The sequence below is a fragment of the Burkholderia sp. WAC0059 genome, assembly GCF_002870125.1.
GTDB lineage: Bacteria > Pseudomonadota > Gammaproteobacteria > Burkholderiales > Burkholderiaceae > Paraburkholderia.
Genome location: NZ_PNEO01000011.1, coordinates 1 through 201,665, shown reverse-complemented (window position 1 = coordinate 201,665; position 201,665 = coordinate 1). Strand labels below are relative to the sequence as shown.

The 201,665-nt window shown below is 64.7% G+C and carries 174 protein-coding genes, 1 tRNA gene, 3 pseudogenes and 2 riboswitches; of the genes and pseudogenes, 117 read left to right on the top strand and 61 right to left on the bottom strand.

Translation table 11 applies throughout. From position 1 onward, the window contains the following. On the top strand, positions 1 to 338 hold a 338-nt coding region (locus CY652_RS13570), incomplete at its 5' end, for an autotransporter outer membrane beta-barrel domain-containing protein (RefSeq protein WP_146010100.1). 397 nt (positions 339 to 735) lie between these two features. Beyond that, positions 736 to 897 carry a hypothetical protein gene (locus tag CY652_RS24460; RefSeq protein ID WP_180970580.1) on the top strand — a complete coding sequence of 54 codons (162 nt, stop codon included), beginning with the start codon at positions 736 to 738 and terminating at the stop codon, positions 895 to 897. A 9-nt stretch (positions 898 to 906) separates the two neighbouring features. Here CY652_RS24460 and CY652_RS13565 read toward each other — a convergent pair whose 3' ends face one another. Together CY652_RS13565 and CY652_RS13555 are read right to left on the bottom strand one after the other, a co-directional pair. Further along, positions 907 to 1,614: a DUF2459 domain-containing protein gene (locus CY652_RS13565; RefSeq protein ID WP_180970578.1), complete on the bottom strand. Its 708-nt coding sequence runs from the start codon at positions 1,612 to 1,614 to the stop codon at positions 907 to 909. Between the two features lie 370 nt (positions 1,615 to 1,984). Next, positions 1,985 to 2,989: an alcohol dehydrogenase catalytic domain-containing protein gene (locus tag CY652_RS13555; RefSeq protein ID WP_102131220.1), complete on the bottom strand. Its 1,005-nt coding sequence runs from the start codon at positions 2,987 to 2,989 to the stop codon at positions 1,985 to 1,987. A gap of 65 nt (positions 2,990 to 3,054) precedes the next feature. On the opposite strand from CY652_RS13555, the gene CY652_RS13550 reads away from it, so the two are divergent. The 7 genes and pseudogenes from CY652_RS13550 to dcm all read left to right on the top strand — a co-directional run bounded on the left by CY652_RS13550 (position 3,055) and on the right by dcm (position 9,302). Continuing rightward, complete coding sequence (locus CY652_RS13550; RefSeq protein ID WP_258002304.1) at positions 3,055 to 4,032, top strand: LysR family transcriptional regulator; 978 nt, start codon at positions 3,055 to 3,057, stop codon at positions 4,030 to 4,032. 289 nt (positions 4,033 to 4,321) lie between these two features. Further along, positions 4,322 to 4,891: a hypothetical protein gene (locus CY652_RS13545; RefSeq protein WP_146010099.1), complete on the top strand. Its 570-nt coding sequence runs from the start codon at positions 4,322 to 4,324 to the stop codon at positions 4,889 to 4,891. A 9-nt stretch (positions 4,892 to 4,900) separates the two neighbouring features. After that, the gene (locus CY652_RS13540) at positions 4,901 to 5,188 is read left to right on the top strand and encodes a winged helix-turn-helix domain-containing protein (protein WP_219723736.1); all 288 of its coding nucleotides are present in this window, start codon (positions 4,901 to 4,903) and stop codon (positions 5,186 to 5,188) included. 41 nt (positions 5,189 to 5,229) lie between these two features. Then, the gene (locus tag CY652_RS13535) at positions 5,230 to 5,850 is read left to right on the top strand and encodes a hypothetical protein (RefSeq protein ID WP_102131216.1); all 621 of its coding nucleotides are present in this window, start codon (positions 5,230 to 5,232) and stop codon (positions 5,848 to 5,850) included. A 169-nt stretch (positions 5,851 to 6,019) separates the two neighbouring features. Then, positions 6,020 to 6,426: pseudogene (locus CY652_RS13530) on the top strand (IS30 family transposase); the annotation flags it as partial. Positions 6,427 to 6,545: 119 nt separating this feature from the next. Beyond that, positions 6,546 to 7,856 (top strand): type II restriction endonuclease, encoded by a 1,311-nt coding sequence (locus CY652_RS13525; protein WP_102131215.1) that lies wholly within the window; start codon positions 6,546 to 6,548, stop codon positions 7,854 to 7,856. A 93-nt stretch (positions 7,857 to 7,949) separates the two neighbouring features. After that, on the top strand, positions 7,950 to 9,302 hold the full coding sequence (gene dcm / locus CY652_RS13520; RefSeq protein ID WP_102131214.1) for a DNA (cytosine-5-)-methyltransferase: 1,353 nt from the start codon (positions 7,950 to 7,952) through the stop codon (positions 9,300 to 9,302). Positions 9,303 to 9,582: 280 nt separating this feature from the next. On the opposite strand, the gene gyrB is transcribed toward dcm, so the two are convergent. The 3 genes from gyrB to dnaA all read right to left on the bottom strand — a co-directional run bounded on the left by gyrB (position 9,583) and on the right by dnaA (position 15,079). After that, positions 9,583 to 12,057: a DNA topoisomerase (ATP-hydrolyzing) subunit B gene (gyrB, locus tag CY652_RS13515; protein ID WP_102131213.1), complete on the bottom strand. Its 2,475-nt coding sequence runs from the start codon at positions 12,055 to 12,057 to the stop codon at positions 9,583 to 9,585. 111 nt (positions 12,058 to 12,168) lie between these two features. Further along, on the bottom strand, positions 12,169 to 13,272 hold the full coding sequence (gene dnaN / locus CY652_RS13510; RefSeq protein WP_102131212.1) for a DNA polymerase III subunit beta: 1,104 nt from the start codon (positions 13,270 to 13,272) through the stop codon (positions 12,169 to 12,171). 223 nt (positions 13,273 to 13,495) lie between these two features. Continuing rightward, the gene (gene dnaA / locus CY652_RS13505) at positions 13,496 to 15,079 is read right to left on the bottom strand and encodes a chromosomal replication initiator protein DnaA (RefSeq protein WP_219723735.1); all 1,584 of its coding nucleotides are present in this window, start codon (positions 15,077 to 15,079) and stop codon (positions 13,496 to 13,498) included. A gap of 588 nt (positions 15,080 to 15,667) precedes the next feature. On the opposite strand from dnaA, the gene rpmH reads away from it, so the two are divergent. The 4 genes from rpmH to yidC all read left to right on the top strand — a co-directional run bounded on the left by rpmH (position 15,668) and on the right by yidC (position 18,400). Continuing rightward, the gene (gene rpmH, locus CY652_RS13500) at positions 15,668 to 15,802 is read left to right on the top strand and encodes a 50S ribosomal protein L34 (protein ID WP_006998755.1); all 135 of its coding nucleotides are present in this window, start codon (positions 15,668 to 15,670) and stop codon (positions 15,800 to 15,802) included. Positions 15,803 to 15,958: 156 nt separating this feature from the next. Continuing rightward, complete coding sequence (gene rnpA, locus CY652_RS13495; protein WP_258002307.1) at positions 15,959 to 16,399, top strand: ribonuclease P protein component; 441 nt, start codon at positions 15,959 to 15,961, stop codon at positions 16,397 to 16,399. 76 nt (positions 16,400 to 16,475) lie between these two features. Beyond that, the gene (gene yidD / locus CY652_RS13490; RefSeq protein ID WP_219723734.1) at positions 16,476 to 16,727 is read left to right on the top strand and encodes a membrane protein insertion efficiency factor YidD; all 252 of its coding nucleotides are present in this window, start codon (positions 16,476 to 16,478) and stop codon (positions 16,725 to 16,727) included. Positions 16,728 to 16,735: 8 nt separating this feature from the next. Continuing rightward, positions 16,736 to 18,400 (top strand): membrane protein insertase YidC, encoded by a 1,665-nt coding sequence (gene yidC, locus CY652_RS13485; RefSeq protein ID WP_102131208.1) that lies wholly within the window; start codon positions 16,736 to 16,738, stop codon positions 18,398 to 18,400. Between the two features lie 91 nt (positions 18,401 to 18,491). On the opposite strand, the gene CY652_RS13480 is transcribed toward yidC, so the two are convergent. Next, positions 18,492 to 18,914 (bottom strand): transcriptional regulator, encoded by a 423-nt coding sequence (locus tag CY652_RS13480; RefSeq protein ID WP_102128683.1) that lies wholly within the window; start codon positions 18,912 to 18,914, stop codon positions 18,492 to 18,494. Positions 18,915 to 19,284: 370 nt separating this feature from the next. Between CY652_RS13480 and mnmE the strand changes: the two genes are divergently transcribed. From mnmE to moaA, 4 genes are all read left to right on the top strand, one after another. Then, positions 19,285 to 20,688 (top strand): tRNA uridine-5-carboxymethylaminomethyl(34) synthesis GTPase MnmE, encoded by a 1,404-nt coding sequence (gene mnmE, locus CY652_RS13475; RefSeq protein WP_102131207.1) that lies wholly within the window; start codon positions 19,285 to 19,287, stop codon positions 20,686 to 20,688. A 330-nt stretch (positions 20,689 to 21,018) separates the two neighbouring features. Beyond that, positions 21,019 to 22,236: a D-alanyl-D-alanine carboxypeptidase family protein gene (locus CY652_RS13470; protein ID WP_102131206.1), complete on the top strand. Its 1,218-nt coding sequence runs from the start codon at positions 21,019 to 21,021 to the stop codon at positions 22,234 to 22,236. A 214-nt stretch (positions 22,237 to 22,450) separates the two neighbouring features. After that, the gene (locus tag CY652_RS13465; protein WP_102131237.1) at positions 22,451 to 22,900 is read left to right on the top strand and encodes a phosphate-starvation-inducible protein PsiE; all 450 of its coding nucleotides are present in this window, start codon (positions 22,451 to 22,453) and stop codon (positions 22,898 to 22,900) included. Positions 22,901 to 22,953: 53 nt separating this feature from the next. After that, entirely contained in the window at positions 22,954 to 24,072 is a 1,119-nt protein-coding gene (gene moaA / locus CY652_RS13460) for a GTP 3',8-cyclase MoaA (protein ID WP_102131236.1), read from the top strand. Positions 24,073 to 24,103: 31 nt separating this feature from the next. Here the strand turns inward: moaA and CY652_RS13455 are convergent, their stop codons facing one another. Further along, positions 24,104 to 25,537, bottom strand: a complete 1,434-nt coding sequence (locus CY652_RS13455) for an aminotransferase-like domain-containing protein (RefSeq protein WP_102131235.1) — start codon at positions 25,535 to 25,537, stop codon at positions 24,104 to 24,106. 270 nt (positions 25,538 to 25,807) lie between these two features. Between CY652_RS13455 and CY652_RS13450 the strand changes: the two genes are divergently transcribed. From CY652_RS13450 to CY652_RS13440, 3 genes are all read left to right on the top strand, one after another. Beyond that, on the top strand, positions 25,808 to 28,141 hold the full coding sequence (locus CY652_RS13450) for an FdhF/YdeP family oxidoreductase (RefSeq protein ID WP_102131205.1): 2,334 nt from the start codon (positions 25,808 to 25,810) through the stop codon (positions 28,139 to 28,141). 108 nt (positions 28,142 to 28,249) lie between these two features. Beyond that, on the top strand, positions 28,250 to 29,170 hold the full coding sequence (locus CY652_RS13445) for a bestrophin family protein (RefSeq protein WP_102131204.1): 921 nt from the start codon (positions 28,250 to 28,252) through the stop codon (positions 29,168 to 29,170). Between the two features lie 559 nt (positions 29,171 to 29,729). Then, complete coding sequence (locus tag CY652_RS13440; protein WP_180970576.1) at positions 29,730 to 30,611, top strand: hypothetical protein; 882 nt, start codon at positions 29,730 to 29,732, stop codon at positions 30,609 to 30,611. Positions 30,612 to 30,769: 158 nt separating this feature from the next. Here the strand turns inward: CY652_RS13440 and CY652_RS24455 are convergent, their stop codons facing one another. Beyond that, positions 30,770 to 30,934: a hypothetical protein gene (locus CY652_RS24455; protein WP_180970575.1), complete on the bottom strand. Its 165-nt coding sequence runs from the start codon at positions 30,932 to 30,934 to the stop codon at positions 30,770 to 30,772. 508 nt (positions 30,935 to 31,442) lie between these two features. Between CY652_RS24455 and CY652_RS13430 the strand changes: the two genes are divergently transcribed. The 5 genes from CY652_RS13430 (at position 31,443) to CY652_RS13410 (ending at position 36,952) form a co-directional block, all read left to right on the top strand. Next, positions 31,443 to 31,997: a YaeQ family protein gene (locus CY652_RS13430; protein ID WP_102131201.1), complete on the top strand. Its 555-nt coding sequence runs from the start codon at positions 31,443 to 31,445 to the stop codon at positions 31,995 to 31,997. A 331-nt stretch (positions 31,998 to 32,328) separates the two neighbouring features. After that, positions 32,329 to 33,486 (top strand): bifunctional DNA-binding transcriptional regulator/O6-methylguanine-DNA methyltransferase Ada, encoded by a 1,158-nt coding sequence (ada, locus tag CY652_RS13425; RefSeq protein ID WP_102131200.1) that lies wholly within the window; start codon positions 32,329 to 32,331, stop codon positions 33,484 to 33,486. Then, on the top strand, positions 33,483 to 34,442 hold the full coding sequence (locus CY652_RS13420; RefSeq protein WP_374703658.1) for a DNA-3-methyladenine glycosylase family protein: 960 nt from the start codon (positions 33,483 to 33,485) through the stop codon (positions 34,440 to 34,442). The genes ada and CY652_RS13420 overlap by 4 nt, the downstream gene beginning before the upstream one ends. Before the next feature lie 207 nt (positions 34,443 to 34,649). Continuing rightward, positions 34,650 to 36,272 carry a glutamate--cysteine ligase gene (gshA, locus tag CY652_RS13415; RefSeq protein WP_102131199.1) on the top strand — a complete coding sequence of 541 codons (1,623 nt, stop codon included), beginning with the start codon at positions 34,650 to 34,652 and terminating at the stop codon, positions 36,270 to 36,272. Positions 36,273 to 36,463: 191 nt separating this feature from the next. Next, positions 36,464 to 36,952: a hypothetical protein gene (locus tag CY652_RS13410; RefSeq protein WP_102131198.1), complete on the top strand. Its 489-nt coding sequence runs from the start codon at positions 36,464 to 36,466 to the stop codon at positions 36,950 to 36,952. A 111-nt stretch (positions 36,953 to 37,063) separates the two neighbouring features. Here the strand turns inward: CY652_RS13410 and gspG are convergent, their stop codons facing one another. Then, positions 37,064 to 37,528, bottom strand: a complete 465-nt coding sequence (gene gspG / locus CY652_RS13405) for a type II secretion system major pseudopilin GspG (RefSeq protein ID WP_102131197.1) — start codon at positions 37,526 to 37,528, stop codon at positions 37,064 to 37,066. A gap of 348 nt (positions 37,529 to 37,876) precedes the next feature. Between gspG and CY652_RS13400 the strand changes: the two genes are divergently transcribed. Next, entirely contained in the window at positions 37,877 to 38,323 is a 447-nt protein-coding gene (locus CY652_RS13400) for a lytic transglycosylase domain-containing protein (RefSeq protein WP_102131196.1), read from the top strand. A 136-nt stretch (positions 38,324 to 38,459) separates the two neighbouring features. Beyond that, positions 38,460 to 39,746, top strand: coding sequence for a GTP-binding protein (locus CY652_RS13395; protein ID WP_102131195.1), 1,287 nt, complete (start codon positions 38,460 to 38,462; stop codon positions 39,744 to 39,746). Between the two features lie 120 nt (positions 39,747 to 39,866). Here CY652_RS13395 and CY652_RS13390 read toward each other — a convergent pair whose 3' ends face one another. Then, on the bottom strand, positions 39,867 to 40,145 hold the full coding sequence (locus tag CY652_RS13390) for an HU family DNA-binding protein (RefSeq protein ID WP_006401505.1): 279 nt from the start codon (positions 40,143 to 40,145) through the stop codon (positions 39,867 to 39,869). A gap of 424 nt (positions 40,146 to 40,569) precedes the next feature. On the opposite strand from CY652_RS13390, the gene mnmC reads away from it, so the two are divergent. From mnmC to CY652_RS13355, 7 genes are all read left to right on the top strand, one after another. Continuing rightward, complete coding sequence (gene mnmC / locus CY652_RS13385) at positions 40,570 to 42,531, top strand: bifunctional tRNA (5-methylaminomethyl-2-thiouridine)(34)-methyltransferase MnmD/FAD-dependent 5-carboxymethylaminomethyl-2-thiouridine(34) oxidoreductase MnmC (protein ID WP_102131194.1); 1,962 nt, start codon at positions 40,570 to 40,572, stop codon at positions 42,529 to 42,531. Between the two features lie 802 nt (positions 42,532 to 43,333). Next, a complete protein-coding gene (locus CY652_RS13380) occupies positions 43,334 to 44,539 on the top strand; it encodes a cation:proton antiporter (protein WP_102131193.1) in 1,206 nt (401 codons plus the stop codon). 21 nt (positions 44,540 to 44,560) lie between these two features. Continuing rightward, complete coding sequence (locus CY652_RS13375; protein WP_102131192.1) at positions 44,561 to 45,676, top strand: YbdK family carboxylate-amine ligase; 1,116 nt, start codon at positions 44,561 to 44,563, stop codon at positions 45,674 to 45,676. A gap of 620 nt (positions 45,677 to 46,296) precedes the next feature. Then, a complete protein-coding gene (locus tag CY652_RS13370; RefSeq protein ID WP_102131191.1) occupies positions 46,297 to 46,935 on the top strand; it encodes a MarR family winged helix-turn-helix transcriptional regulator in 639 nt (212 codons plus the stop codon). 121 nt (positions 46,936 to 47,056) lie between these two features. Continuing rightward, entirely contained in the window at positions 47,057 to 47,782 is a 726-nt protein-coding gene (locus CY652_RS13365; protein ID WP_102131190.1) for a glutamine amidotransferase, read from the top strand. 150 nt (positions 47,783 to 47,932) lie between these two features. Further along, positions 47,933 to 49,045, top strand: a complete 1,113-nt coding sequence (locus CY652_RS13360; RefSeq protein WP_102131189.1) for an NADH:flavin oxidoreductase/NADH oxidase — start codon at positions 47,933 to 47,935, stop codon at positions 49,043 to 49,045. A 221-nt stretch (positions 49,046 to 49,266) separates the two neighbouring features. Then, positions 49,267 to 49,770, top strand: a complete 504-nt coding sequence (locus CY652_RS13355; RefSeq protein ID WP_102131188.1) for an SET domain-containing protein — start codon at positions 49,267 to 49,269, stop codon at positions 49,768 to 49,770. 27 nt (positions 49,771 to 49,797) lie between these two features. On the opposite strand, the gene CY652_RS13350 is transcribed toward CY652_RS13355, so the two are convergent. Next, the gene (locus tag CY652_RS13350) at positions 49,798 to 51,297 is read right to left on the bottom strand and encodes a sensor histidine kinase (protein ID WP_102131187.1); all 1,500 of its coding nucleotides are present in this window, start codon (positions 51,295 to 51,297) and stop codon (positions 49,798 to 49,800) included. 212 nt (positions 51,298 to 51,509) lie between these two features. Next, positions 51,510 to 52,196 carry a response regulator gene (locus CY652_RS13345; protein ID WP_091999860.1) on the bottom strand — a complete coding sequence of 229 codons (687 nt, stop codon included), beginning with the start codon at positions 52,194 to 52,196 and terminating at the stop codon, positions 51,510 to 51,512. Positions 52,197 to 52,310: 114 nt separating this feature from the next. On the opposite strand from CY652_RS13345, the gene CY652_RS13340 reads away from it, so the two are divergent. Continuing rightward, positions 52,311 to 52,535 (top strand): DUF3717 domain-containing protein, encoded by a 225-nt coding sequence (locus tag CY652_RS13340; protein WP_102131233.1) that lies wholly within the window; start codon positions 52,311 to 52,313, stop codon positions 52,533 to 52,535. A 163-nt stretch (positions 52,536 to 52,698) separates the two neighbouring features. Here CY652_RS13340 and CY652_RS13335 read toward each other — a convergent pair whose 3' ends face one another. Next, positions 52,699 to 53,061: a 4a-hydroxytetrahydrobiopterin dehydratase gene (locus CY652_RS13335; protein WP_374703660.1), complete on the bottom strand. Its 363-nt coding sequence runs from the start codon at positions 53,059 to 53,061 to the stop codon at positions 52,699 to 52,701. Positions 53,062 to 53,176: 115 nt separating this feature from the next. Between CY652_RS13335 and CY652_RS13330 the strand changes: the two genes are divergently transcribed. After that, on the top strand, positions 53,177 to 53,686 hold the full coding sequence (locus CY652_RS13330) for an Lrp/AsnC family transcriptional regulator (RefSeq protein WP_102131185.1): 510 nt from the start codon (positions 53,177 to 53,179) through the stop codon (positions 53,684 to 53,686). A gap of 48 nt (positions 53,687 to 53,734) precedes the next feature. Here CY652_RS13330 and CY652_RS13325 read toward each other — a convergent pair whose 3' ends face one another. Together CY652_RS13325 and CY652_RS13320 are read right to left on the bottom strand one after the other, a co-directional pair. Further along, positions 53,735 to 54,301, bottom strand: coding sequence for a class IV adenylate cyclase (locus CY652_RS13325; protein ID WP_102131184.1), 567 nt, complete (start codon positions 54,299 to 54,301; stop codon positions 53,735 to 53,737). A 147-nt stretch (positions 54,302 to 54,448) separates the two neighbouring features. Beyond that, entirely contained in the window at positions 54,449 to 55,348 is a 900-nt protein-coding gene (locus CY652_RS13320; protein WP_102131183.1) for a LysR family transcriptional regulator, read from the bottom strand. 148 nt (positions 55,349 to 55,496) lie between these two features. On the opposite strand from CY652_RS13320, the gene CY652_RS13315 reads away from it, so the two are divergent. From CY652_RS13315 to CY652_RS13215, 21 genes are all read left to right on the top strand, one after another. Beyond that, a complete protein-coding gene (locus tag CY652_RS13315) occupies positions 55,497 to 57,017 on the top strand; it encodes a CoA-acylating methylmalonate-semialdehyde dehydrogenase (RefSeq protein WP_102131182.1) in 1,521 nt (506 codons plus the stop codon). Positions 57,018 to 57,203: 186 nt separating this feature from the next. Next, a complete protein-coding gene (locus CY652_RS13310; protein WP_102131181.1) occupies positions 57,204 to 58,928 on the top strand; it encodes a GMC family oxidoreductase in 1,725 nt (574 codons plus the stop codon). A gap of 484 nt (positions 58,929 to 59,412) precedes the next feature. Then, the gene (gene mnmG / locus CY652_RS13305; protein WP_102131180.1) at positions 59,413 to 61,371 is read left to right on the top strand and encodes a tRNA uridine-5-carboxymethylaminomethyl(34) synthesis enzyme MnmG; all 1,959 of its coding nucleotides are present in this window, start codon (positions 59,413 to 59,415) and stop codon (positions 61,369 to 61,371) included. Continuing rightward, positions 61,368 to 62,063 carry a 16S rRNA (guanine(527)-N(7))-methyltransferase RsmG gene (gene rsmG / locus CY652_RS13300; protein WP_102131179.1) on the top strand — a complete coding sequence of 232 codons (696 nt, stop codon included), beginning with the start codon at positions 61,368 to 61,370 and terminating at the stop codon, positions 62,061 to 62,063. The genes mnmG and rsmG overlap by 4 nt, the downstream gene beginning before the upstream one ends. Positions 62,064 to 62,157: 94 nt before the next feature. Then, positions 62,158 to 62,928, top strand: a complete 771-nt coding sequence (locus tag CY652_RS13295) for a ParA family protein (RefSeq protein ID WP_102131178.1) — start codon at positions 62,158 to 62,160, stop codon at positions 62,926 to 62,928. Positions 62,929 to 62,965: 37 nt separating this feature from the next. Then, entirely contained in the window at positions 62,966 to 63,853 is an 888-nt protein-coding gene (locus tag CY652_RS13290) for a ParB/RepB/Spo0J family partition protein (protein WP_102131177.1), read from the top strand. Between the two features lie 64 nt (positions 63,854 to 63,917). Next, the gene (locus tag CY652_RS13285; protein WP_102131176.1) at positions 63,918 to 65,078 is read left to right on the top strand and encodes an SLC13 family permease; all 1,161 of its coding nucleotides are present in this window, start codon (positions 63,918 to 63,920) and stop codon (positions 65,076 to 65,078) included. A gap of 249 nt (positions 65,079 to 65,327) precedes the next feature. Further along, positions 65,328 to 65,852, top strand: coding sequence for an ATP synthase subunit I (locus CY652_RS13280; protein ID WP_258002303.1), 525 nt, complete (start codon positions 65,328 to 65,330; stop codon positions 65,850 to 65,852). A gap of 112 nt (positions 65,853 to 65,964) precedes the next feature. Beyond that, complete coding sequence (gene atpB, locus CY652_RS13275) at positions 65,965 to 66,813, top strand: F0F1 ATP synthase subunit A (RefSeq protein ID WP_102131175.1); 849 nt, start codon at positions 65,965 to 65,967, stop codon at positions 66,811 to 66,813. Positions 66,814 to 66,920: 107 nt separating this feature from the next. Continuing rightward, a complete protein-coding gene (gene atpE, locus CY652_RS13270) occupies positions 66,921 to 67,211 on the top strand; it encodes a F0F1 ATP synthase subunit C (RefSeq protein WP_102131174.1) in 291 nt (96 codons plus the stop codon). Between the two features lie 122 nt (positions 67,212 to 67,333). Further along, a complete protein-coding gene (locus CY652_RS13265; RefSeq protein ID WP_102131173.1) occupies positions 67,334 to 67,804 on the top strand; it encodes a F0F1 ATP synthase subunit B in 471 nt (156 codons plus the stop codon). 2 nt (positions 67,805 to 67,806) lie between these two features. Continuing rightward, the gene (locus CY652_RS13260) at positions 67,807 to 68,346 is read left to right on the top strand and encodes a F0F1 ATP synthase subunit delta (RefSeq protein ID WP_102131172.1); all 540 of its coding nucleotides are present in this window, start codon (positions 67,807 to 67,809) and stop codon (positions 68,344 to 68,346) included. 60 nt (positions 68,347 to 68,406) lie between these two features. Continuing rightward, positions 68,407 to 69,948: a F0F1 ATP synthase subunit alpha gene (gene atpA / locus CY652_RS13255; protein WP_102131171.1), complete on the top strand. Its 1,542-nt coding sequence runs from the start codon at positions 68,407 to 68,409 to the stop codon at positions 69,946 to 69,948. Positions 69,949 to 70,050: 102 nt separating this feature from the next. Further along, positions 70,051 to 70,923 (top strand): F0F1 ATP synthase subunit gamma, encoded by an 873-nt coding sequence (atpG, locus tag CY652_RS13250; protein ID WP_102131170.1) that lies wholly within the window; start codon positions 70,051 to 70,053, stop codon positions 70,921 to 70,923. An 84-nt stretch (positions 70,924 to 71,007) separates the two neighbouring features. Then, on the top strand, positions 71,008 to 72,402 hold the full coding sequence (gene atpD / locus CY652_RS13245; protein ID WP_102131169.1) for a F0F1 ATP synthase subunit beta: 1,395 nt from the start codon (positions 71,008 to 71,010) through the stop codon (positions 72,400 to 72,402). 81 nt (positions 72,403 to 72,483) lie between these two features. Beyond that, the gene (locus CY652_RS13240) at positions 72,484 to 72,909 is read left to right on the top strand and encodes a F0F1 ATP synthase subunit epsilon (RefSeq protein ID WP_102131168.1); all 426 of its coding nucleotides are present in this window, start codon (positions 72,484 to 72,486) and stop codon (positions 72,907 to 72,909) included. A gap of 567 nt (positions 72,910 to 73,476) precedes the next feature. Beyond that, positions 73,477 to 73,698: a hypothetical protein gene (locus CY652_RS24035; RefSeq protein ID WP_146010097.1), complete on the top strand. Its 222-nt coding sequence runs from the start codon at positions 73,477 to 73,479 to the stop codon at positions 73,696 to 73,698. A gap of 75 nt (positions 73,699 to 73,773) precedes the next feature. Further along, the gene (gene hemE, locus CY652_RS13230) at positions 73,774 to 74,886 is read left to right on the top strand and encodes a uroporphyrinogen decarboxylase (protein ID WP_102131166.1); all 1,113 of its coding nucleotides are present in this window, start codon (positions 73,774 to 73,776) and stop codon (positions 74,884 to 74,886) included. 420 nt (positions 74,887 to 75,306) lie between these two features. Further along, a complete protein-coding gene (locus CY652_RS13225; protein WP_102131232.1) occupies positions 75,307 to 77,574 on the top strand; it encodes a primosomal protein N' in 2,268 nt (755 codons plus the stop codon). A 182-nt stretch (positions 77,575 to 77,756) separates the two neighbouring features. Beyond that, positions 77,757 to 79,187 (top strand): YeiH family protein, encoded by a 1,431-nt coding sequence (locus CY652_RS13220; RefSeq protein WP_102131165.1) that lies wholly within the window; start codon positions 77,757 to 77,759, stop codon positions 79,185 to 79,187. Then, positions 79,184 to 79,438: a hypothetical protein gene (locus CY652_RS13215; RefSeq protein WP_258002302.1), complete on the top strand. Its 255-nt coding sequence runs from the start codon at positions 79,184 to 79,186 to the stop codon at positions 79,436 to 79,438. The genes CY652_RS13220 and CY652_RS13215 overlap by 4 nt, the downstream gene beginning before the upstream one ends. Positions 79,439 to 79,468: 30 nt before the next feature. Here the strand turns inward: CY652_RS13215 and CY652_RS13210 are convergent, their stop codons facing one another. After that, positions 79,469 to 79,675 (bottom strand): hypothetical protein, encoded by a 207-nt coding sequence (locus CY652_RS13210; RefSeq protein WP_102131164.1) that lies wholly within the window; start codon positions 79,673 to 79,675, stop codon positions 79,469 to 79,471. Between the two features lie 316 nt (positions 79,676 to 79,991). Here CY652_RS13210 and putA point away from each other — a divergent pair, with 316 nt between their 5' ends. After that, positions 79,992 to 83,942, top strand: coding sequence for a trifunctional transcriptional regulator/proline dehydrogenase/L-glutamate gamma-semialdehyde dehydrogenase (gene putA / locus CY652_RS13205; protein WP_102131163.1), 3,951 nt, complete (start codon positions 79,992 to 79,994; stop codon positions 83,940 to 83,942). A gap of 78 nt (positions 83,943 to 84,020) precedes the next feature. Continuing rightward, the gene (locus CY652_RS13200; RefSeq protein WP_102131162.1) at positions 84,021 to 85,169 is read left to right on the top strand and encodes a branched-chain amino acid ABC transporter substrate-binding protein; all 1,149 of its coding nucleotides are present in this window, start codon (positions 84,021 to 84,023) and stop codon (positions 85,167 to 85,169) included. A 96-nt stretch (positions 85,170 to 85,265) separates the two neighbouring features. Here the strand turns inward: CY652_RS13200 and CY652_RS13195 are convergent, their stop codons facing one another. From CY652_RS13195 to CY652_RS13165, 7 genes are all read right to left on the bottom strand, one after another. After that, positions 85,266 to 86,654, bottom strand: a complete 1,389-nt coding sequence (locus tag CY652_RS13195) for an L-serine ammonia-lyase (protein WP_102131161.1) — start codon at positions 86,652 to 86,654, stop codon at positions 85,266 to 85,268. A 40-nt stretch (positions 86,655 to 86,694) separates the two neighbouring features. Further along, positions 86,695 to 87,822, bottom strand: coding sequence for an alginate lyase family protein (locus tag CY652_RS13190; protein WP_102131160.1), 1,128 nt, complete (start codon positions 87,820 to 87,822; stop codon positions 86,695 to 86,697). A gap of 141 nt (positions 87,823 to 87,963) precedes the next feature. Next, positions 87,964 to 90,900 (bottom strand): aminomethyl-transferring glycine dehydrogenase, encoded by a 2,937-nt coding sequence (gene gcvP, locus CY652_RS13185; protein WP_102131159.1) that lies wholly within the window; start codon positions 90,898 to 90,900, stop codon positions 87,964 to 87,966. Between the two features lie 92 nt (positions 90,901 to 90,992). Further along, positions 90,993 to 91,373 carry a glycine cleavage system protein GcvH gene (gene gcvH, locus CY652_RS13180; RefSeq protein WP_102131158.1) on the bottom strand — a complete coding sequence of 127 codons (381 nt, stop codon included), beginning with the start codon at positions 91,371 to 91,373 and terminating at the stop codon, positions 90,993 to 90,995. A 73-nt stretch (positions 91,374 to 91,446) separates the two neighbouring features. Beyond that, positions 91,447 to 92,565: a glycine cleavage system aminomethyltransferase GcvT gene (gene gcvT / locus CY652_RS13175; protein WP_102131157.1), complete on the bottom strand. Its 1,119-nt coding sequence runs from the start codon at positions 92,563 to 92,565 to the stop codon at positions 91,447 to 91,449. A gap of 320 nt (positions 92,566 to 92,885) precedes the next feature. Further along, positions 92,886 to 92,972: riboswitch (glycine riboswitch) on the bottom strand. A 77-nt stretch (positions 92,973 to 93,049) separates the two neighbouring features. Beyond that, the gene (locus CY652_RS13170) at positions 93,050 to 93,412 is read right to left on the bottom strand and encodes a hypothetical protein (RefSeq protein WP_102131156.1); all 363 of its coding nucleotides are present in this window, start codon (positions 93,410 to 93,412) and stop codon (positions 93,050 to 93,052) included. Between the two features lie 147 nt (positions 93,413 to 93,559). Further along, positions 93,560 to 94,612 carry an oxidoreductase gene (locus tag CY652_RS13165; protein WP_102131155.1) on the bottom strand — a complete coding sequence of 351 codons (1,053 nt, stop codon included), beginning with the start codon at positions 94,610 to 94,612 and terminating at the stop codon, positions 93,560 to 93,562. Between the two features lie 296 nt (positions 94,613 to 94,908). Here CY652_RS13165 and CY652_RS13160 point away from each other — a divergent pair, with 296 nt between their 5' ends. The 4 genes from CY652_RS13160 to CY652_RS13145 all read left to right on the top strand — a co-directional run bounded on the left by CY652_RS13160 (position 94,909) and on the right by CY652_RS13145 (position 98,559). Beyond that, positions 94,909 to 96,999 (top strand): UvrD-helicase domain-containing protein, encoded by a 2,091-nt coding sequence (locus tag CY652_RS13160; protein WP_102131154.1) that lies wholly within the window; start codon positions 94,909 to 94,911, stop codon positions 96,997 to 96,999. A 146-nt stretch (positions 97,000 to 97,145) separates the two neighbouring features. Beyond that, a tRNA-Arg gene (locus CY652_RS13155) sits at positions 97,146 to 97,221 on the top strand. 227 nt (positions 97,222 to 97,448) lie between these two features. Beyond that, the gene (locus CY652_RS13150; RefSeq protein ID WP_146010096.1) at positions 97,449 to 97,976 is read left to right on the top strand and encodes a hypothetical protein; all 528 of its coding nucleotides are present in this window, start codon (positions 97,449 to 97,451) and stop codon (positions 97,974 to 97,976) included. 34 nt (positions 97,977 to 98,010) lie between these two features. Further along, positions 98,011 to 98,559 (top strand): hypothetical protein, encoded by a 549-nt coding sequence (locus CY652_RS13145; RefSeq protein WP_146010095.1) that lies wholly within the window; start codon positions 98,011 to 98,013, stop codon positions 98,557 to 98,559. A gap of 337 nt (positions 98,560 to 98,896) precedes the next feature. On the opposite strand, the gene CY652_RS13140 is transcribed toward CY652_RS13145, so the two are convergent. From CY652_RS13140 to CY652_RS13115, 6 genes are all read right to left on the bottom strand, one after another. Further along, positions 98,897 to 99,247, bottom strand: coding sequence for a hypothetical protein (locus CY652_RS13140; RefSeq protein WP_102131151.1), 351 nt, complete (start codon positions 99,245 to 99,247; stop codon positions 98,897 to 98,899). Positions 99,248 to 99,341: 94 nt separating this feature from the next. Beyond that, positions 99,342 to 99,848, bottom strand: coding sequence for a hypothetical protein (locus CY652_RS13135; RefSeq protein ID WP_102131150.1), 507 nt, complete (start codon positions 99,846 to 99,848; stop codon positions 99,342 to 99,344). A gap of 64 nt (positions 99,849 to 99,912) precedes the next feature. Beyond that, the gene (locus CY652_RS13130; protein ID WP_146010094.1) at positions 99,913 to 100,464 is read right to left on the bottom strand and encodes a hypothetical protein; all 552 of its coding nucleotides are present in this window, start codon (positions 100,462 to 100,464) and stop codon (positions 99,913 to 99,915) included. 133 nt (positions 100,465 to 100,597) lie between these two features. Further along, complete coding sequence (locus CY652_RS13125; RefSeq protein WP_102131148.1) at positions 100,598 to 102,703, bottom strand: lytic transglycosylase domain-containing protein; 2,106 nt, start codon at positions 102,701 to 102,703, stop codon at positions 100,598 to 100,600. Continuing rightward, positions 102,703 to 102,963 carry a hypothetical protein gene (locus CY652_RS13120; RefSeq protein ID WP_102131147.1) on the bottom strand — a complete coding sequence of 87 codons (261 nt, stop codon included), beginning with the start codon at positions 102,961 to 102,963 and terminating at the stop codon, positions 102,703 to 102,705. The genes CY652_RS13125 and CY652_RS13120 overlap by 1 nt, the downstream gene beginning before the upstream one ends. A gap of 10 nt (positions 102,964 to 102,973) precedes the next feature. Then, positions 102,974 to 103,528, bottom strand: a complete 555-nt coding sequence (locus CY652_RS13115) for a hypothetical protein (protein WP_102131146.1) — start codon at positions 103,526 to 103,528, stop codon at positions 102,974 to 102,976. A 151-nt stretch (positions 103,529 to 103,679) separates the two neighbouring features. Between CY652_RS13115 and CY652_RS13110 the strand changes: the two genes are divergently transcribed. The 9 genes from CY652_RS13110 to CY652_RS24025 all read left to right on the top strand — a co-directional run bounded on the left by CY652_RS13110 (position 103,680) and on the right by CY652_RS24025 (position 110,851). Further along, on the top strand, positions 103,680 to 103,943 hold the full coding sequence (locus CY652_RS13110; protein WP_146010093.1) for a hypothetical protein: 264 nt from the start codon (positions 103,680 to 103,682) through the stop codon (positions 103,941 to 103,943). A 282-nt stretch (positions 103,944 to 104,225) separates the two neighbouring features. Continuing rightward, entirely contained in the window at positions 104,226 to 104,408 is a 183-nt protein-coding gene (locus CY652_RS13105; protein ID WP_102131144.1) for a hypothetical protein, read from the top strand. A gap of 170 nt (positions 104,409 to 104,578) precedes the next feature. Next, on the top strand, positions 104,579 to 104,791 hold the full coding sequence (locus CY652_RS24030) for a hypothetical protein (RefSeq protein WP_146010092.1): 213 nt from the start codon (positions 104,579 to 104,581) through the stop codon (positions 104,789 to 104,791). A gap of 123 nt (positions 104,792 to 104,914) precedes the next feature. Beyond that, positions 104,915 to 106,717, top strand: coding sequence for a VapE domain-containing protein (locus CY652_RS13100; protein ID WP_102131143.1), 1,803 nt, complete (start codon positions 104,915 to 104,917; stop codon positions 106,715 to 106,717). A gap of 836 nt (positions 106,718 to 107,553) precedes the next feature. Beyond that, positions 107,554 to 108,015 (top strand): hypothetical protein, encoded by a 462-nt coding sequence (locus CY652_RS13095; protein ID WP_102131142.1) that lies wholly within the window; start codon positions 107,554 to 107,556, stop codon positions 108,013 to 108,015. Then, positions 108,015 to 108,650 carry a hypothetical protein gene (locus CY652_RS13090; RefSeq protein ID WP_102131141.1) on the top strand — a complete coding sequence of 212 codons (636 nt, stop codon included), beginning with the start codon at positions 108,015 to 108,017 and terminating at the stop codon, positions 108,648 to 108,650. The genes CY652_RS13095 and CY652_RS13090 overlap by 1 nt, the downstream gene beginning before the upstream one ends. Continuing rightward, a complete protein-coding gene (locus CY652_RS13085) occupies positions 108,647 to 109,045 on the top strand; it encodes a hypothetical protein (RefSeq protein ID WP_146010091.1) in 399 nt (132 codons plus the stop codon). The genes CY652_RS13090 and CY652_RS13085 overlap by 4 nt, the downstream gene beginning before the upstream one ends. Before the next feature lie 276 nt (positions 109,046 to 109,321). After that, positions 109,322 to 109,984 (top strand): hypothetical protein, encoded by a 663-nt coding sequence (locus CY652_RS13080; protein ID WP_146010090.1) that lies wholly within the window; start codon positions 109,322 to 109,324, stop codon positions 109,982 to 109,984. A gap of 72 nt (positions 109,985 to 110,056) precedes the next feature. Then, positions 110,057 to 110,851, top strand: a complete 795-nt coding sequence (locus tag CY652_RS24025) for a hypothetical protein (protein ID WP_146010089.1) — start codon at positions 110,057 to 110,059, stop codon at positions 110,849 to 110,851. 110 nt (positions 110,852 to 110,961) lie between these two features. Here the strand turns inward: CY652_RS24025 and CY652_RS24660 are convergent, their stop codons facing one another. From CY652_RS24660 to CY652_RS13060, 3 genes are all read right to left on the bottom strand, one after another. Continuing rightward, positions 110,962 to 111,690, bottom strand: coding sequence for a hypothetical protein (locus CY652_RS24660; RefSeq protein ID WP_219723733.1), 729 nt, complete (start codon positions 111,688 to 111,690; stop codon positions 110,962 to 110,964). Continuing rightward, entirely contained in the window at positions 111,680 to 112,210 is a 531-nt protein-coding gene (locus CY652_RS13065; protein ID WP_102131137.1) for a hypothetical protein, read from the bottom strand. Before CY652_RS13065 ends, CY652_RS24660 begins: the two co-directional genes overlap by 11 nt. Positions 112,211 to 112,360: 150 nt before the next feature. Next, entirely contained in the window at positions 112,361 to 113,362 is a 1,002-nt protein-coding gene (locus CY652_RS13060; RefSeq protein ID WP_146010088.1) for a tyrosine-type recombinase/integrase, read from the bottom strand. Between the two features lie 288 nt (positions 113,363 to 113,650). Here CY652_RS13060 and CY652_RS13050 point away from each other — a divergent pair, with 288 nt between their 5' ends. Continuing rightward, positions 113,651 to 114,400: a tyrosine-type recombinase/integrase gene (locus CY652_RS13050; RefSeq protein ID WP_258002301.1), complete on the top strand. Its 750-nt coding sequence runs from the start codon at positions 113,651 to 113,653 to the stop codon at positions 114,398 to 114,400. A gap of 190 nt (positions 114,401 to 114,590) precedes the next feature. Here CY652_RS13050 and CY652_RS24020 read toward each other — a convergent pair whose 3' ends face one another. Next, a complete protein-coding gene (locus tag CY652_RS24020) occupies positions 114,591 to 115,052 on the bottom strand; it encodes a hypothetical protein (RefSeq protein WP_146010087.1) in 462 nt (153 codons plus the stop codon). Positions 115,053 to 116,736: 1,684 nt separating this feature from the next. Here CY652_RS24020 and CY652_RS13040 point away from each other — a divergent pair. From CY652_RS13040 to CY652_RS13015, 6 genes are all read left to right on the top strand, one after another. Then, complete coding sequence (locus tag CY652_RS13040; RefSeq protein ID WP_258002300.1) at positions 116,737 to 117,210, top strand: tyrosine-type recombinase/integrase; 474 nt, start codon at positions 116,737 to 116,739, stop codon at positions 117,208 to 117,210. 399 nt (positions 117,211 to 117,609) lie between these two features. After that, positions 117,610 to 119,961, top strand: a complete 2,352-nt coding sequence (gene hsdR, locus CY652_RS13035) for an EcoAI/FtnUII family type I restriction enzme subunit R (protein ID WP_102131134.1) — start codon at positions 117,610 to 117,612, stop codon at positions 119,959 to 119,961. 1 nt (position 119,962) lies between these two features. After that, complete coding sequence (locus CY652_RS13030; protein ID WP_102131133.1) at positions 119,963 to 121,438, top strand: class I SAM-dependent DNA methyltransferase; 1,476 nt, start codon at positions 119,963 to 119,965, stop codon at positions 121,436 to 121,438. After that, entirely contained in the window at positions 121,435 to 123,612 is a 2,178-nt protein-coding gene (locus tag CY652_RS13025; RefSeq protein WP_102131132.1) for a restriction endonuclease subunit S, read from the top strand. Before CY652_RS13030 ends, CY652_RS13025 begins: the two co-directional genes overlap by 4 nt. Beyond that, positions 123,599 to 124,702 carry an SIR2 family NAD-dependent protein deacylase gene (locus CY652_RS24015; protein WP_146010086.1) on the top strand — a complete coding sequence of 368 codons (1,104 nt, stop codon included), beginning with the start codon at positions 123,599 to 123,601 and terminating at the stop codon, positions 124,700 to 124,702. Before CY652_RS13025 ends, CY652_RS24015 begins: the two co-directional genes overlap by 14 nt. 502 nt (positions 124,703 to 125,204) lie before the next feature. Next, on the top strand, positions 125,205 to 126,014 hold the full coding sequence (locus CY652_RS13015; protein ID WP_102131130.1) for a helix-turn-helix domain-containing protein: 810 nt from the start codon (positions 125,205 to 125,207) through the stop codon (positions 126,012 to 126,014). A 28-nt stretch (positions 126,015 to 126,042) separates the two neighbouring features. Here the strand turns inward: CY652_RS13015 and CY652_RS13010 are convergent, their stop codons facing one another. Together CY652_RS13010 and CY652_RS13005 are read right to left on the bottom strand one after the other, a co-directional pair. After that, positions 126,043 to 126,579, bottom strand: coding sequence for a DUF4410 domain-containing protein (locus tag CY652_RS13010; RefSeq protein ID WP_180970570.1), 537 nt, complete (start codon positions 126,577 to 126,579; stop codon positions 126,043 to 126,045). Positions 126,580 to 127,118: 539 nt separating this feature from the next. After that, a complete protein-coding gene (locus CY652_RS13005; RefSeq protein WP_219723732.1) occupies positions 127,119 to 127,940 on the bottom strand; it encodes an AraC family transcriptional regulator in 822 nt (273 codons plus the stop codon). Positions 127,941 to 128,250: 310 nt separating this feature from the next. Between CY652_RS13005 and CY652_RS13000 the strand changes: the two genes are divergently transcribed. Together CY652_RS13000 and CY652_RS12995 are read left to right on the top strand one after the other, a co-directional pair. Beyond that, a complete protein-coding gene (locus tag CY652_RS13000; RefSeq protein WP_102131127.1) occupies positions 128,251 to 129,114 on the top strand; it encodes an SDR family NAD(P)-dependent oxidoreductase in 864 nt (287 codons plus the stop codon). Between the two features lie 165 nt (positions 129,115 to 129,279). Then, on the top strand, positions 129,280 to 130,269 hold the full coding sequence (locus CY652_RS12995; RefSeq protein ID WP_102131126.1) for a quinone oxidoreductase family protein: 990 nt from the start codon (positions 129,280 to 129,282) through the stop codon (positions 130,267 to 130,269). Positions 130,270 to 130,466: 197 nt separating this feature from the next. On the opposite strand, the gene CY652_RS12990 is transcribed toward CY652_RS12995, so the two are convergent. Then, positions 130,467 to 131,078, bottom strand: coding sequence for a TetR/AcrR family transcriptional regulator (locus CY652_RS12990; RefSeq protein WP_102131125.1), 612 nt, complete (start codon positions 131,076 to 131,078; stop codon positions 130,467 to 130,469). Positions 131,079 to 131,302: 224 nt separating this feature from the next. On the opposite strand from CY652_RS12990, the gene CY652_RS12985 reads away from it, so the two are divergent. Further along, complete coding sequence (locus tag CY652_RS12985) at positions 131,303 to 132,550, top strand: MFS transporter (protein ID WP_258002299.1); 1,248 nt, start codon at positions 131,303 to 131,305, stop codon at positions 132,548 to 132,550. 59 nt (positions 132,551 to 132,609) lie between these two features. After that, a complete protein-coding gene (gene bdcA, locus CY652_RS12980; RefSeq protein ID WP_102131124.1) occupies positions 132,610 to 133,326 on the top strand; it encodes an SDR family oxidoreductase in 717 nt (238 codons plus the stop codon). A 279-nt stretch (positions 133,327 to 133,605) separates the two neighbouring features. On the opposite strand, the gene CY652_RS12975 is transcribed toward bdcA, so the two are convergent. The 7 genes from CY652_RS12975 to CY652_RS12945 all read right to left on the bottom strand — a co-directional run bounded on the left by CY652_RS12975 (position 133,606) and on the right by CY652_RS12945 (position 141,868). Continuing rightward, positions 133,606 to 134,913 carry an MFS transporter gene (locus CY652_RS12975; RefSeq protein ID WP_180970568.1) on the bottom strand — a complete coding sequence of 436 codons (1,308 nt, stop codon included), beginning with the start codon at positions 134,911 to 134,913 and terminating at the stop codon, positions 133,606 to 133,608. Positions 134,914 to 134,944: 31 nt separating this feature from the next. After that, on the bottom strand, positions 134,945 to 136,135 hold the full coding sequence (locus CY652_RS12970; protein ID WP_258002298.1) for a porin: 1,191 nt from the start codon (positions 136,133 to 136,135) through the stop codon (positions 134,945 to 134,947). A 584-nt stretch (positions 136,136 to 136,719) separates the two neighbouring features. Further along, the gene (locus CY652_RS12965) at positions 136,720 to 138,456 is read right to left on the bottom strand and encodes a gamma-glutamyltransferase family protein (protein WP_219723731.1); all 1,737 of its coding nucleotides are present in this window, start codon (positions 138,454 to 138,456) and stop codon (positions 136,720 to 136,722) included. Positions 138,457 to 138,532: 76 nt separating this feature from the next. Further along, the gene (locus CY652_RS12960) at positions 138,533 to 138,886 is read right to left on the bottom strand and encodes a RidA family protein (protein WP_102131121.1); all 354 of its coding nucleotides are present in this window, start codon (positions 138,884 to 138,886) and stop codon (positions 138,533 to 138,535) included. 91 nt (positions 138,887 to 138,977) lie between these two features. Next, complete coding sequence (locus CY652_RS12955) at positions 138,978 to 140,390, bottom strand: FAD/NAD(P)-dependent oxidoreductase (protein WP_102131227.1); 1,413 nt, start codon at positions 140,388 to 140,390, stop codon at positions 138,978 to 138,980. After that, the gene (locus CY652_RS12950; protein ID WP_102131120.1) at positions 140,380 to 140,736 is read right to left on the bottom strand and encodes a (2Fe-2S)-binding protein; all 357 of its coding nucleotides are present in this window, start codon (positions 140,734 to 140,736) and stop codon (positions 140,380 to 140,382) included. The genes CY652_RS12955 and CY652_RS12950 overlap by 11 nt, the downstream gene beginning before the upstream one ends. Positions 140,737 to 140,740: 4 nt before the next feature. Beyond that, on the bottom strand, positions 140,741 to 141,868 hold the full coding sequence (locus CY652_RS12945; RefSeq protein WP_102131119.1) for an NAD(P)/FAD-dependent oxidoreductase: 1,128 nt from the start codon (positions 141,866 to 141,868) through the stop codon (positions 140,741 to 140,743). A gap of 387 nt (positions 141,869 to 142,255) precedes the next feature. Between CY652_RS12945 and CY652_RS12940 the strand changes: the two genes are divergently transcribed. The 5 genes from CY652_RS12940 to CY652_RS12920 all read left to right on the top strand — a co-directional run bounded on the left by CY652_RS12940 (position 142,256) and on the right by CY652_RS12920 (position 148,080). Continuing rightward, positions 142,256 to 143,182, top strand: coding sequence for a LysR family transcriptional regulator (locus CY652_RS12940; RefSeq protein WP_102131118.1), 927 nt, complete (start codon positions 142,256 to 142,258; stop codon positions 143,180 to 143,182). 123 nt (positions 143,183 to 143,305) lie between these two features. Beyond that, on the top strand, positions 143,306 to 144,901 hold the full coding sequence (locus tag CY652_RS12935) for a gamma-glutamyltransferase family protein (protein ID WP_102131226.1): 1,596 nt from the start codon (positions 143,306 to 143,308) through the stop codon (positions 144,899 to 144,901). A gap of 390 nt (positions 144,902 to 145,291) precedes the next feature. Continuing rightward, positions 145,292 to 145,942 carry an NADPH-dependent F420 reductase gene (locus CY652_RS12930; RefSeq protein ID WP_102131117.1) on the top strand — a complete coding sequence of 217 codons (651 nt, stop codon included), beginning with the start codon at positions 145,292 to 145,294 and terminating at the stop codon, positions 145,940 to 145,942. A gap of 2 nt (positions 145,943 to 145,944) precedes the next feature. Beyond that, positions 145,945 to 146,964, top strand: coding sequence for an alcohol dehydrogenase catalytic domain-containing protein (locus CY652_RS12925; protein ID WP_102131116.1), 1,020 nt, complete (start codon positions 145,945 to 145,947; stop codon positions 146,962 to 146,964). Between the two features lie 12 nt (positions 146,965 to 146,976). After that, the gene (locus CY652_RS12920; protein ID WP_102131115.1) at positions 146,977 to 148,080 is read left to right on the top strand and encodes an alkene reductase; all 1,104 of its coding nucleotides are present in this window, start codon (positions 146,977 to 146,979) and stop codon (positions 148,078 to 148,080) included. A gap of 146 nt (positions 148,081 to 148,226) precedes the next feature. Here CY652_RS12920 and CY652_RS12915 read toward each other — a convergent pair whose 3' ends face one another. From CY652_RS12915 to CY652_RS12885, 7 genes are all read right to left on the bottom strand, one after another. Further along, positions 148,227 to 149,522 carry a hypothetical protein gene (locus CY652_RS12915; RefSeq protein WP_146010085.1) on the bottom strand — a complete coding sequence of 432 codons (1,296 nt, stop codon included), beginning with the start codon at positions 149,520 to 149,522 and terminating at the stop codon, positions 148,227 to 148,229. Between the two features lie 136 nt (positions 149,523 to 149,658). Continuing rightward, positions 149,659 to 150,498: an anti-sigma factor family protein gene (locus tag CY652_RS12910; RefSeq protein WP_102131113.1), complete on the bottom strand. Its 840-nt coding sequence runs from the start codon at positions 150,496 to 150,498 to the stop codon at positions 149,659 to 149,661. Next, entirely contained in the window at positions 150,495 to 151,016 is a 522-nt protein-coding gene (locus CY652_RS12905; protein ID WP_102131112.1) for a sigma-70 family RNA polymerase sigma factor, read from the bottom strand. The genes CY652_RS12910 and CY652_RS12905 overlap by 4 nt, the downstream gene beginning before the upstream one ends. Before the next feature lie 58 nt (positions 151,017 to 151,074). Next, positions 151,075 to 151,494, bottom strand: coding sequence for a hypothetical protein (locus CY652_RS12900; protein WP_102131111.1), 420 nt, complete (start codon positions 151,492 to 151,494; stop codon positions 151,075 to 151,077). Positions 151,495 to 151,759: 265 nt separating this feature from the next. Then, positions 151,760 to 152,146 carry a fluoride efflux transporter CrcB gene (gene crcB / locus CY652_RS12895; protein WP_102131110.1) on the bottom strand — a complete coding sequence of 129 codons (387 nt, stop codon included), beginning with the start codon at positions 152,144 to 152,146 and terminating at the stop codon, positions 151,760 to 151,762. Positions 152,147 to 152,218: 72 nt separating this feature from the next. Continuing rightward, a riboswitch (Fluoride riboswitch) is annotated at positions 152,219 to 152,285 on the bottom strand. 60 nt (positions 152,286 to 152,345) lie between these two features. Next, positions 152,346 to 152,822, bottom strand: a complete 477-nt coding sequence (locus CY652_RS12890) for a winged helix-turn-helix transcriptional regulator (protein WP_102131109.1) — start codon at positions 152,820 to 152,822, stop codon at positions 152,346 to 152,348. 130 nt (positions 152,823 to 152,952) lie between these two features. Further along, a complete protein-coding gene (locus tag CY652_RS12885; RefSeq protein ID WP_180970567.1) occupies positions 152,953 to 154,335 on the bottom strand; it encodes an FAD/NAD(P)-binding protein in 1,383 nt (460 codons plus the stop codon). A gap of 308 nt (positions 154,336 to 154,643) precedes the next feature. Here CY652_RS12885 and cysC point away from each other — a divergent pair. After that, positions 154,644 to 155,327, top strand: a pseudogene (gene cysC / locus CY652_RS12880) (adenylyl-sulfate kinase); the annotation flags it as partial. 133 nt (positions 155,328 to 155,460) lie between these two features. Then, complete coding sequence (locus tag CY652_RS12875; RefSeq protein WP_258002297.1) at positions 155,461 to 157,608, top strand: tetratricopeptide repeat protein; 2,148 nt, start codon at positions 155,461 to 155,463, stop codon at positions 157,606 to 157,608. Between the two features lie 318 nt (positions 157,609 to 157,926). Here the strand turns inward: CY652_RS12875 and CY652_RS12870 are convergent, their stop codons facing one another. After that, complete coding sequence (locus CY652_RS12870; protein WP_102131107.1) at positions 157,927 to 160,425, bottom strand: GSCFA domain-containing protein; 2,499 nt, start codon at positions 160,423 to 160,425, stop codon at positions 157,927 to 157,929. 690 nt (positions 160,426 to 161,115) lie between these two features. On the opposite strand from CY652_RS12870, the gene CY652_RS12865 reads away from it, so the two are divergent. The 14 genes from CY652_RS12865 (at position 161,116) to CY652_RS12800 (ending at position 173,944) form a co-directional block, all read left to right on the top strand. Next, the gene (locus tag CY652_RS12865; protein WP_102131106.1) at positions 161,116 to 161,718 is read left to right on the top strand and encodes an SIS domain-containing protein; all 603 of its coding nucleotides are present in this window, start codon (positions 161,116 to 161,118) and stop codon (positions 161,716 to 161,718) included. Then, complete coding sequence (locus CY652_RS12860; protein WP_102131105.1) at positions 161,715 to 162,722, top strand: GDP-mannose 4,6-dehydratase; 1,008 nt, start codon at positions 161,715 to 161,717, stop codon at positions 162,720 to 162,722. Before CY652_RS12865 ends, CY652_RS12860 begins: the two co-directional genes overlap by 4 nt. A gap of 8 nt (positions 162,723 to 162,730) precedes the next feature. Next, positions 162,731 to 163,675 (top strand): NAD-dependent epimerase/dehydratase family protein, encoded by a 945-nt coding sequence (locus CY652_RS12855; RefSeq protein WP_102131104.1) that lies wholly within the window; start codon positions 162,731 to 162,733, stop codon positions 163,673 to 163,675. Between the two features lie 8 nt (positions 163,676 to 163,683). Next, entirely contained in the window at positions 163,684 to 164,496 is an 813-nt protein-coding gene (locus CY652_RS12850; RefSeq protein ID WP_102131103.1) for a transketolase, read from the top strand. Then, a complete protein-coding gene (locus CY652_RS12845; protein WP_102131102.1) occupies positions 164,493 to 165,413 on the top strand; it encodes a transketolase family protein in 921 nt (306 codons plus the stop codon). Before CY652_RS12850 ends, CY652_RS12845 begins: the two co-directional genes overlap by 4 nt. 4 nt (positions 165,414 to 165,417) lie before the next feature. After that, a complete protein-coding gene (locus tag CY652_RS12840; RefSeq protein ID WP_102131101.1) occupies positions 165,418 to 166,020 on the top strand; it encodes a hypothetical protein in 603 nt (200 codons plus the stop codon). Then, positions 166,017 to 167,015, top strand: a complete 999-nt coding sequence (locus tag CY652_RS12835) for an aminoglycoside phosphotransferase family protein (protein WP_102131100.1) — start codon at positions 166,017 to 166,019, stop codon at positions 167,013 to 167,015. Before CY652_RS12840 ends, CY652_RS12835 begins: the two co-directional genes overlap by 4 nt. Further along, positions 167,015 to 167,686: a class I SAM-dependent methyltransferase gene (locus tag CY652_RS12830; RefSeq protein ID WP_102131099.1), complete on the top strand. Its 672-nt coding sequence runs from the start codon at positions 167,015 to 167,017 to the stop codon at positions 167,684 to 167,686. The genes CY652_RS12835 and CY652_RS12830 overlap by 1 nt, the downstream gene beginning before the upstream one ends. Before the next feature lie 25 nt (positions 167,687 to 167,711). Further along, entirely contained in the window at positions 167,712 to 168,773 is a 1,062-nt protein-coding gene (locus tag CY652_RS12825; protein WP_102131098.1) for a zinc-binding dehydrogenase, read from the top strand. 3 nt (positions 168,774 to 168,776) lie between these two features. Beyond that, positions 168,777 to 169,919, top strand: coding sequence for a class I SAM-dependent methyltransferase (locus tag CY652_RS12820; RefSeq protein ID WP_102131097.1), 1,143 nt, complete (start codon positions 168,777 to 168,779; stop codon positions 169,917 to 169,919). A gap of 153 nt (positions 169,920 to 170,072) precedes the next feature. After that, a complete protein-coding gene (locus CY652_RS12815) occupies positions 170,073 to 170,954 on the top strand; it encodes a sugar nucleotide-binding protein (protein WP_102131096.1) in 882 nt (293 codons plus the stop codon). Continuing rightward, positions 170,887 to 171,789, top strand: a complete 903-nt coding sequence (locus CY652_RS12810) for a phytanoyl-CoA dioxygenase family protein (RefSeq protein ID WP_180970563.1) — start codon at positions 170,887 to 170,889, stop codon at positions 171,787 to 171,789. Before CY652_RS12815 ends, CY652_RS12810 begins: the two co-directional genes overlap by 68 nt. Continuing rightward, on the top strand, positions 171,789 to 173,249 hold the full coding sequence (locus tag CY652_RS12805; RefSeq protein WP_102131094.1) for a PfkB family carbohydrate kinase: 1,461 nt from the start codon (positions 171,789 to 171,791) through the stop codon (positions 173,247 to 173,249). Before CY652_RS12810 ends, CY652_RS12805 begins: the two co-directional genes overlap by 1 nt. Then, positions 173,246 to 173,944, top strand: coding sequence for a nucleotidyltransferase family protein (locus tag CY652_RS12800; protein WP_102131093.1), 699 nt, complete (start codon positions 173,246 to 173,248; stop codon positions 173,942 to 173,944). The genes CY652_RS12805 and CY652_RS12800 overlap by 4 nt, the downstream gene beginning before the upstream one ends. Positions 173,945 to 174,301: 357 nt before the next feature. Here CY652_RS12800 and CY652_RS12795 read toward each other — a convergent pair whose 3' ends face one another. Next, entirely contained in the window at positions 174,302 to 175,405 is a 1,104-nt protein-coding gene (locus CY652_RS12795; RefSeq protein ID WP_146010084.1) for a hypothetical protein, read from the bottom strand. 444 nt (positions 175,406 to 175,849) lie between these two features. Here CY652_RS12795 and CY652_RS12790 point away from each other — a divergent pair, with 444 nt between their 5' ends. Continuing rightward, complete coding sequence (locus tag CY652_RS12790; RefSeq protein WP_102131091.1) at positions 175,850 to 176,857, top strand: NAD-dependent epimerase/dehydratase family protein; 1,008 nt, start codon at positions 175,850 to 175,852, stop codon at positions 176,855 to 176,857. A 12-nt stretch (positions 176,858 to 176,869) separates the two neighbouring features. On the opposite strand, the gene CY652_RS12785 is transcribed toward CY652_RS12790, so the two are convergent. Together CY652_RS12785 and CY652_RS12780 are read right to left on the bottom strand one after the other, a co-directional pair. Then, positions 176,870 to 177,724, bottom strand: a complete 855-nt coding sequence (locus CY652_RS12785; protein ID WP_102131090.1) for a class I SAM-dependent methyltransferase — start codon at positions 177,722 to 177,724, stop codon at positions 176,870 to 176,872. Positions 177,725 to 177,861: 137 nt separating this feature from the next. Next, the gene (locus CY652_RS12780; RefSeq protein ID WP_102131089.1) at positions 177,862 to 178,833 is read right to left on the bottom strand and encodes a hypothetical protein; all 972 of its coding nucleotides are present in this window, start codon (positions 178,831 to 178,833) and stop codon (positions 177,862 to 177,864) included. Between CY652_RS12780 and CY652_RS25115 the strand changes: the two are divergent. From CY652_RS25115 to CY652_RS12770, 3 genes and pseudogenes are all read left to right on the top strand, one after another. Beyond that, positions 178,795 to 179,561, top strand: a pseudogene (locus tag CY652_RS25115) (thiamine pyrophosphate-binding protein); the annotation flags it as partial. The gene CY652_RS12780 and the pseudogene CY652_RS25115 sit on opposite strands and share 39 nt — an antisense overlap. 66 nt (positions 179,562 to 179,627) lie before the next feature. Next, positions 179,628 to 181,061: a thiamine pyrophosphate-binding protein gene (locus CY652_RS12775; protein WP_374703659.1), complete on the top strand. Its 1,434-nt coding sequence runs from the start codon at positions 179,628 to 179,630 to the stop codon at positions 181,059 to 181,061. Between the two features lie 78 nt (positions 181,062 to 181,139). After that, complete coding sequence (locus CY652_RS12770) at positions 181,140 to 182,234, top strand: N-acetylneuraminate synthase family protein (RefSeq protein ID WP_102131088.1); 1,095 nt, start codon at positions 181,140 to 181,142, stop codon at positions 182,232 to 182,234. A gap of 143 nt (positions 182,235 to 182,377) precedes the next feature. On the opposite strand, the gene CY652_RS12765 is transcribed toward CY652_RS12770, so the two are convergent. From CY652_RS12765 to CY652_RS12750, 4 genes are all read right to left on the bottom strand, one after another. Next, on the bottom strand, positions 182,378 to 186,802 hold the full coding sequence (locus CY652_RS12765) for an O-linked N-acetylglucosamine transferase family protein (protein WP_102131087.1): 4,425 nt from the start codon (positions 186,800 to 186,802) through the stop codon (positions 182,378 to 182,380). Positions 186,803 to 186,930: 128 nt separating this feature from the next. Next, positions 186,931 to 187,257, bottom strand: a complete 327-nt coding sequence (locus tag CY652_RS12760; protein ID WP_102131086.1) for a flagellar protein FliT — start codon at positions 187,255 to 187,257, stop codon at positions 186,931 to 186,933. 39 nt (positions 187,258 to 187,296) lie between these two features. Further along, positions 187,297 to 188,868 (bottom strand): flagellar filament capping protein FliD, encoded by a 1,572-nt coding sequence (gene fliD, locus CY652_RS12755; protein WP_102131085.1) that lies wholly within the window; start codon positions 188,866 to 188,868, stop codon positions 187,297 to 187,299. Between the two features lie 243 nt (positions 188,869 to 189,111). Then, complete coding sequence (locus CY652_RS12750; RefSeq protein WP_102131084.1) at positions 189,112 to 190,605, bottom strand: flagellin N-terminal helical domain-containing protein; 1,494 nt, start codon at positions 190,603 to 190,605, stop codon at positions 189,112 to 189,114. A gap of 328 nt (positions 190,606 to 190,933) precedes the next feature. Between CY652_RS12750 and CY652_RS12745 the strand changes: the two genes are divergently transcribed. Together CY652_RS12745 and rpsU are read left to right on the top strand one after the other, a co-directional pair. Continuing rightward, positions 190,934 to 191,875, top strand: a complete 942-nt coding sequence (locus CY652_RS12745; protein WP_102131083.1) for an aldo/keto reductase — start codon at positions 190,934 to 190,936, stop codon at positions 191,873 to 191,875. A gap of 397 nt (positions 191,876 to 192,272) precedes the next feature. Next, positions 192,273 to 192,485 carry a 30S ribosomal protein S21 gene (rpsU, locus tag CY652_RS12740; protein WP_102131082.1) on the top strand — a complete coding sequence of 71 codons (213 nt, stop codon included), beginning with the start codon at positions 192,273 to 192,275 and terminating at the stop codon, positions 192,483 to 192,485. A 74-nt stretch (positions 192,486 to 192,559) separates the two neighbouring features. On the opposite strand, the gene CY652_RS12735 is transcribed toward rpsU, so the two are convergent. Then, positions 192,560 to 193,156, bottom strand: a complete 597-nt coding sequence (locus CY652_RS12735; RefSeq protein ID WP_102131081.1) for a DNA-3-methyladenine glycosylase I — start codon at positions 193,154 to 193,156, stop codon at positions 192,560 to 192,562. A gap of 194 nt (positions 193,157 to 193,350) precedes the next feature. Between CY652_RS12735 and CY652_RS12730 the strand changes: the two genes are divergently transcribed. Further along, a complete protein-coding gene (locus tag CY652_RS12730) occupies positions 193,351 to 194,241 on the top strand; it encodes a BadF/BadG/BcrA/BcrD ATPase family protein (RefSeq protein WP_102131080.1) in 891 nt (296 codons plus the stop codon). 410 nt (positions 194,242 to 194,651) lie between these two features. On the opposite strand, the gene aqpZ is transcribed toward CY652_RS12730, so the two are convergent. Beyond that, a complete protein-coding gene (gene aqpZ / locus CY652_RS12725; protein WP_102131079.1) occupies positions 194,652 to 195,365 on the bottom strand; it encodes an aquaporin Z in 714 nt (237 codons plus the stop codon). Between the two features lie 299 nt (positions 195,366 to 195,664). On the opposite strand from aqpZ, the gene CY652_RS12720 reads away from it, so the two are divergent. Then, positions 195,665 to 195,961: an H-NS histone family protein gene (locus CY652_RS12720; RefSeq protein ID WP_102131078.1), complete on the top strand. Its 297-nt coding sequence runs from the start codon at positions 195,665 to 195,667 to the stop codon at positions 195,959 to 195,961. A 157-nt stretch (positions 195,962 to 196,118) separates the two neighbouring features. Here the strand turns inward: CY652_RS12720 and CY652_RS12715 are convergent, their stop codons facing one another. Further along, a complete protein-coding gene (locus CY652_RS12715; protein WP_102131077.1) occupies positions 196,119 to 197,186 on the bottom strand; it encodes a glycosyltransferase family 4 protein in 1,068 nt (355 codons plus the stop codon). A gap of 488 nt (positions 197,187 to 197,674) precedes the next feature. On the opposite strand from CY652_RS12715, the gene flhD reads away from it, so the two are divergent. From flhD to CY652_RS12690, 5 genes are all read left to right on the top strand, one after another. Beyond that, on the top strand, positions 197,675 to 198,001 hold the full coding sequence (flhD, locus tag CY652_RS12710; protein WP_258002294.1) for a flagellar transcriptional regulator FlhD: 327 nt from the start codon (positions 197,675 to 197,677) through the stop codon (positions 197,999 to 198,001). Between the two features lie 308 nt (positions 198,002 to 198,309). Continuing rightward, positions 198,310 to 199,170: a flagellar motor stator protein MotA gene (gene motA / locus CY652_RS12705; RefSeq protein ID WP_102131075.1), complete on the top strand. Its 861-nt coding sequence runs from the start codon at positions 198,310 to 198,312 to the stop codon at positions 199,168 to 199,170. 23 nt (positions 199,171 to 199,193) lie between these two features. Continuing rightward, positions 199,194 to 200,210 carry a flagellar motor protein MotB gene (gene motB / locus CY652_RS12700; protein ID WP_102131074.1) on the top strand — a complete coding sequence of 339 codons (1,017 nt, stop codon included), beginning with the start codon at positions 199,194 to 199,196 and terminating at the stop codon, positions 200,208 to 200,210. Positions 200,211 to 200,385: 175 nt separating this feature from the next. Then, complete coding sequence (locus CY652_RS12695) at positions 200,386 to 200,775, top strand: response regulator (protein ID WP_102131073.1); 390 nt, start codon at positions 200,386 to 200,388, stop codon at positions 200,773 to 200,775. A 55-nt stretch (positions 200,776 to 200,830) separates the two neighbouring features. After that, on the top strand, positions 200,831 to 201,665 hold an 835-nt coding region (locus tag CY652_RS12690; RefSeq protein WP_180970561.1), incomplete at its 3' end, for an Hpt domain-containing protein.

Genomic DNA, 201,665 nt, shown 5'->3' with positions numbered 1-201,665 from the left:
TGACGGTGGGCACGGACAACGTGCACAGCCTGCAGCCGTACGTGGGGGTGTCGTTCGGCAGGACGTTCGGCCGCGTGCGGCCGGTGACCGTGGGGCTGGACCTGGGGTACGCGCACGAGCTGCTGGGCACCGCGCGCGCCGTGTCGGTCCAGGCCCCGGACGGCACGCCCTTCGGGGCGCCCGGAGTCGCGCTGCCCCACAATCGCGTGAGCGTGGGCCTGCACCTCGAGGACACCCTCACCTCCAACCTCCGGATCGGCATCGGATACGGCGCCACCTTCGGCATCGGCTCGGGCTCCACTCAGGCCGTCAACATCTCCATGCGATATGTCTACTGAGCAAAACCGTCGGCGCGACCCGAGGCAGCTCGTCCTGCCGCCCCCGGCAGGCAGGCTCATGCCGCCAGGGCTGCTGCCCGAAATCGGGTTCGGAAAAACGGGCATCGCACGTTCCTGACGGTCAGGTTGCGGGGAGAATCGGTTGTCTCCACTGTACCGAAGCGCCGCGCAAATGCCGACAGCCAGTCCGAAGTCGCGGCGGCAAAACCGAAGTGTCGACGCGGGAACCGGCAGTCCCCGCGCATTTCCCCAATAATCCGACCGACCGGGCACCCCTTTTGCTCCCTCTTGCTGACGACGGGGGCGACACCGTCCCCATCCCGCCGTGACCCCGTTTTGCCGCGTGGCGATCCGGGGCGATACGTGCGTCTACTGCGTATAAGCATGGGGACATGTCATGCAACGATTCCGATTCGCCCTACTCCTGATGCCGCTTGCGCTCGCCGGATGCCTTTCGTTCAGCAGCAGCGATCCGCCGCCGCCCAACAAAACCACCGTCGTCGTGCCGCAGCAGGGCACAGGCTCGACGACGACCTGCACGTCCTCCTCCTGCCAGTAGCACGGACTACTACGGAGCAGCGGGTTGCTGCGCCTGAACGGACGGAATCATCTGGACGCCCGGAAGCTGCCGCACTTTGTACATCAGGTCGCCGGCAAACAGGACTCTGCCTTGCACCGGCAGCCCGGCCGATCGCAGCGCATCGGCCGTCCAGGTATTGCAGGTATAAAAGGCGTCGTAGGTTCCGGTCGCGGCGAAGAACACGCTGCCCGGGTACGGGCCCTCGCCCAGTTGCATCGCCCGTCCTGCGGCGTCGATCCGGATCGACCGCCGCAGGAACGCCTGAAGTCCGATCAAACCGGCGCGGCTGATGCCGAGATCGACCACGCCGGAACGCCCGAACGCCTCTGCCGGCGTGGCGCGCAATACCGTCATCAGCACGGCCGCCTCGCTGGGAAACAACGCGGAGACGGTTGCCAGCGGATCGTGCGTGCGCGTAAGCACGTATTGCCGCTCGCCGAAGCCGAAACACAGGAAGCGCGCCCCGTCGAACCCCAGCCCCAGCGCGAGGGATCGCGCCCAGGCACCCGCATCCTCGTCGCGAACGCAGACGTCGGTATGCCAGCCGCGCTCGACCACCGTGACGGTCACGGCCACGGGTCCGGGCGACGGCCTCGACGGTACGCTCGAGCAGGCCGCGAATGCCAGCGCGACCGGACACAGCCGGGCAATATCGAGCAGAACTGAACGAAACAAGAACGTCACCTCCATCGGCATGGCCCCACGGTCCGCCTCCGGTCGACCGGCGACTTCGCATTGCGCACGGGAACGCAGGTCGTTCAGTTCAGGGGAACGCCCATTCCACGCGTAACCTGAGCGCGGCATTCGTCTCCCCGAAGTTTTCCCGGGCGTCCCCGATGACGTCTTTCGTCAGTCGCCCGACCCGCACGCCCGAGAACCGCCCCGTCTGGTCGACGCGCGTTCCGCCGCCAACCAGCTGGAAGCGGATGCGCAAATGCCGTGGGGGCCCGTCGACGACGCCTCGAATCCATACGCCAACGCGCCAGCAAATCTCTTGCCCGTCGCGAACGAGCAAAACGACCGGGGCAAACATCATCGATGCAAGACGTCTTCGCCCCGGAACCCGTTATGAAGTCTTCGCTACCAGGACGGCCTTGGCGCCCTCGCCCGACGCGTAAGCCATGGCCTGTTCGATCTGATCGTAACCGAATGCCCTGCCGATTCTGGTCGCGAACATCGGATCGTCGATCATCCCTTCGAGCGCCTTCAGCGCGGCGACCAGCTTCTCGCGCTCCTTCACCGTCCGGCTTTCGAAGTTGCTGAACCGCCTCATGCTCAGGTTCTTCATCATGAAGAGCGAAGACTGAATCGAGAACGGCGCCGCCCCGCCCAGCGAGCCGTAAAAATAGATCGTCGAATGCATCGGCAGGCACGGCGCGATTTTCCCGGGCAAGTCGCCGCCGACGCCGTCGAATACCGCGGTCGTCCCGAGTTCGGCGGCCAGCGCGCCGAGCGTGTCGGTGAAACCCTCGTCCGTCACGACGACGTGCTCCGCACCCAGACGACAAAGCGCCTCCCGCGCCGCCGCGCTGCGCACGAGGAAAATCGCGGGCCATTTCCGTCTGCGCGCGAGCGACGCCAGCGCATGGCCGGTCGCCGAATTCCCGGCCGTGACGACCACGCCCTTGTGGCCCGCTTCGGCGATCTCCTCGAGAAAGGCGAAGGCGGTCATGACGTTGACGAGCGAGCCGCAATAGTCCCTCGCACGAACGTGATCCGGCAGGATCAGACAGCTCGTGCAGGGCACCTGCGCTCTTTCGCACCAAAGCCCGATATTCTCCGGGCTCCTGCCGAGCGACCGGTAGATCGCCACCTGCCGGCCCGCATAGTCCGCCGGAACGCCCGCCCCCGCCGCGACCACCCTCCCCGCTCCCGACACGCCCCAGACGTCATGCCGGCTCGCCGCCAGCGCGTTACCCGCCGCGGCCGGCATTCTCAGGAAAATCTTGTCGCCGTGATTGATCGCCGAGGCCTCCATGTCGACCAGAACATGGCCCGGCGCCGGCTCGTCCGGCATCGGGACCTCTCGAACCGCCAATTCCCGGCCAGGCGTCACGCAAATCGCTTTCATGAACAGGCTCCTTGTGTCCCGGTGTCTGCGACCGGGCAAGCCCCTAACATAAGCCACCTCATCCATTGCCGAAACGCCGGTTCAGGACATACCATCCATTCCATTCCGGAATTGATGGTGACCGCCCGATGGACCGACTGGATGCGATTCGCCTGTTCGTTCGCCTTGTCGAATGCGGCAGTTTTTCCGCCGTGGGACGCGAGGAAGGCGTCGGACAGCCTGCGGTGAGCAAGCAGATCGCCGCGCTGGAGCGGCATCTCGGCGCCCAGCTCGTATTGCGCACCTCGCGCCGGATCGTGATCACGGAAGCGGGACAGACGTTCTACGAAGCGGCAAAGCCGCTGATAGACGACTTCGACGCGGTCGAATCTTCCGTCGGCGACCGACAGCAGTCGCCACGCGGACTGGTCCGGCTCAGTACCGCTCCGGCGCATGGCCGACTCTGCATTACGCCGCTGCTGCCCGAGTTCTTCCGGCGGTATCCGGATGTCGCCGTCGAAGTGTCGGTCTCGGAGCAGCCTGTCGACCTGATCGGCGAAGGCTTCGATCTGGCCGTCCGCCATGGGCGACTCGTGGACTCCTCGCTCACCGCGAGGAAATTGTCCGCGACCGATCGCATCCTCGTCGCCAGCCCGGACTACCTCGCCGCGAAGGGCGTGCCGGCCCGGCTTTCGGACCTCGACGCGCATACCTGCGTCGTCTTCGCGCGAGGCCGCGAACGCCGCCCCTGGTCGCTCAGGGTCGGGCGGGAAACCGTCTCTTACGTTCCGCACGGGTCGCTGCTGACGGGCGATGCCGAACATATTCGCGCGGCCGTACTGTGCGGCCTCGGCATTTCCCAGGTGCCGTTCTGGCTGCTGGCGGACGAGATCCGCTCCGGCCAGGTCCGGGTGCTGCTGCCGGATTTGCAGCCGGAACCGTTGCCCGTTCATCTGGTTTATCCGGCAGGTCGCCGGGTACCGATGAGAGTGCGGGTATTGATCGAATATCTTGTTTCGGCGTTTGAGCGGGGAAGCAATGGAAATGCTTCAGCCGCCAGATGAGCCAGGGGCATTCCCACGAGTCGACCCTGGTCCGCAATGCGGACCCGTCCTCCTCGAGCAGCACCGCCCGGCAACCCGGATGCCGCCCTCGCCGACGGCGGTCTGACGTTTCATTTCGAGACGATGGTTAACCGTCGACAGACCGGGACCAACCCATTTGGCCCGCGGGTTCGCACGTGGTCGTGTCGGTTAAGCCGCCTGCCCCGTTGAGCGATATCTAAACTCCTCTTGCAGCAGATTACTCTGTGATATAGAGTAGTCTGCATCAACACAGCGGAGGTGCCGGGCGATGCCAATTTCATCGGAACAGGCAGCACAAGCATTGCGCGAGGTCGAGCAGACCCGTGCGCTGAGCCGCACGCTCTATGGATATCAAAAAGCCTCACCGCATTGTTTCCTGTGGGGCTTTATCTGGCTGGTGGGTTTCAGCCTGAACGATTTCTTCCCCAGCCACATCAATCTGGTCTGGATTCCGTTGGACATCCTCGGGATCGCATGCAGCACATATCTGCAGACCCGAAACCGTCACGCACGCGACGAGCGAGGCCTGAGCAAGATGAACCAGACCTGGCGCTGGCTGGGCTCGATCTTCACCATCATGGCGTTCTTCGTCGCCGTCCAACTGATCATGCAGCCTACGGCTGAGCGCCAGGTCGTGTCCCTGATGATGTCGATCGTCTCGATGTTTTACGTGCTGCGCGGTTTGTGGGGCAGCCCGCGGATGGGGTGGACGGGCATAGCGCTGGCAGCGTTGACTGCGTTCGGCTTTTACGAGGTACGCGCGCATTACGACTTGTGGATGGCGGTGGTAGGCGGCGCCGCCCTGATCCTCGCCGGCTTCTGGATGAAGAGAACCTGAATGACGCAAATGGACGAGACCATCCACCAACCGGTTCGGCTGAAGATCATGGCGGCCCTGAAAGCGCTGCCTAAAAACGAGCAGATCGAATTTGTCCGCCTGCGAGAAATTGTCGATGCGACGGAAGGCAATCTCGGCGCGCACCTCGCGACGCTGGAAAAATCCGGTTATATCGAAGTGGTCAAGGATTTCAACGGCAAGAAGCCGCGCACCCGGGTTGCGATGACCACGGCGGGGCGGCGGGCCTTCCGGCAGTACGTCGATCACTTGCGCAGCATTCTCGACGGCGACGCGTAGAGGATCTGCCGGGCAGCATCTCATCCTTGTCAGGAGTTGCGATGAAATATGGAGAATCGATTCAGGCGGTCCGGGCAGCGGACCAGATGGCCTTCAGTGCAATCGGCTCGCTCTGGATGCTGGGTTGGTGCCTGCAAAAGCACGTACAGGATCTCTCGACGCTATGCGTGGTGTTGCTGGCCGGCGCCGCGATCTTCCTGTGGGCCTGGTGCGATCACCGTGCCGCGCGCAGCGGCTACGGGGTTCCCGGCGCGCGCCGCTTTCAATCTGCGGGCGGATCAGGTGTGGGTTCTGCTTTGGAAGGTCTGCTGTGCGGTGCCGGGCTGTTGTTCAATCTGGTGTTTGCGCTGGAACTGCTGGGCCATCCGGGTTGGCTGCCGCCGATCCTCATGATGCTGACGAGCCTCGCCTGCCTCGCACTTGGCAAGGCTGCGCAGTACCGACCACATTACCTGACCGGCTTCGCATTGCTTTCCGTGGCGCTCGCTTACCCGCTCATCGCTGCCGTGCCCAATCATGCCGCCGCATGTTTTGCCGCCGGTAGCATCTTGTGGATCAGCGCCCTGTATGGTCTTTTCGTGGAGCACGTCAATGCTGGCCGGGTTGTTGTGCCGGCCGGCCGGCGGTCGCCCGTTTTGTTCTTGCGTCAAGAGTCGCGATAGTACAAGGCGTCCACGAAACGCCAACGGATACTCGTCCATCAAGCTGAATATTCAGCAACAGGCCTGGGATATTTCAAGAGGCGCTGGCCGACCTCGCGGGACGGCACCGCACATACACAAGCCAAGGTTGCCCCTATAGCCTCAGGGCGCTGCTTACAACAGTTATCGCGAACTGCTGTTCGGCGATACAAACAGCCAGATCGCCACGCTCGTCGAATGTCAAACCCGGTTCGTGATGCGGGTGAAGATCTCCGGCAAGGACATGAAGACTGTGATCAACGCGCCGATAAAGTACGCCGGCAAGCTGCCCGAAGAACTGTACAAATCGCCGACCTGCGATCGGGGAAAGGAGATGGCTGACCACAGGCGCTTCACTGTGGCAACCGACATCAAGGTCTACTTCTGCGACCCACACAATCCCCTGCATCGCGGCTCGAATGAAAACACGAATGGGCTTCTGATTCGCAGGCAAACCTCAACGCCGTGGCCAGGCGACTCAATGAACGTCCGCGAAAAATATTAGACTTTGATACGCCGGCTGAGCGGTTTCACCAATTCGTTGCATCGACCGGTTGAATCCGCACCTCGGACCGGGCATTCGCCACACATGCCATGTTACGTTTTGACCCGCTCCCGTTTTCTGGGCAGACTGCAGCGCTAGTGTTCGGTCACCTTCGAGCGCAAGGAAAACAATAATGCGAGAGAGCCAAAGAGAAAACATCGAACAATGGATGCGCCAAAGTAGGTGTATCGCAATAAAGAAACTCGCGCGAAACGACTGCCAATGGGCGGACAGCCGGGACAGTCATCAGAACGGGTTCTACGTGCCGAGAGCCCTGATGGATGGTGAGTTCTTCCCGCCAACGCATCAGCGAACTGACAAGCGGCATATCTGGGAAACCACGCTGCCGACCTTGTGGATCTCATTCGGGGAAACGCGGCGCTCTCGCCTCGTCCGCTACACAAATAAGGGCCGCGAAACTCACTTCACAGGCGTACCGAAGGAAGAGTTTGCCAGCCTGAGCCCCGCCTCCTTGCTACTCGTGGGCTTGCTTGCTGAACCGGTAGCGGGCGCATTTTACTGGTTCGTCGTAGTCGACTCTGTGTCCGAGGACGCAGAGTGGCTTGAGACGCTGTACAACATCGATGCAGAATTCGAAGCCAACATCTTCGGTATTGCCGATCCTGCAGCGCAGGAAACTCTCAACGCTCAGAGGCTGCAGGCTGAACTGGTAGCAGCAATCGAAGCCGGAACACTGCACGCTTTCATTCAGGAGGCCGCCGTTTTGCCTGATCCGGCCACTATGGCGCAAAGAGCTCAGGAGGAGTGGAAACGCCGCATGCACGTTCCGACGCTCGATCCATGGCAGATGCTCTACCCGGGCGACGCCATCATGGAAATCAGCCGCGACGTCGAGTTCGATCTTTTCAAGAGGCTGGAACTGCGACACCGCGCAGCCCAGGTCATCCAATTACTGGGGGTTGAATCGCCCGATGGACTGGCCGGCGCGGTGGTTCGCGGGTTCGCCGAGCTCAACGCAATTTTTCTGAGTGCCAGCCAAGTCCGCAAGTCCAGGGCAGGCAGGTCTTTTGAGCATCACATTTCCTCCATGCTGACGGCGGGAAATATCCTGCACCACGCACAGGCGGTGCGGGGATCCACGCGGCCGGATTTCGTGCTCCCGACACTTGAACGAGTTCTAGCAGCCACAGGCGTCAACGACGAAGCCATGATCCTCTCGGCGAAAACGACGTTGCGGGAACGGTGGAAGCAGGTCAGCCTCGAGCAGGTGAACAGCGCCTTCTTTCTCGCGACAGTCGACGACCGCGTCTCCGCAGACGCAATCGACGCTATGGCCGCCCAGGACATCGTGCTCGTGGTACCCGAACGGCTGAAGTATTCGAACGAGACCGTCTACAGACAAAAGTCAAACGTCATTACCTTTTTCGAATTCTTCAGGCATGAAATTCGAGAGCGGCGCCCATCGCTGATACGTCCCGCCTAGTGCGAGAGATGTGCCGAGCCCTGCCCAGCCGCGCTATCCGCTGGGTCAAATGAGTGATACGATGTCACGCATTTAACCCAGTGAGCCCTGAATATGATAAACGGCCTTGATGATCTTGAGTTGGTCCGCAGGGTCCTGGAGGTTTACGACCAAAAACAGGTGGCTGAGGTCTTGAACGGCGCGTCGCCTGACAACTGGTGCCGGGAGACAATTAACCGCTGGGTCAATGGAAAGGCGTCGCCGAAGCTCAATCGCAGAGAGTCTGTAGCTCTGCATGCCCTACTGCCCAAAACCCCGGCGAAAATCTCTCAGTCGGAGTTCGATTTCGTCGACCTGTTTGCTGGCATCGGAGGCATCCGACGCGGCTTCGAAGGCATTGGCGGCCGATGCGTTTTCACCAGCGAATGGAATGAGCAAGCCGTACGCACGTACAAGGCGAATTACTACTGCGATCCTGACTATCACCGCTTCAATGCCGACATTCGAGAAGTCACCCTGAGTGAACGCGAAGATGTCAGTGAAGCGGAGGCCTATCGCCATATTGATAAGGAAATTCCTGACCACGACGTGTTGCTCGCCGGCTTCCCATGCCAGCCGTTCTCGATCGCCGGTGTGTCAAAGAAGAACGCTTTGGGCCGTGCGCACGGTTTCGAGTGCAAGACTCAGGGCACGTTGTTCTTTGACGTTGCCCGCGTACTCGCAGCCAAGCGCCCCTCCGCGTTTGTGCTTGAAAACGTCAAAAACCTCAAAAGCCACGATAAGGGACGTACGTTCCATGTCATCGTGGAGACGCTCGAGGAGCTGGGTTACTGGATTGCCGACGTCGATGCTAGCGGCGCGGATGATCCCAAGATCATTGATGGGCAGCACTTCGTTCCGCAGCACCGCGAGCGGATTGTCCTGGTTGGCTTCCGCAAAGACCTTGCTGTTCACGAGGGTTTCACGCTGCGCGACGTTCGTCGCTACTTCCCGAAAAAGCGCGTGTTACTCGGCGATCTGCTCGAACCGCGCGTAGACGAACGATATATCCTCACCCCGAAGCTTTGGGAGTATCTATTCAACTACTCCATCAAGCACAAGGCAAAGGGCAACGGTTTCGGCTATGGACTGGTTGGTCCTGGCGACATCACGCGCACGCTGTCGGCCCGTTACTACAAGGACGGCTCCGAGATATTGATTGACCGCGGATTTGATCCGTCTCGCCCGCTGAGCGACCATGACAATCTTCTCCATCGCCCGCGCCGGCTGACGCCACGCGAATGCGCAAGGCTGATGGGCTACGATCGCCCCGATGGCAGCACCTTCCGCATCCCGGTCTCAGATACGCAGGCTTACAAACAGTTCGGCAACTCGGTCGTCGTTCCTGTCTTCGAAGCCGTCGCAAAACTGATGAAGTCGCGAATACTCAAAGCACGCGATCGTACCGCGTTGGCCGAGGCGGCGTGAAGGCGCGTGCACACCATCGCGGACGGGCTTGATGAGTGGTCGTACGGCTGGCCGCTCCAGCCTGGAAGCCGATATAGTGCCCGCGTCCGGTCGAAAGACGCCTGGATCGGACACGGTCATTTCCGTGATTAGTGATTAAACGGGTGGGGCGTCTGCGACCCTTTAGAGGGCGGCCCTACCAGCCGCGTAGTCTGAGCCTGTCGTTCAACTCCCCGCTGCCGCCTGAGTCCGGAGAGTCCCACGATTTCCGCTTTGCCAGTCTCACGACAACAATCCCCCCTCAAACATCAATATTCCCCGCCCTCAACGCATTGGACTCGATGAACGCGCGTCGCGGCTCCACATCGTCGCCCATCAGCGTCGTGAAGATGCCGTCGGCCGCGATTGCGTCTTCGATCTGCACGCGCAGCAGGCGCCGCACGGCGGGGTCCATCGTCGTTTCCCAGAGCTGTCCGGGGTTCATCTCGCCGAGGCCCTTGTAGCGCTGCTTCGAGACGTTGCGTTCCGCATCGGTGATGAGCCACTTCATCGCACTCTTGAAGTCGGCAACCGCCATGCTGCGCTCGCCGCGCTTGATCATCGCGCCCTCGCCGATCAACCCCTCGAACGTGTTCGCGGTGTTGAGGAGCTGACGGTAGTCGGCGGTCAGTTGCAGCTCCTCGTCGATCACCGAGACCTTCACGTTGCCGTGATGGCGCCGCTCGACGCGCAGCGACCGCAACTCGCGCACCGGGTCGTACATCGGCGCGACGGACACCTCGGGCTTGAGCGGATCGTTGCGTAGCGCGGCCTCGAGCGCGCGGGCCGAGGCCTGCGTCGAAGCCTCGTCCGTCAGATCGACGTTCACGCCGTCCATCACCGCCTCGAGCGAGCGCTCGTCGTACTGGCGGCTCAGGCGGTCCACCACGGCGCGCGCGAGCTGGTACGAACGCGCGAGCTCGCCGAGCGCGTCGCCGGCAATCGGCGTCGCGCCTTCGCCCGGGACGAGCTCGGAGCCGTGCAGCGCGAGCCTCAGCATGTGCGCGTTCAGGTCGGCGTCGTCCTTCAGATAGCGCTCGTCCTTGCCGGCCTTCAGCTTGTAGAGCGGCGGCTGCGCGATGTAGACGTAGCCGCGCTCGATCATCTCGGGCATCTGCCGGTAGAAGAACGTGAGCAGCAGCGTGCGGATGTGCGCGCCGTCCACGTCCGCGTCGGTCATGATGATGATGCGGTGGTAGCGCAGCTTCTCGAGGTTGTAGTCGTCCTTGCCGATGCCGCAGCCGAGCGCCGTGATGAGCGTGACGATCTGCTCGGAGGAGAGCAGCTTGTCGTAGCGCGCCTTCTCGACGTTGAGCACCTTGCCGCGCAGCGGCAGGATCGCCTGGAACTTGCGGTCGCGGCCCTGTTTCGCGGAGCCGCCCGCGCTGTCGCCCTCGACGATGTAAATTTCCGACTTCGCCGGGTCCTTCTCCTGGCAGTCCGCCAGCTTGCCCGGCAGGCCCACGCCGTCGAGCACGCCCTTGCGGCGCGTCATTTCGCGGGCCTTGCGCGCGGCGTCGCGCGCGCGCGCGGCGTCGACGATCTTGCCGCAGATGATCTTCGCGTCGTTCGGCGTCTCGAGCAGGAACTCCTCGAGCGCCTTCGCGACCACGTCCTCGACCGGCGCGCGCACCTCGGACGAGACGAGCTTGTCCTTCGTCTGCGAGCTGAACTTCGGCTCGGGCACCTTCACCGAAAGCACGCACGAGAGCCCTTCGCGCATGTCGTCGCCCGAGGTCTCGACCTTGGCCTTCTTCGCGATCTCGTGGTCGGCGATGTACTTGTTGATGACGCGCGTCATCGCCGCGCGCAGGCCGGTCAGGTGCGTGCCGCCATCGCGCTGCGGAATGTTGTTGGTGAAGCAGAGCACGCTTTCGTTGTAGCTGTCGTTCCACTGCATCGCCACCTCGACGCCCACGCTGTCCTTCTCGCTGCTCACGTAGAAGATGTTCGGGTGCAGCACGCTCTTGGTCTTGTTGATGAACTCGACGAAGCCCTTCACGCCGCCCGCGAGCGCGAAGTCGTCTTCCTTGCCGGTACGCTGGTCGGTCAGGCGGATGCGCACGCCGTTGTTCAGGAACGAGAGTTCGCGGATGCGCTTGGCGAGCACGTCGTAGTGGTAGTCGACGTTGCCGAAGATGGTCTCGTCGGCCATGAAGTGCACTTCGGTGCCGCGATTTTCGGTGTCGCCGAGCAGTTGCATCGGCGAGACGGACACGCCGTCGCGCGCCTCGATCGCGCGGTTCTGCGCAACGCCGCGGTGAAACTCCATGAAGTGCTTCTTGCCGTTGCGCCGCACGGTGAGGCGCAGCCAGGTGGAGAGCGCGTTCACGCACGACACGCCCACGCCGTGCAGCCCGCCCGACACCTTGTAGCTGTTCTGGTCGAACTTGCCGCCCGCGTGCAGTTCGGTCATCACGATTTCGGCGGCGCTGCGCTTCGGGTCGTGCTTGTCGTCGAGCTTGACGTCGGTGGGAATGCCGCGGCCGTTGTCGGTCACGGAAATCGAGTTGTCCGCGTGAATGGTGACGTGGATGTCGTTGCAGTAGCCGGCAAGCGCTTCGTCGATTGCGTTGTCGAGCACTTCGAACACGAGGTGGTGCAGACCGGTTCCGTCCGACGTATCGCCGATATACATCCCGGGGCGCTTGCGCACCGCTTCCAGGCCCTCGAGGATCTGGATGGACGAAGCGCCGTAGCTGCTGTTGTCGGGTTGCGAGTGATTCGTTTCAGTCATGGTTTTTCCGGTTCTGCGTTACTGCCTGCGTTGCTGCTCGATACGTTTCGAAAAGCCATAAAACGCCAAAGGGGCGCTGCGCCCCCCGGTGTTCGTGCTTCTGTCGCGGCATCAGATGCGCATGGGCATCACCACGTATTTGAATTCCTCGTTCTCGGGAATCGTGATGAGCGCACTGGAGCTGGCGTCGCCGAGGCTCACCTGGAGCGTGTCGACCTTCAGGTTCGCAAGGACGTCGAGCAGATACGTGACGTTGAACCCGATGTCGACGGTGTCGCCCTGGTAGGCGATTTCCAGTTCTTCCTGCGCCTCCTCCTGGTCGGCGTTGGTGGACAGGATTTTCAGTTGGCCCGGCTCGACGACCCAGCGCACGCCCTTGAACTTGTCGGACGTGAGAATCGCCGCGCGTTGCAGCGAGCGCTGCAGCTCGTCGCGGCCGATCAGGAAGATGTTCTTGTGCGCCTTCGGAATGACGCGCTGGAAGTCGGGGAACTTGCCCTCGACGAGCTTCGAGACGAGCTCGACCTGCCCGAACGTGAACTTCACCTGGGTCGACGCGATGTCGATCTTCAGCGCGTCGTCGATGTCTTCGAGCAGGCGCTGGAGCTCGAGGATCGTCTTGCGCGGAATGATGACTTCCTGGCGTGGAAACGAGCCCTCGATCTTCATCGACGAGTAGGCGAGGCGATGGCCGTCGGTCGCGACCGCCATGAGCTGGTCGCCGTCCACGACGAGCAGCATGCCGTTCAGGTAGTAGCGGATGTCCTGCTGGGCCATCGCGAAATAGACCATGCCGATGAGCTGGCGGAACGTCTTCTGCGCGACCGACAGGTTCGCACCGAAATCCTTCGCCTCGGCGACGGTCGGGAATTCGTCGGCGGCGAGCGTCTGCAGCGCGAAGCGGCTCTTGCCCGACTGCACGGTCAGGCGTTTGTCGGCAAGCGTCAGGCTCACCTGGCCGTCGGGCATCGCGCGCAGGATGTCGAGCAGCTTGCGCGCGGCGACGGTCGTCGCCACCGATTCGGCGCCCACGCCGAAGTCGGCGTGCGTCGTGATCTGCAATTCGAGATCGGTCGACAGGAACGACACATCGGAACCGGTTTTGGTGATCAGCAGATTGGCGAGGATCGGCAGCGTGTGGCGGCGTTCGACAATGCCGCTTACCGTTTGCAGCGGCCTGAGGAGGTTATCTCGTTCGGTCTTGACCAGTTGCATAGAGTTCCTTCGTAGATGTGACGGCCTGCGCCCCCCGCTTCGGAGCCCCGCCCGGCGGCTGTGCCGCATGGCCCCGACGCCGCCTTGCTACAGGAGGCCGCAGCTTGAAATCCACCCCCGACCGCCGGGCGGTCAAACCCATATTGTGCCTGAAAACGAACCGTTTCCCTAAATTGGGGGCGCTCCACGCAACGACGGCCGGACGGCCCGCGCCCGGCTCTTTTCAGCCCTTCAGCGTCTGCTCGAGCACGTGCAGCTCGTGGTTGAGCTGCGCGTCCTTGCCCCGTTCGTCGGCGATCTTGCGCACCGCGTGCAGCACCGTGGTGTGGTCGCGTCCGCCGAACAACTCGCCGATTTCCGGCAGGCTCTTCTGCGTGAGCTCCTTGGCCAGATACATCGCGATCTGGCGCGGCCGCGCGATGTTGGCGGGCCGCTTCTTCGAGTACATGTCGGCGACCTTGATGCTGTAGAAATCGGCGACGGTCTTCTGGATGTTCTCGACGGAAATCTGCCGGTTCTGCACCGTCAGCAGATCCTTGAGCGCCTCGCGCGTAAGCTCGATCGAAATCTCGCGGCCGTGGAACTTCGAGTACGCGAGAATCTTGCGCAGCGCGCCCTCGAGCTCGCGCACGTTCGAGCGCAGGTGCTTCGCCACGAAGAACGCCACGTCCTCGTTCAGGCTCACGCCCTCGGACTGCGCCTTGCGCATCAGGATCGCGACGCGCATTTCGAGCTCGGGCGGCTCGATCGCGACGGTGAGCCCCGAGTCGAAGCGCGAGATCAGCCGGTCGTCGATGCCCGAAATCTCCTTCGGGTACGTGTCGCTCGTGATGATGACCTGCGCCCGGTTCGCGACGAGCGCCTCGAACGCGTAGAAGAACTCTTCCTGGGTGCGCGACTTGCCCGAAAAGAACTGGATGTCGTCGATGAGCAGCAGGTCGAGCGAGTGGTAGTAGCGCTTGAAGTCGTCGAACGCCTTGCGCTGGTAGGCCTTCACGACGTCGGACACGTACTGCTCCGCATGGATGTAGCGGATGCGCGCGCCGGCCTTGTCCATCAGCAACTGGTTGCCGATCGCGTGGATCAGGTGGGTCTTGCCGAGGCCCACGCCGCCGTAGAGGAACAGCGGGTTGTACGAGACGCCGGGGTTGTCCGCGACCTGGATCGCCGCCGCCCGCGCGAGCTGGTTCGCTTTGCCGGTGACGAAATTGTCGAAGGTCAGCACGGGGTTCAGCTTCGAGCGCTCGTAGGTGGGGTCGGCCTCGCCGTTGGCGCCGCCCTGGCCCGGGCGCCAGGTGCGGCGCGCGGCGGCGGCTTCGTGGGCGTCGAGACTCGGCAGGTCGAGGTCCGCCGCGTCGTCGGCGGCCGCCTGGACGATGTCCGTCGCGGCGCCGTTCATGCCGCCGTTGACGTTGTGGACGACAGCCGAACCGTTGGCGCCGCCGCTTGCCCGACCGTTCGCGCCGGCGCCCGGCGCGGCATAAACGGCGGCGTCGGCCGCGGCGCGGGCCGCGAGCGGAGCCAGCGGCGCGCGCGGCACGGCGACCGGGCGCAGGCCCGCCTTCGAATCGAGAACGAACTGGACGTCGACGGGCGCATGCCAGAAGTCGCGCGCCAGATCGGCGATCCGGCCCGAGAACTGGCTCTTGACCCAGTCGAGCTTGAAGCGGTTGGGCGCCGCGATCTGCAGCGTGTTCGCAGCGGCGTCGAAGGCGACCGGGGCCAACGGTTTAATCCACGTCACGTACTGCTGGGGCGTGAGCTCGCGCTCCAGCAGTGCGGAACAGTGTTGCCAGAAATCGTTCATCGAGTGGCTGTGTTCGTTTTGTGTGCACGCCGAACCTGCTCCCGCCGCCCCTTTTTGCGCACGGCGCAACAGGGCCCTGGACGGCCGGACGGAAAACGCTCCGGACGCCCGTGCGGCAAGGAATTCGCGACAGGCAGGCGGGCCGGAGCGGCGTACAGGATTCTTGGGATAGGCGAGATTCTACCGCCAAAACGGACCGGTCAGTAAGTTATCCACAGGGACGGATCCACGCGCGGCGGCCGGCCTCATGTCGGTCCCGGGCGGTTTTCATGCAGGTTCTATGCGGGCCGGATACCGGCCCCGTGCCGGTCGGACCGCCCGGCACCTCGCCCTAAGCTATTGACGGTCAACGAAAAACCGGCTTAAATAGCGGGTTCCGCGAAAAGCCGCCCCTGAACCGTCGGCCGATCGCACCGAACCGTAGCCGCAACGGCGACCGAAATAGCTGAAACTGCGGGCTGAAACTGTGCAGGCTGAATGCAGTTTCGACCCGCGGCGTCCGGACGATCCGCCGCCGCTTCCGGGCAATCGGTGGCCAAACCCGGTGACCGAACCGGCAGCCGGTCTCAATACCCAAGTGAGAGCACCATGAAACGTACTTACCAACCTTCCGTGACGCGCCGCAAGCGCACCCATGGCTTCCGCGTGCGCATGAAGACCGCCGGCGGCCGCAAAGTGATCAACGCCCGCCGCGCGAAGGGCCGCAAGCGTCTCGCCGTCTAAGACGCGAGGCGAAGCGCACGGACTGCCGGGGGCCGGTCGGTGGCCGACTGCTCCGCGGGTCCGGTGAATCGGCGCGCGGCCTGTGTATCGGCCCGGCGACCGTCGTCACCGGCCCCGGCCGCCGGCAGGAACGGCGAGCGGAAGGCCGACAACCGCATCGCATCCGGGCTTGTCGCATTGCATACGCCAGCCGCTTTCCCCAAGGCCGCAAGGCTGCTGAAAACGGATGAATTTTCATCCGTTTTTCGTTTGCGTCCCTGGCGGCGCGCCGCGCATTTCGTCGTCTACGGCCGGCCCACCGGCAAGGAAGCGCGGCTCGGGCTCGTGATCGGCAAGAAGTTCGCGCCGCGCGCGGTCACGCGCAACCTGGTGCGGCGGCTCGCCCGCGAGGCGTTCCGCGTGCGCCGCGCCGAGTTCGACGGCTTCGACCTGCTGCTGCGGCTGCATACGCGCTTCGACGGCAAGGCGCTGCCCGGCGCGGCTTCGCCGCCGCTGAAGGCGCTGTGCCGCGGCGAGATCGAGCTGCTGTTCGAGCGGGCCGCGCGCGAAGTCGCGAAGCGCCGGGCCGCGGACGGCGAAACGCCGCCCGCGCCATGACGGCCTTCCGGCGATGCCGCGCGACGGACCCTGCCCGACGCCTTTCCTCTTTGCGGTGCAGCGAGGCCGCACGATCATGCAAACGGTACTGATCGCGTTACTGCGTTTCTACAAGCTTGCCGTGAGCCCGCTGCTCGGCAACCGGTGCCGCTTTTACCCTTCCTGCTCGGATTACGCGCGCGAGGCAATCCAGTATCATGGCGCCGCGCGCGGAACTTACCTCGCCGCCAAACGCCTGTGCCGCTGCCATCCGTTTTCCGCCGGCGGCATCGATCTCGTCCCGCCCGCGCCCGAAAAACGCGCTGATGCGCCGCTTCATCGACACTGAGACAACGCATGGATATCAAACGCACCGTCCTATGGGTCATCTTCTTCGTGTCAGTCGTCATGCTGTTCGACAACTGGCAACGCGCCCACGGACGCCCGTCGATGTTCTTCCCGAGCCCGGCGACGCAAACGCAGGGCGCCTCGCCTGACTCGACCTCGCCGGACGCCGCGGCGTCCGACCTGCCCGGCGCAGCAGCGGCGGGCACGCCCGGCAGCGGCGCCGGAACCGCGCCGGCGGTCGCGACGCAGCTCGTCCACTTCCGCACCGACCTCTACGATGGCGAGATCGACACGCGCGGCGGCACGCTCGAAAAGCTCTCGCTGCTCAAGGAAGCCGACGGCAAGCAGCCGGGCGACTACGTCACGCTGTTCGACCACACGAAGGACCACACGTATCTCGCGCGCACGGGCCTGCTCGGCGGCGACTTCCCGAACCACAACGACGTCTTCACGGCCGATGCCGGCCCGCGCGACCTGACGGGCGACGCGAGCACGCTGCAGATCAGCCTCGAATCGCCGGCGAAGGGCGGCGTGAAGGTCGTGAAGACCTACACGTTCACGCGCGGCAGCTACGTGATCGGCGTGAACACGAAGGTCGAGAACGTCGGCGCCGCGCCGGTCTCGCCGACGCTCTACATGGAGCTCGTGCGCGACAGCCAGCCCGTCGAGACGCCGCGCTTCTCGCACACGTTCATCGGGCCGGCCGTCTACACGAACGAGCATCACTTCCAGAAGATCACGTTCCCCGACATCGACAAGAACAAGGCCGATTACGCGTCGAGCGCCAACAACGGCTGGATCGCGATGGTCCAGCACTACTTCGCGACCGCGTGGATTCCGCAGCAGGGCGTCGAGCGCAAGATCTACGTCGAGAAGATCGATCCGTCGCTGTACCGCGTCGGCGTCGAACAGCCGCTCGGCACGATCGCGCCGGGACAGTCCGACGACGTGTCCGCGCGCCTCTTCGCCGGCCCCGAGGCCGAGCGCATGCTCGCGGGCATCGCGCCGGGACTCGAGCTCGTGAAGGACTACGGCTGGGTCACGATCATCGCGCGACCGCTTTTCTGGCTGCTCGAGAAGATCCACAGCTACGTCGGCAACTGGGGCTGGTCGATCGTGCTGCTCACGCTGCTCATCAAGGCCGTGTTCTTCCCGCTTTCGGCCGCGGGCTACAAGTCGATGGCCCGCATGAAGGAGGTCACGCCGCGCATGCAGGCGCTGCGCGAGCGCTTCAAGAACGACCCGCAGAAGATGAACGCGGCGCTCATGGAGCTCTACAAGACCGAGAAGGTCAATCCGTTCGGCGGCTGTCTGCCGATGGTGATCCAGATCCCGGTGTTCATCTCGCTCTACTGGGTGCTGCTCTCGTCGGTGGAGATGCGCGGCGCGCCGTGGATTCTCTGGATTCACGACCTCTCGCAGCAGGACCCGTACTTCATCCTGCCGGTGCTGATGGCCGTCTCGATGTTCTTCCAGACGCGCCTGAACCCGACGCCGCCGGACCCCGTCCAGGCGAAGATGATGATGTTCATGCCGATCGCGTTCTCGGTGATGTTCTTCTTCTTCCCGGCCGGCCTCGTGCTCTACTACGTCGTGAACAACGTGCTCTCGATCGCGCAGCAGTACTACATCACGCGCGTGATGGGCAAGGGCAGGCAGAAGAAGAGCGCCTGACGCCGCGCCGGGTCGCCGGCATCGGCAATCATGAAAAAGCCGCCCGGTTCGCGCCGGGCGGCTTTTTTGTTTGCGGACGGGCGACGCGTTTTCAGCCCTTGTCCGCGTCGCCGTAGAACTGCTCGATGAGCTCCTGCACGAGGTAGCGGTGATGTGGCGTGAGCGCCTCGATCTTCGAGGCCAGCTCCAGCGTCTCGGTCGAGGGCGGGTACTTTGCATCGCGCGGCACCGGTTTCGGCGGCCCCGGCGGCATGCCCGCCGGCGGCGGACCGTAGTGCAGCCAGTGCAGGTCCACCTTGAACCAGTCGGCGAGCGTGCGCAGTTTGTCGTCGGTGGGAACGGTGCGGCCGCTGAGCCACTTGTGGGCGGTCTGGGCGGAAACCGGATGGGCGCCGCGATGGCGCAGGTTGAAGTGCAGCGCAAGATCGGTGCCGCCGCGCAGCCGCTCCGGTGCGCGCTTCATGGCGAATCTCAGTCGCTCGGCAAAGGCGGCTTTTTCATCGGCGGTCGGCATGGGCACAGATTGTGCAATCCGGTTTCGCCAGCGAAGGCAACCTGCCAGGCTAGATTTAACCTGTCGGCGAAGAACTTAGCCCGTCTTCCGGATGGAAGCGCGTCGCAGCGCAAAGCCTGGGCGACACGAAAATACCGCGAGCGGGTGTCCGCTCCCTTCCGCGCGTTCCCGAACGGGGCCGCGCATCCGGGATATCCGCCCACTAATTTAAGATAAATCGGGATAAAAGGCGAGATCGGATCAGAGCGGCTATTGGCGCCGATCCGACGGAAACGGCCGGCGCAATCCGGAGCAGGGCTCGCGCTACAATGCCGGCACCTGTCGTGCCCGAAACGTCGGCCCACGCCCGCCCCCGCCTCTCGACTACGCCATGCTCCCCACCGATTCCGATCCGATCGTCGCCATCGCTACCGCGCCGGGACGCGGCGGGATCGGCGTCGTGCGCGTGTCGGCGGGCCGCGCCGGTGCCGACGCGGCCGAGGCGCTGATGCGCGCGCTCACGGGCCAGACGCTCGCGCCGCGTCACGCGAGCTACGTGCCGTTCGTCGACGACGACGGCACCGTGCTCGACCGCGGCATCGCGCTGTACTTTCCGGCGCCGCATTCGTACACGGGCGAGCACGTGCTCGAGCTGCAGGGACACGGCGGCCCGGTCGTGCTGCAGCTAGTGCTCCGGCGCTGCCTCGAAGCCGCGCGTGCGTTCGGCCTGCGGCTTGCCGAGCCCGGCGAATTCACGCGTCGCGCGTTCCTGAACGACAAGCTCGATCTCGCCCAGGCCGAAGCCGTCGCCGACCTGATCGAGGCCAGCACCGAAGCCGCCGCCCGCTCCGCCGGCCGCTCGCTCGACGGCGCGTTCTCGCGGGACATTCACGCGCTCGTCGACGACGTCATCGCGCTGCGCATGCTCGTCGAGGCGACGCTCGACTTTCCCGAGGAGGAAATCGACTTCCTCGAAGCCGCCGACGCGCGCGGCAAGCTCGCCCGCATCCGCGAACGGCTCGCGCGCGTGCTCGCCGAGGCGCGCCAGGGGGCGCTGCTGCGCGAAGGGCTCGCGGTCGTGCTGGCGGGGCAGCCGAACGTCGGCAAGTCGTCGCTGCTGAACGCGCTGGCCGGCGCGGAGCTCGCGATCGTCACGCCGGTAGCCGGCACCACGCGAGACAAGATCGCGCAGACCATCCAGATCGAAGGCATTCCGCTGCACGTGATCGACACCGCCGGCCTGCGCGACACCGACGACGAAGTCGAGAAGATCGGCATCGAGCGTACCTGGGGCGAGATCGAGCGCGCCGACGTGGTACTGCATCTGCTCGATGCCCGCACGGGCCTGACCGACGAGGACCGCGCGATTGCCGCGCGCTTTCCGGCCGGCGTGCCGGTCGTGCAGGTGCTCAACAAGACCGATCTGGCCGGCTTGCCGGCGCGGGTGGGCAGCCGTCCTGACGCGGGCGCGCGGGAAGAGGTGCGGGAGGTGCGGCTCTCGGCGAAGGAGGGCGACGGCATCGCGCTGCTGCGCGCGGAATTGCTGCGCATCGCGGGCTGGCAGGCCGACGCGCAGAGCGTCTACCTCGCGCGCGAACGTCACCTGATCGCGCTGCGCGCCGCGGCCGGTCACCTCGCTACGGCGGCGGACCATGCGGATCAGAATGCGCAGGCGCTCGACCTGTTCGCCGAGGAATTAAGACTCGCGCAGGAGCGGTTGAATTCGATTACCGGGGAATTTACGTCGGACGATTTGTTGGGGGTTATTTTTAGTCGGTTTTGTATCGGCAAGTGACCCCCAATCATTTTCGTTTAACAACCTTTCCGGCAAGGGGCAATTCGAGTCGGTCCCACCATCAGACCACAGGCATCAAGCAGGACAACACACCCCAATTAATGCAAAAAACTCATCTATAAAACCAACAAATACATTAGACGACTCACCACTGGGCTGGTAAATTCGCCGGCAACCTGCCCTGAACGCAAGAAGGACAAGCGGACAAGGCAACGCCCCAGGCACCGGACTCATCCCTACAGTTAACTATCAGTTATCTTAAGTAATTCGAACGCCCACGCCGTCCCTCGCTATCCCGCCGCATCTCTTCAACCCACCGAATCCAGCCCCATGCGCCTTACCCCGTTTCGCCCCGCGTTCCGGACCTCGTCCGCCTGCGCCGTCCTGCGGCGCGCCGCGTTGCTCTGCGCGACCCTGTTCGCGACGGTTCCCGCCGCGCATGCCCAGGCCGCGCCGCCGTCGGTGCTCGCGCGTTCGTGGGTGCTGATGGACGCGACCAGCGACCAGGTGCTGGCCTCCGGCAACGCCAACGCACGCGCGGAACCGGCGTCGCTCACGAAGCTGATGACGGCCTACCTCGTGTTCCAGGCGCTGCAGGAAAAGAAAATTTCGATGGATCAGACGGTGCTGCCCGGCGACGCGGTGCGCACGGTCGGCAACGACCAGTCGCGCATGTTCATCGAGGCCGGCAAGCCGGTCAGCGTCCACGATCTCGTCTACGGGCTGATCGTGCAGTCGGGCAACGACGCGGCCATCGCGCTCGCCGAACTCGTCGCGGGCAGCCAGGCCAATTTCGTCGACATGATGAACGCCGAGGCCCATCGTCTCGGCATGACCGGCACGCACTTCGCCGACGTGAACGGCATGCCCAATCCAGAGCACTACACGACGGCCGGCGATCTGGCGGTCCTGACCGATCATCTGATTCACGATTTTCCGGAGTACTACCCGATCTTCTCGGTCAAGGAATTCACCTACGACAACATCCGCCAGCCGAACCGCAACCGCCTGCTCTGGCTGGACCCGACCGTCGACGGCCTGAAGACGGGCCACACCGAGGCGGCGGGTTATTGCCTGATCGCGAGCGCGCTGCGTCCGGTGCCGGACGCGCCGGACGCGAAGCGCCGGATCATCAGCGTGGTGATGGGCGAGCCGACCGAGCCCGACCGCGTCAGCGACAGCATGAAGCTGCTCGACTTCGGCTACCGCGCCTTCGCGGAAACCCGCGTCTACCAGGTCGGCCAGGCGGTGCGCACGGTGCGCGTCTACAAGGGGACGAGCCTGAGCGTCGGCATCGGCGTCGCGCACGACCTGATGGTGATGCTGCCGAGCGGCGCGGCGGACGAGGCGAAGCCGGTCGTAACGGTGACTTCGCCACTGATCGCGCCGCTCGCGGCCGGCCAGACGGTCGGAAACGTCCAGCTCGTCTCGCAGGGCAAGGTGCTTGCCGAGGCGCCGCTCGTGACCCTTCAGGCCGTGCCGCAGGCGAACCTGCCGAGCCGCCTGTGGGACTCGATGCTGCTGATGTTCGCGTCGCCGAAAGCCTGACGCGGCAAGGGCGGCCCTCCCGGCAACGTTCCGCCCCTCGCCCGCTCCCCGCGGGCGAATCCCGTTCGTCCAGCCCCTAGTCGCGCGCTGCTGAGCAGGCCGAACGAAACTGTGCTCCCGTCCCTCGGGGGCAAGTGTGCATCCTCTGCGCATGCGGATATGGAAAGATGGCAGGCCGATGGCAACGGAGCCCGCCGGCTCCCTCCGCAAGACGATGACGACCCGTAACAACGCCGCCCGGTCATGGACCGAGCGCCTGCGCCGGCAGTTCGAGCAGTTCATCGACCTGGCCGAACTGGTCGGCCTCGTGCTGATCGGGCTGGCCACCACGTTCGCGATGGGGCAGGAAGTGTGGAAGATCGTGGTGGCGGGCCAGGTTTCGCTGACCGATCTGCTGCTGATGTTCCTGTACCTCGAAGTGCTTGCGATGGATGCCCGCTATCTGCGCCTCGGGCAACTGCCGGTGCGCTTTCCGCTCTACATCGCGATGGCCTCGCTCGCGCGCGATCTGATTCTGCGGGTCAACGTCGCGGGCGGCCAGGAGCTGCTGTTCACGGCGGCCGGCATCGTCGTGCTGGCGATTGGCGTGCTGATTCTCCGCTACGGGCAGCATCGCTATCCGGGCCACGACGACGAACCGCGCGGCGAGCGCACGGAGCCGTGATCGCGGACGACGCACGGCCGGCACAGGACCGGCGGCGCGGAGAACCCTCAGGAATCGACGTGGATACGGCCATTCTTTCCCCCCCGCAGCACCTGACCGACGACGCCACGGCCAGCGGCGCGCTGCCGGCCGCCGGAGACGACTGTCTCGACCGGCTCGGGCGGCCGCTCAGGGATTTGCGCCTCTCGGTCATCGACCAGTGCAACTTCCGCTGCACCTACTGCATGCCAAAGGACGTGTTCACGCCGGACTATCCGTTCCTGCCCAGGTCGGCGCGCCTGTCGTTCGACCAGATGACCGCGCTCGCCAGCGCGTTCGTCATGCTCGGCGTGGAACGCATCCGCATCACCGGCGGCGAGCCGCTGCTGTGCCGGCACCTCGAGACGCTCGTCGAGCGACTCGCCCGGCTGCGCACGCCGGCCGGCCGGAACGTCGAAATCGCGTTGACCACGAACGGCCTGCTGCTCGCGCAGAAAGCCCGCGCGCTGCGCGACGCGGGGCTCTCGCGCGTAACGGTCAGCCTGGACAGCCTCGACGACGCGCTGTTCGGGCGCATGAACGGCGTCGGCGCGCCGGTCTCGCGCGTGCTCGACGGCATCGACGCCGCGCGGGCGGCCGGGCTCGCGCCGCTGAAGGTCAACATGGTGGTCGAGAAGCACGTGAACGACTCGCAGGTGTTGCCGATCGCGCAGCGCTTCCGTCATACGGGCGTGACCGTGCGCTTCATCGAGTTCATGGACGTGGGCGGCGCGGCGTCGTGGAATCGCGACAAGGTGCTCACGTCCGACGAAACGCGCGCGCGGATCGCAAGCGTCCATCCGCTCGTGCCGGTGCCGGGCCGGCGCGCGAGCGACACCGCGAGCGTCTGGCGCTATGCCGACGGCGCCGGCGAAGTGGGCTTCATTTCGAGCGTGTCGCAGCCGTTTTGCGGCGACTGCACGCGCGCGCGGGTATCGGCGGACGGGCGGCTCTTTCTCTGCCTGTTCGCGACCGGTTCCGTCGACCTGAAACCGTGGCTCAGCGAAGGCCGTTCGCCGGCCGCGCTCGCCGACGAAATCCGCCGGCACTGGCTCCGGCGCGACGACCGCTATTCGGAGTTGCGCGGCCAGCTCGCGGCGACCGGCCGAAAGCGCGCCTACCCGGTCGTGAGGATGTCGCTGGTCGGCGGCTGAATCTCGCGCCATCTCCCGGCACGCGCAACCTTCACGCGCTTTCGCGCAGGCACGCGGACGCGAGCTTGCCGAGCGTCGTCACGGCCTGCTCGATCGCGGGCGACCACGCATAGCTGTAGTTGAGCCGGATGAAGTGGGCGTAGGCCGCCGACGTCGAGAACATGTAGCCGGGCCCGATCGTGATGCCGCTTTCGAGCGCGCGCTGGTAGAGCCGCATCGAATCGACCTGCGGCGGCAGCTCGACCCAGAGCACGTAGCCGCCGGCCGGCTGCGAGGTTCGCGTGCCTTCGGGAAAAAACCGCGTGACCGCGGCGCGCATGAGCCGGGCCTGCTGCATGAAAACCTTGCGCACGCGGCGCAGGTGATGCTCGTAGCCGTCGTTCTCGAGATAATCGGCAATCGCCAGTTGCGGGACGAGCGGCGTCGTCAGCGTATTGAGGAACTTGAGCTTCTCGACCTGCTGCCGGTAGCGCCCGGGTAGCGCCCAGCCGATGCGCAGCGCGGGCGTGAGGCTCTTCGAGAACGACGCGCAGTGCAGCACGATTCCTTTCGTGTCCCAGGCCTTCAGCGCCCCCGGATGCACGTCGCCGAAATAGAGTTCGTGATAGACGTCGTTCTCGATGATCGGCACGTCGCGGCGCGTCATCAGCTCGACGAGCTCGCGCTTCTTTTCGTCGGGCATCTGGAAGCCGAGCGGGTTCTGGAAGTTCGGCATCACCATGCAGGCCGCGATGGGCTGCCGCTCCATGATCTGCGCGAGCGCGCCGACGTCGATGCCCGTGCGCGGGTCCGTCGCGACCTCGATGGCGCGCATGCCCATGCGCTCGATCGCGTGAAGCATCGCATAGAAGGTCGGGGACTCGACCGCGATCGTGTCGCCGGGCTTCGCGACGGCCTGCAGGCAGAGGTTGATGGCCTCGGTCGCGCCGACGGTCACGACGATCTCGTTCGGATCGATGGGCTCGCCGTTTTCGAGGTAGCGCCGCGCGATCTGCCGGATCAGCCGCGGGCTGCCCGGCGGCAGCTCGGACGTCACGCCCCATTGCTTCTGGCGGCGCGCGATCGCGTACGCATAGCGGTTGATCTTGTGGAACGGGAAGAGCGCCGGGTCGGGGTAGGGCGAGCCGAGCGGAATCGCGTCGTCGGCGCCGATGGAACGCAGCGTGGAAAGCACGAGCCGGCTCACGTCCACCTGCGCCGAGACCGCGAGCGGCGCCGACGGATTCAGCTCGGGCGCCACGACGCGGCGTCCGCTCGCGTCGGGCCGCACGAAATAACCCGACTGCGGCCGGCTTTCGATCAGTCCCTTGCTCTCGAGCTGCAGATAAGCGTGGATGACGGTCGTGATGCTGAGCCGGTGATGCTGGCTCGTCTGCCTGACCGACGGAATGCGCTCGCCCGGACGGAACACGCCGCGTCGAATCTGCGCCTCGATCTCCTTCGCCAACTTTTCGTACAGTTTCACCGGCACTCCGATTTTTCGGGCGCGCACCGCGGCGCCGCCCGTTCTGGCTTTCCCGTATGCTGCCGTCGTCGTCCGCTTTCCGGACGGACGCGCCCGCCATTTTCAGGCACAGTGCCTCGCACTCGACACCGCCCACCGGAACTGTACTCTTTCCGGGCGGGTGGATGTGTGTTTTTGATGCCTGGCCCGCTGCCCTTAATCTACGGGCGATCGAAAGTGCGCTGAGGTACCCGCCGGGTACGGCGAGGCGCCGGTCATGGAGCCATCGTCATGGAAAAGAGCAAGCAGGAAGGGCGCATCGCGCCCTATCATCATCCGGCCGCGGGCTGGGGGGCGCTAAAGTACGTCGCCATCAATCTCGTCAAGGAGAAGGTGGCAGGCGGCAAGTACCGCACGCTGTTCAAACAGAACCAGCCCGACGGCTTCGATTGCCCCGGCTGCGCCTGGCCCGACCGCGAGCACGCCTCGACCTTCGAGTTCTGCGAGAACGGCGTGAAGGCCGTCGCGGCCGAGGCGACGGGCAAGCGCGTGACGCCGGCTTTCTTCAGCGAGCACACGGTCGAAGCGCTCATGAAGGAGACCGACTACGAGCTCGAGCAGCACGGCCGCCTGACCGACCCGATGGTCTACGACGCGCAGACCGACCGGTACGTGCCGATTTCCTGGCCCGATGCGTTCGGCCTGATCGCCGCGCACCTGAAACGGCTCGACAGCCCGCACGAAGCCACGTTCTACACGTCGGGCCGCGCGAGCAACGAGGCCGCGTATCTGTACCAGTTGTTCGTGCGGCTGTACGGCACGAACAACTTCCCCGACTGCTCGAACATGTGCCACGAGGCGACGAGCCGCGGGCTGCCCGGCACAGTCGGCATCGGCAAGGGCACGGTCACGCTCGAGGACTTCGAGCACGCCGACACGCTGCTCATCTTCGGCCAGAACCCGGCGACCAACCACCCGCGCATGCTCGGCGAGCTGCGCGAGTGCGCGAAGCGCGGCGCCACCATCGTCTCGATCAACCCGCTCAAGGAGCGCGGCCTCGAGCGCTTCGCGAGCCCGCAGCATCCCATCGAAATGCTGACGTTCTCGAGCACGAAGATCGCGTCCACGTTCATCCAGCCGAAGCTCGGCGGCGACTTCGCGCTCATCAAGGGCGTGGCCAGGCACGTGCTCGAACTCGACGACGAAGCGCGGGAGAAGGGCGCCGAACGCGTGCTCGACGTCGACTTCATCGCGGAGCACACGACCGGCTTCGAGGCGTTCGCCGCCGATCTGCGCGCCGAAAACTGGAGCGTGCTCGAAGCCGAGTCGGGCGTCGCGCGCGAGGACATCGAAGGCCTCGCGCGCATCTACGCGAACGGCAAACGCGTGATCTCGACCTGGGGCATGGGGCTCACGCAGCACAAGCACTCGGTCGCGACCATCCAGATGCTCTCGAACCTGATGATGATGCGCGGCAACATCGGCCGGCTCGGCGCGGGCCTGTGCCCCGTGCGCGGCCACTCGAACGTGCAGGGCGACCGCACGGTCGGCATCGAGGAGCGGCCGACCAAAGCATTCCTCGACCGGCTCGGCAAGGTCTACGACTTCGAGCCGCCGCGCGGGCACGGCCTCGACGTCGTGAACACCATCGAGTCGATGCTCGAAGGCCGCGTGAAGGTGTTCATCGGCCTGGGCGGCAACTTCGTGATGGCGACGCCCGACACGCCGCGCACCTGGGACGCGTTGCGCTCGTGCGAACTGACCGTGCACGTGACGACCAAGCTCAACCGCAGCCACCTCGTGCACGGCCGCGACGCGCTGATCCTGCCGACGCTCGGCCGCACCGAGATCGACCTGCAGAACGGCGTCGCCCAGGGCGTCACGGTCGAAGACTCGATGAGCATGGTCCACATCTCGTACGGGATGAACCAGCCGGCCTCGCCCAACCTGATGTCGGAGACGGCCATCGTCGCGAACATCGCGCACGCGACGCTCGGCAGCGCGAAGGTGGACTGGCTCAGGCTGGCCGGCAACTACGCGCTGATCCGCGACGAGATCGAGAAGGTGTTCGAGGGCTTCGAGCGCTACAACGAGCGCATCGCGCATCCGGGCGGCTTCCACCTGCGCGTCGCCTCGCGCGAGCGCGACTGGAAGACCGACACCGGCAAGGCCAACTTCGTCGTTCACCACATCGAGGAGGACACGCCGATCCGCCGCGCGAAGGCGCGCTACGGCGAGCGCGTGATGACACTGATGACGACGCGCTCGCACGACCAGTACAACACGACGATTTACGCGCTCGACGACCGCTATCGCGGCGTGTTCGGCCAGCGCCGCGTGGTGTTCGTCAATCCGGCCGATCTCGCGATGCTTGGCCTGAAGGCCGGCGAATGGGTCGACATGACGACGGTGTGGGACGACGACGTCGAGCGGCGCGCCGATTCGTTCCTGCTCGTCGAATACGACATTCCGCGCGGCTGCATCGGCGCGTACTATCCGGAAACCAACCCGCTCGTGCCGCTTTCGAGCGTCGGCGACGTCTGCAACACGCCGACCTCGAAGTCGATCCCGGTGCTGCTGCACCGCTCGGCCGCGCCCGGCGCCGTCGCGGCCATCGCCGCCTGACGCGACGGCGGCCACGGCCGCCACGCCCGGCGCGCGCGGCGAGACCGCGCCGCCGGGCGCGAACTCATCCGATAACCTCATTCGCACCGATTCGCCCACCCATCCGTCATGATCGTCAGACCCCCGCAGAACTGGCTGCGCATGCTGTTCATCTGGGACGGCTCGGTGCTTCGGTCGATCCTTCCGCAACTCGCCGTCATGGCGCTCGTGAGCGCAGCGGCGACCGCCACGCACGGACACATCCTCAACCAGCGGATCACGCTGAACCCGACGCCGATGACGCTATGCGGCGTGGCGCTCACGATCTTCCTCGCGTTTCGCAACAACGCCAGCTACGAGCGCTACCGCGAGGCGCGGCACCTGTGGGGCAACCTGCTGATCGCCGCGCGCACGCTGACCTCGCAGGCGCTCCATTACGCACCCGCCGATCCGGCCCGGTTCGACCGCGCGGTCTTCGTGCGGGAGCTGAACGCGTTCGCCTGCGCGCTCAAGCATCAGCTACGCGGCTCGGACCCGTCGGCCGATTTCGCGCGCCTGCTCGGCGAGGCGCGTGCGCAAGCGCTGCTCGAAAGTCACTATCGCCCGGTCGAGCTGCTCGACGACATGCGACGGCGCCTCGCCGGGTTGCAGCGCGCGGGCGGCATTTCGGACACCCAGCTCTGGATGTTCGACGCCCAGCTCGCCGAACTCGGTACGATCGTGGGCGGGTGCGAGCGCATCCTGTCGACGCCCATTCCGTTTTCCTACGGCGTGCTGCTGCACCGGACGGTCTACGCCTACTGCCTGCTGCTGCCGTTCGGTCTCGTCGACTCCATCGGCATCGCGACGCCGCTCATCAGCCTCTTCGTGTCCTACACGATGATCGCGCTCGAGGCGATCGCGAGCGACATCGCCGATCCGTTCGGCTTCGCGCCCAACAACCTGGCCCTCGACGCGATGACGCGGACCATCGAGCGCTCGACGCTCGAATTGTGCGGCGAGGCCATACCGGAGGACGCGACGCCGGGACGGCGGTATCAACTGACGTGATACCTGCCGTCGCCGTTATCGCCCAAGCTTCGGCGAGCGGCCTGTTTGCCGGGCCTTATTGGGGCTTTCCACAAGCGTCGCCGCGACGACTTTGCGGCATCATCCGGTGAAACGGCGCTTACCGATACGACAGTCGATCGAACACGAACAACGCGCCGAGGAGACCCCTTCCTTCCCCGTCGTCCCCTGTCCGGGATCCGGACAAATCCGGGACGGATTCGGAGACAGACAAACGCAGACGTCCCGGCGCCCGCCGGGACGTACTTGCACCGTTCCCATCGCACGGCCTCATCGGAATCAGGGGGCCGCTCGCCGCGAAAAAACGATTTCATCAAGACTCCGGCGCTCGCGTCTTCGCTTTTTCGTACGGTTCATCGCAGCAGGTAGCGGAAAAGACACATCCGCTTTCTAACGTGAAAGCCCCTGCCCCGAAAGGATCGCTACGATGCCTCGCGAAACAAGAGCCACTACGTTCCCGTCGCATGCCGACCGGACGGTGAACTCCCCACCGACGGACGAGACCTCGACAAGCCGCTCGCCGTCGTCACGAAATGCGAAATTGAAGAAGCCCCGTTCAATGGGCGATATTTCTTCTTCTCCGAGGCTGGCCAACCTCCCGCCCGTGCCTGTGCCTGCACGCGACCTCCACAGGGCCTCGCGGGAGACACTCCCCGAAGGCCTGCGGGAACGCCCGACCTTCACCGAGGAATCCAGGGAAGCCGCGATCCGGACCCATAACATGAACCGGGGTCCCAGCGGCCCGCTTTCGGTCGAAAAACCCGGTTTGCGGGATAAAAACATGGCCCAGGTACACCGGATGTCGTATCTCGCCGAGAGAGAGAACCTCAACGAGTTCGTGTCAGGCAACGACACGGAAAAAGATTTCAGGCGCTGGACGGATCGCTTTGTCCGGCTCGCACAGCAGCGAGCCAACGCGATCGGGAAAAACGACCAGTTCGCGGACGACGAAAAACAGCGCCTGCTGGAGCTCATTGAAACCGGATTGCAGGCCTATTTGACCACCCGGGAGGCCCTCATTGCGGACCGTAAAAACAGCGGCCATCAGGAGGCGTTTCTGCGCGAACTCAACAGCGTCACGTCCAACGCGAAAGATCTGGGACCGCACGAAGGGGTCAACAGTCCTGTCGGCGCATTGACTCATTTGAATACGCTCCCGAATCCAGAGGAGAGCCCGGATCCGGTGGAGAGGCCATTGACGCCGACGAGTAGGGAGTTGGTAAGAAGTATGTCGACCGGCCGGCTCACGGAGATCGCAACGACCAACAACGGAACCGAGATCATCACGACGCGCGGACTCAGCGTGCCGATCGCCGAGCTATCGGTCAAAGACCAGGAAGCCATCAGGCGTCATGGCACGAAAGACGTCGCCAAATACGATCCCGAGAGGGGCTGGCCCGAGAAGTCCCGGTTGTCCGACTGAAACCCGAACCGGCTCGCCCGCTCGGGCCGAACGCCATCCCGACAGGTAACGTCCGCCCTGCCGGACGACCACCGGCTTCACCCCGGCAACCCGTTTGCGCACGACACACCGGTAAAAAAACCGGTTCGCGGCGCGCCTCGCCGGGCGGGTGAAGTGGTTCAATGATGCAGGAGCCGGCGCAGCGGATGGCGCCAGTCGGCATGATGATGCTCGCGATCCTCGAGACGCTGCCTGTGCTCCTCGATGATTTCATCGGAGAACAGGAACACCACGATCAGCAGAGGCACGACCAGAAATGCGCCGAGTATTACGTGATCAATCACAATGGCCTCCTGGCAGTCAAGGAGTGGAGTTTCTATTGTAGTCGTCGCGCGACAGATTGCACGGTGCGCGAATGCTTACTCACATCGGCGGCGACCGGACCGGGCGCATCGGGTCGTCCCGCCGTGCAAATCCGGCTCCGGCAGCCGTCTTTTTCCGGGCAGCGGCGAACAGACCCACGCCGATCGGCGTGAAACCGTCTCGGGACACATACCGCAAGTACAGTGCCGACCGGCGCGACCGGCACAATCGACGGACGGACGGAAATTCAGCCATCCCGATCAAGAACTCCGCAACACGGCCAGCGATCAGGCCGCCGTCCATCCGAATGGAGAACCATCGTCGGCACGACGGGGCGGAAAGCGTTCCGCACGGCACATCATGTGCGGATTGCAAAGTTCGCTATCATGTCGCGCGCCTCGCCGGCATAGGGTCCCCGGTTGCGGGAAACCGCCGACAGGCCGACGATTTTCATCAACCGCCCGTATCAGCGCGGGCTCCGGACAGGGCATGGCTCTCAAATCGACCATCTACAAGGCGGAACTCCAGATCGCCGACATGGACCGGCACTATTACGCCGACCATGCGCTGACCATCGCGCGTCATCCCTCGGAAACCGACGAGCGGATGATGGTGCGCATCGCCGCATTCGCGCTTTTCGCGCACGAGCGGCTCGAATTCTGCAAGGGGCTCTCGGACACGGACGAGCCCGACCTCTGGCGCAAGGACCTGACGGGCGCGATCGAAACGTGGATCGAGGTCGGCCAGCCCGACGAGCGGCGCATCGCGCGAGCAAGCGGACGCGCGAACGAGGTCGTCGTGATCGCCTACGGCGGACGCGCGTCGGACATCTGGTGGCAGGGCGTGCGCAACAAGGTCGAACGGCTGCGCAACGTCACGGTGTGGTCGCTCGGCGAGCCGGTGGCGGCGGAACTCGGTGCGCTGGCGGAACGCACGATGCGTCTGCAGTGCACGGTCCAGGACGGCGCGGCGTGGCTCGGCAGCGCGAGCACGGAACCCGTTGCGATCGAGTGGACCGTGTTCAAGGCGCCAGAGCGAGTCTGAAGGCGGAGGAAACAGCCAGCCGGACGAAGCGCCGGCGGCAGTGCCAAAAGCCTGGACGAAAAAAAGCCCGCTAACTAGAGCGGGCTTAATCCATATCAGGAGGAGACATGGAGGAGACAGAAGTGACTATACACAGCGGCCTGATGCATCGCAATGTTTTTTTAAGGGAAAACCCGTAATTGTGCCAATTTGTCGCACCTCGGCCGATCCACTTCCGGCAAGCGACGCGGCGCGATCTGGCCACCAATGAAAGCGCAAGATCCGGCATGCTCACGCGACGCCTGGCGGCTACAGTGAAGGCATCGACAGCGCTATTACAGGGAGCCCCGCGATGAATGCCGACTGGTCCACCGAAGCCGATCGCTGGCGCGCCATCGTCGGTCGCGACGCGCGGGCCGACGGCGCGTTCTTTTACGGCGTGCGCACGACCCGCGTGTTTTGCCGCCCGTCCTGTGCATCGCGGCAGCCGCGACGCGAGAACGTCGAGTTCTTCGCCGATACCAACGCCGCGCGCGCCGCCGGCTATCGAGAATGCAAGCGCTGCCGGCCCGGCCAATTGCCGCGCGAGTTCGAGGTCGTACAGCGCGCCTGCGCGGCGCTCGACGCCGATCCGCAGCGGCGCCTCACGCTGTCGCAGTTGAGCGACGCCGTGCATTTGAGCCCATTCCATCTGCAACGACTCTTCAAGCGCGTGCTCGGCGTGTCGCCACGCCAATACCAGGCGGCCCGGCGCGGCGCGATCCTGCGCGAAGCGCTCGCGCAGGGCGAAAACGTCACGCGGGCCAGCGCCGACGCCGGCTTCGGTTCGCCGTCGCAGCTCTATCAGAGCGCCGGCGCGGAACTCGGCATGAGCCCGTCTGCCTGGCGCCGCAAGGGCGCGGGGCGCGCCATCCGCTATGCCGTCGCGGGTACGCCGCTCGGCGAGGTGCTCGTCGCCGCGACAGACAACGGCATTTGCCGGGTCGCGTTCGGCGACGACGCCGAGGCGCTCGTCGCAAACCTCCACGCCGATTTCGCGAACGCGCGGCTCACCGAAGACGCGGACGCCATCGCGCCGTTCGTCGCGCAGATCGACGCCTGGCTGCGCGGCCGGCGCGAACGCTTCGACCTGCCGCTCGACCTCGCGGCGACGGCGTTCCAGCAGCGCGTCTGGGATGCATTGCAACGCATCCCGTACGGCGAAACCCGCAGCTACACGCAGATCGCAGAAACGCTCGGCATGCCGCGCGCGGTTCGGGCGGTCGCGAGCGCCTGCGCGTCGAACCCCGTCGCACTCGTCATTCCGTGCCATCGCGTCGTGCAAAAGGGCGGCGCGCTGGCGGGCTATCGCTGGGGACTCGCGCGCAAGGCGGCCTTGCTCGATGCGGAGGCCGGCCGGCATCGTCTGGCGCACGCGGACGAAGCGGGGAACGCCGTCGACACGCCGCGCCGCGACGAAGCCGCTTCCCCCGCCGCGCCGCGCGTCATCGCGCCGGAACCCGCCGCTTGAACACCGTGCCGCATCCGGGCGCCGTCACGCTCGACCTGCCGTTCCGGGCGCCCTACGACTGGCCCCGCGTCCTGCGCTTTCTCGCCGGACGCGCGATACCGGGCGTCGAGACGGTCGAGGCAAACGCCTGGCGGCGCGCCATCGAATGGGCCGGCGCGAGCGGCATGCTGACGGTGCGCCGGCATCCCCGCCGCCCTTGCCTCGGCATGACCGTCGAAGGCCCCGCGAGCGTCCACGCCGCGGCGCTGGTTGGTCCGGTCTCCCGCCTGTTCGACCTGCATGCCGAGCCCGCGGCCATCGCCGCGCATCTCGGTTCGGACCCGTGGCTTGCGCCGCTCGTCGAGGCCGCGCCGGGGCTGCGCGTGCCCGGCGCATGGTCCGGTTTCGAACTGGTGGTGCGCGCCATCGTCGGCCAGCAGATCAGCGTGAAGGCCGCGACGACGATCGTCGGGCGTCTCGTCGGGCGAGCCGGTCGTCCCGTCGAAGGTTTCCCCGCCGGCACCGCCTCGCTATTCCCCACGCCCGCCGCGCTCGCCGGCGCCGATCTTGCCGCCATCGGCATGCCGGGCCGGCGCGTCGCCGCGCTGCAGGGCTTCGCGCAGGCGGTCGCCACGGGTGCGCTGCCGATCGACGGAATCGACCCGGCCAACGATAGCGGCGTCACGACGGACGAGACGCGGCGCGACCTGACCGACCTGCGCGCGAAACTGCTCGCCTTGCCCGGCATCGGCCCGTGGACGGTCGAATACGTCGCGATGCGCGCATGGCGCGACCCCGACGCGTGGCCGGCCTCGGACCTCGTGCTCGTGCAGGCCATCGCGGCACGCGACCCGATGCTCGGACGCGCGGCGGGGCAACGCGTGCGCACCGACGCCTGGCGGCCGTGGCGCGCCTATGCCGCCATGCATTTGTGGAACGAGATCGCCGATCGCGCCGGCGCCGCCCGCGGCGGATAGCGACAGGAAATTTCGGCGTTCGTCCGGCCGATCCATCCTCGCCATCGCCCCTCGTGTGTGCGCCCGCACCTGCCGTCCAGTGCGCCCGCCCCCTGTCCGGAGGGCCTCAAGCAGGTCTCGTGACGAGATGTTAAAGTGCCCGCTACCGAAAAATCACTCCGGTTCGCGCGCATCGCCGCGCGGCCGACACGCGCTTAATCCGTCTCAATGTCTGACACGATCTCTAACCGCACGAACGACGTGCTTTCGCAGCGACTTTCCGTGCTGAGCGCCGGGCCGCAGCGCGACGTGCTCGTGCGCGGCCTGCGCGGCATCGAAAAGGAAAGCCTGCGGGTGACGCACGACGGCCGTCTCGCGCTGACGCCGCATCCGGCGGCGCTCGGCTCGGCGCTCGTGCATGCGTCGTTGACCACCGATTATTCTGAAGCACTCCTTGAAATCATCACGTCGGCCGCGCGCGACGCATCCGCCACGCTGGAAGAACTCGACGAGCTTCATCGCTACGTCTACGCGGTGCTCGCGCGCGACGGCGAAATTCTCTGGAACGCGTCGATGCCGGGCCTTCTGCCCGACACCGACGACGGCATCCCGATCGCCGATTACGGCAACTCGAACATCGGCCGGCTCAAGCACGTCTATCGCGTCGGCCTCGCGCTGCGCTACGGCCGCACGATGCAGTGCATCGCGGGCATCCACTATAACTACTCGCTTGACGAGGAAGTCTGGCGCATGCTGCATGCGGACCAGCAGTCCACGGCCACGCTGACCGACTATCAGTCCGAGCGTTACTTCGCGCTGATCCGCAATTTCCGCCGCACGAGCTGGCTGCTCATGTACCTGTTCGGCGCGTCGCCGGCGCTCGACGCGCGGTTCCTGCGCGGCCGTGCGCACACGCTCGAAATCTTCGACGCCGACACGTTCTATCGCCCGTATGCGACGAGCCTGCGGATGAGCGATCTCGGCTATTCGAACACGACGGGCCAGTCCGCGCTGCATGCCGACTACGATACGCTGCCGGGCTACCTCGACGCGCTCGCGCAGGCCGTCAGCCGGCCCTATCCGCCGTACGAGGCGATCGGCACGCACCGCGACGGCGAATGGGTCCAGCTCAACACGAACGTGCTGCAGATCGAAAACGAGTTCTACTCGACGATCCGCCCGAAGCGCGTCACGCATCCGGGCGAACGGCCGCTGCACGCGCTGGCGGCGCGCGGCGTGCAATACGTGGAAGTGCGCTGCATGGACATCGATCCGTTCGAGCCCACCGGCATCGCGCTCGGCACGGCGCGTTTTCTCGACGCCTATCTGCTCGCGTGCGCGCTCGACGACAGCCCGCCGCTGCCCGCGCAGGCCTACGCGCAGGCGAACGAGAACTTCGGCCGCGTCACGATGGAGGGACGACGGCCGGGTCTGGAACTGACGCGCGACGGCCGGAGCATTCCGATGCGCGAGTGGGCCGACGAGCTGTTCGAAAAGATCGACCGGACCGCCGCCGTGCTCGACGCGCTGCGCGGCGGCGACGATCACGCGCGCGCCGTGGCCGGGCAGCGCGCGAAGCTCGCCGACGCTTCGCTCACGCCGTCGGCGCGCGTGCTGCAGACGATGCGCGAGCGGCAGCAGGGCTTCCTGCAATTCGGTCTCGCGCAAAGCGAGCGGCATGCCGAATATTTTCTGTCGCGACCGCTCGACCCGGCCGCGACGCAGCGCTTCGAGGCGCTCGCGCGCCAGTCGCTCGACGAACAGACTCAACTCGAACGCGACGAGATCGGTTCGTTCGACGCGTTCGTCGCCGCCTACCGCGCCTACACGCTGAACCGCTTCAGCGTCTGACGCGCCCGCATGCCTGTCGGCCCATCGTCTTTGTCCTGTCGCCCCCGCTCCACCGGCCCGAGCCCAATGCCGGCCGGGTACTGGAATTGCTTGAAACCCGCTGGGCAGGCACAGTCTGATCTTTCAAATGCCCGCATCGGCGGCCGCCTTCGCGACCCGATACCGGTGACAACCCCCTGGGAGGAAACCCCATGCTGCTGAAACGACGAACTCTTCTGGCTCTGCTCGGCCTGCTGGCGGCGGCCGGCTGTTCGACGCGCGGCCAGGTCGACCCCGGCATCATGCAGATCGCCACGGCGCCGCTCACCTGTTCGGGCAAGACCGAATGCGACCAGTGGTGGCAGCGCTCGCTGGACTGGGTGCAGGACCATTCGACTTACCAGGTGCAGACCGCCACCGATACGCTGATCCAGACGTCGGGCCCCGGCGGCGGCCAGCGCGCGCTCGCCTACGAGATCACGAAAACCGACAACGGCGACGGCACCTCGACGATCGGCTTCTCCGCGCATTGCGACAGCTCGCTCGGCTGCCGGCCGAACCCGTGGCAGGCCGGCGCCGACTTCAAGCAGTTCGTGCGCACCGGCGAGAACGCGCCGCCTTCCGCGACCGGCACCGGCGCGGAGCGCACGACCGTATCGCCGTCCGCGGCCGAGGGCGCCAGCTCGAGCGCCGCGCAGTAATCGCGTCGCGTCGTCCCCGGCCCGACAACGGCCGGCCACTGCGGTTACGGCACGACGGCCCCTGCCGGCGTATCGTGCCGCGCCGCCCCATCGAAGCAGCGCCCGGCGACGCTACTGCCACGACCCCACGTCGGCATCGTTGCCTTCGCCGCCCGGCTTGCGGTCGGCCCCGTAGCTGAACACGTCGATTTCGCCATGCACACCGGGGTTCAGATACCGGTACGGGCTGCCCCAGGGGTCGTCCGGCAATTGCTTCAGGTAGCCGCCCGGCCGCCAGTGGCCGGGTAGGGGATCGGTGTCCGGCTTCTGGACGAGCGCGCTCAAGCCCTGACCCTGGGTCGGGTAGCGCCCGTTGTCGCGGCGATACGCGTCGAGCGCCCGCACGATCCCGCCGATTTCGTGCCGGGCCGCCGCGCGTCGTTCCTCGTCGGGCTGGCTCACGATCTTCGTCACGATCAGCGCGGCGAGAATGCCGAGAATCGCGAGCGCGGTCATGACCTCGATGAGCGTGAATCCGCCCTGACCGCGCTCGCGCCGCGGTTCGACCCCGACGTGGCGTCTGGTCCACCTGTGCATGACTTGCTACCTCTCGACGGAAAATGCTGGCTGACGAAAACGTCGGTCCGAACATGCCGAAACGCTCCCGCCCGGGGCCGTTCGCGCTGATGTCCTTCGGCGCGCGACGATCAAGGCATGTGGCAGCCATTCTAATGGCAGCGCGTGGCCGGCTACACCGGAACGGAAAATTCGCCGTCTTTCACGTTCACGTCGCGCACCCCGACGCCGGACTGGGCGAACCGCCGGCTTGACGCGGCCCAAGCTGCCGGTAATGATTACGGGCGGCGCGAAACCGCCGGCCGGCCCGCGCAGGGCTGTCCCCGGCCGTTTCCCGCGGCGCCTGCCCGTACTCATTTCGCCAATGCAATGAAACCGACTTCGTTCGCCGTCGTGCTGATGGCCGCGTCAGGCTTCCTGTGCGCGAGCGGGCCCGCGCGCGCCGACTGCTTCGACGACGCGGCGAGCTACCAGAAGGTCAATCCGCTGATCCTGCGCGCGATCGCCTGGCAGGAATCGCACAATCAGCCGGACGCCATGCACAGGAATGCCAACGGATCGACCGATTACGGCGTCATGCAGATCAACTCGATCCATCTGCGCGCGCTGGCACAGTACGGCATTTCGTCGAACACGCTGATGCAGCCGTGCAAGAACGTCTACATCGCCGCGTGGCATCTGCGCCAGGAGATGAACAAGTACGGCAACACGTGGGCCGCCGTCGGCGCCTATCACTCGGAAACCCCGTCGCTGCGCGACCAGTACGCCCGGCAGATCGCGGACATTCTGCACCGGTGGCATCTGCTCGGGCCATAACCGCAACGCGGACCTTCCCGCCGTTCTGCGCGCCGCGTTGCCCACGCCGGCAGCGCCGGCCGACCGCATGATGCACAATGCAGGTTCGAAGCCGCGCGCGCCGTCCCACCCCGTTTCCTTTTTCCGTCACACTGCGATGAACCAGCCGCCCCTGCCCGTCACCGTGCTCGCCGGGTTTCTCGGCGCGGGTAAAACCACGCTGCTCAACCATCTGCTCGCGAATCGCGCCGGGCTACGGGTTGCGGTGATCGTCAACGACCTCGCGGCCGTCAACATCGATGCAGCGCTGGTGCGCGACGCATCGGTGCTTTCGCACGTCGAGGAGCGTCTCATCGAGATGTCCAACGGCTGCATCTGCTGCACGCTGCGCGACGACCTCCTGACCGAAATCCGCCGGCTTGCCGCCGAGCAGCGCTTCGACGCGATCCTGATCGAATCGACAGGCATCGCCGAGCCGATGCCGATTGCCGAAACGTTCACGTTCGTCGACGACGACGGCATGTCGCTGGCGGAGGTCGCGCGACTCGACACGATGGTGACGGTCGTCGACGCCTTCAACTTCCTGCGCGACTACGCGAGCGCCGACGCGCTCGCCGAGCGCGGTCTCGCGGCGACGGAAGACGACGACCGCACGCTCGTCGAACTGCTGATCGAGCAGGTGGAGTTTTGCGACGTGCTCGTCGTGAACAAGGCCGACCTCGTCGGCGCCGACGAGCTCGCGCGGTTGCAGCACATTCTCGCGCGGCTCAACCCGCGCGCCGTGCAGATCGTCAGCCGTTTCGGCACGGTGCCGCCCGGCGAGTTGATCAATACGGGCCGCTTCGACTTCGACGCGGCCGCGAGCGCGCCGGGCTGGCTCGCGTCGCTGCACGATCACGGTCACGGGCATCACGGCGAGGCCGACGAGTTCGGCATCGTCAACTTCGTCTACCGAGCCCGTCGGCCGTTTCATCCCGAGCGCCTCTGGGCGTTGCTGCACGAAGAATGGCCCGGCGTGCTGCGTAGCAAGGGCTTTTTCTGGCTTGCGACGCGCAACGACATGGCGGGTTCGCTCTCGCAGGCGGGCGGCGTGTGCCGGCACGGGCCGGCCGGCATGTGGTGGGCGGCGCAGCCTCGCGAGGACTGGCCGCGCGACGCGGCGCTCGAAAGCGAGATTGCGGCGGACTGGTACGGCGAGCCGACCGACACGCGCATCGGCGACCGGCGTCAGGAGCTGGTGATGATCGGCACGAATCTCGACGAATCGGCCTGGCGCGCGAGACTCGACGCCTGTCTCGTGACCGAAGCCGAATATGCGGCGGGACCGGATGCCTGGCGTGAATTCGCCGATCCGTTTCCACGGTGGGACGTCGACGACGAAACGCCTGAAGCGGGCGAAGGCGAAATTCTCCATCGCGACGGCGAAGCAGACGACGGCAGATAAAGCGCGATAGCGCGCCGTCGCATTGCACGGGCAACGCACGAACAAAACACGCGGACGGAATACGCGGACGAAAAAAAACCCGCCGAAGGCGGGTATCGTCCGGAGGCGTCTACAAGCGACTTAGCGCTTGTTGACCGCATCCTTGAACGCCTTGCCAGCCGTAAACTTGACGGTCTTGGCGGCCGGAATCTTGATGGTTTCGCCGGTCTTCGGGTTGCGGCCCGTACGTGCCGCGCGCTTGCCCGAGCCGAAGCTGCCGAAGCCGATCAGTTGCACCGCATCACCCTTCGACACAGCCTTCTTGATCACTTCGAGGAGCGTGTCCAGCGTCTCGCCGGTCTGCGCCTTGCTAGCGCCGGTTTGTGCTGCGACGGCGTCGATCAGTTCCTGTTTGTTCATTAAGGTTCCCTTTCTGAGTTTAGGTTGACACGAACAGCGCGAACGCGCCGATTATACGTGCGCGTGCCGCGCCGTCGAGCAGCGACGGTTCCGGAGCGCCCCGGATATTCGCGCCGTGGCGCGGGGTGATCCACCGCGCCGCAACGGCCGTGCTGCCGCTTCCCTGTGCGGCGCCTGCTATGATAGCGCAGCGCAAACCCAATAACGACAAGGGTTTCGAAGATTTGCAGCGTTATTCTTCCGAATCGTCCCGAAGCTCCCGTTTCTGTCTCGCCGGCCCGTCGGGCGAGCGTCGATTTGTCTGTTTCCGGCTCGCAAACGTTGGTTTTTGCCAACGTCGAGCGTCTGCAAACCCCGCACGGATGGGCCTCGCGAACGCTTTCAGGACTTTTTCGCCGCTTTCCACGTCGCCTTTCGTCTCCCGATGACCGCCGCCCTGATTCCCGCCACGCTCGCGTTTCGCGACGACGGCACGCCGTTTTCGCCGCTTTACGGCGACGTCTATCACAGCGCGTCGGGCGCGTTCGCCCAGTCCGGACACGTCTTTTTGCGCGGCAATCAACTGCCTGAGCGGTGGCATGGACAGCGAATCTTCACGGTCGTGGAAACCGGCTTCGGCATGGGCGTGAACTTCCTCGCGACGTGGGCCGCCTGGCGCGCCGACCCGGCGCGTTGCGAGCGGCTGCATTTCGTCTCGGTCGAAAAGCATCCGTTCGGGAAAGACGATTTGCGCCGCGCCTACGAAGCGATCGGCGCCAACGCATCGACAGATGCGCTCGCGCGCACGCTCGCCGAAGCGTGGCCTACACTCGTGCCCGGCACGCATCGGCTCGAATTTGAGGACGGCCGCGTGACGCTCACGCTCGTGTTCGGCGACGCGTCGGAAACGTTGCCCAAACTCTGGCTGCGTGCCGATGCGTTTTATCTCGACGGTTTTGCGCCATCGAAGAATCCCGAGCTGTGGTCGCCGGCCGTTTTCCGCTCGCTGGCGCGCATCGCCGCCGAACACGCGACGTTCGCCACCTGGAGCAGCGCCGGCGACGTGAAGCGCGCACTCGAACAGAACGGCTTCGAGTATCGCAAGGTCGAGGGCTTCGGCACGAAGCGCACGATGCTCGTGGGCCGGTTCGCGCCGCGCTGGCGCGTGCGCCGTTACGAGCCGCCCCGACCGCTTGCGCTCGCGCGACGACATGCCGTCGTGATCGGCGCGGGGCTCGCCGGTTGCGCGTTGGTCGAGCGTCTTGCGTCGCGCGGCTGGCAGGTTACGCTGCTCGAACGGAATGCCGCGCTTGCGCGAGACGCCTCGGGCAATCCGGCCGGCGTGTTCCATCCGCTGGTTTCGCGCGACGACAGCAGCGCATCGCACATCACGCGAGCCGGTTTTCTCTATGCGCTACGGCGCTGGAACGCGCTCGAAGCCGTGGGTCATGCGCCGAAACGCGGCAACGGCGGACTGCTTCAACTCGCCACCGACGATAGCGAGGCCGCACTGATGACCGAAGCGCTCGCTGCATTCGCCTATCCGCGCGACTACGTCGTGCCGGTATCGCGCGAAGAAGCGAAGCGCCTGGCCGGCGTCGACGTCGGCTACGGCGGCTGGTTCTATCCCGGCGGCGGCTGGATCGATCCGGCATCGCTGTGCGCGGCTCAGTGCGCCGTTGCCGGCGAACGACTCGACGCGCATTTCGGCATACAGGTCGCACGGATCGAACGCATCGACGGCGAATGGTCCGTCTACAATGCCGCCGGGCATTGCCTCGCGCGCGCGCCCGTCGTGATCTTCGCCAACGCGCAGGATGCCGCGCGCGCCGCCGGCCTGCGTCATGCGCCAACGCGCATCGTGCGCGGCCAACTGACGTTGCTGCCACAAAGCCCGCTCGCGCATCTGCGCGTGCCCGTGATCGGCGAAGGCTATGCGGTACCGCTCGCCGACGGCGTCACGCTCGCGGGCGCCACCTACGAAGTCGACGACGACGATGTCGCCTTGCGGCCGGCCGGCCACACGGAAAATCTCGCGCGCGTCGCCGCGATGCTGCCCGAACTGGGCACCGCCTTCAGTCGTTCGACGGACTGCGCCGGTCGCGTCGCGTTTCGCTGCGTGACGAGCGACCGACTGCCGATGCTCGGCCCGCTCGCCGACGAGGAAGCCGCGCGTCGCGATACGCAACGTCTGCGGGGCGCATGGCCGCTCGATCTGCCGCGCGCCGAAGGCCTGTACGGCGCGTTCGCCTACGGGTCTCGCGGGCTCGTCTGGGCCGCGCTCGGCGCCGAATTGATCGCTTCGCAACTCGAAGGCGAACCCTGGCCGATCGAACGCGAACTCGCCGACCATCTCGATCCGGCACGCTTCCTGTTGCGCGCGCTGCGCCAGCAAACCCTGTCCTGATTCCCCCCAAGGTTATCCACGTCCGATTGTGGAAAAGCCGCCGGATTGCAGACTCAACCCGTGTGGAATCGATGTGGACGTAAACGGGGTAACTGGCCATCGCGTTGCATGGCCGAAAAGTTGACCCGCGAAACGCCTCGCTGCCGCACATGCTTTAAGACCGGTTGTGCATTCGGCAAATGACTGATCGTCCTCGGTAAACGACGGTTATCCACAGAAACGGACGAGCTTTGTTAACTGCTACTACGTATACATACGGATAAGCCTGTAAACCCAACGCTGACGCGTCTGTCGACGAATCCCCGAATCCGGGAACGTCTTTTCGGTCCGGTCATTTTTCCCGGCCAAACGCCCTGACACGGGCGTAATTACCGAACGTCATGCCATGAGCCGATTCGTGCCGACAGGCGCAAAAAACCTGTGGCACAATCGCCGTTCTTCCCGCGTCGGGCACCGCATCAGACGGGCAGACGCATCCAGGGAACAGTCGTCGCGACGTCCGAATCTGACGATTCGGGGAAGCCGACGACGTTCTTCCATCAATCGCGGGTTCGGCGTGCTCGCGCACGCGCGATGCGCACCCGTACCGGCTGCTCGCCGCGACAGGCGGGCCGGCGCAGTGGTCCCCGTTACCGTTTCCGCAGGCGTGCTTCGCGGCGTTTTTGCCGGCCCCCGGAACGTTCCGGAACGTGGATTGCACTCCACGCGACCGAAGGACACATGCGCCCGACATTCAGGCGCCGGCCCGCCGTGCCGGCAGCCAGTGCAGCCGGACCACCGCGCTAAAGGAGAAGCCACCACGATGAAGTCGGCGTTTTCGTTTCTTCCTGCCTGGCCGTTCGATCTGGACGGCATCTTCTGGGCCGGTCTCGCGTTGCTCGTCGCCGGCCTGTGCGGAGAACTCTGCTATCGCAGATGGCGCCTGCCGCGCGTCTCGGGCTATGCCGTCATCGGCCTCATCGCCGGCTCGGCCGGTTTCGGCGTGATCGACACCGAAACGTCGAGCGCGGCGCGGCCCCTGCTCGACGTCGCGCTCGGTCTGCTGCTGTTCGAACTCGGCAGCCGGCTCGATCTGCGCTGGATCCGCCGTAATCCATGGCTCATTCTCTCGAGCATCGCCGAGGCGACGCTGACCTTCGTGCTCGTGCTCGTCGTGCTGCTGTTCCTGCACGTGTCGGTCATGACGGCGCTCGTGATCGCGTCGATCGCGATGGCGACGTCGCCGGCCATGGTGATCCAGTTGAAAACGGAGCTGGGGGCCGAAGGCCAGGTGACGCAGAGGCTCATCACGCTGACTGCGCTCAACAGCATGTACGCCGTCGTGGTCGAGAAGCTGGCCTCGAGCTGGCTGCATCAGGAAATCTACGGCAACGTGTTCGCGACCGTCCTCCAGCCGCTTTATCTGCTCGTCGGCTCGCTCGTGCTCGCGTGGTTGCTCGCGCGTGCCTGTCTGCTGTTCTATCGCCGGCTCAGTCCTAAGGACGAACATTCGTTCGTCGCGCTCTTTGGCCTCGTGCTGCTCGCCATCGCCATCGCGCACATGCTCAGGCTCTCGACGATCCTGAGCCTGCTTGTCGCCGGCATCGTCGTGAAGAACCTCGAAGTCCGTCCGCAACTCTGGCCGCAGCATTTCGGCACTGCGGGCTGGCTGCTCACCGTGATCCTGTTCGTGTTGACGCTCACCTCGTTCGAATGGCACGACATCGCGACGGGCGGCGTCGCCGCCGTGGGGCTCATCGTCGCGCGGCTCGCGTCGAAGCTCGTCGGCGTGCTGATCTTCGCGAAGCCGAGCGGACTCGAATGGAAGCAGGGCGCGGCGCTCGGGCTCTCGCTCTCGCCCATGTCGGCGCTCGCGCTGCTGCTCGTCGACGACACCTACGATCTCTACCCGAACTTCGACCCGCAACTGCGCGCCATCGTGATGTGCTCGATCGTCGTGCTGCAGTTGGTCGGGCCATGGCTCGTCTACCGATCGCTCGCGGTCGTCGGCGAGCGCCGGGAATCCTGAAAGACCTGAACAGGAAACGCCATGTCACTGGAACCGTTCGTCGATTCGAAACCGTTCACGTTCGGGGTCGAGCTCGAAATGCAGATCGTCAACACGCACGACTACGACCTGACCAAGGCCGGTAGCGATCTGATGCGGCTCGTCAAGGACGAGAAGATTCCCGGCAACATCACGCCCGAGATCACCGAGAGCATGATCGAGCTGTCCACCGGCATCTGCACGTCGCACAAGCAGGCCGTGGCCGAGCTGCGCGAGATTCGCGACACGCTCGTCGCCGCCGCGGACCGTCTGAACGTCGGACTCTGCGGCGGCGGTACGCACGCGTTCCAGCAGTGGAGCGAGCGGCGCATCGTCGATACGCCTCGCTTTCACTACATTTCGGAGCTCTACGGCTATCTCGCGAAGCAGTTCACCGTTTTCGGCCAGCACGTGCACATCGGTTGTCCCGACGCGGACAGCGCGCTTTTTCTGCTCCACGCGCTTTCGCGTTTCATTCCGCACTTCATCGCGCTCTCGGCCTCCTCGCCCTACGTGCAGGGCGTCGACACCGGTTTTCATTCGGCACGCCTGAACTCGGTGTTCGCGTTCCCGCTGTCGGGTCGCGCGCCGTTCGTGCTCACGTGGGACGGTTTCGAGGAGTATTTCTCGAAGATGGTCCATACGGGCGTTGTCAACAGCATGAAAGATTTCTACTGGGACATCCGGCCCAAGCCCGGCTTCGGCACCATCGAAGTGCGGGTGATGGACACGCCGCTGTCGGTCGAGCGCGCCGCGGCGATCGCCTGCTACATCCAGACGCTCGCGCGCCATCTGCTTCTCGACAGGCCCGTCGTGCCGCGCGAGGACGACTATCTCGTCTATACGTTCAACCGCTTTCAGGCCTGCCGCTTCGGGCTTGCCGGCACCTGCGTCGATCCGCAGACGGGCGAGCACCGGACCATTTCGGAAGACATACTCGATACGCTCGAGCGGATCGCCGCTCACGGCGAGGTGCTCGGCGCAACGGACGCACTAGCCGAAATCGGCGCGATCGCCCGTGCGCAATCGAACGATGCGAGTTGGTTACGCGGCGTCATGGCCGAAGAGAAGTCGCTGCACGAGGCCGTCCGCCAGCAGTGCCTGCGCTGGCGCGCGTAACGGACGGAAATAAAAACAGGCATCTTGATCGACAATTACCTGTATCGATTTGGCAAAACTGTTTAAACGCGGTTTTACGTCGCAGGGCTAAAAAAGCGGCCGGGGCTATTCCGGAAGCCGCGATATCCGGAGCCAATTGGTTTTCCAAACGTTTACATGTTTACACATAGGTAGTAGTTAACAAGCACTGCGTCCGTCTGTGGGCAACCGGATAATTCGCTGTGAAGTCAACGAATTGCGTGAACGACAACCCTGCGGACTACGTTTGCGTTGCGCGCGCGAAGTCGGGATAACCAGGTGGCCGCCCGATGACGGTTCGCAGTTGTCAAGAATCGGCACACATACAGTTGGCTTGCTTTTCAACGGGTTATCCACAATTGCCGCTGGATAACTTAGCTGTGCGATTCGGCGCTCTCGCATAGAATGTCGGTTCGCCGCAGTAGCGTCCGGCTTCGGGCGCGTTTCGGGGATGCCGGGTAGGCATCCGGCGGGCGAAACCGAAATTTTTGAGATGGCTGGACGATTCCGGCAATCGGAGCGTACCGGTCGTCCCCACACGTGGCCGGCGGGGCCGGCAGTTGACGATGGCAGCGCGAGCTGTCGATAACCAGCGAAAGACTATGAGCGAAGGCGTATACGGAGAACAGGCGGCGGGGCGGGTGACCCACAGCCTGTTACGGTTGAGTACGGCCATGCGAAGCCAGGCATGGGACTGGGCCGAGGGCGCGGGTCTCACGCCGACCCAGGGCGAAATTCTCGTGCTGCTCATGCAGCGCAAGGGACCGATGCGGCTCGGCGAGATCGCCCGCGAAACGGCGCTGACAGCCGCGACGACGAGCGATGCGGTGAGCACGCTCGAGAGCAAGGGGCTCGTCGAAAAGCGCCGCGCGCTCGACGATGGTCGCGCGCTGGCCGTGCGCCTGACCGCGCGCGGCCGCACGGCCGCGAAGCGCGCCGCGCAATGGCCGGACTTTCTCACGAAGGCCGTCGGCACGCTGCGCGGCGAAGAGCAGATCGTGTTCTACCGCACGTTGCTGAAGACCGTGTATCAGCTCGAAGCGCGCGAACAGATTCCGGCTCACCGCATGTGTCTGACCTGCTCGCATTTCGAGGCGGGCAAGGCTTCGAAGAAGCCTTCGCACCACTGCTCGCTGCTGCGCGCCACGCTGGCCGACACCGATCTGCGGCTCGACTGTTCGGTGTACGAGCCGGCCGACGCGACGCTCCAGAAGAAGAACTGGAAAATCTTCGCGCAGTAACGGGAAGCCGACGGCAGGCGGGAATCTCGCCTCATGCGGGTTGCGGCGATGCGGGCGCCGCTGCCGTCGTCGCCATTCTTTTCGTCGATTCAACCCAGCAATTCCCCCGAGGAATGGGCCGATGAATCATGAAGTCCTGGCCGTGCGTCACGTGCACTTCGAGGATCTGGGCAGTTTCGAGCGGGTCCTCGGCGATCGCGGCTATCTCGTACGCTACCTCGACGTCGGCTTCGCCCGCATCGACGCGCCGGACCCCGTCGCGCCCTCGCTGGTGGTGGTGCTGGGCGGGCCGATCAATGCCTGCGACGACGTTCTTTATCCGACGCTCGGGCCGCTGGCCGCCATGATCGAGAAGCGCATCGCGGCGGGGCGGCCGACGCTCGGCATCTGCCTCGGCGCTCAATTGATCGCGCGCGTGCTCGGCGCGCGCGTCTATGCGGCACCGGCGCGCGAACTCGGCTGGACGCCGCTCGATCTGACCGATGCCGGACGGATCTCGCCGCTGCGCCACCTCGACGGTGCACAAACCTCGATGCTGCATTGGCACGGCGACACGTTCGACCTGCCCAAGGATGCCGTCCGGCTCGCCTCGACGCCGATTTGCGAAAACCAGGCCTTCGCCTGGAGCGGCCACGTGCTGGGCCTGCAGTGTCATCCGGAAGTGCGGGCCGACCGTTTCGAGCCCTGGTTGATCGGCCATGCGGCCGAGATCGCGGCCGAAGGCAAGGATGTGGGCGAGTTGCGCGCCGAAACGGCGCGTTTCGGGCCGGGTCTCGAAGCGGCCGCGAGCCGGATGTTCGGCGAGTGGCTCGACGAACTCGACGCGAAGGCCGGTCCACGGCCTTGATCCACCAGCAGCGGGCCATTGCCGGCACCTTGCGGTCCGCGTCCGGTTAAGCCGCTTACCCCCGGGACGCAAGCCGTTGGGTCCCGCAAGCGGCGATCAAACCCGCGTGCTATTCTCGAACGCTCCCCTCACTCGTTCGCGACCGATTCCATGAGCACGCTCTTCACTCCGCTCACGCTCCGTGGCGTGACGCTGCCCAATCGCATTTTCATTTCCCCGATGTGCCAGTACTCCGCCATCCGGGGCGAAGCCACTGCCTGGCATCTGCTTCACCTGGGGCACTTGGCGCTGTCGGGCGCCGGCATGCTTTGCATCGAAGCGACGGCCGTCGAGCCGGACGGTCGCATCACGCCCGGCGACCTCGGGCTCTGGGACGACGCGACCGAGGCCGCATTCAAGCCGGTGCTGGCGGCGATCCGCCAGTATTCGCCGGTTCGTGTCGCGATACAGCTTGCTCACGCGGGCCGCAAGGCGTCGAGCCACGCGCCCTGGGACGGCGGGCAGTTGATACCCGTCGCGGACGGCGGCTGGCTGCCCCACGCGCCTTCCGCATTGCCGCACAAGGCGGGCGAGGCGCCGCCGCTCGCGCTCGATACGGCCGGCCTGAACCGGATCCGCGAGGCGTTCGCGGCGTCGACGCGGCGCGCCGCGCGGCTCGGCATCGACGCCATCGAAGTGCATGCGGCGCACGGTTATCTGCTGCACGAATTTCTCTCGCCGATCGCGAACCAGCGCACCGACGAGTACGGCGGTTCGCTCGAAAACCGCATGCGTTTTCCGCTGGAAATCTTCGACGTCGTGCGCGCGGCCTTTCCCGACGACCGGCCCGTCGGCGTGCGCGTGTCGGCGACCGACTGGGTCGAGGGCGGCTGGACGCCGGAAGAGACGGTCGCCTTCGCGCGCGAGCTGAAGCGGCGCGGGGCGGACTGGGTCGACGTGTCCTCGGGCGGCGTTTCGCCGAAGCAGCAGATTCCGCTCGAGCCGGGCTACCAGGTACCGTTCGCGCAGGCCGTGAAGAAGGAGACTGGCGCGACGACGATTGCCGTCGGCCTCATCACCGATGCGCAGCACGCAAACCAGATTCTCGAAGAAGGCAAGGCCGACCTCATCGCGATCGCGCGCGGGGTGCTCTACGATCCGCGCTGGCCCTGGCACGCGGCCGCCCAGCTCGGCGCGACCGTCGAAGCCCCGCCGCAATACTGGCGCTCGCAGCCGAACGATCAGAAGAAACTGTTCGGCGAGGTCTCGTTCGGCCAGCGCTGATCGCCTTCGCCTGGCAGGCAGGCCGTTCGCGACTTCGACGGGTTGAACGAAGCGGTAGCGAACGTGTACGATGCCGGTTGTGACGCGCGAGGCGCGTTGCAGACCACGCGGCGCCGTCAGGGCGCCGCGTTTGCCATCAGGATCGGAAACCGCGCGGCGCTTCGTGCCGCAATCCTCGCGGCCGGGGCGTTCTCCGTCAGGACTTCACAAGGATTCGTTCAATGAGTTCACGCAGGATCGTCGTGCGCCAGTCGGGCGTGCACGGCAAGGGCGTGTTTGCAGCCGGCGCCATCGAAGCCGGTACGCGCCTGATCGAATACAGGGGCGAGCGGATCTCGTGGAAGGAAGCGCTGCGGCGTCATCCGCACAACCCGGCGGAACCGAATCACACGTTCTATTTCGCGCTCGACAGCGGCAACGTGATCGACGGCAAGGTGGACGGCAACAGCGCGCGCTGGATCAACCACTCGTGCGCGCCGAACTGCGAGGCCGAGGAGATCGACGGCCACGTCTACATCCACGCGCTGCGCGACATCGCGCCGGGCGAGGAGCTGTTCTACGACTACGGCCTCGTTATCGACGCGAAGCAGACCAAAAAGCTCAAGCGCGAATACGAGTGCCGCTGCGGCGCCCGCAAGTGCCGCGGCACGATGCTCGCGCCGCCCGAAAAATCGGCCGGGGCAGGCAAGAAGGCCGCGCGCAAGGATAAAAAGAAAAAGAAGTAGGCCGGGGTTCGGCCTGCCTTCTTCGGATCAGATGTCGACCGGCGCCTGGTGCGCCGTTTTCTTTGCGCCGACGCTGGATGGCGGAACGCCCGAAGGTATCTGCGAACCGGCGAGCGGCACGGTCACGATGAAGCGCGCGCCGCCTTCCGCGGCGTCCTCGTAGCGCACGCTGCCGTGATGCAGCGCCATGATGTCGTGGACGATCGCGAGCCCGAGCCCGGCGCCGCTGTCGACGCCGCTCTGGCTTTGCCCGTCGCCGCGGAAGAAGCGCTTGAACAGGTCGGCCTGCTGCGCGGGCGGCACGCCCCGGCCGTTGTCCTCGACGACGATCTCGGCCGCCGGCGCGCCGCCGTCCGTCACCTGCGAAACCGTCACCGTAATCCGGCCGCCGTCGAGTCGCGCCGGCGGCAGATATTTGAGCGCATTGTCGAGCAGGTTCGCGATGACTTCATGCAGCAGCACCGGGTTGCCGCGCACGATGAGCGGCCGGTCGTTCTCGGGCGCGTCGAGCCGCTGGAAACCGAGATCGACATGATTGGCGAGCGCGCGCGGCACCCACTCGGCGCCGGTTTCGAACGCGAGCGCCGCGACGTCGACGTTCGCGAAGCGCGCCGCCTGCTCGCCCGGCTCGGCGCGCGCGAGCGACAGGAGCTGATTCGACAGACGCACGGCGCGGTCGGCGGCGGCCCGCAGCTCGCGCACGGCGGTGCTGACTTGCTGCGGCTCGCGCGCGATCGCGGCCTGCTCGGCGTGCAGCTTCACGGCCGTCAGCGGCGTGCGGAGCTGGTGCGCCGCGTCGGCGATGAACTTTCGCTGGGCCTCGAGCGCCGTCTTCAGGCGGCCTAGCAGCGCATTGAGCGCGCCCGTGAGCGGGCGGATCTCCACCGGCACGTAGGTCTCGTCGACGGGCTCGAGCGACGTGTGCGTCTGCCGGTTCAGCGAATCGGCGAGATGCGTCAGCGGATTGAGTTGCTGGTTGACGACCCGCCAGACGATGGCCCAGCCGGCGAGCAGCAACAGCAGTAGCGGGATCATGATCGCCACGAGGAATTCAGCGGCGATGCGAAAGCGGCGCCGCACCGGCTGGCCGACCTCGACGACGATCGGATTGCCGATGGGCTGCGGCACGCGGACCTGCGCCACGCGCACGGTGACGCCGTGGTAGACGGTCTCGAACACGTAGGCGTAGTGCATGCGCTGCACGTTGTCGCCCCGCAGCGGCAGCGTAGGATCGCCGGCGATTTCGGCGTCGCCGGTGCTGATCCGGTAGACGAGATGCTCGACGGGATCGGAAAACATCGCTTGCGCGAGCGGCGGCACCGTAACCCGCGCCTCGGGGCCGGCGATCTGGATCTGCCGCGAGATGGCTGTGGCGAGATCGGCGAGCGAGCGGTCGACCACGTGCTGGGTGTACTGCCAGGCGAGCCAATACGCGATCAGGCCGCTCATGAGCGCGAGCAGCGACAGCGGAGCGGCAAGGCGGCGCAGCAGCGTGCGTCGCAGACTGTTCGCGGCCGGGTAGGACATGGTCGGGTCGGAAAAAGCGGGGCGTTGCGGCGCTTCGGGGCGATCGGCGCGGCCGGACGACGGGCCCGGAAGGGCCGCCTGGCGCCGCTTGCCGGATTGTCACCGACTGCCCCGAAGGCCGGCCGATTTCGTCGGCTCGGCCGGCCTGTTCGTCAATGCCTCAATGTGTCGACGCGTCCGCTATGGCGCGTCGACGGACGGCGGCGGGCGCCTCATGCCGCCTGGCGAATTTCCTGCAGCAGATACCCGAAGCCGCGCACGGTGACGATTTCGACGCGGCAGCTTTCGAGCTTCTTGCGCACGCGGTGCACATAGACTTCGATGGCCGTGTCGCCGAGATCGCCGCCGAAGTGCGTCAGGTGATCCTGCAACTGGGCCTTGCTGACGACGCGCCCGTGGCGCAGCAGCAGCATTTCGAGCACGGCGAATTCGCGCGGCGAGAGCTCGAGCGGCTTGTCGTCGTTGAAGATGCGGCGGTCCACGCCCGACAGGCGCACGCCGCCGAGCGACACCTCGGGGCGCGGCACGTCGCCGTGCGGACCGCTGCGGCGCATCACCGCGCGAATGCGCGCTTCGAGCTCGGCGGGCTCGAACGGCTTGAGCATGTAGTCGTCGGCGCCGGAATTGAGGCCCTGCACGCGGTCGTTCAGCTCGTCGCGCGCGGTGAGCACGATAACGGGTGTGTGGCGGTTGCTCTGGCGAAAGCGCGACAGCAGCGTCATGCCGTCGATGCCGGGTAGCCCGAGGTCGAGGATCACGAGTTCGTGGCGGTTTTGCGTGAGGGCTTGTTCGGCGAAGATGCCGTCGTGGACCATGTCGACCGTGAAGCCGGCTTGTTCGAGACTGCTCTGGATGCCGCGTGCGATGGGACGGTCGTCTTCGATCAGAAGGAGTCGCATGGGGTTCGCTCAAGTACAATGGGTTTAGCGTTTCAGGCACGCTGCTAACGGGCGCGCGAGGCACCGGCGGCGTTTCCGGCACGGCCGGTGCGTCAGTTGCACGTCACGACCGACATGTCCGATATCACGATCACCGAACTGGAAGCCGCAATCAATTTCTGGCGCAATCGCTCGCCTTCGCGCGGCGATGAACTCGCGTTGTGCAAGGAGGCAAGCGTGCTCTCCACGCCGTATGCGCTGATGATTGTACAGCGTCGAGCCGCCCTGTCACCGGAAGCGTTGGAGCCGCCCGCGCGCGCCGCGTGGGAGTCTTACGTCCGACTTAAGAATGGCCTCTGAAACTGAAGGCTTGGGGCGTCCGGCCCTGCATTCTGCTTTCAGAACGGCGCGGATTGCGCACGATCGTGCGCTTAATGGCGCGCTCGTTCGCTCATTTGCCGGCCGCCGTCCCGTCTTCGTCTCAACCGGTTTTTACCGGTTCTTTCCGCCCGCGTTTCCGGTTTCAGGCGCCCGATGCGGCGATCGAGTCGATGAAGCGCGCCAGTTCGATGTCGCGCGCGGTGAGGCCGTTGGCCTCGTGCGTCGATAGCGTGATCTCCACGCGGTTGTAGACGTTGAACCATTCCGGGTGATGGTTCATCTCCTGCGCCTTGATCGCCACGCGGGTCATGAAGCCGAACGCTTCGTTGAAGTCGGCGAAAACGAACTGCCGCTGGATCGCGTCGCGGCCGGTCGCCGCGAGCCAATCCGTCAGTTGGCCGAGTTGCGCGGCGCGTTCTTCGGACGTGAGTCGATGGATCATGATGGATACCCTGTCGGCTGGATGGAGACCGCGAACGTCGAACGACGGCGGCCGATCCGCTATTTTTCCACGGATGGCGTCGTGTCACGCGATGCCCATTTCGTCTTCCTGCCGATTCCCGGCCCGACCCGCATGCAATAATTCCGCATCGTCGGGCGACCCGACGCGGAGATCGATCATGCTGGAGCTGGACCATTTCGACCTGGCCTTGCTGGAGGTGCTGCAGCGCTTCGGGCGGGCGACGCACCAGCAGCTCGGCGAAGAGGTGCCGCTGTCGCCGTCGCAGATCGGCCGCCGGCTGCAGCGGCTCGAAGCGTCGGGCGTGATCGACGGCTACCGCGTCGTGCTGCTGCCCGAGAAGCTCGGGCTCGGCGTGACCGCGTTCACGGGCCTGAAGCTCAAGCATCACGGCGATTCGATCATCGAGCAGTTCCAGCAGGAGATCGAGGCGCTGCCCGAGGTGCTCGAATGCCATGCCGTCGTCGGCGATGCCGACTACCTGCTGCGCATCGTCGCGCCGGACCTGAACACGCTGTCGTCGTTCGTGATGAAGAAGCTCATGCGCGTGCCCGGCGTCGACAGCGTGCGCTCGAACATCGTGCTGACCACGTTCAAGCGCAACGGGCCGCTGCCGCTCGGTCATCTTGCGTCAGGCGCCGCGTCGCCCGAGAGCGGCCGGCGCGGATAGGCGGCCGTCTCGGGGCGCGCGCTTCGCGGAGGGACGGCGGCGAGGACCTCAGGCGCGCGCGAGCGCGTCGGCTTCGGCGGTTTTCGATGCCGACGGGCCGTGCGCGGCGTTGAGCAGATCGACGTAGGCGACGGCGACGAGGTCCGACGCGTCGACGCCGAGCTTCGCGAACATGGCATGCGCTTCCGCCTCGCCGCCTTCCTCGTCGTCGTCGGGCGAGAGCAGCACCTCGAGCTCGACGAAATCGCCAAGGCCATCGACGCGATCGAGATGAATGCGCGTGCGCCCGGCCAGATAGACGTGGCGCTCCTTCGAGACGATGCCGCGCGTTGTCAGCGCCGTGGCGAGCAGCGAATGCATGGCTTCCGCGTTCGTGACGGGGCTGCGCGTGTAGTACGAGGCCTTCGGTCCGTCGAGGTCGTCGCGCAGATAGAAGATCAGTTCGGCCGGCGTGCCGTCGTCGAACTGGCGCAGCTTGAGGCGCCCGCGCGGCACGTCGTAGAAGAAGTCCTGCTGGCGGAAGATCAGCGGCGCATCGGGCGAAAGTCGCGCGGCGCGCTCGCGCAGGATGTCGAATTCCCGGGCGTGAGCCTTGATTTCGATGTTGCGGGCCATGCTGGTCTCCTGGTCGGACGAGGAACGAAACGGCATGCCCGGCTCGCGCGCGGCGGTGGCCGGCGCAGGCGGAAGCCGCGCGGAACGTTCAATCTAGCAAAAAGCAGGCAACCGTGACGTGGCCGCGGGCCTCGCCATGAGCCGCGCTCATGTCGCCCATTGGGTCTCGATCAATTTGAGCGCCGCCGCGATGGTGGGCTCGTCGCGGCGTTCGGCCAGCGTGACGAACGTGAGTTCGGTCGGCACCGTGATGCCTTCGACGATCGTGAGCGCGTGCGCATGCGCTTCGGCGAGCGCGATCGCATCGCGCGCGAGCGTGAGGCCCACGCCCGATTTGACGAGGTCGAGCATCGACGGCTCCTGGTCCACTTCGGCCACCCTGAACGGCGCGACGCCCGCCGCGGCGAACTCGCGCGAAAGCAGCCGGTGGTGCGCGGAAGCGGGCGGCGTCCAGATCCACGGCAGCGCCGCGAGCGCACGCCAGTCGCGCGCGCCCTTCACGCGCTCCTTCCAGCCGGCCGGCGCCAGCACGCGGTACTGGAAACGGGTCAGCGCGACCGCGTGGAACGCCGCGCCGTCGCGCGTGCCGTCGAGCGCGGGCCGGCCGATGTAATAACCGACGTCGAGCGCGCGCGAACGCACCTGCTCGAGCACCCAGCCCGACATGCCGTGGCGCAGCGCCGTTTCGATCTGCGGCCACGTTTCGACCAGTTGCCGCAGGAAGCCGCCGAGCCGCAGGAAGTCCGGATCGAGAATGGTGCCGATGCGCAGGCGGCCGCGCACTTCGTGGCGCAGCGTCGCGGCGGCGCGCTGGACGTCGGCGGCGGCCGCGAGCGCGCGTTCGGCGTGCGGCAGCAGGGCCTGGCCGTCGCGCGTGAGCGCGAGCCCGTGCGACGTGCGCGTGAAGAGCGTGACGCCGAGCGTTTCCTGCAGATGCTTGATCTGCAGGCTGACGGCCGGCTGCGTGAGGTGCAGATGAACGGCCGCGCGCGTGAGATTGCCTTCGCGCGCGACGGTGACGAACGCCCGGAACAAGGTCAGGTCCATCCGCTGATATTAACGCTGCTTATAGCGCAGTTGAGCAATATTCATTGGATCGGGGCGGGCTTTCGCGATTACGCTAGTCGTCTGCATGCGGCTGCGCCGGGAAGACGGCCGCGTGCCACACTCCTGTTATCAAAAGAGAGGCATTCACATGGGCGAGACACATTTGAGCGAGACGGGCGTGCGCACGCTCACGCATTTCATCAACGGCAAGCCGCTCGAAGGCACGAGCGACCGGTTCGGCGAGGTGTTCAATCCGGCGCTCGGCAAGGTCCGCGCGCGCGTGCCGCTCGCCAGCGTCGCCGAGGTGGACGCGGCCGTCGCGGCGGCGAGCGCCGCGTTCGCGTCGTGGAGCGAGACCGCGCCGATCCGGCGCGCGCGCGTGCTGTTCCGCTTCAAGGCGCTGCTCGACGCGCATCACGACGAGCTCGCGGAATTGATCACGCGCGAACACGGCAAGGTGTTCCAGGACGCGAAGGGCGAGGTGATGCGCGGCATCGAGGTCGTCGAGTTCGCGTGCGGCATCCCGAACCTGTTGAAGACGGAATTCACCGACAACATCGGCGGCGGCATCGACAACTGGAATCTGCGCCAGCCGATCGGCGTCGTCGCGGGCATCACGCCGTTCAACTTCCCGATGATGGTGCCGTGCTGGATGTTCCCGGTCGCGCTCGCCTGCGGGAACACGTTCGTGCTCAAGCCTTCGGAGCGCGACCCGTCGGTGTCGTTGCGGATCGCCGAACTGCTGCGGGAGGCGGGCCTGCCCGACGGCGTGTTCAACGTCGTGCACGGCGACAAGGTGGCCGTCGATGCGCTGCTCGCGCATCCCGACGTCGCGGCGCTTTCGTTCGTAGGCTCGACGCCGATCGCCGAGTACATCCACAGGGAAGGCACGCGGCACGGCAAGCGCGTGCAGGCGCTCGGCGGCGCGAAGAACCATCTCGTCGTGATGCCGGACGCCGATCTCGACCAGGCCGTCGACGCGCTGATCGGCGCGGCCTACGGCTCGGCCGGCGAGCGCTGCATGGCGATTTCGGTGGCGGTGGCGGTCGGGCACGTCGCCGAGGAACTGATCTCGCGCCTCGTGCCGCGCGTGAAGGCGCTCAAGATCGGCAACGGCCTCGACGAGGCCTCCGAGATGGGACCGCTCGTGACGGCCGCGCATCGCGCCAGGGTGACGGGCTACATCGACGCGGGCGTGACCGCCGGCGCGAAGCTCGTGGTGGACGGCCGCACGCACGAAGTGACGGGCCAGGACGGCTTCTTCGTCGGCGGCACGCTGTTCGACGACGTGAAGACCGACATGAGCATTTACCGCGAGGAGATTTTCGGGCCGGTGCTCTGCGTCGTGCGCGTGCCGGACTTCGCGAGTGCCGTCGAACTCATCAACGCGCACGAGTTCGGCAACGGCGTCTCGTGCTTCACGTCCGACGGCGGGATTGCGCGCGCGTTCGCGCGGCAGATTCAGGTGGGCATGGTCGGCATCAACGTGCCGATTCCGGTGCCGATGGCCTGGCATTCGTTCGGCGGCTGGAAGCGCTCGCTGTTCGGCGACCACCACGCCTACGGCGAAGAGGGCGTGCGTTTCTACACGCGCTACAAGAGCGTCATGCAGCGCTGGCCTGACAGCATCGGCAAGGGCGCGGAGTTCACGATGCCGGTGGCGAAGTAGGCGGAGCAGGGCCGGCGGCAACGCGATCGGACCGTCCCGATGATCGCGGCGGTCCGGCCGGCTTCCGGCAACCCGTCGGGCGAGCGGTTATTGCCGCTCGCTCATCGAGATGAAATTGGTCCATAGCAGTACAGAACAAATTGAATTCCATGCCGACCATACGGCAGCGGAAAAGGAGACGACATCATGGCAACGAGCGAACTCGCGGCAGGCGGCCGCGCCGACCGCCGGATGGTGGGGGAATTCGACTATGTGATCGTCGGCGCCGGCACGGCCGGCTGCACGCTCGCCAACCGGCTCAGCGAAGACCCGGACGTGAGCGTGCTGCTGCTCGAGGCCGGCGGCAAGGACGATTACCCATGGATTCACGTGCCCGTCGGCTATCTCTACTGCATCGGCAATCCGCGTACCGACTGGCGCTACAAGACCGTCGCCGAGGCGGGTTTGAACGGCCGCGCGCTCTCGTATCCGCGCGGCCGGGTGCTGGGCGGCAGTTCGTCGATCAACGGCATGATCTACATGCGCGGGCAGCGCGAGGATTACGACGAATGGGCGCGCGTGACGGGCGATGCGGCGTGGTCGTGGGACGCCGTGTTGCCGGTGTTTCGACGCAGCGAGGACTATCACGGTGGGGCCAGCGAATGGCACGGCGCGGGCGGCGAGTGGCGCGTCGAGAGGCAGCGGCTGAAGTGGAAAATTCTCGAGTCGTTTTCCGAGGCTGCTCAGCAGGCAGGCATTCCCGCGACCGACGACTTCAATCGCGGCGATAACGGCGGGGTCGGCTATTTCGACGTGAACCAGCGGCGCGGCGTGCGCTGGAACACGTCGAAGGCGTTTCTGCGCCCGGCGGCGACGCGTCCGAACCTGACCGTGACGACGGATGCGCAGACGCAGCGAGTGATTTTCGAGGGGCGCCGATGCGTCGGCGTCGAATATCGGCACGCGGGTGTCGATTGCGTTGTCCGGGCGCGCGTCGAGGTCGTGCTGAGCGCGGGCTCGGTGAATTCGCCGCAACTGCTCGAACTATCCGGCGTTGGCGCGGGCGCGCGGCTCCAGCAGTTGGGTATCGATGTCGTGCAGGATCTGCGCGGCGTGGGCGAGAACCTGCAGGATCACCTGCAGTTGCGCATGGCGTTTCGCGTGAGCCACGTGCGCACGCTCAATACGCTGGCCGCCCACTGGTGGGGCAAGGCGATGATCGGTCTGCAATACGCCTTGCTGCGCAGCGGGCCGATGGCGATGGCGCCCTCGCAACTCGGCGCGTTCGCGAAGTCGGACCCGAACGATCCGGCGCTTACCCGGCCCGATCTCGAGTATCACGTGCAGCCGTTGTCGCTCGACCGCTTTGGCGAGCCGCTGCATCGCTTCAATGCGTTCACGGCGTCGGTCTGCCATCTGCGGCCGACGTCGCGCGGCAGCATTCATGCCGTGTCGCCCGATCCGGCGACGGCGCCGTCGATTGCGCCCAATTATTTGTCCACCGATTACGACCGTCGCGTGGCGGCCAACGCGCTGCGGCTGACGCGGCGCATCGTGTCCGCACCGGCACTGGCGCCCTACGAGCCGCAGGAAATTTTGCCGGGCGCCGAATTTCGGACGGAAGCGCAACTGCACGAGGCGGCGGGCAACGTGGGCACGACGATTTTCCACCCCGTCGGTACTTGCCGGATGGGTCGCGCCGCCGATGTCGACGCCGTCGTGGACAGCCGGTTGCGGGTACGTGGCGTGGAAGGGCTGCGCGTCGTCGATGCGTCGGTAATGCCGCTCGTCACGTCGGGCAACACGAACTCGCCGACGCTGATGATCGCCGAACGCGCGGCGACGATGATGCGCGAGGATCGTCGTGCGGGCGCTGCCGCGGCACAATGGTCGCTTGGGGAAAGCCGGGTGGATACGCTGACGGAAGCCTGATCGGAGATTGCATTCTGGCGGCATGCCAGTTAATTCGGAATCCCATGCAATTGAATCGGCAAGATCCGGCGAAGCGGATGGTGCAAACGCGGGCCGAATTGCGACGACCAGATGTCGGGCCGCCCCAACTTGGTGCTCGCTGCACCACTAGGGTAAATGCTAGTTGTAGCAGAGGGGGCGGATATTTATCCTTGCATACAGTTCGATGCACTGCTGAATTTGCAGGTGGAGAACGAGGAGACAACTGAGGCATATAAATGCCCGGACGAAGAGCGCTGTTGGATTGATATCCAACAGCGCTTTTTGTTTGTTCGCCGGATTTCGCGAGATTTGCCGGCGTAGAGAACAAGGCTTCGTGTTCCACGTGAAACATGTGTCGTCGGCAGAATTCGGGCGCGAACGATCTCAAACGCGAACCCGCTATAATTCGCGCATACCACTTTTCTGAGAGGGCTCACGCGGCTTGTCGTGCGTGAGGTCTGCCATGCTTTATCCCACTGAGTTCGACGTAATCGTTGTCGGCGGCGGTCACGCCGGCACCGAAGCCGCGCTTGCCGCTGCCCGAATGGGCGTCAAGACGCTCCTGCTGACCCACAACATCGAGACCCTCGGTCAGATGAGCTGCAATCCGTCGATCGGCGGCATTGGTAAAGGCCATCTGGTGAAGGAAGTCGATGCGCTGGGCGGCGCGATGGCTGCCGCTACCGACGAAGGCGGCATTCAGTTCCGCATCCTCAACTCTTCGAAGGGGCCGGCGGTGCGGGCGACGCGCGCTCAGGCGGATCGGCTGCTCTATAAGCAGGCGATTCGTCGTCGCCTCGAAAATCAGCCGAATCTATGGCTATTCCAGCAAGCCGTCGAAGACCTGATGGTCGAGGGCGACCGCGTGGTCGGCGCCGTGACGCAGGTCGGTATCCGCTTCCGTAGTCGGGCAATAGTGCTGACGGCGGGGACGTTCCTCGACGGCAAGATTCACGTGGGGCTCAACAACTATACGGGCGGTCGGGCCGGCGATCCGGCGGCGGTTACGCTGTCCGCGCGACTGAAGGAACTGAAGCTGCCGCAAGGCCGGCTGAAGACCGGGACGCCGCCGCGTATCGACGGTCGGACCATCGATTTCTCGCAATTCGAGGAGCAGCCCGGCGATCTCGACCCGGTGCCCGTTTTCTCGTTTCTCGGACGGGCCGAGCAGCACCCGCGTCAAATTCCGTGCTGGGTCACCCATACCAACGCGCGTACGCACGACATCATCCGCAGCGGTCTCGACCGCTCGCCGATGTACACGGGCGTGATCGAAGGCGTGGGGCCGCGTTATTGCCCGTCGATCGAAGACAAAATTCACCGTTTCGCGTCGAAAGAGTCGCATCAGATTTTTTTGGAGCCGGAAGGACTGACGACGAACGAGTTCTATCCGAACGGGATTTCGACGAGTCTGCCGTTCGACGTGCAACTGGAGTTGGTGCGCTCGATGCGGGGCCTCGAGCATGCGCACATTCTGCGGCCGGGTTATGCGATCGAATACGACTACTTCGATCCGCGCGGTTTGAAGGCGTCGCTGGAGACGAAGGCGATCAACGGCCTGTTTTTCGCGGGGCAGATCAACGGCACGACCGGATACGAAGAGGCCGCTGCGCAAGGGTTGCTGGCCGGCGTCAACGCGGGTCTGCAGGTGCAGGGCAAGGACGCGTGGTGCCCGCGGCGCGATCAGGCTTACCTCGGCGTGCTCGTCGACGATCTGGTGACGCGCGGGGTGTCCGAGCCTTACCGGATGTTCACAAGCCGAGCCGAGTACCGGCTGAGCCTGCGCGAGGACAACGCCGACATGCGATTGACGGAAATCGGCCGAGAGTTGGGCGTCGTCGACGACATGCGCTGGGATGCCTTCCGGCGCAAGCGCGATGCTGTTTCACGTGAAACAGAGCGGCTGCGTTCGACGTGGGTGAACCCAAAGACGCTATCCGCTGAAGAAGCGACCGCGCTGCTTGGCAAGCCGATCGACCGGGAATATAACCTGGCCGATCTGCTGCGACGCCCGGGCGTCGGCTACGACGGTGTCTGCAGTTTGCGCGAGGGCGCTTGCGGGCCGGAGACGCCGCTGGCCGACGACGAGGTATTGCTCGACCAGATCAAGGAGCAGATCGAGATCGGCATCAAGTATCAAGGGTACATCGACCGCCAGGCCGACGAGATCGAACGCAACGGCGCGCACGAAGGTACGCGGCTGCCCGAGGGCATCGATTACGCCGAAGTGCGGGGACTGTCGTTCGAGGCTCGCCAGAAGCTGAATCAGTTTCGGCCCGAAACGATCGGTCAGGCTTCGCGGATCTCCGGCATCACGCCGGCGGCCATTTCGTTGCTGATGGTGCATCTGAAGCGCGGCCTCGGCCGTCGTCGCACGGAGGGCACACCCGGCGCCGGCGGCAGTACGCCGGTGGCGCAATGACGGTCCGCGGACGGCAATCCGGCCGGATCGATCGGGAAGAACTCTCTGCTCTGCTGACCGACGGCAGCCGCGCGTTGGGCATGGGCCTGAGCGACGCCCAACATGGCCAGCTACTCGACTACGTCGCGCTGCTGGCCAAGTGGAATGCCGTCTACAACCTCACCGCCATTCGCGATCCCCGGCAAATGCTGATTCAGCACGTGATCGATTCGCTGTCGATCGTGCCGCATCTGGCTCGGCCCGGTGCGGCGACCGTGCTCGACGTCGGCTCCGGCGGCGGGTTGCCCGGTATCGTGCTCGCCATCGTCCGGCCGGATTGGCGCGTGACGCTGAACGACATCGTGCAGAAGAAGACGGCGTTCCAGGCTCAGGCGAAGGCGGAGCTGGGTCTCGCGAATCTGTCCGTCGTTACCGGCCGCGTCGAGTCGTTGCGGCCGGGCGCCGAGGTGCCGGCAAATTTCGATCTGATCGTGTCGCGCGCATTCGCGGAGCTGGGCGATTTCGTTACACTGGCCCGGCATCTGGTTGCCCAGGGCGGCGCCATCTGGGCGATGAAGGGCGTGCGGCCCGATGGCGAGATCGAGCGCCTGCCCGCCGGCGCCCATGCCGCGCAGGTCATTCGCCTTGTGGTGCCGATGCTCGATGCCGAGCGTCATCTGGTCGAAGTGGTGCTGGACCCCCAGCCGGGCTGAGCCGCCGTCGGGCGAACGGCCAACTGGCGGATCGCGCCGCGAGAGAACGTAATCGAACCTTCAAACATTCGGGCAGTAAAGGGACACACGAAAGATGGCAAAAATCTTCTGCGTTGCGAACCAGAAGGGCGGCGTCGGCAAGACGACGACAACGGTTAATCTCGCCGCGAGCCTCGCATCGCAGAGACAACGTGTCCTGCTCATCGATCTCGACCCGCAGGGCAATGCCACGATGGGCAGCGGCATCGACAAGGCCGCGTGCGAGAACACCGTCTACGAAGTACTGGTCGACGGCGTGCCGATAGCCGACGCGCGGGTACGCCCGGAAGCGGTCGGATACGACGTGCTGCCGGCCAACCGTGAGCTGGCGGGCGCGGAGGTGGAGCTCGTGTCGGTCGAGCAGCGCGAGCGGCGTCTGAAGCGCGCGCTTGCGCCGGTCGTGGCGGATTACGACTTTGTGCTGATCGACTGCCCGCCGGCGCTTTCGCTGCTGACGCTCAACGGCCTGTGCGCGGCGCACGGCGTCGTGATCCCGATGCAGTGCGAATACTTTGCGCTGGAAGGGCTCTCGGATCTCGTCAACACCATCAAGCAGGTCCATGCGAATCTGAATCGCGACCTCAAGGTGATCGGTCTGCTGCGAGTGATGTTCGATCCGCGCATCACGCTGCAGCAACAGGTTTCCGATCAATTGAAGGAGCATTTCGGCGACAAGGTGTTCGACGTCGTGATTCCGCGCAACGTCCGGTTGGCCGAGGCGCCGAGCTACGGGTTGCCGGGCGTGGTGTTCGACCGCGCCTCGCGCGGCGCGCAGGCCTACGTGCAGTTCGGCGCGGAAATGATCGAGCGGGTGCGCGCATTGTGAGGCGCGCTTCGGGCCCGACGCAGACAGGGGAAGCACAATGAATGCAGTAGCAAGGAAAAAAGGACTGGGTCGCGGGCTCGAGGCGCTGCTCGGCGGCAGTTCGAACATCACCGAGGCGGTGAAGATCGACGGCGCGCCGAATGCGCTTCCGCTCACGAAGCTGCAGGCCGGCAAATACCAGCCGCGCACGCGGATGGACGAGGGCGCGCTTCAGGAGCTGGCCGCGAGCATCCGGGCGCAGGGGCTCATGCAGCCGATACTCGTGCGGCCAGTCGGCGAGGGCCGCTACGAGATCATCGCGGGCGAGCGTCGCTTCCGCGCCGCTCACATTGCGGGACTGACCGAGGTACCCGTGCTCGTGAAGGACGTGCCCGATCAGGTGGCCGCCGCGATGGCGCTGATCGAGAACATCCAGCGCGAGGATTTGAATCCGCTCGAAGAAGCGCAGGGCATCCAGCGTCTGCTCGACGAATTCAAGTTCACGCACGAGCAGGCGGCAGAGTCGGTCGGTCGCTCGCGCAGCGCGGTGTCGAACCTGCTGCGCTTGCTGAATCTGGCCGCGCCGGTCCAGACCATGTTGCTCGCCGGCGATCTGGACATGGGGCACGCGCGTGCGCTGCTCGCCGTGGATGCCGCGACGCAGATCGCGCTGGCGAACCAGGTGGTCAACAAGCGGATGTCGGTGCGCGAGACCGAAAAGCTTGTCACGGCAACCACCCGCGCCGAGCCGGTAGTCAAGGCGAAGGCGAAGCAGGACGGCGGACGCGACACGCGCCGTCTCGAGGAAGAGCTGTCCGATCTGCTGTCGGCGGCCGTGAAGATCAAGCTTGGACGTCGAGGCCGGGGGCATTTGACGATCGACTTCGGCAGCCTCGACGCGCTCGACGGCATTCTCGTACGGCTGCGCGGCGAAGCGGCGGCGTGAACGTATCGGCCTGTTTCCGTGCACGGCGGGCGGCGCGCGACGTGACAGACCGCCAGCGTGCCCGATGACCCCGCCGCGCCGGGGCGTCGCCTATCCGGCGCGGATTCTGCGCGTGCTGGCCGGTTGGGCGGCACGCGAGCCCGTTCTGGCGATTCTCGCGATCGCGCTGGCCTTGCTGCAGGCGCTGCACCCGCGCGCGTGGGCGTCGCTCCCGGCGCTGGTCGACTGGCAGACCGTGGCGACGCTCGCCGGCCTGCTGGTCCTGACCCGGGCGCTCGAATATTCCGGCTGCCTGAGCGCGTTCGCGCAGCGCCTGACCCGGCGCCTCCGCTCCGAACGCGCGCTCGCGTTCGCGCTGATCGCGCTGGCTGCCGCGCTATCGACCGTGCTGACCAACGACGTCGCGCTGTTCGTCGTCGTGCCGCTCACGCTGTCGCTGCACCGTCTGAGCCGGTTGCCGATCAAGCGCTTCGTGATTTTCCTCGCGCTCGCCGTGAATGCGGGCTCCGTGCTGACGCCGCTCGGCAATCCGCAAAACCTGTTTCTATGGCAGTCGAGCGGGGTCTCGTTCGGCCGCTTCGTGCTCGCGCTCGCGCCGCTCGCCGCGCTGCTGCTCGCGATGCTTGCCGTGCTCACGGCCTGTGCGTTTCGCGCCCGGCCGCTCGCGCTGCGGGAGGAGGCGACGCAGCCGGCGCAGCCCGTTGCCGTCGACGGGCCGCTCACCGGCGTCGCGTTGCTGCTGTTCGTTGCGTTCGTTATGCTTGCCGATGCACATCGGGTCGGACTCGCGTTGCCGTGGGTGATCGGGGTGTTTGCGGCGTGGCGTCCGCGGATCGTCATGAGCATCGACTGGTTGCTACTCCTGATCTTTGTCTTGATGTTCGTCATACTTCGCAGTGTCGTTGCGCTACCCTCGATGCACGCCGCGCTCGGTCAACTCGGGCTCGGCACCCCGCTGCGCGCTTATGTCGCAGCGGCTGTTCTGTCGCAAGGCATCAGCAATGTTCCGGCCACGATACTGCTGTCGTCGTTCACGCCGGACTGGCGCTCGCTCGGGTTTGGAGTCAGTGTCGGCGGCTTCGGTTGCGCAATCGGATCGCTCGCCAATCTGATCGCGGTACGGCTCGCAAAGACGCGCGGCATGTGGCTGCCGTTCCATCTCGTCAGCATTCCGTTCGGTCTGGTTGCGCTGATGCTCGGCGCATTGCTGCTGCAATACGGGTGACATGACGCCCTGGGGCGCCCTCGACACAATCGGCGCCCGCGTGTCCGAACCGTGACTGCACGACCTTACAAGTGCTGCATTGCGGTATCGGAGAATGCGCTTTTTTGCATCGCGAAGCCTGTTTTCACGGGTTTTTGGGCAGGGGTAAAGCCTTGAATCGCCTGCAACTATCGCTTACAATCGCCGCGGTTTATCAGTTTGATGCGCCTAAAGGCATTGTGTAAGGCGCGGGCCGGATCGAGGATCTGCATGATGCGTGAATCGCCTGACCTGTCGCCCGTCGAGGCGTCAGCCCCGCAGGGGACACGTGGACGTTCCGATGCCCGGGCATCCGACCCGCAAGACGATTGGGGCATCGAACAAGAAAATCAAATCACTCCGCTCACACGGGCCGAGGCCGAGAAATTGTTCGGCCCGAAGGTGAGTCGTCCGTCGCGCGTCATGCCGCAGCGGGTCGTGGCAGCGCAAATAGCTTTGTCCCTGGTCGTGGCGCTCATCGTCTGGCTGTTTTTCGGTCACTCGACGCAGGCCACGCTGTCGGCCCTGCTCGGCGGCGCCGTGTGCTGGGCTCCGGCCAGCCTGTTCGCGCTGTACCTGAAGCGCGCGGGCAGCCGCTCCAGGATGGCATTGGTGGCGGGGGAGGCAGTCAAGGCCGGAATGACGGCGGCACTCTTCATTATTATCGGCGAAGCCTGGCACGAGGCGCGCTGGTTGCCGATGTTGGTGGCCTATCTGGTGGCGCTCAAAACATATTGGGTCGCACTGGCGTTTTGATCATGTGCCTGTCGAGCGAGGCAACCGGGTGCGCATGTCCTGTCGGCGGGGCGCGCTGACGGGCCGAGGGCGGCAGGCTGGAAGTTTTGAATATTGCTGGGGTGTCTAGAAAATGGCAGCAAGCGAATCGCGTCTACTCGATCCGTCGGAGTACATCGCGCACCACATGACGTTCTTCTCCAGTAAGCCGCAGTTGAACGTCGTCGATTTTTCCATTGTCAATTACGACACGCTGTTCTGGTCGATCCTGACCGGCCTCGTCACCATCCTGATTCTGTGGAAGGCGGCGCGCGGCGCCACCTCGGGCGTGCCGTCGCGTTACCAGGCTGCGATCGAGATGCTGGTCGAGATGGTCGAGGACCAGTCCAAGAGCATGATTCACGGCAGCCGCGTTTTCATCGCGCCGCTCGCGCTGACCATTTTCGTCTGGGTCGCCCTGATGAATTCGCTCGACCTGCTGCCGGTCGACCTCGTCGGCCGCGTCATCGGCGTGCTCGGCCTTTCCGGAAAGATTCCCTATAGCCGCATCGTGCCGACGGCCGACATAAATGTCACCTTCGGCCTCGCGCTCGGCATCTTCGTCCTGATGATCTATTACAACATCAAGATCAAGGGTCTCGGCGGCTGGCTGCACGAACTGATCACCGCGCCGTTCGGCGCGCATCCGCTGCTGTGGATTCCTAATCTGGGCCTGAATATCATCGAATACGTGGCCAAGACGGTCTCGCTCGGCATGCGGCTGTTCGGCAACATGTACGCGGGCGAACTGCTCTTCCTGCTGATCGCGCTGCTCGGCGGCCTCTGGAGCTTCGGCCTCGACTTCACCGTACTCGGCTTCATCGGGCACGTGATCGCGGGCAGCATCTGGGCGATCTTCCACATCCTGATCGTCCTGCTGCAGGCGTTCATCTTCATGATGCTGACGCTGGTCTATCTGGGGCAGGCGCACGACAAGCACTGAGCGCGCTGCGCGCAGCGCCGGTTCCGGTTTTCGCGTCACAGATTTCGTTTCGTCGGTTTCTGGTCTTTTAAATAAAGTAATCAAGTCTTTTTAACAGAGGAATCACCATGCAAGAACTGCTCGCCAACATCCATGCTCTGACCGCCCTCGTTCAGGGGCCGACCGCCATCGGCATCGGCATCATCATCGGTCTCGGCGCTTGTGGCGCATGTATCGGTATCGGCATGATGGGCGGCAAGTACATCGAAGCCTGTGCGCGTCAACCGGAATTGATGAACCCGCTGCAAACGAAGATGTTCCTGCTGGTCGGCCTGATCGACGCCGCGTTCCTGATCGGCGTCGGTATCGCCATGCTGTTCGCGTTCGCCAACCCGCTGCTGTCGCGGCTCGCGGGCTGAGGCTCCTTCGGAGAAACCGATGCGCCGCGGAATGGGCGGCGCATGGCAGAACGAACGGCGGCGCGGCCTGCGGCTCGCGCCCCGTCGTTTATTTTTCCGGTCCAGCTAGATAAGGAAACACCGTGAATCTCAACGCAACCCTGTTTGCGCAAATGATCGTGTTCCTGATCCTCGCGTGGTTCACGATGAAGTTCGTGTGGCCGCCGTTGATCAACGCGCTCGACGAACGCGCGAAGAAGATCGCCGACGGCCTCGCGGCGGCGGAAAAGGGCAAGTCGGAGCTCGAAGCCGCGCACAAGCGCGTCGGCGAGGAACTCACGCAGGCCCGCAACGAGGGTCAGCACCGCATCGCCGAAGCCGAGAAGCGTGCGCTCGCGATCGCCGAGGAAATCAAGGAGCAGGCCCGCGCCGAAGCCGCGCGCATCGTCGCGCAGGCGAAGGCGGACGCCGAGCAGCAGGTCGTGAAGGCGCGCGAGGCGCTGCGCTCGGAAGTCGCCTTGCTGGCGGTTCGGGGCGCCGAGCAGATCCTGAAGCGCGAAGTCGACCAGACGGTTCATGCCGAACTGCTGAATCAACTGAAAGCCGAGCTCTGATCATGGCCGAACTTGCAACCATCGCCCGCCCTTACGCAGAAGCGCTGTTCGAGGTCGCGCAGGCCGGCGACGTCGCTGCCTGGTCCACGCTCGCTGCACAGTTGGCTCAGGTTGCGTCCCTGCCCGAGGTGCTGTCGGTCGCGTCGAGCCCGAAGGTGAGCCACGCCCAGATGGTCGACCTGCTGCTTTCGGCGGTGTCCTCGCCGCTGAAGGCGAGCGCCGAGGCGAAGAATTTCGTGCAGATGCTCGTCGACAATCATCGTCTGGAACTGCTGCCGGCCATCGCCATCCAGTTCGAAGTGCTCCGCAACGCCCGCGAAGGTGCGGCCGACGCGTTGATCGTCAGCGCGTTCCCGCTCGAAGGCGCGCAGTTGAACGAACTCGTCGAGAGCCTCGAGCGCCGGTTCAAGCGCAAACTGAAGGCGAGCGTCGAACTCGATTCGTCGCTGATCGGCGGCGTGAGCGTCACGGTCGGCGACGAAGTGCTCGACACCTCGGTCCGTGCGCGGCTCGCCGGCATGCAGGCGGCACTGACCGCCTGACGCCACCTTGACGTAATTGCGCGGCCGGCACGCAACAGAATTGAACACCAGGAGCGAATAATGCAACTCAATCCCTCTGAGATCAGCGAGCTGATCAAGAGCCGGATCCAGGGCCTTGAAGCGAGCGCGGACGTTCGCAACCAGGGCACCGTGATCTCCGTGACCGACGGCATCGTGCGCATTCACGGCCTGTCGGACGTGATGCAGGGCGAAATGCTCGAGTTTCCGGGCAACACGTACGGTCTCGCGCTGAATCTCGAGCGCGACTCGGTCGGCGCGGTGATTCTCGGCGAGTACGAGCACATTTCCGAAGGCGACGTCGTCAAGACGACGGGCCGCATTCTCGAAGTGCCCGTGGGACCCGAACTCGTCGGCCGCGTGGTCGACGGGCTCGGCAACCCGATCGACGGCAAGGGCCCGATCAACGCGAAGATGACCGACGCGGTCGAGAAGATCGCGCCGGGCGTCATCTGGCGCAAGGGCGTGTCGCAGCCGGTGCAGACCGGCCTGAAGTCGATCGACGCGATGGTGCCGATCGGCCGCGGCCAGCGCGAGCTCATCATCGGCGACCGCCAGTGCGGCAAGACCGCCGTGGCGATCGACACGATCATCAACCAGAAGGGCAAGGACCTCGTCTGCATCTACGTCGCGATCGGCCAGAAAGCTTCGTCGATCATGAACGTGGTGCGCAAGCTCGAAGAAACGGGCGCGCTCGAATACACGATCGTCGTCGCCGCCACGGCGTCGGACTCGGCGGCGATGCAGTATCTCGCGCCGTACTCGGGCTGCACGATGGGCGAATACTTCCGCGACCGCGGTCAGGACGCGCTGATCATTTACGACGATCTGACCAAGCAGGCCTGGGCATATCGCCAGATTTCGCTGCTGCTGCGCCGTCCGCCGGGCCGCGAAGCGTATCCCGGCGACGTGTTCTATCTGCATTCGCGTCTGCTCGAGCGCGCGGCGCGCGTGTCGGAAGAGTACGTCGAGAAGTTCACGAACGGCGCCGTGACGGGCAAGAGCGGGTCGCTGACCGCGCTGCCCATCATCGAGACGCAGGCCGGCGACGTGACGGCCTTCGTGCCGACGAACGTGATCTCGATCACCGACGGCCAGATCTTCCTCGAGACCGACCTCTTCAATGCAGGCATCCGCCCGGCCATCAACGCGGGCGTGTCGGTTTCGCGCGTCGGCGGCGCGGCGCAGACGAAGGTCGTCAAGAAGCTCTCGGGCGGCATCCGTACCGACCTCGCGCAGTACCGCGAGCTGGCCGCGTTCGCGCAGTTCGCGTCGGACCTCGACGAAGCGACCCGCAAGCAGCTCGAGCGCGGCCGCCGCGTGACCGAACTGCTGAAGCAGCCGCAATACCAGCCGCTGCAGGTGTGGGAGCTGGCCGTGGCGCTCTTCTCGGCGAACAACGGCTACCTCGACGATCTCGACGTGAAGACCGTGCTGCCGTTCGAAAAGGGTCTGCGCGAATTCCTGAAGACGAGCCACGCCGACCTCGTGAAGCGCATCGAGGACACGAAGGATCTCTCGAAGGACGACGAGAACGCGCTGCACGCGATTCTCAAGGACTTCAAGAAGTCCGGCGCCTTTTGATCGTCCGGTCCGCGGATCATCGACGATAGACGGTAAAACGGACCTTGAGGCGCGAAGGGCGGCGTGTCAGTGCGCCCCTCGCGCTTCGCCAGGGAGCAAGCAATGGCTGGAATGAAGGAAATTCGCGGCAAGATCAAGAGCGTGCAGAACACGCGCAAGATCACGAAGGCGATGGAGATGGTGGCGGCCTCGAAGATGCGCCGCGCCCAGGAGCGCATGCGCGCTGCCCGTCCCTATGCCGACAAGGTCCGCGACATCGCCGCGCATATGAGCCGCGCCAACCCCGAGTATCGCCATCCGTTCATGACGGAGAACGGCGACGCGAAGGTGGCCGGTTTCATTCTCGTGACGACCGACAAGGGGCTGTGCGGCGGCATGAACACCAACGTGATGCGCGCGTCGCTGCAAAAGCTCAAGGAGCTGGAGGCGTCGGGCAAGTCGGTCGAGGCCACGGCAATCGGCAGCAAGGGGCTCGGGTTCCTGAACCGCCTGCGCGCGCGGGTCGCCTCGAACGTCGTGCATCTCGGCGACACGCCTCACCTCGAGAAGCTGATCGGCGCGGTCAAGGTGCAGCTCGACCAGTACTCGGAAGGCAAGCTGTCCGCCGTCTATCTCGCGTACACGCGCTTCGTCAACACGATGAAGCAGGAGCCCGTGATCGAGCAGTTGCTGCCGCTGTCCTCGGAGCGTTTCGACGACGGCGCGACGCCGCGCTCGTCGTGGGACTACATCTACGAGCCGGACGCGCAGACCGTCGTGGACGAACTGCTGGTTCGCTACGTCGAGGCGCTCGTCTATCAGGCCGTTGCCGAGAACATGGCGTCGGAGCAGTCGGCGCGGATGGTCGCGATGAAGGCGGCGTCGGACAACGCGAAGACGGTCATCAACGAGCTGCAGCTTTCGTACAACAAGAGCCGCCAGGCCGCGATCACGAAGGAACTCTCGGAGATCGTCAGCGGTGCGGCGGCGGTCTGACGCGACGTCCGGACAGGCCAGGCGCGGCGCCTCGACACTGCGCCCTTGCGCGAATGAAGAATTCAGGTATTTAAAGGAAGAACGATGAGTACAACTGCTTTGGTAGAAGGCAAGATCGTACAGTGCATCGGCGCGGTGATCGACGTGGAATTCCCGCGCGGACACATGCCGAAGATCTACGACGCCCTGACCCTCGACGGCTCGGAGATTACGCTCGAAGTCCAGCAGCAACTGGGCGACGGCGTCGTGCGCACGATCTGCCTAGGCGCCTCGGACGGCCTGCGCCGCGGCCTCTTGGTGAAGAACACCGCGCAGCCGATCAGCGTGCCGGTCGGCAAGCCGACGCTCGGCCGCATCATGGACGTGCTTGGCCGCCCGATCGACGAAGCCGGCCCGATCACGAGCGAGCACAAGCGCTCGATCCACCAGAAGGCGCCGGCGTTCGAAGAGCTGTCGCCGTCGACCGAGCTGCTCGAAACCGGCATCAAGGTGATCGACCTGATCTGCCCGTTCGCGAAGGGCGGCAAGGTGGGTCTGTTCGGCGGCGCGGGCGTGGGCAAGACCGTCAACATGATGGAGCTCATCAATAACATCGCGAAGGAGCACGGCGGCTACTCCGTGTTCGCGGGCGTGGGCGAGCGGACCCGTGAAGGGAACGACTTCTACCACGAAATGAAGGACTCGAACGTGCTCGACAAGGTCGCGCTCGTGTACGGCCAGATGAACGAGCCGCCGGGCAACCGCCTGCGCGTCGCGCTGACGGGCCTCACGATGGCCGAGCATTTCCGCGACGAAGGCCTCGACGTGCTGTTCTTCGTCGACAACATCTACCGCTTCACGCTGGCCGGCACCGAAGTGTCGGCGCTGCTGGGCCGGATGCCGTCGGCCGTAGGCTATCAGCCGACGCTGGCCGAGGAAATGGGCAAGCTGCAGGAGCGCATCACGTCGACGAAGACGGGCTCGATCACGTCGGTGCAGGCCGTGTACGTGCCGGCGGACGACCTGACGGACCCGTCGCCGGCCACGACCTTCGGCCACCTCGACGCGACCGTCGTGCTCTCGCGCGACATCGCCTCGCTCGGCATCTACCCGGCGGTCGATCCGCTCGATTCGACCTCGCGCCAGATCGACCCGAACGTGATCGGCGAAGAGCACTACTCGATCACGCGCCGCGTGCAGCAGACGCTGCAGCGCTACAAGGAACTGCGCGACATCATCGCGATTCTGGGCATGGACGAGCTTTCGCCGGAAGACAAGCTGACGGTCGCGCGCGCGCGCAAGATCCAGCGCTACCTGTCGCAGCCGTTCCACGTCGCGGAAGTGTTCACGGGCGCGCCGGGCAAGTACGTGCCGCTCAAGGAAACGATCCGCGGCTTCAAGATGATCGTCGACGGCGAGTGCGATCACCTGCCGGAGCAGGCGTTCTACATGGTCGGCACGATCGACGAAGCCTTCGAGAAGGCCAAGAAGATCCAGTAACGGTTCGAGTGCTGGCAGTCGGGCGGAATCGGCTGGGCCGGTTCCGCCGCGTGCATCACACTCAACCAGGAGTCGACATATATGGCAACCATCAAGGTAGACGTCGTCAGCGCGGAAGAGAACATCTTCGCGGGCCAGGCGAAGTTCGTCGCGCTCCCCGGCGAGGCGGGCGACCTCGGCATCCTGCCGGGCCACACGCCGCTCATCACGCGCATTCGTCCCGGTGCGGTACGCATCGTCCACGAAAGCGGCGAGGAGGAGTTCGTGTTCGTCGCGGGCGGGATTCTCGAAGTGCAGCCGGGCGCGGTGACGGTGCTCGCCGATACGGCGATCCGCGGCAAGGATCTCGACGAAGCGAAGGCCGACGAGGCCCGCAAGCGCGCCGAGGAGGCGCTGCAGAACGCCAGCTCGAATCTCGAATACGCGACGGCACAGGCGGAACTGGCCTATGCGATCGCGCAACTGGCGACGATCGAGCGTCTGCGCACGATGAGCGTCCGGCACTGATATTTGAGGTCGAGACGACGCTCGAGGCGGGCTCCCTTGTGGGAGCCCGTTTTTTCTTTGGGGCGTGCGCGGCGCGCGGAGAATGGGGAAGACGCTGGACGTTCGAATCGAATCGAACGTTTCGGAAGACGAAAAAAAAAAGCGGGCCTGGAGCCCGCTAAAAACCACACGCTACGGGGTTAGCGCGAGGAGACCAATGAAGGAGCCGGGGAGCGACACCGTCCGCCGGGTACGACTCCAACAGGGATGCCCCTGTGAAGGGCTTCGGCTCGAAGCCGACCGGCCGATGTGTTGTGTCCGCTCACACTTGCATCAAGCCACATCCGTGTTGAAACCGTTGAAGGCATTGTGGGCGAATTGAGATGGAGACGCGGTAACAAAGTGTTTCAGGTTGTAACGCCCGCCGGATAAGGCTTTGCGGGATTTTTTGCCATCCTGATTGTTGGCTCAAAGTCATTTTTACCGGCGGTGCTCGATAGGCCTCGCGGGTCTGTTCATGGCTGAGATTCGCGATGCATCGGTCCCTTCCCGCCCCATACGCGTTTGCCTCGAAAACGTTCCCTTTCCATGAAGCCAGGCATTCGTCCGGGCATCGTCGGACATGACGACTTCAAGCATAGGCCGAAAATCGCCGCGATGAAGCGCTGCAACGCCTGGTTGCAACTTGCACTCGACATATCGACGTGTTTATTCCGGCTTCTTCTATCTCTATGCGTCGCGCGCCTGAATGAGCGTCGATCGGACGACCGCGCCCCGGGACGCGACGCTCCGCTGCTGCGCGCCTCGTGAACGAATCGCCCGGCGCGTCAGACGTGCTCCGGTAAAATGCCGCTTTGCCCTGACGCGCCTCGCGCAATCCGCAACGTGGCCCACACTCTCCTGAACGACACTTTTTTGCGCGCGCTGCAGCGGCAGCCCGTCGATCACACGCCGGTCTGGCTGATGCGCCAGGCGGGTCGTTACCTCCCGGAGTACAACGCCACGCGTAGCCGCGCGGGCAGCTTCCTTGGCCTCGCGAAGAATCCGGACTACGCGACCGAGGTGACGCTGCAGCCGATCGACCGTTTCCCGCTCGACGCGGCCATTCTCTTTTCCGACATTCTGACGATTCCCGACGCGATGGGCCTCGGCCTCGACTTTCTGCAGGGCGAGGGGCCGAAGTTCGCGCATCCGGTGCGCAGCGAAAGCGACGTGGCGCGCCTCGCGGTGCCCGATATCGGCGCGACGCTCGGCTACGTGACCGACGCGATCCGGCAGATCCGCCGCGCGCTGACCGACGCGCAAGGCCGCCAGCGCGTGCCGCTGATCGGTTTTTCGGGCAGCCCGTGGACGCTCGCCTGCTACATGGTCGAGGGCGAGGGCTCGAGCGATTTCCGCACGGTGAAGTCGATGCTGTATTCGCGGCCGGACCTGATGCGGCGCATTCTCGACGTCAACGCCCGCGCGGTCGCAGCCTATCTGAACGCGCAGATCGAGGCGGGCGCCCAGGCCGTGATGATTTTCGACACCTGGGGCGGCGCGCTGGCGGACGGCGCTTATCAGCGCTTCTCGCTCGACTATATTGCCCAGGTCGTGGCCGGACTCAGGCGCGAGCACGACGGCGCGCGCGTGCCCGTGATCGCGTTCACGAAGGGCGGCGGGCTCTGGCTCGACGAGATCGCGGCGTCGGGCGTCGACGCGGTCGGGCTCGACTGGACGGTCAATCTCGGGTGGGCGCGCGAGCGCGTCGGGACGCGCGTCGCGCTGCAGGGCAATCTCGACCCGACGATCCTGTTCGCGCCGGCCGCGACGGTTCGCGCCGAGGCGCGCGCGGTGCTCGACAGTTTCGGTCCGCACCCGGGGCATGTGTTCAACCTGGGCCACGGCATTTCCCAGTTCACGCCGCTCGAAAACGTCGCGGAGCTCGTGGACGAAGTGCACCGCCATAGCCGCACGATCCATGCCGCAGCCCGGAACGCGCAGCCGTCCGCCCGATAGGCCCAGTGCTGCGCTGCAGCGGGGCGAACCGGGCGACGAGGGTGCGCGGCGTGCGGAACAGGCCGTCCACAAGCCATCGCGAGGATGTCAAGGCTTGACTTATGCACATTCGTCACGTTGCGGCGCGCAACGAAGATGGCCTCGTGCAATACGGCTGCAATATTCGTGCGAAAGCGGCCAATCCCTTGACAGGCAAGGCTTTGGCCGCTCCACACCTAAATTCGCGGGATTCGGCCGGGGATCGTCGCAATCCGGCCCGCAGCCGGGCCATACCGAGTTCTTAACAAAGTTATCCACAGGTGCGGAGACGAGGGCGCAATTGTTCTGCGGAATCCAAAACTTAGCGCCGAATGTGAAGGTTTACTTTAAGTCACTCGATCCGGCGCGCATCGCGTTGCCGTCGACACGGTGACGACGCGCATGAGCGACCTGTTCGTGCGGGTGGCGCTGGACCATCCGCTCCCGGCTCTCTACGACTACCGCTACCCGGCGGACGCTCCGACGCCGGTGCCCGGCCTGCTCGTGCGCGTGCCGTTCGGGCGCCGGGACATGGTTGGGCTCATATTCGAAGTGAGCGCTCACAGTGAAGTCCCGGCGGAGCGGTTGCGCGACGTCGGCGCGACCTGCTTCGCGTGTCCGCCGCTCTCGCTGCAATGGCTCGAGTTGACGGGTTTCGCGGCCGATTACTACCAGCGCGGCCTCGGCGAAGTCGCCCTGCCTGCGCTGCCGCAGGCATTGCGCGATCCGTTGAGATGGGCGAGGCTCCTCGCGCCCCGCGAGTGCTACCGGCTCTTGCCGGCCGGCGCGGCGGCGCTGCCGGACGCGTTGCCGGCTCGCGCTCACGCCCTGAGGCGGCTCGCGCTCGCCTTGCGCGAGAGCGGCGAACTCGATCTCGCGGAGGCGAGAGAACGGCACCCGAAGGCGGCGGCGACGCTGGACGCGTGGTGTCGCGAAGGCTGGGTCGAGCGCGAGACGCTGCCGCCGGGCGCGTCGCATGCCATCCCGGCGGCACGGCGCGAAAGCGGGGCCGCCGGCGATCCGGCGCCGTTGCCGGTCCTGAGCGACGAGCAGCAAGTCGCGGTCGACTCGATTCTCGCCGCGCGCGGCTTCGCGCCGTTCCTGCTGCACGGCGTGACCGGCAGCGGCAAGACGGAGGTCTATCTGCGCGCGCTGGCGGAGCGGCTCGCGCGCGACCCGACCGCCCAAGCGCTCGTGCTCGTGCCCGAAATCAACCTGACGCCGCAGTTCGAAGCGACGTTTCGCGCGCGCTTCGCGGCGACGCTGAGCGACGGCGCGATCGTCACGCTGCACAGCGGCCTCGCCGAAGGCGAACGCGCGCGCAACTGGCTGGCCGCCCACACGGGCGAGGCGCGGATCGTGCTCGGCACGCGCCTCGCCGTGCTCGCCTCGCTGCCGCGTCTGGCGATGCTCGTCGTCGACGAGGAACACGACCCGGCCTACAAGCAGCAGGAGGGCCTGCGCTACTCGGCGCGCGACCTCGCCGTCTGGCGCGCGAAGCAGCTCGGCGTGCCGGTGGTGCTCGGCTCGGCGACGCCGTCGCTCGAAAGCTGGTGGCAAGCCGAGCAGGGCCGCTACACGCGCCTCACGCTTTCGCGGCGCGCGATGGCCGACGCGGCGCTGCCGTCGGTCCGGCTGATCGACCTCGAGGACGAGCGCCGACGCGGCCGGGCCTCGTTCGACGGTCTGTCCGGACCGCTGGTCGCGGCGATGAAGGCGCGTCTCGAACGCGGCGAGCAAAGCCTCGTGTTTCTGAACCGGCGCGGTTACGCGCCGGTGCTCTCGTGCGACGCCTGCGGCTGGGTGGCGGGCTGCCCGCGCTGCAGCGCCTACGTCGTGCTGCATAAGCCGGAGCGGGTGCTGCGCTGTCACCACTGCGGCTGGGAGTCCCGTGTTCCGCGCGCCTGTCCCGACTGCGGCAACGTCGATCTCGCGCCGATGGGCCGCGGCACGCAGCGCATCGAGGAAGCGCTCGCGAGCGCGGTGCCCGGCGCGCGCGTGCTGCGCATTGACGCGGACAGCACGCGTCGCAAGGGCAGCGCGGCGGCGCTGTTCTCGGACGTGCACGCGGGCGAGGTCGACATCCTCGTCGGCACGCAGATGATCGCCAAGGGACACGATTTTCAGCGCGTTTCGCTCGTCGGCGTGCTCAATGCCGACAACGCGCTTTTCTCGCACGACTTTCGCGCGAGCGAGCGGCTGTTCGCGCAGCTCATGCAGGTAAGCGGCCGCGCCGGCCGCGCGGGATTGCCGGGAGAGGTGCTCGTGCAGACGCGTTATCCGCGTCATGCGCTCTATCACGCGTTGACGCGTCACGACTACCTGGGTTTCGCGACGGCGACGCTCGCCGAGCGACGCGACGCGCATCTGCCGCCGTTCGCCTGGCAGGCGCTGCTGCGCGCCGAGGGGCGCACGCTCGAGGCCGCGCTGACGTTCCTGCAGCAGGCGGCCGACGCGCTGCAGGCCATCCCGGCGGCCGCGCGCGTGCACGCCTACGACGCGGTGCCGATGACGGTCGTGAAAGTGATGAACGTGCACCGCGCGCAATTGCTCGTGGAAAGCACGTCGCGCGCGGCGTTGCTGGCGACGCTGCGCGCCTGGCAGCCGGCGCTGCGCACGCTGCGCGGCGTGCTGCGCTGGAGTCTCGAAGTCGATCCGCTCGACATTTGAAGCCGGCGCGGGCCGGCGTATCCCTGCAAATCCCTTTCGGTCATATTCATAGAGCGAAAGATCGTTTCGTTCGGCCCCGACGCTCGACTATATTTCGCCGAACCGGCGCAATACGGGCGACAACTTATTCAACAATCCTGATTTTTGCGCCGCTGCATCTCAACTTCACAGGGGATTCGGCGATGAGCGATACCAACCACAGCCTGCCGGCCAGTGCCGCATCGGCCGGCGACGACGTCGCGCGCAAGGCGCGCGGCAGCGGTTTCTTCTCGACCGAGGACTGGTGGGCCGTCTGGGTCGGCCTGCTCGTCATCGTCGTGGCATGGGGGCTGTTCTCGGCCGGCAACAGCATCAAGTGGCTGGCCGTCGCGCCCGCGAAATGGTCGTCCGTCGGTGCCGCCGCCTCGGATCTCGCGGCGCACCTGCCGAATTACGTCGCGCTCTTCGTCGTGTTCGCGGTGCTGTTCGGCGCGAGCATCGCGGCGCTCGGGCAGCGGCTCGCGCATTTCCTGCCGTCGTTCCTGATCCTGTTCGTCGCCTCGGCGCTGATCTTCACGATCGGCGCCTGGGTCGACGCGACGAAGTACAACCTCGAGCCGCCGCTCGTGGCGCTCGCCGTCGGCCTCGTCGTCTCCAACACGATCCGGTTGCCGGAGTGGTTTCTCGCGGGCCTGCGCGTCGAGTTCTACATCAAGGTCGGCATCGTGCTGCTCGGCGCGACGCTGCCGTTCACGCTGCTGATCTGGGCGGGTCCGGTCGCCGTCGCGCAGGCCGGCATCGTCTCGCTCGTGACGTTCTTCGCGATCTACCTTGCCGGCAAGGCGCTCGGGCTCGACCGGCGTCTGGCCGCAGTGCTCGGCGTGGGCGGCGCCGTGTGCGGCGTGTCGGGCGCGATCGCCGTGGCGGGCGCCATACGGGCGAAGCGCGAGCAGGCGTCGGTGGCCATCACGCTGGTCGTGCTCTGGGCGATCGTCATGATCTTCGTGCTGCCGTTCGTGTCGCGCTCGCTGGGCCTGTCGGCGGCGGTCGGCGGCGCGTGGATCGGCACCTCGGAATTCGCGGACGCGGCCGGCGTCGCGGCGGCGCAGGCGTATGCCGATCTCGCGCGTCACGCGGGCGGCGCGATCGCCGGCACGCCCGACGCGGCCGTGCAGACGTTCACGCTGATGAAGGTCGTGGGGCGCGATCTCTGGATCGGCGTCTGGGCCTTCGTGCTCGCGTTCGTCGCGACGACGCGCTGGGAACGGGAGGAGGGCGGCGTGGCCGCGAAGGCGAACGCCACGGAGATCTGGGCGCGCTTTCCGAAGTTCGTGCTCGGCTTCGTCGTCGCGTCGGCGCTCGTCACGTGGATCGCGGGCCATTATTCGCTGACCGACTATCGCACGGTCGTCACGCCGGGATTCGTCGCGCCGATCACGGCGCTGCGCGTCTGGGCGTTCACGTTCTGCTTCCTCAGCATCGGGCTGACGACGCGGCTGAGCTCGCTCTCCGCGACCGGCGTGAAGCCGTTCCTCGCGTTCACCGTGGGCGTGGCGATCAACGTCGTGCTCGGCTACGTGCTGTCGGCGCACGTCTTCGCGTCCTACTGGACGAGCCTCGGACAGGGGGCATGATGAGCCGCGTGGCGCGACGCGTCGCGCAGCGGAGCGACGCGCGCGATGCCGCCGCGCCGCTCGCCGTCTGCGCGCAGTGCCGGCACCGGGCCGACGACCGCCGCGTGCTCGAGCAGCGCATCGGTGGCCTGATCGTGTTCGGCTCCGGATTCGGCGAGAGCGTGGCGGCGAGCCGGCTTTGCCTGCTGCGCGACCAACTCGTTTCGCCGTCCGACACCTGCGGGCAGTTCGCATTGCGCGACGGCGGCTGAGCGCCGCCGCGTCCTTTCTTATCCGGCGATCTACAGTTTCTCGCCGACGCGATCCGCGCGGTCCTCGCGGACCTCATGCGCGTCGTACACCTCGTACGAAACGACGGGCTGCGCGGCCGGCGCGCGCCGCCGCGAAAATTCCGCCTCCGCCGGCCGACCCACCGCCCCGCGCACGAACAGCACCGCGCAGAGCGCGCACATCGTCCAGATCCCCGTCACGACCAGTATCTTTTCCATTTCCCGCTTCCCCAACCCGCGTTCCCCAAGAAACTCCCGAAGCGCGCCGCTTCCTCGCGCGTCCCTTCCTGGATAACGGCTCGTCGGCCGTTTCAATAAAGCGGGTCAGAGGCACGCGCGGCCAGGGAAAACACCGAGCCCGCCGAACCCGGACCAGAATGTCCTGGCGACAGCCGGAAACCCAGGCGCCATAAGGCTTCGCGAGAGGTGCAACCCAATCTCGAATTGGGTTGCACCTTTTTATTGGGCAGCGTAGGATTGCGCCGAACTTTTCGGTCCTGGGCCGGCGCAGGTCAGCCGGTGTGAGAAAAAAATCATGGCAAGCACCACACTCGGCGTCAAAGTAGACGATCTCCTGCGCGCCCGGCTGAAAGATGCCGCGACGCGCCTCGAACGCACCCCGCACTGGCTGATCAAGCAGGCCATCTTCGCCTACCTCGAACGGATCGAGCACGGCCAGCTTCCGCCCGAACTGGCAGGCCACTCCGGCACTACCGAGCTGACCGACGGCGCGGCCGTCGAGGCCGAGGAGGAAGGCTCGACGCACCCGTTCCTCGAATTCGCGCAGAACGTGCAGCCGCAATCGGTGCTGCGCGCGGCGATCACGGCCGCCTACCGCCGGCCCGAGCCCGAGTGCGTGCCGTTCCTGATCGGCGAGGCGCGGCTGCCGGCCGGCATGGCCGCCGAGGTCGAAAAGATGGCCGCGGGCCTCGTCGAGACGCTGCGCGCGAAGCGCACCGGCGGCGGCGTCGACGGGCTGATCCACGAGTTCTCGCTGTCGAGCCAGGAAGGCATCGCGCTGATGTGCCTCGCCGAGGCGCTGCTGCGCATTCCCGACCGCGCCACCCGCGACGCGCTGATTCGCGACAAGATCAGCAAGGGCGACTGGAGATCGCATCTCGGCCACGCGCCGTCGCTGTTCGTCAACGCGGCGACCTGGGGGCTCATGATCACGGGCCGGCTCGTGACGACCAATAGCGAGGCGGGCCTCTCGTCGGCGCTCACGCGGATGATCGGCAAGGGCGGCGAGCCGCTCATCCGCAAGGGCGTCGACATGGCGATGCGCCTGATGGGCGAGCAGTTCGTGACGGGCGAGAACATCTCCGAGGCGCTCGCGAACAGCCGCAAGTACGAGGCGCGCGGTTTCCGCTATTCGTACGACATGCTCGGCGAGGCGGCGACCACCGAGGCGGACGCGCAGCGCTACTACGCCTCCTACGAGCAGGCGATCCACGCCATCGGCAAGGCGGCGGGCGGACGCGGCATCTACGAGGGGCCGGGCATCTCGATCAAGCTCTCGGCGCTGCATCCGCGCTATTCGCGCGCGCAGCAGGAGCGCACGATGAGCGAGCTGCTGCCGCGCGTGCGCGCGCTGGCCCTGCTCGCGCGCCGCTACGACATCGGCCTGAACATCGACGCCGAGGAAGCCGACCGGCTCGAGCTTTCGCTCGATCTGCTCGAGGCGCTGTGCTTCGACACCGGGCTCGCGGGCTGGAACGGCATCGGCTTCGTCGTGCAGGGCTACCAGAAGCGCTGCCCGTTCGTCATCGACTACCTGATCGACCTCGCGCGGCGCAGCCGCCACCGGCTGATGGTGCGTCTCGTGAAGGGCGCGTACTGGGACAGCGAGATCAAGCGCGCCCAGGTGGACGGGCTCGAAGGCTATCCCGTCTACACGCGCAAGATCTACACCGACGTGTCCTACCTCGCCTGCGCGAAGAAGCTGCTCGGCGCGCCCGATGCCGTCTATCCGCAGTTCGCCACGCACAACGCCTATACGCTTTCGGCGATCTACCACCTCGCGGGCCAGAACTACTATCCCGGCCAGTACGAATTCCAGTGCCTGCACGGCATGGGCGAACCGCTCTACGAGGAGGTGACGGGCCGCGAACGGTTGAACCGGCCGTGCCGCGTCTATGCGCCGGTCGGCACGCACGAAACGCTGCTCGCCTACCTCGTGCGCCGGCTGCTCGAGAACGGCGCGAACACGTCGTTCGTCAACCGCATCGCCGACGAGAGCATTCCGGTGAAGGAACTCGTCGCGAATCCCGTCGAGGAAGCGGCGAAGGTCGTGCCGCCCGGCGCGCCGCATGCGAAGATTCCGCTGCCGCGCGACCTCTACGGCAGCGAGCGCCGCAATTCGACGGGGCTCGATCTGTCCAACGAACACCGGCTCGCCTCGCTCTCCTCGGCGCTGCTCGCGGGCGCGCACCACGCATGGCGCGCCGCGCCGATGCTCGAGGACGACGAGCCCGCGGACGGCAAGGCGATCGGCACGCCGCGCGATGTGCGCAACCCGGCCGACCAGCGCGACCTCGTCGGCACCGTGGTCGAGGCGACGCCCGAGCACGTGAGCGCCGCGCTCGCGTACGCGGTGGCCGCCGCGCCGATCTGGCAGGCGACGCCCGTCGATGCGCGCGCGGACTGCCTCGCGCGCGCCGCCGACCTGCTCGAAGCGCAGATGCACACGCTGATGGGCCTGATCGTGCGCGAAGCGGGCAAGTCGCTGTCGAACGCCGTGTCCGAAATCCGCGAGGCGGTGGACTTCCTGCGCTACTACTCGGCGCAGATTCGCACGGAATTCTCGAACGATACGCACCGCCCGCTCGGGCCCGTGGTCTGCATCAGCCCGTGGAATTTCCCGCTCGCCATCTTCATGGGCCAGGTCGCCGCCGCGCTCGCGGCCGGCAACACGGTGCTCGCGAAGCCCGCCGAGCAGACGCCGCTGATCGCCGCGCAGGCCGTGCGGATCCTGCGCGAGGCCGGCGTGCCGGCCGGCGCGGTGCAGTTGCTGCCCGGCGATGGCGAGACCGTTGGCGCCGCGCTCGTGGCCGATCCGCGCACGCGGGCCGTCATGTTCACGGGTTCGACCGACGTGGCCCGCCTCATCAACCAGACGCTGTCGGGCCGGCTCGACCCCGACGGCCGGTCGATTCCGCTCGTCGCGGAGACGGGCGGCCAGAACGCGATGATCGTCGATTCGTCGGCGCTCGCCGAGCAGGTGGTGGCGGACGTGCTCCAGTCCGCCTTCGATTCGGCCGGCCAGCGCTGCTCGGCGCTGCGCGTGCTGTGCCTGCAGGAGGACGTCGCGGAACGCACGCTCGACATGCTGACGGGCGCCATGCGCGAGCTGACGGTCGGCAACCCGGACCGGCTCTCGGTCGACGTCGGCCCCGTGATCGATGCGGACGCGAAGCGCAGCATCGAGGCACACGTCGCGGCCATGCGCGAGAAGGGCCGCAAGGTCGAGCAACTGCCGATGCCGGAAGGCTGCGCGCAGGGCACGTTCGTGCCGCCGACGCTCATCGAGATCGACAGCCTCGACGAATTGAAGCGCGAGGTGTTCGGCCCCGTGCTGCACGTGATCCGCTACCGCCGCAGCCAGCTCGACCGTCTGCTCGGGCAGATTCGCGCAACCGGCTACGGGCTCACGCTCGGCATCCACACGCGGATCGACGAAACGATCGCGCACGTGATCGACGCGGCGCACGTCGGCAATATCTACGTGAACCGCAACGTGATCGGCGCGGTGGTCGGCGTTCAGCCGTTCGGCGGCGAGGGGCTGTCGGGCACGGGGCCGAAGGCGGGCGGTCCGCTCTACCTGTCGCGCCTGCTGGCGCGGCGCCCGGCCGGTCTGCCGGCGGCGCTCGCGCGCGCGCTGGTGTCGGATGCGCCGCGCGGCGAAAACGGCGACAATCCGCAGTCCGCGCTGGCGGCGCTGCGCGACTGGCTGATCGCCGAGGGCGAGCCGGCGCTCGCCGCGCGCTGCGACGGCTACCTCGAACACCTGCCGGCCGGCGCGACTGCGGCGCTGCCGGGCCCGACCGGCGAGCGCAATACGTATTCGCTCTCCGCGCGCGGCACGGTGCTCTGCGTGGCGGCGACGGAGAGCGGCGCGCGCGCGCAGTTCGCGGCCGCGCTCGCGACCGGCAACCGTGCCCTTTTCGACGGCCCGGCCGGCCAGGCGCTCGTCGCGGCGCTGCCGGCGGCGCTCAAGTCTCACGCGGGCGTGAAGAACGGCGCCGAGGCGGCCTTCGACGCCGTGCTCTTCGAGGGCGACAGCGACGAGCTGCTCGCGCTCGCGCGCGAGGTCGCGAAGCGTCCGGGGCCGATCGTGTCGGTGCAGGGCGTGGCGGCGGGCGCGCTCGCGAACGGCGGGGACGATTACGCGCAGGACTACGCGCTCGAGCGGCTTGTCGCCGAGCGTTCGGTCAGCGTGAACACGGCGGCGGCGGGCGGCAACGCGAATTTGATGACGATCGGTTGATCTTCCGGTCGGCTCAATAAAGAAGCGGCGGGGGGACCCCGAAGCCGCTCCGTTTCTATCTGGTATCAAGGAGAATCTATGCAGCACACGATGACGAAGCTGGCAGGCGCAACGCTCGTTGCGGTCCTGTCGCTGGCGGGGACCGCGCAGGCGCAGCAGGTGGAGGACGTGAAGATCGGCTTCGCCGCCCCGATGACGGGCGCGCAGGCACACTACGGGCAGGATTTCCAGAACGGCATCACGCTCGCGCTCGAGGACGAGAACGCGACGAAACCGGTGATCGGCGGCCAGCGCGTGCGCTTCGTGCTCGATTCGGCCGACGACCAGGCCGATCCGCGCACGGGCACGACCGTCGCGCAGAAACTCGTCGACGACGGCATCAAGGGCATGCTCGGCCACTTCAACTCGGGTACGACGATCCCGGCCTCGCGCATCTACGCGAACGCGGGCATTCCCGAAATCGCGATGGCGACGGCGCCCGAATACACGCAGCAGGGCTTCAGGACGACGTTCCGCATGATGACCTCGGACACGCAGCAGGGTTCGGTGGCCGGCACGTTCGCGGTGAAGTCGCTCGGCATGAAGCGCATCGCGATCGTCGACGACCGCACGGCCTACGGCCAGGGCCTCGCCGACCAGTTCGCGAAGGCAGCGAAGGCGGCCGGCGGGACCATCGTCGAGCGCGAGTACACCACCGACAAGGCCATCGACTTCAAGTCGATCCTGACCCGGCTGAAGGCGGTGAATCCGGATCTCATCTACTACGGCGGCGCGGACACGCAGGCGGCGCCGATGGTCAGGCAGATGAAGTCGCTCGGCATCAGGGCGCCGCTGATGGGCGGCGAGATGATCCACTCGCCGACGTTCCTGAAGATCGCCGGCGCCGCGGCCAACGGCTCGCTCGCCTCGCAGGCCGGCCTGCCGCTCGACCAGATGCCCGGCGGCAGCGCCTACGTCGAGAAGTACCGCAAGCGCTTCGGCCAGGACGTGCAGACCTATTCGCCCTATGCCTACGACGGCGCCATGGCGATGTTCGCCGCGATGAAGAAGGCGGACTCGACCGACCCGGCGAAGTATCTGCCGTTCCTCGCGAAGACGAGCATGCCGGCCGTGACGACCAAGGATCTCGCGTACGACTCGCACGGCGACCTGAAGAACGGCGGCATCACGCTGTACAAGGTCGTCGACGGCCAGTGGACGACGCTGCAGAGCGTGGGCGGCCGCTAATTCCACCGCTGTACCCGTCGAAAAACGAAGCCCCCGGTTTTGACGGCCGGGGGCTTCTTCGTTTGCGGGGCCGGCGCGCGGGCCGGCGTCGGCGCATCAGCACTCGACGATGTTGACCGCGAGCCCGCCGCGCGAGGTTTCCTTGTACTTCGTCTTCATGTCCGCGCCGGTTTCGCGCATGGTCTTGATGACCGAATCGAGCGAGACGTAGTGGGCGCCGTCGCCGCGCAGCGCCATGCGCGCCGCGTTGACGGCCTTCACCGAGGCCATCGCGTTGCGCTCGATGCAGGGAATCTGCACCATGCCGCCGACCGGGTCGCAGGTCAGGCCGAGGTTGTGCTCCATGCCGATCTCGGCGGCGTTCTCGACCTGCCGCGGCGTGCCGCCGAGCACGGCGGCGAGCGCGCCGGCCGCCATCGAGCAGGCCACGCCGACCTCGCCCTGGCAGCCGACTTCGGCGCCCGAGATCGACGCGTTGAGCTTGTAGAGAATGCCGATCGCGGCGGCCGTGAGCAGGAAGTCGATCACGCCCTGGTCGTTCGCGCCGGGCGTGAAGCGCACGTAGTAGTGCAGCACCGCCGGCACGATGCCGGCCGCGCCGTTGGTCGGGGCCGTCACGACGCGCGAGCCGGCCGCGTTCTCCTCGTTGACGGCGATCGCGTAGAGATTGATCCAGTCGATCATCGACAGCGGGTCCTGCAGCGCGCGCTCGGGGTTGCGCGTCAGCGTGCGGTAGAGCTGCGGCGCGCGGCGCCTCACCTGGAGCGGACCCGGCAGCGTGCCTTCGGCGCCCGGATTGTCGATGCCGCAACCGCGCGACACGCACGACTGCATGACCTCCCAGATGCGCAGCAGGCCGGCGCGGATGGCCGCGTCGTCGAGCGAGGCGCGCTCGTTTTCGAGCATGAGCTGCGCGATGGACTTGCCTGTTTCCTCGCAGCGCGCGAGCAGCTCGTTGGCCGAGCGAAACGGATGCGGCAGTTGGGCCGCCGCCGACAGCACCTTCGTGTTCGGCGCGCCCGCCGTCACGACGAACCCGCCGCCCACCGATAGATAGGTCGACTCGCGCAGCGTCGCGCCGGCCGCGTCGAGCGCGCGCAGCTTCATGCCGTTCGGGTGCTCGGCGAGCGCCTGGCGGTAGAACGCGAAGTGCTCCTTCTGCACGAACGGCACCGTGTGCCGGCCGAGCAGCGCGAGCGTGCGCGAGCTTTGCACGGCGTCGAGCCGGCTCGCGATGGTGTCGGGGTTCACGGTGTCGGGCACTTCGCCCATGAGACCGAGCATGACGCCGCGGTCGGTGCCGTGGCCCTTGCCGGTCGCGCCGAGCGAGCCGTACAGCTCGATCTTGACCGAGGCCGCCGCGTCGAGCAGGCCGTCGCGTTCGAGCCCTTCGGCGAACATGAGCGCCGCGCGCATCGGCCCGACCGTATGCGAACTGGACGGCCCGATGCCGATCTTGAAGAGGTCGAAAACGCTGACGGCCATGAGGGGCGCTCCTGCTGACGGAATGGAGAGTGCGGCAAGCTCAGCGCGCCGGCAGCGGCAGGCAGACCGCCAGCCACGCCGGCGGGGTGGGCGCGAGCTTGCGCGCGATCGGTACGTAACGCCCGTCGAGACGGGCGGCGAGGTGAAACAGTTCGGCGGCGTTCTGCGGGTCCCATTCGCCCGAGTAGCCGGGCAGGCCCGCCGCGCGCCGCCGCGCGTCGAACGGCACGTCCGAGTGGACGAACTCGTCGTGCGTGCGCGTGCCGAGCGCGTACGGCGCGAGCCAGTTCAGGGCGAGCGCGAGCGACGCGCCGTTGCTGCCCCGCTGGATCAGCCAGTTGCGGTTGTGGCGGCGCGCGGCCAGCGCCGCCGTGACGAGCGGCTGCAGGTCGTAGGTGACGTAGTGCAGCGCGTCGCGCTCGGAGAGGTCGAGCGTCGCGCCGTCCGGCGCGATGTTGTCGCCGATGTGCTCGACGAAGAGCCGCTGCGCCGCGAGGATCATTCGCCGGTTGTCGAGCGTGAACGCGGCCATCGCGATCAGCTTGATCCGGTGGCTTTGCCAGTTGTTCGCGAAGTCGCCCTTGAGCGGCCGCGGCTGCGCGTCGATCTGGGCGATGTAGCCGTTGCCGAGCCGCGTGAGGAACGCCATCGTCTCGTTGCGCGTCCTGACGGGCAGCGCGCTCGCGGTCATGTCGTAGGCGAGGATCAGCCCCTCGAGACGGGTTTCGTCGATCGGGTTGAAGCTCGGTTGGTAGGTCGCGACCCAGGCGGCCAGGAAGCGGTCGACGAGGCGCAGGTAGCGGTCGTCGCTCGTCGCCCGCCAGGCGAGCGCGGCGTCGCGCATCAGGTCGAAGTCCTGCTCGGCCGCGACGCTCTGGTCGTACGCGCCCTCGTGCGGCAGCAGGCCCTGGGTGTGGAGCTGCGCGAGCGGATGGGGCGCGTCGTTCACATGGGCGAGGACGTAGGCCACGAGCGCTTTCACGCCGGGGTCGGCATTGGTGCGCTCGCTCGATTGCAGCGCGGGCGCCGCGCAGAAGTTCATCGCCGCGTGGGCGGCGTTCGCCAGCGCGAGCAGGGTGGCCGCCGCCAGCATCGCAATCCGTTTCCGGGCGGCCGGGTGCGCGCCGCGCACCGGTCCGATTGTTGCCGTTCGCACCTTCCGCACCATGCGGGACTCCTTGGTCAGGGCTGACAGGTGTGTGATGTTAACGGTTTGCGGCGGATTTGCGTCGATGGACGGCGGCGCGAGCGCCGGCCGCGCGCCGGCGCGGCGCGGGCCAGCGGGCGGTCGCGCCGCGCGGGGCGGCAGTTACGCGTACTCGGAGACCGGCACGCACGAGCAGAACAGGTTGCGATCCCCGTAGACGTTGTCGGCGCGGCCGACCGGCGGCCAGTACTTGCGCGCGACGAGCGACGGCAGCGGGTAAGCCGCCGTCTCGCGCGAGTAGGCGTGCGGCCAGTCGTTCGCGATCACGACGGCGGCCGTGTGCGGCGCGTGGCGCAGCGGGTTGTCCTCCTTGTCCGCGCGGCCTTCCTCGACGGCGCGGATTTCCTCGCGGATCGCGATCATCGCGTCGATGAAGCGGTCGAGCTCTTCCTTCGGCTCCGATTCGGTCGGCTCGACCATCAGCGTGCCCGGCACCGGGAAGCTCATGGTCGGCGCGTGGAAGCCGTAGTCGATCAGGCGCTTGGCGACGTCGTCGACGGTGATGCCGCTCGCGTCCTTGAGCGGGCGCAGGTCGAGAATGCACTCGTGCGCGACGAGCCCGCCCGGGCCGGAATAAAGCACCGGGTAGTGCGGCGAGAGCTTTTTCGCGACGTAGTTCGCGTTGAGGATCGCCACTTCCGTTGCGGCCGTGAGGTTGCGCGCGCCCATCATCGCGACGTACATCCACGAGATCGGCAGGATCGCGGCCGAGCCGTAGGGCGCCGCGCTGACCGCGCCGATGCCCTGTTCGCCGCGGACGTAACCCGTCGAGCGCTGGTTCGGCAGGAACGGCGCGAGGTGCGCGCCGACGGCGACCGGGCCGACGCCGGGCCCGCCGCCGCCGTGCGGGATGCAGAAGGTCTTGTGCAGGTTCAGGTGCGAGACGTCGCCGCCGAACTGGCCCGGCGCCGTCAGGCCGACCATCGCGTTCATGTTCGCGCCGTCGACGTACACCTGGCCGCCGTGCGCGTGCACGATCTCGCAGATCTCGCGCACGTTCTGCTCGAACACGCCGTGCGTCGACGGGTAGGTAATCATGATGGCGGCAAGCTTGTCGGCGTGCTGGGCCGCCTTCGCTTTCAGGTCGGCGATGTCGACGTTGCCCTGCGCGTCGCAGGCCACGACGACGACCTGCAGACCCGCCATCTGCGCCGAGGCCGGATTGGTGCCGTGCGCGGAGGCTGGAATCAGGCAGACGTTGCGATGGCCCTCGCCGCGCGACGCATGGTAGGCGCGGATGACGAGCAGACCCGCGTACTCGCCCTGAGAGCCCGCGTTCGGCTGCAGCGACACGGCCGCGTAGCCGGTGGCGGCCACGAGCATCTGTTCGAGCTGGTCGATCATCTCGCGATAGCCGACCGTCTGCCCGGCGGGCGCGAATGGGTGAATCTGGCCGAACTCGGGCCACGTGATGGGCAGCATTTCCGAGGTCGCGTTCAGCTTCATCGTGCACGAGCCGAGCGGAATCATCGTGCGGTCGAGCGCGAGGTCCTTGTCCGCGAGGCTGCGCAGGTAACGCAGCATTTCGGTTTCCGAGTGGTGACGGTTGAACACCGGATGCGTGAGGTACGCGCTCTGGCGCGCGAGCGCGACCGGCAGCGTCGGCGCGCCGGTCTGGGCCAGTTCGGCGTCGAGCGCGTCCACGGCCGGCACGTCGCTTGCGGACGCGACTTGCGCGAACGCCGCGAGCAGGTCGGCGAGATCGGCGCGCGTGGTCGTCTCGTCGACCGAGACGCCGACGCGCGTCTCGCTCACGCGGCGCAGGTTCATGCCGCGCGCGCGCGCGGCTTCGTGCAGCGCGGCGGTGCGCGTGCCGGTTTCGAACGTCAGCGTGTCGAAGAACGTTTCGTTCACGCGCGCGTAGCCGAGCTTTTGCGCGCCGGCGGCGAGGATCGCGGCGCTGCGGTTCACGCGCAGCGCGATGGTTTCGAGGCCGCGCGGGCCGTGATAGACCGCGTACATGCTGGCCATGATCGCGAGCAGCGCCTGCGCGGTGCAGACGTTCGAGGTCGCCTTCTCGCGACGGATGTGCTGCTCGCGCGTCTGCAGCGCGAGGCGCAGCGCCGGGTTGCCCTGCGCGTCGACGGTCACGCCGACGAGACGGCCCGGCATCTGCCGCTTGAAGTCGTCGCGCACGGCGAGGTAGGCCGCGTGCGGGCCGCCGAACGCCATCGGCACGCCGAAGCGCTGCGTGTTGCCGACCGCGACGTCCGCGCCCCATTCGCCCGGCGGCGCGAGCACGGTGAGCGCGAGCAGGTCGGCGGCGGCGACAACGTAGCCGCCGGCCGCATGAACGGCTTCGGCGAGCGCGCGGTAATCGCGCACGTCGCCGTTCGCGCCCGGGTACTGGAGCAGCACGCCGAACGCGCCGGCGTTCGCGGCGTCGGCGGCCGGGCCGACCTTCACCTCGATGCCGGCCGGCGTCGCGCGCGTCTTCACGACTTCGACGGTTTGCGGCAGCACGTCGTCGGCGACGTAGAACACGTTCGACTTCGACTTGCCCATGCGCTGCAGCAGCGTCATTGCCTCGGCGGCGGCCGTGGCCTCGTCGAGCAGCGACGCGTTCGAGATGTCGAGGCCCGTCAGGTCGATCACCATCTGCTGGAAGTTCAGCAGCGCCTCGAGGCGGCCCTGCGAGATTTCCGGCTGATAGGGCGTGTAGGCCGTGTACCACGCCGGGTTTTCGAGCACGTTGCGCAGGATGACGGTCGGCGTATGCGTGTTGTAGTAGCCCTGCCCGATGTAGGAGCGAAACACCTGGTTCTGGTCGGCCAGCGCGCGCAGGGCGGCGAGTGCCTCGGCCTCGCCGCGCGGCGCGGCGAAGGGGCCGAGCGGCAGCGCGTCGGCGCGCCGGATGGCGGCCGGGATGACCGCGTCGATCAGCGCGTCGCGCGAGGAAAAGCCGAGCGCGTCGAGCATGGCCTGCTGGTCGGCCGCGTCGGGGCCGAGGTGCCGTGCGGCGAAGGCGTCGCGCACTTCGAGCGCCGCGAGCGAGAGAGAGGGGCGATTCATCGGACGATCCGGGTGTTCGAGCTTCATGAAGGGTTCCTGCCGGCGCGGCGGCGGGCGCCGCGCCTTGTCGGTTGGGTCGGGCCGGCAGCCTGAACTTTAAGTGCCTTGAGCGACGGCGCTTAAGCGCCGATGGCCTTGCCGTAGGCGGCGGCGTCGAGCAGCGAGTCGAGCGAGACGCCGGCCGCCGGCTTGATCTTGAAGAGCCACGAGGCGTAGGGCTCGCCGTTCACCTGGTCGGGCGCGTCGACGAGGCTCGCGTTCGATTCGACGATTTCGCCCGCGACCGGTGCGTAAATGTCGGAAGCGGCCTTCACCGATTCGATCACGGCGACGGCGTCGCCGGCGCCCACGGTCTTGCCGGCTTCGGGCAGTTCCAGAAAGACGATGTCGCCGAGCGCTTCCTGCGCGTGGTCGGTGATGCCGACGCTCAGCGTGCCGTCCGCTTCGACGCGGACCCATTCGTGCGATTCGGTGTATTTCAGATCGGCCGGGATGCTCATGGGATGCTCCAGTGCTAAATGCAGGTAATAGGGTAGAAAGCTTGAAACCGGATGGACCGCGCGCGGATCGGACTCAGGCCGCGAGGACCTTGCCGTTGCGCACGAACGGCAGTTTTACCACGCGCGCGGGCAGCGCCTTATCGCGGATCAGGACCTGCACGGCGTCGCCCGGCTGCACGCCCGTCGGCACGCGCGCGAACGCGATCGATTCCTGCATGGTCGGCGAGAACGTGCCGCTCGTGATCTCGCCCTCGCCGTGCGGCGTGACGACCTTCTGGTGGGCGCGCAGCACGCCGCCCGCCTTGCCGTTTTCCTTCTGCAGGATCAGGCCGACGAACGCGGCGCGCGAGCCCGCCGCTTCGAGCGCGGCGCGGCCGACGAAGTCGCGCGGCGCCGCGAGATCGACGGTCCAGGCGAGGCCCGCGTCGAGCGGCGAGACCTGCTCGTTCATGTCCTGGCCGTAGAGGTTCATGCCGGCCTCGAGGCGCAGCGTGTCGCGCGCGCCGAGCCCGCAGGGCTTCACGCCCTCGCGCGCCAGCGCGTCCCAGAACTCGCCCACCACGTTCGCGGGCACGATCACCTCGAAACCGTCTTCGCCCGTGTAGCCGGTGCGCGCGATCGTCAACTCGCCGAACGGCGTCGCCTCGACCTTCGCGGCGTTGAACGGCTTGAGCGGCTCGGTGACGCTGCGCGCGCCGGGCACGACGCGCCAGACCTTCTCGCGCGCGTCGGGGCCCTGCACGGCGACGATCGCGAGATCGCGGCGCGGCGTGATCGCAAGGCCGAAGCCGCCGTCGGCGTTGAGCTTGCCGAACCAGGCGATGTCGTTCTCGGCCGTGCCCGCGTTGACGACGACGCGGAAATTGTCCTCGGCGAAGTAGTAGACGATCAGATCGTCGATGACGCCGCCCTGCGGATTCAGCATGCACGAGTAGAGCGCCCGGCCGGCCGTCTTGAGCTTCCCGACGTTGTTGGCGAGCGCATGCTCGAAGAACGCGCGCGCCTTCGCGCCCGAGAAGTCGACGGCGCACATGTGGGACACGTCGAACATGCCCGCGTCGGTGCGCACCGCGTGGTGCTCGTCGATCTGCGAGCCGTAGTTGACGGGCATGTCCCAACCGCCGAAATCGACCATGCGGGCGCCGAGCGCGCGATGGGTGGCGTTGAGCGGGGTGTGTTTAAGTTCGGTCATGGGGCCTCGGCACTGCCGGAAACGGTCGGCGAAAACAAAAAAGGGCCATGCATCGAAACCTTGCGGGCGGTATGCCCGTAAGCGCTTCATGCATGGCCCCTCTGTCCTCGGTACCTGAGAGATTGCGCCGCTCCGCGCGGAAGATTCCGCATGGACCGGCGCGCGCCCCTTCGGTGGGCAGCCTGACCGGCGGCAGCGCATGCACGGGTGCATGGCGTTCGCAAGGGCCTACCGCCGCTCTCCAGAGTGCGGACCTTGGCGCCGGGTTCGTCCGCATACGTCGTACGTAAGCAGCGGCGAAATCGGCGGTCCGGCGCGCACGGTCCTTTTTGCCTGAGAGTTTGTGGGTTGCCCCTTCGGCGGCGCCGGGTGTCGGCCCCGATGAGGCCGTCCGGCGCGCTCTCCCGGCGCGCGTGGCGATTGTGCGCGACGCGCGGGGGGTGTGTCAACGTGAGAAAAATAGCGGAGGCGGGCGCGCTGTCCCTTATTCGTCGATCACGTGTCCGGCCGTGTCGAGCTCGTCGTTCAGCATCCGCTGTTCCGGGCTCGAGAGGCCGCCGTCGTGCTGCGAGGCGATGCTGTGCGCCTCTTCGCGGATCACGTCGAGGCGATGGTGCAGTTGGGCGCCCTGCGCCTGCGGGTACGCGCCCTGGCCCACGCGCATGTCGATGTGGCGCCCCATGTCGTCGATCCGGCCGTCCACCTGGCGCAGCCGCTCCAGCGCGAAATCGTGCTGCGTGGGGGCGGGCGCGGGGCGCGGCTGCTGGCCGATCGGCCGCGTGACGACGCAGGCGGCGAGCGTCGAGGCGAGCGCGGCGGCGGCGAGCAGACGAAGCAGGCGGGACATGGGCGGTTCTCCTTGTGGTTCATACCGTAGTACCGTCCGCAAACGCCCGGCCGGCGCTTTTCGATGACCGCGCGGCCGGGTGCGTTTGTAACGGTTTATTCCTTTCGGCGGCGTCAGCGGACTGGAAGCCGGTTCGTCATGCGGTGTTCAGCGCTCGCGCGCGAACGGCAGCGTGCGGCCTTCCCCGGCGCTGGCCGTCGCGAGCTCGACGATGCGCATCACGTCGACGGCATCCTGCGCGCCGACCGGGAACGGCCGGCCTTCGCGGATCGTCGCCGCGAGCGCGCGGTAGAACCCGGCGTAGTCGCCGTCGGCCGTCGGCAGCGCGCGCTCGGTTTCCTGCCCGTCCTCGAGCACGTGCAGCCGGCCCGGCGCGTTGCCGGCGCCGAAGTCCGGATGGCCGGGGCGCAGCCCGCTCTTGAGCTGATCTTCCTGGACGTCGAGGCCGTGCTTCAGATAGCTGCCGTGCGTGCCGTGGATGACGAAGCGCGGCGCGAACGCGGCGAGCGCGCTCGCATGCAATAGCACCTCGTGCCGCGCGTAGCCGAGCATCAGATGCACGTAGTCGGGCGCGGCGCCGTTCTCGCGATGCGTCTTCACGATGGCGCCGACGGTCTCGGGCGCGCCGAAGAGCGCCAGCGCCTGGTCGATGAGATGCGGCCCGAGGTCGTAGAGCAGGCCGCCGCCGCGCGTCGCGTCCTCGCGCCAGCGCGGACGCACGAGCGGCCGGAAGCGGTCGAAGTGCGATTCGTAATGCGTGACGCGGCCGAGCCGGCCGCTCTCGAGAAGCGCGCGCACGGTGATGAAGTCGCCGTCCCAGCGGCGGTTGTGGAACGGCGCGAACAGCAGGCCGCGCGCACGGGCGAAATCGGCGAGCGCGCGCGCCTCGGCGGCGCTGAGCGTGACGGGCTTGTCGACGACGACGTGGCGGCCGGCCGCGAGCACGCGTTCGGCCAGTGCGAAATGCGTGTCGTTCGGCGTGGCGATCACGATGCAGTCGAGATCGTCGAGGGCAAGCAGCGCGTCGAGATCGGGGACGACGGCAGCCTCGGGAAAATCGGCGCGGGCACGTTCGGCCTGGCTCGTTGCGATCGCGGCGACGACGGCCGCGCCGCAGTGCGCGATGACGGGCGCGTGAAACGTCTGGCCGGCGAAGCCGTAACCGGTCAGGCCGATTTTCAGCGGGGCGGACGAAGGCATGCGGGCTTCCTGCAAAAAGCGGTGTGCCGGGCCGGCCGCCGTTGCCGGCGGGGGCGCGCGGAAGGCGCCATTGTGGCATGGCGGCGGATGCCGCGCGGGCTGGATGCGCGCGGCATCCGGAGCTCGCGCGACGGGTGACGGCGCTCCGGCTGCCGCCCCGACTCGTGTTAACATCTGGGCGCTCGAGACGGGCCGGCCCGAGCGCCGCTCGCCCGTTTCGCGCCGCGCCGGCGCCGCGTGCCGCGTCCGCGCGACTTCCCCGTGCCGTACCCCCAAGTCTTTCCTTTCCAGCAACGATGTCCGCAGGCCTGAATCCCGCCCAAAGCGAAGCGGTGCGCTATCTCGACGGTCCCTGTCTCGTGCTCGCCGGCGCAGGCAGCGGCAAGACGCGCGTGATCACGCAGAAGATCGCGTACCTGATCGAGACGAAGGGTTTCGAGCCGCGCCACATCGCGGCCGTCACGTTCACGAACAAGGCCGCGGCCGAAATGCGCGAGCGCGTGGGCAAACTGCTCGAAGGCAAGACGCTCACCACGCCGGGCAAGGAAGGCCGCAAGGTGCCGGTGAGCCAGCTCACCGTCTGCACGTTCCACTCGCTCGGCGTGCAGATCCTGCGGCAGGAGGCGGAGCACGTCGGGCTCAAGCCGCAGTTCTCCATCATGGATGCGGACGACTGCTTCGCGATGATCCAGGAGCAGGTCGGCTCCACCGACAAGGGCTTCATCCGCAAGATGCAGTCGATCGTCTCGCTCTGGAAGAACGGGCTCGTCACGCCCGAGGAGGCGCTTGCCACGGCGTCGAACGAGGACGAGCACCAGGCGGCCATCGTCTATCGCAACTACGTCGCCACGCTGCACGCGTACCAGGCCGTCGACTTCGACGACCTGATCCGCCTGCCGACCGAACTCTTCGCGCAGAACGAGCCCGTGCGCGAGCGCTGGCAGAACCGGCTGCGCTATCTGCTCATTGACGAGTACCAGGACACCAACGCGTGCCAGTACTCGCTGCTCAAGCTGCTGGCCGGGCCGCGCGCCGCGTTCACGGCCGTCGGCGACGACGACCAGGCCATCTACGGCTGGCGTGGCGCCACGCTCGAAAACCTCGCGCAGCTACAGACGGACTTTCCGAAGCTGCACGTCGTCAAGCTCGAGCAGAACTACCGTTCGACGGTGCGCATCCTGACCGCCGCGAACAACGTGATTGCCCACAACCCGAAGCTCTTCGAGAAGAAGCTCTGGTCCGAGCACGGCATGGGCGATTCGATCACCGTCACGCCCTGCAACGACGAGGAGCACGAGGCCGAATCGGTCGTGTTTCGCCTCTCCGCCCACAAGTTCGAGCGGCGCGCGCAGTTTCGCGACTACGCGATCCTTTATCGCGGCAACTTCCAGGCGCGCGTGTTCGAGCAGGTGCTGCGGCGCGAGCGGATTCCCTACGTGCTCTCGGGCGGCCAGTCGTTTTTCGATCGCGCCGAGATCAAGGACCTCTGCGCGTACCTGCGGCTCATCGCGAACCCCGACGACGATCCCGCGTTCATCCGCGCGATCACGACGCCGCGACGCGGCGTCGGCAACACGACGCTCGAGGCGCTGGGCGCGTTCGCGGGGCAGGCGAAGGTGTCGCTATTCGAGGCCGTCTACATGGGCGGCATCGAGGCGCGGCTTGCCGCGCGGCAGATCGAGCCCATGCGCGCGTTCTGCGATTTCATGCAGCGCCTGACCGAGCGGGCCGACAAGGACCCGGCGAGCGCCGTCCTCGACGACCTGATGGAGGCGATCCATTACGAAGCCTACCTGTACGACGCGTTCGACGAGCGCCAGGCGCAGTCGAAATGGCAGAACGTGCTGGAGTTTCTGGAGTGGCTCAAGCGCAAGGGCACGAAGCCCGAGCCCGAAATCGGCGAGGAGGGCGAGGCGACCGGTTACGACAGCGCCGACGGTCTCGCCGACACCGGCAAGAACCTGCTCGGCCTCGTCCAGACCATCGCGTTGATGTCAATGCTCGAAGGCCGGGACGAGGACCCGGACGCGGTGCGGCTGTCGACGGTTCACGCCGCGAAGGGGCTCGAGTATCCGCACGTGTTTCTCGTGGGCGTCGAGGAGGGCATCATGCCCCACCGCGGCGGCGCGGACGACGAGACGGTCGACGCCGCGCGCATCGAGGAGGAGCGGAGGCTGATGTACGTCGCGATTACGCGCGCGCAGCGCAGCCTGCATCTGAACTGGTGCAGGAAGCGCAAGCGCGCGCGGGAGACGGTGGTGTGCGAGCAGTCGCGTTTCGTCCCCGAGATGGGGCTCGACGAAGCGCCGCCGCCGACCGCCGACGAGGCGCCGATGTCGCCGAAGGACCGGCTCGCGAGTTTGAAGGCGCTGTTGCAGAAGGAGTGAGCGAGCGCCTCCGTGGCCGCCGGCAGGTCCGCGCGTGCTTCGGCCCCGATGAACCGGGCGCGGTGGACGCTCTGGGCGAAACCGGGTATGCTCTCGGTCTCACTATCGCACCGTTATTTCCATCATGACGGTGCGCTCCCGCCGAAGCGCCCGTAGCTCAATGGATAGAGTACTGCCCTCCGAAGGCAGGGGTTGCTGGTTCGATCCCAGCCGGGCGCGCCAAGAATTTCTTTAGATTCAAGTGGTTAGGCTAATGGCCGCAAACCTGAATCTGTCCTCAGCGCACACCGCGCGTCCTATACGAGTCCGACGATTTCTGCTTGATTGCCCTGAGCGGTATTGCTCGGGTGCCGTTATTTTACTCTGCCGGACTCGGTAGGCAGTTCTGCTGGTCACGTCATGTCCAGTGGCAGAATGTTCACGTGAAAAGTACCCATGCGGGAGGCTAAATGCCTAATCCAAGCTGGACGGACTACGTTGGCGTGATGTCTGGGATTGTCGGCATGCTGACCGGCATCTCTGGCGCGGTCATGGGCTATATCGCGTACCGGCGCAGCAACCAGATCAAGGCGCTGGACATGCGACTAGCGCTTCGCAAGGATTTGGAAGAGGTGCGCGAAGCCGTTACAACCTTTCGAGAATTGATGTCTTCGGCGGAAGGCTCCAGAAGAGCAACCCTAGCTGCCAGAGGACTTTACAAATCAGGCAATATGGTCGTCTGGGAAAGGACGCTTGAGGCTGATCGCGCGGAAGTAGCAAAGATCGCGGCGGCCATTCTGAGCGAAGGAACCGACTTTGCCGCCCTGTCCGAAGCGCAGTTGGAGACGGAGCTAGTGGCCGTGCACAAGATCAAAACGAGCCTGTCCAAATTGGTCGAGAAGTATCGCGGCGAGCTTGCCGCGGACGATGATATTAGACGTCAAATCGGCCAGCAGCAGACCGCTATCGCAGCGGCACGGATGGGCCAAAAACCGTAGCGTGATCAACCCGCTGCAGCATAGGACGCGACAGGTGAAGATTGCCGATCACATAAAGCATTCGCTCGATGCGCTTGACAAGCAGGATATGGATCAAGCGATGCTGTACGCGTGCCTAGCTATCGACGGCACGGCCAAAAAGACCTACACCCACATCAGCCAGGTCGGACCGCGCTTTCGAAAATTCATCAACGACAATATGGACATCGTTGAGTTAATGTTTGGCGGCATCAACTTGGTGGAGACGTTGTTCCCCTTCAAGGACGCGAAAGGAAAGATTGGAGTCACGTTTGCTGACATCGTGTACGAAAAGTTTCGTTGCAGCCTAGCCCACGGTGACGAGCTACCGGACGGATTCGGAGTAACCATCCAGATTGCTGATGGTCACCAAGTTTTTTCGGTGGACATTCAAAACCAATCAATGACCCTGCCGCAGAGTGCCATCACCGGTCTTGGGCTGATCTGCGTGCTGGCACCGGCGAACGCCGACCAGCAAATCGGGAATAGTGCTTACCGCTACTGGGATAGAGTCAACACCTATATCGTGGATGATTGGTGGGGCAAGGTAGATGCGGCGAGGTAGATGCGGCGAGGGCGATTATGGACTTCAAGACGCCCATACGCATAAAAATGGATTTCAAAAACGTCTGGCCTACGAGCTAGTCCCTACCCTATTTAGGCGGTCGCCGTGTGCGCGGGAGCGGGACCGCTGCGGCGTAGGACTCGGAAAGGACGGGTGCTGCCCGAACAGACACGATATAAAGCGCGGATCAATCGGCGCGTGGACGGATACCGGCTAGGGTCGCCGCGCCGAGTGTAGGAGCGGGGGTAAGAAGAAGCCCGCTAGGCGGTCGGCGCAGCGGGCTTAGGGTTCGGTGGGACGGCCCGCGCGCGGAGCCGTCTGGGCACGTTCTATGCGGTCAGCGCGGCTTTCTCTTTCCGATCCTTGCACCCTTGAGCGCTCCGGTTCCGCCGCCGCCTTTGAGGGAGTACGCGTCCGGGTCCGACTTGACCTTCATCGGGCGGGCGACGTGCGCCGGGAGATAGATTGCGCCGTCTTCCTTCTCCCATTTGAGAAGTTGCTCCACGGTCTCGTGGTACAGCATTCGCGGCGAAACGTGCCGAATGCCCTTCGAATCGCGAAACACGCTGATCGCGCCGACGCGAAGGGCGATGTGCTGAAGAGCGTCGTGCTGTTCTTCAAACGGCGCATCCGGGTTCTGCGCGATTTCGCCGTACATCTTGACCAACAAGTCGTCAATGACGCTCATTACTTCTTCCCCTCAAACAAACTGAAAATGATTCCGGTTATTCGCGCGGCGAAGTACATCGCTGCAACTGCGAGTACCGCCGCGCGTCTGGTCGTCATGCTGCAGCCATATCGCCGTACTTGAGATGCGCCAGCACGACTTCCGACGTATCGTATGGAAGGTCTTTTGCCGCCCGTTCGCAGAAGTCGTCATACTTGGTGATGGCATACTCGATATCAGGCTTAGAGCCGCCCTTGCTGATGCGCTCCTTGTGGTCTTCGCGCGAGCGTTTCGGCAACAGGCCGGTGTCGATTAGATAGTCGATGATCGAGAGGAACGCCCACACGCGCTCGTTTCGCCGAGCAGCAGAAGCGAGCGCGAGTTGCCAAAGGCCGCTGACCTGATCGCCTTGCGTGCCAGTCGAGAAGGTGATGGTGAACGGGAAGACGAGCCAGCCGTTGGGCGTGCGGAACGCGCCGTTGAACATGGACAGCTTGCCGTCGAGTTTCGTCACGTTCGATACAAGCTGGACGTTATCGAAGCACGGCTTGAAGTTTGGGATAGTGTTGATCGAGCGGCACAGTTTGGCGAACAAGAAGGTTGTCGCGAGTTCTTTATTCATGATTTATAGTGGTCCTGATAAATATTGATGGCCGCGCCCGGTGAAGAGTGCGGCTGGCTGTGCGTTACTTCGACAGGTTCTTCATGTGCTCGTACACGTCTTCGGGCACGTCGTCCGGTAGACCTGCGGCGAGGCGGGCCGGGTTCACTGCGCCGAGCGCTTCGGCGTTGTCCTGTGCGACGCTGAAACGGGCGTGGCGGATGGCGGCATCGCTGGCCGCGCTCACGGCGCTGGTGCCGTGGGTCTCCGTGACCGTTTGTTCCGGATCGTCCGTGTTCTGCTGGGCGTTCTGCTCGCGCAGGATCGAATCGAGCGAATCGAGCAGCTTGCCGATGGGCTTGATGGCTGCGTCTGCGGTCTTCATGGCTGTGGCATCGCCGGTCGCGCGGAGCTTTTGGCAGATGGCGAGCGCATCGCCTGCGGCTTGAGCCACTTTCGCGATGCGGCTGAAATATTCGCGGTCTGCGATGCCGATAGTGGAAGGGGCGATGGTGCGGATGCCGCGAACGGACGGCGAGACCGTGTCGGTGGTGCGGCGCGAACGGGGCTGCGGTTTCGCGTTCTGCTTGACGTTCATGCGGTCTCGAATGAGGGTGTTATGTTGGATGGTTGCCATGATGGTTCCTTTAATAGATAGTATTCCTGATGAATACTGGTTGACCGGCGATCCGATTGTCACGCCTTAGTCGTAAGTATCGTTGTCGTTCGGTGTCCGCCGTCACCAACGTAAACACCGGAAACGTGGCAAATCAACCCTTGATCCCCGTCGCGTTATTCACCAGCAAATCAGTCATGCTCTTACGCAACGCGTCGTTCACCGCTTGTCCGACGGCCTTCGGGTCCGTCACGCCGTTAATGTTGATCGTGATCGGCATTTCCCCGATAGTGCGTTGTCGGTCGCCGACCGGCTGGCGATCCACAACGCCGCCTGCGTATTGGCGCATGAGGTCAAGGCCGCGCGATTGTGCGACGAGTTCCCGTTGCAGCTTCGCGTAATCTTGCTGCGGCAGGCCGCCCACGGCGAGTTGTTTCTGGATGCCGTAGATGTTGTTCTGGATGCCCGCTTCTATCTGCGAGCGTGCCCATGACGCATCGCCGCGAGAAACGCCGCCGCGCTGAATCTGGTCAACTGGAACGTGGAGCCAGTCCGCGATACTCTGCTGGACGTTGCGAATGTTGATCTTCTCTTTGCTCTCACCGATGCCGTGAACGTTGCCACCGTAAAAGCCGGATACTTTCGCGACATAGTTCGGATCGCTGTTGCCGTTGTACGCGCGCAGGGCTGCGGCTTGATCGCCGTTGAAGCGCTTTAAGTTCTCCGCGTAGATTCGGGTGCCGACCATGATGTTGCTTGCCGGGTCCATCACGTCCGCGCCGTTTCCGTAAGCCTTCCAGTTGCCGTGCGTGACCTGCATGAGACCGCCCGCGCCCGTCGAGCTATATTGCCCGTTGCGCCCGGTCGATTCGGCCATCATGATCGAATAGACCATCTGCGGGTCCACGCCGTACTTGTCCGACGCGGACTTGATCTGCGACGCGTATTGGTTCGCCGTCCAGTTCCCGCGACCGCCGCCTGACAGTGTTGGTGCGCCGGAGCCGGTCGAGCCGGGAAGATTGCTTGCGCGTCCGATCTCACCCGCCCATGCGGCCCACGCCTGCTGAATATTGATGGCCGAAGAGAACGACTGGACTGCGCCCGCGAACATATTGACGGCGAGCGACATTTGATTGGCTGTCTGCAAGCCTTGCTTGTTCGATTCATCCATCTTGTCCACGGCCGCATCGCGCTTGTCTTGCTCCTTCTTCTGCGCTTGCTTCGCTTGCTGTTTGTCCGCTGCACCTTCCTTCTTCGGCTCGTCCGCAACCGGATCGGAAATATGAAGGAGACGCCGCGCCATGCCGAGCCAGCCCGTCGCTTTGCTGGGGGTGTACGCGTTATGCTTGATCTGGCCGACCGGATGTTCACTAAGGTTGTGGGCTGCGGTAGGAATGAGTTTGGCCACGTCGGTGAGAAGATCAACGAACTTCGTGAACGTCGGCAAAAGTTGCTGCGCCAGCACGTTCTCCGCACGCGTGAACTGCTCCGTCAGTTGTGAGACAGAATCGTTGTACTTGGAAAGTGACGCCTCTGCCTTCTCACGCTCCGCGATTTCCTGCGAGGTCATGTCCGTGATCTTGCCGATGGACGGACCCAGCCGCTGGAGCGTGAGCAGCCAATCTTGATTAAGGCCGGTGGACTTTGCGATGCCTTGGACCTGACCGGCGGACATGCCTTGAAGGTGCGTTGCCAACTGCGTGAGGCGCGTGTTCGTGCCGGTCGCAGCTTCGCCGCGTGCGCCTACATCGACACCGAGCATACGCATGGTGCGGGCTTCGCGGCCAAGGCGGGACGGGTCCGTATAGGCAGCATTCGCCATGTCGGAGAAGGTCTTGACGCCTTCCAGCGCCGAGTCGCGCGTAACGTAGCCGCGCCCCATGCGGACCATCTTGCGCTGATAGTCTTCGACCCGCGTTGCCGATACCCCCAACTGCATCCCTTCGGAACGCTGCATGTTGTACCTCTCACGCATATCCATTACGGACTTCACGCCCGCCGCGAGAAAACCGAGTGCGACCGTAGCGGCGGCGAACTCCGCACCCATCACGCGGACAGCGGACGACACTGCGTTGAGACCGGGCACGAGCTTGCCGAGTTCGCTTGACGCGTCTGCGGCGAACTGCTTCATCTTGTTGGCGCTGTTCTTGCTGCCGTCACCAACCTTGCTCATCTTGTCCTGTAGCATCTCAAGGCGCTTGATACTGTCCTTGAGGTCCACTTGGTACTGGAGCACGAATTTGTCGAGGTCTTCCGCCATTACTGATCCTTAAATTGTTCGCGAATATGCGCGATGGTCGGGATGGAGAAGGCGTAGCGGACACCTTCATGGCCGTTCGCGATTCGCTCCGCGCCGAGTGCCTTCATGGCATGAGAGAGCCGCGCGTGCCTTCCGACGCGGCAGCCCGCTTCCTGCGCGATGCGCTGTAGCTCCGTGGATTCGACCGTTACGCGCCCGTCGCGCGTGAAGCCGGTTCTGGCCTTCGCGACGAGTTGTGCGGGCGGGACGGGCGTTTGCACGTCGGTCTCCTTACTCGCCTTCGAGTTTGCGATCCCAGTGAGCCGTGCCGTCGCCACGCCCCAAGGCGTCTTTCTCTTCCAGTTCCGCAGCGTGCGCGTTGAGGATGCCGCCAAGCGCGAGGCTGTCGGTGGGCTGGCGGTGGAGGCTCTTGTCGTACACGTTGTCGCTCAGAGCCATACTGACGGCGCGAGCCACGTCCGACGCGTGGTGCGTGAGTTCCGAAACTCGGGCGTCGAGTTCGGCATCACGTTTGCCGCCGAGCGTGCCGAGTGCGAACAGCAGTTCGGCTTCGAAGAGGCTGGAACCTTCGTAGTGGCCGGCTGCTGCATCGAGCGCTTCGGGAGCGGCGATGAGGTACTTACCGAACACTGCCGCGAAGGATTCGAAGCGACCGAAGCCGATGGCGCGGAGCGTGGCGTGAGTGCGTCGGTCGTGCGGCGTGGTGATGGCGCGCATGACGGGCCGCGATGCGAAGTCGTCCGGCAAAAGCGTGTTGCGCGCGTCGTCACATTCTCGGATGCGGATGAATTCGAGCTGGGAGCGTTGAGCGATTCCGGTTGTCATAACAGTTAGTGATCCTTAGTGAGTAATAAGAAGGCGGCGTGAGTCGTTTGTTACGCCTTAGTCGTGAATATAGGTGTTCCCGGTGTACGTGGCCGCAGCAACGCGCGGGAGATAATTCCAGCGCCCGAATTACGTTGGAATGGATAAGGTCATGGCAAGGTTCGAATCTCGTACCTACATCGGCGGGAAATTGTTTTCGACCGGAACTGTCACAAGCGCATCGCTGACGGAGCCGCGCATGTCGGTCGAGCGTGCGCTAATAGCGCAGTCGCATCGGGCCGGTGGAGAGGCTCGACGCGCCGAAGCGCAAGAATTGCGGTCCGCCGTTCAACTGCTACCGGGCAAGTTCAAGACTTCGGCAGAGTTGGCCGTGCTGATGGGTGGGGATGGCGAATCCGACGAATCGGACATTTAGATACACCCGGATCGGGCGGCGCGTGGACTCGCCTACACGAAAAGAGTGTCCTCACAAAGTCATATATTAAGTGGTGCCAGATTGCGATGCGAGCGGCGCTGATCTAGTATTGGCCTTGCTCAGAGAGAGCACCGGCATACCCCGCCGTCTGTCTAGTTCGCTCGAATCGCGCAATGCGGTTCAAACGGCATAAGAAGCGAACAACCCACCCTTATTGACTTAAATCGCCGCGAGCACGCAGCGGTCTCCGCTCGTTCGCGCGAATTTTCTGAGGATAGACAGATGGGCATGACCCTGTTCGAACAACGTTATCAGCACGCGATGATCGTCGCGGAACGCCTTGGCATCAAAAAGAAAAACCGCGAGATTGTTGCGGCGCTCTACTGCCTGCACTGGGCGGTGGACGTGATGGACGACCGCACCGACAAGCACCTGGGCAACATCAAAACTTGGTTCGACCGCTGAACGGTGCTCCGGCGCGGTGATGGCTCGCGGCTTTCTTGGTCGCGGGCCTTTGTCCGCTTGCGGTGTCAGGGCCATCAGCCCCTTCGGAGCGGATGGCGCGACAATGGCGTAAATGGACACGAGTTAAGACGCGAGAATAGAGCCGTACCGAACGCGCCAAGGAGCGACAGATGCAAGGAAACGCAAACATCACGTTCGTTACTTCGTCGGAGTTCCGCGCTGAGGTGGAAAGTGCTGCCGCGTCGCTTGGCCTGACGAAGAGCGAATTTATCAGGTTGGCCGTCATCTATGCGATGAAGGAACGTCCTGCGGCCGCGTTTGCCGCGAGAAGCGGCATGCGTCGCAAGGGCAACCCGAACTTCGGCGCGAGGCGAACGGCATAAAAGAAAGCCGCTGCGGCGTGAACCGGAGCGGCGTGGAATAATTCTCTCACACGACAAGAAAAAGTCCTAATCACTTAACACGATCCGGTTACCAGCCGGATAAAATGACAGGAATCCTTAGCGATGAGTATCGCTGAAAATAATGACCGTGGCAATAGTCGCGACGAAAATTCCGTTCCGGCCCAGCGCGTTACTGTGTCCGCACGCGCCGATTCCGATGCCGAAGAGTTTGATGAAGCGATGGAAGGCGCGATGGAGCGGGTGGGACGCAAGGTGCAAGCGAGCATCGAACGTCGCAACGCTGAGGACGAGCGCAAGAAAGAGGAAGCCGCGCAGATTCGCCGTGAGACTAGCGGTGTGAAGATTGTCTCTGACGGCTTCGAAGAGGGAAAGGCTGAACTTGAGGCGATGCGTGAACGGCGCATTTCCGGCTCTGCGGAATCTGCTGCTGAGGCGCGCGAGATGCGTAAAGAGGCCGACATCGTGAAACGAGCCAAGAAGCTGTTTGCTGCGCAGCAGATTCAGTACAAAGACGTGAAGATGGTTCGCAAGCTCGATTCGTTCATCACGCAACCGTTGATGACCGACGAGAACAAGCTTTGCGTGTTGAACGCACTGTTCGATGGCGAAGATGATCTGCCGCACCGTGACCACTATCGCGGGCGGATCGTGGACCATGAAGACAAGATTATTGACGAGTTCTACCCCGTGACGCGTTTGATCGCGGCATTCTCTGCGGCGGGCCTGAGCGGAGTTTCGTTGAAGGCGGCGCGCGAAGTGGTTAAAGAGTTCGCACTGGACCACGAACGCAACGACTTGATCGACCGCTTGGAGAAGAAAATCCCGGAGTGGGACGGCAAGCCGCGCATGAAGAAGAAGCTGATTGAACTTTTCGAGTTGCGCGATACGCCGCTGATCCAGAACGTCGGCCAATACTTCTTCCTGAGCCTGTACAACCGCGTGATGATTCCGGGCTCGCTGGCCCCGATTGCGATTGCCCTCATCGGCGCGCAGGGCTGTGGCAAGTCGCTCTTCGCCAAGAAGCTGTGCCAGATCATCACGGGGAACGATGAGGCCGATTCGGTTCAGTTGAATCTTGACGGTGACTGGATGGAGTTCTTGCGAGCGATCACTGGAAATAGCGTCATCGCCACCGTTGGTGAAATGGCCGGCTTCACGCGGGCCGATACCAACAAGATCAAAGACATCACGACGCGCGTTTCGGATCAAATGCACCAAAAATTCGAAGGGACTTTCCAGCAGCAGCGCCAGTGGATCATGATGCTGGATGGGAATAAGTATGAGCTTCAGCGCGACGAGACCGGCAACCGGCGCTTCATGCCGCTCTTCTGCGGCCAACTGGAAGATGTCGGCGGACAGCCGCGCTGGCGTCAGGACTTTGAAGCGATCTTCGATGATAAGGAGCGCGGCATCTGCTTCGAGGATGACGTGTGGCAGATCATGGCGGAGTGCGCTGAATGGATGGACGAAAATGGAGAGAGCGGGTATGAGGCTTTTGTCCGTGAAGTCGTGCGGCAGGTACTTGAATTCAACAAGGGTGAGATGGCCGCAGAGCGCGGGATTGTCGTGGATGGCGATATTGAGACATACTTGGACGCCGCGCTGCGAAAGGTGAAGTTGGAGATTGTTAATATGCGTGACGGCAGCGGCAAGACGTGCGTGCGTGTGGATCGCATTGAACTGCTCGACATGATTCACGGCCTGTCGAACGGCAAAGCGAAGATTCACCCGAACGGACTACGGAAAGCGATGGCGGCGCGTGGTGCTGATGAGGTGAAGCCGATGGGCGTGCAGAAGTATCGTTTTGCGAAAGTGAAGGACCAAAAAGCGTTCGATGCGATGCTTACCGCTCGCAGCCCTTCGCTTGATGATGAGGAAACGAAGGTTGAAGAAGAGCGGTTCTGACGCTCGCCTCAGCGTGGCGATGGTGCGGCGTTGCTCGGTTCGGGTGACGCCGTTTTCGTTTCTGCGGACGTTTGGCGGTGTGATTCGACATACGTTCTTATGCGGCGGAGGCTTAGATCGTCTGACGTTCTACTCTAAGCTTCGGGCGGTCTCTATGCGGGCGTTCACCGGAGAGCCTTGAACCGCGAGGCTTGTACATTGGTCGGTGAGGGCTTTAGACCTAAGAGTTAGATCGACGCGCGTTTGCAACTATATATACCCCTCTTTATCGCTCTAGTTACTTTCTCCGTCTGTATATCTAAGGTTCTAAGGGTCTAAGAAGGAATAAGCGCTTGAAGGCAAAGGAGAATCAGCTAGAGCGATTCTTAGACCGCCCTGCCTGCTGCGGCTATCACCGGCTCTAAGCGCGAACGATTCACCATCCTGCGCGGCAAGCCGCTTCGGACCACGGGCCGTGGACCTTTCCTCAAGCGCATCTGCGCAGCACCCTGCGGCTATATCGTCGGCCCCAACCAGACGGTGCGCCAGCCCACGCCGAATCACGCACCCTGCCCGATTAAGGCTGTCGCGCACAATCCGGGCAACAGTTGAGGAAGGCGCGGGACGCGAGAAGGACGGGCGACCGTTCGCGAACCCGGAGCCGCTCGCCCGGAAGACCCGACGAACCCGCGCCGATCAGCGAAAACCGTGTTCTCCCGCCCTGCATCGACCCGGCCCACAGAACCGTACCAGCGCGCCGCCCGACCGCTCTACGGCCACGACACCGGAACACGTAGCCATCGACATGCGGGCGCGGCGATCATACGCGCGAGAGTACATCGAATCGAGAGTCGATCATGATCATCGCAGACCCGGACACCTTCCGTAACGAAGTCATCGCGCACTACCATAATGATGCGTTGCTTCGTTACGTCAACCTGCGCGCGGACGGCCATACCAGCATCGCGGCTCTGGTCGGCGCGTTCGGCAGCGACTACGCGATGACGATGCACCCGTTCATCTATATCAACCTGATCGAAACGTCGGACGCGTACAAGCGCACGCTGGTCGCGGCAGTGGCGGCGAAGAAAGACAACCCGCTCTGGGACGCAGAAACGTCAGCTCGCGTGCTCTTCTCCATCGCCACGGACGAGACCGCCAAGCGCGCCGAACGCATCGCAGCAGCGAAGGAACTCAACGTGCTGTTCGGCATCACGATCATTGACGACAAGGGCAACACCCGTCGCGGCGGTCTGACTGTCGAAGACCTGCTCAAGATTACGCCGTCCGCACCGGGCGCAGCGTCGAAGGTCCATTGATGATCGACCGCGCGACCTATCAACGCCTGCTCGACACGCACGGGCGGTTCGTCGCAACACGCGCTTTCATCGCGGAGAAATCGCCTGAGCAGCGCGATTGGACGTCATTCTATGCGTGCTATGGCGACGAGCGGAAGCTGCCGGAGAACGAGCGCTGCCGAACGGGAGTGCTTCGCCAGTTCGATCCGATGGGGTGGACGCTGCTGTATGAAGATCACCCGTACAACGAGAACAGCATCATCTATCACCTGACGGGCGGCCAGAGCGCGTATTGGCTCGATCAGCTAGTCAAGGCGCGCGAGTTCTGGGGCAAATGGGTCATCGCGTTCCTCTACAAAAGCCTCATCTGCGACGAGTCGAATGACGTCTATGACGCGATTTCCGACGATCAAGGCGAGTTCGTCATGGTCGAAGACGGGGCAACGTTCTGCGCGTGGTTCGAAGGCTGGCGCGGCTGGACTGCGTGGTCCGCGAGTCTGGGCGAAGGTGACATGAATGCACTTGGCGAAGTGTTCGCATGGATTCGCGGCGAGCAAGAGCCGCATAGATGGCCCGACCCCGGAACCCCGGAAGCCGCAGCGCTGCTGTCGAAGCTGCCAGCCGCCAGCCGGCAAAAACAGGAGAACAAGCAATGAGCCTACGATCCAAGCGCCCATCGAAAGCGACCGAAGCGGAAGCAGCAGAGAAACCCGCATCCGTGTTCTTCGACAACTTCGAGCCGTCAGGCGCGCCCATTATCGACCAGCGGCAATGGCGCGAAGACACCGGCACCGTCAAAGCGCCCGAAGCGATCGAGCCAGCGCAGTCCACATCGCGCGTCAAGATCGAAGGTGGTAAGCGCCTCAATCACGACGTTCTGTTGAGCGACGATCCGCGCGATTTATTCAGCACGCACCGTGCGGAACGGTCAGCGCATCCGGAAGAAGTCGCCAAGCGTGCAGCCGACCGCCAGCGTAAGTGCAAGGGTCAAGAAGAGCGGGCATGGCGCGGCTGGTCGTGGCTCGTATCGCTCGGCGCTGGTCGAAGCTAGGCAACCGCCGTTCTGAACACTCTATAGCGCCCGTTCGTGCTTCGCGGTGGGCCTTCCTCTGCGTTCGTCTATCCGTTTCGCTTCCGTCGTGCGCACGCAACACCCGCACGAGTCCCATACGCGTCCTGCTGAAGATCAAACGCAGATTGGGTAAGCGCGCGGACTGCCCACGATAGGCAGGGAGCATCTACAACGATTCGAGAAGCAATCAGATAATCAGACTTCGCTGTACATCGTGCGAATCGCACCTACGGGAACAATAAGAAGGAGAGACCGATGAAATTCAAAACCGCATTGCTTGCGGCGCTGCTGTTGCCTACCGTTGCTATCGCGCAGGGATACGACCCAGCGACAGGCCAGCGATTCGACGCCTATGGTCGACCGCTTCCGTCACTTGCTGAGTTGTGTCGTGAAGGCCAGATGGCAGGCGGCCCAATCACATTTCAGTGCGCCCAATACGACCTTCGCTTCAATCGAGAAGGCGAACGGCTCGTGCGCTACAACTTCGACAAGTGGGGCTACAACATATTGGACAACGGTGTGACCGAGCACGACGCGCAGCGCCTAGACTCCGATCAGGCGTTTCGCGCGAAGTATATCAAGCAGCACGGTTACGAGAAGTACAAGATACAACGCGCGTCGGCAGAGGCCAGTATCAAACCATTTGCTAAAGATCAAAATGATCAGCAATGCCGCACAGATGCAGATACGGCATATCAGGTCGCGCAGGCAAGCGCCAACGGAGTGCCCATAGAGAAGACTCGTGCCGCAATGGCGAAGTCGCTGGACGGAATTCACGTTTCGACGGAAACTTACAACGACTATATCGGTATGGTGAATCGGGCATACGCGTGGCAGAAACACGGCTACACGCTCGACCAAATTCGAAATGGTGAATATCAAGCCTGTAAGGGAACGCCAGTGTTGGACGTCCCATAAAGAGAGCGAAGTCAACACCATCGCGTGATCGTGGTGTTCTGAAAATTGGCCGGATTGACCGGGGTGCAGAAAATGAACGACGAGGAACCGCGCAACATGGGAAATTGTGCTCTCTGCGGACAGCGGAGAGATTTGAAGAATAGCCATCTGATGCCGAAGTGGGCATACAAGCGGTTACAGATGACAGATCGCGGTCGTCAAGACCCGATAGCGATTGAGAATGGCTCGGCCACAATAACGAGCCGTCAAGTGACGAAGCATCTGTTGTGCGGGGAGTGCGAGCAGCGATTCAGCACGCGCGAAGACTATGTGTCTGGTTTGTCGGCTGTTGACCCAGTGGGAACGCTCAACATCTTGAGCAATGTAACGCGTCCAGACCCTCGCGTGACTAATGTCGTTCAGCTCAAAGCTGAAGTTGATACTGAAGCGATTGCCTATTTTGCCGCAAGCGTTATCTGGCGCGCTTACGTCATGTTTGATGACTGCAAGCTCGGGAAATATGCCGAGCCGTTAAGGCGGTACTTGCTGGGAGAGATGGATTTCCCGTCCGAAATGTCCATGAGCATGGCGATACTTGAACCATCTAGCCTGCTAAAGCGGCCAGAAGGCTACTTCACCATGCCGTCATCAGTGAAAACACCATACGGGTGGCTGCATGGATTTACTGTCTGCGGATTGGCATTTCAGTGCTACATCAGTGGCACGCTTGACCCGCAGTTGAAGCTCGTCAGCTTAATCGGCGATAACCCGGAAAAGTATGCCTTATTACGGAAGCCAGAGAATTTCATACACTTCCATGAGGTGCAGAGGGTAGCTGCTGCCGCAACGCCTCGCGGCAAGTTGGCGCTACTCGGTTTGTGGAAGTAACTGCCGCGTGAGGGCAGTCCAACACGCTTGGCGTGGCCCACACGCTCACGGCGCGACTCGTAGAGGACGGGAGCAACGGTAGGCGTGCATCGCACCGGAAGGCGCGAAGCTCAGAATTTCGCAAAAACGTTCTGTATGAGCATTTCGATGTGTGCGGACGCTCTTTGCTCACCGACTACCAAAGAATTCGGGTGGCCGCAGCCGTTCCTCAGTTTCAAACAAACCTCAAGTTCTTCCTTTACGCTCTTTCCGATCACCGACAACGCGGCGAGCACCTGCAAGAAATCAAATTCCTTCATTCGCGCGAGGTCATCTTGTGTCTTGGCGGCCTTCCATTTAGCTTCGCGACGCACCGCCTCAGCGTTAAAGTTATTCAGGCATGTGCTCAACACGTGGTCGTACAGCACGGACACCGCGCCAACCCATGACAGCACTATCGCGGAACGGTATAGCCTCGCCTCCAAAGCTTTAATCGATTCTTCTACAAACGTTCGTGTCGTCTCATTGGTTATCGTGGCCAATTGCTTGCGAAGGCCGTTTGCCACTATCTCGGTCACAGGCGGCAAGAGTGGACCCGCGATTTCGGCTACAAGCTTCCTTCCTGCGGCCGTCAACTCCCATCCAGTCGCGATGCGAACCGCGAGGGTCTTTGCGTTGGAGAAGTGGCGTGAGATGTTCCAGCTTTTGGCGGCCCGAAGTCCAAGGCCGATAGCGAGTTCCTTTACCTCTGATACCTGCTTAGGGCACAACGGCTCGTGCGCCAAACAGATCAGCAACTTGTTGCGATCCGTTATGTCTGATCGCGCAAGCAATTCTTTGATCGTTTCGTTATCCAGCAAGCCGTGCCTCCAACTCTTGCTTGCATGCCGCAGTCAATGCGTAGTTATCCTTGGATGGCTCGTTTAGCTTGCCGTCCTTCACAAGGCCGTGAAGACTCCGGGTGAGATTGTTCAGGTGGGCGGGACGGAAATACTGAGTTGCGCTCTTCATTTCATCCAGCACTTGCTGTCTGCTGAAGAGCTGGAGATTCTGGACGAGGGCGAGCCGTGCCGCAGCGGCCAAGACAAGATCAGGGCCCTTTTTGACTTGAAGTCGTGCTGCGATCGTATTTGTCGTCCCTTGTAGAGGCTCGTGCTTCAAGCCTTCCGAGCCGTTCAAGGTGCTGGGGTTCGTTGCTTTTGGCAGATCACTGTCCGAAGCCCCGTCCGCTTGTGAGCGCTGGTATAGATCAGAGACTGCCGACAATAGGGCGGGCAACTCTTCCTTTAAGAACGTCTCCGAGCCTTCATATTCAACTTCGATTGCGCCAAGCTTGATTCTGATTTTGCTGGTCGTCACTGTAGTTGCCCCGATTGTCATTACGTTTTCGGTAAAACAGCCTCAAACGTAGAAAATGTCGCGCAAAGCGGAAGTTTTTGCAATAGCCGTACATATACGACTCGGTGAGGAAGGTTGGCGCACGGAGCGCGGCGGGCCGCTGCCGCTCGCCGCGCAATTCCTACAAAAAGTTTACAGTATTGCCACCAGATCGTCCGCGCGCAGGTGAACGTATCGCTGGAGCATCTTCAAGTCCTTATGACCGGAGAGCGTCGCCAACTGGATCGGGTTCCAGCCCTTCTCGCGCGCTAACCGACTCAGGCATGTGTGGCGGCAGTCATGGAAATGGAAGTCGGCAATCTTGCATCGCTTCACGAGCCGGATGAACTGGCGCTTGAGCGTTTCGCTCGTCAACCCGGCAAACACGCGCTCCGTGTCCCGGTCGAGCGGTTCCAGCGCGGCGAGCGCCTTGGCCGACAGTGGAACATCACGCGGCACGTCCGTTTTCGTTCGTGGTAGGCGGATTACGCGCCTGTCCCAATCAATGTCAGTCCACCGCGCATTAATAATCTCGCCGGCCCGCATCGCCGTTTCGAGCGCGAACACGATGCAGGGATGAAGGTACGCGTTCTGCGCGCGGCGAGCTTCGGCCAACAGCACCTTCTCTTCTTTCGGCTTCAAAATGCGATCACGGTGCGGCGGACTTTTCGGGCGGGCCACCTTGAACACGGGTATATCGCAGCCCCATTCGGCACGCGCTAGATTGATCGCACTGAGAAGAAGGTTTTGTTGCCGCGCGACCGAAGACCCGGCCCGACCCTCCATCTGCGAGTCGCGCCATGCGGCAACCTTCGCAGCATCCAGTTGCCCTAGCGGAGTCGATATAAACTCGCGGCACTCACGGAGCCATCGCCGCAGTGTGAGCACTTCGATGTCACCGCCGCGCTTCTTCGGGCTTACGTCGCTCGCGTACCGCCGCAGCACGTCCGCAAGAGTGTTCAGGCCGTCCGGCTGCACCTTCGTGGCCTTCGGTAGCTCCCCGCGATCCAACGCCGCTTCGGTCGCTCGCACCCACACGGCTGCGTCCTTCTTCTCACGGAAGCTACGCGATTGGGGCGGGACTCCCTTCCGCCGCACCTTCGCCTGATATGTTATCGCCCCATTTTTTGCTACATACTTGCTGATCGTTCCCATCTGCGTCACTTCGCGCCAGGAGTCCTGTACGCGTCCTATGAACGCAGAAATCAGCCGGAAGGCCGCGCCGCTATTGGATCTCTTACACCCCTCCGAAGGCAGGGGTTGCTGGTTCGATCCCAGCCGGGCGCGCCATCCCTATTTCCGTAGTCATCCCCTGAAATCCTGAAAAGCCGCGCCAGATAAGGCGTTGCGGGATTTTTGCGTCCGGGGAAATCCGGCCAAAGCCGGCGTTTGCATGTACCCAAAATGGGGGTTCCTCGATTTTGCCATTTTGGGTACGAGATCATGGGGCAACTCACTGATTTAAAAGTAAAAAACGCCGAGCACTGCGCGAAGGATTACTTCCTGTCGGATGGCGATGGTTTGTTCCTGCACGTGCGGCCGACGCGCAAGGTTTGGGTCTATCGCTATACGCGCGACGGGAGAAGCATCAAGCTGTCGCTTGGTCGTTATCCGATTGTGTCGCTGGCGGCGGCGCGGCGGAAGGCCCGAGAGGAAATGAAGCGGCGAGAGAACGGGATTGACCCCCAAAGAGCTCGGCGCGAGAAGCGGGAGCAAGAGCAGGCGACTCGGCTCAACACGTTTGAGTTGGTGGCACGAGAGTGGCATAAGGCGTCAGAAAAGGATCGCCAGTGGTCTGCTGGTTACGCCGAGAAAATCATCCGCTACCTGGAACTGCACGTGTTTCCCTGGGTGGGGCGACTTGCGGTGGAGGAGATCAAACCGACCGAAGTTGTGCGTTGTCTCCACCGCATCAAAGAGCGCGGCAATCTTGAAACCGCGATGCGGGTACGCGAGACGATTCAGCACGTGTATCAGTACGCAGTCGATACCGGCGTTCTGGAACCAGTCAAGAATTTTGTGAACGGCCGTACAGGCGGACTTCCAGCGGTCCGCAGCCGTCATTACCCAGCTATCACTGATCCGGAGCAGCTTGGACAACTGCTGCGCGATATTCGAGCCTACAACGGCCATGTAATTACCCGTGCGGCATTGCAGCTCGCCGGGAATATCTCGGATGGGACAGGGAGGTGATCGAGCGCCATCTCGCCCACGCATCGAGCGAGGAGCTGGGTGATAGCTACGATCGCGCAACGTTTCTTGAACAGCGTCGTGAAATGGTTCAGGACTGGGCCGATTTTCTCGATGAACTAGCGGCGGGGAACGTTCCGAAACCTGCTAGGACACTGCGCTTGGTGAGCAGGACTGCGTGAGGCGTCATCCCCTAGAGATTTTCGGTGTCTGGGCTGATCGGAAATCCAAACGTACCTCGTATCGGTGGGATGCTCGGTTTGTTCATTTTCTCGTTCTCTCGCAGTCGCGGAGCGATGTGCGATTGACCATTGCGTACCGGACTAGCCAGTCCTGAATTTTTTCTCGAAGACTGAGCATTTCCCGTCCGCGTAGATCCGCCCGATACTTGCGAATGCTTTTTTTCTTCGGCGACTACGCGCATGGCGTATTTCAGCGTGCCGACACTCACACGGACTCCCGCTTTGGAAATCACGTCGGCGAGTTCCTCGAAGGTATATCCCTTCTTTTGTGCCGCGAGAATGTGCGCCTGGATGGATTTCACCATATCGCGCGTGCTCAGGCGATGTTCGCTTTCGGGCTTTTCGGGCAATGCCGCAAGGGTCTGTGCGGCCGTATCCCGTTGCGTCCGCGTAAAGCTCTTTGCATTCGGCATGATCTGCTCCCTTCGATCACCGTCAGCACATCTTGCAAAGCTGCACGCAGCTCGTCAACACGTGTTTCTAGTGCGAAAAATCGTTATGGAACGTGTCGGACGTGCATGGACAACGCCGGAATTTCGCTTTATTTTTGACGTGTCGCGAGCATGCGACACATATCAAAACGCAAGGAATTTGACCGGCGCATTCAAGACATGCGTAGTCGCACGCGTAAATGAACTCCGCAGACCTCATCGAGCGACCTCGACCAAGCGGCGCATCTAGTCCACGCCCGATTCGCATTTATCTTGGATGCCTTCGCACATCGGGCACGCAAATCATTTGACCGGATGGGGTGAGGTTAACGCACTCGGTACGCAAATTTACGACTGAAACGGGCAACCTCGCGAACTGGTCATGGGTACCTCGCAAACTCGCTTCGTCAATCTCACGAAAATTTTTCGGCTGATACAGGTGGCTTCACGAACGGGGCGCGGGTACCTCACAAATTCACTTGGTCAACCTCACGCAGAAGCTTCGACTAAGCCGCGTGAAAGCGACATAAAAACAAGGGAGGGCAGGATAGGCATGCGCCGGGTTTGGGCGCCATCCACTCTTCGACTTGTCTCTGCCTATGGAAGGAGACACGATCGCCGTGCCGGATGGACACGAAATGCCTCGGAGCAGCTGTATTTGGTTTTTTGGGGGCCGGTGAAGTGAGTCCAGAGAGCGTTATGGCAAGACGATGAATTCACATGTGCGGCGACGGCAGATGGAGTATGCGATTACGCGATGAAAATTTTTCGACGCTCATGGGCGACGACGTAGGACTGCGGCGAGCGTTTGTCGAACTAAATGCGCTGCGGGCGATCATTCTGTGTTTGTTGAGGACTGTGTAGACGTAGGGCGCCAGAGTGGGTGCGACTGGCGCCACAGTTATGCGACTGAGCGACATATATAGTTAGTGTGATTGACCTATACAATTTTGGAGTACCGTCCGACACTTTCGATTCGTGGACTCTTAATCCGTAGGTCGAGTGTTCGAGTCACTCACGTCCCGCTGCTGAATTAAACTGTATTAAATCAATCGCTTACGAGAAATCGTGGTGCATTTTTTCGCCTATATTCCGCATGTGCAGGCATCAAAAACTGGCCTTTGCCGGAAACCCGCCGGAGTTCGAGAATCCAGACCAAGCGTTCTAAAATTGTTCTGGAGCTTGAAATGGCATATATCAGTCAGCGTGGAGCTTACTGGCGTGCGGAGATTCGCCGTCGAGGCTACAAGCCCGTCTACCGCACATTCGACACAAAGCAACAGGCGCAGACGTGGGCGCGACGCGTGGAGGCCGAGATGAAACTCTGGCCAAGAATTGGCCTACCGGACGCTCGCGAGCCTCCGGGGCGCTGATTTCGCAAAATATCGCGATGAACGTCGCGCGATGGGTCGAGCGGAAAACACCATACGGCTGGAGCTACAGATTGTCAGCCATCTCTTCGAGATAGCGCGCAAGGAATGGGGCATGGAAGGCCTACTTAACCCTCTAGACAACATTCGGAAACCGGCCGGGAGCCATAGCCGAGACCGGCGATTGCTTCCAACGGAGTTCGAAAAAGCTTCACTCCCTCCTTCTCGCGAGCCGAAACCCTTGGGCTGGGCCCGCCCTCGAGCTTGCGATCGAGACCAGTCTGCGGCAGGCGGCTTTGTTCTCGATCTGCCGGGAATGGGTGGATGTACGTTGCCGCTTGATCAAATTCCCGCCTGACGCGCGCAGGGCTGTCAACGAGAGCGTACCGGTCGCACTCGCCCTTTCGCAGCGCGCCATCGCGGTCTTCCGTAACTTTGCGGCCATCGCTGAGGGCGTGGACGCTCGGCTAGCTCGATCCTCTCATGGCCCAGCCGACGTCAGGCTCGCCGGATTGAAGGGCCGGGTATTCGGGACAAGTGCCAATGCCGTAATTTGCGTATGGAAGCGGACATTGAAAATCGCCAGCACAGACAATCCAGCAGTAGCCAGCCTCCGCTGGCACGACCTTCGACACGAAGTCACATCGAGGTTGTTTGAGAAAGGGCTTCACCCAATGGGAGTTGCTTCGATAACAGGTCACCGAAGCATGCAGATGTTGAAGCGGTACACTCACCTTAACCCCGAGAGCCTTATCCCAAAGCTCGGGTAAGCTCCCCTCCAATACAAAGTCGCAGAAATGCACTCACCGCCCGCGCATGCCAAAGCAAAAATACGCTAGCCAAGTACTGGACTTATGACCGAGGCGATCCCCGAACTGCCCCTTGTTCCACCTCTGAACGCAGCCCATAATTCAACCATTTGGGGAGCCGGGTATGTTCGTCGGCAACGGTCGCGCCTAGCCGGTGCTCAATCGCTCTTTAGAGGTAATCTGGTTCGCGTTCTGTACAGGCCTGATGCCAGAGCGATGTCGATGTGCGATCGCGAGATGACCGGCGGGTTGCGTTTGACAAGTGTCTGACCCTCCAACCTAAAGCGTCGGGGTTCTTGCCGTACTCCGCACAAATGGGCGTGCTGCCGACAGCCAACGTATGCTTTGACGAGTTTAAACATGAATGGGGAGCAGGAGTCATTGAGCCTTAGCGAACGAGATATTTGTACCAAATTGATCACGCCAGCGGTCGTTACTGCCGGCTGGGACGTCAATACGCAGCTACGAGAAGAGGTCACCCTCACAGATGGCCGAGTTATCGTGCGTGGCAAAATGTCCACGCGCGGACGGAAGCTACGCGCGGATTACGTTCTGTACCACAGTCCCAATGTGCCATTGGCTGTGATTGAAGCCAAGGATCAATCGCACACCGCATCTGATGGCATTCAACAAGCTCTCGTTTACGCTGAAATGCTCGATGTACCGTTTGTCTTTTCATCAAACGGCGCCCGGTTCATCTTTCATGACAAAACGGCTACAGATGGCCAGGTCGAGCGCGAGATTGCGATGGACGAGTTTCCGAGTCCAGCGCTTCTTTGGGCAAAGTATCAAAGTTGGAAAGGCTTAAGCCCGGAATCTTCGCGTCTGGTCGAACAGCAATATCACGTGGGCGTTGACGGCCGCTCTCCTCGGTACTATCAGGCAACCGCAGTCAACCGCGCTGTAACTGCTGTCGCGAAAGGTCAGAGCCGCATTTTACTCGTCATGGCGACCGGGACTGGCAAGACCTATACTGCCTTCCAGATAATATGGCGACTTTGGAAAGCAAAAGCGAAGAAACGAGTATTGTTTTTGGCAGACAGAAACATTCTCGTCGATCAGACCAAAGGCAACGACTTTACGCCTTTTGGCGGAGCTATGACGAAGGTAATAAATCGTCAGGTTGATAAGTCCTACGAAATTTTTCTCGCCCTTTATCAAGCAGTTTCGGGGAGCAGTGACGAGCAAAATATCTACAAACAGTTTTCTCCGGATTTTTTTGACCTAATCATAATCGATGAGTGTCATAGGGGCAGTGCTGCGGACGATTCAGCGTGGCGCGAAATTCTTACGTATTTTTCCAGCGCAACTCAGATCGGAATGACCGCGACTCCCAAAGAGACGACGGAAGTATCCAACATCGACTACTTTGGCGATCCTGTTTATACATATTCGCTCCGTCAAGGAATCGAGGACGGCTTTCTCGCTCCGTATAAGGTTATTCGTTACGATTTGGATCTGGACCTGACGGGTTACCGCCCCGAAGCCGGAATGGTTGATCGATTTGGGTACGAGATAGAAGATCGCATTTACGTTCAGCGCGATGTTGATACCAAAATCGTCTTCGATCCTCGTACAAGTCTTGTTGCTGAGAAAGTCACTGAATTCCTCAAAGCAAACGACCGCTTCGGAAAAACTATTGTGTTTTGCGAGGACACGGAGCATGCCGACCGGATGAGGAAGGCCCTTGCAAACGCGAATGCTGATCTAGTAGCGGAAAACTATCGCTATGTCGTCAGAATGACGGGGGACGACCCGACTGGAACCGCAGAACTCGATAATTTCATTGATCCGTTCTCGCCGTATCCTGTAATAGCAACCACATCAAAACTGCTGACAACCGGTGTCGACGTAAAGACTTGCAGACTGATTGTTCTTGATCAACGAATTCGCTCGATGACTGAGTTTAAGCAGATCATCGGCCGTGGCACTCGGATTGACGAGAATCATGGCAAGCGCTTTTTTACGATAATGGATTTCAAGCGGGCAACGGAGCTGTTTGCTGACGCTGCATTCGATGGCGACCCAGTGCAAATTTTTGAACCGAATCTCGAGAGCCCACTGTCGGATCTCGAGTCCGGATTAGACAGCGCCAATCTTACTGAATCTTCAACTGAGCCATTTGAAGATAGCCTCCAGCCGCGTAAATATTATATAGATGGCGTAACAGTAGAAGTGCTTGCTCGCCGCGTGCAGTATTTGGATGCTCAAGGTAAGTTAATCACTGTCGCGCTCAGCGCTTACGTTAAGCAGAAGCTTCAGCAGAGATACACTACCTTGGGAAATTTTCTAACTCGTTGGACTACAGCCGAGCGGAAACAAGCTGTACTAAACGAGATAGAGGAGCTTGGGGTGCCCCTCGACGCATTGCGCGAGGAGGCCGCGAACGGCGAACGATATGATGTCTTCGATTTGGTCTGCCACCTCGCGTTTGACCGCCCTCTCACGACTCGAAAAGAGCGAGCGGCACGCGTAAGGAGTCGCGATCCGTTTTCGGGCTACGGCGAGGCTGCAAGGATGGTCCTTTACGCACTTCTCGAAAAATATGCCGACGATGACAGTGTTGCGCTTGAGAGCGGCAAGATCCTGCACCTGAAGCCGTTTGACAAAATAGGAACACCTGTACAGATTATCCGTAACATTTTCGGCGGTAAAGACAACTACCAAGCCGCAATTCGCGAGCTTGAATCACAGATTTATGCGGAGGCCTGATATGGCAGACGTATCGAATGTCCTAAAGGCGATCCAAGACACAATGCGTAAAGACGCTGGCGTAGATGGCGACGCGCAGCGCATTGGTCAACTTGTTTGGATGTTTTTCCTAAAAATCTTTGACGATAGAGAGGAGGAGCTCGTTCTTCTCGACGAGGAATATCGTTCGCCTATACCGGAAAATCTTCGCTGGTCGGCTTGGGCTGCAGACGTAGAAGGAATAACCGGGGACGATCTACTTTTGTTTGTTAATAATGAGCTTTTCCCAGGCTTAAAGAACATCAATATTGATGTGGCGGAACGCTCTCGCGCTCTCGTGGTTCATGGAGTCTTTCAGGACGCTATAAACTATATGAAATCTGGGACGCTGCTACGTCAAGTAATTAATAAAATCAACACCGTTGATTTTAATAACTTAGGTGACAGGCACACGTTCGGCGATGTGTATGAGCAGATTCTGCGCGATTTGCAAAGTGCCGGAAATGCGGGAGAATTTTACACTCCTCGAGCCTTGACTCAGTTCATGGTCGAAATGGTAGATCCTAAACTGTCGGATATAGTTTTTGATCCGGCCTGCGGTACCGGCGGCTTCCTTTCCTGCGCGGTGGACCATAAGACTGATCTGTATGTGAACGGTGAAGATGATTACGAAGTTTTGCAGTCTTCAATACGTGGCGTAGAGAAGAAAGCTCTTCCTCATTTGCTTTGTACAACCAATATGATGCTGCACGGAATCGAAAGCCCGACAAGCATCGTCCGAGGAAATACGCTGAGCAAACCAATTAAAGATCACCCTCTTCGCAAAAAAGTTGATGTCATACTTACCAATCCCCCCTTCGGCGGAATCGAAGAGGATGGCATTGAACGGAATGTCCCTCAGCTTTTTCAGACTCGAGAGACGGCGGATCTGTTCTTGGTCTTGATAATAGAACTCCTCAAAGATGGCGGTCGCGCAGCTGTCGTCTTGCCCGACGGCACGCTGTTCGGAGAGGGCACGAAGACACGCATCAAAGAAAAGCTTCTAGCGGAATGCAATCTACATACAATCGTTCGACTGCCGAACGGCGTTTTCAATCCGTACACCGGCATCAAGACCAATCTTCTGTTTTTTGAGAAGGGTAGTCCAACTAAAGACGTATGGTTCTACGAACATCCGTATCCAGACGGCTATAAAAACTACTCCAAGTCCCGCCCTATCCGACTCGAAGAGTTTGACTCTGAGAAGGCATGGTGGGGGGACGCTACGCGCGCAGGAAGAAAGCAAACCCAGAATAGCTGGAAGGTCGGTATTGAAGACATAAAGGCTCGTGGATATAACTTAGACATCCCCAATCCATTTAAGCCGGACGCGGATGCGCGCAGCATCGACGAGCTAACGAAAGCATACGATCATAGTCAGCATCAACTGGTCCAAGCTAGTTCAGCCTTGCTAACCGCGCTTCAGTCTGCGTTGGGTCAATTCGAGCGGTCCGAATGATGGTAAGTGAACTTTTTAAACGTCTTGCTAGCTTGAGCGCGTTGCCTGGCGCCGATCGCTATCTGCATCAGCTCGCCTTGGAACTTGCCGTCGGTGGCGCGTTCGTGGCCGGCCGTGCTCCGGGAAAGACTGGAAACAGGCTTCGATTGGATGATGTAGCTCAACTGCTCACCGGTACTAGTGTAAATGCGGCGGAGAAAGAACTGCGTTATATGGGTTTGACCGACGGTCTGCCCTACATAGCAACAAAGGACGTCGCGCTTAACACTGGTGTGATCGACTACCACAACGGAGTCCGCATTCCGGAAGGCGAAGCGGGGTTCAAGGTTGCGCCAACAGGATCAGTACTAATCTGCGCGGAAGGAGGGAGTGCAGGCAGAAAAGTGGGGCTTACCGATCAGCCTGTATGCTTCGGAAACAAGCTCTACGCTTTGGTCGCCGGGCCCAATGTGCTGCCGGTGTATTTGAGTTATGTCCTGCGGAGTCAAGACTTTTACACGCAGTTCCAGAGCAACATGTCCGGCATTATCGGCGGCGTATCGCTTAAGAAATTCAGAGAGCTGGCGATCCCCGTCCCCTCGCTTGAGGACCAAGCCGCCACGATTGAAGCCTTTAGTTCCGTCGAGGAAGCTCTAGCAAATGTCGAAGACAGGCGACTCGACGAGCGAAAAGCGCAGAAAACGGCAGTAACAGCGGCTCTTCGCGCACTTGTCGAAGCCGACGATCACGACCAAGTCAAGGACGCTTGGTCTGAAATCAGTCATCACTTCGAGTTTTGGTTCGATGACGCCGAGGCGCTTAAACAACTTCGCGCCGCTATCATTGACGTTGCGATGAAAGGGCTGCTTGTCCGCGAAGACGGCAAGCCGGTGGTAGACACAACTCTTTCGACTTTGACTGCTTTTGGACCTAAAAATGGCTTTTCACCGAAGCCGGTTTCGGGGCCGACTGACACAAAGACAATGTCGTTGTCAGCCGTTACGAAGGGCACGTTTGACGCGAGCGCGTTCAAGTACGTACAGGATCGTCCCGCGCCTGATTCCGACCTCTGGGTCAGACCGAACGACATCTTACTGCAGCGCGCTAACACGATAGAGTACGTTGGAGTCTCTGCGGTCTACACCGGCATGCTTGGAGAGTTCATTTACCCTGATCTGATAATGCGGATCACGCCTAAACTTGGCGTGGATAGTCGTTTTCTGCACCTCGCGCTGTCTTGCTCGAGAGCACGCGCTCATATGAGAGAGCGGGCCAGTGGAACGTCTGGAACGATGCCAAAGATCAATCAAGCCACCGTGCGATCTGTACCCATACGGCTACCGTCTTTCGAGCAACAGCAACGTATTGTCGCTATGGTTGATAGCCTTATGACCGTTTGCACGACAGTCGAGCAGGCAATTGAAGACCGGGCAAAACATGGGTTGGAATTGCTCTCTGCTTGGGTTGCTCGTGGATCAAAGGCTGAATTGCACCAGAACGATTCCGGAGGGAAGGCGGCCGAGTCAGCCGCCGACGCTCCTAGCGAAGAACTTCAATCGTTCAGCAGCGCGGCTGTCGGACGGCCGTTCGATCTAAGCCTGAGACACGATGATGACCGGGCCTTTGAAGCTGTATTGGTCTCGGCTGTCGTGAGCGCGTTCTATGAAAAATCGGAAGAGCCTTTAGGAAACTTCCGTTTACAAAAGGCCGTGTATTTTGCGCGTCGCCGAATGGGTGATAGTCGGGTCAATAGCGACTATCTTCGGAAGGCTGCTGGTCCCTACAATCCGAAGATGCGCTACTCGGGCGGCATCGCTGTTGCAAAAGCGCAGGGATGGATAAAGGAAACGAAGGGGCGCTTCGGATTTGGCCACATAAGAGGCTCTAATGCCGCATATGCAAAAGCAAGCAAAGAAATTCAATCTATCGTGAATTGGGTGCGAGATACCTTTGCTCTTCGGAAAAATGACGACTGGGAACGTCTCGCGACCGTTGACTACGCGACGTGGACACTTGGCAATGAAGGTCAGCCCGTCACGCCGAAACGCATTCTTGATTACATCAGCGATCTAGACGTCTGGCGACACAAGATCGCTAAGCTCAATTTGACGGAGTTCAGCGTCCAGTCGGCAATGCTCGAACTCAGTAAGTTATTCGCGACTGATTTGAAGGCGTCTAAGCGTGTCTGTAAATAAATGGTGCGAGGACGATGAGCATTCCGGCTACCAGCTTCGCCAGACGTTTAATGCATGGCTTGACAGTGACGATGATGAGGCAGTCGCCGTCCTCAAGACGCTAGGTATCGGTCGTATCGTCGCCGCCCCTAGCAAGGCACTCTTTGCAGGAGATCGCGTTGCTTACCACGAGGAACTCGAGCGGTTTCAAACTCGTCGCTTGGATAGCGCACTTGGTCAAGACCGCATCGATGATCATTGGGTCGGAAAAAATCGTGCACATTTCAATGCGCTACTTGAGCCACTAACTGCGCGTCATGTCATCCCTTTTGTCGGGGCCGGCATTTCGTGTGCATCGTCTCTACCGAGTTGGACAGCTCATGTACTGCATCAGGCAAAGAGCGCGGGTTTGGATACGAATGCCACGGCGGCTCGTCTGGGAAATGGAGAATATGAAGCCGTCGTCGATGACATCGTAGCCTTGAGGGGTGAAGGTCTGTTTGCTCAGGAAATGCGTGACGCATTCGATGGCGCGACTTCAAACTTGCAGCTCGCGAAGATGGTCGTTCAACTCACAAGAAGCGTCATCGTTACAACAAACTACGACCGCGTCTTGGAGCAAGCATTGTCTGCAATCGGGGAGGCCTCGGTAGAACTGTTGACTGCCGGGGAGGAAAACGCTCGCCTGATACGCGCCCAATCAAATGGACAACGCGCGCTGCTCAAGGTGCATGGTGACATACGTTTACCAACGACTTGGATCCTAAGCGCCAAGCAGTACGACGCGAACTATGGGCTTGGCATACCAGACATGAAATTGCCGCTGCCTCGAAAACTAAGACACATCTTCGAGCACGGTTCGATCCTCTTTCTCGGCTGCAGCTTAGTGGGAGACAGGACGCTTAGGGTTTTTGAAAACTTGGTCGCCGAAGCTGGGCTAGCCAATGTACCGCGGCATTTCGCGATCCTGGAAGCGCCGAAAAGTCCGGTCGATTTAGTTGCACATAATGCTCGCTTAGCCAATCTGAGCATCGACGTCATTTGGTATCCCAATGGAGCCCACGAGTATGTGCAATTGCTGATAAGTGAACTGCTCGAACGAATCGTGTAGGCGCGCTGCACTTACGGGACGGAAGGAATGAGCTTCGTGGACAGGAACACTTGTCCCGCGTGCGGTAAGCTCGCAATTCGATGATCCGCCATAAAAATCCCCAGAGAAATATCCTTATCCGTGAATTCTCCTCACTCCCCACAGGCTGTTTTTTCATATTGGGCCATTAACCGCTATCGGGCAAAACCTCAAATCTGCGTCTTGTTCTGAGACTCTGATTCCGGCAATATAGGTACGTACGGTAGCGCCCACGGGCATCTCTGCGGGTTGCGCTGCACGTTACCAATCGGCAATCTGGCGCACATGCGCGTAAGGGCCTGGAGCGGGTGCCGACGCACCGTAACAATTTGTTGCAAATAATTAGAGCGACACTGACGTGGCGCTGGAAGTCGTACCCGATAAAAAGTTAGTTGGTTTGCGCCTTAATTGGCGGGCCTCCCGCCAATTCTTTCGATCCCAGCCGGGAGCGGTATCCACGAAAGTAGGGTTTCAGGCCAACGCAATGCGGCAACCCACATCCGTTTTACTACGAGAGATTGATGCGCTGAACCGGGATGCAGTCGTCCTGTCCGTGATCACGGACGCGGACGACATGCTGAACCGGGTCGCGCATGCGCATCCGCACGGCGAGATCTTTCTTTTGCGTTCGGGCTATGTGAAATCGGTATCGGATGCGGGGCAGTGGCTGATTCCGGCGGGGCATCTCTGCTGGATACCACCCGGCGCATCGCACGGCGCCGAGATAGAGCAGGCGCACGGCGTGCGCATCCATCTTTCGGGGGCGTTATGTACTAGCTTGCCGCTGGTTCCGCGAGTGCTCGCGGCTACGTCGCTTGTCGCGGCGCTGGTCGATCGCCTGGCGGCGCACGCGGGGCCGCGCAGTTCGCTGTCGCCGCAAGAGAGCCGGCTGGTGGCCGTGCTGTGCGACGAGATTAGCGGTGCGCGCGATGTACCGATCGTCCTGCCGATGCCGCGGGATACGTCGCTGCGGCGTGTGGCCGAACGATGGCTGCGCCAGCCGGACGACAGTGCGGGGCTCGACGAGTTGGCGGCCGGGGCCAACATGTCCCGTCGCAGCCTGACTCGCAATTTCAAGGCGGAAACGGGTTTGTCAGTAGGTCTCTGGCGACAGATCGCACGCCTGATATACGGTATCGAGCTGCTGGCTGCCGGAAAATCCGTGACGGAGACGGCCTTTACGCTGGGCTACGACAGTGTGAGCAGTTTCGCGGTGCTATGCCAGCGGCACACCGGTTTGAGTCCCGGTGCGCTTGCCAGTGCGGTCATGGGCTCGCGCCGCGTTTTGCCGTGACCGCTATGGGGTGCCTTCCATGATCCGGTTACCTGTTCAGGACGTTACGATTTAGCCATGGCCCTACGCCGGATTCATCCGGCTTGGGATAAGGCCAGTTCCGTGCCGCAAAATATTTGGCGAGCACCTGATCAATACTTGCCGTCGTCTGGTCGACTTCTTTCGGTAGACCATCTTTCTTCAAAGCACTCAAACCGTCACCCACTAACGCCGGAGCGGTAAACCCGGCGCCTGGCATGCTGCCGGTCGAGCCATCGGTCTCGAAGCTTAGAAGCGGCGTACTGCCCTCGGCTCCAGGTTCGTACAGAGAGACGCTTACCCGCAAGACCGCCTTGCCGGCGCCATAGCCGACGAGCGCACGAAGCGCCTTGCTCCCGCTACGAACATCGAGAATGCGGCATCGAAGTATCAGATCAGCCGGCCTGCCTGCCGATACGGCGGAAATCTGCCGGGAGGCGAGGAGCTTCGAAATGCTCTGCGAGAGCGCTGCCGATGCCATTTGAGCATCTGCAAGCTGTCTCTTGCGTCGGGATACTTTCTTCGGCGCAGGGCTGTCGTTTTCCACGATTACGGCAATCGTCTGCGGAGGCCTGAGCGGGATATTCGGCGCCAGGCTTGCGACCGGTCCCACCCTGGTCCCGGCGCAACCCGCGACAAGCAAGGCGATTCCTATTGTCAGAAAACATGCCAAACGTACCAAACGGGAACTGGCCATGAGCAACTTAGCCTTCAATAAACGCATCGCCAGATGATGTCTCGACCACGGACTATCCGCTGCGAGAATTCGGCCAGATCGCGATGGTTTTGGGCCAGATACTCGCCAATTCGGCTACGTCCAGCAGGATGACCAATGGCTCATTCGAGCACTACTTGCGCTTTGCGTGTCGTGTCGGGCGTTGCCCCGCGAATCAAGAATCAAGGCATCGTTTTTTTAGGTACGCCACCTCCGTACACAGGTACTCGTTCTTGTTGAGCCATTGCTCACGGGTTCGGGTATAGCCGCGGCGCAAATCCGGCGCGCGCTTGTGCGGATTCGCGGACATCCTGATCGGCCGTCGCATGGCGAACCCCGTTGCCGAACTGACCGGCAATGAACCAGTCGACTCAGATTCCGACTTTCATATCGAGCGCCGGCGGCAGCCCGTACAGCCTGCGATATTCTCGGCTGAACTGCGAACGGCTTTGATAGCCGACGGCGTAGCCGGCGCTGGCGATATCGCTGTGTTCGAGCTGGATGAGGCGACGCGCTTCATGCAGACGCAGTCGCTTCTGGTACTGCACGGGCGTCAACCGGGTGATGGCCTTGAAGTGGTGGTAGAGGGACGATTCGCTCATGCCGGCGTGTCTGGCCAATTCGGCCATGCGAAGCGGTGCGGCGTAGTGTTGGCGAAGCCAGTCGATGGCCTTCGCGATCCGGCTACCGGGACTGTTTGCGTTAGCCAGTTGTATCAACTGCGAGCCGTGCGGGCCGAGCAACAGGCGGTAGATGATCTCCTGCCTGACGAGCGGCGCCATGACCGGAATATCGGCGGGCGCGTCCAGCAACCTCAGGAGCCGCAGCGTTGCATCCAGCAGGTCCTGGCTTGCACGGGCGACCGCAATGCTACCGGCGTGCTTCGGCACGGCGACCGGATGCGAAGGCCTTCGCAGCCGATCCAGCACATCGTGCAGATCTTCACGGAATATCTCCAGACCGAGGCCGAGCTGCGGCGTTTCCCTGGTGGCGCGAACGATCCTGGACGTAACCGGAACGTCGAACGAGACGAGCAGATAATCGCCGACGCCGTAGTGTCGGACCTCGCTTCCCAGCCCCATGCTCTTCTTTCCCTGCACGACCATTCCGAACATCGGACCCTGGGCGAGGTGGACTGCCGGCGAAGGCGACGTCCGCCGCGAAAGAAACAGTCCGCCGATGGCCGTAGGCATGTCGCCATCCTGCCTAGCATGGCGCGCAATGCTCATTGCGATCCGGCGCAACGTCGTGGCGGTCATCGTTACCGTTGAGGAGTGTCGGGCGCTTTCATGGTAACCCGGTTCGAACCGCCGGCCGACCGGATTTGCAGGATCGGGCACCTATCTCGTGGGATCGCGGTAACGCCGATACGGCTTCCCATGTCATCGTAGTCGTCCCGATTCCATCAACCCGTTGCCAGACTGGCAAGGCCGCGATCCGGCCGGAGGGCCGATCGGGTTCGTTGCGTGCCGGAGTGGCGGCGCACACTCAGACAGGTGAAGTATGACGGCAAAAACATGGCTCATTACCGGCAGTTCGAGCGGCCTTGGTCGGGCGATCGCCGAGACCGTTCTGTCGAACGGCGACAATCTCGTTGCGACCGCGCGCGACACGGGCAAGCTTGCGGACCTGCAGGCGGCGCACCGCGACAGGGTGATGGTTGCCGGGCTGGACGTCACCGACGCGTCCGCTGCGAAGCGGGCAGTACAGGAAGCCGTGAACCGCTACGGTTCGCTTGACGTGCTGGTGAACAACGCGGGCTTCAGTCTGACCGCCGCGTTCGAGCAGACTTCGGCGGCGCAATTCGACTCGCAGATCGCGACCAATTTCTTCGGCGTCGTCAACCTGATGCGCGCGGCCATTCCCGTGATGCGGGGCCAGCGCGCCGGCTGCATCATCAACGTTTCGTCGGCGGCGGGCCGGATGGGGATGCCGAGCCAGGCCGCGTACTGTGCCGCCAAATTCGCCGTCGGCGGACTGACGGAAGCGGTTGCCCAGGAGGTGGCCGGTTTGGGCGTGAAGGTCGTCGCGGTGGAGCCGGGCAGCATGCGCAGCAACTTTGGCAGCGTCACCTTGAGCGAAGCGCCGGAGCCCGATACCGACTACGACAGCAGCGCGGGCGCTTTTCTCCGTACGCTACGCGCCATCAACGGCAAGGAAGTCGGCGACATCCACAAGGTAGCGAAAGCGATCTTCGAACTGTCCCGCAGGCAGGAACTGCCGACGCACCTCATTCTCGGTAGTGACGCTTTTACGCTCATTCGCCACGTGGACAGCCAGCGTGAGGCGTTGGCCGCACAGTGGGAATCGGTAAGCCGGTCGGTCGACGCGGACGATGCCGATCTTTCCTGGCTGGCCGGCCAATAACGGTATCCGGCGGCGGCCGGTATCGGGCGGTTCGTCAACGCCCGCTTTTTTGCCGGCATGCCCGCTCTCCCGCAACGACACGTCGTTATTCTCCTATGATGGATGGCCGAAGCTACGCCATTGGCGGTCTTCGCGTCCGACTGAACAACTGATAGCGAGAAGCGCATGAGAGCAATTCGTATCGAGCAATACGGTGGTCCGGAAGTCCTTCAGCGCGTCGAAGTGGCGATTCCCGTGCCGGCTGCGGACGAGGTTCTGGTGCGCATAGCCTATGCGGGGATCAACTTCATGGACGTCCATACGCGCCAGGGTAAGTACAGGAATTCCCGCACCTATCCCGTGCGGATTCCGTGCACGCTGGGCATGGAGGGTGCGGGAGAGGTCGTCGAGGTCGGCGCGCAGGTGACTTCGTGCAAACCGGGCGACCGGGTCGCCTGGTGCATCGCATGGGGCGCCTATGCGGAATACGCCGTCGTGCCGGCAGCCCGGCTGGCCAGGCTCCCGTCCGCCATTCCCTATGACGTGGCGGCAGCGACGATCTTCCAGGGTTCGACCGCGCATTATCTGCTCGAGGACGTCGCCCGCATCGGCGAGGGCGATACGTGTCTCGTGCACGCGGCGTCGGGCGGAATCGGGCAACTGCTGGTCCAGCTCGCCAAACGTCGCGGGGCCACGGTGTTCGCGACGACCAGTAGCGACGCAAAGGCCGCGGTGGCCAGGGCGCACGGGGCCGATCACGTCATGCTCTACGAAGACGGCCGATTCGCGGACCGCATACGCGACGCAACGGCGGGGCGGGGCGTCGACGTGGTCTTCGACGCTGTCGGGCGTACCACGTTGCGCGACAGCTTCCGCGCGACGAAAGTCAGGGGGCTGGTCGTGAACTACGGCTCCGTGTCGGGTTCGCTGAACGACCTCGACCCCTACGAGCTCGGCGAAGCCGGCTCGCTGTTTCTTACGCGTCCGAGACTCGCGGATCACCTCGCCGATGCGCAGACCGTCCAGCGCCGCGCGGACGATATCTTTGCCGCCGTGGCGGAGGGGGCGCTCACCGTCGATATCAGCGATCGCTATACGCTCGACAACGTCGAGGCCGCGCATGCGGCGCTCGAAGAGCGCCGGCAGTTGGGTAAAGCGGTCATGCAGATCGGCTGACGCGGACAGGACAATGCCGGTGCCTCCGGCAGGTACGCCTCCAAAGCGGCAGCGGCTCTCGCTGCCGGCGAATCAGGAGCCGCCATGCTGTGCGTCCGGCAAGCTGGGTGGGCAGCTTGCCGGACGCGATGAAGGAGCGGCGGAACGGTGCCGGTACAAAACCGGAGTGATGCGGATGCTCGCCTTCAGACGGCGGGCTATGCCGCCGACTGATCCCAGATGCCCATGATGCGCGTGACCGCCGCATCGAGCACGACATGACGGACGCCGCGGCGTGCGAGCGGCGTCAGCCCCAACAGGAAACCGTCGAACACCGTGGCCAGCTCGCGCGTGTCGGTATCGGCGCGCAACTCGCCCGAGTCAATTCCGCGCTTCACGCAGGCCGCGATTCCCGCCCGCGCGCGCGCCTGCGATTCGAGAAGCGGCTGAAGCACGGCCACCGTTTCGGGCGCGCATGCACTTACCGTCCCGAGCGCGGCCATGCACCCCTTCGGATGGCCGCGTTCGCACTGCATTTTCGCCGAACGGCGCAATGCGGTTTCGATCGCATCGCGTGGCGCGAGGCCGGCATCCCACAGACAGTCGACCACCTTGCCGTGGGTGGCGAGATAACGCTCCGCGGCCTCACGGAACAGCGCCTCCTTCGAGCCGAACGCCGCATAGAAGCTGGGGGCGGTAATGCCCCCGCCGATATTGGCCTTGAGCTGGTTCAGCGACGTGGCATCGTAGCCGTACTCCCAGAACAGGTGCATGGCCTTCGTCACCGCCGCGTCGCGGTCGAACGTGCGGGGACGCCCCATCTGTGCCATTCCGATCTCCCTTTCCCTTCGATGCAATAGATACTAGTCGGTACATAAGTTGTTGACAAGGTTCGGGGCGGCGCCTACATTTGTACCGAATAGTACTTATATTGAAGCGGACTCGTTATTGTCGGGTCTGCGACACAGCGGTTCTACGTGCGTTCTCCATGTAATTCCCGGCATGGCGGGATGCTTTTCGCCAATTTCTGTACTGATCGATATATTTATATCCGATGAACCGCCCCGATATGCACGAGCCCCCGGCCAAAGACAGGCTGCCGGTCGCGGCATTGCTGGCCCTCGCGATGACCGGGTTCGTCTGCATCATGACGGAGACCCTGCCGGCCGGCTTGCTGCCGCAACTGGGCGCGGGTCTGTCCGTCTCGCCTTCGCTGGCGGGGCAGACCGTCACGGTCTATGCATTGGGTTCGCTGCTGGCTGCCATTCCGTTGACCCTCGCCACCCGTACATGGCGGCGGCGCCATGTCCTGCTGCTGACCATCGCGGGTTTCCTCGTGTTCAATTCGGCCACGGCCTGGTCGTCGAGCTATGTCCTGACGCTGGCCGCCCGGTTTCTCGCGGGCGCATCGGCAGGCCTCGCGTGGAGCCTGCTCGCCGGTTATGCGAGGCGTATGGTTGCCGCGCCGCTTCAGGGACGCGCGCTGGCCGTCGCGATGGTGGGCACGCCTATCGCGCTGTCGCTCGGCACACCGCTGGGCACGTGGCTGGGCATCCTGCTCGGATGGCGTCTTTCCTTTGCGGCGATGTCGCTGCTGACGCTGGTCCTGATCGGTTGGGTACTGGCGAAAGTGCCGGACTATCCCGGCCAGTCCGGCATGCAGCCCGTCCCGCTGCGCAGCGTGTTGACCACGCCGGGCGTACGGCCCGTGCTGGTCGTCGTCGTCACGTGGATGCTCGCGCACAACCTCCTTTACACCTACATCGCCCCTTTCGTCGCGATGGCGGGACTCGGCCAGTCCGTCGACGCGGTGCTGCTCGTGTTCGGCGTGGCGGCCCTGTCGGGCATCTGGGTGACGGGCCGGATCGTCGACCGTCATCCGCGCGCCGCGGTACTCGCCAGCCTCGCCGCTTTTGCGCTCGTCTCGCTGACTTTCGGGCTGGCCGGCCGCTCGCCGGCAGTCGTCTATGCCGGCGTGGGCGTCTGGGGGCTGACCTTCGGCGGTGCCGCCACGCTGCTGCAGACGGCGCTGGCCGATGCGGCCGGCGAGGGCGCAGACGTCGCGCTGTCGATGAACGTGGTCACCTGGAACGGCGCTATCGCGGGCGGTGGTCTGCTCGGCGGCGTTCTGCTCGATCACCTCGGTGCGGGGGCGTTTCCGTGGGCCATGCTGGTATGGCTAACCGCCGGGTTCGCGGTCGCCTTTCGCGCCCATCCGTACGGCTTTCCGCGCGGACACAGGGCAGCCGCCATTCAGGTTCCCGGCTATCCGCTGGAAACGGCGGTAGATGTCGAACATTAACCCCCGCTGGCGTTCGCGCACCGACGGCTTGGACGCCAGCCCATCATGAGGAATCAACCATGCCGGAATCCACGCAAAAGTCCGTGTTCGTGCTCGGCGGCAGCCGGGGCATCGGTGCCGCCGTCGTCCGACGCTTCGCAGAGGATGGCGATCGCGTCGCGTTCACCTGGCTCGGCTCGCACGAGGCGGCAGCCGATCTCGCGGCGCAGACGGGCAGCACCGCGGTGCGGTTGGACAGTGCCGATCGCGTCGCCGTCGCCACGGGTATCCGGGAGCACGGCCCCATCGACGTATTGGTAGTCAACTCGGGCGTGCTCGGTGCGGGCGACCCGCTGAGCGTCGCGCCGGACGCGATAGACCGCCTGTTTCTCATCAACATCCATGCGCCGTATCATGCCGCGGTCGAGGCCGCGCGCACCATGCGCGATGGTAGCCGCATCATCTTCATCGGCTCGGTCAACGCCGACCGCATGCCGATGACGGGGCTGGCCGCCTACGGTGCCAGCAAGGCCGCGCTGCAGGGCATGGTCAGGGGGCTGGCGCGCGATTTCGGCGGCCGCGGCATTACCGTCAACGTCGTGCAGCCGGGCCCGACGGATACCGACATGAATCCCGCTGACGGACCGCTCAACGAGACGATGCACAGCTTCATGGCGATCAAGCGACACGCACGCGCCGATGAGGTGGCCGCGATGGTTGCCTGGCTCGGCCGCAGTCCCGAAGCCGGCATGGTGACAGGCACTGCGCTGAGTATCGACGGAGGGTTTTCGGCCTGAGCCGAACGGTTGGGATCGGGGCCGGCCCGAAATTTTAGCAGGCTGATGGTCTACGCGATGCAGAGATGGGCGCCATCCAATGGCATGCGCCGCCGCCGTTTGCGGCCGGTGCTTACGACGATCTTCTGCCATTCAGGCTGCCGCGGCGCGACTATGAGCGCTGGATGCGGCCGTAACAAGATCGCCGTCCATTAGTCGCTGTGCCGCCCCGAGTCGCTATGGAGGAGAGCGGAGAGGGCAGCAGCGAATGCATCTCCCGCATCCGCCCGCCCCCGAGCCTCACTCCCGCACCGTCTCGACCGTCCGCGCCGAGGCCTTCCCCAGCGTCTCCGGCAGCATCACGAAGCAGAACAGCACGAGCAGCCCGGAGATCACCAGATACGCGCCGATCGCGGTGATGCCGAAGTACATGAACAGCACGGTCGTGATCGCCGGCGTCAGTCCGCCGGCGACCGTGCCGAGCTGATATCCGAGCGACACGGCCGTGTAGCGCACGGGCGCATCGAAGAGTTCCGGAAAATACGCGCTCGGCAGCGAATTGCCGATACCGGCCGAGATGCCGAGCATCAGGACCACCGCGAGCGTGACCCAGACCACCGCTCCGGTGTGGATCATCGGAATGAATGCCGCGCCGAACAGCGCGGCCGTGATGCCCGCGAACCGTCCGACCGGGCGTCGGCCGATGCGGTCCGAAAGCGCGCCGCTCAGCGGCATCACGACGATCGACAGCAGCGACGACAGGCTGATCGCGGAAAGATAGATGGCCGGCGCGATATGGCGCGCGTGCGTCGCGTAGTGCAGCGCGAACACGGCCACGACGTTGTACTGCATCGTCTCGCCCGCCCGCGCGCCGCAGACCAGCAACACGCGTTTCATGTCGTTGCGCAGCACCTCCAGAATCGGCAGCTTGTGCACCTTCTTCGTTCGCTCGACGCGCTTGAAGTCGGGCGTTTCGTCGACCCGCGTGCGAATCCACAGGCCGATCACCACGAGCACGAGGCTCAGGAGGAACGGCACGCGCCAGCCCCAGTCCATGAACTCGGCGCGCGGCAGCGCGCTGAACACGCCGAACACGGCCGTGCCGAGCATCGAACCGGCCGCGAGGCCGATCAGCGCCGAGCTGGAAAACAGCCCGCGCCGGTTCGGCGGGCAGTTCTCCGTGACGAGCAGCGCCGCGCCGCCGTATTCGCCGCCGAGCGCCAGCCCCTGCACGATGCGCAGCGCCGCGAGCAGCAGCGGCGCAGCCACGCCGATCGTCGCGTAGGTCGGCAGCAGGCCCATCAGGATCGTTGCGCTGCCCATCATCAGGAACGTAACGATCAGCACGGGCTTGCGGCCGATCCGGTCGCCGAAGTGACCGAACACGACGCCGCCGAGCGGCCGCACGACATAGCCGACCGCATAGGTCAGCAGAGACAGCAACAGCCCGACGAGCGGGCTGAAGTTCGCAAAGAAAATGCGATTGAACACCAGTGCGGACGACGCGCTGAACACCGAAAAGTCGTACCACTCGATCGTGCTGCCGGCGAAGCTTGCGAATACGACGTGCAGCAGCGAACGCATCTCGGCGGAGCGTCGGTTAGACATGAACATCCCGAAAAGACCAGAAAGCATAGAGCTAGAACTTCTTTTCAATGCCCGTCGTGACGACGAGCTGAGACTGCCCGGTGGACGCCGTGACGCTGGTGATCGTCGCGACGGCCGGTGCCCCCGTCGAATCCACGCCGCCCGCGCGCTGATAAATGGCTGCCAGGTAGAGATCGGTCATCTTCGACAGATAGTACCGGCCGCCGGCGTTGATCTGCATGTAATGCGCGTTCTCGCCGTCGACGCCGTCGAGCTTCGTGTAGTTGTACGCGAGCCCCAGCATCAGCGCGGGCGTCATGTAGTACTCGAGGTTCAGTTCCGCCGTGTTGAACGTCGCTTCGCCGCGATACGACTTCTCGCGCGCGGAAAGTCCGGCAACCGAGGTCGCGCCGAGGTCGGCGAACTGCACGCTACTGACCATCGCGTTGACGATCAACGGACCGAACGTGTAGGAGCCGCCGCCCGCGAGAATCTGCTCCGAACCCGCCGACGCATAGCCGCCGTACGCGACGCTGTCGCTCGTCAGGTTGTTGCCGGTCGCGCTCGCCTTCGCCGTGTTGCCGAAGAACGAGTAGTTCGGATTTTTCGCGAGCAGGTAGCTTACCGCGAGTTTCACCGGACCGTTCGCGTAGTTCGCGCCCGCCTGCCAGATCTGGTTCTCCGACGTTTCGCCCGCGACGCCGCCGAACGTGTACGCGCCGCCGATCGTCAGTCCGTTCCAGGTCGGGGTTTGATACTTGATCGAATTGTTCGTGCGGTTCAGCGCGACGAGGTTGTCGATGTCGCCGACGTGCGCGCCGTAGCCGGTGCCGGCGGCGGCCCACGTGGAGCCCGACGAGAACTTCGCGACGTAGTCGTTGCTGAGCGCGGTCAGCCGGCCCATCGTCAACTGGCCGTAGTTCGAGCCCGCGAGGCCGACGTACGCCTGCCGGCCGAACATCGTGCCGCCCTGGCTCGTCGTGCCGTTCACCATGCTGAAGCCGCTCTCGACGTCGAAAATCGCCGCGAGCCCGTTGCCGAGATCTTCGCGGCCACGCAACCCCCAGCGGTCGCCCGCGCCGTTGCCGCTCGTCAGCGCGTATTGCTTCTGGCCGCCGCTGTTCGAGTTGTAGGTGAAGCCGGCGTCGACGATGCCGTACAGCGTGACGCTGCTCTGTGCGTGCGCCGCCGTACTCGCGATGCCCCCGAGCACGGATAGCCCAAGAATAAGCTTCCTGTTCAAGTAGTACTCCTGCCGATGGTTCGAATTGGGACACCCGGAAGACGGAGCCGACCAGTCATCACGCGAGAGGCGCGCATTGCGCCGGCACGTCATGCTTTTTTTCCCGGTACGCCGGATTTCTCTTGACGGTGCCATGACTGCGGTTCCGCTAGCACCACACGGCGACAATAACTCGTCATATTTGAAAATCGAAATTCATTTATTGCGGCCAGTTATTCGAAATCCGCGCACCGTTGCGTGCCGACGGCATGCGACGCAATGGTGCGCGAGAGGTCGTGCGCATCGGGCGCCAATGCCCGACGGCAAGGAAGCCGAAGCATGTGTCATGCGGCCGAACGCGGGTAACGACGACGCGAGAACCACGCGACGCCCGATAGCGGTGCAGCGGGAGGAAAGGGTCGGCGAAGGAGCGCACCCGGAACGGGCGGCGCAAAGAGGCGGGAAATCGACCGCCGATATCGACGGTCGTTATGCGAGCGCTGATGCGACGGGCGTTGCGCACGCCGACCGCGCGCAGGCGGCCAGAAAAAACCGTGTCGACGCAGCAAACGATCCGCGTGCGCCGACACGGTGTCGGCTGGCGATTACCAGCCCATCGCGTATGCGGTGCGACGCGGATCGGCGCCGGCGACGCGCGGCCCGAGCGGCGTATCGCAGCAGATCGCGCACAGCGCGCCGGCGCTCGCGATGAAGTCGGGCCAGCGGGTCACCTGATGGCCCTTCGTGGCCAGCTCCGCAAGCGTGGCCTCCGGAATCCGTCCTTCCGCGCACATCTGTCCCGGCGTGTAATTGTGCGGATGCTGCGTGGCCGGGAAGTTGTACGTCGCGACGCGCGGCTGCTCGATCGCCGACTGCGGATCCATGCCGAAATCGACGACGTTGACGACGAGCTGCGTCATCGCCTGCGGCTGCACGTCGAGGCCCGGCGTGCCGAACGTCATCGCGAGCTTGCCGTCCTTGAGCATCAGCGCGGGGTTCGGCGTTAGGCGCGGGCGCTTGCCCGGCACGAGCGACGACGGATGATTCGGATCGAGCCAGCTCTGGAAGCCGCGCGGCGAGAGCACCACGCCGACGTCGGGCACGACGGGCGTGTAGCGTACGCCGTCGCTCGGCGTCGCGGAGAAGCCGTTGCCCTCGGCGTCGACGACGCACAGATAGCTCGTGTCCGAGCCGAGCGGTCCGGGCTGCGCGGACGGCGAGCGGTAGCCGTCGGGGGCCGGCCGGTCCTCGAACGCCCACGGGTTGCCGGGCTGAGGCATCTCGTTCCAGGCGCGGTCGAGCGAGATGCGCTCGACCCACTGCTGCGCATAGCGCTTGTCGAGCAGGCCGCGAATCGGCACGTCGACGAATTCGGGGTCGCCGTAGAACGCGTGGCGGTCCGCGAACGAGGCTTTCAGCGCTTCGAGGATCACGTGCAGCGACTTCGGCGAGTTGTGGCCGAACGAAGCGAGGTCGTAGTTCTCGAGGATGTTCAGCGTCTGCGCGAGCACGGGCCCCTGGCACCACGGGCCGCAGGTGTAGACCTCGTAGCCGCGGTAATCGGTTTTCACGGGCTTCTCGATGCCGACCTTGAAATTCGCCAGGTCGTCGTAGTCGAGGAAGCCGCCGTTCTCCTGCGAGAAGCGCGCCATCTTCTCGGCGAGCTCGCCCTTGTAGAACACGTCGCGCGCGGCCATGATCGCGGCCTCGCGGCCCTGGAACTGCGCGGCGCGCTCGGCTTCGATCAGCGTGCGGAACGTCTTCGCGAGCGTCGGCTGGCGCACGACGTCGCCGGGCTGGAACGGCGTGCCGTCGGGACGCAGATAGTCCGACGACGACGGCCATTGCTTCAGGTTGTCGTAGATGCCCTCGAGCATGTGCGTCATCAGGCGGCTCGCCGGGAAGCCGTCGGTCGCGATTTCGAGCGCCGGTTCGAGCACCTCGGCGAGCGTCAGCGTGCCGTAGCGCGCGAGCGCGGTGAGCCAGGCGTCGCATGCGGACGGTGTGATCGCGTTCTGCACGCCGAGCGGAATCTTGCCGCCGAGCTCGTCGCGGAAATATTCGAGGCTGGCCTTTTGCGGCCAGCGGCCGAGCCCGGAGATCGTCACGACCTCCTGCGTCTTCGCGAGATAGATGATGATCGGCGCGACGCCGCCGAGATTCGTCAGGTCGGGTTGCGTGACGTTGATGCAGATGCCGGCGGCCACGCCGGCATCGATCGCGTTGCCGCCCTTGCGCAGAATCCGCATCCCGGCCTCGGAGGCAAGATAATGGCCCGTCGCGACCGAATACTTCGACGACGCGATCATCGGGCGGAAAGTCGGCGTGATGAAGGTGGACATGATGGCTCGCTGGCTCGTGAGGGTTGATTGCGGGGACGACCGCCGGCGCGCGCGGCGCGGCCGGCGTCCCGCCCGATTAGACGGCTGCCGTGACGATGATCTCGACGCGCAGTTCCGGCGACGCGAGCTTCGCTTCGCAGGTCGCGCGCGCCGGGGCCAAGCCGAGCGGCATCCACGCTTCCCACGCGCGGTTCATCGCGGCGAAGTCGCGTTCCATGTCGGCCACCCAGATCTGCGTAGACAGGATGCGCGTCTTGTCGGTTCCGATGTCGGCGAGCAGCGTATCGATTTTCGCGAAGATGTCCTTCGCCTGGGCTTCGGCGTCGCCGCTGCGGTCCGTGGCGGTGAGGCCCGCGAGGTACGCGGTGTGGTTGTGCACGACGATGCGCGAGAGGCGTGCGGCGGTCTGGTAACGGGTAATGTCGCTCATACAAAATCCTTGTGGACGTAAAAATTTAAACGAACGCAGACAGGCCGCGCGTCGCGCGGCCTGTCTGCCGGGAAACCACTCGCCGCGCCGCTCAATGCCCGTTCGGCGGCGCGGCGAGGTCCGGTTCGGCCGCGCTCGCCAGCTCGCCGAGCGTGATCGGCTTGAGCGGCGGCCGGATTCGGTAATAGCCGACCTGCGCCGGCGAAACCTTCAGTTCGGCCGCCATCAGCTCGGTGACGGTCAGCCCGCACTGGCGACCCTGGCACGGGCCCATGCCGCAGCGGCTGAACACCTTCGCCTGATTCGGCCCCGGCGCGCCGAGCTGCACGCAGCGGCGGATTTCGCCGGCCGTCACTTCCTCGCAGCGGCAGACGACGACATCGTCGGCCGGAATCCGGTGCTCGTCCTTCGGGCGGTACAGTGCGTCGAGGAACGGGCGGATCCGCAGCGTCTCGCGCAGCGCGCGTTGCGGGGCCGCGGCGAGCGCATCGCGTTGCGCGGCGTCGATGCGCCCGATTCCGCAGAGCGCGCCGAGCGCCGCGAGGCGGCCCTGCTCGGCCGCGGCCAGCGCGCCGCCGATGCCGCGCGCGTCGCCGGCGACGAACACGCCGGGCGCATCGAGCTCGCCCCAGGCGTCGGTCTGCGGCGCCCAGCAAAGCTGGGCCTTGTCCCAGCGATGCGAGGCGCGCAGCGACCAGGTGAACTGCGTGTGCGGGACGACGCCCTGGTGCAGCAGGATCAGCGACGCGTCGATGCGCTGGCGCTTGCCCTGCGCGTCGAACGTCAGCGCGCGCGCGGCGGTGTCGCCCTCGATCGCGAGCGCGCGCGCGCCGGTATGGAACGGTACGCCGGCGCGCCGCAGCGCGCGCAGATACTTGACGCCCTTCGCCAGCGCGCGCCAGCCGGCGAGCGCGCTGCCGAGCTCGCCGAACGCGCGCCGGTAATCGTCGGAGCCGCTCGTGTCGACGACGGCGCGAATCTTCACGCCGGCCCGCAGATATTGCCAGCCGAGCAGGTAGAGGAGCGGACCGCTGCCCGCGAGCACGACGGGCACGGCCGGCACCGTATCGGCGCTCTTGAGCAGGATCTGCGCTGCACCGGCGCCGAGTACGCCGGGCAGCGTCCAGCCCGGCACCGGAAACGGCCTCTCGAGCGCGCCGGTGCAGAGAATCAGGCGCTTGGCCTGCAGCGTCTTCGCGACGCCGTTCTGCAGGTAATGGACCGTCCGTTCGCGCGTGACCTGCCAGACGGCGGCCTCGCCCTCGTGACGCGCGTTCGACGCGACGAACGCGCGGACCAGCCCGGCACCGGCCGCGTAGTCGGGCCCGAGCGTCTCGATGCGCCGCGCCGTCGCCTTCGTGATCGCGCGGTAGATCTGGCCGCCCGGGCTCGCCTGCTCGTCGAGCAGCACGACGCTCGCGCCCTGTTGCGCGGCCAGCGTCGCGGCGGCGAGCCCCGCGGGGCCCGCGCCGACGACCGCGACGTCGACAGTTTCAACCGGCATGGCGCGCGCTCCCTTGCGTCGCCGCATCCCCGGCGTCGAGCTCTCGAGCGCCGTTTTGCGTGCGCACTTCCATGCCGTCGCGCACGCTCGTCAGGCAGCCCTGCCGGTTCGGCACGCCGTCGATCTCGACGAGGCATTCGAAACACACGCCCATCATGCAGTACGGCGCGCGCGGCGCGCCGCTCACGGCGCTCGTGCGGGTGCTGCGCGCGCCGTTCGCCAGCAGCGCGGCCGATACCGACATGCCGGCCGGCACCGTGAGCGGCTTGCCGTCGAAACGGATCGTGACGCCCGGCGCGGATGCCGCGGTCGACGACGAGTCCAGGATACGGAACAGGCTTTCCATAGGATCAGTGGGCGGATTGAGGGACCGGGCTGCCCGCGCGGAAGCGCTCGCCCGTGAAAGGTTCGATGCCGGCGGGCGGCTCCGCGCCCGCGATCCACGGCGCGAGCCGCAGTGCGTGGGCGGCCGCGAGCGTCACGCCGCTGTGGCAGGTCGCGACGAACGCGCCCGGATGCTGCGGCGATTCCTGGTAGATCGGAAAGCCGTCCGCGCTCATCACGCGCAGCGCGCCCCAGACGCGCACGAGCTTCATCTGGGCCAGCACCGGGAACGAGCGGATGCCGCGCTGCGCGATGGTCGCGAGCACGTCCGTCTTCACGCCGTCGTCGAAGCCGACGTCCTCGTGCGAGTCGCCGATCTGGATCGTGCCTTCGTCGGTCTGCCGGATGTAGGTCGTCGGATAGTCGAGGAAATGGCCGACGCGCTCGCCGATCATCACCTCGCCCCGGTTCGGCCCGACCGGCACGTTCAGGCCCAGCGGCTCGGCGAGCGCGCGGTTCGCGAGGCCGGCGGCGAACACGACGCGTTCGGCGCGGAACGTGTCCGTCGTCGTGCGCACGATGAAGCCGTTGCCCGTCGGCTCCACGCGCTCGACCTGCTGGCCCGTCGCGAGCGTCACGCCGCGCAGCCGGCAGGCCGTGTGCAACGCGCGCAACAGTTTGAGCGGGTTCACGTGGCCGTCCATCGCCGTGTAGCTGGCGCCGACGACCTCCGGGCCGAGCGCCGGCAGCTTCGCCTTCACGTCGGCGTGGTCGAGCATCTCGAACGGGTAGTCGCCGTCGAGTTCGTCGCGCAGCGTCTGCAGTATCGCGGCGCGGCGCGTCATCTCCTCGTCGGAGAAGCACAGATGGAAGCCGCCCGGCTGGCGCAACTGGACGTCGATGCCGGTTTCCTCGAGCAGTTCGCGCGCGAGAAGCGGCCAGCGCGTGGCGGAACTGCGTGTCCACGTGGCGTACGGGGACAGCCCGGCGCCCTTGCTCTGCACCCAGACGAGGCCGAAATTGCCGCGCGCGGCGCGAAACGCCTGGTCGGCACCGTCGAGCAGCGTTACCTGCCGGCCGCTGCGGTTCAGCCCCCACGCGATGGCGCTGCCGACGAGGCCGCCACCGATCACGATTACATCCGCGGGATTCATGCGCGTCTGACCTTCCTGCTCTTCAAGGCGATTGCCGTGGGATGGAACGATCGGGCGGCCCGGCGGGCGACCCGAGTCGATAGAAAAAAGCAATGGTAAGCCGGGGTCCGGACACCCTCAAAACTCGTTTTTCGTCGTCGATTATTCAGAAGCGCGGTTTTTTTTAGCGGTTTACCATGAGGCCGGACGGGTCTCTGCGCGCATCGCCGGTGGCGGGTGTCCGCGCGCGCAAAACCGCGCCTGTCCGCCCCCGTGCGCCGCCCGCCATGCCGCCGCCCGCGCGGTTCGCGGACGACGCGACGCGCTTCGTCCCCTTACACACAGCCCGTTGCTCGTTGCCTGCCGCCGTGCGCAATCGAGTCCGAACCCATTGCCGCGACACGTACCATGAATCAGAAGCAGCTCGAAGCGTTTCGGCTCGTGATGAAGACGGGCAGCATTTCGACGGCCGCGCAGCAACTGCACGTGTCGCAGCCGACCATGAGCCGGCTGCTGAGCGACCTCGAGAAGTCGATCGGACTGCGCCTCTTCGACCGCCGCCAGGGCAAGACCAACATGCGGCCGGAGGCGCTCGTGTTCTACGAGAGCGTCGAGAAGGTGTTTCTCGGCGCGAACTATCTGCGGCGCGTGGCCGAGGAAATCCGCAACAACATCGGCGTGCGCCTGCGCGTCGGCTGCTTTCCCGCGTTCAGCCTCTCGGTGATGCCGGAGATCGTCGCCGGGTTCCATCACGAGTTTCCGCAGGCGAGCTTCGAGCTGACCGTCGCGACGTCGTCGAGCCTCGGCGAATCGGTGTCGAGCGGCACGACGGATCTCGCCGTGGTCGGCGACACGCCGAAGCTCGTCGGCACCGAAATCACGCGCAGTTTCAGCGCGCCGTGCGTCGGCGTGCTGCGCGAGGACGACCCGCTCGCGGCCGCCGAGGTGATCGACCTGACGTGCCGCGACCGTCGCAACGTGATCTGGATGAACTCGCACTCGAACGTCGAATCGACGCTGCGCCGCTCGGTGCAGGTCGAGACGGTGCCCGTGGGCGGCTCGCTCTACGTGAACCTTGCCGATACCGCATGCCGGCTCGTCGCGCTCGGCATGGGCATCGCCGTGATCGACCCGATCACGGCGCTTACGCTGCCGGTGCCGGGCCTCGTCGTGCGGCCGATCGTGCCCGTGATCGGCTTCGATTTCTCGATCCTGTGCTCCGAGAAGCTCGTGATGTCGAACGTCGCGCGCTCGCTGCTCGCGCGTCTCGTCGAGCGTTGCGAGGCGATCGAGAACGACTACCGCCGGCCGGCGCGCGAGCGCGACGCCGCCTGAGGCGCGGTTTACCGCCGACAGCGCCCGCGCGGCGCGGATATCCGGCGACGAAAAACGGATTTTGTGCCGGCGCGGCGCGGCATTAGCATCGAGGCGGTTTTCTTTTCTCTGAACATCCGCATCATGACGCTTCCGCTTCCCGACGATCGATCCTATCCCCTGCGCCGCGCGCCGCTCTTCGCGCGCAACGTGGTCGCCACTTCGCAGCCGCTCGCGGTCAACGCCGGGCTGCGGATGCTGCAGGCCGGCGGCAACGCGATGGACGCGGCGCTCGCGGCCGCGATCACGCTGACCGTCGTCGAGCCGACCGGCAACGGCCTCGGCAGCGACGCGTTCGCGATCGTCTGGGACGGCCGCGAGCTGCACGGCCTGAACGCCTCGGGCCGCTCGCCGGCCGGCTGGACGCCGGAGCGCTTCGCCGGCCTCGAAAAGATGCCGCAGCGCGGCTGGGAAAGCGTGACGGTGCCCGGCGCCGTATCGGCCTGGAGCACGCTGTCGAAGCGGTTCGGCCGCCTGCCGTTCGCCGACCTGTTCACGCCGGCGATCGGCTACGCGCGCAACGGCTTTCCGGTCTCGCGCACGATCGCGACGCTCTGGAGCGCGGGCGCGAAGGTGCTCGCCGAGCAGCCGGGTTTTCGCGAAACCTTCATGCCGGGCGGCCGCCCGCCGGCGCCGGGCGAGCTGTTCGTGAACACGCCGCTCGCGGGCAGTCTCGAGGCGATCGCCGACAGCCACGGCGAAGCGTTCTATCGCGGCGCGCTGGCCGAGCGCATCGCCGCGTTCGCGCGCGAGCACGGCGCCGCGCTGACGGCCGACGATCTCGCGGCGCACGAAGTGGACTGGTGCGGCACGCTCTCGACGCGCTTTCGCGGCGTCGATCTGCACGAGATTCCGCCGAACGGGCAGGGCATTGCCGCGCTGATGGCGCTCGGCATGCTCGAGCACACCGGCATCGACGCGCTCGATCCGGACAGCGCCGAATGCATCCATCTGCAGATCGAGGCCATCAAGCTCGCGTTGGCCGACGTCGAACGCTACGTCGCCGAACTGCCGTCGATGCAGTTGCCGCCGTCGGCGCTGATCGATCCCGCCTACCTGAAAAAGCGCGCCGCGCTGATCGATCCGGCGCGCGCGTCGATGCCCGGGGCCGGCGCGCCGACCGCGGGCGGCACCGTCTACGTGACGGCGGCCGACGCGAACGGGATGATGGTGTCGTTCATCCAGTCGAACTACGCGGGATTCGGCTCGGGCGTCGCCGTGCCGGGCACGGGCATCCACCTGCAGAACCGCGGCTACGGTTTCACGCTCGAGGAAGGCCACCCGAACCAGGTCGGCCCGCGCAAACGGCCGTTCCACACGATCATTCCGGGCTTCGTGATGAAGGACGGCGCGCCGCTGATGAGCTTCGGCGTGATGGGCGGCCCGATGCAGGCGCAGGGGCATCTGCAGATGGTCGTGCGCACGCAGTTGTTCGGGCAGAACCCGCAGACGGCGAGCGACGCGCCGCGCTGGCGCTTCGTGTCCGGGCGGCGCATCGCGATCGAATGGGGCATGCCGGAAAAGACCGCCGCGGATCTCGCGGCGCTCGGCCACGAAGTCACGCGCGACGCGCTCGACAATCACTTCGGCTTCGGCGGCGCGCAACTGATCCAGCGTTGCGGCGATGCCTACGTCGCCGGTTCGGACCACCGCAAGGACGGTCTCGCGGCCGGTTTCTAGGCGGCGCCCCGGCTCCCGGCCTTCGTTCGCCGGGGCCGGGCGCATCGCCGGTCCGGGCGCGTGCCGGATGCCGGACCGGACACCCGCCAGCCGGTGCGTTCCCGAAACGACCGGTTGCTTCGCGAGCGGCGCGTCGGCTGCTCGCATTTCCCCTCCCGCTTTTTCCCGGAACTCCGGTCCCCGTTTGCCCGGGGGCGGGTGCTTCGTGCGCCGGTGCCTCGCCGATTGCCGGTGCTTCGTTCTCCATTTTCGCCCCCCGGAATACAGCCGCATCCGGCCTCGCCGTCGCCACAAATTTCATACTTACAAATTGGTATGTACTGGTAATGGGTAAATCGCGACACTACTATCTCCGCAGCACGCGCTCCTTCGCGCGTCGGGAGATGAAACATGCGGATTGGCGCCATCGGTGCCGGACAGGTTGCCCAGGCGTTTGCGCGCCGGGCGATCGATGCAGGGCACGAAGTCGTATTCAGCAACAGCCGCGGGGCGGACAGCCTGGCGTCCGTCGTGGAGGCGCTCGGTCCGTCGGCACGGGCCGGCACGCGCGAGGAGGCGCTGGATAACCCCGTCGTCCTGCTCGCCGTTCCCTGGCCGAAGGTCGAGGCGGCGCTGAAGGCGCTGCCGGCATGGCGCGGCCAGATCCTCGTCGATCCGACGAACGGCTTCCGCGACGGCACGCCGGCTCGAGGACTCGTGGATTTCGGCGCGGGCAGCTCGAGCGAGCGCGTGGCCGAACTCGCGGCCGGCGCTCGCGTCGTCAAGGCGCTGAACACGATGTTCATGACGAATTTCGCGAAGCCGCCGGTTTCGGGCGCGTTGCGTCGCGCGGCGTTCATCTCGGGCGACGATCGCGACGCGAAGGACACCGTGGCGGACCTGCTCGAGCGCTTCGGCTTCGCGCCTGTCGATCTCGGTTCGTTGCGCGCGGGCGGTCGCATTCAGGCCGTGGGCGGACCGATTGCCGGGCACGATTTCTTCGTGCCCTGGCCCGCGCCGCGCGCGTTTCCCGCTTTCAACGGCGACGCGTGGAGCGCCTGACGATGGAGGCACAGAACGATACGTTCCGCCGGATCGTCCAGTACCGCTACGGCGATCCGCGCGACGTGCTGCAGGTCGAAACCGTGTCCGGCATCGCGGCGCCGGCCGCCGGCGAAGTACGGGTGCGCGTTTCGCGCAGCATCGTCCACCCCGGCGATCTCCAGCTCGTGGAGTCGCGCTACGCGCAGCCGGCGCCCGCCATTGTGGGGGGACGCGTGCCGGGACTCGAAGCCGTCGGCGTCGTGGAAGCGTCCGCGCCCGGTGCCCTCGACGGCACCGGCATCGGGCCCGGCGCGCGCGTGGCGTTTTTTGCGCCGGGCGCCTGGCAGGAGCGGGCCGTCGTGCCGGCGACGAGCCTCGTTTCCGTGCCCGACGATCTGCCCGACAGCGTCGCGACCCAGGTTCTCATCAACACGATCACCGCGCGGCACGTTCTGCGCACGGGCCTGCGCCTGCTGCCGGCGAAGCCGCGCTGCATCGTGCAGAGCGGCGCGGCGTCGGCGGTCGCGAAGCTGATCACCGTGGCGGCGCTCGAAGCCGGTCTCGTGCCGATCCGGCTCGTGCGCTCGCCCAAAAGCGCCGAACGACTGGCGGCCGTGCTGCCCGGCGCGGAGATCGTCGATACGTCGTCCCACGGCTGGCAGGACGCCGTGCGCAGCGGGGCGAGGGGGGACATTCCCGTCGTATTCGACGGCGTCGGCGGCCCGCTGCTCGGCGAACTGGCGGCGCTGCTGAACCCGGGCGGAACCGTGGTGACGTACGGCGCGCTCGGCGCACGCCTGGCGGACCTGAACCTGTTCGTGCCGAAGTCGCTCACGCTGCGCGGCGTCACGATCGGCACGTGGCGCACCGAGTCGAGCCCCGACACCTGCCGCGAAGACGTGTCCTCGGCCATCCGGATCGGACGCGAATTCCCGGCGCTGTTCGCGGGCTACCGCGAGTTCGGACTCGCGGAGCTGCCGGCCGCGATCGATGCCGTGTCATCGCCGCATAAGCGCGGCAACGTCGTTCTCAAATTCTGACTGGAGCACATCATGAGTACACCCGACGACGTTCTGTTCCGGCCGATTCGGCTCGGCGAAGTCGAATTGCCGAATCGTATCGTCATGGCATCGATGTCGCGTGCCCGCACCGACAACCCGGGGCTGATCCCCGTCCCGTTGCAGGCCGAGTACTACCGCCAGCGGGCATCGGCCGGGCTGATCCTGTCCGAGGGCACCTGGCCGAACCGGGATGCGATCGGGGCGATCAACGTGCCGGGCCTGTTCGACGAGCAGCAGGCCGAGGGCTGGAAGCGCGTGACCGGGGCCGTCCACGAGGCGGGCGGCCGGATCTTCGTGCAGCTCGGCCATTGCGGCGCCGTCTCGCACCCCGATCTGCTCGGCGGGGCGCCGCCGCTGGCGCCGTCGGCGGTCAGCGTTGCCCAGCCCGTGTTTACGCCGGGCGGGTTTCAGGTCTCGCCGGTCCCGAAGGCGATGACGGCCGACGACATCGCGCGCACGATCGACGACTACGCGCGCGCGACGCGGCTCGCGCAGCAGGCGGGATTCGACGGCGTCGAACTGCACGGAACCGTCGGCTACCTGATTCCGGAATTCCTCAACGACCGCTTCAACCTGCGCGAGGATCGCTACGGCGGCAGCATCGAGAATCGCGCCCGCTTTCCGCTCGAAGTACTCGAGGCCATGATCGCCGCATGGCGGCCGGGGCGAATCGGCTTGAAGCTCAGTCCCGGCGCCTCGCTGGGCGAATTGCAGCCGACGGCGCAGACGCTGCCGACCTACGAATATCTCGTCTCGCAGGTTGCGAAGCTGAAGATCGCGTACCTCCAGCTCCAGCATCCCGACGTCGATCTGGCCGGCACGCCCGTCGAGGCGCTGAACGACGGAACGGCCCGGTATTTCCGGCGGTTCTACGACGGCGTGCTGATGGCGAACGGCGGCCTCGACCGCGAGCGGGCCGAGGCGGTCATTCGCGCGGGAGATGCCGATCTCGCGGCGTTCGGCACGCCGTACCTCGCCAATCCCGATTTCGTCGAACGCCTGAAGCGCGGCGCGGCGCTCGCGCCCGTGCCGCCGCGGGAGACGTGGTATGCGGGCGGCGCCGCCGGCTATGCGGATTATCCGAACGCGGGGTGACGCGGCGATGGAAAACGTGTAGCCGACACGGCGTGCAAGCCGGATCGGGCGGCGCGAAGCGCCGGCAATGCGATGGGCGTGCGCGAGTCGATCCGTCGGTGCGGACGCCGCCGATTTCTTCCGGCCGACGAAGCCGATCGCAGAATTCAGGACTCGGACGGCTTGTTCGGGCCGGCCAGCCTCTCTGTCGCCTCGATGATTTCCGGCGCCATTCTGGCGGCATCGGCGACGCTCACGGCCGGGGCGTGTTCCCCGAGCGAGGCCTTGCCGAGCGATCGCGCCACGCTCGCGGCGAGGATGGCCTTGCGCAGTTCGACCCGGTCGTCCTTCACTTCGGCGCCGGTTCGCGCGACGGGGTCGCCGCCTGCGGGCCGAAGGCGCTCGACGCTACCGTCTTCGTTGGCGATGAGGGCGGCCGGCTGATCGAGTCGGTCGAGAACGGAACGCGCGAGGTCGCGGTCGAGCGAGGGGATCTCGTCCTGGCGCCATCCGGGTTTGCCGACTGGCTTGCCCGTGTCGGAAAACTTCCGGATCTCGTTTTCGGGCGTCGTGGTTTCACGCAGATGGGCCTCGATGATGTCGGCCGCATCGCCCGCAAATTGGGCGGACTCCCGATCTGTCGGGCGCTCGTATGTCGAGGCATCCGGCTTCGAGAACGTGCCGTCGCCGGCAAAAACGGCAGGACCTTCGGCCCATGCGTCCATGACGACGTCGTCGGGTGTCGGGGTGCGCGATGCGATGCCGTGGTTGCCTGTATCGTGCTTCGCGTGAAGCGGATTGCGGGAGATCACGGCCCACCCATGGTCCATTTTCGTACGCGTGGTCGCATAGAACATCGTCTCGTCGTCCTTCATCGTCCTGCCGGCAAGAACCAGGGCTATCGCGGCATGCTCACTGCAATTCCCCTGATCGAGAAACCTGGCCGCTCCCGCCTCGATGCTGGTAACGGAGCCGATTGGGTCGGGACTTTCCACGAAATCGAATGCCTCTTCCAGGTAGGGGTACGTTGCTTCCCGGAGCGCGTGATGACGTCTGATCGCCTCGTCCGACGCGCCGATGACGTTGGCCCGGCCGTAACGCAGCGTGGCGCGTGTCTGGTCCACGGCCGTCTGGGCGCGGTCGAGCATGTCGAGATCGCGCCCCTCCACGTGACGCCCGTCCGCTGCGCGGATGAAAAGGTAACCGGCCTGTTCGGCCCGGATGCCGTCATGCTCGTCCGCGCCGTCGGCATTTTTTAGCGATGCGCTCGGCACAGGAATCCATTTGAAGGAGTCGGGCGATACCTGTTTCCTTGTTAGCCCGGCCAGGACGCCGTCCGTTTTCATGGAGCCGGCTTTCGCCAGCGTATGTCCGGCACGATGCGCGTGGAGTGTCGATTCCTGCGCTGGCGAGGAAGACTCGATATCGCTCGCGGTATGGGTTTCGCCGACAGGCTTCGTCATAAACGCATCCGTTCGACGGGCAGGCGGTAGCGGGAGCTGCGATGAAACGCCAGTATTTCCCTTCCCGCTTTCCTGAAACACGGCCCGCGCGAACTTTCGTCGCGTCGGACGAAGCCGGCCTGCGCGCCCCGCGCGGCTAACTCCGCCCCGTAAGCTGCCCGTAGATGTCGTGCGAGACGCTGAGCAGCTCGCTCTTCGGCAATCCGCCCGACACGGCGTAGCCGAACTTGCCGTCCACCCAGTAAAAGACCCGCACCGGACCGTCCTCGTAGAACTGGAACGCCGTGGTGTCGGCGCTCGTGTCGCGATGCGCGACGCAGACGGTCAGGCGCTCGCCTTTGGCGCTCCGGTACATGTATTGCGCGACGTGGCCCGGCAGCATGCGGCCGCCCGTCAGCTCGAACCCGGCCGCGGTCAGCACCGGCGCGTGCGTGTCCGTGCCCAGTTGGGCGGACATCCATTGCGAGAAGTCGTCTTCGTGGCCCGAGTCCATGTCCGAGGGCCGCTGCACCGCCGGCATGTAGACGACGTGGGCGAGGGCCGCTTCCTTCGCGAAGCTCGCCGGGCTGTCGGCGCTCGCCATGCGCGCCAGATTGTCGTCGTTGCCCTGCAGCGCGAAGCGGACCGGCTGCATCAGCGACGAACCGATCCGCGTTTCGGTGCCGATCCCGATGCCGAGCACGAGCGCGGCGGCGAGCCCCGCAAACTGCGCGCCGAACCGCGGCAGATTTGCGGCCCGCCAGCCGCGCCGGGCCGCCGCGGGCGCGGCCAGACGCGCCGGCACGGGCTCGCCCAGCACGCGGTCGAAGCGCTCGTGGAACATCTGGTTCAGCGCGAAATAGTCGCTGACGCGCGCGGCCAGCGCGGGGTCCCGGTCGAGCGCGGCCTCGACGGCGGCACGGCGCTCGTCGGGCAACGACCCGTCCACGTAGGCATGCAGATCGTCGTCGGTAATCGTGGTGGATGGCTGGTTCATCGTACTACCCTCAATTTCGTGCCCTGCGGCGCGCCCGACATCAACGCCCGCAGTCGTTCGCGTCCGCGCGACAGCCTCGACATGACCGTGCCGACCGGTACGTCGAGCGCGCTCGCCACCTCGGCATAGCTCATTTCCTCGAGGCCGACGAGCAGCACGACCGCGCGCTGTTCCGCGGGTAGCCGCTGCAGCGCGTAGTCGAGATCGCGGATTTCCAGCGGATGGGTCTGGCCGGCCGGCACCGCGAGGTCGGCGTCGTGGACAAAATGCTCGTCGTCCGTGGAGACGTGCTCGGCGCGTGCGGACACCTTGCGCGTCTGGGTCACGAAGAGGCTGTGCATGATCGTGAAGAGCCAGGCGCGCAGGTCGGTGCCCGGCGTGAATTGCCGGTAGCGGCTCAGGCCGCGCTCGAGCGTGTCCTGGACGAGGTCGTCGGCCAGGTCGCGATTGCTGACGAGCGCCCGGGCATAGCGGCGCAGGCGCGGGACATGCTCGTACAACTGCTCACGAATATCCATGGTGGCTGTGTTCCGTTTCACGGAGCGAGGCCGGCGCGACGCGCCGGGCGGCTTTCCGCTATGCGCCGCCTATCATATCCGCGGCTTCCATCATGCCGCGGGTCATGGTCGCGCCGCCGAGAACGTAGCGGCGCCCGAAGCGCGTCCACGTCAGGAGCCGGTAGGGCCCCACGCGGTGAGCCACCCACTGCGGACGAGGCCGAAAGTCCGGCGAGAAGGCGATCAGCAATACGACGGGCGTGCCGTCGGCCGTCTCGTAGATATGGCGGGACGCGGTGAAAAACGGTCCGGTCGCGACCGACCCCGACGACACCCATTTCAGCCCGGCTTTCGAGAGGTCCGGCGCCGCCGGGCCGGAGGCAGGCGTGCCGCCGGCCGCGCCTGCGTGCCGGATTTGCGCGGACGCTTCCACGAGCGACGTCACGGCCGCCTCCTCGAGGGCGGGGCCGGTCGAGGAGGTGAGCAGCGCGCCGATCATGATCCCTGCCGCGGCTGCAATCGCGACAGCGGCCGCGCTGGCGAGAACAGGCCGGCGCCCGAGGCGAAGCAGGCGGGGCCCGAAGGCTCGCCAGTCGACCCGGGGGATGCGGGAATCGGAAACTGGGGCTTTTTCCACGGCTCGCGTAGCGGAAGATCGGGGCTTCAGTCGTAAACGCGGGAAACGCGCGTTTATTCCGCTACGGCGAAAACAATCGGGCAATCGAACGGCGGACGGCCCGAACCGCGGGCGGGGCGCCGGTTTTTCAGTGCGATTTCAGCAGCCACTGGGCGGAGGCGATGCCCGCGATCGTCATGGCCAGCGAGCCGCAGACGTGCACGGCGATTTCCCCGGCGGCCCACGCCAGTTGACCGCGCTGGAGCAGCGAGACCACCTCCAGCGAGAACGTCGAGAACGTGGAGAGGCCGCCGCAGAACCCGGTCATGATCAGCAGCCGCCATTCGGGGGAGAGGCCGGGTATCTGCGAGAAAACGCCTACCGCCGCGCCGATCACGTAGGCGGCGATGAAGTTGGCCGCGAGCGTGCCGGGCGGCATGGTCGGGAAGAGCGCGTTGAGCTTGAGCCCAAGCGCCCATCGCGAGAGTCCGCCCGCGATCGAGCCGATCGCAAGTACCAGGATGGGTTTCCACATATGCGCTGTCCGTTGGTTGTCGGTCGATTTTCGTTCTGGACAGGCGAGCGACACCTACGCGGCCTGTCCGGCCATCACGTAGGCATCATCAGCCGCGAAGCGCGGCGGTTAGCGGAGGAATGCCATCTCCGTGGGCGGCACTTTACCATGTCGAAAAAGAGCGGGCGACGCCGCCATTGCGATGGCCCCGAAGCCGGCCTCAGCGCGGCGATTTTGCCGCCGCCGCGCGGCGCGCGCGCGATGCCGATGCCGATGCCGACGCGACGGCCGGCGGCGGCGCGTCGCCGGTCGCGTCGGCATCGGCCTGCATACCGAGCGCATCGGACGCATCGAGCGCGTTGCGCGCGTCGGCGATCGACGCGACCGCCTCCATGTTCCGCGTGCCCCACTGGCAGACGGGTTTGAGCGCGCGTCCGAGGTCGAGGCCGAATGCCTCGAGTTCGTATTCCACGTGAGGCGGCACGGTCTGGAAGTCGATGCGCCGGACCAGCCCGTCGCGCGTCATCTCCTTGAGCTGCTGGCTCAGCATCTTTTCGCTGACGTCGCCGACCAGCCGGCGCAACTCGCCGAAGCGCCGCCGCTTCGCGCTCAGGTGGAACAGGATCAGCAGCTTCCACTTTCCGCCGACGAGATCGAGCACGGCTTCCATGCCGCAACGAAAGGGGGCTTCGCTCATTCGGGACGTCTCCGCGGGGTCTGGACAGGTACTTACTTAAAGGGCTGTACTGCGGGCGAGTCTACCACGGCCGATCCGGCGGACGAAGCGTCACTTCCTCGGCCCGGCCGGCGTCGATTGCCTTGCCCGGTCAGGCTCCCGCCAGCAGATCGACCGCGAGCCGCCGCGCATGCACGCGCAGCTCGGGGACGGCGGTCGCCTCCCAGTCGCGCGCCTTGAGCAGGGGGCCGATGTAGCGCAGCCAGGGCTGGGCGACGCCCTGCGCGTCGAGCACGGCGTAGCGGTCGTCCACGGCGAGGCCGAGTCCCAGCGCGTCGGGGAGCAGATGGCGTTTTTCGATCAGTTGGTCGAGCAGCGGCACGCCGCTGCGGCGCAGGTCGCTGCCGGGCCCGGTGCAGTTCACGACGGCGTGGGCGCGCCGGCCGACAAGCTCCGCGGTGCCGCGCCGCCTGACGGTCAGCTCGGCGAGGCCGGCGGCGTCGAGGCGGGCGCCGCAAAGCCGGCCCGCCAGGATTTCGAGGCGGCCATCCCGTTGCATCGCCTGGGCGGCGTCGAGCGCGCCGGGCGCGCAGCGATGGCGCAGCGCATCCCAGTAGGGGCGGACGTGCCGCAGGAAGCGGTCGCGATCGGCGAGGCTCAGGGCCTGCCACAGGGCGGGCGTGTGCGCGCGCAGCGCGGCCATGCAGTCGCGCCAGTCTTCGCCGTGCGTCATGGCCGCTTCGGTCGCCTCGCGCAGCACGCGAACCTGTTGGCGCAGCGACGTGCCCATCGCGGCCGCCAGCGCGGCGCCGTCGATCACGCCCGCCGTCGCGCCCTCGCGGCGATGACCGCGCGGCACGAGGCCGTGGCGCGACACGCAGACGATGCGTCCCGCGTGGCCGACGCGGTGCAGCGAGCTGACGACGTCGAGCGCGGTCAGGCCGGTTCCGACGAGGAGCACGTCGCCGTCGCGCGGCACGTCGCGCAGCGGATCGGCCGACCACGGATCGGCAACGTAGCGCGCGCCGAGCGCGTCGAGCGCCGATCGGGGCAGCACGTCGCGCGGGGCGAAATGGCCGAACGCGAGCACGACCGCGTCGCAATCGATCCGCCGTGCGCCGTCGAGCGAGACCGTCACGCGCGAACCGTCCGCCGACGAGACGTCGAGCACTTCGCCCACGACGCGTTCGAGCACGCCCGGCCCGTTCGATCCGGCGCGCTCCAGCAGGTCGTCGAGATAGGCGCCGTACAGGGCGCGCGGCACGAAGCCGTGCGCCTGCACGGCGAGGCCGGCGCGGCGGCAATAGTCGAGGAAGCTGTCGGGTTCGTCGTCGAGCGCGCTCATGTTGCCGGCGGGCACGTTGAGCAGATGGTCGGGGCTGTGCGTGCCGTAGGCGAGGCCGCGCGCCATCTGGCCGGACTTGTTGACGAGCACGACGCGCAACGGGGCCGCGGCCCGGCGCATGAGCTGGATCGCGGTGACGGCGCCGCTGAAACCCGCGCCGACGATGGCGATGGTCCGGGCTTGCATCATCAGGCGTCTCCCGCCGCCGGGCGGCGGCGCCCCGGCGGCGAGGCGTGGAGGATAGCGGAGCGGGAAACGGTCGTCGTCGGCATGGGGGCGTCGGGGTTGTTCGCCGGGCCTCGCGGGGCGGCACCAAATGGAGCCTCGTTTCCCCGGTCGCTTCTGAGGCGGCGAGAGGCGTTGAAGTATCATCGTTGCAGTGTCGGCATGATAGTCGATCGTCTCCGGGCGCTTCATCTACTGCCTGTCGGCAGGGGTTTTGGGAGGGGCTGTCTCCGGACTGGATCGCGCGGGTGCCGGAAATCATGGGTGATCGAAGATCGGCGGGAGGTATTCAGTTGGCGCAAGTGCGGACAAGCGGGGCATCGGGCAAGGACGTCGTTTCCCCCGAGTCGCCCGATTCCCGGAACGTGCATTGGCAGTCGCTGGAAGTGACGAAACGCGCGCGCGCGGCGCTGACCGGCAACCGGCCGTGCGTGCTCTGGTTTACGGGTCTTTCGGGCGCGGGCAAGTCCACGCTCGCCAATCTCGTGGAGAAGCAGTTGCACGCGCTCGGGCGGTCGACCTACCTGCTCGACGGCGACAACGTCCGGCACGGCCTGAACCGGGACCTCGGCTTCACCGACGCCGACCGCGTGGAGAATATTCGTCGCGTCGCCGAAGTGGCGCGGCTGATGGTCGATGCCGGCCTCGTCGTGCTCGTGTCGCTCATCTCGCCGTTTCGCGCCGACCGGCGCCTCGCGCGCGAGCTGCTCGCGCCCGGCGAATTCGTCGAAATTTTCGTCGACACGCCGCTCGACGTGGCGGAGGCGCGGGACCCCAAGGGCCTGTACAAGCGCGCACGCCGCGGCGAGCTGAAGAACTTCACGGGGATCGATTCGCCCTACGAGGCGCCCGAGGCGCCTGAAATCCGGATCGACACGACGCGCTACGATGCATTCGACGCCGCGCAGCACGTGCTTCGCGAACTGCCGAAGTTCTGGCGTGAGGACGGGGAGTAGCGGCGCCGTTTCGCGCGTTACGTACGGGCAAATCTCCAATTTGAACCGCATATGAGGCCCAGATAAGGGCTTTGGGCGCGTGCGGCCCGCGTTACCTTATCCTCGCCCCTCTATTTTCATTGCGGACCCCCCGTTGGAGACACGCCCGAGCGATTTGCCCGCGCATGGTGCGGAACATGGTGAGGAAGATTCCGGCCCGTCGGCCGAGGCGCTCTGCCGTGCGGGCCGGTTCGCCGAGGCGCTAACGCGCGTGACGCCGGCGCTCGACGCGAGCGCGGACGTTCCGCAACCGGCGCGGCTGCACGCGCTGAACATCGCGGCGGTGTGCTTGCTCGGCCTCGGCCGGATCGGCGACGCAGAGGCCTGCTGGCGCCGCGCGATCGGGCTCGACGCCGGTTTCGCCGACGCCTACTGCCATCTCGGCACCATGCTCAAGGGACTCGGGCGGCTGGCCGACGCGGAGACGCTCTACCGGCAATGGGCCGCGCTGTGCCCGGATCGTGCCGAGGCCCACAACAACCACGGAGCCGTGCTGCAGGAGCTGGGCCGTCGCGACGAGGCCGAAGCGGCCTACGCGCGCGCGCTGGCGATTCGTCCGGATTACGTCGAGGCCCGCTACAACCTCGGGCTCGCGCTTCAGGCCGCGCGCAGGCTGCCCGAAGCGGAGGCCGCCTACCACCGCGTGCTGGCGCTGCATCCGGCGCACGCGGAATCGCACAACAACCTCGGCAACGTGCTTCGCGAACTGGGCCGCCTGCCCGAGGCCGAGGCCGCGTACCGGCAGGCGATCGCGATTCGTCCGCACTATCCGCTCGCGCTGAACAACCTCGCGAGCGTGCTGAAGATGCTCGGGCGTTTCGGCGATGCGGAAGCGGCATGCCGGCTCGCCGTCGCGCAGCGCCCGGCCTTCGCCGAGGCCTGCAACAATCTCGGCACCATCCTCGAGAAACTGGGGCGCCTCGCGGAGGCCGAGGCCGCCTACCGGCAGGCGCTGGCGATCCGCGAGCCGTTCGCCGCGTGCCACTACAACCTGGGCATCGTGCTGCACGCGCAGAACCGGCTGGCGGACGCCGAGGCCAGCTACCGGCGCGCGCTCGAATTGCGTCCGGACGACGTGAAGACGCTGAACAACCTCGGCAGCGTATTGCAGGCCGGCGGCCGCGCGGCCGAGGCGATCGCGGTTTACCGGCGGGCGCTGGCCTGCCGCGCCGATCTGCCCGAGACCTGGTACAACCTCGGCACCATGCTCAAGTGGCTCGACCGGCTCGACGAATCGGAAGCCGCCTACCGGCAGGCGGTCGCGCTGCGCGTCGACTATGCCGAGGCGCAGTTCGGGCTCGCGACGCTACTGCTCAGCTTGGGGCGCTTCGAGGAAGCCTGGCCGCTCTACGAGTCCCGCTATGCGATGCCGGGCTTCGTCCATCACCGCTCCGTGTCGATCCTGCGCTGCCCGAGATGGCGGGGCGAGGCGCTCGACGGCCGGTCGCTGCTCGTGTGGCAGGAGGACGGTCTCGGCGACATGATCCAGTTCGGGCGCTATCTGGCGCAGCTCAAGGCGCGCGGCGTCGCGCGGCTCACGGTGGCCTGCATGCCCGCGCTGCACCGGTTGCTGGGCTCGGTTGCCGGCGTCGACGAGGTGCTCGATCACGACGCGGCCCAGGCGCGCGCGCTGACGTTCGACTGCTGGACGAGCCTGCTCGGCGTGCCGCTGCATCTGCGCGGCGAGGCGACGGTGCCGGCCGTCTATCTGAGGCCCGACGCCGCGCTCGTCGAGGCTTGGCGCGCGCGGCTCGAAGCGCTTGCGCCGGGCCGCCGGGTCGGGCTCGTCTGGAAGGGCAATCCGCGTCACCACAACGACGCGAACCGCTCGCTACCCTCGCTCGCCGCGCTTGCTCCGCTCTGGAATGTAGCGGGCGTGCGGTTCGTGAGCCTGCAGAAGGGGCAGGGGGAACACGAGGCGCAGTCGCCGCCCGCGGGCCAGCCGCTGCTGCATCTGGGCTCGGACGCGGCCGATCTGGCCGATACGGCGGCCATTGTCGCGCAGCTCGATCTCGTGATTTGCGTGGATACGTCGGTCGCGCACCTGGCCGCCTCGCTGGGCACGCCGTGCTGGGTGATGCTGCCGGCGCACGACGTCGACTGGCGGTGGATGCATGGGCGCGAGGATTCGCCGTGGTATCCGGGAGGGCGGTTGTTTCGGCAGGCGGGGGAAGGCGGGGCCTGGGCGGGGCTTGTCGGGCGGGTGGGGCGGGCGTTGGGGGAGTGGGTGTCGGCCCGCTGAGGCCGCTTCGGTCACCGTCGCGCAACCGGTGAGCTGCTTTGACGGGGCGAACGCCGAGAGCGGCGAGACCATGGTGTCGTTCAGGGAAAGCCGTAGGCCGACGACAACTGGGTCACATGCTGGTCTTTTGTGCCGAAACCTGCTGTGTCCGATTACATTGAGGGTGACATGACGCGGGAGAACGAGTAGCCCATCTATCCGCTATAAAAAAGGTTGCGACGCATTAGCGAGCAACCTTCCTGACAAGAACATTCCATGTAACGACAACGCTGCGCTTACGAACTGCTCTCGTCTTTGCGGGAGCTGGATGAAAGCGCTCTATACATGGGCAGATGCCCCTTCCGGGATATCGCCAGCCAGACCATCGTCAATATTCCCGGCGGCCGAATCGGAAAAGTGCTCGATGAACAAATCTGTGATGGTCTTCACGATATCGTCGCCGATATGCCAGGCAGCCCCGTCGTCAAGACCATAGTACGGACCAACGTGCCCACCAAGCCAACGCACGACCTCGAAGCCTGGCCAATAGATTGTTTCCGGGTACTTTGAAGCGAACTCATGTGCGACTATACGCAATATGGACTTCGAGATGCAGTCTGCCTGTATTGCTGATTTGAATTCGAACGTCGCATGTAAAGGAACGGGACTTACCGTAATCACAATCCTGGCATCGGGATTTAACGATTTAATACACGACGTGATGTATTCCAGGTTTTCCAGATTTTCCTGGACAGTTGTGGTTCGGAAGTCGAATAGCTCTGCGAATGCCCGTGTACCTAGAAGCGAATCGGTTGGCATTACGAATTCTTTTGATTTTCTGTCGAAGAACGCAGGGGCCACGCCTAATGTATAGACAAATACTTCGGCTGCTGCCAGACGCGCCTTGAGATTCTCCGGCGTGACGTTAAGAGGGGCAAAAAGTTCATCGAGGCGCTGCCGGGGTTGACCTTCGCAGCGGCCAAACACCCAGTCCATCAGACTTCGGTTGGCAAAAGTAGAGTTGATATGCTCGGCCACCTGGAAGTAGTCGGCCTGATAGCCGCGTTCGCGCAGGCGGGCCGCGACCTCTCTTGCAAAGCAGGAACCGAGCGTAAAAAACCGGGTATTCCGTGTGATGAAATTCTGCTTCGCAATTCCTCGCACCAGAGTGGATTCGACGACGGACTTCAGATCACCGCTCATCTCCGTCGTCGTCGGATATTTTGCACGCGTTTTGGGGGATCGCCGGGAGCTGCTACGCCGTAATTCGCGTGAGAATTCGGCCTCGCTCTTGTCTGTTACGTTGGGATTGAGGGATTGCGCCTTGTCCAGCAGTTCGATGGCCTCTTCGAAATTATCATTGGCACGCAATTGGGAAAGCTTCGCATAGTAACTGGCGTTTTCCGGGTCGAGCCGTATGAGCCAGCGATACGCATATTCAGCTTCCTCGGTCGGGCCAACGTAAGTTGCCATCTGGGCCAGGGTCTCAAGGCAAAGTTTGAGTTGGGGCCAGCTTGCAGGGTTCGGTGTATTTTCGATCAATCGAAGGGCATTTCTCGCGTGATCGCGTTGAATTGCCCACCCCTTATGGCTACCGACCAGGTGACAACGATATTGGCCCAGAAAGAATACTGTGTCCGGATTCCGGGCGTTGTGGACGAGCGAGAGCTCGAGGTGCCTGATGGCCTTGGCAACGTTATCGGTTCGGCCGTACAGCAAGCCAAGCAGCAGGTGGGCTTCCCAGTCGGACTCGCTCACACCCTGGGTTTCCACCGTGGCAATTGTTTCGCGAATGCCTCGACTGGTCGAAAGCGCCTGCTTTGCCTGATTTTTCCAGACATCGATATTCAGGCTGCTCGACCTGTCGGAGGCAGGGGAGGGAGGATTTTCCGCCAGGTTGAAATGATTTTCGCGTGAGAACTCCGCAATCACCGACCTGATGGTGGCGAGTATCTCTGACGCATATGCGACACATATTTCCAGTCGTCCGGACAACTCCGGGGTGACGGATGTCCTAAGCGTATCGAGCTTGCCCATGTAGAACTTCAGGATATCGTTCACATGCGGCACAAGTCGAGCGGCAGTCTGCACTGTGAAATACTTTTTCAGTAATACGGAAAACTCAAGAAACGAGAGTCCAGATTTTTCGTAGCTCTGCGTCAATTCGGTTTGATCGACGCTGATACTGACATCACGGTCGACAAAGGCGCTTCTGACACCCTGCGCCGATAGCCTGAGCACCAGTGCCAAATCGGTGGCCCTGAAGAAGGACTCGCCGAATGCCGAGACCGATGCGTCGAGAGACGTGTCGAAGAAGTCATCGGTGCCGAGAGCCGCTCTGCGAAACAACGTTGCGCCCTCGATATCGATGTATGGATCGAACTGCAGAAGATGGGGAAACTCGGCGCGTGTGCCGAAGTAGTTTCCATTCATCCATCCCGGCTGCCGGAGCGATCTACGCTGTCCGTCCTTGTCGAGCATTGCGTAGCGCCCATAGGCGTAGCCGCATTCAGGATGGGCATCCAGCGCCGACTTTAACGCTTGCAGGCCATCTGGAACCAGTACGTGGCCTGGGCCAAGAATCTGGATGAAATCGCCCTCCGCCATTCTGACGCCCTGATTGATGTTATGTACGGCACCGAGACTCTTCTGGTTAAGGACATACTTGACTCGACTGTCTCTGGAGGCAAACGCTTTGGCGATTTCCGGGGTATCGTCCGTCGAGCCGTCGTCGTACACGATAAGTTCAATATCGACAATGCCCTGCTGCAGGACGCTCTCGATGGAGTCGGGCAGGTAATTCGCGCAGTTATACGCCGGAATGACGATAGAAATCATGATGGTGGCGGCGATAGCAAAATAGGGCGGCCGCCTGCGTATTGGCAGGCAGAATGAACGACTTCTATATGTTCGAATGCTTGGGTGGACTATGCCAAATTAAGCATAGCGTCGCGGTAGCGAGACCAATCGATCGAACAGGCGAAGGTTCACATTTCTATTTGAAGAAACGCGACTTGCCTGCCGCTCTTTGCGTGATGGCCTTGTGCGCGGATTTCGTCCTGCCTGGTCGTCCCCCTTCGCGCGTCCCCCTCCGTGCCACCGCAACAGCGTGAACCACTCGCCCACTTGCCCGTGCCGTTGCGGCTGCCATCGTCGCGCGACTAGGCCACGGCGGAACGGGTGGACGCCGCGGTAGTTGTCACCGCGCGCCGGCAACGTGAGCGGCGGTAGTGGGCGGGGGTGAGCGGCTGTTGGGCGGCCGGATGGCATCGCGCCCTGGCTCCAGCCTGGCTCAGCCTCGGCTCGAGGGCGACGGCGCGTACCTGGCCCGCGGCTGCCCTGGCCTGGCGTCAATCCGGCCGTGCCCGGCGGCGCTGGACGGCAAATTGCTGGTGAAACCGGCCTGTATTCCCCGTTTTACGCCGGCTGACGATCAGTAAACTGCTCTTGCAATCTGAAAATGAAGCGAGTCCGATGCGCGCGCCATGGCGCGGAGTCGGGGGGCAAACGTCGACAGGACGGGATCGCATGCAGGAACTCATACATAACTACGCTACCCGGCTCACGCAGGCGTTGGCGATGGATGCAATGCACCAGGTGCCGGTGCTGGCCGCCGCATTGCGCGATGCGTGGGGCGCGGGCCGTTCGGTATTCCTGTGCGGCAACGGCGGCAGCGCCGGCAACGCGGTCCATCTGGCGAACGACATGCTGTACGGGGTCGGCCTGAACAATCGCCGCGGCGGTCTGAAGGTCGAGGCATTGAGCGCGAATACCGCCGTGCTGACCTGCCTTGCGAACGACATCGGTTACGACCAGATCTACAGCGAGCAGCTACGCGTGAAGGCCGAGGCCGGCGACGTGCTGGTCGTGCTGTCCGGCAGCGGCAATTCGGCGAACGTCGTGAAGGCGCTCGAAACCGGTAATCGCCTCGGGATGACGACGTTCGCGATCCTCGCGTTCGACGGCGGGCGCTGCAAGACGCTCGCGCACCATCCGATCCATTTCGCGATCGACGACATGCAGATTGCCGAAGACTTGCAGTTGATGATCGGCCATATCTGCATGCAGTGGCTGTACGCGAATCCGGTCAGCGGCGTGGTGCCGACGCGATCCAGCGGAGTCGTTCAATGACAGGTGCGCAAACCGGTCAGCGCTTTCTGGTGATCGGAAGCAATTCGTTTTCCGGCGCGCAGTTCGTCAAATATCTGCTGCAGAACGGGCATCAGGTGCTCGGCGTGAGCCGCTCCGCCGAGCCGCACGACGTCTACCTGCCGTATCGCGCGCTCAATGCCGCGGAGCGGTTCCGCTTCGCGCAGATCGACATCAATCATCAACTCGACGAACTGTTGGCGCTGACGGGCGAATTCCAGCCCGAGTACGTCGTCAACTTCGCCGCGCAGGGCATGGTCGCGCAGAGTTGGGTAACGCCCGAGCACTGGTATCAGACCAACGTGGTGGGCCAGGTCCGGCTGCACGACAGGCTGCGCAAGTTGCCGTTTATTCGCCGCTACGTGCACGTGTCGACGCCCGAGGCATACGGCAGCACCGACGGCTGGATCGCCGAGCGCTTCGAGTTCGCGCCGAGCACGCCGTATGCAGTGTCGCGCGCTGCCTGCGACCTGCACCTGATGAGCTTCTTCAAGGCCTATCAGTTTCCCGTGGTGTTCACGCGCGCGGCGAACGTCTACGGGCCCGGGCAGCAGCTATACCGGATCGTTCCGCGCACGCTGCTGTTCGCGCGCCTCGGACGCAGGCTCCAGCTTCACGGCGGCGGCCACTCGATCCGCTCGTTCATCCACATCGACGACGTCGCGGACGCGACATGGCGCGTCGCCACGGCCGGACGGCCCGGCGACAGCTATCACATCTCGACGCGCGAGACGGTTTCTATCCGCGAGCTCGTCGGGATGATCTGCGGCCTCGTCGATGCGCGTTTCGACGAACTGGTCGAGGTGGTCGGCGAGCGGCTCGGCAAGGACCAGGCGTATCTGCTCGATAGCGGCAAGATCCGCGCGGAGCTCGGCTGGCAGGATCGCGTCGCGCTGGCCGACGGATTGCGCGAGACATTGGCGTGGGTCGACGCGAATCTCGCCACGTTGCGCAACGAGCGCACGGACTACGTCCATAAACCTTAAGGCTTCAAATGAATATCCTGCTGACGGGCGGTTGCGGTTACATCGGCACGGTGCTGACCGGCCTGCTGCTCGAAGACGGCCACGACGTGCGTGTCGTGGATACCCAGTGGTTCGGCAATCACCTGGTGTCGCATCCGCGTCTGTCCGTGTTCAGGCAGGACACGCGCGACGTCGACGCGTTGCCGCTCGACGGCGTGGACACGGTGATCCATCTGGCGAACATCGCGAACGATCCGGGTGTCGAGTTGAACCCGACGCTTTCGTGGGAAGTCAACGTGCTCGCAACGCAGCAGTTGGCCGACCGCGCGGTGCGAGCCGGCGTGCGCCATTTCCTCTTCGCGAGTTCGGGCAGCGTGTACGGCGTCAAGGACGAGCCGCAGGTGACCGAAGATCTGTCGCTGGTGCCGATCTCGGCATACAACAAGACCAAGATGGTGGCCGAACGCGTCGTGCTGAGCTACGCGGACCGCATGCAGGTGCATTGCATCCGCCCAGCCACCGTGTGCGGATACTCGCCCCGCATGCGCCTCGACGTGACCGTCAACATGTTCACGTGGCAGGCGCTGCGCAACGGCCGGATCACGGTATTCGGCGGCGCCCAGACGCGTCCGAACATCCACGTCCGGGACATGGCCGACGTGTACCGGCATTTCCTCGGGCATCCGGATCTCGCGGCCGGCTGCTACAACGCGGGCTTCGAGAACATTTCGATTCTCGACATCGCCCAGCGCGTGAGCCGCAAGGTTTCGGCGGAGCTGGTCGTGTCCGAATCGAACGATCCGCGCTCTTACCGGCAGAATTCCGACAAGCTCCTTGCAACCGGATTCGCGCCGCGCCGCACGGTGGACGACGCGATCGACGAGCTGATCCATTGCCACCGGGATGGCCTGCTCGTCGAGAACGACCAGTGCCACACCGTGCGCTGGATGAAACATCTGGGCCTGAACGCATAGGAGGCGGCATGAGCGACTCCGCGCGCCTTGCCGCACAGTTCCGCGCCCGCGTCGTGGCGATGTCGCACCGGGCACGGGCCGCGCATCTGGCTTCCGCGCTGTCGTGTATCGACATCGTCGCAGTGTTGTACGAGTCGGTGCTCAACGTCGATCCGCGGCAGCCGCGCTGGGCGGACCGCGACCGCTTCGTTCTGAGCAAGGGTCACGCGGCCGCTGCGCTGTACGTTGCGCTCGCGCATCGCGGCTTCATCACGCGCGCCGATCTGGACACCTACGGCGAGGCCGGCTCACTGCTCGAAGAGCACCCGTCGCCGAAGCTGCCGGGCGTCGAGGCGGCGACCGGCAGCCTCGGGCACGGCCTGCCGATCGGCTGCGGGTTTGCGCTGGCCGGCCGCATCCAGCGACGCGCGTACCGGACGTTCGTGCTGATGAGCGACGGCGAATGCAACGAAGGCTCGGTCTGGGAAGCGAGCCTGTTTGCCGCGGCGAACAGGCTTGGCAATCTGTGCGCGTTCGTCGATTTCAACAAGTGGCAGGCGACCGGGCGTAGCCGCGAAGTGCTCGCGCTCGATCCGCTCGCGGACAAGTTCCGCAGTTTCGGCTGGAACGTCCACGAAATCGACGGGCACGATCACGAACAGATTCGCCGCGCGGTGGCCGGCGTATCCGCCGCCGAAGCGCGGCCGACGATGGTCGTCGCGCATACCGTGAAGGGGCGCGGCGTATCGTTCATGGAAGACGACAACAACTGGCATTACCGCATCCCGACCGCCGACGAAGTCGCGCGCGCGTGGGCCGAACTCGGGGTGGAGGCCGCATGAGAAACGCGTTTGCCGCGGCGGTTACCGAACTCGGCGACCAGCATCCCGAACTCGTGATGCTGGCCGGCGATATCGGCAACCGCCTGTTCGACGGCTTCAAGGAGCGGCATCCGGACCGCTTCTACAACTGCGGCGTCGCCGAGGCCAACATGACCGGCGTCGCGGCCGGTCTTGCCGCCTCGGGGCTGCGGCCGGTCACGTACACGATCACGCCGTTCAACACGGTCCGCTGCCTCGAACAGATCCGGCTCGACGTGTGCTATCCGGACCTGCCGGTGATCATCGTCGGCACGGGTGCCGGGCTGTCGTATGCGGAGCTGGGCGCCACGCATCATTCGATGGAGGACATCGCGATTTTGCGTACGCTGCCGAACATGCACGTCGTCTGCCCGGCGGACCCGGTCGAGGTGAAACTCGCGCTGGCCGACGCGCTGCGCATCGGCCGTCCGACGTATATCCGGCTCGGCAAGAAGGGCGAGCCGAAGATTCATGCGACGCTGCCCGCCTTCGAGATCGGCTGCGGCATCACGATGCGGACGGGCAACGACGTTGCGATCCTGAGCGTCGGCAACATGCTGGCGACCGCGCTCGAAACCGCGGACGCGCTTGCTGCAAAACACTGCCTGGCCGACGTCGTCAGCCTGCACACCGTCAAGCCGCTCGACGACGCGCTGCTGGCTTCCGCGTTCGCGGACCGCAAGCTCGTCGTCGTGCTCGAGGAGCACGGACTGGCTGGCGGTGCCGGCAGCGCGGTGCTCGAATGGGGCAGCGCGCGCCGCGTCGACCTGCGCAAACTGCTGTGTCTCGGCGGTCCGGACCGCTTCCTGAGTAGCTGCGGTGACCAGCAGGAGGCGCGCGCCGCCGTCGGCCTCGATGCCGCCGCGATCGCGGCGCGCGTGCTCGACCTTCTGGGCTGAACTCATGCTGCTCGGTCTCGACTTCGACAACACGCTGATTAGCTATGACCGGCTATTTCACAAGGTCGCGTTCGAGCGGGCATGGATACCCGAGACCGTCGCGCCCGAAAAGAACGCGGTGCGGGACTACCTGCGCGCGGCCGGCCGCGAGGACGACTGGACGTTGCTGCAAGGCATCGTCTACGGTTCGCGGATTCTCGAGGCCGAGCCGTACGACGGCGTGCTGACGACGCTCGACCGACTGACGCGCGAGGGTGTCGCGATGCGCATCGTCAGTCACAAGACGAAGACGCCGTACCGCGGCGAACCGTGCGACTTGCACGGCGCCGCGCGGCAGTGGCTCGATCGCCAGGGCTTTCACGACCGGCGGCGGCTGGGCTGGGCCGAGGATGCGGTGTTCTTCGAGCTGACGAAGCAGGACAAGGTCGCGCGTATCGTCGAGCTGGGCTGCACGCACTACGTCGACGACCTGCCGGAGATTCTCGAGATGCTGCCCGACCACATCGGGAAGATTCACTTCGCACCGAACGCCGCCGCGCCCGCGCGGCCGGAATGGCCCACGCTGCGCGCGTGGGCTGCGTTGCCGGCGCTGATCGGGTTGTCATGAACGGGCCGCTCGACGACGCGGTGACCGCCTTCTGCGAACGCTGCGGCGTGCGTGGTCCGTTCGAGGTCGAACCCGTCGGCGGCGGTCGCAACAGTCGCGTTGTGCGGATCAGCAATGAGGAGGGACGGTGGATCCTCAAGCGCTATTACCAGCGCGCGCCGCAGGCGCACGACCGGCTGGGCGCCGAAACCGCGTTTCTCGGCTATTTGCGCGGGCGCGGCATCGCGAACGTCGCGGAGCCGCTCGGCATCGACCGCGCATTGCAGGCCGCGTTATACACGTGCCTGCCCGGCGAGCGTCCTCGTGACGCGACCGACGATTTCGTCGCGCAGGCCGCGCAATTCGTCGTCGCGATCAACGCCGGCAACACGGCTGCGGAGACCGGCACGCTGGCGCGCGCCGCCGATGCGTGCATGCAGTGGGACGACCATCTGGCGCTGACGCGCGCGCGCATCGCGCAACTGACGGGCGACGACGCGGGCGCAACGATCGAGCGACAGGCGCACGCATTCGTCGCTGAACGCATCGCGCCGGCGTGGCGCGAGCTGGAAACGACGCTCGCCGGACATCAGGCGGGACAGCATCGCGTCGCGCCGATTCTTTCGCCGTCCGATTTCGGCCTGCACAACGCGTTAGCCCACAACGGCCGCCTGTCGTTCGTCGACTTCGAGTATGCAGGGTGGGACGATCCCGTGAAACTCGCGTGCGATTTCATTTGCCAGCCGGAGATTCCGGTGAGCCTCGAACAGGGGCGGCAATTCGTCGGCGTGCTCGCGCGTGGCCTCGCGCCGGACAGCGGGCTGGCCGGGCGCGTCGCGCTGCTGCTGCCTGCGCACCGGCTCAAATGGTGCTGCATCCTGCTGAACGAGTTCCGGACCGAGCACCGCCGGCGTCGCATTCATGCGGGCCTGGCGCAGGACGGACTACTGGCCTCGCAACTCGACAAGGCAAGCCGCTACTTCGAGCGGCATTTCGAACACATCGAGGCATTCTGATGGCTTACGTCGATTTTCTTTCCGCGATTCACAAGAGTACGACGCGCGACTATCTCGCGCGCGTGAACGACCCCGAGTATCCGAAGCCGCGCGCCGCGGAACTCGCGAAGCAGTGGGGCCACGATTACTGGGACGGCGACCGGCGCATTTGCTATGGCGGCTATCGCTACCTCGAAGGCCGTTGGGAAAAGGTCGCGCGCGCGATGGCCGGGCATTACGGCATCAAGCCGGGCGACCGGATTCTCGACGTCGGCTGCGGCAAGGCATTTCTGCTGTTCGACTTCACGAAGGTCGTGCCGGGCGTCGAGGTGTACGGAATCGACATCTCCGGGTATGCGATCGCGAACGCGAAGGAGGAGGTTCGCGAGCGGCTGCGCGTCGGCAACGCGACCTCGCTGCCGTTCGACGACGGGTCGTTCGACCTGGTGTTCTCGATCAACACGCTGCACAACCTGCATTGCTACGACCTCGACAAGGCGCTGCGCGAGATCGAGCGCGTCGGGCGGCGCAACCGGTACATCTGCGTCGAGTCGTACCGCAACGAACAGGAGAAGGCGAATCTGCTGTACTGGCAGGTGACCTGCGAAGCGTTCAACACGCCCGAGGAATGGGCGTGGTGGTTCGGGAACGCCGGCTATACCGGCGATCACTCGTTCATCTATTTCGAGTGACGCGATGCCGATGCCGCCTAAAACCATGAAGGCCGCCGTTCTGACCGAGCTGCGCGCGCCGCTGCAAGTCGTCGAACTCACGCTGCCGGACACGCTTGCAGCGGGCCAGGTGCTCGTGAAGATCCATTTCAGCGGGATTTGCGGATCGCAGCTTGGCGAGATCGATGGCGCCAAGGGCGAGGACAAATTCCTGCCGCATCTGCTCGGTCACGAGGCGTCGGGCACCGTGCTCGACGTCGGCGCGGGCGTGCGTCACGTGAAGGCGGGCGACAAGGTCGTGCTGCACTGGCGCAAGGGGCTCGGCATCGAGTCGGAGACGCCGCAGTACCGGTGGGACGGCCGCCAGGTGAACGCCGGCTGGATCACGACGTTCAACGAATACGCGATCGTGTCGGAGAACCGCGTCACCGCGATTCCTGCCGATAGCGACATGGCCGTGGCGGCATTGTTCGGCTGCGCCGTGACGACAGGCTTCGGCATCGTCGAAAACAACGCCGACGTGCGCATCGGCGAATCGGTCGTCGTGTACGGTGCGGGCGGGGTCGGCCTCAACATCGTGCAGGCCGCGGCGCTCGTGTCCGCGTATCCGGTCGTCGCGGTCGATCTGCACGACGGCAAGCTCGAACTGGCGAAGCGCCTCGGCGCGACGCACGTGATCAACGCGAGCGGGCGCAGTCTCGACGACGTGCGCGCGGACCTTCTGCGCGTGCTCGACGAAGCGGGCGTACGCAGCGGTGCCGACGTGTTCATCGACAACACGGGCGTGCCGGCCGTGATCGAGATGGGCTACGGAATTACAAAGCCGCAGGGCACGGTGACGCTGGTCGGCGTGCCGCGCAAGGGGCAGAACGTCAGCCTGTTTTCGCTGCCGCTGCACTTCGGCAAGACGCTCTCGGGTTCGCACGGCGGCGAGGCGGTGCCGCAGAACGACATCCCGCGTTATCACGCGCTGTATCGCGCGGGGCGACTGATGCTGCGCGAGCTGATCACCGATTACTACGCGCTCGACGAGATCAACGAAGCGATCGCGGCGATGAGGAGCGGGAGCGTGCGGGGGCGGTGTCTGGTGCGGATGGGAGGAGATTAGGTCATGGACGCGCGCTCGTGCCGGTGCCATGTCTGCGGGGCTGCCCTGCATTCGCTCGTTGGCTTCGCGGACCTCGTGCAAGTCACGTCGGATTGCCGTCCGTGGCGCGCCGGCGGCGCGCTCGCGGCGTGCGGCGCCTGCGGCGCCGTGCAGAAACCCGTGACAGCCGCCTGGCTCGACGAGGCGAACGAGATTTATGCAGGGTACGCGATCTACAGTCAGGGCGGCGGCGCAGAGCAGGTTGCGTTCGAGTCGGCCAGCGGTGCGGCCACGGCGCGCTCGAATCGTATCGTCGAATGGCTTGCGTCGGTGGGGGAATTACGCGAGAGCGGCCATGTGCTTGACGTCGGGTGCGGCAACGGCGCATTCCTTCGCGCGTTCTCGGCGCGCTATCCCGGCTGGAAGATGGCTGGGCTGGAGCTTGGAGACCAGCATCGCGCCGCTATCGAAGCGATTCCGGGCGTGACGCGATTCTATGCGGGATCGATCGATGACGTTGAGGAGCAGTTCGATCTGATCGTGCTGATTCACGCACTCGAACATATTCCTGACCCCGCGCGTTATCTGGCTTTGCTCCTGAAACGCCTTACGCCTGACGGCGTACTACTGATCGAAGTGCCGGACCTGAAGACGTCGCCGTTCGATATCCTGATTGCGGATCATGCGACGCATTTCACCGCCGATTTGCTGAAGCGCGTCGTGGCGGATGCGGGGTTCGCGCCGGTCGCCGCGGAAGCGGGCTATGTCGCCAAGGAGCTGTCTCTGCTTGCGCGGCGCCGGTCCGGCGCCGTGGCGGAAAAGGCCCAGTATCCGGCAGGGGACGACGGACAGCGGGCTGCCGAAGCTCACATTGTCTGGCTACACGCGATGCTGGGCGAGGCTAAGGGTGTAACGGGCGCCTGCGGAATCTTCGGTTCGAGTATTTCGGCGACCTGGCTGGCTGCGTCGCTCGGCGGACGTGCCGCTTTTTTCATCGACGAGGATAGCAACCGGATAGGCCGCCACCACATGGGCCTCCCGATTCGGGCGCCGCGCGACGCACCGGAAGACGCGAAGATTCTCGTTCCATTGCGTGCCGACATCGCGTCGGCCATTGCGAGACGTCTCGGTGTGGCCGCGTCGAGGTTCGTCCTGCCGCCGGAGTGAATGTAATGACGTGCCCCGCATTGGCTGCGATGTCGGACGAGTCCCCCCGTGCCCGCCACGCGGTTTTGCCGTGTGGCATGTCGCCTGCACGGACGGCCGTTCGTCCGGGTAATCCGGCCGGTGCGGGGCGCGGCAGACGGGAGCGGCATTCGCATGAATAGCGTGGCGGTCGGGACGGCGCTGGGTTCGGTCCTGGTCGCGGGCGCCGAAAGCAACATTGCACGAGGACTGCTCGATGCGTTGATGTCAGCCAATCAGGTATGGAGCACGACGCGTCGGGCAGGCACCCAGGGTGGGAGACGGCTGTTTCTTGACTTGGCCGAGACGCCCGAGCACTGGTCGTTGCCGGACGTGCCGCCCGACGTCGCGTTTCTGTGCGCGGCGATCAGCTCGCAGGAGCAGTGCGGCGCATACCCTGAGCAGACCCGCATCGTCAACGTGCTGCACACGGTCGAACTTGCCGGGCGCCTCGTCGCGCAGGGCACGTTTGTCGTGTTCATATCGACGAATCTGGTGTTCGACGGCGATGCGCCGCTTGCGAAGGCAGACCACCCATATGGCGCGCAGACGGCATATGGGCGGCAGAAGGCCGAAGCCGAACAGAGGCTGCTCGGGTTGGGCCATCGGGTCGCGATAGTCCGTCCGGGAAAAATCGTCGTGCCGGACATGCCGCTATTCGACGGGTGGATCGGCGCGTTGCGTGCGGGGCAGGCCATCCATCCGTTCGAGGATCTGACGATGGCGCCCGTGGCGCTTTCGTTCGCGATCGATGTCCTGTGCAGGGTCGCGGCGGCGCGCCGCTCCGGCATCGTTCACGCGACGGCGACGCACGATATCACGTATGCGCAGGCCGCCGGGATCATTGCTCAGCGCATCGGTGCGGATCGGCAGTTGGTCCAGCCCGTGCCGCGCAATCGCTCGGAGCGGATTGCGGCGCCGCGTTATGCGGCGCTCCATCCGGCCGGTCTTGCCGAACTCGGCCTCGACGCGCCGCCGCCCGAATGTGCGTTCGACGTGCTGCGCGCGCTGTACTGACGGATTCTTCCATGACCTCAAATTCTGGAGACGGTTCATGAATACCCGTGCAACGGATGCCGACATCCTCGCCGACATTTTCGGCGAGGCGGGGTACAGCACGGCGTTCTCCATCGGCGCCGACGAGCTCGCGTTCCTGCGCACGGCGATCTTCGGGCAGTGGATCGAACGCATCCGGGCCGCGTGTCCCGAGCACGAACACGTGTTTCGCGACGCGGGGCTTGAACACTACCATCGGCATGCGCATCTGGTTGCGCATTCGACGTTATGGCAGAAAGAGTCGCGCGTGCTGCCCAGAGAGACGGCCATCAAAATCAGGGAGTTTGATTTCGTGCGGCGCCTGACAGCCATGTTCGGCGCGGGAACGCGCATCTCGGATGTCGTGCTTTTCTCCGGCACCGTGCCGGACTACCCGGAGATCTACTGGAGACTGGTGCGTCCGGACGCGACTTCCGACGTCGGCGCGATGCACACGGACAGGTGGTTTCATCGCGTGCAGGGGCAAAACGGCGCCGAACTCTTCGGCCCCGACGAGAGGACCGTGAAAATGTGGCTTTCGATCCATACGGAGCCGGGTCTCAACGGGCTTTACGTCGTACCTGGCTCACACAAGCGGACGTGGCGCGTCGAATACGTGAACGGAGCGGACGGATATCCGCGTCCGAGGCTGGACGAACCGCTCGCCGAAAGCGAGAGGCTGTTATTGCCGGTCGTACCGGGGCAGGCTGTCCTGTTCGGCGAAAACCTGTTGCATGGCGGTGCGGTCAATGCCGGCTCGAAGAGCCGCGTCAGTGTCGAAATGACTTTTGTGTTCAAGCGAACCGGACTGCTTTAATGAATGCCGATGCCGTGAAACAGAAAATCGTCTTTGTCTCCGGACACTTCAACGTGCTCCACCCGGGGCATGTGCGGCTGCTGCGCTTCGCGAAGGAGTGCGGCGACCGGCTGGTTGTCGCGGTGGAAAGCGACCGGATCGCAGGTGCCGCGGCACACGTCCCCGAGCAATTACGTCTCGAAGGTATCCAGAGCAACGTCTGGGTCGACGAGGCATTCCTGATGGACGAGCCGGTGACCGGTGCGCTTGCGAAGCTGCATCCCGACGTGGTCGTCAAGGGCAAGGAGCACGAGTCCCGTTTCAATCCGGAGCTGGCGGTCGTCGAGCAATACGGCGGCAAGCTGTTGTTCAGTTCCGGCGAAACGATGTTTTCGTCGGTGGACCTGATCCGCAAGGCGTTCTATCAATCGGATCCGAGCACAATCGCCGTGCCGGACGAATATCTTGCCCGTCACGGCATCCAGAGGTCGAGGCTCGTCGATCTGGTGACGGGGTTTTCCGGCTTGAGGGTTTGCATCGTCGGCGACCTGATCGTCGACGAGTACATCACGTGTCAGCCCCTCGGCATGTCCCAGGAAGACCCGACGATCGTCGTGACGCCGGTCGACTCGACCCAGTTCATCGGCGGCGCGGGCATCGTGGCGGCTCACGCGGCCGGGCTCGGCGCGAGCGTGCGCTTCCTCTCAGTGACCGGGGCCGACGCCGCGCGGGAATTCTCGCTCGAGCGGTTCGCCGCGCATGGCGTCGAGGCCGACCTGCTCATCGACGAAGTGCGCCCGACGACGCGCAAACAGCGTTTCCGCAGCAAGGGCAAGACGCTGCTGCGCGTCAGCTATCTGCACCAGACGGCGATTTCCCTCGAGTTGCAGAAGAGCCTGCTCGAACGTTTCGAACGCATCGCGGGCGACATCGATCTACTTGTTTTCTCGGATTTCAACTACGGCTGCCTGCCCCAGCCGCTGGTGGACGCGATCACGGCAATGGCGCGCGCGCACGGCGTGATGCTGGTGGCCGACAGTCAGTCGTCGTCGCAAGTCGGCGACATCGGCCGGTTTCGCGACATGGACCTGCTGACGCCGACCGAGCACGAAGCGAGGATCAGCACGCGCAATCGTCAGGACGGCCTGGTCATCCTTGCCGAGCAGTTGCGGCAGAAAGCCGGTGCCCGCAACGTGTTGCTCAAGCTCGGCGAGGAAGGCCTGCTCGTCCACCCTGCGGAAGTTCCGGCGGGCGAGGAGTTGACCGACCGGCTGCCGGCGTTGAATACATCGGCGCGCGACGTGGCGGGAGCGGGGGACAGCTTGTTGATTGCAGGTGCGCTTACGCTTGCGAGCGGCGGCAGCATTTGGGAGGCTGCCCTGCTTGGGTCCGTCGCCGCCGCCATTCAGGTGGGGCGGGTCGGGAATACGCCGATCCGCACCGACGAACTGCTGGAACTCCTGCGGAAGCCGGGACGATGAAAGCGCTGCTGCTGGCTGCCGGGTTGGGTACCCGCCTGCGTCCGCTGACCGAGCGCGTTCCGAAATGCCTCGTTCCCGTCGGTGGCCGGCCGCTGCTGCAAATCTGGCTCGAGCGGCTCGCCGATGCCGGATGTGGCCCGTTCCTGATCAACGCACACTACCTGGCGGAGCAGGTCGAGGCGTTTGTGTCGCGAAGCGCGTGGCCCGAGCGTATCACGCTGACGCACGAGTCCGTATTGCTGGGAACAGCCGGCACCGTGCGCGCGAATCTCGACTTTTTCGACGGCGAGGACGGCCTGCTGGTCCACGCGGACAACTACTGTCTTGCCGATATCGATGCGTTCATTCGCGCGCATCGTTCGCGTCCCGCGGATTGCCTGATGACGATGATGACGTTCCGCACCGAAACGCCGTCGTCGTGCGGAATCGTGACGCTCGATACGCGCGGAGTCGTGACGGCCTTCGACGAGAAGCCGGCCGAGCCGAAAGACAATCTCGCGAACGGCGCTATTTATCTGCTGTCGGCTGCGTTTCTGGATTGGCTTCGTTCCGATGCCGGCGACGTGACCGATTTCAGTACGGAGGTGTTGCCGCGACTGCTCGGTCGTATTTATACCTACGAGACGTCCGAACTGCTGATCGATATCGGTACCCCGCAGAGCTATGCGCGCGCGAACGCATTGCACGGGGAATGACAGGGCGCGCGAGGCGTCATACCGCCTTTACTTTCGCGACGGTGACGGCGTCGGACTCGAAGCTCGACGCATGACGCCTGTTGGTCCTGGCCATCTATGGAGCCCATCGTGTTGCCGGAGAACGTCGGAAACGCGGCGCCCCTGACGGAATCGGGCCGCGACGGCTGTACGAACCTGATGTCAACCGAGGGCGGCGAGCGCTGTCGCCAGGGCTCGTGAGGCTCGCCCAACCCATCTGACGAGAAAGAACGTGTTGCTGAACAGAGGCGGATGACTGGCATCCGTTTCGACATGCGTACCCTGACGATAGCGGCGAGAATGAGGTCTTCTGTCGGACCGGTTGAAACGCCACGTCGCTCAGGCATTTAGCGGAGCGATGAGTTCCTTCAACCAGCTTTCGTTTTCCTCGACATAAAGCCTGCCATCGAGTCCTACACGTTTTACGCAGTTGATGTCTGCCCGATCATTGTTCGCGATAGCCATCCCGATACGCGTAAAGTCTTTTTCCGACCCGTCAATGGGAACAGCAAACTCGGACAGCGGCATATTCAGGCACATCTCTGGCAACGTGTATTGTGCGAACGGGCTCATTGCCATGTAGGTCCGATAGTTCATGCTGTAATCGTCGAAATTGCCCTGCATGGGCACTACGACGGTCATTTGCCGGAACTGCCCACCGAGTAGCATCAAGAATTGCAGGCCGGTTGAACTGGTTATCGTGCGGCCCGCGATCGTCACCAGGGGCAGTGCCAGATGCATGGGAACTTCAATCGGAATGGCGCCTTCGACAGGCATCGTCGCGGGCCGGTGGTTACCGCCCTTCATGTTGCAGAACACCGTATAGCCGAGCTCCTTTAGCCGGGCGACAACGGTTTTCCACATCGTATCCGGCAGTTGCGAATACCGGGTATTCGAATTCGCTGCGGGAAAGAGAATGACGGACTGGTCAGGTACGATGCCGGCTTTCGCGGCAAATTGTCGCGCTTCCGCCACAAACTGTTCGGGAACCGTCGGACGCTCGAGAGCGGTATTCCATGGCAGGCGCAGCAGATGGCGGAATATGTCGGTGCACGTCAATCCTCCGCGCCCAGGGTATTTAAGAAGATATTGCATGTCATCGATACGGCCATCCCCAAGCTCGTATTGATGTGCACAAATCGGGATATCGAGTTCGAACCGGAGCGGATCCAGATAGCTGTAGGTAATGTTTATCATGGATTCTCGCGGCATCGTCACGATGCGCAGGAAACGGTTCGGGTACATCTGTACGACCGGCTGGTGATCGGGCGGTACGATGATCGTGACTGGGTGTCCGTGCTTTCTGGCGAAGGCCGATGCAAGAGCGCAAACCGTTGTGGTCTCGCCGATGGCGCCCGGATTCATGAGTATCCACGACCTTCGTTCCGGATGCCGCAGATTGCCAAGGATTTTATGGTATTCGGTTTCTCGGAGGGTATTCATCGATCTCTGGCGTGCGGGTAATTCGCTGGAAACACAAATCGCGTCGAACGGTGGCGATGGACTGTCTGCCGGTCGGCATCGGCGCTCGAATTGTTCGGCGCCGTGACCACCGCTATCGAGTTTATCCGCTGGTTACCCGGGCAATTTGCGGATCAGGGCAAGGATCCCGGGTCAATTCGAGGTCGCAGCCGGGCGGTTTCGATGTTCCGAAGTCGCCGGCGGCAGGCGAATTACCGGCAAAATGAGTCCGTTTTTGTCGGTTTGCCGACGAAGCGCAGCGGTTAGTCTTGTCGGGTTTGCCATGGCAACGATCCATAAGACGTGGGCATCGCGCCCATCGGCCGGAGATTTCTGTTGCGAATGCGCGCGATAAAGTCTGTCGTCGCCGATGGAGGCGGCACAGGCAGATCGTTCGTCTTTTGAACGACGACCTGGATACCCAGCATGGACATTCTTTTTTCCGGCGGAACCGGTTTTTTCGGCCGGGCGATATTGCGCTATCTGATGGCGCTCGACGATGCTGCCCGCGAGGCTCAAGTGACGCGGCTCACCGTGTTGAGCCGAGATCCCCGGCGATTTCAACAGGAGTATCCGGAATTTGCCGGGCTGTCATGGCTCGCTTTCCATCGCGGCGACATCGAAGTGCCGGAAAGCCTGCCGCGAAATGGTGTCTTTTCGCACGTGCTGCATGCCGCGGCGGATTCGACCGATGTACGGAATCTGGATGCCTATCGGCGCTACGAGCAGATCGTGCAGGGTACGCGCAACATGCTGCAGTTCGCGGTGGAACATGGTGCGCGGCGGTTTTTGCTGACCAGTTCGGGCGGCGCGTACGGCCCGCAGCCCGAAAGTCTCGCCGCGATTCCGGAAGGCTACAACGGCATGCCGGATCCACTCGACGTATCCGGTGCCTACGGCGTTGCGAAGCGTCAGGCCGAGCATCTGTGCGCGCTGTACGCGAACCGCTTCGGCATCGAGCCGGTGGTGGCCCGCTGTTTCGCATTCGTCGGCGAGGATTTGCCGCTCGACGTGCATTTTGCGATCGGCAATTTCATTCGCGATGCGTTGTTTCGCGACGAAATCGTGGTCAACGGAGACGGCAGCCCGGTACGTTCGTATCTGGACCAATATGAATTGGCGCGCTGGCTGCTTGCGTTGCTGGAGCGCGGCCCGGCGGCGCGTGCCTACAACGTCGGTTCGGACGAGGCCGTGACGCTCGGCGAACTCGCCCATCTGGTCCGCGACCTGCTGGCTCCGGGCAAGCCGGTACGCATCATGGCCCGGCGGGGAGCGGACAACGCAGTACGCAATCGTTACCTGCCCGACGTTTCTTTGGCTCGCGCCGAGCTGCAGCTAGTCAACGAAATTCCGCTCGCGGATGCGATCCGGCGGGCTGCTGCCGGGATCCGCGCACGCCGTGAAACAGGAAATCCACAAGGCGCGTCGGACTGACGGAATAGGCATTCATGCAAGCCGGCACAGTGCCGACAATACGCTTCCCTGTTTGGTGTCGGGCGTGGCGATAGGCTGGAGCGCGACGATTTCCAGGCCGGCCTGCTCTGCCAGTGCGCTCATCGAGGTTTCGGAAAAAAAATTAATGTGCTCGTGCCAGTGACGTTTATACCGATAAGCATTTGTCGATCCGTGGTGGGTGCGCATGAGGACCTCGTACGGAACCTCAAGATAAAGCATGGTCGTGGCATCCATGCTTGCGGCAATGGTCCGGATCAGTTCGAGCGGAAACGGTATGTGCTCGAGCACCTGCATGCAGATGATCAGATCGTATGCGGTTTCCTTGACTGTCTGCAGGTCGACTGCAACCGCGCCGTCGACCGTCGGCTTACCCGAAATATCGTAAATGTGGACGAGATTGGCCTCGTCCAGGAGCGGGGTGTTGATTCCGGAGTCGCCGCCCCAATCGAGTATCTTCGGGGATGCCGGTAGCCAGGGTCTCAGGAATGCTTCTATCCGGCCGATGTAGCCGGCCCGACGCTCATAAACCTTGCTGGTCTCGAGGTAACCCGGCTCGTACGAAATGCGCAGTTGCGTATATTCGTCGCCACGATAGTCACGATAAAGCGATGCCAGTTCCTCGTCGTCAAAACGCATGTCAAGGAAGAGCATTTCGCATGCCGGGCATTGAACCGATCGGCAAATCATGTAGGCGTTGCCCTTTCGAATATCGCGAAGCTCCCAGGCCGGGGTGATCTCGACGGGCTGATATCCGAACACGCGGTGTGCAACGAAAGGGGAGAGGATTGCCGGCGACGATAGAAGCTTTTCGTTGGTGCAACAGATGCAGCGACTGGCGATACGCATAAACGACGACTCTCCTGTAGCAAAGCGGTCGGCTCGGCATTCGCCATGCCGATGCGCATCAGCGCGCTACCCCGGGTACGCCGATACCGCTTTTAGACGATGCCTTACCTGTTTCCCGCGCCGACGTCCCGGTCGGCTCAGACGTCCGTCGCACGCGCCGTACGCAGGCCTGCGCTGAAATGCACGTCCACTTTATCGATCATTTCGGCAACGTTGGCGTCCCAGCTCGCAGTGAGCTCGCGTATCCGCGTCAGGTACCTCGTACGCGCCACTTCGAACTCGTCGTAAAAGTTCTCGCCCGCCGTCATGCCGGCGTACAGGCGCGGAAACGGACCCGGCTCGAAGCGGTCGAGCTCGTCGTCGGTCCATGGGCCATTGTCGAGGAATGCCGGAATGGCGCCGCAGGCTAACGCCTCGACGTTTATCTGGCTGCATGCGTCCCCGGTATAGAAAAAGCGGCAATTGCGCAGGAGCTGCACGAGCTGGTCCTTGTTCGTGGGCCAGGTGCGCGTGATTTCTACGGTGTGAGGCACGGCTCCGGTAACGCCGAACACGGCGCCTTTACCGACATACGTGATGTCCAGCCTCCGGTATTGGGCTGGGTACGTACCTTCGTTGTGAAAAATCGGATTGACCTCGGCGAAGTAACAGACGTGCTGTGTGGCCGGGTGCATCACACGCGAATGGGCAAGAATGAAATCGTCGGGTCCGACGTTAACTTTTATTCCATTCATGATGCCGTCCTTGTTCAGGAAATAGCGGACGACACGTTTGGCATTCAACGCATTATTCCGCATCGCTTCCGGATAGACGACATAGCACTCGTTGATGTGTTGCGGGGAAAAATCCTTCAGCATCCTGATTCCGAGTTCCCGTTCCGCACGCTTGATTACGCCAACGAAATTCTTTTCACCGTCGTTTTTCGGGACATAGGTATCGAAGTCTATGCCGAATATGAGTTCCCGGCCGTTCACATAGTTGTAGGCGCACATGAACGCAGACCGCCCGGCCTTCTCGATTGCGCGCGCGAGCTGGGTGAGCGCAAGCACCCCATTCGACATGAAAACCATATGCAGGGGCGCGCAAATGATGAAGTCGGGATCTTTCATGGCGGGTTGTCATGGTGGGTCGGAAGGTTGCTATGGAGTCTATCCCTTTGTCATGCCGTTGATTCATGGAGCAGGGTGGGGATTTCTGGTCAATTCGGTGCCGGTCGGGGCCGATTCGTCGGTCGGAGACGGGCGTGTCCTCGTCGGTTCGGGGCATGGGCGCGGCGAGCGGGCCGGCCAGCATGCGCCCCCTCACGGCAGGCCTCGATGGGCGGAACCGGAGCCGGCGGAGACCGCCGGTGCCGCCCCTGTTTCGCGAATTGGTGGGTTTTTGCCCGTCTAGTCCAGGCTTTAAAAGGCGCTATTCGACGGGATACTCGACGAATCTGGGGATGTATGTCCGCGGCGCGAGCGCAGGTTGCCTCCGTTGCGGCTTACGGAATATTAAAGCGGGTTGCGGGGTTTTCTATGCGAATGATGCGGGTTGCCGAATATCTGGCAGAGTTCCTCGCCCGTCGGGGAGTACGGCACGTATTCATGCTGACGGGCGGCGGCGCGATGTTCCTGAACGATGCGCTTACGCATGCCGATGGCCTGCAGCCGGTTTTTTGCCACCACGAGCAGGCTTGCGCGATGGCTGCGGAGGGATCGCGCGAGTGCTGAACTCGCCCGGCGTGATCAACGTGACGACGGGCCCCGGCGCCATCAACGCGCTGAACGGCGTGTTCGGCGCCTTCACCGATTCGATCCCGCTGCTCGTGCTGTCCGGTCAGGTCAAGCGCGACACGCATCTGGTCACCACGCCGGTTCCGGGTTTGCGCCAACTCGGCGACCAGGAGGTCGACATCGTGTCGATGGCCAGCCCGGTCTGCAAGGAGGCCGTGACGCTGGCCGATCCGCTGCGCGCCCGCGCGGTGATCGAGCGCGCATGGGCGCTGTGTCGGCACGGCCGGCCGGGGCCGGTGTGGATCGACGTGCCGATCGACGTGCAATCGGCGCAGATCGATGCGGACGCGCTCGAGCCGTGGGACGGCAAGCTGCCTGCGCTGCCCGCCCTGCTCGAAGGTGCCGGACTGACGTCGGCCGTTGCGCGCGTGCTGCAAGACATTGCCGGCGCGTCGCGGCCGCTGCTCCTGCTCGGCACGGGCGCCAGGCTGTCCGGCCAGCACGAAAACCTGGTGCGGGCAGCCGAAATCCTGGGCGTGCCGATCGCAACCGGCTGGACCCATGACACGGTGCCCTCCGATCATCCGCTCTTCGCCGGTCGGCCAGGCACCATCGGCACCCGTCAGGGCAATTTCGTGCTGCAGGCGGCGGATCTCGTCGTGGTATTCGGCAGCCGCCTCAACATCCGGCAGACCGGCTACAACTTCGCGAGCTTCGCGAAGAATGCCCGGGTCGTGCAGATCGACATCGACGAAGCCGAACTGCGCAAGCCGACGTTCAAGCCCGACGAGGCGATCGTGGCGGACCTGCGCGAACTGGTGCCGCTATTGCTGCGCGACGCGCCCGGTACGGCGGCGCCGGCCCGGTTCGCGGAATGGCGCGAGTGGGTGAGCGGGATCCGCACGCGCTATCCGGCGCTCGACGCTCGTCCGCGACCCTGGAGCGGCCACATCAATCCTTACCTGTTCATCGACGCGCTGTTCGGTCTTTCGCGGCCCGGCGACGTAGTCGCGACCGGGAACGCGTCGGCCTGCATCATCCCGTTCCAGATCGCGCCGATCAGGCACGGCGTGCGGCTGTTCTCGAACTCCGGCAGCGCGTCGATGGGATACGACATCCCCGCCGCGATCGGCGCCGCGTTCGCGGTGCCCGAGGGCGGACGCGTGTGGGCGATCGCCGGCGACGGCAGCGCGCAGATGAACATTCAGGAACTGCAGACGATCGTGCATTACCAGTTGCCGATCAAGCTGATCGTGCTGAACAACGCGGGGTATCTGTCGATCCGGTCATCCCAGGCCAACTTCTTCAAGCGGCTTGCCGGCGAGGGGCCGGAGAGCGGCGTGACGTTCCCGAATTTCTCGACGGTCGGCGCGGCCTACGGGCTGCCGTCCATCCGGATCGACCAGCGGAATTTCCAGGATGCGCTGCGTTCGGCCATCGAGGCGCCCGGACCGGGCCTGATCGAGGTCATGCTCGATCCGCAGCAGGGATTCGAGCCCCGCGTCAGTTCCCGGCAATTGCCGGACGGAACGATTCGCAGCCCGGAGCTCGAAGACATGTTTCCGTTTCTGCAGCCCGAGGAGCTTGCCGTGGCGATGCGCTACCCCGGCTGCCCGGAGTAAGGGAATTCGGCCCAATTTACCCCGGCAGCCGAAGGCGGGTTTTCCTTGTCTGCCGGTCGAACCTGTTCTGGAGTCTTCATGGATTACAAGAGAGAATCCCAGCGGCTGTTTGACGGCCTGTTCGTTCTGGAGCTTGCCAACAATCATTGGGGCCGGCTCGAGCGCGGTCTGAAAATCATTACCGATTTTTCGCGCATCGTCCGTTTCAACAACGTAAAGGCCGCGATCAAGCTGCAGTTTCGGGACGTCGACCGCTTCATTCATCGCGATTTCCGCGATCGCACCGACATTCGCTACATCAAGAAGACCGTCGATACCCAGATGAGCGTCGACCACTACAAGGCGATGATCGATGCGGTCCGGCGCGCGAGCTGCATTCCGATGTCCACGCCGTTCGACGAGGAATCGGTGCGTCTGTGCGTGCGCCTCGGCGTCGAGATCATCAAGATCGCGAGCTCGGACCTCAACGACTGGGTACTGATCGAGGAAATCGCCAAAACGCGCAAGCCGGTGATCGTTTCCACGGGCGGGTCGTCGCTCAAGGATATCGACGATCTTTCCAAATTCTTCCGCAGCCGCCACATTCCGCTGGCGATCAATCATTGCGTGTCGATCTACCCGTCGGAGGATCAGGAGCTGGAGATCAACCAGGTCGATTTCCTGAGCGACCGCTATCCCGAACACGTGATCGGTTTCTCGACGCACGAGAAAACCGACTGGACCAGTTCCGTGATGATCGCGTACGCGAAAGGCGCGCGCACGTTCGAACGACACATCGACATCGAAGCGGACGGCATTCCGGTTTCTCCGTATTGCACGCTGCCCGAGCAGGCGGACGTCTGGTTCCGGGCGTACAAGAAGGCCGTCGAAATGTGCGGCGCGCCGGGGACGGCCAAGCGCATCCCGCCGCAGAAGGAAATCACGTATCTCGACGGTCTGGTGCGCGGCGTCTATGCGAAACGCGATCTCGCGGTCGGCGAAGAACTGCGGCCCGAAGATTACTACCTCGCGATTCCGTTGCAGAAAGGGCAAATGAGCTGCCGCGAATTGATGACCGGAGAGCGCCTGCTCGAACCGGTGGCGGCCCATGCGCCCATCCACGTGAGGCAGATCGACAGCCCTTACGCGGAAAACGCCGCGTTGCTCGAACTCGTCGAACGACGGGGGCTGTGACGGATTAGCGGAGTTCGGGCCGTCGCCGTCGCGCCGGCCATGTCGCCATTGCCTCGCGAGCGGAGCGGGGCAGGCTCCGTTCCCTTGCCGAAATCAGGCCCGGCGCGCGCCAGGGTTGTCCCGGCCGCGATCGAGTCTGTTCTCTAGCCTTCCAGGTAGGCTTCCGGCCGATCCTGATCCGCCGTTTGTCCGACGGAAAACGACTCCGCCGGCTCTCCCTCGCACCAGCGCCGCCACATAATACGCAGCGCCGCGCTCAGGCTCTGCGCCACCGTCTCCGGCTGGAACATCGGCGAAGCGAGACAGCGCGCGCGCAGACCCGAGCGTAGCCCGGCCAGCGTCGTCAGGTCCGCCGCCAGCGTCGCGCCGCGGTGCACGAAGTCGTCGGGGCTGTCGGCCACGAACTGCGTGAGCCCGGCATGGCTCATCGCCATCGCGCCGCTGCGGCCCGGCACCGTGCGGCCCGGCAGCGTCAACGTCGGCACGCCCATCCACAGCGATTGCAGCACCGTCGTCAGTCCGCTGAACGGGAAGGCGTCGAGGCAGATGTCGATCGCGTGATGCTGAGCCAGGAATTCGTGGACCGAGGCTCGCTCGCAGAACGTCAGCCGCTCGCGCGCGATGCCTTCCTCGTCGAACCATCCGGCGAGCGTGCTCGCGGCGCTGCCCGTGTTGGGGATGGCGCCGATCTGCAGCCGCGCGTCGGGCACCGCGCGCAGCAGGCGGGCCCACAGGCTCACCACCTCGCGGCGCAGCTTGTTGACGCGGTTGAAGCTGCCGAAGGTCACGTAGCCGTTGGCAAGCGCGGGCAACGCGTTGACCGGCGGCGCGTCGGGTTCCGACTGGAACGGCGCGACGGCGGGCAGGTAGGCGATCTGCTCGGCGAACTGCGCGCGAAACGCGTCCGAGGGCACCCAGAAGCGGTCGGCGATGAAATAGTCGACGGCGGTGAGACCCGTCGTGCCGGGGTAGCCGATCCAGCTCGCCTGAAGCGGCGCGGGCTTGCCCGCGAGCACGAGCAGACGGTTGTGGGCGGTGTGGCCAGAGAGGTCGATCAGGATGTCGATGCCGTCCGTGCGTACGAGTTCGGCCACGTCCGCGTCGGCGGCCCCGTAAATCTCGCGCCAGTGGCCGAAATGGCCGCGCAGCCGGACCGTCGTGCTGTCCCGGTGCGGCGTGCTCGAATAGGCGTACAGCGCCAGGCTTTCGTCGCGGGCCAGGTGGGTTAGCACGGGCTCGAGGAAATTGCTGACTGGATGACGGCACAGGTCGCCGGAGATGAAGCCCACGCGCAGCACCCGCTCCGGTTCCCGGCTGTTCGGGTGGCGCGGCCAGTTTTTTTTGCGCGGCGTTTCGAAGTGCGAACCGAAGCGGCGATGCTCGGCGAAGAGTTCGTCGGGGCTGACGGTTTCGTCGTGCTGCAGGCAGAGCATGAGGTTGCTCCACGTCGATTCGCCCTCGGGGCCCAGCTCGATCGCGCGCCGGAATTCTTTCGCGGCGACGGCGAGGCGGCCGATCCGCATGTGGAGCAGGGCCAGCGCGTTCCATGCCAGCACGGACTCGGGAGTCAGCTCGACGGCGCGCGTGCAGGCGAACTCGGCTTCCTCGAAGCGCCAGAGCGACATCAGCGCGATGCCGCGCAGGCGCTGCCCCTCGGCGTGATCGGGCACGAGTTCGACGAGCCGGCGGCCGGCTTCCTCGGCCTCGGCATGACGGCGCTTCGTTTCGAGCAGCGCGGTGAGCACCTGCAGCAGGTCGAGGTCGTCCGGCACCATGTCGCGCGCGCGCAGCAGATGGGCGAGCGTTTCGTCGCTGTAGCGGCCGAGACGGTACATCGAGAGGCCGAGGATTTTCCAGCCGATCGGGTGGTCCGGAAAATCCGTCGCGAGCTGGCGCGCGGTCTCCTCGGCTTCGGTCACGCGTCCCGTGTTGTAGAGGTTGAGCGCTTCCTGGCACTGCCGGGCCGACGGGGCGGTGTCTTTCGCGACGAGATCCCGGGTTGGCTCGGCCTGCGCCGCCGCGATCTCGAACGCTTCGGCGGGCTGCCCCGCGCACCAGCGCTGCCACATGGCGCGCAGGGCCTCGCCGACGCCGCGCGCGATCTCGTCGGGCCTGAACATGGGCGAATGCCGGCAGCGCTCGCGCATCGAGCTGCGCAGCGCGTCGAGCGCGGGCAGATCGCCGGCGAGGGCCGCGCCGCGGCGCACGAAGTCGTCGGCGTCGGTCGCCACGAACTGCGCGAGGCCAGCATGGCTCATCGCCGTCGCGCCGCTGCGGCCCGGCACTGTTTTGCCCGGCAGCGTCAGCGTCGGCACGCCCATCCACAGCGAATGGAGCGCCGTCGTCAGGCCGCCGAACGGGAACGTGTCGAGACAGAAGTCGACCTGATGGTGCTGCTGCAGGAACACGGGCGTCGCCGAACGCAGGCGGAAGTCGAGCCGTTCGCGGGCGATGCCTTCCGCGCCGAACCACCCGGCGAGCTTCGCCTCGCCGCTGCCGTCCTGGGGCATGGCGCCGATCAGCATGCGCGAACCCGGCACGGCGTGCATCAGCCGCGCCCATAGCGCAACCACGTCGCGGCGGATCTTGTCGAGCCGGTTGAAGCTGCCGAACGTCACGTAGCCCTTGCCGAGCGCCGGCAGCCGATTGATGGGCGGCGCGATCTGCTCGGGCAGGAACGGCGCCACGGCCGGCAGCCGGACGATCTTCTCCGTGAACTGGCGCGCGTACGTTTCGTCGGGCACCCAGAAGCGGTCGGCGAGGAAGTAGTCGACGCTTGCAAGGCCCGTGCTGCCGGGATAGCCGATCCAGCTCGCCTGAATCGGCGCGGGCTTGTAGGCGAGCAGCGTCAGGCGGTTTTCGGCGGTGTGGCCGGACAGGTCGATCAGGATGTCGATGCCGTCCGCGCGGATCTGGCGGACCGCTTCCTGGTCGCCGACCCTGAAAATGTTCCGCCAGCCCGCGAAATGCACGCGCATGCGCTCGGTGACGAAATCGGCGCTCGGCGTGCTCGAATAGGCGTAGAGCAGCAGTCCCGGCTGGCGGGCGAGGTGAGGCAGCACGGGTTCGAGGAAGTTCGCGACGGCGTGCCGGCGGAAGTCGGCCGAAACGAAGCCGATGCGCAGCGGCCGGCCGGCGTCCTTCGCGTTGGCGTGCGGGAGGCGATCGGCCTCGTGCAGGGCGTCGTAGTGCGCGCCGAAGCGGCGATGCTCGGCGGCGAGCTCGTCCGGGCTGACGTCCTCGCTGTGCGTGAGGCAGAAGAGGAGGTTGCTCCAGTTCAGGGCGTTGGCCGGGTCGAGTTCGAGCGCGCGGCGAAACTGGTGGGCCGCGTCCTGCAGGCGCCCGTACTGCAGGTACAACGAGCCGAGGCCGGCCGGCACCGAGGTCACGCGGGGCGCGAGTTCCCCGGCGCGCAGGAACGTCTGCTCGGCCTCGTCGAAGCGGCCCAGCGACAGCAGCATGACCGCCAGCAGCCGGACGCCTTCGGCATGGTTCGGGTTGACTTCGAGCAGTTGCCGGCAGGCCGTCTCGGCCTCCTTGTAGCGCAACTGGGCACCCAGCACGACCGCATTGATCTGCAGGACCTGGATGTCGCCCGGCGCCAGCTCGCGGGCGCGCTGGGCGTGGGCGAGCAGTTCGTCGTAGCGGCCCTGCTCGAACTGGGCGACGCTCAGGACTTTCCAGCCGGTCGGATTCGACGGAAAGCGCTTCACGAACGCGCGGGCCCGCTTTTCGGCGGTCTCGTATTGTTTGCTGTTGCACAGGTCGAGCAGCGTGCCGATTTCCTGTTTCGTCGGCGTGCCTTCGGGCGCCGCCGGCGCGCTGTCGGCTCGACCGGCGCCGTGGTTCTGCGGGGCGGCGGGCAGCGGCGGGTTGCCCGCCGGAGAAGGGGCGCGTCGGACCGAGACGCCGTCGGACGACATCGCGCTCATGATGCCGATCAGCTCGTTCACGCCGGGCCCTTGCATGCCGTGCTGCTGGCCCATCTCGAGCGCGATCCAGGCGGCCTTCAACTGGCCGGATTGCAGCAGCGCGTCGATGTAGTTGACCCAGAATTGGCCGTTGTGCGGGTTGACCCCGATGGCCGTTTCGAGATGCGGCAGCGCGGCTCTCGGCTGGCCGAGGCGGATCGCGACGACGCCGAAACGGTGGTTGGCCTCGGGGTGCTGGGGGTACTGCGCGAGCACGATCTGGTATTGGCGGCCCGCATCGGCGTAACGGCCGGCCGCGTCGAGCGCCAGCGCGTCGCGCATCGCGACGGCGGCCGCGCGGTGCCGTTGCAGCTCGGCGTCGCCGGGCTGCAGGGCCGCCGCGCGGCTCAACGGGGTCAGCGCGCCGGCCAGATCGCCGCGGCGAAGATGGCCTTGCGCCAGCGTTTTCCAGCCGATGGCCTCGTCGGGCAGCAGTTGCACCATCTGGCGCGCGAGGGCTTCGGCGTCGTCGTGCCGACCGCGCGCGCTCAGGACGTCCAGCGTCGCGGCGAACTCGCGCGCCAGCGCGGCCTGCTGCTCCCCGGATAGTGGGGCGGCTGGCGTAGGCGAGGGGGCCGGTGCTGCGGTGTGCGACATGAGGATGTCCTGGCGGGGCGCGAAGGGGCTTCGCGCCAGTCTAGGCCGCCGTCAGGACACCCGATCGGGCAAGCAAAGGCGGAATTGACAGGTAATTCGTCAATTCGTCAGGAAGCGGGGCGCCCCGGTCAGAAGCGTCCCGTTGCGCCGCGCAGATATTTGAGCGCCGCCGAGGAGCGCGCTTTCGCCGCCTGGAACTCCGCCGACAGCCCGGCCATGGCGACTTCGGCTTCCTTCGCGATGGTGCCGGTGACGGTGCGGATGCGCTCGATGTGCTCGAGCGACGCGGGCGTCTGGTTCCGGCTCAGCGACATCAGCAGCGGCGAGCGCTTGCGCGCGAGGCGCGCCGCGCCGCGCCAGTCCTGCATGTGCGTGGCGTGTTCCATGGCAAGCGTCAGCTCCAGCACCTGCTCGACGAGCTTTGCCTGCGCTGCGCTGGATTGCGTATCGCTCATTGCGCCGCTTCCCTGTTTCGTCCGGATTCGACCTGGCGATTACGAGGACGAGCTGTTCAGCGTCCCGCTGCTGTTGGCGCCGCCGAACAGTGCGGTCAGGTATTGCGACTCGTTGTTCGTCGTGGTCATCAGGTCGTTCAGCGAGGTGAACTCGTCCGTGTACTGCGACGTCAGTTGCTGGATGTACGTCTGCAGCGAGGTGGTCTGCGAGGTGACGCTCTGCAGGTTGGTGCTGATCGTGCTTTCGGTATCGTCGATGATGCCGCCCGACTGCGTGAACGACGTGATCTGCGCGTTCAACTGCTGGCCGATGCCGTTGGTCGAGTTGAACAGCGCCTCGACCTGCGCCGGGTCGCTCGTCACGGCGTTGTCGAGCGTAGTCGGGTCCGAAATCGTCAGCGTGCCGCTCGTCGGGTTCAGCGAAATGCCGAGCTGCGCGAGCGTGGCGGTGATGCCGCCGCTCGTGACCGACGAGCCGACGATGACGCCGAAGGTAGCCTGGATCTGGTTGACCATCGTGCTGCCGAGCAGCGGGCCGCCCTGCGAACCGGCCGCGCCGCTCGAATTGAACGAGGTCAGGCTGGCGACCGTGCTGATGACGGTGTTGTAGTCGGACACGAAGGTTTCGATGTCGCTTTCCATCGTGCTCGTGTTCGGCGCGACGGACAGCGTGTACGGCGTCGTGGTACTCGTCGACTGGCCGAGGGTCAGCGTGACGCCGCTCAGCACGCCCGAGACCGTGTTGCTCGAACTGCTGGCCGCGATGCCGTTGATCGTGAGCATGGCATCCTGGGCGGCCGTGTTTTGGGTCCAGGCGCCGCTCGTCGAGGTGATCGAAGAGGCGGTGCTGCTCGAGCCGGAACTGCTCGTGGCGCCCGCCGTCGACGTCACGCCGAGGTTGACGAGGGGCGAACTGCTGCTCGTGGTGTTGCTCACCGACACGTTGATGACGTTGCTCGCGCCCGTCTCGCTGGAGTCGAGCGAGAGGTACTCGGTGCCGTTCGAACCGGTGATGACCGACGCGGTGATGCCCGGATTGTCGCTCGACGAACGGATGGCCGAGGCGATGTCGGAGAGCGTGTCGTTGCTGGACGTGATGTCGAGCGACATCGACTGGCCGCCGACCGAGATCGTCAGCGTGCCGGTGCCCATGTCGGCGGCGTCCGACGACGAGAAGGCGCCCGAGGTCAGGCTCTGCGCCTGCGCGATCTGCGAAACGTCGACCGTGTAGGCGCCCGACGCCGCGCCCGTGCTGGCCGTGGCGGACAGGCCCGAACCGCTCACGGTCGCGTTGAACGTACTGGCGATGTCGCCGTTGAACAGCGGCGAGAGGCCGACCTGGAGCTGCGACAGGGCGGCCGAAAGTTGCCCGATGGCGGAGATCTGCGTGTCGTCGTTGGAGACTTCGGTCTCGAGCGCGGCCTGCTGGCCGGCCACCTTCGAGTCGACGAGCGCCGTCACGATGGTCGAGACGTCCATCGACGTATCGCCGGTGACGCCGCTGATCAGCGACTGCGACGCCTCCTGGAGGGCCGCCTGGGCGGCGGCCGACGCGGCCGCGGCAGCTTCCGCGGGCGTCGTGCTGGAAGTAGAGCCCGAAATAGTCGACACGACATGCTCCTTCTGGGTATCCGGGCCCGAGCATCTTGCAGCGGGGCCGCGCGGCAGCGCGACATCTCGGTATGGCGTGCGCGCCGGATCGAACTGCCTTGAATTGGGTCGAGGACTGAAAAGCCAGTCCGCTCGATAACAAAAGCGGACGAGCAGCGGGTGAAAAACCGACTGCTCGTCCGGGACTTACGCTACGTGCGCAAGTTTAGCGCCTGAATGATGACACTGCTGCGCCATTACTTATTACTGGAGCAGCTTCAGGATTTGCTGCGGTTGCGCGTTCGCCTGCGCCAGCACCGAGATACCGGCCTGTTGCAGCACCTGCGCCATGCTCAGGTTGGCCGTTTCGGACGCGAAGTCGGTATCCTGAATTTGCGACTGGGCGCTCGAGAGGTCGGTCGACTCGTCCTGCTGAGCCGTCGCGATGCTCGTGAAGCGGTTTTGCACGGCGCCGAGCGAAGCCTGCATGTTGTCGATCGACGCGAGCGCGTTGTCGACGATTTCCATGGCCAGGTTCGCACCGGCCGTGGTGCTGACATTGACGTCCGCAACCGAGGTCGGCGTGTTGTTGAGGTTGATCTGGCCGAGGGTCGACACCACGCCGGCAGCGTTGGCCGCGGTGGTCGGCGTAGTCGGGGTCGCGTCGCCGGCCGAGCCGCCGTCGAAGGTGCTCGTCGGCGTGTTGGCGAACCCGAGCGTCGTGGCATTCCCGTTGCCCGAGGTGCTGAACAGACCGCTGACGGCGCTTTGCGCAAGCTGGTTGCCGTTTTGATCGAAGAACAGCAGGCCGCCGTTGCCGTTCGATTCGACCGTGACCGACGTGATGACGTTGGCGGTGTCGGGCGTTGTTTCGTCGAGGCCCGTGGTCGGGTCGATGTTGATGCCGGAGATCTCGCCGAGCACCGTGCCGCTTTGCGTCGACGCCGTCGACGCGCTGATGGCGGCCGAAATGCCAGTCAGTTCGTCCGACTGCGTGAGGCCCGAACCGCTTACGACCTGGAGCTGCTCGACGCCGTTGGTCGTCGTGGTCGAGAAGAGCGCATTGGTGGCCGTCGACGACAGCACCTGGTTGTTCTGGTCGGTGAAGATGAAGCCGCCCGAACCGTTCGACAGGACGTTGACTTCCGTGATCGCGCCCGAGCCGCCCGACGTGTTGACCGTGCCGTTGCTGTTCAGGTCGAGACCCGTGAGCGTGCCGAGCGTGTTGCCGGCTTGCACGTAGCCGCCGCCGAGGCTGGCGGCCGACAGGCCTTGGCTCAGGTTGACGCTGACGGTCTGACCGACGTCCGCACCGACCTGAACGTTGATCTGACCGGCCGTGCCGTTCAGCAGGTTGATGCCGTTGTACGTGGTTTGCGAGGCGATCCGGTTCACTTCGCTGATCTGCTGCGACACTTCCTGCTGCAGGGCAGCCTGGTTGCTCGACGACAGCGTACCGCCGGCGGCTTCGTCGGCGAGCGAGCGGATCGTCTGCAGCGCGTTGGTGATTTGCGAGAGGGCCGTGCTGGCCGTCTCCACCATCGACACGGCATCGTTCGCGTTCGACACGCCCTGGTCCAGGCCGTTGACGGACGTTTGCAGGGTCGTCGCGATGGCGAGGCCGGCAGGATCGTCAGCGGCGCTGTTGATGCGCTTGCCCGACGAGAGTTGCGTAATCGCGCTCTGCAGGGCACTGCTCGAACCGTTCAGGTTCTCCTGGGCGATCAGCGACGAAATGTTACTGCTGATGGTTAGCATGAGATTCTCCGTAGAGGCGTTAGTCTTGATACATGGCCATGCTGGAATGGGCGGAAGCACTCTCATTGCTGGCCGCCTCAGTGAGGATGACGGCGCAGGCAAAAAAAACTTGAGTGGACTTTCTGTAAATCAATGTGGTGATTCGGATGATTGGCCGCCCGGACGAGCCCGCCGATGCCCGATGGGTAGATGAAGAAAGCGAACGGGTGAGGCCGGCGGGGATTGCCGGATGAATGGTTTTTGAAAGGTTTGGCCGGGTCCGGCCGCCTTTGCGGATACGGCGTATGCTTGTTCTCCCTTTGCGCCCAATTAATCGTGGAGCACGGCCATGGAACGACGCAGCATCGGTACTTCTTCGTTGCAGGTGGCGCCGCTGATGTTCGGCGGCAACGTATTCGGCTGGACCGCCGACGAGGCCACGTCTTTCTCGATCCTCGACGCGTTCGTCGGCGCCGGGCTCGATTTCGTCGATACCGCCGACGTCTATTCGGCCTGGGTGGACGGCAACCAGGGCGGCGAGTCGGAAACGATCATCGGCAAGTGGCTTGCCCGCAGCGGCAAGCGCGACCGGCTCGTCATCGCGACCAAGGTCGCGAAGGACCCGCGACGGCGCGGGCTGTCGGCGCGCAACATCGAGGCGGCCGTCGAGGATTCGCTGCGACGCTTGCAAACGGATTACATCGACGTCTACTTCTCGCACGAAGACGACCAGAGCGTGCCGCTAGAGGAGACGCTCGGGGCCTATCAGCGGCTGATCGAGGCCGGCAAGGTGCGCGTGATCGGCGCCTCCAACTACGGCGGCGCGCGCATCGAGGAGGCGCTCGCGGTGTCGCGCCAACACGGGCTGCCGTCCTATCAGATCCTTCAGCCCGAATACAACCTGTACGACCGCGTGCGCTACGAAGCCGAGATCGAGCCGGTCGCGCACGCGCAGCGCCTCGCCGTCGTTCCGTACTACAGCCTTGCGAGCGGCTTCCTGTCCGGCAAATACCGTTCGCGCGACGATCTGGCCAAAAGTGCACGCGGCAGCCGCGTCGAGAAGTATCTGAATCATCGTGGCGAGCGCATTCTCGCGGCGCTCGACCGCGTGGCCGCCGGGCACGGCGCCACGCAGGCGGCGGTGGCGCTGGCCTGGCTGATCGCGCGCCCGGGCATCACCGCGCCGATCGCAAGCGCCACTTCGGTCGCCCAGGTGGACAGCCTCGCGGCGGCCGTGCACCTGAAGCTGAGTCCGGCCGACGTCCAGGCGCTCGACGACGCGAGCGCGTGAGCCGCGGCGCACGCTGGCGGGAACGCAAGGTGCTGAGCAGAATCAGGAAAAGGTGGCCGACGGACACATTTCCTGATATAATCACGAGTTGAATTGAGATTTCCGCTGGTTTTGCCGTCTGCTTTTGACCTGTTCGGGGCGGTAAAGGATGAAGCGGGCTGTGTTGTGCGGGACTTGCTGGCCTAAAGTAGGTAAGGCAGAGGCAGGCGAGGGGTTGCTAGGCGCATCCCACCGCGTTCCGCGCGAGCTTCCCTCTCTTTTCCGGCCTCCGTGGCCGCCTTGCCTCTCGTCCCGCCGGCGTCGATTAGCCCGGCCGGAACGACCGGAGGGCCGGCGCGTGTGCGGCTTTACGCTCACGCCGTTAAACCGTATATCAAGCGATTGAATCAGGAATTACATGACGACGATTGTTCTGAAAGAAAACGAGCCGTTCGAAGTGGCGATCCGCCGCTTTCGTCGCGCCATCGAAAAAAACGGCCTGATCGCCGAGTTGCGTGAGCGTCAGGCTTATGAAAAGCCGACCGCCGTGCGCAAACGCAAGAAGGCTGCAGCCGTGAAGCGTCTGCACAAGCGCCTGCGCAGCCAGATGCTGCCGAAGAAGCTCCACTAAGCGCTTCTTTGCCTCTCCGCCGACGGCGGTGCGTGCCTTTTTGCGAGGCCGCACCGCCGTCGGCGTTTTTGCGTTCAGGGTTCGCTGCGCGCGTCGTGCCGCTCGCCTGCCGCGGCGCACTGTATGCGGCAGGGGCAGTCGCGCTCGTGGTCGTTGACCATGCCGATCGCCTGCATGAATGCATAGCAAATGGTGGAGCCGACGAACTTGCAGCCGTGCTTTTTCAATGCCTTGCCAAGCGCGTCCGAGATTTCGGTGGAAGCCGGCGCGTCGCGATACGAGGCCCAGTCGTTCTGGATGGGCGTGTCGCCGACGAACGACCAGACGAACGCGGCAAGCGAACCGTGTTCGGCGCGGATGCGCTGCACGGCGCGCGCGTTCGCGACGGCCGACGCGATCTTGCCGCGATTGCGGATGATGCCGGCGTCCTGCACGAGCGCGTCGATGCGCTCCGGCGCGAAGCACGCCACCGCGTCGACGTCGAATTGGGCGAAAGCCCGGCGGTAGGCCTCGCGTCTGTTCAGGATCGTGGACCACGACAGTCCGGCCTGCGCGCCTTCCAGCACGAGCATTTCGAATAGATGCCGGTCGTCGCGCGACGGCCGGCCCCACTCGGTGTCGTGATAGTGGGCGAGTGCGTCGGTCGTCGCCCAGTTGCAGCGGTGTGTCACGTTCGGTCTCCTGTGCGGACGGATCTGGCAGGCCACGTCAGCATAGCGGATCGCGCCGGCGTCACCACCCTGGCCTTCCGGACAGTTCTTTCGGCCAATTGCCGGGCGAGGGCCGGCCCGATAATCTTGACGGCACGATCCGTTTCACACGCCGGGCTCCCAGGCATTCCTCCGGCTACTACCCGGCTCATCACATGCGACATTCTTTTTATCTGATCGGCATCGACGGCGGCGGCAGCGGCACCCGCGTCGTGCTTGGCGACCCGCGCGGCGTCGAGCTGGCGCAGGCCACGGCCGGGCCATCCGGGCTCGGACTCGGCGTCGGGCGCGCGTGGCAGGCCATCCTGGACGGTTGCCGCTCGGTCTTCGCGAATGCCGGGCTCGTGTTCGATGCCGGACGCTGCGTGCTTGGATGCGGTCTCGCCGGCGTGAACAACCCGGACTGGCTCGCGGCATTTCGCGCCCAGGCTCCGCAGTTGGCGGGGCTGGCCATCGAGAGCGACGCCTACACGACGCTGCTCGGCGCGCATGGCGGCGAGCCGGGCCTCGTCGTCGCGCTCGGTACCGGCAGCATCGCGGCCGCGCTGGAGGCCGATGGCACGCTGCGCATCGCGGGCGGCTTCGGTTTTCCGTCGGGGGACGAGGCGAGCGGCGCCTGGCTCGGGCTGCGCGCCATCGTCCACGCGCAGCAGGCGCTCGACGCTCGCGAGCCTGTCGACGCCTTTGCGCGGGCGCTGCTCAAGCGCGTCGGCGCCACCGACCGGGAGAGTCTGATCGTCTGGCTTTGCGCCGCGGATCAGACCGCCTACGCCGAGCTCGCGCCCATCGTGCTCGCGCATCGCGACCATCCGCTTGCCGGGAGGTTGTTGACGCAGGCCGGCGAGGACATCGTGAAGATGATGCGTGCGCTCGATCCCGCCGGCGCGCTGCCGACCGCGCTATGCGGAGGACTGGGGCCGACTCTTTCCGAATGGGTGCTCGAGGTCGTGCGCGAACGGCTGCGCGTGCCGCTTGCCGATTCGGCGCACGGTGCGTTGAAGCTGGCGCAGCGGGAGGCGTTACGCAAAGGGATCGCCTTCCGCTGAGGCGGCGCGGGTTGATTCCTGGCCAAGGCTGTCGATAGCGGCGAGGTGACTGCCGTTAAAGTGCCGCCGTGCGTCCTCTTCGCCTTCCACCGTTACGCCCTCCATCGTTAGCAGGGGCGAGTTGAATCGTCGGCCGAGGCTGGGGCCGGGACGCCCGTCGAGCCTTTCATGCTCACGCGAAAACGCGCGGTTTGCTGCCGTCGCTCGCGGCATGAGGCAGGCGAGCCGCACACGCAGGCGTTTCAACGCAGCGGATCATCCTGATTCCCATATGGGCCGCCGGGCTATTCATTCTTGTTTTGCCAGCGGGTACGACCACGAAATCGGGGCGCCGCGCGCACGGGCGCCCCGATTTCCCCCCCCCAGATTCCCGATTGCCGCAGCGGCGCAAGCGCCTCTGCGGCCAAACCTTAACGTCGTCGGCCAGCTACCAGCGGATATACGATGCCGGCGATCGTGGCGCCGAGGATCGGCGCGACCCAGAACAGCCAAAGCTGCGAGAGCGCCGCGCCGCCGACGAACAGCGCCGGGCCCGTCGAGCGCGCCGGGTTGACCGACGTGTTCGTCACCGGAATCGAGATCAGGTGGATCAGCGTGAGGCACAGGCCGATGGCGATCGGCGCGAAGCCGGCGGGTGCGCGCGCATCGGTGGCGCCGAGGATGACGAACAGGAAGAAGGCCGTCATCACCGTCTCGCAGATGAAGGCCGCCTGCATCGAGTAGTGCCCCGGCGAGTGGTCGCCGTAGCCGTTGGTCGCGAAGCCGTTCGAGACCACGTCGAAACCGGGCTTGCCGGTCGCGATGAGGTAGAGCAAAAGCGCGCCGAGCGCGCCGCCGACGACCTGGGCTACGATGTACGGCACGAGGTCGCGCGCCGGGAACCGCCCCGCGACGGTCAGGCCGACGCTGACCGCCGGATTCAGGTGGCATCCGGAAATGTGGCCGATGGCGAAGGCCATCGTGAGCACGGTCAGGCCGAACGCGAACGCGACGCCGACGAAGCCGATGCCGAGCCCCTGAACGGGGCCGGCGAAACTGGCCGCGATGACCGCGCTGCCGCAGCCGCCGAGCACCAGCCAGGCGGTGCCGAATAGTTCGGCAGCAAGTCGTTTGGATAAGTGCATCGTGAATACCTCGCGAAATCGATTTGAGGGAGCGGCAATAATACCGTCTCTGTTCCCGGGGGAATTTGAAAATCGGGCGAATTGATCCGCGTAAGTGTCAACGATTGCAAATTCCTCGCGTATTGATTCCGCATTTTTCCCGATTACCCGTCCGGATTTACTGCCTGGCGACACGATAAATCGCCGCCATGCTGGCTAAAGTCGTATTGACGTCCGTATTGCTGTTTATTGCTAATTCCGTTATTTACGTCTAATCTGCCGTTCGAGTCGCATCTACCAGGAATGAAGGGAGAATTGAAATGTCGCAATACTCGGAGCTCAAGGCGCAGATTGCCCGCCTGCAGGAGCAGGCCGAAGATGCGCGCCGCAACGAGGTTGCGGAGGTGATCGCGTCGATTCGGCAGAGGATTGCCGAATACGGTCTCAGTGCCGAAGATCTCGGTTTCGCCGCGGCGGCGAAACGGGGCCGTCCGCCGAAGAAGGCGCCCTTGCCGCCGCGTTACCAGGACCCGAAAACGGGCGCGACGTGGAGCGGCCGCGGCAAGCCGCCGAAATGGATTGCCGGCAAAAATCGGGAACGTTTTCTGATCGGCTGATGCGCCGGTTCGGCAAGTCGTTGGCCATCCCGCCGCCCGCGCGGGTTTGTCGCTGTTATTCGTCGTTATCCGCTGCTATCCCTTCCTTATTCGGGATCGCATAAAAAAACGCCGCATGTTCAATGCGGCGTTTTCATGAAACACGGAAGAAAAAACGTCAGCCGCCGGCGGCGACGCGGCGCAGCACCGGACGCTGTGCCGTCTCGATCAGCGTCGTATAGCTGTTCAGATAATTGCGCGCCATCGCGATCGAACTGAAGCGCTGTTCGAACTGCGCGCGAATCGCTTCGCGCGAGAGCGAATCGATGTTCTGCAGCGCGGCCACGGCGCCCTGCACGTCCTCGACGATGTAGCCCGTCAGCCCGTGGTCGATCACCTCCGGCACCGAGCCGCGGTTGAACGCGACGACAGGCGTGCCGCAGGCCATCGATTCGATCATGACGAGGCCGAACGGCTCCGACCAGTCGATCGGGAAGAGCAGCGCCTTCGCGCCCGAGAGGAACGCGGGCTTCTGCGTCTCGTCGATCTCGCCGATGAATTCCACGTGCGCCTGCGAGAGCAGCGGCTCGATCTGCGTCTTGAAGTATTCCTGGTCCACCTTGTCGACCTTGGCCGCGATCTTGAGCGGCAGGCCGCTTTGCGCGGCGATCTTGATGGCCGTGTCGACGCGCTTTTCCGGGCAGATGCGGCCGAGGAACGCCAGGTACTCGGGTTTGCGGTCGGTCTGCGGCGTCAGGAGCCGCTCGGGCAGCCCGTGATAGATCGTGCTGAGCCAGTTCGCCTGCGGCAGCGGCAGGCGCTGCGAATCGGAAATCGACACGACGGGCACGTCGGGGAACGAGTCGAACACGGGCTGTAGCTCGGGCAGGTCGAGACGGCCGTGCAGCGTCGTGACGAACGGCGTGTCGAGCGTCGAGAAGAGCGGGAACGGCAGATAGTCGAGGTGAAAGTGCAGCACGTCGAACTCGTGCGCGATGCTGCGCACGCGCTCGAGCAGCAGCACGTGCGGCGCGAGCGCATCGCGGATCGTCGGGTCGAGGCGCAGCGCGCGCGGCCACGCGGCTTCGAGCTTCGCCGACGTCACCGAATCGCCGCTCGCGAACAGCGTCACGTCATGGCCGAGTTCGACCAGCGCTTCGGTCAGATAGGACACGACGCGCTCGGTGCCGCCGTAGAGTTTGGGCGGCACGGCTTCGTACAGCGGCGCGATTTGGGCGATTCGCATCAGTCGATCTCCTTGCTTGAGTCTGGCTGCGTGCCTGACAGACGGCACGCAGCGGTGCATCGGGTTATCCCTAGGTCCCATTATCGACTACTGGGGGGACGATTCGAGTTATTTTGCAAACACTTAATGTTGTTACAGCGCGAAATACGCACTGTAGCAGGATGCATAAAAACGCTACAGCGAAGCCCGCGCGCAGCCCATGAAGCCGGTCGCGAGCCGGTACTTTTTCCCTTCCCCGGCCCTCTCCATTTCCGCCAAATATGCTCTGTAGGAGAAATTCCTACAGAAAGTCTGGTTTTCTTCTCTCTAAAGAAGAAGGCTTCCATCCAATTTCCGGCCGCAAATTCGTTGGACACAATCGGGCCGGGACCATAGACGGGACGCGATGAAGACCTGTCTTCCAGCAAAAGATGGACCGTCGTGAAACGGGCAGGCAAACGTTTTCTCGACAGGGCCGACCAGCCAGCATTGAGTTTCGGGGAAAATCCATGAGCGCGACTACGTCGAGCGACATGCTCAGCGAGATCAGGGAAGTCAACCTGTCGTACCTGCTGCTCGCGCAACGCCTGCTGCGCGAGGACAAGTCGAGGGGCATGTTCCGCATGGGGCTTTCCGAGCAACTGGCCGACGTGCTGGTCAATCTCTCTGACGCGCAGACCACGCGCCTTGCCGCGTCGAACCAGATGCTCTGCCGTTTCCGCTTCGACGACCACGCCATCCTCGGCTCGCTCGCCGACAAGGGCAAGCCGGCCGAAGTCGCGGCGGCCGAAGCGGCCGTTCTGATGGCGAGCCAGCCCGCCGCACAGATCGGCTGATCCCGTAATCCTTTCCGATTTCGTCGTTTCCTTTCGCCGCGCTTGCGCCGGGGCGCCGCAGGCGGGTCCGCCCCGGGCCGCCGCCGTGCGCCGGTTCCTCGGGCCCCATTTCGGACCTCATTCGTGCCGGCCGGCGGCGCCGTTGTCGCAGCCGGGCGGAAACGCCCGCGGGGCGGCCGTCCGAACCGCGCCGGCGCGTCTGCCGCAAGCCCGACACGAAACCCAAAGTTTTCCGCGGCCATGCCGTAAACCGAGTAAACGGCGCGGGTCGAAGGCGGTCCGCTGCACTCTCTTGTGAGGATCCGGCTGTGCTGATTTTCGTGGGAATACTCGTTACGCTGGCCTCCGTTTTCGGCGGCTACGCGTTGGGGGGCGGCCATCTCGCAGCGCTCGTGCAGCCGGTCGAAATCCTGATGATCGCCGGCGCGGGGATCGGCTCGTTCGTCCTCGGCAACGGCATCAAGACCATCAAGGCGACCGTCCGCGTCATCCCGACCCTTTTCAAGGGCGCGAAGTACAACAAGGACGTCTACATGGAGCTGATGGCTCTCCTGTACGTGCTGCTGGCGAAGGCGCGCAAGGAAGGCACGCTCACGCTCGAAGCCGACATCGACGATCCGCAGAAGAGCCCGATCTTCACCCAGTATCCCAAGATCCTCGCCGACCGCGAGATCATCGAATTCCTGACCGACTACCTGCGGCTCATGGTCGGCGGCAACATGAACGCTTTCGAAATCGAAAGCCTGATGGACGAGGAAATCGAGACCCATCACGCGGAAGGCGAGGCGCCGGCCAACGCGCTCGCGAAAACGGGCGACGCGATGCCGGCCTTCGGCATCGTCGCGGCCGTGATGGGCGTCGTGCACACGATGGCCTCGGCCGACAAGCCGCCCGCCGTGCTCGGCGAGATGATCGCCCAGGCGCTCGTCGGCACGTTCCTCGGCATCCTGCTTTCGTACGGTCTCATCGGTCCGCTGGCCAGCCTCGCCGAACAGCGCGTGACCGAGGCGACCAAGATGTTCCAGTGCATCAAGGTGACGATACTCGCGAGTCTGAACGGCTATGCGCCGGCGATCGCGGTCGAGTTCGGCCGTAAGGTGCTGTTCTCGACCGAGCGTCCGTCGTTTTCCGAGCTCGAAGAGCACGTGCGCCGCGTAAGGGCGAAGTGACGCGGCATGCGAGGAGACGGCGGATGAGTACCAACGAGAAGGAGCGCGCGATCGTCGTGCGGCGCGTCGCGCCGGCGAGGAAGGGGCATCACGGCGGCGCATGGAAGCTTGCCTACGCGGACTTCATGACCGCGATGATGGCGTTCTTCCTGCTGATGTGGCTGCTCAGTTCGGTTTCGCCGCCGCAACTGCACGGCATCGCAAAGTATTTCCAGCAGCCGCTGCGCATCACGCTGTGGGGCGGCCAGCGCAGCGCCGAGGATTCGAGCATCGTGCGCGGCGGCGGCCGCGACGTGTCGACGACCCAGCAGGGCGTGACCCACCGCGCCGACACGGCGGAGGCGCGCAATTCGGAGATCGCACCGGTCCGGAACCAGATCATGCGGCAGCAGGTGCACGCCGAGCAGGACGCCCAGGAGCAGGCGCGGCTGCACGAATTGCAGATCCGGCTGATGGACGCGATCGAGGCGAACCCGGTGCTGCGCCAGTTCAAGCAGCAGATCCGCATCGAGTCGACGCTCACGGGTCTGCGCATCGAGATCGTCGATTCGCAGAAGCGGCCGATGTTCGCGACCGCGAGCGACCAGGTGGAGCCGTACATGCGCGACATCCTGCGCGCGATCGGCCAGATGCTGAACGACGTGCCGAACCACATCGTGGTGCAGGGGCATACCGACGCCGTGCCGTATGCCGGCGGCGAGAAGGGCTACAGCAACTGGGAGCTTTCGTCGGACCGCGCGAACGCCTCGCGCCGCGAGCTGATCGCGGGCGGCATGGACGAAAGCAAGGTGCTGCGCGTGATCGGCCTCGCGTCGTCGGAGAACCTGGACAAGGCCAACCCGCTCGCGCCGGAGAACCGCCGCATCAGCATCATCGTGCTGAACCACCGCTCGGAAGCGGCGCTGATGCACGACGACACGACGGCGACGACGATTTCCGACGACGCGGCCGGCGCCCAGTCGCTGCTGCCGGGCGTCGCGCCCGCGTCGCCGGCCGTGGCGCCGCCCGCCGAAGGCGCCGCGCCGGCGGCGGCGCCGTGAGCGGCGGCAGGACGAGAGGGGCAGGCGGGACAAGCGGGACAAGCGGGAGCGATGGCATCGGTGACGATGGCGTAGCAGGCGGGAACGACGGCATGAGAGGAGCAGCGTGACGGGTCGCGCGGCAAAAAGGGCAGGCGAAGCAGGAACCGGCGAGCGGCACGCGAGCGAGGATCGGATGATTACGAATATTCTGGCGATAGATGATTCGGCGTCGATGCGGGAAATCCTGCAGGCGACGCTGACGGCCGCCGGCTACGGCGTCACGCTGGCGAAGGACGGCGACGAGGGGCTGGAGCACGCGCTTGCGCAGCACTTCGACCTGGTGCTGACCGACCAGTACATGCCGCACATGAGCGGGCTCGACCTGATCCGGCGGCTGCGCGCGAATCCGGCCTACGCGGCGACGCCGATTCTCGTGCTCACGACCGAATCGGACGAAACGTTCAAGGCGGCGGTGCGCGAGGCGGGCGCCACCGGCTGGATCGAAAAGCCGGTCGATCCGGATTTGCTGGTCGACCTGGTGGGCTCGCTCGGCGAGACGGCGGCGCCGTCCGCGAACCCGTGACGCGGCCGCAGGCGCACGATGCTTCCCACCCCTGATATTTCGCGGTGACCCAGGCATGACACTCGACATTACCCAGTTCTACCAGACGTTTTTCGACGAAGCGGACGAATTGCTCGCCCAGATGGAGCAGCTTCTGCTGAATCTCGACGTCGGCCGCCCCGATCCCGAGGATCTGGCGGCGATCTTCCGCGCCGCGCACTCGATCAAGGGCGGCGCGGCGACGTTCGGGTTCACCGCGCTCACCGAAACCACGCACATTCTCGAATCGCTGCTCGATCGCGCGCGCAACAACGAACTCGTGCTGCGCAAGGACATGATCGACACGTTCCTCGAAACCAAGGACGTGCTCTCCGGACAGCTCTCGGCCTACCGCGCGAGCGCCGAGCCCGACGCCGAAGCCACCGCGGCGATCTGCGCGAAGCTCGAGCGGCTGTACGCGGAAAGCCGCGGTTTGCCGGTCGAGGAAAAGCCGGCGCCCGGGGCCGCCGCCGCGCCCGCTTCGGCGGCCCCGGTGTCCGGCGCGCCGGAGCACGTCGTCGACGAGGCGATCGGCGCGCACGACCAGGGCGGAACGTCGGCCGGGGACGCGGCCGGCGGCGGCCATCTGCGCATCGTGCTGCGCGGCGTCGGCGAGGCCGACGAGGCGCTGCTGCTCGAGGAGCTCGGCAACCTGGGCCACGTCGTCGAGCAGGCGAAGAACGGCAACGATCTCACCGTCTATCTCGACACCGACGTGCCGTCCGGCGACATCATCGCGGTGTGCTGCTTCGTGATCGACGAGAGCCAGATCACGGTGGACCGGGCCGGCGCCGCGCCGGCCGCCGCCGAGCCGGCCGCGCCCGCAAGCGTCGCGCCGGCGGCGAACGCCGCGCCCGCGCCTGTCGCGCCGC

Bases quoted from the DNA above. Each gene is read 5' to 3' on its own strand.
- CY652_RS12775 (WP_374703659.1), top strand. From the start codon at position 179,628: ATGGCCAGCCCGGTCTGCAAGGAGGCCGTGACGCTGGCCGATCCGCTG.
- CY652_RS13370 (WP_102131191.1), top strand. From the start codon at position 46,297: ATGAGCGAAGGCGTATACGGAGAACAGGCGGCGGGGCGGGTGACCCAC.
- CY652_RS13240 (WP_102131168.1), top strand. From the start codon at position 72,484: ATGGCAACCATCAAGGTAGACGTCGTCAGCGCGGAAGAGAACATCTTC.
- CY652_RS13555 (WP_102131220.1), bottom strand. From the start codon at position 2,989: ATGAAAGCGATTTGCGTGACGCCTGGCCGGGAATTGGCGGTTCGAGAG.
- CY652_RS12940 (WP_102131118.1), top strand. From the start codon at position 142,256: ATGAATCAGAAGCAGCTCGAAGCGTTTCGGCTCGTGATGAAGACGGGC.
- CY652_RS13340 (WP_102131233.1), top strand. From the start codon at position 52,311: ATGTCCGATATCACGATCACCGAACTGGAAGCCGCAATCAATTTCTGG.
- CY652_RS12745 (WP_102131083.1), top strand. From the start codon at position 190,934: ATGGAACGACGCAGCATCGGTACTTCTTCGTTGCAGGTGGCGCCGCTG.
- CY652_RS13350 (WP_102131187.1), bottom strand. From the start codon at position 51,297: ATGTCCTACCCGGCCGCGAACAGTCTGCGACGCACGCTGCTGCGCCGC.
- CY652_RS13310 (WP_102131181.1), top strand. From the start codon at position 57,204: ATGGCAACGAGCGAACTCGCGGCAGGCGGCCGCGCCGACCGCCGGATG.
- CY652_RS13135 (WP_102131150.1), bottom strand. From the start codon at position 99,848: ATGAATAAAGAACTCGCGACAACCTTCTTGTTCGCCAAACTGTGCCGC.
- mnmE (WP_102131207.1), top strand. From the start codon at position 19,285: ATGCTCCCCACCGATTCCGATCCGATCGTCGCCATCGCTACCGCGCCG.
- CY652_RS13160 (WP_102131154.1), top strand. From the start codon at position 94,909: ATGTCCGCAGGCCTGAATCCCGCCCAAAGCGAAGCGGTGCGCTATCTC.
- CY652_RS12815 (WP_102131096.1), top strand. From the start codon at position 170,073: ATGAATAGCGTGGCGGTCGGGACGGCGCTGGGTTCGGTCCTGGTCGCG.
- atpB (WP_102131175.1), top strand. From the start codon at position 65,965: ATGGCAGCAAGCGAATCGCGTCTACTCGATCCGTCGGAGTACATCGCG.
- CY652_RS13225 (WP_102131232.1), top strand. From the start codon at position 75,307: ATGAGCGACCTGTTCGTGCGGGTGGCGCTGGACCATCCGCTCCCGGCT.
- CY652_RS13125 (WP_102131148.1), bottom strand. From the start codon at position 102,703: ATGGCGGAAGACCTCGACAAATTCGTGCTCCAGTACCAAGTGGACCTC.
- CY652_RS12995 (WP_102131126.1), top strand. From the start codon at position 129,280: ATGAGAGCAATTCGTATCGAGCAATACGGTGGTCCGGAAGTCCTTCAG.
- CY652_RS12790 (WP_102131091.1), top strand. From the start codon at position 175,850: ATGGACATTCTTTTTTCCGGCGGAACCGGTTTTTTCGGCCGGGCGATA.
- atpG (WP_102131170.1), top strand. From the start codon at position 70,051: ATGGCTGGAATGAAGGAAATTCGCGGCAAGATCAAGAGCGTGCAGAAC.
- CY652_RS13065 (WP_102131137.1), bottom strand. From the start codon at position 112,210: ATGACAATCGGGGCAACTACAGTGACGACCAGCAAAATCAGAATCAAG.
- flhD (WP_258002294.1), top strand. From the start codon at position 197,675: ATGAGCGCGACTACGTCGAGCGACATGCTCAGCGAGATCAGGGAAGTC.
- CY652_RS13110 (WP_146010093.1), top strand. From the start codon at position 103,680: ATGGCAAGGTTCGAATCTCGTACCTACATCGGCGGGAAATTGTTTTCG.
- dnaN (WP_102131212.1), bottom strand. From the start codon at position 13,272: ATGCAACTGGTCAAGACCGAACGAGATAACCTCCTCAGGCCGCTGCAA.
- motB (WP_102131074.1), top strand. From the start codon at position 199,194: ATGAGTACCAACGAGAAGGAGCGCGCGATCGTCGTGCGGCGCGTCGCG.
- CY652_RS12795 (WP_146010084.1), bottom strand. From the start codon at position 175,405: ATGAATACCCTCCGAGAAACCGAATACCATAAAATCCTTGGCAATCTG.
- CY652_RS13365 (WP_102131190.1), top strand. From the start codon at position 47,057: ATGAATCATGAAGTCCTGGCCGTGCGTCACGTGCACTTCGAGGATCTG.
- CY652_RS13400 (WP_102131196.1), top strand. From the start codon at position 37,877: ATGAAACCGACTTCGTTCGCCGTCGTGCTGATGGCCGCGTCAGGCTTC.
- dnaA (WP_219723735.1), bottom strand. From the start codon at position 15,079: ATGAACGATTTCTGGCAACACTGTTCCGCACTGCTGGAGCGCGAGCTC.
- CY652_RS13095 (WP_102131142.1), top strand. From the start codon at position 107,554: ATGATCATCGCAGACCCGGACACCTTCCGTAACGAAGTCATCGCGCAC.
- CY652_RS13360 (WP_102131189.1), top strand. From the start codon at position 47,933: ATGAGCACGCTCTTCACTCCGCTCACGCTCCGTGGCGTGACGCTGCCC.
- CY652_RS12900 (WP_102131111.1), bottom strand. From the start codon at position 151,494: ATGATCGGCGCGCTGCTCACCTCCTCGACCGGCCCCGCCCTCGAGGAG.
- CY652_RS12835 (WP_102131100.1), top strand. From the start codon at position 166,017: ATGAACGGGCCGCTCGACGACGCGGTGACCGCCTTCTGCGAACGCTGC.
- CY652_RS13140 (WP_102131151.1), bottom strand. From the start codon at position 99,247: ATGAGCGTCATTGACGACTTGTTGGTCAAGATGTACGGCGAAATCGCG.
- CY652_RS12845 (WP_102131102.1), top strand. From the start codon at position 164,493: ATGAGAAACGCGTTTGCCGCGGCGGTTACCGAACTCGGCGACCAGCAT.
- CY652_RS24460 (WP_180970580.1), top strand. From the start codon at position 736: ATGCAACGATTCCGATTCGCCCTACTCCTGATGCCGCTTGCGCTCGCC.
- CY652_RS13390 (WP_006401505.1), bottom strand. From the start codon at position 40,145: ATGAACAAACAGGAACTGATCGACGCCGTCGCAGCACAAACCGGCGCT.
- mnmC (WP_102131194.1), top strand. From the start codon at position 40,570: ATGACCGCCGCCCTGATTCCCGCCACGCTCGCGTTTCGCGACGACGGC.
- CY652_RS13330 (WP_102131185.1), top strand. From the start codon at position 53,177: ATGCTGGAGCTGGACCATTTCGACCTGGCCTTGCTGGAGGTGCTGCAG.
- CY652_RS13150 (WP_146010096.1), top strand. From the start codon at position 97,449: ATGCCTAATCCAAGCTGGACGGACTACGTTGGCGTGATGTCTGGGATT.
- CY652_RS12960 (WP_102131121.1), bottom strand. From the start codon at position 138,886: ATGAGCGACATTACCCGTTACCAGACCGCCGCACGCCTCTCGCGCATC.
- CY652_RS12930 (WP_102131117.1), top strand. From the start codon at position 145,292: ATGCGGATTGGCGCCATCGGTGCCGGACAGGTTGCCCAGGCGTTTGCG.
- CY652_RS12975 (WP_180970568.1), bottom strand. From the start codon at position 134,913: ATGTCTAACCGACGCTCCGCCGAGATGCGTTCGCTGCTGCACGTCGTA.
- CY652_RS12715 (WP_102131077.1), bottom strand. From the start codon at position 197,186: ATGCGAATCGCCCAAATCGCGCCGCTGTACGAAGCCGTGCCGCCCAAA.
- CY652_RS24020 (WP_146010087.1), bottom strand. From the start codon at position 115,052: ATGCCGAATGCAAAGAGCTTTACGCGGACGCAACGGGATACGGCCGCA.
- gshA (WP_102131199.1), top strand. From the start codon at position 34,650: ATGTCTGACACGATCTCTAACCGCACGAACGACGTGCTTTCGCAGCGA.
- CY652_RS13545 (WP_146010099.1), top strand. From the start codon at position 4,322: ATGCCAATTTCATCGGAACAGGCAGCACAAGCATTGCGCGAGGTCGAG.
- CY652_RS12785 (WP_102131090.1), bottom strand. From the start codon at position 177,724: ATGCGTATCGCCAGTCGCTGCATCTGTTGCACCAACGAAAAGCTTCTA.
- CY652_RS13115 (WP_102131146.1), bottom strand. From the start codon at position 103,528: ATGACAACCGGAATCGCTCAACGCTCCCAGCTCGAATTCATCCGCATC.
- CY652_RS24025 (WP_146010089.1), top strand. From the start codon at position 110,057: ATGAACGACGAGGAACCGCGCAACATGGGAAATTGTGCTCTCTGCGGA.
- CY652_RS13465 (WP_102131237.1), top strand. From the start codon at position 22,451: ATGACGACCCGTAACAACGCCGCCCGGTCATGGACCGAGCGCCTGCGC.
- CY652_RS12805 (WP_102131094.1), top strand. From the start codon at position 171,789: ATGAATGCCGATGCCGTGAAACAGAAAATCGTCTTTGTCTCCGGACAC.
- CY652_RS12850 (WP_102131103.1), top strand. From the start codon at position 163,684: ATGAGCGACTCCGCGCGCCTTGCCGCACAGTTCCGCGCCCGCGTCGTG.
- CY652_RS13130 (WP_146010094.1), bottom strand. From the start codon at position 100,464: ATGGCAACCATCCAACATAACACCCTCATTCGAGACCGCATGAACGTC.
- CY652_RS12870 (WP_102131107.1), bottom strand. From the start codon at position 160,425: ATGATTTCTATCGTCATTCCGGCGTATAACTGCGCGAATTACCTGCCC.
- CY652_RS13285 (WP_102131176.1), top strand. From the start codon at position 63,918: ATGACCCCGCCGCGCCGGGGCGTCGCCTATCCGGCGCGGATTCTGCGC.
- CY652_RS12890 (WP_102131109.1), bottom strand. From the start codon at position 152,822: ATGAGCGAAGCCCCCTTTCGTTGCGGCATGGAAGCCGTGCTCGATCTC.
- CY652_RS13005 (WP_219723732.1), bottom strand. From the start codon at position 127,940: ATGCCTACGGCCATCGGCGGACTGTTTCTTTCGCGGCGGACGTCGCCT.
- CY652_RS12950 (WP_102131120.1), bottom strand. From the start codon at position 140,736: ATGGAAAGCCTGTTCCGTATCCTGGACTCGTCGTCGACCGCGGCATCC.
- CY652_RS12760 (WP_102131086.1), bottom strand. From the start codon at position 187,257: ATGAGCGATACGCAATCCAGCGCAGCGCAGGCAAAGCTCGTCGAGCAG.
- gyrB (WP_102131213.1), bottom strand. From the start codon at position 12,057: ATGACTGAAACGAATCACTCGCAACCCGACAACAGCAGCTACGGCGCT.
- dcm (WP_102131214.1), top strand. From the start codon at position 7,950: ATGATAAACGGCCTTGATGATCTTGAGTTGGTCCGCAGGGTCCTGGAG.
- rsmG (WP_102131179.1), top strand. From the start codon at position 61,368: ATGACGGTCCGCGGACGGCAATCCGGCCGGATCGATCGGGAAGAACTC.
- CY652_RS12990 (WP_102131125.1), bottom strand. From the start codon at position 131,078: ATGGCACAGATGGGGCGTCCCCGCACGTTCGACCGCGACGCGGCGGTG.
- CY652_RS13105 (WP_102131144.1), top strand. From the start codon at position 104,226: ATGGGCATGACCCTGTTCGAACAACGTTATCAGCACGCGATGATCGTC.
- CY652_RS12935 (WP_102131226.1), top strand. From the start codon at position 143,306: ATGACGCTTCCGCTTCCCGACGATCGATCCTATCCCCTGCGCCGCGCG.
- CY652_RS13025 (WP_102131132.1), top strand. From the start codon at position 121,435: ATGATGGTAAGTGAACTTTTTAAACGTCTTGCTAGCTTGAGCGCGTTG.
- gcvP (WP_102131159.1), bottom strand. From the start codon at position 90,900: ATGAAGCTCGAACACCCGGATCGTCCGATGAATCGCCCCTCTCTCTCG.
- CY652_RS13395 (WP_102131195.1), top strand. From the start codon at position 38,460: ATGAACCAGCCGCCCCTGCCCGTCACCGTGCTCGCCGGGTTTCTCGGC.
- CY652_RS13540 (WP_219723736.1), top strand. From the start codon at position 4,901: ATGGACGAGACCATCCACCAACCGGTTCGGCTGAAGATCATGGCGGCC.
- CY652_RS13050 (WP_258002301.1), top strand. From the start codon at position 113,651: ATGGGGCAACTCACTGATTTAAAAGTAAAAAACGCCGAGCACTGCGCG.
- CY652_RS13410 (WP_102131198.1), top strand. From the start codon at position 36,464: ATGCTGCTGAAACGACGAACTCTTCTGGCTCTGCTCGGCCTGCTGGCG.
- CY652_RS12955 (WP_102131227.1), bottom strand. From the start codon at position 140,390: ATGCCGGTTGAAACTGTCGACGTCGCGGTCGTCGGCGCGGGCCCCGCG.
- CY652_RS13165 (WP_102131155.1), bottom strand. From the start codon at position 94,612: ATGCCTTCGTCCGCCCCGCTGAAAATCGGCCTGACCGGTTACGGCTTC.
- CY652_RS12800 (WP_102131093.1), top strand. From the start codon at position 173,246: ATGAAAGCGCTGCTGCTGGCTGCCGGGTTGGGTACCCGCCTGCGTCCG.
- crcB (WP_102131110.1), bottom strand. From the start codon at position 152,146: ATGTGGAAACCCATCCTGGTACTTGCGATCGGCTCGATCGCGGGCGGA.
- CY652_RS13535 (WP_102131216.1), top strand. From the start codon at position 5,230: ATGAAATATGGAGAATCGATTCAGGCGGTCCGGGCAGCGGACCAGATG.
- CY652_RS13430 (WP_102131201.1), top strand. From the start codon at position 31,443: ATGGCTCTCAAATCGACCATCTACAAGGCGGAACTCCAGATCGCCGAC.
- CY652_RS13030 (WP_102131133.1), top strand. From the start codon at position 119,963: ATGGCAGACGTATCGAATGTCCTAAAGGCGATCCAAGACACAATGCGT.
- CY652_RS13090 (WP_102131141.1), top strand. From the start codon at position 108,015: ATGATCGACCGCGCGACCTATCAACGCCTGCTCGACACGCACGGGCGG.
- CY652_RS13260 (WP_102131172.1), top strand. From the start codon at position 67,807: ATGGCCGAACTTGCAACCATCGCCCGCCCTTACGCAGAAGCGCTGTTC.
- CY652_RS12765 (WP_102131087.1), bottom strand. From the start codon at position 186,802: ATGTCGCACACCGCAGCACCGGCCCCCTCGCCTACGCCAGCCGCCCCA.
- rpmH (WP_006998755.1), top strand. From the start codon at position 15,668: ATGAAACGTACTTACCAACCTTCCGTGACGCGCCGCAAGCGCACCCAT.
- CY652_RS13060 (WP_146010088.1), bottom strand. From the start codon at position 113,362: ATGGGAACGATCAGCAAGTATGTAGCAAAAAATGGGGCGATAACATAT.
- CY652_RS13085 (WP_146010091.1), top strand. From the start codon at position 108,647: ATGAGCCTACGATCCAAGCGCCCATCGAAAGCGACCGAAGCGGAAGCA.
- CY652_RS13450 (WP_102131205.1), top strand. From the start codon at position 25,808: ATGGAAAAGAGCAAGCAGGAAGGGCGCATCGCGCCCTATCATCATCCG.
- CY652_RS13345 (WP_091999860.1), bottom strand. From the start codon at position 52,196: ATGCGACTCCTTCTGATCGAAGACGACCGTCCCATCGCACGCGGCATC.
- CY652_RS13220 (WP_102131165.1), top strand. From the start codon at position 77,757: ATGAGCGATACCAACCACAGCCTGCCGGCCAGTGCCGCATCGGCCGGC.
- CY652_RS24035 (WP_146010097.1), top strand. From the start codon at position 73,477: ATGAAGCCAGGCATTCGTCCGGGCATCGTCGGACATGACGACTTCAAG.
- CY652_RS13280 (WP_258002303.1), top strand. From the start codon at position 65,328: ATGATGCGTGAATCGCCTGACCTGTCGCCCGTCGAGGCGTCAGCCCCG.
- CY652_RS12910 (WP_102131113.1), bottom strand. From the start codon at position 150,498: ATGAACCAGCCATCCACCACGATTACCGACGACGATCTGCATGCCTAC.
- CY652_RS12860 (WP_102131105.1), top strand. From the start codon at position 161,715: ATGACAGGTGCGCAAACCGGTCAGCGCTTTCTGGTGATCGGAAGCAAT.
- CY652_RS13015 (WP_102131130.1), top strand. From the start codon at position 125,205: ATGCGGCAACCCACATCCGTTTTACTACGAGAGATTGATGCGCTGAAC.
- CY652_RS13445 (WP_102131204.1), top strand. From the start codon at position 28,250: ATGATCGTCAGACCCCCGCAGAACTGGCTGCGCATGCTGTTCATCTGG.
- CY652_RS12780 (WP_102131089.1), bottom strand. From the start codon at position 178,833: ATGAAAGATCCCGACTTCATCATTTGCGCGCCCCTGCATATGGTTTTC.
- CY652_RS13210 (WP_102131164.1), bottom strand. From the start codon at position 79,675: ATGGAAAAGATACTGGTCGTGACGGGGATCTGGACGATGTGCGCGCTC.
- CY652_RS13195 (WP_102131161.1), bottom strand. From the start codon at position 86,654: ATGGCCGTCAGCGTTTTCGACCTCTTCAAGATCGGCATCGGGCCGTCC.
- gcvH (WP_102131158.1), bottom strand. From the start codon at position 91,373: ATGAGCATCCCGGCCGATCTGAAATACACCGAATCGCACGAATGGGTC.
- CY652_RS13190 (WP_102131160.1), bottom strand. From the start codon at position 87,822: ATGGTGCGGAAGGTGCGAACGGCAACAATCGGACCGGTGCGCGGCGCG.
- putA (WP_102131163.1), top strand. From the start codon at position 79,992: ATGGCAAGCACCACACTCGGCGTCAAAGTAGACGATCTCCTGCGCGCC.
- CY652_RS12840 (WP_102131101.1), top strand. From the start codon at position 165,418: ATGCTGCTCGGTCTCGACTTCGACAACACGCTGATTAGCTATGACCGG.
- CY652_RS13315 (WP_102131182.1), top strand. From the start codon at position 55,497: ATGGGCGAGACACATTTGAGCGAGACGGGCGTGCGCACGCTCACGCAT.
- rpsU (WP_102131082.1), top strand. From the start codon at position 192,273: ATGACGACGATTGTTCTGAAAGAAAACGAGCCGTTCGAAGTGGCGATC.
- CY652_RS12820 (WP_102131097.1), top strand. From the start codon at position 168,777: ATGGACGCGCGCTCGTGCCGGTGCCATGTCTGCGGGGCTGCCCTGCAT.
- CY652_RS13215 (WP_258002302.1), top strand. From the start codon at position 79,184: ATGATGAGCCGCGTGGCGCGACGCGTCGCGCAGCGGAGCGACGCGCGC.
- CY652_RS12920 (WP_102131115.1), top strand. From the start codon at position 146,977: ATGAGTACACCCGACGACGTTCTGTTCCGGCCGATTCGGCTCGGCGAA.
- CY652_RS12925 (WP_102131116.1), top strand. From the start codon at position 145,945: ATGGAGGCACAGAACGATACGTTCCGCCGGATCGTCCAGTACCGCTAC.
- CY652_RS13565 (WP_180970578.1), bottom strand. From the start codon at position 1,614: ATGCCGATGGAGGTGACGTTCTTGTTTCGTTCAGTTCTGCTCGATATT.
- CY652_RS12770 (WP_102131088.1), top strand. From the start codon at position 181,140: ATGGATTACAAGAGAGAATCCCAGCGGCTGTTTGACGGCCTGTTCGTT.
- atpE (WP_102131174.1), top strand. From the start codon at position 66,921: ATGCAAGAACTGCTCGCCAACATCCATGCTCTGACCGCCCTCGTTCAG.
- CY652_RS13470 (WP_102131206.1), top strand. From the start codon at position 21,019: ATGCGCCTTACCCCGTTTCGCCCCGCGTTCCGGACCTCGTCCGCCTGC.
- CY652_RS12730 (WP_102131080.1), top strand. From the start codon at position 193,351: ATGCGACATTCTTTTTATCTGATCGGCATCGACGGCGGCGGCAGCGGC.
- CY652_RS12945 (WP_102131119.1), bottom strand. From the start codon at position 141,868: ATGAATCCCGCGGATGTAATCGTGATCGGTGGCGGCCTCGTCGGCAGC.
- CY652_RS12985 (WP_258002299.1), top strand. From the start codon at position 131,303: ATGAACCGCCCCGATATGCACGAGCCCCCGGCCAAAGACAGGCTGCCG.
- CY652_RS12905 (WP_102131112.1), bottom strand. From the start codon at position 151,016: ATGGATATTCGTGAGCAGTTGTACGAGCATGTCCCGCGCCTGCGCCGC.
- CY652_RS24030 (WP_146010092.1), top strand. From the start codon at position 104,579: ATGCAAGGAAACGCAAACATCACGTTCGTTACTTCGTCGGAGTTCCGC.
- CY652_RS13000 (WP_102131127.1), top strand. From the start codon at position 128,251: ATGACGGCAAAAACATGGCTCATTACCGGCAGTTCGAGCGGCCTTGGT.
- CY652_RS13290 (WP_102131177.1), top strand. From the start codon at position 62,966: ATGAATGCAGTAGCAAGGAAAAAAGGACTGGGTCGCGGGCTCGAGGCG.
- CY652_RS13325 (WP_102131184.1), bottom strand. From the start codon at position 54,301: ATGGCCCGCAACATCGAAATCAAGGCTCACGCCCGGGAATTCGACATC.
- ada (WP_102131200.1), top strand. From the start codon at position 32,329: ATGAATGCCGACTGGTCCACCGAAGCCGATCGCTGGCGCGCCATCGTC.
- CY652_RS12915 (WP_146010085.1), bottom strand. From the start codon at position 149,522: ATGACGAAGCCTGTCGGCGAAACCCATACCGCGAGCGATATCGAGTCT.
- CY652_RS12695 (WP_102131073.1), top strand. From the start codon at position 200,386: ATGATTACGAATATTCTGGCGATAGATGATTCGGCGTCGATGCGGGAA.
- CY652_RS12720 (WP_102131078.1), top strand. From the start codon at position 195,665: ATGTCGCAATACTCGGAGCTCAAGGCGCAGATTGCCCGCCTGCAGGAG.
- CY652_RS13320 (WP_102131183.1), bottom strand. From the start codon at position 55,348: ATGGACCTGACCTTGTTCCGGGCGTTCGTCACCGTCGCGCGCGAAGGC.
- CY652_RS12750 (WP_102131084.1), bottom strand. From the start codon at position 190,605: ATGCTAACCATCAGCAGTAACATTTCGTCGCTGATCGCCCAGGAGAAC.
- CY652_RS13525 (WP_102131215.1), top strand. From the start codon at position 6,546: ATGCGAGAGAGCCAAAGAGAAAACATCGAACAATGGATGCGCCAAAGT.
- CY652_RS12830 (WP_102131099.1), top strand. From the start codon at position 167,015: ATGGCTTACGTCGATTTTCTTTCCGCGATTCACAAGAGTACGACGCGC.
- CY652_RS12965 (WP_219723731.1), bottom strand. From the start codon at position 138,456: ATGTCCACCTTCATCACGCCGACTTTCCGCCCGATGATCGCGTCGTCG.
- CY652_RS13200 (WP_102131162.1), top strand. From the start codon at position 84,021: ATGCAGCACACGATGACGAAGCTGGCAGGCGCAACGCTCGTTGCGGTC.
- CY652_RS13375 (WP_102131192.1), top strand. From the start codon at position 44,561: ATGTCACTGGAACCGTTCGTCGATTCGAAACCGTTCACGTTCGGGGTC.
- atpD (WP_102131169.1), top strand. From the start codon at position 71,008: ATGAGTACAACTGCTTTGGTAGAAGGCAAGATCGTACAGTGCATCGGC.
- bdcA (WP_102131124.1), top strand. From the start codon at position 132,610: ATGCCGGAATCCACGCAAAAGTCCGTGTTCGTGCTCGGCGGCAGCCGG.
- CY652_RS13100 (WP_102131143.1), top strand. From the start codon at position 104,915: ATGAGTATCGCTGAAAATAATGACCGTGGCAATAGTCGCGACGAAAAT.
- CY652_RS13380 (WP_102131193.1), top strand. From the start codon at position 43,334: ATGAAGTCGGCGTTTTCGTTTCTTCCTGCCTGGCCGTTCGATCTGGAC.
- aqpZ (WP_102131079.1), bottom strand. From the start codon at position 195,365: ATGCACTTATCCAAACGACTTGCTGCCGAACTATTCGGCACCGCCTGG.
- CY652_RS13355 (WP_102131188.1), top strand. From the start codon at position 49,267: ATGAGTTCACGCAGGATCGTCGTGCGCCAGTCGGGCGTGCACGGCAAG.
- yidD (WP_219723734.1), top strand. From the start codon at position 16,476: ATGCAAACGGTACTGATCGCGTTACTGCGTTTCTACAAGCTTGCCGTG.
- gspG (WP_102131197.1), bottom strand. From the start codon at position 37,528: ATGCACAGGTGGACCAGACGCCACGTCGGGGTCGAACCGCGGCGCGAG.
- hsdR (WP_102131134.1), top strand. From the start codon at position 117,610: ATGAATGGGGAGCAGGAGTCATTGAGCCTTAGCGAACGAGATATTTGT.
- mnmG (WP_102131180.1), top strand. From the start codon at position 59,413: ATGCTTTATCCCACTGAGTTCGACGTAATCGTTGTCGGCGGCGGTCAC.
- CY652_RS13295 (WP_102131178.1), top strand. From the start codon at position 62,158: ATGGCAAAAATCTTCTGCGTTGCGAACCAGAAGGGCGGCGTCGGCAAG.
- CY652_RS13480 (WP_102128683.1), bottom strand. From the start codon at position 18,914: ATGCCGACCGCCGATGAAAAAGCCGCCTTTGCCGAGCGACTGAGATTC.
- atpA (WP_102131171.1), top strand. From the start codon at position 68,407: ATGCAACTCAATCCCTCTGAGATCAGCGAGCTGATCAAGAGCCGGATC.
- CY652_RS12855 (WP_102131104.1), top strand. From the start codon at position 162,731: ATGAATATCCTGCTGACGGGCGGTTGCGGTTACATCGGCACGGTGCTG.
- CY652_RS12825 (WP_102131098.1), top strand. From the start codon at position 167,712: ATGAAGGCCGCCGTTCTGACCGAGCTGCGCGCGCCGCTGCAAGTCGTC.
- CY652_RS13170 (WP_102131156.1), bottom strand. From the start codon at position 93,412: ATGTCCCGCCTGCTTCGTCTGCTCGCCGCCGCCGCGCTCGCCTCGACG.
- gcvT (WP_102131157.1), bottom strand. From the start codon at position 92,565: ATGACCGAACTTAAACACACCCCGCTCAACGCCACCCATCGCGCGCTC.
- yidC (WP_102131208.1), top strand. From the start codon at position 16,736: ATGGATATCAAACGCACCGTCCTATGGGTCATCTTCTTCGTGTCAGTC.
- CY652_RS12865 (WP_102131106.1), top strand. From the start codon at position 161,116: ATGCAGGAACTCATACATAACTACGCTACCCGGCTCACGCAGGCGTTG.
- CY652_RS12885 (WP_180970567.1), bottom strand. From the start codon at position 154,335: ATGATGCAAGCCCGGACCATCGCCATCGTCGGCGCGGGTTTCAGCGGC.
- CY652_RS13080 (WP_146010090.1), top strand. From the start codon at position 109,322: ATGAAATTCAAAACCGCATTGCTTGCGGCGCTGCTGTTGCCTACCGTT.